Origin of the sequence: Vibrio hangzhouensis (genome assembly GCF_900107935.1) — a bacterium.
In the GTDB taxonomy this organism is placed as follows: Bacteria; Pseudomonadota; Gammaproteobacteria; order Enterobacterales; family Vibrionaceae; genus Vibrio; species Vibrio hangzhouensis.
Genome location: NZ_FNVG01000004.1, coordinates 1 through 230,686 on the forward strand (window position 1 = coordinate 1; position 230,686 = coordinate 230,686).

Here is a 230,686-nt window from a genome sequence, read left to right on the forward strand (position 1 = left end):
TCTGGGGGTGTTAAAACAATGGAGACTAGATTGTTTCTGTCAGTAGACGTGCCGAAGGTGAATGTAACGCAGAAATGCCCCATTCCTTGCCAGTAACGTTCAATCTCACAAATCACAGTGAGGTGGTTTGACCTACTTCTTCTAATCAGCATAGTGTGTATGAAAGTGGGGTCTTACCAACTTAGCCAACTAGTTCGAATAGGCCGTCTTATTTCCATTTTTTAACCTACCGAAGAAACGTGTTCTCTGTTAGAGTCACCGTCAACTACGCTATTGAATAAAGACACCCACTGATCGCATGTAATTGATGGATTTTTATTCACCCTTAGAACTCATTTTAGGAATCCCTAGTGACTAACAACGAAATTTTACGTCGTATCCAACACGCGTTAAACCTTAAAAACGCACATATAATGAAAGCTTTCGGGCAGGCCGAAGTCACTGTGGCTCACGATAAAGTGGCAAACTGGTTAAAAGATGAAAGCGACAAATCTTGCGTTAAGATGAAGGATCAAGAGTTAGCGGTATTCTTAAATGGCTTTATTAACCTCAAGCGAGGAAAAAAAGACGGCGAGCAACCTAAGCCAGAAGTCGCGTTGACCAACAACATGATTCTCATGAAGCTGCGCATTGCGCTAGACATGAAAGCAGAAGATGTGTTGGACGTATTAGAAGTGATTGGTATTAGTTTAAGTAAATACGAAATTGGTGCGTATTTCCGCAAGCCAAACAACAAAAACTACAAACAGTGTGAAGACCAACTGCTGTGCGACTTCTTAAATGGTGTGCAGTTTACCAATCGTCCCGATTCTGAAGAGTTTACTGGGTAATTTTTATCTCGAATCGAACGTGGTAATTGATTAAAAAAGCGAGAACCATTCCATTTGGCCACTCGCTTTTATCATGTTAAAGACCGATATTAGAGCTTCACAATCACGTCTACTCTTTGTCTTTCTTCAGTAGATGCCTATCAAACCACGCTGAAATCTGGTCGGCTTTTAGAATCAAGACACACATCGACCCCTATGACCCTACCAAGCTAAAACCTTAAGCCAGTTAGGGGCCTCTATTCTGGTCAATCTATTCCGGACATCTTGTTGTGATTCACTAAAACTGGCCACGTATATAGAGTTTTTCCATACTTTTGGTCATGCGAACAGGGTCACGACTAACGCCATTTGTCATTACTGACGCCATTGGTAACACGAATTTGCCCCATTTCTTGTTTCTAAACCAAAAAAATAACCCCGTCATCCCCTTGATAAAGGGGATCTCATACAGCGTCCTGTGAGCGCAATTTACGCGACTTAGTCACTAATTTTCAATTAGCTACGCGCTTTAGGAGATCCTCACTTGCGTGAGGATGACGGCTATATGGTGAAAAAGGGGATCTCATACAGCGTCCTGTGAGCGCAATTTACGCGACTTAGTCACTAGTTTTCAATTAGCTACGCGCTTTATGAGATCCTCACTTGCGTGAGGATGACGGCATTCTGGGGGATGTTAAAAAAATGGAGACTAGATTGCTTCTGTCCAGAAATAAGTTATGCCATTTAGCGTACAGATTGCACAATTTGGTCACGCTACACAATTCGTTCTGTGAAGTCATCTAAGAGTTAGTGGACATAAATAAACAAAAGCCCCTGAATTGACTTCTGAGGCTTGATTTAACTCCTCTAATAGCTAAGCTAGCCAAGGACTTGCTGCTAGGTGAGCCTTCTCAAATTCATCAATAAGCGGCTTCATCGTTAAAGTTTCACCTATTGTATCTTGCCCTGACAGCAACGCTTCTTTTCTAAGTGGATCGATCTCAAACTGATACACTTTACCAGCCTGAGTGGTGATGGTTTGTTGTTGCAGATCTATCTCTATTTGATGGGACTCAGCACTTGCTACCGTTATACCGATCTCATCACGCTGCGTAGGGGAAAGAGAGATAAGTAAGACACCGTTGCGTTGGCAGTTATCAAAAAATATACCAGCAAAACTTGTACCCACAATTGCTCGGATGCCTAACTGCTGAATCCCCCAAACCGCATATTCTCGGCTGGAGCCACAACCGAAGTTGTCTCCAACCACCAAAAATTTCGAATCCTGCCAATCTTCTTGGTTTAGTATAAACTCCGGATTTGGCACACCTTCAGACAAGAAGCGCTGGTCATATAGTACGCCTTCAGCCAATCCAGCACGATCAATTCGCTTCAGAAACTGCTTAGGCATAATAACATCGGTATCGATGTTATGCGCCAGATAAGGAGCAGCGATTCCCGTCTCTTTAATAAACTTGTCCATTATTACCCCTTATTGCACTTCTCGAATATCAACAATTTTCCCTTCTATTGCTGCGGCCGCAACCATTGAAGGTCCCATTAGGTGCGTTCTGGCTCCCGCACCTTGTCTGCCCTCAAAATTACGGTTGGTGCTAGAAGCGCAGCGGTCTCCAGGTTTAAGAACATCATCATTCATTGCCAAGCACATTGAGCAACCTGACTGACGCCATTCAAAACCTGAATCGATCAAAATCTGGGCGATTCCCTCTTGTTCAGCTTGCTCACGCACAAGGGTTGAACCAGGAACAACAATGGCACGAACATGCTCTGCGACTTTTTTCCCCTTCACCACCTTAGCCACGCTGCGTAAGTCTTCGATTCGTGCGTTAGTACAAGAACCGATAAAGGCATGTGAGATTGAAAGATCTCGAATCGGTTGACTTGCCTCCAGCCCCATATATAGCAAAGAGCGCTGATCAGCCTCACTTGTCACTTCAATCGCTGGAATCAACTGAGAAATAGGTATCGCTTGATCAGGACTCGTCCCCCAACTCACCATAGGTTCTAAAGTACTCACATTAATCGCGATCTCAGCATCAAACACCGCATCAGGATCAGACTTTAAGGTACTCCAATGTGCTAGTGCAGATTGCCACAGCTCGCCCTTTGGTGCTCTTGGCTTGTTTTTTAGGTAGTCAAAAACTTGTTGGTCTGGTGGCATGTATGCCCCTCGCGCTCCTGCTTCAACTGCCATATTACAGATGGTCATTCGAGCTTCAACACTCAGTTTTTCAATGGCTTCGCCTACAAACTCTAATGCGTAACCAGTTGCACCTGATGCTCCAATTTTCCGTACCAACTCCATAACAATGTCTTTCGAAGTCACATGCTTTGCCAACTGACCATGAACAGTAACTCGCATTGTTTTTAGCTTTTTGTATATCAAGGCTTGGGTAGCAAGAAGGTGCTCAATTTCTGACGTCCCAATACCAAAACCAAATGCTCCAAATGCGCCATACGTCGTGGTATGGCTATCACCAGCGGCAATCACCATCCCGGGCAAAATCAGCCCCTGTTCAGGCATCACAACGTGCTCGATCCCTTGACGTTTATCAAGAATATCAAACAGCTCGATACCAAAATCCTGACAGTTTTCTCGAAAATATTCGACCTGAGCCTGACCACCTTCGTCAGGCATGGATTCATTTCGCTCAACAGAGGTTGGATTAACATGATCAACAACACCAAGATGAGTATTGGGCCTTGCAACTTGGCGCTCACTTTCGCGCAGGCCACTGAATGCCTGAGGGCTGGTGTATTCGTTAAGTACCTGCTTGTCAATGTAGAGTAAAACATGTCCCTCATCATCAAGACGACAGACAGTGTGAGAGTCAATAAGCTTGTCATAAAGCGTGCGTGGTTGAGTCATTATTGTAATTCTCGCATTTTTAGGTGAGAGAATTAGCTTATTAAATTATATTCGTGAATCAATGTGCTGGTTGTATTTCAATAAATCACGAATCGTGAATTAAGCCAGACTGCTGAAAATAGATTTGCAAGCTCTCGACACACGCTCGCAACTTAGCCGAGTGCGAAAGACGAGTTGGATAGATGGCCCAGACGTTGGCGCTTTGTGTATATTGAGGGAGCACCTGCACTAGCTCACCACGTTTAAGGTACTTTTCAACATCCCAATGAGAACGAAGGACAATCCCTCTACCATCTAAGGCCCATTGAAGTGCTATCTCACCACTGTTTGAGGATAATCTAGCTGGGATTTTTACCGTCATTTCATTGACGCCGTCACTCAAGTTCCATGTACCAAATGGGGTATTTCGCTCCTTGATAACCAAGCAGTCATGCTCCTCCAACTCTTCTAGGGTAGCTGGCTGGCCAAATTGTTCTAGATACGTGGGGCTTGCACATAAGATCCTTTGATTATCAAGTAATGGTTTACAGATATGCTGCTGAGGAAGGTCATTCCCCACACGGATCTCCAGGTCAAAGCCCTCTTGGATAAGTTCTACCGCTCGATCAAATACTTCAAGGCGAATCTCCAATTCTGGGAACCGCTCTGCTAACTGAGAGATCGCTTTTGAGATATGATTACGCCCAAAACCAAAGCTACAACAAATATTGAGCGTGCCACGTGCGGTCTGGCTTACTTTAGATAGGTCATCAATAAAGTTATCCATATCTTCAATGATCTGGGTAGCCCACCTCTGAGCGTGAATGCCATCTTCGGTTAACGCGATTTTGCGTGTTGAACGATGAAACAGCTTAGTACCAAGTGTTTTTTCGAGAATTTGAACCCGTTTACTAATGTAGGCTGGCGACTGACCGAGATCTTCAGCCGCGGCAACAAAGCTTTCTTTACGAATTATGGTTAAAAATACTCTTAAATCCTCAGGGAGAGGGAATTGTTTACGATTCGTGTTTGATAAAACCATAATTTACCTATTTATCCATACAATGGGTGTGCCTATAGTGGGCTTAATGTGCAATTGGATGGCAATTTATACAAACAATCTTAACGCCTAAATCCCAGCACAAACTAATGTGGAACAATTTGTTAGGAGTATACGGGTATGTTTTCCAGATACAAAGAGGCGACGCTTTTTGTCAATGGGGTTCACATAAAGTATCGCATTGGTGGGCAAGGTCCCGCTCTGCTTTTACTGCACGGACACCCTCAAACCCATTTTATTTGGCATAAAGTTGCTGACCAACTTGCCGAACATTTTACTGTTATCGCCGCTGATCTGCGTGGCTACGGTGATAGTGACAAACCAGAATCGGACCCAGACCATTTTACCTATTCAAAACGCATGATGGCACTAGATATGGTCGAGTTAATGGGGCAATTGGGTTTTAGCAAATTCTCAATTATCGCCCACGATAGAGGTGCAAGAGCCGCCCACCGATTAGCACTCGACCACCCACAACGGGTTGAGCGCATGATGCTGCTCGACATCGCACCGACACTCTCTATGTACCAACAAACTAACCAACAGTTCGCTCGCGCATACTGGCACTGGTTCTTCCTAATTCGCCCAGCACCACTTCCAGAAAGCTTGATTGAGTCTGATCCTGATCTTTACCTGAAGAGTGTTATTGGTGCTCGTAGCTCTGGCATGGGCCCCTTTACAGACGAAGCGGTCGCTGAATATGAACGCTGTCTGAAACTAAAAGGCTCAGCGAGAGGCATTTGTGAAGACTACCGTGCAGCCGCAACCATCGATTTGGAGCATGACCAGCAAGATATTGATGCAAGGAATAAGATCACTTGCCCATTGCGAGTTTATTGGGGAGAGACCGGTACAGTAGGCAAAGTTTTTGATGTTATTGAAGAGTGGAAACAAGTGGCAACCAATGTTGGTGGCAACGCGCTACCATCTGGTCACTATATTCCTGAGGATGTGCCAGAGCGGCTATTGGCTGAAATTGAACTCTTCTTTATGGAGGAATACGCATGATTTATATGCATCTACTGTTGCTCGTCGCTACTGTAGTACTCGCTGCGCGACTTGGTGGCATCGGCGTGGGCCTTGCTGGTGGCGTGGGTATGTCAATTGCGGTGTTTGGCTTTGGTCTAGAACCAGGAAAAATGCCTATTTCAGTACTCTTGATTATTCTTTCGGTGATCTTAGCTCTTGCCGTTATGCAGAGAGCTGGTGGCTTAGACTATATGGTTAAAGTAGCAGAGCGCCTACTACGCAATAATCCGAAATATATCAATGTGCTTGCTCCATTAACAACTTTTGTCCTAACCGTTTTATCTGGCACTCAGTACACGACTCTTTCTATTCTTAACGTTATCCAGCAAGTGGCGAAATCGACCAACGTAAGACCAAGCCAGCCACTCACGGCCTCCGTTGTCGCTTGCCAAGTTGCTATTACTGCATCGCCAATCTCTGCGGCAACAGCAGCAATGTGGGTGGTGGTTGAACAGATGGGCGTAAGTTTTGGCTCTGTGCTTGCGGTTATCATTCCTACAGGTTTTGTAGCGGCGTGCGTGGCAACGTTTGTGGCGGTTAGACAGGGCTGCGACCTTCTGGATGATCCTATCTACAAGGCGCGACTGGAAAGTGGACAGCTCGAGCAAGTTCAGTTAAGTGAGGACAAAACACCAGATGCTCCCGAGGCAAAACGTTCTGTGCTTATCTTCCTCGCATCGGTTGTCTTCATCGTTATAATGCTGATGTTCAAAAAGGTCATTGGACATGGTCTTGGTTCTCGAGATCTCATTGTTATCACCATGTTCGTATCAGCACTTATTACAGCGTTTGCATGTAAAGTTGATCTGAAAACGATTAAGAAGGCCAGTGTTCTCGCGGATGGTGCTGAGTCTTTGATAGTGATTTTAGGTATTGCATGGCTTAGCGGAACTGTGATCGGAGCTCATATCCCAGAGATTAAAGCTCAAGCAGGAATTTGGTTAGAAGCTTACCCAATGCTGCTCGCATTAATTTTCTGGATAACTAGTGCAGCACTGTTTAGTCACGGTGCGACAAGTGCTCTACTCATTCCTATTGCGGGGAGTATGGGCATTTCACCCGAATTTATCGTCGGAAGCTTCGTAGCAATGAGTGCGATGTATATTACCAACATCTACCCGACTTCAGCTTTCGCTATCTCCACGGACGACACGGGGTCATATGAAAGCAAGCGTTGGAATGGCTCTAGGTTCTTTAATCACCCATTCATTCTTCCTGGTATCTCAGGGATTCTGGTCGCTGTTCCATTTGGCTTTATGCTAGCAAGTATCTTTATTGCAAGCTAACGTTTATAGCGCCATTAGTTTAGCGGCTCAAGCGAAGCTCGTTTGAGCCCTTTTCTAATACATTGCCCTTACCTAGCTATAGCAATACCTGCCAGGAACTGTTTTTTGCGCAATTCCATGCCTGAGCTTTATTCGATGTACTGCGTTTCAGGCATATGCAGACATCAGGAAAAGCGTCCATTCATACACTGTTATTGTGAAGTCAGGCTTTATATCGCCCCTGCTATTTGCTTGAAACTCCTCACTTGATCACGTCAAACAAACCCCGTGCAAGCTAACCTTTAGTCATTACTGAAAATTATTTGGTTAAAGATGTGATTGCACATATTGATTCAAATATCTAGAAAGCAAGGAAGGGTTATGCATCAATCAGAAAAGTTCTGGAATAAAATTGCTGAAAAGTACTCTCGCACCCCCGTCAGTGACGAAGCAAGTTACCAAAAGAAGCTTTCGGAAACTCAGGCTTACTTTTCTCCCGATATGAACGTACTTGAGTTTGGATGCGGCACCGGTACTACAGCTGTCCATCATGCTCCCTATGTCCATCACATTGATGCGATCGATATTGCTGAGAACATGCTTGAAATTGGACGAAGCAGAGCCAGGGACGCTGATATTCACAACATTACTTTCCATCAAGGGACTCTAGAACAATTCAATGCGGACACGGCGAGTTTGGATGCGGTATTGGGACTCAACATCCTTCATTTACTTCCGGATAGACATTCAGCTATATCGGAGATCGCACGGATATTGAAGCCTGGTGGCATTTTTGTAAGTAGTACTGTCTGTTTAAGCAATTCTTACCTTCGCTTGATCAAATGGCTAGCCCCCATAGGAAAACTGATGGGGTTAATGCCTGATGTATACGTGATAAGTGAAAAAGGCTTAGTCAACGAGTTGGTTCAAGCAGGCTTTAGCATTGAACGCCAGTGGCATCACGGCTCGAAGAATATTGGTGTGTTTATCATTGCGAAAAAGGTAGCGTAAATGGTAACGAGGATTGCAACCACCTGTAATTAGCCCAGAGAGGTGCTATCTGGCAACCTCTCTGGGCTATAAGTATTAAGCGTCTGATTTCCCGACCTTACGATGTCCTTCTTGTAAGTGAACAAAGTCGACCAAGTCGTCACCTGAAACCTGATAAGCCTGACCGAAACCTTTAACAAAGAGACCCCGTTCTGCCTTTAGGTTGAACAGAATAAAGTCCTGGAGCTGACTCAAGCCATCAATGATCTCACCAAAACGTTCCTGCATTTGAGCGATGATCTGATGCCATAGGTCTGAGTCACGTTCTACAGTGGTGGCAACTGCATCAAACGTTAAACGCTTTCTTGCAAATAGTTGTTTGCTCTCCGTCTCATCCTCTATCATCATCAACGAAACGTGTGGGTTGCTCTCAAGGTTACGCGCGTGGCGAGCTATCTGTGAGATTAAAACGAAATAGCCTTCCTGATTCTGAACGAACGGGGCATAACTGACATTTGGGCGCCCCTCTTCATCGACCGTAGCTAACTGAATCGTTTTGCGGTTCTGACGGAACTCTTTTATTTCTGGCCCCAATCGTCCCTGCAAACGTTCTTGCTTAACTTGTTGATTCACTTAGATTCCCTCACTTTCTCTAATAATTATATACTCAAGTAACCTCAAGATGCGTGTTCAGAGAGCATTTTCTTCAGAGCGTTAAAACGCTCGACCTGCTCAGGGTAAAGTGCTCGCTTTCTATCCCGACCCAGATAAATCTTGAACACATTGTGACCAGTTTCATCAAAAAAGCCGAAATAGTGACTCTCACTTCCCATAAATGGTTTGCTTACTAATGCGACTTTAGCAATAAGGTCAAGTCGCAAATGCCCGTGCAACTCACCCTCTCTGCCCATTAGATTGTAGTAACCTCGAGCTAGCTTCCCTTTTGGAAATGGCGCTTTTACCTCGAAAATGGAACCGAATGAGTGAACAATAGTTGTCACCGGGCCCCAGTTGGTTAAGTCTTCTAGCAGTTCTTGTGCTACTTGGCCTTCAACAATGACCGCCATATCATCAGGCAATGCGCATACTACCTCGCATTCACTTACTGAAAGTTTGTCGGCAATCGCTGCAGGCAAAAGTGTCGGCTCCTGCTCCAATATCTCGGCGACCTGTTGTTTTAAGTTCTTTGACATGATTAATTCCATCTCTGTTTATATTTATCACTGTACGCTCGATAAATCTGATAACGATTTATCTGGCCACCTTAGCAAAGCTTTTGTTGTCCGAATGTTGGCTTTTATGACTATGCATGACATTGGGTTTATTCAACGTATTCATTGCCTCGATAGCGCTTTGAGCAAGTGTGACCACCCAAAAACTGCCTGCGAGTGTTAATACTAGATAGTCACGTTCAAGTTCCACCAAACCTCGACTCTGCCAGACCTGAAAAAGTGGAGTAAGCAAATCGAACGTATCGCTGCCTTTAAATGCTGGTAATTCACTGCGCCTTACTACACCGCTGTCAAAACCTACTTTCAGTGCAGCATTAATAAACTCGTTTGGGCCTTGTTTAACCATCATTGCCACCGTAGAGTCTCCATTCTTAATGGCTGTCATATAAGTCTCGAGCGAGCGATGGTGCATTAACCCATAACCACCGATATTACCGCCAGCGCCACACCCAATAGGAAGGACTTCAGCATAGGTTTTTGCCAGACTGTTGTACTGGCTGCGTTCACGATTATCCCTGGCCCAGTGATTTACACTCAATTGCTTGATGTGATGCTTGCGCATAAAGTTCACACCAAACTCATACATACTGGCCTTGTCCGGAGTCGTCGCCGGCGGCGGGATACGCCCTTTTTCAACCATGTTCAGCATGGGAGCGGTACCGCCGACAACCAACTGATAAAGATCGACGCCATGCGCCCCCGTTGCCATAAAGTCACTCAGATCTTGCTCAAAGACTTCCAGCGTTTGATAGGGAAGCCCATAGAGTAAGTCGATAATAATGGGCGCCTCATCAGTGGCACTTAAACTTGCTACGCGTTCAAGAACCACTTCTCTGTCGTCCAGGCGTTTGGCGCTGCGACGAACCTGGGTATTGAAACTCTGAACCCCGAATGAAAAGCGGTTAAACCCACCCGCCAGCGCCTTCTCAAACATCTCGTCAGTAAAACGGTTGGTTCGGCCCTCCAGAGTGATCTCACAATCCGTAGAAAGTGGGAAAGAGCCATGAATAGCATTGCCTAAACGCTCGACTTGGTCAGGAGACAGATCCGTCGGTGTTCCCCCTCCAATATATACCGCATGAAACAACCCAGATTGTGTCCATTCGAGTTGCGACTTGAGTTTAATCTCAAGCAACAAAGCCTCGAAATAGTCATCAACTAGCTTCCGACTAGCGGCATTTTGGAAGAAATTGCAAAACGTACATCGGACACGGCAAAACGGTATGTGGATATAGAGACAGCGCTTGTGTGATTTAGCTACCGCGTTGGAAGTTATCTGTTGAAACACTTTTGCACGGTCTTCGCTCTTAACCGGTTCAGACATCCCCCCTGCGTGAGGAGACGATTTCTTATTAAAGGCGAAACGCAGAGGATCCGGTGTCGAAATACCAAAATGAGAATCGTTTAATTGATTCAGGTCTATTTTCATATTTACTCTCAGGAGTGAAAAACACCCCATTTTTAAAAGGCTTAAACAAAACTCAGCCGATCATAATTTGAGTTAAATGATAATGCAATTGATAATTGATCTTATTTGCATTGCAGGGCATAATCTTCCTCGTTCATAACTATAAAGGATAAACTGAGGTTCACCTTGAACATGACCAGATACGTCGTGGCCGGCGCGATTTCTGTCGCCCTACACCTGAGCTTTATGTTGTTCCAAAAGGAGCAGCAGGTATTTGCTATGCCCTCAGGGAGTACTTCTCAAATGGTATCGCTCAATTTTGTAGCTCAGCGAGAGGCGATTGAATCTGAGCCTCAAACAAACCATAGCCGCCCAGCCAAACAGACTAAAACAAAAGAAAGCGCAACTTATAACCAGAACAGCCCGAGCTCCCCAAAGCAGACAACTGAGGCTTTAAAGCAGGCAACACAAAAAACATCCCCGCTTAAGAAAGCGCTCAAAAACGTTGAGCCGACACCAAATCAGACTGATAAAAAAAAGTCTGAACAAAGCGATGAGGTCAGCAAAAACGAGTCCGCAGCCACCAGAGATGCAAGTCAACCAGCAGTCAATAGTGGGGTAAATCATCAGCCTATCCTGCTCGAACAACCTTCGTTCTTAACCAAACCAGTACAACCGAAATACCCGCGTATTGCGCGTAAAAGAGGGATCGAAGGCGTCGCGACTTACGAGATCTGGTTAGATGAACAAGGACAACAAGTGAAACAGGTCCTTATTTCATCATCGGGCGCTACCATTCTGGATAGGTCCGCGCTTGAAGCTATCAAAGAGTGGCAATTTTCCGCTCACATCGTCAACGGTGTCGCGATGGCGCATCGTATTCACATTCCTGTTCGTTTTAAATTGGATTAATCATGGAACAATTGCATTACCTTGAACAGCAGCTTGGTCTTATGGCCTGGCCTCTCATCATCTGCTCTGCTTTAACGGCATTGATCATTATTGAACGTCTCTTTCAAATAGCCACTAGTACGGGTATCGGAAAGCGTGCCATTCAGCGGGAGCTCAACAGCACGTCAGCCACAAACGAAAAACAAATAGAGAGTCTGGCTAAAGAGTTGTCCGGTAAACGGCCCCTGCTTTACAAAGGGGTAGCCATGTTGCTTGCCCACCATTCGTTTGCCAAATCACTGCGTGAAGATGCAGCGGCTATATGGCTACAGAGCAAGCGGAACCAGCTGCATTCGGGTTTGAGAGTCTTGGGGCTAATCGGCGCCATCAGTCCATTAATTGGCTTGCTTGGCACGGTGCTCGGACTCATTGAGATGTTTAAAGGCATTGCCCTGACATCCGGTAACGTCACCCCCAATGATTTGGCCGATGGGCTGGGTTTGGCGATGAGAACAACTGCGGCGGGACTTATTATTGCCCTACCCGCAATTGCAGGTGCGCAGCTCATTGGAATATGGGCAGACCGAGTGATCGCCAAGCTCGAGCATACTCTTAACTATGTCAACCTATGGCTGGAAGGTGTAGAAATGCCGCACTCTGATAACGATCCAGTCCTGGTAGACAACATCGACAAATTGCCAGTGGTTTCCGCTCATGATTAACATCCGCCAGACAGAGAAGAGCGGCACTCTTTATCCCGATCTGACTCCGTTATTGGACATCATCTTTATCGTTATGGTGTTTTTGATGCTAACGGCATCGGTTCGTCTGGACTCACTTCAGGTCGATCTCCCAGTTGCGGACTCGGCAGCGGCCTCTGAAGTCAATGTCCAGTCCATCACGGTTAACATCTTAGCGAAATCGCCTTACTGGGCTATCGACGGACAACAGTACATCGATTGGGAAAACTTTACCCTGGCGCTCCTTGAGCTATCTAGTTCAAGTAAACGTCCGATCATTATCGGAGCAGAAAAAACCGCCGACGTTCAGCATTTGGTGCAACTTCTGGCCTTCATGCAGGATAACGGCATTCCAGCCACACAACTACTGACGGAACAACCACCTAACTGACAAGGATCAAATTAAATGAACGCTATAAAAAGAAAAATCATCGCTGCCGGTACCCTTGCATTATCCATTGTTTCCCATGCCTTTGCAGATAACTCACAAAGAATTGTCAGCGCGGGCGCGTCAGTGACAGAACTGATTTATGCATTTGATGCTCAGTCCCAACTCGTGGGAGTTGATGCCACCAGCATTACGCCAAAAAACGCCTCGATACCTAAGGTCGGTTATCATAGAGCCCTCTCCGCCGAAGGCTTGCTTACCTTAGCACCAACCCTTATTGTCGGCTCAATGGAAATGGGCCCACAACCCACTCTAGAGCAGCTGCGTCGCGTCGGTGTCACGGTAGAAATTGTCGATACTGCCCCCACCATAGAAGGCTTGAAAACGCGCATCAATCAAATAGCCGCACTCACAAGCAGTGAGGAAAAAGTGGCTAAGCTTAATAAGCAGGTCGATCATCAGGTCGCGGCACTCACCAAAAATCAACCAGACCCTTCTAAGGCGAAAAAGGTTCTGTTTCTCTTAATACATGAAGGGCGTCCTGCCAACGTGGCGGGTAGCAACACCACGCCCAATGCGATCATAGAGCTTGCTGGCGGAGTCAATCCCGCAGCAAGCAAAATCAACTCATACCGACCTCTTTCCACTGAGGCGATGATTGAAATGCAACCTGATGTCATTTTGGTCAGCGGACGCAGCTACGCCAAGTTAGGGGGTACAGATGCTGTACTGAAAGCACTTCCTGCTCTGACAGCAACACCTGCGGGAATAAATGGCAATATCGTGACAATCGATGGTTACGCGCTGGTCGGCGGTCTGGGTCTAAAAAGCCTGGCAGAAGCAAAACGAATTAATGCTTTGCTTTATCCATAATACTCCACCTGTAGAGGGTCTGAGGCCCTCTGTTTATCTGCTATAGAAATTCACTATCTATGTTAAGACACCTTTCAAATAAAATTGTTTTCTCCAGTTTTTCTATCTTTCTGTTTGTATTGGCTATTTATTCTATCACTGTCGGTCCAATGGAGATTACATTCAAAGACAGCATCGCGGCACTGACGAGCCGTCACAATACACTTGCACCTCACATAAACCTTGTAATACAGGACATCCGTTTACCAAGAACTCTGCTATGCATTTTTGTTGGTGCAATATTAGCGCTCTGTGGAACAGTGATGCAGGGACTGTTTCGTAATCCTCTCGCAGAGCCCGGTATCATTGGAGTTTCAGCCGGCGCTGCTTTAGGAGCAGCCTTTGCGATCGTCGGGTTTGCTTCATTGGGAATCGAGTTCCCCAACTTCTTGTCACTGGCACTGGTACCGGTGTTTGCCTTTTTGGGTGGAGCCCTAACGACAGTCCTCGTCTATAAACTTGGTACTAGCAAGTTCGGCACATCTGTCACCATTATGTTGCTGGCGGGCGTTGCCATCAGCGCGTTATCCGGTGCAGGGATTGGATTTCTCAATTACATAGCCGACGATCAAATGCTCAGAGATTTGTCTTTGTGGTCTATGGGCTCTTTAGCTGGAGCAAGTTGGGGCAAAATCGTGCTGTCCGGGGGGACGCTTATCCTTTTACTTGGTTATTTCAGCCAAAAAGCCATGTCTCTGAATGCCTTGTTACTTGGTGAATCAGAAGCGAAACATTTAGGTATTCCGGTTCAGAAGCTGAAACGTCAGTTGATTTTACTAAGTGCGCTCGGTGTCGGTATCACTGTAAGTGTTGCCGGAATGATTGGTTTTATCGGCTTGGTCATCCCACATCTGGGTCGCATGCTTGCGGGCCCCGATCATCGAACACTACTGCCGCTGTCTGCGCTTCTCGGAGCGTTGCTTATGACCGCTGCAGATATGTTTGCGCGCATCGCAGTCGCACCAGCCGAACTCCCGGTCGGTATTGTTACAGCGATGATTGGCGCTCCCTTCTTTTTGTACTTGTTGTTCCAGCAGAAAGGAAAAATTCTATGACCTACTTGAATGCCCAACACTCCCGATCTCCAATGAATACAGCGTACACATCAAACAATGTCGCCATCAGCGCCAGAGGAATTAGAGTTAGTTTTGGCCATCGTAGAATCCTCGACGATATCAACCTTGATATTAAGTCTGGACAGGTAACAAGTTTGCTAGGACCAAACGGCGCTGGCAAGAGCACGTTACTCAAACTACTCAGCGGTGAAATCGAATCAGACGCTCACGTGAGCTATTTTGATATTGACCGTGAAGAGTGGGAACCACAGCAACTGGCACGCCATTTGGGCTTTTTACCTCAACACAGCACCTTGTCGTTTCCATTTTTGGCCTGTGAAGTTGTCGAACTCGGTGCGATACCTCTTGAGTTGCCAAATCGTGAAACCAAGGAACTCGCGCTTGCATCCATGGAACAGGCTGACGTTGCTCACCTCGCACAGCGCCCCTACCCGTCATTATCGGGAGGAGAAAAGCAACGCGTTCACCTTGCCCGCGTACTGACGCAACTCTATCTTGCCGGGGACAAAAAGATATTAATGCTCGACGAACCAACGTCTGCGCTCGATCTCGCTCATCAGCACAATACGCTATCTATCGCACGAGCATTGGCAGATGACCATAATACGGCTGTGATCGTTGTACTGCACGACCTTAACTTAGCATCCCAATATTCGGACCGTATTGCGATTTTAAGTGAGGGGAAATTGGTGGCAGACGGTACACCCAAGATGGCCATCAACAGTGACCTGATAGAAAAAGTCTATGGCTATAAAACACTTATCTCAGAACATCCGGAAAGAGGGTTTCCCATGGTTCTGCCTAAGTGACATTTCCGTCCACGCAAATCAAGGAAACCGCTTGTGTTTGCAAGCGGTTTCTTTTCTATGCCAACAAGACTATTTGGAGAGTTGGATCAGAGAGCGGCCTATGAGCCATTCCAGCTCTTTGTCACTGCCTTGCCCATACTGAGACTCAACGAGCTTATATAAACGATCGATACCTTTGGAGGCAAACTCGTGCGAATTTTCAGAAGTCACAATATGGTGGAACAACAACTTCAGTATTGCTAGAAACTCAGGGTTCTTCAGTGACTCCAACCAGCTGTTGGAAAAACCTTCCACGCCTTTCTCAAACTCAAGATGTTCAATGAACATCTTGAAGATACGACCATCAAGCGCAGCAGTAAAGTCTGTTTTCTTCGGAAAATGATGACTAATCCCTGTTCTCGATACACCTGTCTGTTGACTCAACGTGGTATACGACATTTTGTCATATCCTAATCGAATGATCTGATCGACGACCGCTTCCATAATTTTCTGGATCGTGATTTCAGTATCTTCTTTGCTACGCTTTGGCATCTCTAAAGCTCTTCTCTTATCGTTGTCGTGCGTTCACTGTATGCTATACCATAATTAAAGCAATGCTGGTTACAATTTGCTATTTATTAACGTATCGAAATATTAAAACTCAGTTTACGGCATCCCAAGCTAAACTAGTGTCGATATTAAGGTAGGTTCACACAGTTGTGTATATTATAAAAATCAAGCTATTGATTATTAAGTTATAAAGTCTAACACTTCTCTCCTTGAGAAGAACTAATCTGTACTATGTCATTAGCACGGCCGTCTCAATTTTGAGAACCCGGTCACAAAGATAATCCAGAGCTTGCATATAAAAAACATATTAAAAAGCAATAACTTATATCAGCATGATATATCCTGACTTATTTTTTAACAGCAAGTTACCTTGTCCTAACTGAAGTGAACAAACAACATGGTATTCAGTTACGAATATAACAATAACTGACGTGCATTTATTGCTGGATACCTCATAGCCACAGTTATAGAATGTCCTTAGATTTAGTAAGAGGTATCGTTATGTCAAACACCTATGAAGAGCCTACCGTTTGTGAAGCGTGCGGTGTTGCCGGTGAGATGGGTTTTATCATCAAAGAAGGCGATGATGTCGCTGAAGTTCAACTTTTTGGCGAGTCAAAAGCACAGTTGGAAGCTGAAATTCAAAAGTACATTGAACTAGCAAAAACTGTGTCAAACAATGTCGAGTTTGAACAATCTGCGCTGGACGAAGACTCTAAAGAGCTCACAGCAAGATTTAAATTTGAAGTGAGTGCAGAAAAACTCATCTTTGAACTTAAAACTCGTTCTCTGGCCCGATAACCAAGGTTATTAGTGGCGTGAAGACAAAGCGAGCATTACTGCTCGCTTTTTAATTGCTTCCATTTGAGTTGGCCATTCATTTCAAAGTCCTGCTCCGCCACACACTGTAATACTATCCCTTCTACATTGATGACCGAGCCCAGCGAATACGCCTTATCGTTGTAATAACACACTCGTTTTCCGAGTTTTGAGTCTGACAACAGCACGGCGGCTCCAACATCCGCACCCGGCGTGGTAATAGTCTTAGCCACCAAAGGGGAGCTGAACAGACTACTTACGGTGACCATCACAACACCTGCCGTTTTCCATTGTTTTAAAATTCTTTCCATTGCAAACTACCTGTTGTTATTTCGTCTTTTGGTATCTACACATTATGATTCGACTTGTCTTCGCACTGGCGCTTACTTTCGTCAATATTAGTCATTTGTCTGCAGAAGCACTCGACCATTATAAAATCCTTAATCACTTAGACAATTATGGAAACCTTGACCTCAGGAACAAACCTTATACCCGCCTGCCGGAAGGTTTGGTGGTAAAAGGGAATCTCAACATTGCCAAAACACCAATGACAATGATGCCAAATAACTTAGAAATCAAAGGTAGCTTAGATGCCTCAGATAGTTTAGTGGAATTCATGCCAAGAGGAACCAAAATCACAGGTTACGCTAATTTTCTGGGCAGCCAGCTGAAAGCCTGGCCCGCAGGTGTCGTTCCGGGCGGTTACATCAATCTAACCGATACCCCCATTACAAAACTTCCCAACGGTATGTACGTTAAAGGCGATTTGAGTGTGATTCGCACCCCCCTTGAAACCTTACCAGAAGGCCTGATTGTTGAAGGAAACCTCTATATTGGCGGCTCTAAAATCACGGAATTTCCAAATAAAATGACCGTCAATGGCAATATTTTTCTTGGGGGAAATACCATTTCACACTGGCCCGAAAACCTGGTTCTTGGTGGTGCGGTCGCCAGATAGATTAAGCCAAAGCCAACAGCTCATTAAATGAACATCAAAAATAGTGAGAGATTGCCAAATACCGAGTTCTAATATGCTCTATCAGCAACTTTACTTTGTTAGGTGGTTGGCGAGTAAATGGGTACACCGCATAAATCCCAAGACGTTTTCCGACTTGGTCTGGAAATATGTCCACCAGCTGTCCATTGCGAAAATCGTGATATACAAGGCACCGCGGCACATAGGCGATGCCATGACCTCCCAACGCTGCTTTTCTTAACGCGGTAGCATTGTCGGTTGAGAAACATCCAGAGACTTTAACGATATAATTACCTTTGGCTGCCTTAAATTCCCACTCAGATGCACCTGTCGTTTGATAGGCGTACTGTAAACAGTTGTGTGTCGTCAGGTCTTCCGGTTTCAACGGTTTGCCGTTCTTGGCGATGTATGATGGAGATGCACACACTACCCATTGAGAATCCAATATATGTCGAGCAATAAGACTGGAGTCTTCCAGATAGCCGGTCCGAATAACCAGGTCAAAGCCGCCGTCAACCAAGTCGACAAAACGGTTGTCCAGTGACATGTCAACGCTCAGGCCAGGATGCATATTACAAAACTCGGCTACTGCGTCGGCAAGAATCAAATCACCAGAAATACTCGGCACAGACATTTTGATATGGCCACTGATACTCTCACCAAACCCTGAAACCGATTCCATAGCCTCTTGAGTGGCTTGCTTCACATTTTTGGCACCGTGCACCAATGCCTTACCAGCCTCAGTCAACGTCAATTTGCGCGTAGTTCGATATAATAATTGAACGCCCAACTCTTCTTCCAATCGGGCAATTCTTTTGCTAACTACTGAATTTGTAAGGTTATTTTGCTCAGCCACTCGACTAAAAGCACCTGTTTCCACTACCTGATAAAACAGAATTAAGTCATCTGCACGCATCTCATTATGCCATTTTTGGAAATAATCATTTTCATTATTTCTCTATATCATCAAAAAATAAAGGGCTAAATTCACCCAACCTTAACAACCCTATTACAAAAACAATAAAGATACCTTTGCTTATTCACATCATTACCGTGAATAAACTAAGACAAAAGGAATTTGCCCATGTCTGAAACTTTGTTAGCACTCGTCGCTTTTTCGCCAATTATGCTGGCGGCTATTTTACTTGTGGGGCTGAACTGGCCCGCAAAAAAAGCCATGCCGGTTGCCTTTGGCCTTACTGTAATCATTGCTTTGTTCACCTGGGAAATGTCAGTCACTCGTGTCGTGGCTTCCGTTTTTCAGGGCTTAGGCATTACTGTATCCGTATTATGGATTGTGTTTGGCGCGATTTTCCTGCTAAACACCCTCAAACACACAGGAGCCATCACCACAATTCGTAACGGCTTTACCGATATCTCCCCCGATCGTCGTGTACAAGCCATTATTATTGCGTGGTGCTTTGGCTCCTTTATTGAAGGCGCATCCGGGTTTGGCACCCCTGCGGCAATCGCAGCACCTTTACTGGTAGCGATTGGCTTTCCGGCACTGGCTGCAGTACTCATGGGGATGATGATTCAATCTACACCCGTATCCTTTGGTGCAGTCGGTACGCCCATCATTGTCGGAGTCAACAAAGGCCTCGACACGCACAATATCAGCGAATCACTAATAACGCAGGGTGCAAACTGGGACATTTATCTGCAACAAATCACTGCCAATGTTGCTCTGATCCACGCTGCAGTGGGGACCTTAATGCCAGTGCTCATGGCGATGATGCTTACCCGGTTCTTTGGTAAAAATCGAAGCTGGACAGAAGGCCTGGATATCTTACCATTTGCTCTCTTTGCCGGTGTTGCCTTTACACTCCCGTATGCGTTAACCGGCGTACTGCTCGGCCCGGAGTTTCCTTCTCTGATTGGCGGCCTTATCGGTTTAGCTATTGTAGTCAGTGCCGCTAAGAAAGGCTTTCTGGTTCCCAAGTCACAATGGGATTTCGAAAGCGAAGACAAGTGGCCAACTGAGTGGCTTGGCTCTCTAAAAATGGACTTAAAAGAATCGGTCGGGAAACCAATGTCGATGGCCACTGCCTGGCTTCCTTATGTCCTGCTTGCCGTCATTCTTGTAGCAAGTCGCGTAAGCAGCGAGTTTAAAGGCCTTTTGACAAGTATCAGCCTGTCGTTCAGCAATATTCTTGGTGAAACTGGCATCAGCACGGCTATCCAGCCACTTTACCTCCCTGGTGGGATCCTGGTGTTTGTCGCGCTACTCGCAGTATTGATCCAATCCCGCTCAGTCAAACCGCTAGTCACTGCATTCGGAGAGTCGAGCAAAACCCTGATTGGTGCTGGTTTTGTTTTAATCTTTACCATTCCAATGGTTCGGATATTCATCAACTCAGGCGTGAACAGTGCAGAACTCGCCAGCATGCCCGTCACCACAGCGAACTTTGCGTCAGCATTGGTTGGAGAGGCTTTTCCTGCGCTAAGCGCCACAATTGGTGCGTTAGGGGCATTTATCGCGGGTTCGAACACGGTATCAAACATGATGTTCAGTCAGTTCCAGTTTGAAGTCGCACAGACATTGACCATTTCCACTACTGCCATCATTGCTTTGCAAGCCGTTGGGGCAGCAGCAGGCAACATGATTGCGATTCACAACGTTGTTGCCGCTTCCGCTACGGTAGGTCTCTTGGGCCGTGAAGGACTGACGTTAAGAAAAACCATCATCCCAACGTTCTACTACCTGGTGGTCACCGGCGTTATCGGACTGACATTAGTGTATGGATTTCATTTTACCGATGCTTTGATGAACGGATAGAGGTGACCAACAACAGCGCGCTTCCTTTTCCCGGTCAAGTTGTGAAACATCTCAAGAAGGTAAGTGCGCTTAATTTTCAAAACGTTACATCTAGTCTATAAAAGAATACTACCCCATAAAAATGGGGTCTGGTGATGGAGCAATGCAATGCGAATTTATCCCTCAAAACCGAGCAAAGTTTATTTTTATTCGACGTGCCTTGTCGATGTATTTGACCCTGATGCCGGCCTCGATGCGATGACCCTCCTTGAACAACAGGGTATCAAAGTTGAGTTTGTCGAAAAGCAGACTTGCTGTGGTCAACCTGCTTATACCTCAGGTTACGAAGCCGAAGCCAAACAGGTGGCAATAAGCCAGATGGATCTTTTCCCGGAGGAGATCCCGGTTATTGTATTGTCAGGCTCTTGTGGCGGAATGATGCATCACCACTATCGTCGTTTGTTTAACGGGGATGCCCTTCAACCTCGGGTTGATAGATTTTGCGACCGCGTATTTGAACTGACGGAATTCCTCGTCAATGTCTGTCGCGTCAAGCTCTGTGACAAAGGTGCACCGACGAGTGTCGTGATGCATACTTCATGTGCGGCGCGCAGAGAAATGAACGTTCATATCACCGCAACAGAGCTCCTGAGTCAATTGACCAATGTCGATCTGCGCATGCAAGACTATGAGAGCGAGTGTTGTGGTTTTGGTGGCAGTTTTTCTGTCAGGCATCCCAATATTTCACAGGCTATGGTAGAGGACAAAACTCATCATATCGAAGCGACACAGTCTGACACGTTAGTCAGTGCCGACTGGGGTTGTCTGTTGAATATCAACGGAGCCTTTGAATATCAAGGTAAAGCCATCAAAGGTCGGCATCTTGCTTCCTTCTTGCTTGAACGGACCCGGGAGAGTGCACAATGAGTCAAACTCCTGAAAAATTTCACGCACTGGCGAAAGACGCGTTAGCCGACCAACAGCTTCGCTCCAACTTCCGCGGTGCGATGGACTATCTGCGCGATAAGCGTAAAACTGCGTTTAACGACGCAAATGAAGAAAAGCAGATTCGTGATCTTGCAGAAACCATTCGTCAACGCTGCTTAAGTAAGCTTCCTGAACTGCTGGAACAACTGGAATTCAATTGTTACCGCAACGGTATTCAGGTTCACTGGGCAGAAACACCAGAACGAGCAAACGCTATCATCGCCAGTATTGCTGGCGAACACAATGCCAAGCGCATCATCAAAGGCAAATCGATGGTCAGTGAAGAAATCGAGATGAACCATGAAATGGCCAAACTTGGTATTGAGTGCCTGGAGAGTGATATGGGCGAATATATTGTTCAGTTAGATGGTGACAAGCCTTCGCATATTATCATGCCGGCCATTCATAAGAACAAGCAGGAAGTCAGTGACACCTTTGCAGCTAATCTGGATGGCTTTACTCCGACGACCGACGTCGACAGTCTCATTCAAACTGGTCGAACACGTTTAAGACAAAAGTTCTTTGAAGCAGATATAGGACTGTCCGGTGTCAACTTCGCTGTGGCGGAAACTGGCACGCTCTGCTTGGTGGAAAACGAAGGCAATGGACGCATGTCAACCACAGTGCCTAACGTACATATCGCCATTACCGGTATTGAAAAAGTCGTGGAATACCTCGCCGACGTACCACCTCTCTACAGCGCGCTGACACGGTCAGCGACCGGCCAGGCCATCACAACCTATTTCAATATGATCAGCTCCCCACGGAAACCTGGTGAGAAAGACGGGCCGCAAGAGGTGCACCTGATTCTGCTTGATAATGGTCGCAGTCAGGCCTACCAGGATGAAGAACTGCGTAAGACACTACAATGCATCCGATGCGGTGCCTGTATGAATCACTGCCCCGTCTATACCAAAATAGGCGGTCACGCCTATGGAACAGTCTATCCGGGCCCTATCGGTAAGATTGTTTCTCCCCACCTGCTGGGAATCGAAAAGACAAAGGACCTGATCACTGCCTCTTCCCTGTGTGGAGCCTGTGGTGAAGTCTGCCCCGTGCGTATTCCTATCCCTGAAATGTTGCTGCGACTACGCAAAGAAGCCAAAAACAAAGCTGACAAAGGGAAGGAGGAGCTGAAAGGACAAAATAGTGCCCACAGTGTTCTTGAGGCTGCAGCAATGAAAGGCTTTGCGCTAGCGGCAACAAATCCTAGCCTTTATCACACTGGCACCTATATGGCGAGCAAGTTAAAAAGCTTGATTCCCAATAAACTGGGAGCATGGACACAATGCCGCACCAGCCCGCAACCAGCGGGAAAAACTCTGCATCAGATCATGGCAGAGCGTAGTAAAGCCAAAGTAAAAAAGTCATGAGGACGCCATAATGAATACCAGACTCGCAAAAGACAATATTCTTGGACGCCTCAAACAGGCAAAGCGCACGCCAAAAACAGCGGAGGAAATGGCCTTCTTCCCATGGGGCAGTCATTCTGAAATTACTCAGGATGACAAGGCAAAGCGATTTGTCGAGATGATGACGGCTAATCACGCAGACGTGCGTATAACCACCAGAGCCAAGTTGACCACTGAGATCACATCCGTCATCAACCACTATCAATTCGAACAGATCGCTATTGGTACAGCGGGTGAATACATCAATAACTTTGAAGCCGCCACCAGCGACTTTCAAGTCACAGCCTTCAATGAAGAGATTGAAAACTGGAAATCAGAGCTGTTCAATCATATCGATGTCGGTATCACCCACACTCTGGGTGGTATTGCAGACACAGGAGCCTTAGTACTTTGGCCCAGTGAGCACGAGCCTCGGACACTGTCTCTGGTGCCACCAAGCCACATTGCTGTTGTGAAGAAATCCGCTCTGTACGGTCATTTTTTACAGGTGATGCAAGACAACAAATGGAACCACTATATGCCAACCAACGCATTGTTGATTTCAGGTCCCTCAAAGACAGCAGACATTCAACAAACTCTCGCCTACGGTGCGCACGGCCCCAGTCAGCTCATCGTCTTACTGGTTGAAGATGAATAACGAACATAAGGATACTGGAATGAGCAAAGCAACAAGCCACTCATTGAACGCCAACTATCTTGCACTCAAACAACAATTGGCGAGCCGCCTCGAAGACGAGCGCATTATTACTGGTGAGGCAGAGCGGCTGGCCTATGGCACCGACGCCAGCTTTTATCGACTGATCCCGAAAATTGTTCTGCGTCTTAAAGACATCGACGAGGTCGTGTTCGCGATTCAATGCTGTCGTGAACACTCATTACCCTTTACCTTCAGAGCAGCTGGTACCAGTTTGTCAGGACAAGCTGTCTCCGATTCCGTACTGATCACGTTGACCGATGACTGGCGAAGCCATTCAATTCTGGATGACGGTGATAAAATCACCCTCCAACCCGGGGTTATCGGCGCTGACGCTAACAAGTACTTATTGCCATTCCAACGCAAGATCGGACCGGATCCGGCCTCGATTAACACCTGTAAGATCGGTGGCATTGCAGCTAACAACGCCAGTGGTATGTGCTGTGGTACCGCTCAGAATTCCTATCGGACCGTCGATAGCATGAAACTGGTATTTGCTGATGGTACATTTCTCGATACCAGTGATAAAGACAGCATTGACGCATTTAAGACCGAGCGTCCAGATCTGGTTCAAGGGCTAGAGCAATTGGCGCTGGAAACCAAAGCCAATACAGAACTGGCGGAAAAAATCGCCCACAAATACCGACTAAAAAATACAACGGGTTATGCACTTAACGCACTGATCGATTATAGCGACCCGATAGAAGTGCTTGAGCACCTGATGATTGGCTCGGAAGGGACGTTAGGTTTCATTGCTGAAATCACCTATAACACTGTGGTGGAACACGAATACAAAGCTTCCACTTTGTTGGTATTTTCTGACATTGAAGAAGCTAGTCAGGCCGTCACTACCCTTGCTAACACACCTGTCGCCGCGGTAGAAATGATGGATGGACGTGCTCTACGCTCCGTTGCGGATAAACCCGGAATGCCCGACTTTATTCAACAGTTAGACCTGGAAGCGACGGCACTGCTTGTCGAAGTTCACGCGCCGGACAAAGCGCGCCTCGACATCCAGACTCGCGAAGTCATGGCTTCGTTAGCTCCCTACCTCGTCATTGAGTCCGTACCATTTACCCTTGACCCTGCTACCGTTGCTACACTCTGGGGAATTCGCAAGGGAATGTTCCCTGCCGTAGGTGCAGTAAGGGAAGTAGGGACAACCGTCATCATCGAGGACGTTGCTTTTCCGGTCGAAAATCTCGCCGCTGGCGTACGTGACCTTCAAGAACTTTTCGAAAAATATCAGTACAATGAGGCGATTATCTTTGGGCACGCACTCGAAGGGAACCTGCACTTTGTGTTTACTCAGGGTTTTGATAGCCAACAAGAGATCGAACGCTACGGTGGCTTCATGGATGACGTGGCTGAACTGGTCGCGGTGAAGTATCAGGGTTCGCTTAAAGCAGAACACGGTACCGGTCGCAATATGGCTCCCTATGTAGAGTTAGAGTGGGGTCAGGAAGGCTATCGTTTAATGCAGACCATCAAAGCCTTATTTGACCCTGAAGGCCTGCTCAATCCGGGAGTCATTATCAATGACAACCCACACTCTCACATCGAGAATCTCAAACCAATGCCAGCAGCAGACGACATTGTTGACCGCTGTATCGAATGTGGCTTTTGCGAACCTGTGTGTCCGTCAAGAACGCTCACCCTCACTCCAAGACAGCGAATTGTGCTATACCGTGAGTTGCAGCGCCGTAAAGCCAACGGAGAATCTATAGAAGCGGGAGAACTGGAGAAAGTATTTGAATATCAGGGACTGGATACCTGTGCAGCTACCGGACTATGTGCGGATCGTTGCCCGGTAGGTATCAATACAGGTGAACTGGTGAAAAAGCTGCGCGGACCTAACTACCACAAGTTTCGCCCGATTGCCAAGTGGACTGCTGACCACTTCAGTGCAACCACGGCAATCGCACGTTTCGGTTTAAAAAGCGGCACTATTGCATCGAACATCTTAGGCAAAAAACGCGTTGCCAGAGCTTCAAGAAAGCTACGACAAGTCACCAGTAATACCACACCAGTTTGGTTGGAAGAAACGCCTGACTCATCTCGTTTCGACATTACTGCTCATTCTGCCACTCATGTTGCGCAACCGACAAAAAAAGTGGTCTATCTCCCCTCATGTGCCAGCAGAAACATGAGCACTCACCCTGATGCCGGAGACCAGCGCTCCATTGCCGAAGTGACACTGTCACTAATATCAAAGTCTGGCTATGAGATCACCACGCCAGACAAACTCAGTGATCAGTGCTGCGGTATGCCCTATGACAGCAAAGGCATGACAGATATCGCCAAACAAAAAAGTGCTCAGCTGGAACAAGCACTATGGGACGCCACCGAACAGGGTAAGTATCCAGTTTTGATGGACACCAGTCCTTGTGCTAAGCGCAGTATTGAGCAGTTCACAAAGCCAATGACCATTGTCGAACCGGTCAGATTTGTCAGTGATTATTTGTTAGACGACCTCTCGCTTACGCCGGTCGATGAGACAGTCATGCTCCACGTCACCTGCAGTTCAAGGCGTATGGGTCTCGAACAACCTATGATCGCTCTGGCAAAGGCCTGTGCCAAACATGTGATAGTTCCCGAGCACATTCAATGCTGTGGCTGGGCCGGAGACAAAGGTTTCACCACGCCAGAGCTCAACGAAGCGGCAGTTGCTCCTCTGAAGGAGCAAGTACCGGCTGGTTGTACACGTGGTTTCAGTAACAGCATTACCTGTGAAATCGGCCTTTCTCACCACAGCGGTATCCCTTATCAGTCGATATTGTATCTGGTCGATCAGGTTTCGGCGTCAAAATAGCAACAGCCCCTCATATCAGAGGGGCTGCCTTCTATGCACCAATCAGCTTAAATTATAAGGTACGGACCAATTTTTTGTTCACAAACTCATCGATCCCAAGTCGGCCTAACTCGCGGCCAAAGCCAGAATTCTTGATACCGCCGAACGGCAGACAGGCCTCCGACATTGAGAAGGTATTAATGAATGACGCACCACACTGTAACTGACTAGCCACACGATGAGCGCGTTCGGCATCTTTGGAAATTACTGCTGAACTCAAACCGTAAGAGCTATTATTCGCTAAATCAATCGCCTCCTGCTCAGATTTCACTCGGTATACTACAGCAATAGGTCCAAACAACTCCTGATCAAACACATCCATTTCAGGTGTGACACCTGCCAGAATCGTTGGTTTAAGCCATGCTCCTTCCAATGATTCCGCTTCACCACCTACGATGACATGTGCCCCCTGAGAAACAGCCACTTTGAGCTGAGAAAGTAAAAAGTCTCGCTCGGCAATGCTGACTAATGGCGCGTAGCCAGTATCTTCAGCCATCGGGTCTCCAGCCTTCAGACTTGCCATGACAGACGTGAATTTGTCTATAAACTCGTCGTAAATCACGTCAGCGACTATCATTCTTTTTGCGCTGATACAAACCTGGCCAGAATTGAACATCTTTGCCATTACTGCAAGCTCGACGGCTTTATCTACGTCCGCATCATCGAGAACAATAAAGGGATCATTTCCTCCCAACTCCATCACAACTTTCTTCAGATGCTTTCCAGCTAAAGCAGCAACGCTTGAGCCCGCCTTTTCACTACCCGTCAGCGAAACACCCTGAATTCGCTTATCTGCGATGATAAGTTCAGACTGACTTGAGCTAATAAATAGATGTTGAACAAGTCCTGTAGGAATACCCGCTTCTTCAAACAATTGAGTGATCGCTTCAGCACACTGAGGAACATTGGATGCGTGTTTGAAAACCACACCATTACCAGCCATGACATTAGGGGCGATAAAGCGAATCACCTGATAAAAAGGGAAGTTCCAAGGCATGACACCGTAAATCACACCTAATGGTAAGCTTTTGATATTTGCGCTACCAGCCTCTACGTCTTTCACCGGCTCTTCGGCCAGAAAAGCTTCACCATTCTGGGCATAGTAGCGACAAATTTGTGCGCATAAAGGGATTTCAAGCTGCATACCCTGTGTATGAAGCTTACCCATCTCCTTAGTCATCAATGCTGCATATTCACTCGCTTTTTGTTCCAGCGTATCTGCTACCTGTAACAATAGGTTGGCTCGAGCCTGAAAGCTGGTATCAGACCACAGGCGGTATGCATCATGCGCTTGCGCGATCTTTTGTGTCGCTTCTTGATCTGTAAGTGTTGAGAACGTTTTCTCAACAATATTGGTGTAGGGATTAAGTGTCCTAATCGTCATTTCGTTTCTCCGGGGGCAAAAACTCATGCTATCTGTTTATTATGTGCGTGCTCTTTTCGGCAACATCCCTACGCTATTTTCATAACGTTTTTTTTAATAGTTCAGCCAATCAGAAACGTGACACCCCCCAAGAAAATCACCTAAAGCAACATAAATCCCACTAAAAACCGAAAGTTGCCAATCGCCACCCATTCGATATTTCAATACAAAATCATTTACATGAACAATTGTTATTATCGAATCATGAGTCAACATTATTCGACGATGTTACCCGCTACGCTCAACGAACTTTCAAGAAAGGACGAGGTTCGCCCCGACACACCCACCCCACAAACATTACAAAAACATTTTTGACACAATTGATTTACATCAAAGATCTAAACTGACGAATTGCTTAATCTTAAACACCTGTTTGAATGTAAGCATCATGTTAAGGAAAACTATGTACACATTAATATTAAAATCGCATTTAGCGCTCATCTTACTCAGTTTTATTAGCTTTCTGCTTCGCGCATGGTGGGGGTATAGAGAGTCGGCATTGATGGAAAACAAATTCGCATTGGCCATGCACAAATTGCTGACACTACTGATGCTATTGAGCGCAGGTATGCTTTGCGTGACCATTAATCAATATCCATTTGTGGATAGTTGGCTTACCGAGAAATTTTTGCTGTTGCTCGCCTATGTCGGCAGCGCCATGTTAGTGTTCAGGCCTCACCAATCCAAAGCCTCTCGCACCATTCTGGCCTCACTAACCTGTGTAATTTTTGTGGCGATTTTTGCCATTGGCAAATTGCATACCCCACTAATATTGGGGTAATCATTCAGGCAAGATACCTGCTTTCCAGGGCATCGTGAAAGGTTCTGACGAGATTACGTCCATCTTTTTTAGCCTGATACAATGCCTTGTCCGCTCTCGCAACGAGAGAATCCCATGTGTCATTCTCTCGTATTTCAGCAACGCCGAAGCTGCATGTAGGTTTAATATCTAGTCCCTGGACACGAATTCGCTGTTCAACATTTGTCCGCAACTTTTCAGCCACTTGCCTGGCCTTGTCAAGGTCGGTATTTTTTAATACAACCATGATTTCATCTCCCCCGAACCGAAAGGTTGATTCGGGTACATGTACTGTTTCACCTACAGTGGAAGCCACCGCTTGGATCACTCTGTCACCAATAACATGACCATACTCATCATTGATGAATTTAAAACGGTCAATATCTAACATGATCACACTCAATTTAGCTTGAGAGCGAGGAATATCGGAAATAGTGGATTCGACAAACCGCTCTAACGCTCGCCGGTTTTTCAATTGTGTCAGAGAATCGTTGTAAGAAAGTGCATTGATAGACTGAAGTTGCCGTGCATTGATAAGCCACAGCATACTAAAACTGATCGACACCATAAGAAAAATACTGAATAGGAAAGTTAACTGGTGAACGACACCAGCTGACATAAACTGCGTTATCTCTTCGCCAGCAAGGGTATAGAAGAGTCGATACACCATGAACCCGCCATAAAGTATAAAGGTTACGCGCATCATATTAATGGCCAGTTTTAGATCCGGCTTCTTACCCTTAATCACAGCTAGCACTGAAAAAAGAGATATGATCGCCAGAAACGTCGCACTCATAATAACGCGACTCACTACCGAGGGTTGAAAATAAGTAAAATAAACAAAACCACCGAACAGCAAAGGGGTCAATGCTAACGTAAAGTAGGAGTATCGATAGTGGAAGCCACGAAAGGTACACAAACTGTGCAATATCATGTGAAAAGCGAAAGCAATCAACATATTGGCAGCAACGATTGACATCCAATCAGGAGCAACGCCTCGAAAACTGATAAGAAGAGGGCCGACTCCCATTGCCAGCAAAGCGAATGCGAACATTCTCAGACCATGAATACGCTGCTGAGTGCGCTGATATAACAGGAGGCCTACACAATAGACGCAACTGAACAGTACCATGACGAAATTAAGCGTTCTCATATCAAGAGAAAACGCATCCATAGATTTAACCTCCACCTCTCTATGCGAGTCACCGTTTAGCATAGTTTTTATTGTAATTGGTATATTCCCAAGTATTTTACAAAGTTAAGAATACTTAAGCACAACGTCGAATATTAAATGACTCAGCTTAGAAATCCTGACAAGTGTAGAGAAATGAGATTCACCTCACTAATAGAAATATTAATTGGATGACGAACCAGTAATAAGCCCCCCTACAACCAATTCCTCCTTGCTCGCTTTTTGTTCAACGGTACATCAAAAATTCTGTAAACACAGCAAAACTGCGGCACACCCGCCATCTATGTAGAAATTTGCAATGAATTGTCACTGCTCATACTTTGTGCTTACTTCGCTTGCCGGGCCATGACAATTTAGCTATTGATTTGATATGGAATACGCTCTGACTAAAAGGGGGGAGAATACCCTCTCTGTATATTGCAGGGGTTAACAGAGAATGAACTTTACACAACAGGACACAGAAGCACTCTACCGTGTTTGGATGTCACAAAAAGCTAAGATGCACATCACACAGATGGAAGTAGCTAAGCAATTAAACTTAAGCCAAATTGAGTTATCCAACCGACTGAATGGAAACCTACCATTAGATGTGAACTTTCTGGATCGCTTTTGCAAGTTGCTCCATATTAACCCTAGCCATCATTTGCCATCTTTAAAGTCCCCAACTGAGCAGGCATCAAGCAATGAACGCCTGTTTAATACCAAGCTGACCGTTGATGGTGACATTACCAATATTCGTGTCGATGGAAATCAGGTGACAATTGAGTACCGCCTGTAGCCATACAGAATAGCAGCCATTACGACACCAATACCCAGTTGCTCTTGTGACTGGAACAAGCACCGAGGGGGAGTCTCTCCCCTTCAACCTATATTTCTCACCTCGATTGCTATCACCCACACACGATTTCAATGCTTTGAGCTGTCAATTTACTTTAGCAACGACTCTTGTCACCTATCCTCTAGCGTGCTTTCCAGCTTAGGGGCCAGTCAACAATGCAATACACTCTTGATACTTAGGCTTGCTGGATTTTTGAGGCTCAACTGGCTGTTTTTTCACCGCCTTTTTCACTGGGACATAGGGCTTCCAGGAAGCCAGTTCCGCGCCACAACCATCACCTGGCGGAGGAGGATTTTGTGCAACACATTGATTGTCCCCTTCAGGACAGTGAAGGCGAACATGAAAATGGTAGTAATGCCCCCACCAAGGTCTTACTTTACGTAACCAGTCTCGCTCTTTCCACGACACTTCACATAACTGTTTTTTGATCAACGGATGGACGAAAATGCGGGAAACTCGCTCGTCAACTGCCGCAATTTGTAGCAACAGGGAGTGATTGGTAGTCCATTTCTCTTTTTTAAACCGATAGTTATCAATATCGACAACGGGATACGGTTCAGGGTTTTGCAACTCTTTCCGGGTTAAGGGCTCACTGGGTAACCGCAACCAGATGTCGGCATCGAGCCCGGTTTGATGACTTGCATGACCCGAAGTAAAACGACCTCCCCTAGGCATCGCTATGTCCCCCACTAGCAGGTGACCGATTCCTAATCGATCTACGCTTCCTGCAAGCTCCGTCAAGTAACCAATCATATCTTGATGGCCAAAATAGCGTTTCCTTTGTGAACGAATTACCTGATAGCCAGCGCCGTCTAAAGACAGTTCCGCCCCACCAGCAAGACAACCATTAGCATAACTACCAATTGAGTTGGAGCTCCCTTTACTCGGGAAAGCAATTTCATCCCAAGAGCGATCTAATGCTGAGACATGCCACGCCACCAGCCATAACGCAAACCATCCATATTTAGCCATCGTCATCCCTCTGTATTCCATACAAAATTGGACAGATATACTCAAGTGACCTCAAGATGCAGGACTCAGAGCTTCATCAAGGAGTTCAGTTCAAGGAAAATAGTTGAAGGAATGGCTATTCCCTTTGGAAGCTATTTGACGCAGAAATGAGCACCTTGATGAGTTCCCAAAGGCCGAGTTTACTTGGCTTATATGCTTTGTTAGCGATTTTCGATTTAGAGCCACTAGATCTTCAAATCACTGCCGCGCCTAGAAGCCAAGTAGTTCTCGCTGAACAAGCATCTTGAGGTTACTTGAGTATAAGTATAAATATAGTGCAGCATTCAAAGGTCGCCTGTCCAAATTCGATCACACTCGCTTTTGGTTGTCGTCACGTTCATCAACCAACCATTGGTCAACAACAGGTGACTTAGTTTGCCATTATTAGTCTGATATACAGAAGTTGAAATGTTTCACAAATGTAAAGAAAACAATGATTGGCTCAGTTATTAGAGTTGCGGTAGTGGCAGGAACACGCTACATATAGTTTACTGAATTGTCTCTCGATAGTTTAGGTTATCGTCCTAGTCGTCATTCCTTTTTTGAGGCTGCCACCTTTTTCGGGAATGACGACTTTGCTTTTTATGTGCCGGAGTGAGCTCAAGATTCCGAATTCAGATAGTGATTCACTCGTTGGCGGTAGGCCTGTTTCTTTTCGTTATCGATAAAGCTCGCGTCTATCGCATTTAACGTAAATTTAGCGATTTCCTCTTTGCTCATTTTATGGGCCTGACTAACGGCAAGAAAATTATCCGTCATATAACCGCCAAAGTACGCGGGATCATCTGAGTTGATCGTAACTGCAACGCCCTTTCTCAATAGCTCTACTATGTTATGGTCAGCCATAGACTCAAAGACGCACAATTTAATGTTTGATAACGGACAGACCGTCAGAGGCATTTGAGACTCAATCAGTTGCTCCACTAACGCATCACTTTCTACGCATCGCACACCATGATCCACCCTACTCACACCGAGAAGTTCTATTGCATCATATATGTTTTGCGCAGGGCCCTCTTCACCGGCATGAGCTACGGTCAGAAAGCCCGCCTTTCTGGCTTCGGTAAACACGCGGGCAAATTTCTCAGGCGGATGGCCCTTTTCTGAAGAATCCAGTCCAACAGCTATAATTTTATCCTTGTACGGCAGTGCCTGGGACAAGGTTTCAAGTGCTGCCTGTTCAGACAAGTGTCGTAAAAAACACATGATAAGCTGAGAAGAGATCCCCAATGACTCTTCCCCTTCCTTCAGTGCCCGATCAATCCCATTGATGACAGTGCCAAAGCTGATGCCTCTCTCAGTGTGGGTCTGAGGATCGAAAAATATCTCTGTATGCATTACGTTGTCCTGTTCACAGCGTTTGAGATATGCCCAGGTTAGATCGTAAAAATCCTGCTCGGTCTGCAGCGCATTTGCGCCCTGGTAATAGATATCCAAAAACGATTGCAAATCTTCAAATTCATAGGCTTTACGTAATTCCTCCGGAGAATCATAAGGAATGGATAAGCCATTACGCTGAGCTAACTTAAACAAGAGTTCAGGCTCCAACGAACCTTCAATATGGAGATGCAACTCGACTTTTGGGAGACCTTGAATAAATGCGTTCATATTCCACCTATTATGATTGTTGTGGGTGCACTTACTCTAAGTATAGGAAAATAAGGAGTGTTTTTTCGAACGCCAATACAAAGAGCAAGAACACCAGAGTGATCCTGACTCTTCGTAATCAGCACTTTACGGGAGCTGGTAGAGACCCCCAAACCATATCATTGGGGTTATACGAAGCAAACGTTTGTTATTGTACGTGACTGGCACCACGATTCAACACTAATGTGAAAAGCGGAACGCTTGCGCTCCGCATATTTGGCTGTCTGTTTCGTCGAGGATCAGTCTTCGAATGCCCCAGTTGTCGCTAGCTCTTTGAACCAAAGACCATGCTTCTTAGGGATACGATTTCCTGTATCCAGATCGAGGCGATAGAAGCCATAGCGACGCTTGAAGGAATTGAGCCAAGACCAGTTATCAATAAACGTCCACTGGTGAACACCAAAGCAGTTGGATCCTTCTTCAATGGCTTTATGCAGCTGAACGAGATGCTCTTTCATCAGACCAGTACGAAACGAGTCATCAATTAAACCATCGGCACCCGGTTCTCCCTCAGAATCCTCGTCCATGGCAATACCTATCTCGGCAAGGTACCAGGGGATATTGCCGTAATTTTGCTGAACATTTTTTGCGATATCGTAAACTGCCGTCGGTAAAATTTCGTTATTATCGCGATAAGGATTAAAGCGTCCCTGCGGATTGATGTAATTTTCGAAATATACCTCAGGTGTAAAATAGTCAAGCTCGTAATCCGCTTCACGAGCCTTCACCCGGCGAGGGACATAATAGTTCACACCAAGAAATTCAACCTTTGCCGTCTCGATTAGGGCTATCTCTTCCGACGTTGTCTTCGGCGTGACACCTTGCTCCCTGAGTACATCACACAGCTCCTTAGGGATCTCATTTTTCACCATTGGATCCAGAAAGCTACGGTTAAATAGCAGGTCCGCATACCACGCCGCTTGTTTGTCTTCTTCACTATCACTACGGGTATAGGAAGGCGTTAAGTTCAAAACGATACCAATCTGAGAATTATTCAGATTCAGAGCGTTAAAGCGATGGACCGCCTTGGCATGGGCCAAAATAATGTTAAAAGCAACCTGAACGGCAAGTTTGCCATCTTTTTTACATGGATAATGGAAGTCATAAAGATAGCCACCTTCCACAGGAACGATTGGCTCATTAAATGTAATCCAGTACTTCACTTTGTGACCAAAGAGTTTAAACGCCGTTTCCGCGTAGTCGGCGAACAGTTCGACAACCTTTTTTGATTCAAAACCACCAAACTTCTCTTGCAGTACTGCAGGCATGTCGAAGTGATACAGATTCATCATCGGCTCAATACCATGAGCGATCATTTCATCGATGTAGTGGTTATAAAACTCAACCGCATCCGGGCATACCTCTCCGGTCTCATAGTCTTTGATCAGTCGAGACCATTGAATCGAAGTGCGAAATGAGTTGAAACCCACTTTTTTCATGTTCTGCACATCTTCTTTATATCGGTGATAGGTATCCGTCACCTTGTCAGAGCTGATTCCACGATAAAAACGCTCCGGATTCTTTTGGTGCCAAAGGTCCCAAATAGAATCATTGGCCTTATTGGTCGTGCCTTCTGTCTGAATTCCGGACGCGGCAGCGCCCCACATAAAATTCTGCGGAAATGTATATTTGGTCATTGTACTAACCTTGTCTATTCAAAAAGTGTTTTAACGCACCAATCAAATTGGCATCATTGCCAAACTGAGTGAGCTTTGGATTAGGTCGGATTTTGGCAATGGGGTGATGAGAATGAATGCCATCCAGTTTTTGGTTGATCTTCTCTATAAGTCCCTTTCGGCGACTGATAGCGCCACCTAATAAGATACACTCCGGATCAAGTGAGTATTGAATGTTGAACAGCACCGTAGCGAGGTCCATATACCACTGCTCTACTACGTCAATAACCGTCGGCTCTCCTTGGTCGTAAAGCTCAAAGACCTTCAGACCATCGAGTTCATCAGGTGACACTCCAAGCGCACGAGCGGTTTTCAAGACCATCCCACGGGTTGAGGCGAGCTCTGAGTATGTTAACGGCACCCCTTGCTCAAAGCGCAGAATACAGTAGCCAAATTCACCGGCATGAAGATGTGCGCCTTTCGTGACTTTACCTGAATTCACAATAGCGCCACCGACACCAGAGCCTAGCACCAGCAGGCAAAAGTTGTTCGAACTGCTGCCAGCACCAAGCCATCCTTCTGCCAGAGCAGCACAACAACCGTCATTTTCCAGTTCGACAGGAAGCCCAAATCGGCTGTGATATTGTGCTCTGATGTCAATATTATGGATGTACTTCAATGCACTTGCGCCCTCGATCACACCGCGCTCAACATCGACTGCACCACAAGTGCTGATGGCTATACCTTTTAGGTCATAATTCTGCCTAAACTCATCAAACTTAGGTAGGAGAGACTCGAGAAAAGCATCGTAGCTGTCGACCTGACTGGGTAACGAACATCTTTCCAGAATGCTTGCCTCGCCATTCATTACTGCACCCTTAACGGACGTTCCGCCAAAGTCTAATACAAGATAACAAGCTTGTTCGTTCATATGCCTCTATGCCATTAACCACTTTACAGTGAATGCAAAAATGCGGCGCCGCGTACCCCAGAGGAATCGCCGTGTACATTTTTAACGATTTGCGTTTGAACTGACTTGGTGAAGGTGTATTGAGATAGCTTCTGCTGCACCAAGGGATATATAGTGTCGATGTTAGACATGCCACCGCCTAACACGATCACTTCCGGGTCGACAAAGTTGACCACGCACGCCAGTGTCCTTGCCAGTTGATCACAATAAAGGTCCAGATGATCAATAGCTCGCTTATCGCCCTGCGCATGCAGTGCCATTATCTGTTTTGAGTCAGCCACAAAATACTTATCAGAGAAGGTTCGGGCGAATCCCGTTCCCGACACGAACGACTCGGCACAATTCATCGAACCACAATAGCATTCGACAGGCGCGCCATCTTTGTCCGGACTGAAGTTTGGTAACGGATTATGGCCAAGTTCCCCGCCCAGTTTATTAAGACCCGTAACCAGACCATTGTTAATGATGACACCAGAACCACATCCGGTACCGATGATCACCGCCACACACGAGTTACTGGCCTCTTTTGCTGCGCCGTCTTTAAACTCCGACAGTGCCAGACAGTCCGCATCATTAGCGATGGCGACGGGAACATTGATCTGTCTTTGGATATCTCCAATGAAGTCCTGACCGTTCAATACCGTGACGTTCGCACCCTGCATTAACCCATCATTGCCGACGGAGCCGCAGCAACCGATGCCGATTGACTCAATGTTACCTTGCTCGCCCACAACGTGAATCACGGACATAACCGAGTTAAGGAAAGCTTGATAGCTGCTCTTGTCTGTCGGCTCTCGGTGTTTTACCACGGTTTGGTAATTGTTTGAGTCCAGTCCGACACCTTCAATTTTGGTACCACCAATATCGAGTCCTACGATCATAATTTGCTCTCTTTCGCTCGTGTTAACATCTCGTAAATAGCTACAGGCCGTTGGCTATGTATCTAATAAAGCAAAATTCAATGAGTAACGAAAGCGAGCAGATCGCAAAACGCCATGCCTGTCACATAAAACTATATAATTATACTATTTAAAACTATATACATATAAAGGTCATTCAATATATTTGAACGACTCCTTCACTTTACACCTCTCAAAACCTGGTCCCCGAGCATCTATAGTAATAAACAACAAAGGAGGTCAGTCATGACACGCTTTAGAACCATTCAACAAATCATACCTTCACATGCAACATCCGACGGCGATGGGGTAAAAATCCGTCGTGTGCATGGGTTTGACAACCCCGGCTTCTCTCCATTTTTAATGATTGATGAGCTCAAGTCAGATGACAGGAAAGATTACATTGGTGGTTTTCCTCCACATCCTCATCGTGGTATCGAGACTTTGACTTATATGATGCAAGGGCACTTCCAACATAAAGATCATATGGGCAACGTTGGTGAACTTCGCTCTGGTGGAGCCCAATGGATGGCAGCTGGACGCGGCGTAATTCATAGCGAAATGCCAATCATGGAAGCGGGTGACTTGCATGGTTTCCAGATTTGGATCAATCAGCCAGCTCGGGACAAAATGACACCAGCGAAATACCATGATTTCCAGCCAGAAACGATCACTGAGCTTTCGCCTCCGCAATCGGGTCTGATTCGATTAATGTCAGGCGCATTGAGTGTAAACGGCGAGTCGCTAGTCGGTCCACTTACCCAAACTGGGGTGCCTGCTACCGTCGCTGACTGGCGCTCAAAGCTGGGACAGAACGTCATGCTGGGTATGCCGGAAGAGCACAATATGATGCTCTACGTTTATCGCGGAGAGATAAAGGTTGCGGGCGAAAGCTTGAAACAGGGAGAACTTGCACTTACCTCGAAAGGTAATGCAATGGAGATTACAGCGGGATTGGATTCAGGCGTATTGGTCTTTATAGGAGAGCCGATTAACGAGCCCGTCGTGCACTACGGTCCATTTGTCATGAATAGCGCGCAAGAAATACAACAAGCGATTAACGACTACAATTCGGGCGTGTTTGATAACTATTGATAGATAGTGAGCACGACAGATTCTCATCCATTTTGACACCTAAAATCCACTGCCTGTGTGTCACGCATCGACGAAACGTCGATGCGTTTTTTTATTATCTACTATCCAAACACTGATAGCTTGACGTTACAAGTACTCGCACAGATAAGCCGTTGACTGCTCAACAATCAGATCGAAACTCGAGTCTCCCTCTACATCGAATGATTCACCAGCGTTAAATGTGGACCAATCATTATCACCAGCACGTTTAATGGTCAGTGCACCCTTAACAACTGTCATTTTTTCAGGTGCCGCAGTTCCAAAAGTATATTCACCCGGAGCCATCACTCCAACACTACTATCGCCATCGCTCTGAGTAAAACCGAGTGACTTCACGGCACCGTCGAAATAGGTATTTTCTTTAATCATTTGACTTCCCTGTTAACATTGATCTTTGAATGATGGTTTTACCCCACAACATGAATGAAAACAAGTCATTGATCAGATGTGAATGACAAATAGTATAAAAACCATACTACTATGATGTGAGACACGGTATGTCCAATAAAGAAAGCAAGGTACCCACCAATCGAATCACTCGATTTGGAAAACTCGCCTCTCTGGCTACAAGAGTCACAGGTGCTATGGTCACCGAAGGAGCCAAACAGTTCGCTCAGGGCAAACGACCTAATGCCAAAGAACTGCTTCTTACACCCAGTAATATTAAACGAGTCACCGATCAACTGGCACAGTTGCGTGGTGCCGCCATGAAAGTCGGACAATTGATGTCAATGGACGCAGGTGACCTTATCAGCCCAGAACTGGCGGACATTTTGGCGCGTCTCCGGGCTGACGCAGCTCCCATGCCAGCAGTTCAGTTGGCGGCTGTATTAAGCGAAGAACTCGGGGCAGACTGGAAGCGCCACTTTATCGAGTTCAACTTTAAACCCATAGCCAGCGCCTCTATTGGGCAAGTCCATCAAGCACACCTGGAGGACGGCACTAAACTCGCGATTAAAGTGCAATATCCTGGTATTAAAAAAAGTATTGATAGTGATGTAGACAACGTGGGCACGCTGTTAAATCTGGCGGGCATAATACCGAAAGGCGTAGATTATCAAGGTCTGTTGGAAGAGGCCAAGAAACAGCTACATGCGGAAGCTGACTATATGCTCGAAGCCAAATTGCTCGAGCACTATCAACAGTTATTGGGAAGTTCATCCCATTTTATTCTGCCTCGTGTCATCAGAGAAATTACCACCGATAATGTGTTAGCTATGACGCATGTAACCGGTGTGGCGATTGAGTCTCTGGTTACTGCTGACCAGCACACTCGTAACACAGCTGTCCAAATGCTGTTAGAGTTGCTGTTCAGAGAGCTGTTTGACTTTAAACTGGTTCAAACTGACCCCAACTTTGCTAACTTTTTATATAGCCATGATGAGCAAAAAATCATCTTGCTCGACTTCGGAGCAACCCGCTCATACAGTGAAGATATCAGTATGGGTTACAAACTTGCCTTCAGTGCCGTTCTGAATCACCATGACCGACAACTTGATGCAGCGCTGCAGCAAATTGGCTTCTTCAATCAACAAATCCTTCCGCAACAAAAAGCTGCGATACTTGATCTGGTCAAACTGGCGACAGAGCCTCTTCGTCATCCAGGTCGCTATGATTTTGGCTCCAGCAATCTTGCTCAGAGGTTGAGTCAGGCTGGCACGGTTCTTAGCATGGAAAAAAACTACTGGCATACCCCACCAGCGGACGCACTGTTTCTCCACCGTAAGATCGGTGGGCTCTATCTACTGGCTGCTAGGTTGCGGGCACAGGTTGACGTCGGAGCACTGTTTGCTCCCTATCGTTTATCCAATCCGCAGGTTGCCTGAGTACGCTTTGATTGGTCGTCACAACTCGGCTCGATCACAAGGCGTTACAATCCGTTGATTAATAAATGGGATGGTAATGTCTAAAGTTGCTTTAAAGCAGGTCGATATAATGAGAAAGCCAGCAAGGACGAAAGGGAATGACAAAGCTCAACGGAAGTACAGTAAGCAACAAAGACACATTAATGGCTGCCCTCTTCATTGTAATTGGTCTCTGCCTTTGCATTGCACTTGGCTTCGCGTTTTATACCAGCCACAAAAACCACATTTCCCCAACCAGAGTGTACGGAAACTGGATAGAAATTGGAGCGCCAAAACAAAGTACGGAAATACTCACTTTTTCCGATGCAGGTACCCTTCGCAACCACCGCCTTGTCGCCACTTCGTATCAATTTGACGGCCGCATTATTCGAGTCAAAACTGGCAGTGGATTATGGGTCTATGAAAAAGTTGGCACCGCCCGCTCTCCGCAGCTAAGAAGAATTACGCCAGCTCTTCCCCCTCAACGCTTTATCCTCGAAGGCTTTGAACACACCGTCCCTATGGATGGTTACAACCCGGGACAAAATCGTCGCTCTGCATTAAGAGAACATTTCTCCACTCAATAACGGTTCACAGCTTGTTGATAGAATCATGAAAAAGGACTGGTTATTTTTTGACCACAATCAAATATACTATTGGTTTTGTCGTATCAGCCGATTTTCCTGCCTAGACTTTTAAATAGGGTCCCCCAGAGTCAATCAGGAGAAGAAAATGATCATTACCCATCGCAATTTTTTACTCCAAAGCAGTCACAGAGAACACGCACGAGTTCACGTCAACCCAGTTGGTGAGCTCGAGTTTGATATTATCGAATCTCAGCAACATCATAATACCGATTTTGAACATTTAGTTTTTAAACGCTCTGCAACAGGTACTGTAGTCGCTGGCATCGACAAAAATAACCAGACACATTGGCAATATACACTGTCAAACACCGATGCTGACGAATTGAATACGCTGGTTAAACAGGCCAACGAGGACTTCGAGCAATTGATGAGAGATTTGTAACTCTTGCTGCAAATCCGCTGTGCTGACGCGCAAACTGCTTTGAATTCAATATGCCTTCGATGATGAAGGCGTATGTTCTGTGCGCCTTTATTTTTTCCTCTACGGTCACATTATGACAGTTCTCTGAACTTCCACCATTAAGTTTTTCATATGATACTCGCTTTACAATCAGCCTAACCAATCTTATGACCTTCCGATTATCGAAAGAGACAAAATTAGCTGGCATGCTTTGCCTTGCCATCTATGCATCGCTTACATTTGTAGTGGTCTTGCTTTACTTTCCATCAGACCTAACGTCCTATGTTCCTGATACTACTGGTCTGATTTTGCAAAACTTAACTTACTCTGCTGGTCATCAAGGTTTTTTGTTCACGTTAGCTCTATTGATGAGTTTCTCTGCTTATTGTATTCGTCAAAGCAATCACAAATTACACTATTTAGTTCAGTTGGGGTTACTTCTAGTATTGAGTTTTGGTGCGAAATCGGTGCTTAAGGAATTTACCCAAAGCCCAAGGCCGTATACTGAAACACTAACCCAACTTCAAGTACTGCCCTCACCACAAAGCTTCTACTCTTTAAGTACTAAAGAGAAGGATAAACGAATCCAGCAAGTCGGTGAAAGCGTCAGTGAGTGGAGAACAAAACACTGGATCGGCGAAACCGACTACTCCTTCCCGTCGGGTCATACGATTTTCGCCTCCATCTGTGTACTGTTCTTTGGTGGTATTCTTTTCAGCGAACGACAGTACTTTGCCGCTTCTGTGGTAATACTTTGGGCTGTAGGCGTTGCAGGAACCCGACTGTGGCTCGGCATGCATCGGCCTGTCGATCTCTACGGTTCCATGCTGTTTGCACTCATTTTGTATACTCTTGTACCCTACCACTATCCTGTCGTTGACAAGATGTTAGGCAAATTAAAAAACCACTAGAGGCGCAGCGTAATTTCCACTATCATCGAAATACTGATTATGGAGATCGATTTATGCAAATTGAAGTCGCTGCAAAAGCGCTCAAAGAACTAGGTCATGTAACGCGACTCGCCATCTACCGCCAAGTGGTCAAAGCAGGGCACAAAGGCATCCCCGTAGGTGTCATTCAGGATCGGCTGGAGATTCCCGGGTCGACGTTGTCCCACCACATTTCCAGTCTGGCGTCGGCTCAGTTAATCGAACAACGGCGTGAAGGTCGGACTCTGTATTGCGTCGCGAAGTACGAACATTTAGAAGGTGTTATTGCCTTTCTTCAAGATGAATGCTGCAGCGACGAGACGTGCCTATAGATATCGTCAGGTCGTGTGAGTGCGACCTGTTCTCCCCTCTATCATCTTAATTATAAGACTCCTGCCCTCTATCCCTCTCTGGCTTTAGCGCAACACCATACTGCCCCCTATGATTATCGAAGAGTCATAGGGAGATGAGCTCATGAAGTTTTTAAGAGCAGCGCAATACACAGGTCAAACGCTTCTCACCATATTTATGATGTTAACCTTCGGTATCACAGCAATCGCTATTTTGCTGATGACCAACTATGAAGCGGAAAAAACCATAGATGCGTTGCAAAAAGACAGCAGTCAGATTGAAATTCAAGCGGCAAAAAACTTCATGGATCAATTTTTCATTGCCATGGATATGCACATCTCCCATTTAGTAGAAGAACCCGCTATCATCGCTGCAGTAAAGGGAAATTTCCCAAAAAAATCTCCTTCGAATCATGACCATAATCACGATAGCAGTAACGTCTCTAGTTCATCAAATGTCGATGAAGATAATATTTTCAAACACTTGCACCAGTTTCATCTTTCCAACGCTAAGGTTAAGTTCTGTCTCTTTGATGCTAACGGCATCGTGAAGTTCAATAGCTTGCCTCAAGAAGGTCCGATTGAAAATCGACTCGCTCTTCTCAGCAAAATTAAGCAGACACAAAGTCAGCTAACCGTTTATTTGTTGCGTCAGCAAAACCAACAAAAAGTCATTCGCTTCTATAAACCTATTTACTCAAATGAGACGCTTTCGGGCGTTGTTGTGGGTGCCTTTCCTTATAACAACACAACTTTTTTCAGTTCATTGCAAGAAAACAACACTCGATGGTACTCATTGACTCAACCCGGGTCTACCTGGGTGGAAACACCGCCGGGGACAGATTGGAACATAACCAGCGTTAAACTCGACAAATCCGATATTTCGTTGCAGTTTGGGGTCAACCGTCAAACATTTATCAACCAGAAGAACGCTCTGCTTTATAGTTTAGCTTTCGCTATTCTCATCGCGCTCACAGTCTCCTCTGCTATTGTCTACCTTCTTGGGCAGCAGCTAATCATCAATCCATTTCAAAAACTTGAGCAGTCAAAAATCGCCCTGTCGGTACAAACTAAGCTACTTAATAAAAAGGTAGATGAAGCCAGGCTTCTAACTAATGTGGTAAAGCAGGCTAACGATGCAATTTTGATCGCCAATCACAACGGCCATGTTGAATGGGTTAACCACGCGTTTGAGAAGCTTTCCGGATGGACTCTTGAGGAGATCAAAGGTGTTGAGTTGAGTTCGCTTCTCTATTGCGACCATTCCGATCCTCTCGCCACCGTAAAGATTACTGACTCACTAACACGAGGGATTCAAACCCGCGTCGAACTCATCAATCATTCCCGAGATCATGTCCCCTACTGGGTGGACATAGACATAACCCCGACCTTCGATACCAAGGGTGCTACGGATAAATTTATTGTCATTGAGCGTGACATTACTACTCATAAAAAACTTCTTGAAAAGCTGGAGCTTGCAGTCAAAGCTGCCGACTCGGCGAATATCGCCAAATCTCAGTTTCTGGCGACTATGAGCCACGAAATTCGCACCCCAATGAATGGTGTATTAGGCATGGTGCAGGTGATGCTCTCTGAAACCGAGGACCCAAAACAAAAAGAAAGTCTGATGCTCATCCTCGATTCTGGCAACCATCTTATCTCTATCCTGAACGATATTCTTGACCTCACCAAGGTCGAACAAAACCGCATAGAAATAGAAGAAAACCCGTTTAATCTTGAGCAGATAGTCGCACCGTTACTTTCCACCTACCAAACGGTCTGCAAGGAGAAAGGAATTCATTTCACCATTCAATGTAACGTCGATAACAAAGTCAGCTATCTTGGAGACAAAAACCGCATAAGGCAGATTCTCTACAACCTGATTAACAATGCCATCAAGTTCACCAAACTAGGGGCTATTACTGTAACCATAGGTCGCTTAAAACCCCACTCAAAACACATATCTTTCGTGGTTGAAGATACAGGTATTGGTATTCAGCCTGACGCACTCGACATTGTCTTTGAACCTTTTGTTCAGGCAGACACTTCTACCACCAGAGACTATGGAGGTACTGGGCTTGGTCTAGCCATAGTTAAACAACTGATCGAAAAGATGGGGGGGACAATCCAGGCGTCAAGCATTGTAGGGCAAGGGACTCGATTTGAGTTTGAAATACCCCTACGCACCACTATTCAACCTGCCGACAGTCTGTTAACGCAACACTATAAAGACAGTTCAAACCTTTCTGGACTGGATATTCTGGTGGTTGAGGATAACCATATCAACGCACTTATTGCGCAAAAACTATTAGAGAAGGACGGACAAAAAGTCACGATTGTTGAAAATGGACAACTGGCTCTTGATGCGCTGAGCAATCATCCCTACGATCTTGTACTTTTGGACAATCATATGCCCGTGATGGATGGTATAGAAGCCTGCAGACAAATACGACAACAGTTCGATAGCGGTATTTTGATATTTGGATGGACAGCCGATGTGTTCTCCGACTCGAAGCAGTCTTTTATCGATGCCGGGGCTGATTGCGTGCTCCACAAACCATTAAAGAAAGAAGCTCTCTTTGAAGCTCTGAATCGATTTAAAATTTCCATAGGGAAACAACATGCCGGAAGGTAAATACAATACACTCCTTTTATTCACATGATTTATTCCTGTTTAAAGTTAATTTTGTCTCTTCTTTATAGAATCAGAACTTTCTATTACAACTCATTGAAATTGACCAGAAAACACCCATAAAATTAGAACGTTTAATATAATTCTCTCGAATAGTATTAAGATTTATAAACAGTGTTGACTAATTACAACCTAATCAATATCGTAGCGTCATTGCATTTAAAAGTATGCCAGTAACACTCTAAGATTGGTGATTTTCGTTAATCTTACACACATAATCAGAATAAATTTATCACAATAACAACTTAGAAAAGGATAACGCAGTGAGGCTTAACAACCTGTCTATTCGAACTAAACTGCAAGCAATTGTCGCGTTTGCGGTACTAATTTTGTTTTCACTAGGTACTTTTAACCTACTCATACAGAAAGAAGCCAACTACGAACAGCGAAAAGAGCGTGTGCGATCCAACGTTGATATCGCTTATACACTTGCCAAACATTATCATGGCCTTGAAAACGTATTAGGACGTGAGCAAGCGCAACAGGCAGCCCAACAAGCCATAAGTCAGCTGCGCTACGATGGTAACAACTACTTTTGGATTGCAACGACCACCAACACCATAGTCATGCATCCTACTCAACCGCAACTTAATGGTACCAGCACCAGCACACTCACAGATTCTCGGGGTAATCATTTCTGGCAAGAGATGGCGTCTATTGCCAAGCAAAAAGGCAGTGGTTATCTGACTTATTACTGGATCGGCAGTGATGGGGAAGAATCCCAAAAGGTGTCGTTCGTCAACTACATTCCGGAGTGGGACTGGATCATCGGAACCGGTGTGCAAACATCCGATATCGACAAGGCATTCCAGCAACACCTGATTAAAGAACTCATTGTCGATGCAATTGCCGCTTTGGCTCTGGTTGTCATTTGTCTGGTTGTGGCGAGAAATATCGTCCAGCCCATCGAAAAGCTGGTTAAACAAGTGCACAGCGTTGCAGATGGTGACCTGACCATTAATATGAAAACTTCTCGTCAGGATGAAATGGGTTACCTGAGCAATGAACTCGACCGAATGATGACGGCACTGAAAGAAACGATAACAGCCGCTAAAGCATCTGCTAGCCATTCAAGCCAACTTTCAAGCAGCATTGCCGCGGCCAGTGAAGAAACATCAACCAGTATCAACTCTCAAAGTCAGCAGCTGGAGCAACTGGCAACGGCGATGAGCGAGATGTCATCAACGATTCAAGACATCGCAGGCAATTCAGAAAGGACCTCTGCAACGACAGAAGAGAGTAAAGAATACGCTGCTGAGGGAAGCCGCAGCATGGGGTATACTCTCAATAATATTGCGGGCATCTCTGATGATATAAATAGTACTCATCAATTAATGGAAGCACTGAAGCAAGGCGTTAATGACATCAGTAATGTGGTAAACGTTATTCATGAAGTCTCCGAGCAAACCAACCTGTTAGCACTCAATGCTGCAATTGAAGCAGCACGAGCTGGTGAGCAGGGCAGAGGGTTTGCCGTTGTAGCCGATGAAGTACGTAACCTGGCCAGTCGAACTCAGGAGTCTACTGCTCAAGTTCAGGCTACGATCGACAAGTTAAACCAACGCACCGACAGCGTGCTCACCGTAATGGCCTCCAATCAAACGAAGGTTTCAGAGAGCGTCGAGCTTGCTTCCCAGACTCAGGACAAGCTGGATACTGCTGTCACCAAACTCAACGACACCTATGACATGGTGGCTCAAATTGCCGCGGCTGCAGAGCAGCAAGGCACCGTGGCTAATGAAGTCAACGAAAACGTCAGTATCGTTCACCTTTCAATCAGTGAGATCCGTCAGGCAAGTCAAAGTCTTGCTGAGCAATCTCAATCTATGGCTCAAGCCTCTGATGAGTTGAGCGAACGTTTGGCTTACTTCAAAGTGTAAACAAAAATGGGGCTCCATCCACTAGATAGAGCCCCATGACATCACCCAAACCAAGCTAGGTTTCGTTATAAACCAAAATAAAAGTAACGGGCACGGATGTAGCGATAGATGGCAGCCCTGCTACTTCTCTTAGAGCTTCTATGCCCCCTTCCAGTCCAAAGTCGGCAGCCTCCACAATGATAGGATCCGTCGACACGACACCGATTTTATCGTCTCCGAGTTTCATCACAGTCAGTTTAGCTGAGTAGGTCTTTTGTTTTCCAAACAGATCAACGGTGACATCATTTGTGGTCGAATACACACCTCCGACATCGCTGTTGTCTAGTTCGCTCATATTGATGATGGTAGATATGGTTGCATTGGCGTGATCCGCAACGTTGAACAACATGGTCTGCATCCTTTCGTTGCGTATCGGAATGTTAGTTTCTACACTGGCAAGATTGATAATAATGGTTGCTTTCCCATCGTCACTAATAGTCCCAGTCATGGTGTTAAAGTAATGAACTTCACTTATCGCGTTCTTCTTTGTCGAAACAAACTTCAACGTAGAATTGCCATTGTCCAATAACCACCCTGCCTGCAAAGGCAAGACAATACTCATCGACATTAATATGGCGACAATTCTCACTATCATGATGTATCCCTCTCTACCCTGTTGGTCTTAATAGGTTTAGACGAGGTTAGTGGTAATCTCCATATTCAGCGCGCTTTATGCTACAGTTTTGCAGCTTTTTTGATGAAACAGGACACAATGGAGCCGTGCCAGTATGCTAATCAATCTAGAAGATCTTTCCGCTACATCCATCTATCATCTGATGACCCAAACCGTCATTCCGCGCCCTATTGCATGGGTATTGACCGAGTCTGCATCAGACAACTACAACCTAGCCCCTTTCTCCTATTTTGCGCCGATTTCGAGTAACCCTCCGTTACTTATGATTTCAGTGGGTAAGAAACCCGATGGCACGCTTAAAGACACCGCCGTTAACGCCATTAACAACCGAAAACTGGTGATCCACATCGCGTCAGTAGACAGTGCCGACGTAATGACTCAGACATCTGCTACCCTCTCTCATGGCGAATCTGAAGTACAACATAGTCAAGTAGCGCTGAATAAATTTGAAGGCTTCTCACTACCGAAAGTCGCCGAGTGCCCCATTGCATTTGGTTGTACTCTGCACGAAGTCGTTGAGATGGGAAAGACACCGCAACATTTGCTGATTGCCCAAATCGAACAGGTCTATATCGATGATTCAGTTGTCGAAATAAATAACGAGCGGCTTTTGGTCGATGCTCTTAAGGTTAATCCACTCTCTCGTTTAGGTGGAAGTGATTATGCCACACTGGCAAAGACCTTCACCATCAAACGCCCTCAATAGCCCAGAAAGTGCATCACGCTCTCCATAGGTGAGCTAATCACAGCGTGTATTGGCTCACCACTTCACATCACCGAAAGCAATCAATAATCTTATTGATAATCATTAGCAATTGCGATAAAGTGCGTTCCCCTTTTCTATCAGAATGTAATAATAATGAAGTCTTTAATCGCAAGTGGAATGCGTACCGCATCATTCATTGTACTGTGCGTGATGAACGCAGTCTCATACGCTGAACAGTCCAGAGTCATCACCGACCAACAGGGAAGTATCACTATTGAAGGCACACCCAGTCGTGTTATTGCTCTGGAATACTCGTTTGTTGATGCGTTGGCGGCAGTAGGTGTATCGCCGGTTGGTGTTGCTGATGACAAAAATGTCGACAGAATCCTTCCCGAAATCCGCGCGCTGATAAAACCGTGGCAATCCGTGGGTGTCCGTCCTCAACCAAGCCTGGAAGCAATTTCACAGTTAAAACCGGATCTCATCATCGCTGATGCAGAAAGGCACAGCACCATCTATAAAGACTTAAGTGCGATTGCCCCCACCTTACTGCTGAAAAGTCGTGGCGAAACCTATGAAGAAAATCTGCAATCCGCAATGAAAATCGGATTAGCCGTCAACAAAGCGACCGAAATGGAAGCACGCATCAGCAAACATCGCTCAATAATGACGGAGTACAAATCCAAACTTTCTTCCGCAGAAACTTTCCAATTTGCTGTCGTTACCGACAAAGGAATGTGGCTACATGGCCCCGACTCATATGCTGGTGGGGTTATTAAGGCATTGGGCCTAAAAGGACCGATGGTTCCAAAGAGCGAAAAAGCTTATATAGAAGTTAGCTTTGAACAGTTACTAAAGATTAACCCAGACTGGCTCCTTCTCGGCCCCTACAAACCTCATACTGTTTATGATGATTGGCAACAAAACCCACTGAGCAAAATGCTTAAAGTCGCCAGCAGTAATCAGGCGATTAACGTTTCCCCACAGTTGTGGTCACTTAACCGAGGAATTCTGGCCGCCGAAGGCATTGCAAGAAACCTCTCCGATATCATTAATAAATAATCATCTTCTATGCTTCTGACTCGCCAGCACAAACTTTGGCTTGCACTTCTTGCCACAACTTTTGTCGCGCTCAATACTTCCCTTATTGTCTGGTCTAGTTTCGAGCTGACCATGCACTCTCTATGGGGATTCTGGTCGTCTTTTGACGAGACCAGTATTGAGCAACAAATCATCTCTACCCTACGATTGCCAAGGGTTCTGAGCGGTGCATTGATTGGCGCGAATCTCGCCGTCGCTGGGGTGCTGATGCAGGGGCTGACACGGAACCCTCTTGCCTCGCCATCGGTGTTGGCTATTAACTCCGGCGCAGCTCTGTTCATCGTCCTGAGTAGTTTTGGTGTCCTCTCTTTGCCTGTTCCGACCGTTGTCGCGGGGGCAATGGGCAGTATTGCCAGCGGATTAATTGTGATTTATTTAGGCGGTTTTTTCGATAACCGCCCGCATCCAGTCAAACTCATCCTTGCGGGCATCGCTGTCAATGCTTTATTACTCGGCTTAACTCGGGCAACCATCATTCTTGCCGATGACCAGGCTTACAGCGTCCAATCTTGGCTGATTGGTTCAATTAGTACCCTCGATTGGGCAGCGTTTCATCAGTTGTTGCCTTTCAGTTTCCTGGGACTGATTCTGGCATGGTCGCTAGCTCATCCGCTCAATCTGCTGATATTGGGCAACGATGTAGCAACCGGACTGGGTGTCAACACGACACTAATTCGTTTGCTTGCGTGTAGCGCTATCGTTTTGCTAACCAGTGTCAGTGTGTCTATCGCCGGACCTATCGGTTTTGTCGGGCTACTCATCCCACATATTGCCAGAAGACTAACGGGACACAATTTTTTCGCTTTGATCCCTGCCTGCGCCCTACTTGGGGCGACCCTTATTATGCTTTCAGATGCAATGGCGAGAGGTTTGGCCTTCCCTACAGAAACCCCCGTAGGCGTTGTTACCGCTTTAATCGGAACACCTTTTTTTATTTTCATTTCTGTTAAGAGCCGTCTTAATTCATGAACACTCGTTGGATCACTCTCGCACTGCTCACAATAATCATAGCCATTGTCAGTATGCTTACTGGTGTCGCAAACTTGTCCATTACACAAGTCGTCAGTGCTATCGTCGCCGGCGGTGAGTTTGACTTTGTCGTCAATCAATATCGTTTACCACGTCTAATTCTTGCGCTAGGTGTCGGTGCGGGTCTCGGTATATCCGGAGCTCTGGTACAGGGCGTAATCCGCAATCCCTTGGCCTCCCCAGATCTGATTGGTGTCAGCGCGGGTGCAGGTTTTGTCGCCACCCTACTTCTCACTGTTTTTCCCGGCGCTCCCGTATGGAGCTTGCCTATTGCCGCCATGATAGGAGGGGTCTCCGTTGGACTGCTACTTATCGTCATAGCAAAGCAGGCTAATCTTCCTCCTGCCCGTATGGCGTTGACCGGGATTGCCATCAGCGCGTTCTTAGCCAGCGGCATCGACTATTTACTAGTGGTGCATCCCATCGAAATCAATACCGCTATGATATGGCTAACCGGCAGCCTGTGGGGTCGAGGTTGGGAACAGATGCCTTTCATCTGGATTGGGCTACTGACATTGCTGCCCTACTCTATGTGGTTAGCGTGGCGACTCGATATTATTGGGCTGGGCGACGAGTCGGCAATATCATTAGGTATCGAACTGGATCGCGTTCAAGCTGCGGCTTTGATGAGTGCCGTAATGCTGGCCAGTCTCAGTGTCTCTATTGCGGGTACCATCAGCTTTGTGGGTCTGCTCGCCCCGCACTTATCACGGTTACTCTTTGGGCATAATCACAAAGCACTGCTTATCGGCGCCGCATCTATTGGCGCACTTCTTGTTCTCATTGCCGACACCATAGCCAGAGGGATTGCACCGCCAATAGAACTTCCGGCAGGCGTACTAACATCGGTGATTGGCGCGCCTTATTTCATCTTTCTGTTAAAACGATACAAGGGCTGGTAATGCTGTCTGTAAAAAACCTATATGTTGCTTATGGCGATAACACCATTATCGAAAATCTCAGTCTTACCATACCCAAAGGCAAGATCACCGCACTCATTGGACCCAATGGTTGTGGTAAATCGACGCTTCTCAAAACACTTGCGCGAATAAATAAGCCTAAGTCAGGGGAAGTGTTGCTGGACACAACACCGCTACACGAGTTTGCAACCAAATCTCTTGCGCAACGGCTGTCGATGCTGCCACAGACTCATACCAGTCCTGAGGGAATAACGGTTCGAAAACTGGTCGAGTACGGTCGCGCACCCTATGCCTCCCATTGGGGAAAACTCACTGATAACGACCACGCAATGGTGTCCAGAGCAATGGTCTCTACTGGAGTAAGCGAGCTGCAAGAAACTCCAGTCGACGCATTATCCGGTGGGCAACGTCAGCGCGCCTGGATCTCTATGATAGTGGCACAGGACACCGAAGTCATCATGCTGGACGAACCGACAACTTACCTTGATTTATCTCATCAAATTGAGTTGATGAAAATGATGCAGACCATGCACCAACAAGGAAAAACCGTCATTGTGGTGTTACACGACCTCAATCAAGCCTGCCGCTATTGCGACCACCTTGTCGTGCTGAAAGATGGAAAATTAGTACTCGATGGAGACCCCTCCGAGGTCTTCACTCAAGCTTTGCTGCAAGACGTGTTTGATCTGGATGCCATCGTGATAAAAGATCCCATTTCCGGTACTCCTATGTGTGTACCTAAGTAATCCTCATGGTAAATTGACAGAGATGTTATAAGTCATTTCAAACACCTATCAATAGCCTTACCAACATATCAATAACGGTATTGATAATTATTATCAGGCGCACTATCATTGCCATCCTTTAACAATACAGTGGTAATAAAAGCATATGGCAACTCGAACTGGGAATAGAGTTTTATCCCTTTCACTACTCGCCTTATCAGTCGGACAAGCACTCGCTGCGGATGATGTAAAACAAGAGCAAACTACCGAAATCAAAAAAACGGATGAAAACATGGTGGTCACCGCCACTCGATACAGCCAGGATGCCGATAAAATCCCAGGCTCGATCTATGTAATTTCCGAACAAGAATTAAAACAGCAAACAGCCGTCTCCGACGACTTAACCAGTGTGATTGCAAACCTTGTTCCGGGGATGACACCAAGTCGCCAAAAGCTTTCTACTCAAGGTGAAAATCTACGAGGCCGTACCGCTCTTATCATGGTTGATGGCGTGCCCCAGAACAACCCTCTACGTAATGGTAACCGTAATGGTTATACCGTTGACTCATCAATGCTCGAGCGTGTGGAAGTGGTGCAAGGCGCAAGTGCTGTTCAGGGGAACGGAGCAACGGGCGGTATCATCAACTATGTAACAAAAAGCGCGAAACCAGGCGACCACTGGAAACAAACCATAGGTACCCGTGTGACCTCAAACCTTAAAGAGGATGGAACCGGCGGAAAAGTCTACTATAACCTGAGTCAGTACGATGAAGACTATGACCTTTTCATCGGCGGTTCGTGGGACCGTCAGGGACTCTATTACGATGGCAATGGCAATCCTATTGGGATGAACTCTATTCAGGGCGAAACTCAGGACTCAAACGCAACAAACTTTCTGGCGAAAGGTGGCTACAACTTTGATGGCGGCAATCAGCGAGTCAGCTTCAGCGCCAGTCGTTACAAGTTACAAGGTAATCAGAACTATGTGAGTGTCCCTGGAGACTGGCAGAATGGTATTCCGGGAACCGTGGTTCCGGGCACGCCTGACGGAGACCCAACATCCAATTATGCCGAGCTGTACAACATTGGCTACGATCACTACGACTTCCTTGGCGGTGAATTAAAATTCCAGGCTTTTTATCAAGATTTTGAAGCAGTTTACGGCCAGGCATCATGGTGGCCAACTCCAGACAAACAATACGATCAAGGTGCCATAGTTTCAACGAAGAAGGGTTTCAAACTCAGCTACGTAAAAACCGATTTACTCGGCTGGGACGACAGTTGGGTCATTGGTCTCGATGGACTGGAAGACACGACAAAACAAACGTTGACACAATCAGGCAAGGACGTCACTCCCGATATGATGTATCAGAGCCTTGCGCCATTTGTTCAGGGTGACGTATTGGTGACAGACTCACTGCGTCTGTCCGGCGGCGTACGCTTCGAAAACACTAAGGTCAAAGTGGCCGATGGGCAAACTCTGTGGGGTTACGGCAACGGTGGGTACCGCCAGGTCGACATTATTGGCGGTGAACAAAACTTTTCTCAGGCAGTATTCAACGCCGGAGCCGTCTACGACTTCACTTCCAATGTCAGCTCTTTCGTTGGCTTTAGTCAGGGCTTTGGTTTACCCGATATTGGCCGTGTATTACGCGGAAATTGGATCGGTGGTCCGAATGTCGACGCCCCAGTTGGCGGAGCGCCAATTGACTTCAATACCATGCCAGCCGTAAAACCTGTGGTTACCGATAACTACGAAGTTGGACTGAGCTACAGCAATGACAAGTTGTTTGTCAGTGGCAGCACCTACATGTCGATTGCCAAAGACGGCGCCAACCTGAGCCTTAACAGCGGTGGTACCTATGACGTGGTTCGCCAACGTACCGACATCAAAGGCTACGAGTTTACCACCACTTACAACGTGTTACCGACAACCCAAATTCAGGCGTTGTATGCACACGTAGAAGGTCAGGTTGATACCAATCAGGATGGTAAAGTAGACAGTGACATGGACCTAAAAAACCTGTCTCCTGATCGCTTGCTTGTTGCCGTCAATCACAGCTTCTCTGATCGCCTGAATGGTCGTGTTCAGTACAACCACATGTTCTCCAGAACAAAAGAAAAGAACGCTGCCGGTAGCGCTCAGCAGTTTGATGGCTACGGATTAATGGATCTTTCTATGTTCTATGATATGCAGAGCTACGGTCGAGTCAGTGTTGGTATCGAAAACCTCTTCAATGAGCAGTACATCAACTACTTCAGTCAAATTCGACACCACAATGCCTATTACTTTTCAGGTCGTGGACGCACCTTTAGCCTAGGCTACGAAATCGACTTCTAAGCTGCGCCGAAAACGCATCAAAAAAGCCCGCTATTATATCAAGCGGGCTTTTTTCGTTAGGCTAAACTGCGAGCAATTGCTCTTTGGTTTCTTTATCGGTGAAGGCTGCATTAACGCTGTTGTGATAGATATGCAGATAATCTTCCTCCGACAGATTAAACTGCTCAATCACGATCTGAACTTCTTTCGTCATGGTCGTGTTAGACACCGTACGATTATCTGTATTAATCGTCACCGGAATACCGCGTCGACGGAAATCCTCAATAGGATGCACTTGCATATTCTCTACAGCTTTGGTCTGTACGTTACTGCTTGGACAGGTTTCCAGTGCTACTTGCTTGGCATGCACTAACGCAAACGCCTGCTCATGGGTAGCAATGTGAATGCCATGACCAACACGCTCTGCACCGAGCATGGTAATCGCATCGTAAACGTTTTGCCCTTCCCCTTGCTCACCGGCATGAATGGTGACATGAAATCCCTTCTCCTTCGCGTACTGAGCAGAAGGAATGAATCTTTCACAGAAGCCAAGTTCCTCACCACCAGCCAAATCAAAGGCGGCGACCCCTTTGCCAAGAAATTCTGCTCCCGCATCCAAAACGTCTTTGATTTCATCTGTTGGCATATGGCGTAGTAAAGACAGAATGATGTTGCCCTTAATTCCATGAGTCGTTTCAGCACGCTTCATGCCCCTGACCACGGCACCGATGATTTGCTCAATAGTCAAACCTTTCTCACGGTGAAGCAGCGGCCCAAAACGCACTTCCATATATTTAACGTTTTCTAACGCAGCATCTTCGTACACTTCAAATGCGATGCGCTCCAGTGCTTCTTCCGTCTGCATAACCGATAGAGGCAGATCAAAACGCTTGAGATATTCTATCAAGTTTGGGCATGTTTCCGGTGCGATCATCATGTCACGGATAACATTAACGTCTGAGCTTGGTAATACGATGTCTTGTTGTGCTGCCAGTTCAAGGATGGTCTCAGGGCGAACACTGCCATCTAGATGACAATGAAGGTCGATTTTTGGAAGTTGTTTATAGTTCATCGTTACCTCTCTTGGAATAATTGATAAGCCTCAGAATTTCCATGCATTTATTCCGACTCCGTGCAGAAAGGCTAACGAACTGGTGATATCGTCACAACCAACATACATGAGTCATTTCACCGAATTCAAGGGAATAGAACGCAGTTATACTGATAAACGTAATACAAAGCCACAGCAACCACCTATTTTTTCGTGATTTACATCACCTTTTAATGCGTAAACGTTTGCTATTCCGTTTGTAAATTCATTCCTGTAATCATCCACAGATTTAAGACACAGCCCGCACAAATCGCGACATTTCCTGCACAGATCTCACCATTAGATTTCATTACAGTACGCCCCGTATTCAATGACTCTAATTATTAATAGGTAACATAATGAAAAAAGCAGTGGCGTTAGCACTTACTACACTTTTTGCGTCAAGCGCGTTTGCTGGCGCAACCGACCCGGGTTTCTATGTCGGTGGTGGTTTTGGTCTAACTGAAAGTAAACTGGATAATCTGGATTATGCGTTTCTGCCTTCCCTAAAAGGCGACCGTGCTTTTAAAGTATATGGTGGGTATCAGTTCAATCGAATCGTTGCTTTGGAAGGCGGTTACACTAAGTACGGTAAGTTCAGTGACTCGCACCTGAATGGTTACTCATGGAATCCTAGCGCACTTTCATTAGCAGCAAATCTTGGTTATACGTTTGATATCGGTCTACGCCCTTTTGCTACTCTTGGGCTGTCTTATCTGGGTCTGAATGAAGAAGGTTATAAGGCATTCGAAAATGACTCTGGTTCAGCATTCCGCTACGGGTTGGGTTTGGAATATGCACCACAACAAATCGATGGTTTAGCTGTTCGTATGGCTTATGAAGCTGATGCATTCTCTGTACAAGAGCCAATAAACGGTACTTCTACAACGTTCTCTGTTGGTTCCTTCTATCTGGGCGCATCTTACAAATTCTAATAACGCCAACACGTCAGTTAGCTAGCAAAAAGCCACTTCTGTCTCCAGAAGTGGCTTTTTTACTCTAGAATGACCAACCAACTTTAGCACTAAATGCCGTTTCATTGCGATCGACAAGAGGCAAGTGACTAATACCGACACTGCCAGTCCAGCCTTTATTTTCCACAATGAACTCAACGCCCGGCGTTAAGCCATTGGAGGTGTGACTGTCCATATGTGGTCGACCCGCATAGTAGTAACTGCGGTCGAGCTTAGAGTGCACAATCCCGATATTGGGGGCAATATAGATATTGTCAGTAATACCGTATGTCATCGCCAGCTTCGCGGCTAAAAAATCAGATTTGAGGTAGTAACCTCCGTCTGGATTTTCATCGAATTTGCCAAAGTCCAGGCCTGCACCAAACCCCCAGCTGCCTTGCCCATTTAGTTGGTAAACGCCCAAAGTATAACCCTGGGTTGCATTGAGAAAAGACAACCCCGCCAGTACAGAAGTTTTCCTGTATTCTTCCTTTGCAAGAGCCTGACCGCTTAGTGCACCAAATAGTGCCATCAGACACAAACCCGGAATGATTTTCGATCGCTTGTTCGTCATACTGTTCTTAAAGTAACTGCTCAAGCGCTCGAATGTATTGAGCTTCAAATAAATAGTCAAAACCTTGGCAGCAAGTTTGACAAAACCCTTACGAATCTGGCTAACTCCAAGGCATTTTAGAGGTTCAGTCCTTATTCCGTACTTTGTCTTTATTATTGATTTCAAAGAGAACGCCGCCCTTCGGCATCCAAAACTCACATGCCGCTCTTTTTATCGTGGTCGGGTTTCCCCAGGCACTGCACAAGTCATTCTGATGCTGCCTCTGACGCACAAACTGTCTGCATGTCCCACATACCAATTCCATGTCCAATCCTCCATTATCGGCATTCTTTGTTTAGTATCTTGGTCCAGACTACCCATTTTTCACGTCAAAGATCTTGATAACGAACAACATGATTCATTGTAAGAATCGGGTGATTTTTCATTGTATGAGAAAGATGACAGACAATTTTGTTCCCTTTCTTATTCAGCAGGAATATAAATTGCCTATCACTTTTTTATGTTAGATAACAATCGCTATGGGAAATACACAGCAACCGACCACTCAGGTAAACGAGAAACCACTTCAACTGCTCATGCAGGTGGCGGTCTCCGACGAGCCCATTTCCGCGAAGGCTCTTAGTCAGCAACTGGGTGTGCCACTGAGTAGCCTCTATCGACATATAAAGCTACTTAAAGAGTGGAATTTAATCGAAGAAAGCCCATACGATAAAACACTGATCGTAGGTCCGGCAGCTCTAATGCTGATGCACAGCTATCAATCGAGCACCCACAATCTGGAGGCCATTGAAAGCATATTGTTCCGTTTGCAAAAACAGACCGGAGAAATGGCCGCTTATATGGTGCCAGTTGGGTATAGAGCTCTCTGCGTCAGTTTGCAAGAGAGCGCTCAGGCACTGCGCTGCAGTTATGTTCGAGGACAAAGCCAACCTCTGCTTCGAGGCGCTTCTTCTAAAGTGATGCTGGCTTATTTGCCAGAGGCACGCCGTGACAAAATCCTGCGTCACTTTGGCGAAGAACACAATGCCCCAGGCTGGAGCGAAGAGCTGGACCAAATCCGACGCCAGGGGTTTGCAATCAGTACATCCGAATTTGATACCGGTGTTACGGGCATCAGTGCTCCGGTCATGAAGGGTTCGAAATTAGTAGGCGCTGTTTCCATCATGGCTCCAGCTCACCGAGTTGAAGCCAACAAGGATAGGTTTATTTTACATGTTTTACAGGCTGCCCGAGCGCTGCCACCGGAAAGGTAACTCACTATGCTCAACGTCTTCAAACAACTATGGAAACGCCGTTATCATCCTGCTTTAGAAAGCCAACTTTCCGTATTCACGGTATCGGAAGCTATCAAGCCTATGAATAATGCCCAGTTTGAAGACGCTGACTCCCTGTTAGAAACCGCTTACGATTGGCTAAGTGCACAGCAAAAATCTCACTCAATGAGAAAAATTGGACATTATCCAATTCTGGGCAGCTACTGCCCTGAAAGACCTTACTTTGAAAGTCCAGTCGCAAAACTCGACTTTACTAGCCAACTCAACCAACAGCTTTCGGTAGGTGCAATGCCAATGGTCATTACCAATTGCCATGAAACCTTGCTCGACATTATTCCCAATCTACTCATCGACAAAGACGAAATTGGTATTGTAAATATCAACTCGGAATTGCTGCTCGATCAATGTCTTGATGTCACTGTCGGTTCAATGCTGCATTTCGCACTTAACAGATACAATGAGTGCCGCGCTTTTCATATCGGCATCGACAATAATCGCTGCAATAAAAAACAGTTAGAGTACGCGGAAGATATGGGGTGTGATTGGCTACTTTCAAATGAAGTGGTTTACAGAAATCGAGCAATGATAAAAGAACAGCTCGCGCGATTTATCAGCCACTGCGACAAACTGGTTGTAACCATCGATCTGCCTTCTATCTCGAGGCACAACTCAAACTTAGAGAAACACAAGCTCGATGTTGCTATGGTATTGCGAGTGCTGCGCCAATGTTTGGCATCAGATAAAGTGCTATTGGTTCAGCTTGTGGGTGCTAAGGAACAACACATTTATTCCAAACCAACCCAACTTCTTGTTCAGGAAACGGGACTGTTTTTTTCCTAAGAACAAGATTACTGAACTCGCATGGTGGGAATCGCATAACGTTAGCGCCATCACGTACACCCTGACACCAACGCCTTCGCTGATACTGAGGAAGTTGTTCTATACCTGATCAATCAGCAGCGGTAATCTCCTTTAATTACTGAGGCGTTTGGTTGCTAACCAAGCGCCTTTTTTATCCCTACTCTCCCAGAAACTCAGCCCAACCCTAACAATAGAGATGCCCAATATTTAACCACAAAACGATACAAAATCTTAACAATTAAAATTTTTATACATTTTTATTGCATAAATATCTAATTTAATAGTATAGTCCACACAATGATTTTTAATGCAGTAAATCAGCATGGGTATTCAAGCAACAAACCTTCAAAAATTCTACGGTGACACTCAAGTCCTGCACGATGTCAACTTTGAATGTGGCAAAGGCGAAACACTGGTTTTACTCGGGCCAAGCGGTGCAGGGAAAAGCTCCCTACTTCGCCTGCTAAATTTGCTGGAAACGGCAGATGGCGGTGCACTCAGTATTGCGAACAATAACTACGATTTCGATCAACAAGTATCTGAAAAACAGGGTTTAGCGCTTCGCAAACAAGTCGGGATGGTTTTCCAACAGTACAACCTTTGGCCGCATATGACGGTGATGGAGAACCTAATTGAAGCACCCACCAAGGTTGCAGGCGTCTCGAAAGAGCAAGCCACACAGGAAGCCCTCAAAATGCTGTCCACACTTCAACTCGCTGATAAAGCCGATGCATGGCCACTACAACTATCCGGTGGTCAGCAGCAGCGTGTCGCTATCGCGAGAGCATTGATGATGAAGCCTGAAGTCTTGCTCTTTGACGAACCAACAGCGGCGCTCGATCCTGAGATTACGACTCAGATTGTTAATATCATCAATGAGTTAAGTGAAACTGGAATCACTCAGGTTGTCGTAACCCATGAAGTGGATTTTGCCAAAAAAATTGCCAGTCATGTTCTGTATCTCGAACAAGGCAGGGTGGTTGAACATGGTACCAAGGATGCGTTTGTTAACCCACAAACCCAAGCATTTGCTGACTATTTAACGCACTAATACGAAATCGGGTTTGTGCAGGACAGAGCACAAACACGCTATGGAGAAAAATGATGAAAAAAGTACTACTTGCCTCAGTGATCGGGCTGGCTTCAACTGGCGCTATGGCACAACAAGAAATCAAGTTTGCAATGGAAGCGACCTACGCACCGTTTGAGTATGTTGACGAAAACAACGAAATTCAGGGTTTTGACGTCGACCTTGCCAACGCACTTTGCAAGCAAATGGACGCAAAATGTAGTTTCCATAATCAGGCATTTGACAGTCTGATCCCAGCTTTAAAATTTAAGCGTTACGATGCGGCGATTTCGGGTATGGACATTACCGAAGCTCGCCAGCAACAAGTGAGCTTTACCCTCCCTTATTACGATAACTCTGCTGCCTTCATCGCAATAAAAGGCAAGATCGCCAACCAGGCAAATCTTGAAGGTAAACGTATTGGTGTTCAAAACGGTTCAACTCACCAAAGCTACCTATTAGAGCAAATGCCAGGTGTCACAGCCGTACCTTACGGCAGCTACCAGGACGCGTTCATAGATATGCAAAATGGTCGTATTGATTCTGTATTTGGTGATACGGCTGTTGTCGCTGAGTGGTTTAAGAAAGACGATAAGCTGGCTTACGTTGGCGACCAAATCACGAACCAAAAATACTTTGGTAATGGTTTTGGCATTGCCGTCAACAAAGACAACCAAGCGTTGGTTGAACAGTTAAATACTGCGCTTAAAACAGTAAAAGCGAACGGTGAATACCAAGCCATTTTCGATAAGTACTTCGGTAACTAATATGGGTTTAACGGGTTACTCTGCGTCACTCGTACAAGCAAGTTGGGTAACCATCCAACTTGCTTTTGTCAGCCTTTTGGTTGGCTTAGTACTAGCGATCATTTTTGCTGGTGGTGAGATGTCTCGCCATAAAATCATCTCTTGGCCAACCACGGCAATTGTCACCATTATTCGTGGCTTGCCAGAGCTATTAGTCGTTCTGTTTATCTTCTTTGGTTCCACGCAAGTCTTGTTTTTGATCACGGGAGATTTCATTGAGGTTAGCCCGTTCTTAGCAGGTGTTATTGCACTATCGTTGATCTTTGCCTCATATGCGGCACAAACCATTCGCGGAGCACTAAAAGCAGTACCCAGCGGTCAGCGTGAAGCTGGCAGTGCATTAGGTTTAAGTCGTGCGCGTGTTTTCTTTAGAATTGTGCTTCCACAAGCTGTTAAGCACGCCCTACCCGGACTCACCAACCAATGGCTTGTCCTATTAAAAGATACTGCTTTGGTCTCACTAATTGGCGTTACAGATTTAATGAAACAAGCGCAATTAACTTCTGCAGCGACACATGAAGCGTTTACCTGGTATGCGACCGCAGCGGCGATTTATCTTGTCATCACACTGATTACTCAAAAAGCAGTAAAAGGACTAGATAAAAAGTTCTCATCAAAAGAAATGACAGTCGGCAATAAAGGAGTCACAGCATGAATCAACAACATGTTTGGCAAATGGTCGATGGTTTGCAAACAAGCCTACAGCTTACTGTTGTGGCACTGATCGTTGGCTGCCTACTTGCGTTGCTGATGACGCTTAGCTTGATTCTTCGAACACCAGTAGTTCACTGGCTAACACGTGGCATCATCACTCTTTTTACCGGCACACCATTATTGGTTCAGATCTTTCTGGTCTACTACGGACCGGGGCAGTTTGAAGTCATTAGAGAGAGTTTTTTGTGGACATGGCTAAGCCAGCCTTGGTTCTGTGCCATGCTTGCTCTCGCACTTAACACGGCAGCGTACAGTACTCAACTATTTAAAGGCGCGTTCAACGCCATTCCATCAGGCCAATGGCAAGCATGCAGGGCATTAGGAATGGATATGAAAGCAACGCTTCGCGTCTTGCTTCCGTTTGCGATTCGCAGAGCTATCCCTGCTTACTCAAATGAAGTGATCCTGGTATTTAAAGGCACATCGCTGGCCAGTACCATTACCATCATGGACATCATGGGTTACGCACAGCGCATCAATGCTCAAACTTACGACACACTCGTTGTCTTCAGCGTTGCGGGTCTGTTCTATCTTGGGGTCAATGGCGTTCTTACTTTGATCTTTAGGCAAGTTGAGAAGAAAGCCCTGGCTTTTGAAGCGGCACGCTAAGTTATGTAGTGGCAGGAGAAGTGGAGCAAACGCTCCACTTAAATCATCACCTTCAAAGAGAATACCAATACATCGGTAAACAAAGCGGTTTCAAATCCAAGATGCTGGTAATGCAACGTCAGAGTGGGCGCTACTACTGGCGTAATCCCGCCTGCTTGTATCTTGTTTTCGTCTTGGGTATAACCGCTAATCCCGCCAAGCCGTAAACCGACTTTAGCCCATGATTTCCATTCATATTGTGGGTGGAAAGCCAGAATGTAAGATCGACTGTCAAAGCTATTAATCAGTGTAAATGCTTCAAATTGACGGTAACGGAATCCGACAATATAGTTATCCTGATTTCGTCCAGTTGAGGTCAGGTGCTCCGTCCACCCTGCAAACGTCACATCCACGTTACCTTTCCAGCTATCTGACTCAGTGTTTTCTTCATCCGCCATTGCAAATCCAGAAAACACCACACTCAGACCAAAAAGCATCGCCACTATTCGAAACATTCAATCACTCACCTTTATAAAAGCTTTGCAATATTCTACTTAACCGAGGGGACGCTTCTCGTCAGGTTCTGTATCAATTTGTCGTAAGTCCCGAAAATGATACACAATAAATCAGCAGGTTAGCAAAATTAAACCCAACTTAGTGGTGCTCCGCTTCTACCACGATTTTCTTTTGTTCATTCAACAGACAAGTCTGTCCATTCACGTCAGCGAACCACAGTTGTTGCGGCAATAACACTGGACGCTTAAAACCATAACGTATAACCCGGTTTGCAGGTGAAGCCTGTGCGTGCAGCCTGGCAACCAAAAACATTCCATGGATAATTGGTCGCCTGAAGCCAAACAGTCTGGCTGACCAATTGAACAAATGAATGGGGTTATAGTCACCAGACAGCCGCGCGTAAGCACGAGCATCTGAAACAGTCAGTCTAAGTCTAGACCCTAACTTTAACCCTGGCCTGTCATCCACTCTGGTATGTTTCGACCTTCTGGCAGTATGACCCAAGGGCATCAGGTAACCGGAGCGATACTGAGCGACTTTGATTGAACCTGAGTAAAGCTCTCCCAGCACCTCAAACGTTAAGCCTTTTTCTGTGGTTGACTGGTGACTCAGTGACAGCTGAAACTGATAACTGACACCTGTGGATAACGCCTCAGCCTGCTCAAATTCAATGTATGTATGAACCAGTCCAAGGGGACGAATACAGGTCTCTGGATGAGTAAATAGCATGAGCTGCTCATTCTGAGTCGCTACAAAAAGATAGGGCAGTGGAACAGAGGAGTTATTCAAACCAAAAAACTGACAGTACCTATCGACCTTTTTAGAGTTAAAGCACAACGCCTTGCAGGTCAGTGAAAAGGGTTCGATCACTGAATCCTTATTGACGTCTGCTCGCTTGAGCAGCGCCTTCACTAACAGAGCCGAGCAACTCCCACGTTCTGAAACTTCCAGGTGCATCAGGTGTGCCTTTTCTTCCTCCACTGATTGATGATCATAGTGTAACCCGTATACCTCGGTAACAGTAGCACGACAAGTAATAATCCATCGATTTCATATGACTATTTGGTATTTACCTTCCACTCACCTGCCCCTCACCCATCGCTGACACGCTTTACCAAAAAGACCTCAATACTTCAGCTGTATATCTCTAGCGACAAGATTGGTACTAATACCAACACTCAAAACAAGGCAGTGGACATGAAAAACATTATTCTCGCACTATGTATTCTGAGCTTATCAGGGTGCCAGTTAACAAGAGTTCAGGGATCGGTTAAAGACGTAGAAGTTGATGTCAGAACTAAAAATCACAGTCATTCTAGTTCAACATTTTGTCCACCTGGGCAAGCAAAGAAAGGGCGCTGTTAGTTAACCTCATAATTTTCCACCCAGGCCGTTACACCAGCTTGAATTTCAGTTACAATTTTGCACACAAACACGATGTTCAGTGAATAACACGAGGGAACGATGAAAAAAGTTGTAATGATGTTCTTACTTGCCATGCCTTTAATGGCGTGTACCGAAGTCGGTAGCGAAGCCTGGTGCAAAGATATGCAGGAAAAGCCTAAAGGCGACTGGACCGCTAACGAAGCCAGCGACTACACTAAGCACTGTATTTTCAAATAGTTAGAACGAAATAAATAAGCGTTCGCCATCTTGGCACGAACGCTTATTACTTTTCTTGCTACCCCTCTTTCCCTGTAACACAGCAGTCACCAGGTTACTTGAAGTACATGCGTCTCTTTGGAAATTTCCAGAGAATAAATAACCCCCAAAGCGAAAAAAACACTTCGGTTCCCAGATAGAACACCATAGTGTCATTGGGTTGACTTTCAGCGACAATCCCCATCATTCGGGTCACAGCCATTAATCCTGCAAGTAGGGTTGCGGCAATCACAGAAAGTTTCAGAGTATCCTGTTTAATCACCAACAGAGCAAGTATGATCCCGATGGCTAATGTCATACCACCGTACGTTGCACGCACATCAATACTGGCAGAGTAAGAGAAAAGTGCACTTTCGGTTACGCGCTCAAATAAGGTATTTGGCGAGAGAGAAAACAGAAAACCATAACCAAAAAACACTAAAGCGCTAATCCAAACCATCAATTTTGCTTGAAACATCCCTATATTATTCCTTCTATACAAAAATCCCGCCAACAGAGTTGCCTTAGAAGAGTGTAAGACATGTCGAACCGTTATGCGGGATTTTCATCAGGACCACAAAAGTGAAACGCTCAATTCTTAACTATGAAACTCAAGCATTCCCTCGGTCAGAATGAAGTCGATGATAGTGTCCAGTCCCTTACTCTCTTTGAGGTTGGTAAATACGAATGGTTTAGTAGGACGCATACGTTGAGTGTCTTGCTCCATAACTTCAAGTGAAGCTCCCACATAGGGCGCAAGGTCTATTTTATTGATAACCAGAAGATCCGAACGGGTGATGCCGGGTCCACCTTTACGGGGGATTTTTTCTCCTTCGGCGACGTCAATAACATAGATGGTCAGGTCGGCAAGCTCCGGGCTGAAGGTCGCACTAAGGTTGTCCCCACCACTTTCAACAAATACCACATCCAGATTCTTATGACGCTTAGCCAACTCATCAACCGCAGCCAAATTCATCGACGCGTCTTCACGAATTGCAGTATGTGGACAGCCTCCGGTCTCTACACCAATGATTCTGTCAGGTTCCAGAGCCTCGGCGCGAGTCAGGATTTTTGCATCTTCCTGAGTGTATATATCGTTGGTTACCACTGCGATGTTAAGTTTGTCTCGAATCGCCTTACATAGCACCTCAAGTAGCGCTGTTTTCCCTGAACCCACGGGACCGCCAATGCCTATGCGTAGTGGTTGCTTGTAACTTTCCATAGTTGTTCCTATTTTTGTTATTGTCGCTCTACTTTCTGAACCTAAGGCCAAAATTAGGAGCGAAATAGTCTTGTGTACTGGGTCTCGTGCAGACTACTGGCGATGGATACTGCTGGTGTAAAACTGCCAATCATCCAGTCTTCTGTCTGCTTTGCTATCTCCAGAGCATTGGCAAAATGATCGGAGATATTTATTAACGCCATCTGACCATCGGTTTGGCCCAGTGGAACCAGCTTAACCCCTGCCATCACCAGGTTTTCACCCCAACTCCACAAGTAACCTTTCTTCAATTCGTTTAAATCAATACGCCAATAAACGGCAGCAACACACAAACCCAATAGCTGAGTTGGGGGGTAGTCATCTAACTCAACCCCGTCAACGGCAACATCGAGTCGACGCAGCAGCGTATTAAGAGCGAGGCCCCGTTGTTTTTCTTCCGCACGTAACTCTTTGGTTTCACGACTGCTGAACAGCCTCTCCGACAACTGTTGCAGTTGTGAATTGTCTGCTTGTAGTACCGCTTGGTACATGCGATCAATTATGGGCAGCTCCAGAGTTGCCACACTGCTGTAGAGCATATTGCATAGCCAATCCTCCATCGTTTCACGCTGGGTTACCCAACCGGTTTCCACCGCCCACTCCAAACCTTGAGAGTAGGTGAATCCCCCGATTGGCAGTGAGGGGCTAATTAACTGAAACAGCCGATAACTTGAGACATCGCTGTCGGTCTCCTTAGCCGAAGTAGCGTCGAGAGCCGTGCTGACATGCAAAGTCACGAGCTAAGATGCCATTAGAAAAAGTGAACTTGCAGCAGCAACGCCTACTGACATCCAGCGATTCGCGACTAGTCGGCCAACCTGCGAGCCCAGAATCATCAATAGCGTTGCACTAAACGCCATTCCTAATGAGAACAGCCCTAGGGTTCCTTGTGCTTCTACACCGTGCGCATAACCGTGAAAGAACATCATGCCAATACACAGCCCCACCGCGAGTTTCACCATCTTCTGTGATGCACTGAAAACCTGCCAGATTGACGCGCTCACAACAAATAACGAAGCCACAATCGCCATTTCAACACCTGATGCCATGCCCACGACATTGCCAATAAGCAGGCCAACCATCAACATGGCGAGTGCCCCGAAAATAAGGCCTGACTTCTGAGTTCTGGTTGCTGTTAGACAACCCACTAACGCACCAAAAGCTAACAACATGATTAGATGGTCCACACCAGTGATAGGGTGTAAGACACCACTAGAAAGAGCCGTGGATTGGTGACCTGGGTGAGCAAGAGCAAACCCGGGAGAAACTAAAAGAGTGCATAATGTTGCTAGTTTGTAGATTGTTGTTTTCATCGAATATTCCTTATCCTGATTATTGTTATTTTAAAATGCGCGTAGTCAGCGAAAAATTAGTGGTGATGATGATGGCCGCCACTTTTGCCACCGTAAGCCCCACCCTCTGGTTCGAATGGGGCGAGCTCCGTGGTCACTTCGGCTCCCAGACCTTTAACCATGTCATCCAGTACGTGATCATGCTGATAACGCACCCAACCAAACTCAACCTGAAGCGGAACATGCCTGTTACCAAGGTGATAGGCAACCCGAGTTAGCAAATGCAAATCGCTGCAGTACACCGAAGAGACTTTTTCCGGCGCGGCTTTAACTTCAATCACCAAACCACAACTACTTTTTAGTTGTTGCCCACCACGAAGGATATGGCCTCTCGGTAGAAATAAACCGGCATCCCGACCATCATCAAGAATCACCTTGAGTCGGCTCTTAATTCGGCTGTCGATAGGCAGACTCAAAAACGCATGAGGTTGAGTGGTGATCTCGTTAGTAATTTCTATCAGTTCAATCAATTTACTGTCCTCTAAGCCCGTCAAAATAAGAAGTAGCGCTGTGCCATTGGCAGCACATCAGCCGGCTCACACACCAGAAGTTCGCCATCGGCCCTCACTTGATAGGTCTGTGAATCCACTTCAATATTGGGCTGCCAGTCATTCAGTTTCATGTCTGATTTGCTGATGGTTCGACACTGTTTAGCAACACCGATAAGGCTGCCTAGACCAAGTTCTGATGCAATTCCCGCGTCCTGTGCCGCCTGAGAGACGAATAGCATCGAAGTGTTCTGTGACGCCTTGCCGTAACTGCCAAACATAGAACGATAGTGCACAGGCTGAGGTGTTGGGATTGATGCATTAGGATCCCCCATCGGTGCCATAGCAATCATGCCACCTTTAAGAACAACACTGGGTTTCACTCCAAAAAACGCCGGTTTCCACAACACCAAATCGGCCAGTTTGCCAACCTCAATAGACCCAATTTCATGCGCCATGCCGTGAGTGATTGCCGGGTTAATGGTGTATTTAGCGATATAGCGTTTCAGACGGAAATTGTCGCTGTAACTAGAATCCTCTTTCAGGCTTCCCCGTTGCACTTTCATCTTATGGGCTGTTTGCCAGGTACGGGTAATAACTTCACCTACTCTTCCCATCGCCTGCGAATCAGAAGCAATCATCGAAAACGCGCCTAAATCATGGAGAATGTCCTCGGCCGCAATGGTTTCACGACGAATTCGTGACTCCGCAAACGCCACGTCTTCCGCAATAGATGGCGACAAGTGATGACAAACCATCAACATATCCAGGTGTTCATCAACCGTATTTACTGTATATGGACGAGTTGGGTTTGTAGAAGAAGGCAGTACATTCGATACGCCTGCCGCTTTGATAATATCCGGAGCATGGCCCCCCCCAGCGCCTTCGGTATGATAGGTATGAATCACCCGATCCCCGATGGCAGCTAACGTCGATTCAACAAATCCCGATTCGTTCAACGTATCGGTGTGAATGGCAACCTGCACATCCATCTCATCGGCGACGGTCAGACAAGTGTCGATCGATGCCGGGGTTGTACCCCAGTCCTCATGAAGTTTGAGCCCTACAGCTCCCGCAGTTACTTGCTCGCGCAAAGCTTCAGGCTGGCTGGCGTTACCCTTGCCAAGCAAGCCGAAATTCATTGGAAACTGATCCAGAGATTCGAGCATTCGGTGCATGTTCCATGGCCCCGGTGTACACGTCGTTGCATTGGTTCCCGTATTCGGTCCCGTGCCACCACCAATCATCGTTGTCACACCTGATGCCAACGCTTCTTCGATTTGCTGTGGACAGATGAAGTGGATATGTGAATCAATGCCCCCTGCCGTCAAAATGGCACCTTCACCAGCCAGAACTTCCGTACCGGGCCCCACTATAATGTCGACACCGGGTTGAATATCGGGATTCCCTGCCTTACCGAGCGCCTGAATCCGACCGTTTTTGACGGCGACATCCGCCTTAATGATGCCCCAGTAATCTAAAACCAGCGCATTGGTGATGACTAAATCCGGTGTTTCACTGCTGGGTCGCTGACTTTGTCCCATGCCATCACGAATGACTTTGCCACCACCAAATTTCACCTCATCACCATATACCGTGAGGTCCTGCTCCACCTCTAGCCACAATTCGGTGTCCGCCAAGCGCACCCGGTCCCCTACCGTAGGACCAAACATCTCAGCGTATGCCTGTCTGGATATCCTCGCCATGATTTTTCCTTATTGTTATCGAGTTTGGCACTTTGGCTGACTGCTTACAGTCTGCCCATTACCTTGGCCTGAAAACCATACACTTCGCGCTTACCAGCAAACGCCACCAGTTCTACGGTACGCGATTGTCCCGGTTCGAAGCGGGTCGCAGTGCCTGCGGGAATGTTTAAACGAAAGCCGAGAGCGAGCTCACGGTCAAAGCTGAGAGCTTCGTTGACTTCAAAAAAATGGTAATGAGAACCGATTTGAACCGGACGATCGCCCAGGTTTTCTACTTTGACAGTGACTGTTTCTCTGCCTACGTTGAGTTCAATGTCACCTTTGACTGTCTCGACCTGTCCAGGTACAAAGCCATTGTATTTTCGTGATGAACCTGCCATAACGCCTCCTACACAATGGGCTCGTGAACGGTCACCAATTTGGTGCCATCGGGGAAGGTCGCCTCGACCTGAACATCAGGAATCATGGAAGGCACCCCTTCCATAACGTCATCTGTTGTCAGTAAGGTGCGCCCAAAATCCATCAGCTCCGAGACTGTCTTGCCCTCACGGGCACCTTCCAGGATAGCGCTGGAAATAAATGCGATGGATTCAGGATAGTTGAGTTTTAAACCTCTCTCTTTACGCTGTTTTGCCAACATACCCGCGCAAAAGATCAACAGTTTGTCCTTCTCTCTAGGGGTCAATTCCATTGATAAGCCTATATTCTTGTACGAATGATTACGTTGCCCATATCCTTGGTGGGTAAGGACACTCCCCGGTCCAATGCTCTCTCGCTAACTGCCAGATTTTCTGAAAACAGTTCAGGATCACTTCGCTCCAGTTACCTAGCGCTCTGATCACTAACAAATTTTCTAACTGGCTCGCAGCAATTAACAATGCACTCTCTTTGTGTTCTTGTTGCATGTTATTGAGCAAGCTCTGTACCAACTGAGAAAATTCATCATCTTCGATCAAAATATAAACCGTGCCCATCATTTGGTAGCCAAGCAGGCCTTTATTTTTCAATAAGTTATCATCACCTTTAAAATTCAACCCCTCGGTCAGTAATCGCTTCCCATCCAGATAAATCTCTGTTTTTCCAATTAAATGACCAGCATCGTATCCCTCATTTAGTGCAGGACGACCAAAACAGTGCATCTCCCAGCCCAAAAATTGTGCACCGCTTTCCAGATGCACTTGAGTATCCAAGCGAACGTGTGATTCTGGAAAAAAGATATTCTCTTGCGGCAACCACTCTAGTCGTGAGCTTTTATCCACGGACAAGATTTGTTGTTGCTTCGCGTACTTATTATCAGAGCGGTAGAACTTTGTGGCACCGGGGGTGGTAACCAGCACCTGAGCACCTTTCTCTGCGCTGACTTTAATTTGCAGAGTATCGCCACCAACCACCCCTCCTGGGGGGTGGAGCAGATAGGTATGGCAAGGGTTGCCCTCCGGGTAGAGTGGGCGCTGAATCGCCAGTGGTCCCTGTTGTGAACGGTGCTTAAGCACCGTTTTGTCGCCCCGGTTCACAAAGCCTAACTGCAGTCTCGCTTTCCAGCCAAATTCCGTGTGAGCGTCAATCACCTGCCCCAAACCGGATTGCACCGCCACTGATGTTTCAAGAGCAATCGTCATACTGTCAGATACTCCTTAATCAACGCATCGTTAAGTGCCGACATATCACCTTCCGCGACCTGACGTCCACGATCCAAGATGCAGAATTGATCCCCGACTTTGCGCGCGAACGGCAGTTTCTGCTCCACCAACAGTACGGTAAGCCCCAGCTTTTCGTTCAGCATTCGAATGATATCTCCAATCTCCTGCACAATGTTGGGCTGGATCCCCTCCGTGGGCTCATCCAAGATCAAAAGCTTCGGGTTCACAACTAGTGCTCTGCCGATGGCCAGCTGCTGCTGCTGTCCTCCTGACAGATCCCCTCCACGACGGTGAAGCATCTCTTTCAACACTGGAAACAAATCAAAAATAAACTCCGGGATCTTGCGATCACCCTTGTCGCGTATTGGCAGACCTACCTCAAGGTTCTCCTGAACCGTCAACATGGGAAAGATTTGTCGACCTTGGGGAACATAGCCAATGCCCATTCTTGGTCTCGTTTCGGCATCATGCTTTAACAGCGACTCTCCATTCAGTTGGATGTCGCCACTCTTGACCTTGACCAACCCCATAATGCATTGCAATAGTGTGGTTTTACCGACACCATTTCGGCCCATTAGAACGGTACATTTCCCCTCAGGAATCGACATGTCGAGATCCCACAAGGTATGACTCTCCCCATAAAACTGGTTTAACGATTGAATCTGCAACATATTATTCCCCTAAATAGACCTGTTTGACTTCCGGATGAGACTGAACATCATCCATGGTCCCTTCTGCCAGTACATGCCCCTGATGCAGTACGGTGACGTGACTGGCGATAGAGCGCACAAAGTCCATGTCGTGTTCAACCACCACAACAGAATGCTTACCTGCCAGTGAGTTGAGCAACTCCGAGGTTCTGTCCATTTCCTGGTGAGTCATTCCGGCCACAGGTTCATCAACCAACAAAAGTTTGGGGTTTTGCATTAGCAACATACCGATTTCCAACCACTGCTTCTGACCGTGTGAAAGGTTACCTGCACTGAGCGCAGCATTATCTTTGAGATGAATCAGCTCCAGCACCGACTCCAATTTGTCCTTTTGCTCGGATGAAAGATGAGCGGTGTAAGTTCCCCAAACATTACGGACTCCGGACATCGCCAACTCGAGGTTTTGCCACACTGTGAGACACTCTATGACCGTTGGTTTTTGGAACTTACGACCAATCCCTGCATTGGCGATTTCTGATTCATTCATTTTCAGCAGGTTGATGTTCGAACCCAACCAAACCTGTCCCGTGTCTGGCTTTGTTTTACCTGTGATAATGTCCATCATGGTGGTTTTACCCGCGCCGTTCGGACCAATGATGCAACGCAATTCCCCTTCTTTGATATAGAGGTTGAGGTCATTGATCGCTTTAAAGCCATCAAAACTTTTATTAACGCCTTCTACATACAAAAGAATGTTGTGACGAGTATCAATCAACGGGTGACGTTCAGGCTTTAAAAATGAGAACACTTCGTCTCTGCGTGTCATTTCCTGAACCGATTCTTTGAATTGCCGCGCTCGATTAAGTGTTGTCATACTGTGACCTCCTCACTGCCTTTCTTTCCAGGCTTCACCTTTTTCCGCGCCAACTGAATTTTGTCCGATAGAAAACCGATGAGCCCTTTCGGGAAATACATGGTGGAAAGTACAAACAGACCACCAAGAGCAAATAGCCAGACCTCTGGAAACTCAACCGTAAACCAACTTTTGGCATAGTTAATAACAAGGGCTCCGACAATCGCCCCGAACAAGGTTGCTCGCCCACCTAAGGCAACCCAAACCACGACTTCAATCGAATTCAGGGGTGCAAACTCTCCGGGATTGATAATTCCGACTTGTGGCACATACAAGGCACCCGCTATACCTGCAATAACCGCAGAGAGAACGAAAACCCATAACTTAATGCCGTCGACGTCATAGCCCATAAAACGTGTTCGCGATTCCGTATCACGAATGGCCATAGAGACGCGTCCCAATCGACTGCTTATCACGCTTCGACACACTAAATAACTGATCACCAATGCAACTCCCGTGACCATAAACAAGGCGATTTTTGTGGCATCTTGCTGCAAACTGTAGCCAAGAATATCTTTAAAATCGGTCAAACCGTTGTTACCACCGAATCCCATCTCGTTTCGGAAAAATGCCAGCATCAGGGCGTAAGTCAGCGCCTGTGTCATGATCGACAAATAGACTCCGGATACGCGAGACCGGAAGGCCAGATAACCAAATACATACGCCAGTATTCCGGGGACAAGAACCACCATCAGACATGCAAACCAGAACTGGTCAAAACCATGCCAAAACCAGGGCAGTTCTTTCCAGTTCAAAAACACCATGAAGTCTGGAAGAAGCGGATTGCCATAAACCCCTCGGTCACCAATTTGACGCATCAGGTACATACCCATGGCGTAACCACCCAACGCGAAGAACGCGCCGTGACCGAGGCTGAGAATACCCAGGTAACCCCACACTAGATCTACCGCCAGTGCCAGCATGGCGTAGCTCAGGTACTTACCCATCAAAGAGATGGTGAACGTCTCAACATAGAATGGATGACCTACAGGCAGCAGAGTATTGGCCAATGGTACAAGTACTACTGCTGCTAATATCGCCAACACCGTAATGAGGCCACCTCGGTCGCCTCGCATGGCCGATAACACAAAAGACTTTGATTGCATAATGATTGCCCTTAACCTTCAGCCGCTCGACCGCGCTGGGGGAATAGCCCACGGGGACGTTTTTGAATAAACAGAATGATGAAGACCAGAACCAGGATCTTAGCTAACACTGCACCTGCCCATGGCTCAAGGATCTTATTGAACAGACCCAGACTTAGTCCGGCGACAAGCGTGCCCCACAGGTTTCCAACCCCACCAAATACCACAACCATGAATGAATCTATGATGTATGCTTGCCCCATATTCGGACCAACGTTGGTCAATTGTGACAAAGCCACACCTGCCACTCCCGCTACGCCTGATCCCAGACCGAAGGTCAGTGCATCCACGCGTTCGGAGCGGATCCCCATTGCTCGCGCCATCGCTCTGTTCTGCGATACAGCACGAACCTGTAGCCCCAGAGGCGTCTTCTTGAGAACCATAACCAGTCCAATAAACACCATGACGCAAAACAGGATGATGTAGAGTCGGTTGTAAGTCAGAGAAAGCATCGGATTCACCTCAAGGGCACCCGACATCCAGTCCGGTGTGCTAACTGAACGGTTGAGAGGTGAGAAAATGGAACGCACCGCTTGTTGAAGGATCAGGCTAATACCAAATGTGGCGAGAAGCGTTTCCAGTGGTCTGCCGTAAAGGTGACGAATTACACTGCGCTCGATAACGATGCCGACCAGACCTGAGACTATAAAGGCCATAGGAATAGACAGAATGAGCGCTAATCCAATCTGATTCGGCATCAATTGCTGCATCACATAGGTGGTATAAGCACCAATCATTATAAGCTCGCCGTGAGCCATATTGATCACGCCCATGACACCAAACGTGATGGCCAGACCGATACCAGCTAAAACAAGCACAGAACCTAAACTTAAGCCAAAGAAAACCGTTTCAACTCCGGAGTAAAGCTGCTGACTTTGTTGATAACTCGCTAACGCGCGTTGTGCCGCCGTCAATACGGTGTCATCTTTTTCCGTGTTCAGAATACTATTTAGAGTTTGCAGAACCACTGCCTGCTTGTAGTCGGAAAGTGTCCCTATCGCGGAAATTCGCTCTGCTGGTGTCTCTCCGACAAGTGCGTGATCTATTGCGAGCGCCAACCTGAGCATGGCAAGTACATCGTCATCCGTTTCCAACTGTATACGCTGCTGCAACCTGGCCATCACGGCATCATCGCTCTGCCCCAATAAAGCGCTGACCGCATTCAATCGGACAGACGCCTCTTGATGCGACAGACCAAGAGACGCGATCTCCAATCGGATCAAACCACGCAGTTTATTGTTGACTCTGATTTTTTTAAACTGACGGGAAGATTCAATCGCCAGAGTTTCTTCACTCCAGGCGCTTTTGGCCTCTTGTGCTTTTTTAATGTCCGTTGAGACGTACAAAGCCTGATACCGCTCACTTTGCTTGTCATTAAAATAATAAAGATCGCCTTGCAGCCATGCTGTTAGGACGGATTTGGCAATCGCATTAGGTTCATGTGCAACGATCCATGCCATCGCTGCCTCTTTTTGAGGGTTGTTCTTTGCTATGAGTGCCTGGGTAAAAGACTCCCGGTCACTTACGTTAGCCAACGCAACGTGAGTGCTCAAAATAAGGAACACCACCGCTTTCAATAACTGAGTTATGATTTTCATGAAATGCGTCCTTTTGGCTGTCTGAGTTACCGTGATTTGCTCAAACAGAAATGAAAAGTACCTCTGCCTGTTTACTGCAGTCAGAGGTACCGAAGGGGAAGGAAGATTAGTTTGAGCTACCGGCACATTTACCTGTTTCGACGTTAAACGCACCACAAGAGAAAGGCTTCGACCAGCTAGAGTACAATTTCGCTGACTCCGGCAGATAGTTAGACCATGCATCACCCGCCACTAGTCCTGTCGTTTCCCAAACAACATCAAACTGACCATCATCCTGGATTTCGCCGATGAGCACAGGTTTGGTAATGTGGTGGTTTGGCAACATGGTTGAATAGCCACCCGAAAGGTTTGGCACAGAGACACCAATTAACGCATCCTGAACTTTTTCAGCGTCCGTAGTACCAGCGTTAGTAACGGCCTGAGTCCACATGTTAAAGCCAATGTAGTGTGCTTCCATTGGGTCATTTGTTACACGTTTGTCACTGGCGATAAACTTCTGCCACGTTTCAACGAACTCTTCATTCGCTTCGGTATCAACACTCATAAAGTAGTTCCACGCTGCTAGGTGGCCCACTAATGGAGAGGTATCCATACCGGATAGCTCTTCTTCACCGACTGAGAATGCCACCACTGGAATATCTTCAGATGACACACCTTGAGCACCTAACTCTTTATAAAAAGGCACGTTCGCGTCACCATTAATAGTCGACACTACTGCGGTTTTTTTGCCTTCAGAACCAAACTTTTTAATATCAGAGACGATGGACTGCCAGTCAGAGTGACCAAACGGCGTATAGCTGATCATGATATCGGCTTCGCTCACGCCTTTATCTTTCAGGTACGCTTCGAGGATCTTATTGGTTGTACGAGGGTAGACGTAGTCTGTTCCTGCCAGAACCCAGCGCTCTACATCCAATTCGTTCATGAGATAATCAACAGCAGGAACCGCTTGCTGGTTTGGCGCTGCACCCGTATAGAAGACATTTTTCGATGACTCTTCACCTTCATACTGAACCGGATAGAAAAGAATACTGTTCAGTTCTTCAAAGACTGGAAGCATGGACTTACGCGATACTGACGTCCATCCTCCAAAAACTACATCCACTTTTTCTTTCTCAATAAGTTCACGCGCTTTTTCAGCAAAAAGTGGCCAGTTGGATGCCGGGTCTACCACGACCGCCTCCAACTTTTTACCTAACAATCCACCTTTTTTGTTTTGCTCGTCCACCAACATCAGAATGGTATCTTTTAGTGTAGTTTCACTGATAGCCATCGTGCCGGAGAGTGAATGCAATACACCCACTTTAATTGTATCTTCTTCTGCCATCGCGATTCCCGAAGCAAAGGCCAGAGAAGCCCCCATTGCAGCAAGCTTTACTTTGAACATCGTGTTCATGTTGGATATCTCCTTATTATGAATAGTTATTCAATCTTTATGCTTCAAGAAGAGTGCCAACTCTCTTTGCAAAGGAAGAACCTAACTAACTCACTAATAAACAAAGGCTTGCTATAAAGCTTGCACCAACACAACACTCTATAACCAACATGGTGCGCTGCATCATGGTGCAAATGATAGTTCGGTTTCACCATATTGGAGAGTCGCCTCGCAATATCTGAGTATTCACTCAGACATATTCGATTTGGTTTCTGACGTTCCGGCTATTTGGGAGCGGAAATCGCTTCGAATCTGCGACTCAGATCTTATTTCCCATAAAGTAATTAATTGCATATTTGGCACGAACTCTTTAGCTTAAAATATGAGCAGAGAGGAACAATTTAATGCCAGAACAAAGATTTAGTGACTTTATCAGACGTGTACTCGCGCTAGGCATTCCTATTGCGCTTCAAAGTTTATTAATGAGCAGTCTCGGATTCGTCGATAGCCTGATGATCAGTCAGTTAGGTACTCAAGAAGTCGCCGCGGCTGGCATTGGTGCCCGTATTTTCTGGGTATCTATTGTCTTTGTTTGGGGACTAAGCTCAGGGATGGGTATTTTGCTCGCTCAATATTGGGGAGCACAAGACGAAACCGGGTTGAAAAAAAATCTGGCGCTCGGCACCTCAGTGACCCAACTGTTTGCCTTTATTGCCTTTGCCATCTGCTTCTTCACACCCGAGCTTTTACCCGGTCTGTTTAATCCCAACGCCGAAGTACTGGCACTGTCCACCAGTTATGTTCAGTTATTGGGTATTGCAATGTTGTTTTCTGGATTTGGTATTGCGGCAGATACGGCTCTGAGATCCATTGGTCAAACCCGTATTAACCTTTATCTGTCCATCATGGAAATAAGCCTTAATGTCACACTGAACTACATCCTTATTTTCGGGCATTTTGGCGCACCTGCACTTGGATTGGTCGGCGCTGGCATTGGCAGTGTCATAGCGCGCTTTGTTCGTCTAGTGGCTGTCATTGCCATCATCTACCTCAAATTCCCGGTATTGGCTTTACGATGGCTCAATGTGGTGAATGCGTTTGAACGAACTGTACTTAGTAAATTCTTTACCATCACCTACCCTATAGTGGTTGGCACGTTTATTTGGTGCGCTGGCATCTTCACATTTCACCTGATTCTGGGTCGTATGGGCGTTACCGAGTTGGCAACCATGGCTGTCATCACGCCTCTTGAATCTATAGGGTTATCCGTGGCTCACGGTCTTTCCAGTGCTGCTGGTATCATGGTTGGTAACAGCCTGGGTGCCAGCCAGTTCTCTCTGAGCTCTACGTATGCTAGGTGGGCATTAAAATCATCGGTTATTTTAGGAGCTTCCCTCGGCGGGATATTACTAATCTTACAGACCACCATCCTAAAATTTTATGGGGCACTCTCTCAGGAGGTCATCGATCTGATGATTGTCAGTTTTCCCGTCGTAGCGCTCAGTATATTGATGCGAACTATCAACATTACCCTGATTGTTGGTGTGCTTCGTAGTGGTGGAGATAGTAAGTTCTGTATGAACATGGATTTCGTTTGTCAGTGGGTGTGGGCAATCCCCATTACCGCCCTGGGCGCTATTGTGTTCAACTGGTCTTTTCCTGTTGTACTATTGATGATGGTATCAGAAGAGATCATCAAAGTAGTTCCGGCGTGTTGGCGGGTATTCAGCGATAAATGGATCAATAACTTAACGGAGAGTAAAGAAAGCACAACCGTTTAACTTCCATAGCAAATGTGCTCTCAGCCGCAGGAAATCAGCCAGTCTCAGCACTATTCGCAAACAACGGACCGATTTTGCGACCTCATATTCACACCTCCCATCAATGGAAACTACTCATTGACGGCCAATCAAAACCCTACTTGACTCTGACCGGGCACTAACTTCTACGTTCGGATTTCAGTGAAAATGACGCCAGTCATGTTTACCACAGGCCAACAATGAACAACCTTAGCAAATCACTTACTCTGCTACTGCTCTGTATTTCCTCTTCTATGGCATATGCAGATCCATGGCATAAATTCATCGGGAAACCGTGGAAGGAACACAAGCACCATAAGAAAGAAGTCCACGTCGTCCATCATTATGATCATCACCGGCTTCCTGATACCGCGATCATGCTGGCGATTGCGGGTGTCACCTACGCTCTCATTGATGGGCATTACTACAAGAAAGATAAAGGGCGTTATGTGATCGTAGAGAAGCCACCCAAAGGGCGGTATCAACCTGGAAAGATCGTCAAAAGACTACCTGAAGGTGCCACTGCAGTGAATAAACGCGGTCAACAGTACTTTGTCTCTAGAGGAAACTGGTTCCTGTCTATTGGGAATGGGAAATATGTGGTGGTGGAGCCATAGGCTTCATAGAGGTTTCTAGGCGATACTCACCTGTGCTGCAATAGAGAGTATCGCTGATTTCAAATTCCTTGAAAGGCTGGTTACATCACCCAAGTCAGGCTCAGTAACAAAACAACGGCTGACGTCGCAAGATACATTGTGATGATCGTCGCGATTTCAGCAAGAGTAGAGGTGGAAGACTTTGATGCTTGTTCTACTTCTGTTGCTTTCTCAGTGTCCAATGTTGATAGAAGTGCTGAGTTCATTGTGCGCTACCTCATGTAATAACATTTCAAAAGACAGCGCAAATTCTACTCAAAATGTGACACAGGTCAAACACTTTCAGTAATTTAACTACAAATAATTTTATATTGGCTCGATTAGTAAATCTAATCTATCCGTTTGTCTGTATTCTTGACGTGTTTAAAACCGCCTGATCAGTGTAGAGACAAACTGGCGCTTCTTACTGCCGTATTGACCATATTCCATCGATAGGGCTCTGCTTAATAAGCCGCATAGCCCAATTGAGCTGACTACACCCTGTGCACCCTGTGCATGTAACGCATCGTTTATATTGGTAAAAAGCGAGCTGCGACAGAATCGGTCTAACTCTTGACTGCATAAGCAGAGGCAATAAACCCTTCCCGAGCTCCCTGAAAGACAGGAGTGCCATGAGCTGGAAGCAAGGCATCGTACTTTAATGAGGCTTTGTCGACTAGCTCCTGTGCATCAGGCTTTGCCATTTTCAGCCACCCCGGACCAAAATTAGTCGGGGCGATGAAGCCCATTCTGGGCATCATTAATCTGGCGAACCAGTTGAAATACTGATCCGGCGTGGCCCAATTCTGCATGCTGTCTCCGGAAATCATAATACCGGACTCTTTCTCTAGCAAAATTAACCCTTCCTTGGGCGTACTGGTCGAAAACTCATAATAAGATGCATCGCTGATAGGCAGTTCACCGCCGGCATGTAACACCTTGTCTGCCCTGTAGTACTCATCACTATTTTCGGTCGCAAAACCACGAACATATGGAGCATCCACTGACCATAAAGTCGCACCAAACGTCTCACGATAAAAAGGGTCATCCATACCATGAAAGGCAGCAAGTCGGATAATATGCTTCACTTTGCCCAATTGATCGAGCTCAGCCAGACCTTTGTCATTAAGACGCACAGAGTTGATCAACGACAGTTCATCGCCTTGCTTAACCACGTACATATTTCGGCTAAAAACCAAACTCAGCGGTCCCCACTTCGGATGGGGCGCCTTGAGGGCGACGCAACCCGTCACCATAAAGATATCATCCATGACTTGGTTTAGGGTGCCGTGAGGTGTTGCATTAGGATAGGTCATTCTGGCTCCAGGCTGCTCAACATTGTCATTGAGTATAGACAAACAGCGAGCTTTATTATGTTTTCATTCGATGAGCAAAAGGCTCACCTCACAAAAAGTGGAAAGTCCGAAAAATTACTCTATTGAAAATGTCCTGACCCTTGGTAGTGTGATGACTGTGGATTTTGCAAGCAGGTGTCAACCTACCTCTTAGATACGCCAACATTTCACCGACAGGAGGGCTTGCAAAAGCCGCACTATCTTTGACTGTAACTATAGATGCCAGAGATACTGGTAGGGGTACCAGCGGCTTTGGGTTTGGGAACAGATTGCTTTTTGCGATCTGTTCCCGAACAATTTCAGCCCTGACTCTGATTTACTCATTGACAGACGGCGAACAAAAAAAAGCCGCTTGATAAAGCGGCTTTTCGGAGGTTAGGCACTGAGTTTTTCTCGTTCCTTAATAACATTTTTTACCGGGTTCGCATAACCGTCAATCAGATATTGATGAGCATCTTGCGGCAACGCGTCCAGCTTCTCCTGCAGGGTCGCTTGGGTAGAAGAGGTGATAAACTCATCCTCCAGCCCCGCAGCCAGTTTGTTAATAGGAAACAGAGTATAATTCTCGTGGATTTGACGGTCGATCTCCTCGGCAAGTGCCTCTGGGGTGTCAAAGTCCTGGTCGATCACATCGCCAAAGACAACATGAACACTGTCTTTACGGCCAACGATGCCCTGAACGATACTCTCGATGTCCTCAAATTCACCTTTCTGATAATTGCCGTGGGTCGCCTTCTCGTACAACTCTTTCGCCTTTGCGATATCGCACGGATCATTCTCGTAAGCAATAGAAACCGGAACGATCTTCAGTGAACGAATGTACTCAGCAAACGGTACCTTCTGTTTGCGTCCCTCAACGTGGAACATTTTCAGAATGGCTGGATCGGTGAAGTCGTTACCATCTTTAGCTCTTCCCTCTTTTTGCGCGATCCAGATAGAGTTACCCGTGTCCAAAGAGTGCTTAATATAAGACGACAGCGTGCCCAGCGCTTTCATCATTTCACGTGGCCCTTTAAGCGAACGTTTCACGATAAAGCTTTTGTTCAGACGCATCAATTCTGTCGCACATGGCTTTTTCAGCAAGTTATCGCCAATAGCAATGCGCACAGTTCTGTGATTATTCTGATGTAAACCATAATTCACAAGCGCAGGGTCCATGGCGATGTCTCGATGGTTAGAGACAAAAAGATAGGAGGTATTCTTATCTAACTTATCCAGACCTTTGTACACCACACCTTTGGTCGTGACATCAAGTGTCTGTTCAAGGTATTTTTTTACTTCAAGCTGTATCGCTTCAACACTGTCCAATTTAGCCCATTTGAATTTCAGATACACTTTGACGATAGGACTCATCAGAGACTTGAACCAAGGGGCATGGTTAGAAAAGCGATGCTGCAAAATTGCATCGATAAACTCTGCATCATTGATTAATCGATCGATTGCTGCAGGAATCTCTTCGTCGTTGTATGGACGAATATCAATATAAGGGTCGTTTTGTATTGTCATGTTTGTTACATCAAATTAAAAGCTGCACTATTCTACGCGTAGACAATGAAGACCGCAGCTAACTTACCGTCATTTTTGTTAAGGTCAGACCACAGTTTAGTGTGGTTGTTCATTACCCAAGACATAAAAGTATGATCTTGGGTTGGCATTGCACCGAACTCAGGGTACTCTACGCGCAGTTTAACCAGCGAAGAACATCATGAATCACGCAATTGACTTCCAGTCCACCCGTTATCAACTGCTGACCATCACACCCCGAAAGAAAACACTGCACAATCAGTTGTTCAGAGTCGAAAGCGGGAAACTGCTGCTCAAGCTTGGGAAGAATGAATATGTCTACAATGCTGGCGACACATTCTGGCTGCCATTTGATTGTTTATCCAGCTTAACGGTATTGCCTGGTAGTGTACTGACCACCATCAAGTTTTCCGTTCGCCTTCACGATAACTTCCCATTTCAGGCTGGTAGCGTGTTGTTATCCCCTCTTGCAACGGCCATCTTGGACAGATTGCTAAGCAATGATAACAAGACGTATGAAAAAGAACTACTGCGGGTTCTTCGTCAGGATGCCGTTTCTTTTAGACCTAAGCTTAAACAGGATCAGGAGAGTTTACTGATCTCCCAGTGGACACCTCACTCTACTGCCATGACTGGCGAACTTGCACTGGTTCTCAGGCTCCGTGAGGCCAGAAAGCTCAAGTTATCAGGTGCCAGTACAGACGTAATTTGTGACAGACTGTTCGCGGGCGACATCAAACAGTTGCAACAACTGTCACTTAGCCTGCTCGGAGAGACCATGTAAAAAAGGGCGAGCCTGCGCTCACCCTTTTTTTAAACTCATCCTGACCGCTAGAAAGGTACTTCCACTTGCATCATCATGTCACCCTGATGATCTTGGTGCCAGCGATAGTCGAGACGTAAACGGGGCTCTTTGCCTTTTTCGCCAAAGCCAACACCCAAGTGTAGACCTTGCGCCATCAACCACTCTTGCATCGACATTTCGTCTTTGTGACGAGCAATTTCATCAGGAACCCAAAGACCAATACCCACATAACTTTTCTCGATGTTACCCGTGAGTAAAGGTTCGGATTCTTGGTTCAACAGCCACTCATCCCAATAAGAATCCTGTAGCGAACTGATAGGATCTTTTTGCTCGATGAGTCCACCTAATGTGACCACCTGATTACTGATATAGTTGATAGGCTTAGTGATTATTGAGCAAAACGACTCATCTTCCGTTGCTTTTAAAACAACAGATTTGTTCGATTCACTCTCACAGAATGCATATGTGAGAGGGCTAGTGACCACCACTATTAAAGCAAGACAACTCCATTTTGCTTTCATTTTTAGTTTTTTATCCTTTTTATGTACCCTGTCAATATAGCTTATGGGCGACCAAATGTTTAGCAACACTTAATGTCGTTAAGTGATCTACATTCAAACCTTGAGATAAACTGTAACGTATCGTAGTCGAGCGTACTTTCACCTTTTCTGGACACGCAAGAATAGACCAACGTTCTACTATTTCCTGAGCTTTATAGAATTTACTAAAACTAAAAAAGTTATCGGGGCCCAAAACAAAGGTCAGTTCGGCATCCGGATATTCGTTTTCAAGCGCTTCCAATACCGCGAAGGTGGTGACCGACTGCCCTGGCTGATGGAGCTGTTCTTCAATATTGGAGCGCTCTACGTTGCTCTGTCCAATATCATCAATAAACATGTCCACTAATTGACAACGAACACTATAGTCCAACATGCTTTTACCCCATGCATGAGAGATACTAGGAACTAATAGCACTTTGTCAAAATGATTAAGAGATTGAATAACGCTCTTATGGCCGAGGGTCGGCGGGTTAAAAGCGCTTCCAAATATCGCTATTTTTGTCATATGTATCTCAATAAATCGTCTCTTTGCATAGATTGACCCTAACTGTAACTTTTTTTCAGGGATTTTCGTAGGTATCATACGAGAAATTATTATTTGCTTGCAGGAAAAGGGATCCCACATGGAACAACTTATTCGAGACGAGATGCGTGTGCTTCCGTCTATTGACCCACAATTTGAGATTGAACGTCGTGTTGCTTTTATTAAAGCGAAATTGCAGCAGTCTGGCTGCAAGTCCATCGTTCTAGGAATTAGTGGTGGTGTGGACTCGACAACCTGTGGCCGACTTGCACAACTTGCTGTTGACGCACTGAACGAAGAAACAGCCTCCAACAGTTATCAGTTTATCGCTGTTCGTTTGCCTTATGGCGAACAGAAAGACGAAGATGAAGCCCAACTAGCCCTATCATTCATTAAACCGACACAGTCCGTTTCAGTAAACATTAAAGCAGGCGTTGACGGTCTGCACGCGGCGTCACACATCGCACTTGAAGGTTCAGGTTTGCTTCCCGAAGACAGCGCTAAGGTCGACTTTGTCAAAGGCAACGTAAAAGCTCGCGCTCGTATGGTCGCTCAATATGAGATCGCTGGTTATGTAGGTGGACTGGTTCTGGGAACCGACCACTCAGCTGAAAATATCACTGGCTTCTACACCAAGTTTGGTGATGGCGCCTGCGACCTTGCTCCGTTGTTTGGACTGAGTAAGCGTCAGGTTCGTGAAGTCGCTGCAACTCTGGGCGCACCAGAACTGCTCGTCAGAAAAACCCCCACTGCTGACCTTGAAGAATTGGCACCGCAAAAAGCAGACGAAGACGCACTCAACCTTACCTACGATCAAATCGATGATTTTCTCGAGGGCAAACCTGTGCCTCAAGAAGTCAGTGATCGTCTGGTTGCTATTTATAAAGCGACTCAACACAAACGTGAACCGATTCCAACGATTTACGACTAGAGTTGATCCCCCTCTTAAAGCCAGCATTTTTTTGCTGGCTTTTTTCTACCCTGTGATTTACCTCTCTGAAATCAGATCTTGCCACTGCTCAACTTTTAATCACACAAAACTTGTGCCATTGTTATATCAGCACTGGTGATCATCAGTGCCAATGACACCGATTTTCGGAGGTCTGGCACCCTCATCGCCCGTGCGCATACCCAAGCTAAAACTATTGTTCACCGATAAAAGGGGTTGCTATGTTAGGCGAAGATCACTCTCTTCTAAAGGAATTTCCAGAACATCAAGACACAATTCGAGCCCTCTCCGCGAGCGATCAGAGCTTTGCGGATGACACTAAGGATTATAATGCTCTGGATAAAGAAATTCGTGTGTTGGAACTCAATGGTTCCCCCATCGAAGATACTGAAATGCATCAGCTCAAGCATAATCGAGCAGTCCTCAAGGACTCCTTGCATCAACGTATAGTGAGTGCTTCTAAATAAGCGTGTAAATAAAAGTCGGTGCCAGCTGGACACTGGCACCCAAAACCTCTATTCGTCTTAACTGACAATATCCACATCCGTCTGAGGCACGGCACAACAAGCCAATACCTTACCCTCTGCTCGCTCGCTATCCTGAATTGCCGGTACATCAGGCTGATGCACTAAGCCCGATTCAACCGTCACCTTACAGGCACCACAGAAGCCAGCTCTGCAGCTATTCGCTATTGCGACACCAGCTTCTTCTGCCTGCTCAAGCAGTGTTTTTTGGTTATCCCCTTCAAAAGCATTGCCATCGATACTGATCTGTACCGCTTTGACCACTTGGTCAACAGTGCTCGCTACACCAAACGCTTCTTGATGATAATGATCTTCGGGTAGTCCCTTTTTTAGCATTAGGTTCTTGGCCTTTTGCATGAATCCATCCGGGCCACAAACAAATACCTGGCGTTGAGTCAGATCAGGGATCTTTTTCAGGTGAGAAAGACTAAACCGTCCTTTCAGCCCCAGCCAGTCATTAGCCGGCTGTGTTAGTGACAACATCACTTTTAGCCCATTATGTTGCGCTTCAAGCGATCTTAACTCGCTGGCAAATGGAATATCGTCGTCCGTTGAGCACTGATGATAAAACACCACATCGCGAACCTCATCTCTGTCCGATAAATCGCGAAGCATCGACATCATAGGCGTTACACCACTGCCTGCTGATAAAAGCAGTAAGGGCTGATGTTCACTGTTGCCGATATGAAACGTGCCCTCCGGCTTATCAGCCACCAAAATGTCTCCCAATTGAAACTGTTCAATCAGCCAGTTAGACACCTCACCGCCATCCACTCGTTTCACCGAAATCGCCAGACGTCCCGGACGACGTGGGCTTGAAGATAGCGTATACAGTCTCTTTACTGTTTTTCCGTCGATATTCAATTCAATAGGCAGATGCTGACCTGCTTTATAGTCTGGCAGAGTGCCTTTCTGTGGCTCTAGCCAAAACGTTACGAAATTGCGAGCAACCTGTTCTCTTTCAACACAGACAAGCTCCTGTTTATTCTCATCAAGATCCAGATAAAACTCTTTATCTTTGTACTCAAGCACGTGAACCACATCACCGGTGCGAATCATACCTTCATTCTTGGCCACAAGATTTTGACCAAAGAATACGCCACCGCGCTCATTGGCTCTGAATCGTGAGAAGGTAGTAAGAGGCTCTTTGCTGGCACGAAATGCGCCTTTTTCCACGTCTACCGTAGTTAAAATGCATCGCTCACAAGGTTTGACCGCTTCAAATTCAACATCGCCAATTTTTATGCGCTTCCAGGAATCTTCGATGAAAGGTTCCGTCGACTCCACCACCAGGTTGGTTCTGAACTGTTCCATAGAATGCGTCTCACTGCTTCTACGATTCAGTTCAGCTAAGGAACCCGAACTGATGATCAGTAACGGGTAACCGTCGGCGAAGCTTACATTGTGTCCTAGCTTTTCTCTCACCCGATGAGATTGCTCTCCCGTATAAAGCAACTCAACTCTCTGCCCAATCACCTCACTGAACCAATCGTCAGCCTCATCCGTGGTGGTGTACGCGGGAAAGTTGTCAGCCCAGACAGTGGCCGGTGTGGACTGCATTTTAAAGGTAGAATAGTCAAGCTTAAGAGGGACTTTTCCCGGATAGGTAAACACCACGCCCGTTGGCAATAAGCTAGACTTAACCTGAACCATATTGGGGAATTTGCGTGCTGTCACCATTGCACCATCCGCGAGCGCAACCATAAAACGGCGGTCAAAACTGAGGCCTTGTTTTTCAACCCAAGACGATGAAAGAGATATACCGCCCACGGATTTGGCCGGATAGATATGAATCTGAGAAAGCTGAGTAGAATCTGTCACAACTGCGCCCTTTTGTTGTTATTTCAGATGGCCGCGAGATCCGGGTATCTGAGTGTGATGATCTTTATCGCGCTACATATTAACGCCTTTTTTTCCCGAATTCAGCACGTTAATCAAGACCATCGTTGGGTGAAAGTGAGTCTAAGAAACAGATTAACCGAGAAACATAGTGAAATCTGGGTCGAATTCCTCTATCATCCTGTCGCCTAAGCGTAAGCGATTGCATTCACACTTTTCGCTACCGTTTAGGCTCCGTTTCAAGATGAATCTAACTTGGTGGGAGCCCAAATGACTACATTGACTATTACTCGTCCTGACGACTGGCACGTTCACCTTCGCGATGGCGAAGTTCTTAAAGATACCGTTCGTGACATCAGCCGCTACAATGGCCGCGCACTCATCATGCCAAACACCATCCCACCAGTCACCGACACCGAAATGGCGCTTGCCTACAAAGCGCGCATCATGGCAGAGAAACCCTCAGAGCAGTTTGAGCCACTCATGGCGCTGTACCTGACAGATAACACAACTCCTGACGAAATTCGCAAAGCGAAGGCTTCAGGTGCGGTCGTTGCAGCGAAGCTTTACCCTGCAGGTGCAACCACCAACTCTGACTCAGGTGTTACATCGGCAAAGAACATTTATCCAGTGCTAGAAGCCATGGAAGAAGTGGGGATGTTGTTACTTGTTCATGGCGAAGTGACCACACACGATGTAGATATATTCGACCGTGAAAAAGAGTTTCTGGACACGGTCCTTGCACCAATCGTGAATGATTTCCCAAATCTGAAAATCGTTCTGGAGCACATCACTACGGCGGACGCAGCCGAGTTTGTAAAAAAAGCCAACGACAATGTCGCTGCGACCATTACAGCACACCACCTGCTTTATAACCGAAACCACATGTTGGTTGGCGGCATTAAACCTCACTTCTATTGCCTGCCAATTCTTAAGCGCGGCACCCACCAGCAAGCGCTGATTGAAGCGGCGACAAGTGGTAGCAAGAAATTCTTCCTGGGCACCGACTCTGCACCACACGCAAAAGGCAAAAAAGAAGCGGCTTGTGGTTGTGCTGGTTCTTACACTGCACACGCTGCTGTTGAGCTCTATGCAGAAGTATTTGAACAAGAAGGCAAGCTGGAAAACCTAGAGGCTTTTGCAAGCCACAATGGTCCGGACTTCTACGGAGTACCTCGTAACACGGACACCATCACGCTAGAAAAAGCAGAATGGAATGTGCCTGAAACAATGCCATTTGGTAGTGATATCGTAGTGCCGATTCGTGGTGGCGAAACAGTAAGCTGGAAAGTGAAATAATCACACCATTTCATCGAATTGAAGGCTCTTAACTGAATTTTCAGTAAGAGCCTTTTTACTACCTGCCGTTAGCACGCAAGTCAACTCAGATATTGAGCAACAAATACACTGCAACGGGCAGTAATAAAATCTGAAGAAACACCATTTGTTTCATACTTGTGCTTTGCAATCGCACCAGAATCGGTGATAAAACAAAGTATTCACACAGTAAAAGCAAATGCGAACACCCATTGCCAGGGTGTGCAACCTATTGATTAAACGACTATGACAAAACAGACGACTATCGCTACACCGTGCCGGGCTGCGTGCAAGAATGACGGAGGAATATGCTCTGGCTGCCATCGTACAATGGATGAACTTGCCGAGTGGCGACAAATGGATGAAGACAAGCGCGCAAGCAAAATGGAGCAACTGACAGGCACTCTGTCCACTCATCGTTGCCCAAACTGTGGTGAGTCCGCTTTTTGTGATATATCGGCAGGTAAAGATACTTGCTGGTGCTTCGAGCTTGAAAAACGGGATACGTCTTCTTTGGATGAGACCACAGGCTGCCTCTGCCGAAAATGCCTTGCCGCACTGCCGGTCGAATAGAACCCACTCCCTAAACTGGGTACACATTTCTGACGTGCCGTTGTTGCGTTATTGTTAAATTCCAAATAGAGTAATTATGCTAACTCATAAGGACTCATATAATGGAACAACTATTGGAAGGCTTCCCTGTCGTTACTGAGATCCCTGTCGCTTGGGGAGAAATGGATGCACTAAACCATGTCAACAACGCAGTATATTTCCGCTATTTTGAAACAGCTCGTCTCGACTACTTCGGTCATATCAACTTAATGGAAGATATGGCCATTACGAAAATAGGCCCCGTTCTTGGTGATACTTATTGCCGCTACAAACTGCCTGTCACTTACCCCGATACCCTACTCGTTGGATCGCGAATTTCCGATATACAAACTGACCGATTTACCATGGAATACCAAATCGTCAGTAAGAAACTTGGGAAAGTAACAACAACAGGCACGGCCACTATTGTCATGTTCAATTTTGCTTCTAACCAAAAGGCTCAAATCCCACAGAAATTGCTTGATGCAATGGACAGCGCCTGTTTCGCCTAAGGACTGCCTTAGCTAAGCCTCTGGTATCCAGGGTGGCCATACTGTCACCCTCTCATATTTTGTCACAATCTTCACTTCCCCCTCGTTGCCTCCTGATTCTGGCAAGGCTATGCTTGCTGCACAATAACTCTCGAGAATGGAAACAATGCAAAACAGCTTTCAATACCCTATTGGCACTCCGGGACAAAAATGGACAGAAAAAGAAGTCGCACTTTGGCGACAATCCACCAGTGTAAAACGACTCTATAGTACTGATGTCCTTCCAAAGATCGATGCGCTCAGAGACGCCTTCGATGTGATTCAATACGGCGCATTGTCGTATGACCAAGAAAGATTCCCCCTGTTTGCAATCAAGACCAAATCCTGGAATGCGAATAAGCCAACCATTCTGGTCACAGGCGGGGTGCACGGCTACGAAACATCAGGCGTTCATGGCGCACTGCAGTTTGCTAATGAAAACGCCAATGACTACAGCGCTGAGTTCAATATCGTCATTGTCCCCTGCGTAAGTCCCTGGGGATACGAGACCATCAACCGCTGGAACCCAAACGCAGTCGATCCAAATCGCTCTTTCTATCAGGATTCTCCCGCAGAAGAATCAGCCAACTTAATGGCATTTGTTGCTTCTCTTGATACCAACATCTGGGCCCACATCGATTTGCACGAAACCACCGATAGTGACGAAAGCGAATTCAGACCAGCTCTGGCCGCGCGAGATGGTTTGGAATACATCGAAGACAACGTACCAGACGGTTTCTACCTGGTAGGAAACACAGAAAAGCCGGCTGAAGAATTTCAAAAAACAATCATCGGTTATGTCGAAAAAGTTACCCACATCGCCCCAGCAGATGACAACGGCAACATCATTGGCTCTCCTGTAGTTCAACATGGTGTCATTAATTACCCGCTCAAGAAGCTAAGCCTGTGTACCGGAATGACTGACTGCGAATACTCAACCACGACCGAAGTTTATCCGGATAGCCCGAAAGTCAGTGAGCAGGAATGTAACGATGCTCAAGTGGCTGCCGTTGTGGGGGCTCTGGATTACCTAAGAGCTAAAATGTAACGCTTTTTCTAGTGATCAACCCGAGCACTTGCTCGGGTTTTGTATTTTCACGCCAAAACCACCTCAATTTAATAAACTCCCACTCAAAAATCCGTCAAAATAATCAGTTACCCTTTGCTCAGGGAAAAAATAACGTTAGGCTATTTATCAGTCATGAATATAACAATGATAAATTCGACAAGGAATACACCGTCTTATGACCTATTGCCGTAAAATGCGTGTCATCGCCGCCCTATCTTGCTCATTAGCGGCTGCCGCCGTGCAAAGCGCAACACCTACCGCTGTAAAATCAAAAATCGATCGACAGGAAACCCCTGATCAAGTCAGAGAATCGATGGTATTGCCATATCTTTTCAGTACAGAAACGATGGGACTGAATGTCGGTGTGGGTGGCATGATCAAAGGGATTCACCAAGACCAGATGACCGTTGGTGGTACCGTATTTGGCGGAGAGACCAGCTACGCTGTTGCCGGCGGTGTATGGAACTATATGATTCCCGGTACAGAGCGCGTCTTTCTAAGTGCCTATGGCATGTTCGGGTATTATCCGAAGCAGCGCGCCTATACCACGGGCACCGAGTCCTACCCGCCAGGAGTCCCTTTCCCTGGCAGTAATGATTCTTCCAATCAGCAGTACTTTGAAGCTGACGGCGCGTCAAACTGGTTTGATATAAAAATGGAGTATGTGCTTCCTATCGGGGCGACTCGTGATGACGGTTCAGTGAACTATAAGATCAGAAATGGTCTACTTATTTCAGAACCGTCTGGCGGAAAAGAGTGGAACCCGTTTACCAGTGGTTCAACCATACTGGTAGCCCGTCAGTTTAATCGTTATCAGTCTTTTGAATTTAGTGATGGAACTCTGGACGGGTCGATTCATGCGATGGAATTTGGACTGTTGTATGACAACACCGACTTTGCACCCAACCCTTCTTATGGCAGCCGTCAGTATGTGGCAACCTCGCACGACTGGGGCTGGTTTGAATCAAAGAAACAATGGTCATTTCATGAGCTCGATATGAGCAAGTACTTCTCTTTGGGCAAATCAGACTGGGCATCACAACGTATTGTCGCCCTGAACTTCTGGACCGGTTTGTCACCAACTTGGGAAGTGACGACTGATGAAAACGGCTATCGAAGTGTCAGCGGAAATCCACCATACAATGAAGGCGCTACACTGGGCGGTTTCACCCGCATGCGTGGCTATGATAACAATCGATTCCACGACAAAGCGGTGATTTACGGGTCAGCCGAATACCGCTACACACTCGCCTACAACCCTCTCAAAAACGTGTCCTGGCTCGACTTTCTGAGAGTCGACTGGTTACAGTTAGTTGGTTTTGTGGAAGTTGGACGAGTAGGTGCTGCTTACACCGCAAATGAACTGCTGACAGATTTGAAGTACGATGCTGGTGGTTCAGTGAGGGCACTAATGGCTGGATTGGTGGTGCGTGCCGATATCGCCAAGTCGCCCGAAAGTACCAACTTCTGGATCATGGTCGACCATCCATTTTAATTCCGAGTGCCGATAGCCAGAATTAGAGCTGGCTATCTCTTCAGTTGTTTGAATAATTAGTTTTGCTTTATGGCAAGTTAGAGCGCAGAAAATGAACTGAGCTCCTTAACTTTAATTATCTATTATTGGAAGCGGCGATTTAGAATAGTTAAAAACTCTGATATTTTCGCAAAAGTCGCGCCAGAACGAAAATAATCGATAAGAGATGAATTCAAAAGCAAAAAGCCGCTGCAGTTGCTCTGCAGCGGCTTTTTTTTTATTCAAGTAAAGCTACCTTAAATCAAACTTCGCCATCATGTTTTACTTTACCGCGACGCTTTTCAAGCTCTTTACGCACATAGTGCGCACGTTCTTCGGTAAAGTTATAGTGATACATAACCCAGATAGCAAGCAGTGCCGTTACCACAGGGACAACAATATCAGCCATACGCATCAGGTTAATTATCTCTGCCGCTTCCGGCATATTTAACAGCGCTTCGCCCGCCTGCAGAGAGTTTCGGATCTCTTCCAGTCTTCCGTAGCCAATACCACTCAACACCCAGCCAGACATTAGCATTGCAATTGCGGTACCCAGCTTAACAAACCACCAGTAAACTGCGCCAAATATACCTTCGCGTCGCTCGCCGGTCTTGAGTTCATCCAAGTCACAAACATCCGCTGTCATTGACATCATAATAGTGAACAGACCACCAATACCGAAGGTCATCAACGGCAGCGAAATAAACATCATCCAGTGTGTGTCTTCGTTAAGCGCTTGTTCAAAGGCCCACCATCTTAAAATGTAACCGACAATAGAAATAAGTGTTGCGATGATAAATGCATTCTTTTTATCCATTTTCTGAGACATCTTGGTGACCGCTGGAATAACCAGCAGGCACGTGCATAGTGAACTGACGGTACCGAACCACGCAGGCCATGTACCAGAAGCACCCTGATCGCCATTAAATACATAGAATACGATAATGAAGAACGAGAACTGTGCAACTGTCTGAAAGCCGTTAAAAACAAGGAAAGTCGCGCTGCAAAGCTGTACGAAAGGAATACATTTGAATGTTTGCCATATCCCTTTAAAGAAGTTGACCATAATAGAGCCAAGCGAAGCAAAGGAGACTTTTTCAGCTGCCTGTTCAAGCAGCACACGCTCTTTACAGAAGATAGCAGGAATAATACCGAAAACGAGACAGATAAAGCCTACCCAGATAGCTAAGTCGCGGCAGCCGACTGCCGCTGATTCGTACAGACTAGGATCATAAATAATGACCCAGAACCATGGCGCAATCATCCATGCCAGCTGACCGATCCACTGCGATACCGCCATAATACGGGTACGTTCGTGGAAGTCCGGACTCATCTCATAACCAAGAGCAACAAGGGGCGTTGCAAAAATCGTATAACCGAGATAGAACAGCAGAGAGAGCATAAGGAAATAAACGAAATTATAGGTTTCACCATTTTCCGGATAGATTTGCCACATCAGCATAAATGCGGCACCGGTGATTATTGCACCGATGAAGATATACGGACGGCGACGCCCCCAGCGAGTTCTTGAATTGTCGGAAATATAACCCATTAGCGGATCGGTAATTGCGTCAAATACCCGAGGTAGTGCTCCTAATATACCGACCAGAAATGGATCCATACCCAGTCCCATAACCAGTACGATCATAAATACACCCAGCGCAGCTGCAAACAGCTGATTGGCAAGCGAGCCGATACCGAACGCTATTTTCTGTATCATTGGGACTACATCTTCGGAAGCAGTTCCGTATTGCTTTATTTCATCGATAGTTGCGGCAGATTGCCTAACTTCACTCATTAAATTTCCTTTTTAATACTTCAATATTGAGCCACTTGAGTTTAGACAGGCTCAAAATATTACTTAATTTACTAGCAGGACCCGTAAAATTGACGAACAGTAACGACCACCGTTGCAGGCGGTGGTCGAAATACTAAGATGATGGGTCAAGTAGTTACTTTGGATTGTTCTAAATAGTTGCTTTATTTTAGGTTTACCTGAAGCTCAGAAACCTTACCATCTCTTAATGCAACAGCATTCTCACCTTTAACCTCTGATAGAACTTTGCTTTCGCCATTGGTAAAAGTAAGTACATACTCTTCAACATCAAACTTATCAAAGGTATTGACTCGAGCGCGGTTCACATAGGTCACCAGAGTCGTTCCCATAAACTTAAATGACACTTCACTGTTTTCGTCAAAGAATTCAGCCGGTAGTGCTGGTGTCAGGTTCAGTGTGAGCTCACCATTCTTCATAATGAATGGATTATTACCAAACATCATAAGTGTCCACATATGCAGCATTTCTACTGTTGAACCAGACAAGCGAGCAACAAATCCTTGTCCATGAACCATAGGATCCGGGTTACATGTTGGGGCAATAAATGAAGAGTTCTCCAGAATACTTCTGCCGTAGACATTTGGATCCATAAAGCAAACCAGGTTTGTCTTTATTTCCTGATAAAATTCGCCGTACATGCCGGATTTCAGCAATCCAAGTAAGTACTTATAATTCATGTGCAAGAAGTTTGACTCGCGCTCCAGCCAGCCTTTAGTAAATGCACGGGCACGACCGATCTCTAAGCTCATTTCATTCAGGCATTCACTGGTTTTAAATTGCCCAAGCTCTTTGTCATAGATTTCGGTTTCTTTAATTTTGTTGTACGAATCTAAGTTGGCCGCCATATCACCTGAAGTTTTTAGTAATCTTGCCGGTGCTTCTAAGAACCGTGGCAATACGTGCAGTTTAAATTCGTTAACCCTGGCGAGTGGTAGTCCGTAATGGCCAATCTTTGCTTGTCCGTTTTCTAAGATCGCCTCATGCTTAGTGGCTTCATAGTATAAGAATGTTGGCACAATTCCGCCGGACAGAGTCTTGGCTTTCTCTAATCCACGTTCCAATTTGGCAATCATTTTGTCGAGCAAAGAAATCAGGTCGGTCGCATTTACCCTCTCATCATTTGATTCAACCGTAAATCTGACCGTTTGCCTGTAATTTTCTCTCAGCGTTGCAATCTGATCCCAGTATTCAAACCCTTGTGCGCCTGAATCTAGCACGGAATTTACGCCGTCTACGTACGAGGTAAACTCCTTTGGCAACAACAGCGAGCCTTCGCTCACGATGGATTCTTTCAGGAACTGGGTTAGTCTCAATAGTTCAACGGTTTCAGATACGCCTGAACCAAAGATCCCGGGTAATCCATTCATCGCATCGTTCCATCCGGGCTTGTCGGATTCCATTTCGATACCGATGCCTTCGGGGTCTAATGTGGCAAACTTATTGAAGGCCAGCGTAAATAGCTTGGTAAATAGGTTTGTCTTGATGATATTTCCAGCGGTATCAACAGCCCAGTTTGACCCGTCGACATCCATATTTAGTCTGCTGACTTTTTCATCATCATTATGAAGAAGAGAGCCGTAACGTCTGATCTTGCCATCTTTTGTAATGACGGTTTTTTCATCCCTAGGCACAACCGTAACTGGTGATGAGTAATACTTATAGTCATGGTTATCAAACAGGAACTCTTTCTTGGTATCCGGGTTAATCGCCAGGTAAGACTCAACCAGATCTAAGATATATGTCCAGTGATCGACCCAGAATCCTTCACCGAATGAAGCTTCGATGTTCTGGTTGGCATGTTGCAGAATATCAGCCAGTAACGTCATATCATCTTTGTCTGACGTTATGCCTTCATTCGCCATAGTGTTGATGATAAGACCTGGGGTAAATTTAGAAGAAAGCGCTTTCTCCATTAGGTCATTTTTATTGTTGAAGTTCTCGCTCACCAGTGCTTTCAGGTCGGTGTCTGCATTTAGCTCAAATGTTGAGCCATTGACACCTAACGGGTTATACCCATCTAACTGGATTAACGATGCAAATAGCAATACGTTAAAATCACCAATCTTTGGATTAAACAGTGAATCAACGCGTCTGTTTTGGCAGACATCGCGGAAGTTGCCGTTCCCCTGAGAGAAATATTCCGGAGCCACATTGAAGAAATTGTAGTCTCGCTCCAGATCGCCATGTTTTCTTGAAAAAATGTGGTACACATGGTTTTTGTTATCGGTTTCAAATACTAACGGGTAACCACCACGCAGAATATTGTCCAGATAATTTTGTTTAATGTATTCATCAAACAGTGGATTTGATGTTTTACATTCAACATCTTTCACCAGCTCACTAATGACGTCTTCTGATTCTGCTTCTTTTGCATCAAAGTATTCGTCAGATACCATGGCAGCGACTTTAGAGTTCAACAAATCAACGTTTTGAGCGTGACCGATAATGGTTCTCAAGGTAAATGTTTCATTGGCAGATAATTCAACTTCTACAGGTGAGAATCCGACAGGAATCTTGTTCGCTGTGATCTGTTGTTTGCTGTACAGATCTTTAATTGATTTTTCAGAAAAAGAGACGGGATTGGTCATTGAGGTGTCATGGCCAAAAATCAAAGTACCATCAACAATTGGCTTGACGAGTTTCTGGTTTGCAAACGACAGATAGAAGTTGCCTTTATCAACGGTTCCAACTTCTGCGCTATCTGAGGTTGTTGATGTCATCTTGAAAAACGGAACATCGTTATCCATATTGAAGACATCCATCCAACTTCTCAATAAGTTGGACATCTCTTTAAATGTAGCGTTTGACGTGCCATACGGTAAGATCTGAGAAATGCCATCAAGCATCTCAAAGCTGCGCGGTTTGCCTGATAAGTCAGTCACCTCAACCTTTCGCATGATAGCGGCTAAGTTATCATTCGGGAGACCGAAATAAGTAACCTTAACAAAGAGCCCAAGGTCTCGGTTTTCTTCTGTTATTTTAAACTGCCCACGTTTAATGTGCATTTTTCTGTTGATGCTCTTTGTTCTTGCGGGACCGAAGAACTCGTAGACGTCACCATCCAGTTTGACAAAGGTTCTGAAACCAACCCGGCTTACATTTTGATAAGCGGTTACTGCTGGCGAGAACTCCAGGATTGGGCTGTCTTTATTCTCAACACCAAAAGAGCATAAGCCTTGTCCCCGGTTTACATAAAACGCCCATAGTGGAACACCTTTCTTACCGGCTAATCCAGGCAAAAACGATGAGAATGTTTTCTTTAAGTCATAATTATTGATTACGAATTCGTCATTTTCTAAGTAATATTCTCTGTCCATAGTAAACCTGTTGTCTATTTGTAACTGTTCCGTCATCTGTTTCGTCATCTGTGCCTTGTTAGCCATATTTCATATAGTTCAAAGATAAAGTGACTCATTTTCAATAAGGTATTGTTTATAAAGTCACCTGTCCCAGCCAGATGAAAGTGATTGCGCACGCAGAAAGAAAGCGCTTTCTTTTTTTGAGTGCGCAAAGATACACTCAATCCCTGAATCAAGTCTACAAAAAAATGAAAAAGCAAGACAAAAGTGTGTTCTGAAATTCCTTTATGACAAAAAAGCATAAGATACAGAATCTTATGATGCTCAGCTGCTAGAGAGTGTCATTGATTACCATTCAGCAAACGAATATATACCCACCCGAAGTATCGATAGGTAACTAAAGTGCTTATGAGGCATGTTGAGTAATGATAGGAAATGGACAAAACCTATCAAAAAAGGCACCTCATGAAGTTGTGCTGTTCTGCTTTTGGATACAAAGAGTTCTTGATAGCTTGAATATGCAGGACAGATATGGCTTTGTTGCCTAATTCATTTAGAAAACAAAACCGCCTCGTTCGAGTTTTATGCAATATATTGAGTTTCAGGCATACCAAGCCCGTAAGTTTGTTTAGCGCTTTAATCATGACGTAAGTTTCACCAACCTGAGTATTGTTATCTCTCAGGTTTTATGTGGAGTAGAGCTAGCAACAACAGCTAGCTATGCATTGGACAGAAACAGTCTAGTTTCCATTATTTTAACCCTTCCCAGAATGCCGTCATCCTCACGCAAGTGAGGATCTCCTAAAGCGCGTAGCTAATTGAAAAATAATGACTACGTCGCGTAAATCACGTTCGCAGCACGCTGTATGAGATTCACTTTTTCAAGGAGATAACGTTGTGTTTTTGAGGCTTATATTGGGCGCCTAGTGACACGCTTTGGACCACTTTCGAGCTAGTAAACATCGACTGTCACCGTTATAAACGGCAATGTGTCAGCGTCACTTTGGCTCACCAAAAATGGAAAGAGTCAATTATCTAATTTGGTCAATTTAGACAAATCAAAGCCCGGAAACTCGTTGGCGTTCCCCCTTGAACTGTAAAGATAAGTAAAACTGATCAAGGTTATGTAAATCTCCTTTATGACAGTGCGCTTCGTTTTTATGATGCTTGGCAATTACTTTAATGTCATTAATAAGTGCCAATTATGTTTAGATTTACAGCCATACTCACTCTTCTCTGGTTGCCTAGTTTGCTAATGAACTGGGACAAACTAGACAACTTTTTCATTTGGCGTCATCAGTTAACCATATACACAGGTTTGCTTGGGTTAGGCTATATGGGGCTTGCTGTTTTACTTGCCATGCGTTTCCGTTGGGTAGAAGAAAAGGTCAAAGGCCTAGATAAAAGTTACAAGCTACACAAACACCTGGGGATTGGCGCCGCGATTTCTCTTTTCTTCCATTGGCTGATCATAAAGAGCGGTCAGTGGTTGGTCGACGCGGGTATTCTCGAAAGGCCAACCCGAGGGCAACAGCCAGTGATTGAGGGTATAAATTGGCACGCTATCGCTGAACAAGTTGGAGATATTTCATTTAAGATTTTTCTTATCTTCAGCATAATTAGTCTGGTTCAGGCCATCAGCTATAGGAGGTTTAAGTTTACCCATAAAATTGGCGGGCTTTTGATGATCGCGGGTGTTTTCCACACTGCATTTTTGCTGGATTGGAACATTGGGACCATTCCGATGAATATTGCCATTGCTGCCATTTCAGTCGTCGGTATCTGGTGCTCGTGGCTGTCACTGTCAGGACGTATCGGTCAGAAAAACCAAGTTGATGGAAAGGTTAAAAACGTTGAAGCGTACTCTGCACAACCTGATCAGAAAACTGCGGTACGTTTCTCCATCCATCTAAAATCAGATATCAGCTACAAAGAGGGGCAGTTTGCTTACCTGAACTTCCATGACGGCGAGGCACCGCACCCATTTTCTGTTCTAAACTTCGATGCTGAAAACAGAATCATTGAATTTTGTGTCAAAGATCTAGGCGACTATACCCACAAACTGGTCAATAACCTTAAAGTAGGTCAGAACGTTACTGTAGAAGGTGGTTACGGCGCGTTTCAAATCCCCGAATTTGAAAAACAAGCATGGGTCGGGGCAGGTATTGGTATCGTGCCATTTATATCCCGCCTTTACTGGTTAAAACAAAAGAATGAAAAACAGCAGTTGAAACTAGAAAAAATCCATCTGTTTTACTGCGTAAACTCGGAAAAAGAAGCGTTCTTCCGCAATGAAATCCTGTCTCTTCTTCGGAAACTTGATTTTATCGAGTTACACCTGATAACAGCAGAAAATGGTGAGTTGCTGGATAGCGAATTGATTATAAAAAAAGTGAAGAGTAAAGATTTCGATACCTGTTTTTGTGGTCCTCAACAATTTGGACAAATGCTCAAAACCGGACTTGATGCAGCGGGTATTTCAGAAAACCGCTTTCACATAGAGTACTTTAAAATGCGATAAGTTTATGCTTCAACACACTCTCTTTTGCCGACTCTAGCAGATACGGTATGGAATGTTACGCAATGCACCGATTTAGCAGTGATTCAACATAGCGGAAAACTGATCTGCTACTACAAGATGTACCTCAAACTCAGTGGTGTGACACACTACTAGGAAATAATCTTGACTAGGAAAGGGGCACTTTCGTGTTTGAAAGTGCCGACTGTAACGTCTCTGGACAGAAACGATTTAGTTTCCTTTGTTTCAACCTATCCCAAAATGCCGTCATCCTCACGCAAGTGAGGATCTCCTAAAGCGCATAGCTAATTGAAAAATAATGACTACGTCGCGTAAATCACGTTCACAGCACGCTGTATGAGATCCCCTTTTTCAAGGAGATGACGGGTTAGTTCTTGGTTTAGAAACAAGAAATGAGGCAAAAATCGTTATTTTATCTCTGATAATCAAACTCCTTCGCCATACCTAACGGCATTACGCCGTTAGATCACAAAACAATCGCCATACTAAAAATAGTAGTTCGCCTGTAGCCAACCGACTGTGTCTTGCTTTGAGAATTGCGACTCCGCCATATGATCAACCTTAAAACCAACTGATACAGCGTCTGACACCATAAAGCCTCCTCCCATCTCTACCTGTGGTACCCACTCTTTGCTCTGCTGGACATAGCTAGTTTTTGGATTGGCATAAAGCCAGTGACCAGCATCAAAAGCATACATCCCATACAATCCAACTTGGTAAAGATTCGAATCAAACTCCCTATCTCTGATGTACAAATCGGCTCTACCCGGATTCCAGTTGGTGCCCAATTCTTTCCAGTCAGCAGACGTTCGGCCTACAGATAACATTGGGAAAAGTAACACATTATCAGTCAGTTGAAACTTATAGATCATGCCAGCTAGTGCAGTTGTGCTATTGCGATCACCCAGAACATCGACACTAAACCCGAGCCCATCGGTTACGTGGAAATAACGACCGCGATAGTTATAATCAATTTTGCCATCAGAGGTTTTCTTGTCCGCAACACCAAGATCGAGTTGGAAAATATTGTTTCCCAAACCCAACATGCCGTTCAACTGCGTTGCATCCCCAGAGCGCGATATACCAACGGTAGTGAATGAGGCCGTCGGATCTCCGTAATTAATGTCGTCGCCAACTGGCTGAAGTTCTGTTTGGTTTGACGCGAAAGCGCCCGCCGTTAGCACGCAAAGCGCAACGGAAAGTATGGTTTTTTTCATGATTTTTCCTAATTAAAAAAGTCCCTTTAATTAGGTCATCCTTGATGGAGTAGAGCCTAAGCCTGACGTTGTCGCCTTATAGGCATGGAGTGAACGTTGCTGTACCCGACACTTCTGCTTGTTCTACAAGATCGGCGCATGAAACTTGCGAAATAGTATTCAGTTGTTTTAAGTCAATCCGAATTTCACTATAAGTATCGAGATTGCGCATTTTGAAAGAGCCATTTTCAAAGTTATAGGTGTATTGTATCCAGGTAGCGTAGGTTTCATCATTAGTCGGATCGATAACATCTTGCGGCACAAGATTACCCGCATCAAAAGTCGACTGAAGCTTACCTTCTGTCTGAGCCCACGTGGCATCTTCTGAGAACTCCACGTTAGCGGTATTATATAGGCCTCGTAACATACGTTCTGAGGACGCTATGGTTGAGCCGATTTTATGACCGTTTTCGAGTATGGTCATGTCGCCCACCTTGGCTGCATTTGCATCGTGGTATTGCTGAAGAGGCGCATTCGCCATCACACGCAGTTTATCGTTAACCGAACCACGATGAATCACCATCTCTCCACCCTCATTCAGTTCAAACAGTGCGATATCTCCTGATTTATCCTGAACTGAAATATGCAAACCATGCTGTACTCCATGAATGCCATCAACCCAGGCAAACTGAAATTCATTCGCTTCAAATGCCTCTACAGCTTCTTGTACTGTTTTGAAGTTTTGCGCCATGAATGCGGCCGCATCACCCCAGTTGACGGCGGGTGCCCCGGTGTCTTGATAGTCCTTGATGAATACTTGCGAGTCATACATATATAACGTTGAAGCCGAAAGTCCTTCGCTGTTGATCGCTTCGCCAGTGGTATCAACAAATACTTCACGCTCTTCCAAATTGAGGGTTGGATACTTCACCGTCCATGAGGCCGCTTTCTGGTAGGAAGGAACATCTTTGGTCATGACCTTAGTACCGACAGGAAAAACAACGGCTACCGTACCCAGTTTCTGGCCCCAATCCAACGTTCGCACTTGAGACACTCCATATGGCGTATCCAAGGTAATTCTCGAGCAGGCATTCGCTGTATTGAATATGACACCTGTAGTTAGCGCAACTAGTGATAATGCAACAGCTGTTTTCTTCATAAGTATTCCCCTCAATTCATCAAAATGAACAAATAACGTACAGCATCGTGAATGGGATGCACTTTATGCTCAAAGGGGCAACACATCAAAACAGTTACTATTAACTTATCGAATACAAGCGTTTATTTTTTCGAGAAATCAGGCCAAAACCCCACCTGATGAAACCTACTTATAGACTAACTCTCTCACGACTACTTGCAGGCCATTAATGGCTATATGTACATGATATTTAACAATACAATATAAATAGAGCAAGCTCATAGAGACAAGAAACCTGACTATTTTAACACGTCAATAATTTGAATATATTTTGCTACTCTCAATGAAACGCAGAGATAGCGATAGGATATGAATCCTTCCCCCACATTTACTTTTACCCGATGTTATGTGAGGAAACTGTTTGTTAATGGGAACTTGATTGCACCTCTACCTCACCAGGAAAATAGAGTCGCTTTAGTTTGCTCAACACCTTGCCAATATCTTCCAGTATCACATACAGACACGGCACAGCAATGAGTGTCACTATGGTTGCGTACATAACCGCGAACCCTAGTGCGACAGCCATAGGCTTTACAAACGCAGCCTGTAGGCTGGTTTCGAACATGATCGGCAATACGCCAAAGAAGGTAGTGATGGAGGTCAATGTGATCGCCCTGAATCGAGCACAGCCTGCCTCGACCACCGCGGTTTTGGCGCAGTCGCAGCGGGCTTTGATTTGGTTGACGTAATCGGTCATTACCAACGAATCGTTAATCACCACACCCGCAGCAGCGATAAGCCCGAAAGTCGACATCATCGACATATCCAAGCCGTATAAATAATGCCCCCAAATCGCGCCTGTTAAGCTAAACGGGATCACAGACATGATGATAAGAGGCTGAGTATAGCTCTTAAGCGGTACAGCAAGGAGAATAAACACGGTGATCATTCCGGCAATAAAGAACACGATCTGTTCGTCCTTCTGCTTCTGTTGCTCCTCAATAGTACCGCCAAGTTCCGTTTTAACTTGGGGGAACTGCGCTTTTAATTCCGGTAATACATTTTCTTCGATGTTCTTCACCGCTTTATCCGGTTCAATGATCGCCTCATCAATCGAGCCATAGATATATACGGTTCTGAACCCGTTCTCGCGCCGTATCTGGTTAATGCCAGGCTGACTGGTAATATCGACCACGTCCCCTAGCATCACTTTTTTACCCGAAGGGGTATTGATTAATGCATAACGAAGCGATGAGAAAGCCTCTCTTGTCAGTTTGGGGTAACGCACCATAACGCGCACTTCTTCCGTGTTTCTCAACACGCGTTGAGCCTCTCCGCCATAGAAACTCCCCCCAACTTGTGCCGCAATACTGGCCAAATCGAGTCCCAAATCGTACGCCACTGGTTTTAACGATAACTGAACTTCCCGGCTTCCCGTGTCCATCGACGAACTGATATCGAACAGCCCCGTTTGCAATTGCAGTTTCGCTATCAGCTCCCGCCCCGCTGCGTTGAGAACCTCCATATCAGGCCCATATAAGAGGTAACCAAACTCATCCCCTTCTTCGCCACCAGCCACATTGTCATTGATTACTATCGACTTGAGGCCGACGATTGTAGGCAGTTTTTCTCGCCAGCGACGCGACAGTTCAAAGGCATTGACTGGGCGCACGTCTTCATCCACTAGCGGCAACAACAGCATTCCTTCAGTGCGACTGGTATTGATGGTCAGCACATCACGAATCACCGGCATTCCAAACTCTGCTTCGATTTCCTGATCAACTTCTGCCACGACGTGTTCCAACGTAAGCAAGGCATCAATAGTCTGCTCGTCTGAAGCATTACTGTTCATTTCGATTTTGATCAAAGGAAAATCAGAGGGCACTTTTGGACTTGGAATCATACGCACATGACCCGATGTCACCATGGCGATACTAATAACCAGAACAGCAATAAAACCTGCCATCACTGACCAACGCCATTCTACGCACCACGACACAGTGCGCTTATACGGGCCATAAACAAAACGGAAAAAACCGCGATTAAATCGCGCTCGGTAGCTATTCTCTTTGACTGGTGTGAATTTAGTATGAGCCAAATGAGCAGGCAATATCAGTTTAGATTCAATAAGGCTAAAAATAAGGCAGAAAATAACAACGATCGACAAACCATAAAAGAAAGCTTTCTCGGGACCGGTAGAGAACAAGAAAGGTACAAAAACAGCAATGGTCGTTAGTACACCAAAAGTGGCTGGTGTCGCCACTCGTTGAGCCCCGCGGACAACATTGGTCACGCCACCACCGTTTTTTTCCACTTCAGTGTAGACACTCTCGCCTATCACAATAGCATCATCCACCACGATACCCAGTACCATGATGAACGCAAACAGAGTAATAATGTTAATACTGACATCAAACAAAGGCATCAACATTACGGCGCCCAGAAAACACACTGGTAGGCCAACCATGACCCACATTGCCAGCCGGAAGCGCAGAAATATTGACAACAGGACAGCCACTAAAACAGCCCCCTGAAGCAGATTCTTCAACATCATATCGAGACGGGCATTGAGGTAGTAGGTCATATCCATCAACGTATGGAGCTCAATACCGTGAGGCAGTGTTTTGTTTCTGGCTTCGATGAATCGCTGCACCGTTTTCGCCACAGGCACCATGTTCTGAGTTTTAGTTGCCTTAACCGTCAGATAAATTCCATTCTCACCGGAGAACTTGAAGTAATGTTGACCTTCAGTAAACGCATCCTTAATCGTGGCAATGTCGCCCAATAACACCTTAGAGCCATTGGCCCCCAGCTTTACGGGTATCTGCCTGAACTGATAGCCATCGTAATACTGGTTCTCAATACGAATCGACACTAAACCAGTACTGGTTCTCACTTGCCCGGCAGAGAAATTGGCAGAGTATTTCTGAATCGCAGCCACCACATCATCCAGTGTCAGGTCATACGTTCTCAGTTCGTCCGGGTGGATTTCGATGCCAATCTCATCTGGCGGAGAACTCACTTCAACCAACGAAACATCATTGAGTTGGAGCAACTCCTTTTCAACCTGTTTTGCAATCGTTTTAAGCTCTGACAGAGATGTATTACCTGACAGCACCATACCTATAACATCTTGTTTAAACTCAATTTGAGTAACGTTTATCGGTTCCATTGCTCTGGGAAAACTGGGAATAGAATCAACACGTTGCCTGACCTTGTCCAGTACCTCAGTAAGGTTAGCTTTGGTATCGATCTCCAACGTAACTTGCCCACCTCCACGATAAGCATCTGTGACCGCTTTCTTGATTTCAGTCACGTCTTTGAGTGACTCTTCTACCTTGATGAGAATCGTCTCTTCAATTTCCTGTGCTGAGACCCCTGGGTAGGATGCTGAAACGCGAATATAGTTGATTTCAAAATTGGGGAACATCTGGCGCTGAATGAGGAAATAGCTCACCGTACCCATGATAAGCACAAAAGCCATAAGCAGGTTTGCCGCCACGGAGTTGTTAGCAAATAAGGCAATGATGCCTCTTTGAGTCGAGTTACTCACTGGCTACTCCTTTTTGAACCAGCGCTTCCTCATTGTCGCCTTTGCGTACAACGGACATACCTATTTGGGGAAACTCAGGAACTGTCAGTACCAGTTCGTCCCCTTCGGAGAGTCCAGAATCGATATAGAAATGAGCTTGTTCTTCTCGTAATACATGTACAGTGCGCGGCACCAATTTGTTGTCAGGATCAATCACCCATACTCGATCATCAGCGACCAGCTCCTGTGGCACTTTAAACAGTTTCGGGATCTGTTTGCCATTGAAACGCACCTCTACATACGAACCAAACGGCAGCGCTTGAACATCAGACTCCAGACCGTAAGGATCCGCGATTCGAATGACCATATTCACCATACGGGTCGCGCTGTCAACAATCCCTAAATCACGCACCACTTGCCCCTCACGAGTCGACTCAGTTCGACCTTTAGCAAGGATTTGCGCTTCTACACCGACAATATCATCGGGAAGAAATGGCGCATCGAATCCGGCGATTGGCACCATCACTTCTGCCGATTCTATGTTGTTAATTTCGGCAACCTGAGCACCCGCGGTAATGTACTGACCCACACCTATGCTTCTTGAAACCACCAAGGCATCATAGGGCGCCACCACCTCACAATTGGCGAGATCTCGATTGGCTCTCCTTAATGCCGCCTGAGCTGACTTAACACTGGCCTCAGCACTAAGAACCTGAGGTATACGTAAATAGAGGTCAGACACTTGGGTGTCGGTGATTTTCTTTGCTTGCCTTTCTGCCACTTTCGCTTTTGCACGTTCCTCAATCAACGCAGCCTGCGCCTGCGCTAACTGTGCCTGAGCCTGAAGTACCGAAGCCTGATAATTGTCTTTTTCAATAGTAAACAGAATCTCGCCGCGTTTAACTACTCCACCGGCGACAAAATTAGGGTGCCAACTGGTGACCTCTCCTGAGACTTGAGTAGATAACGCCGTGCGCTCAAGGGGGACCACTTCACCAAAACTTGAAATCTGCACCTGATGATCCTGAGCACGAAGAATTTGGGTTCGTACCCGAGGTACGGTATCCAGTTCTTTTTGGACTTCCGTTTCAGGTGCGGTCTGCAGCACTAACCAGTAGCCACCGACGGCCACCGCCAATAATACAAACGGTAAAATCCACTTAATACTGCGCTTGAACATAGTTTCCCTTGCTTAGAATGTTCCTGACTAATGCTATTGTACGTAAATTGGGCGGGATAAACTGTATGGGATCATCATCTTTTGACCGCTAAATGTGTGAAATCTGATGATAAATAGACAAAAAGCCAGCATAACTGCTGGCTTTTACGCAGAGATATGGCTCATTACCGGACATCAAATCCATCGCATTTGGCGGCACAGATGAAGTCATTCTGGTGCAGCCCTTTGATGGAGTGACTCCACCATGTCACCGTCACTTTCCCCCACTCCAAAAGTATCGCTGGGTGATGAAACTCCTCCTCAGCCAACTCAGCAACTTGATTGGCAAACGCCCATGCCAACTTAAAATTCTTAAACTTAAACTGTTTCTCAAGCTGAGGAATACCGTCTCTATCAATAATAGTCCAACCATCTAGTTCCGTAAGTAGTTGCTTTTGCTCTTTTGTACCCAGCGCCAGCGCATCACTGCTACAGGCTTCGCAACGCAATTCATTAAGCATGTGTCATATCCTTTGGTTCAAAAAGTGGAGGTAATAAACCTGCCGCCATTGCGCGAGCAACGCAGCGGCTTAAGTCCTGTTGTCCCAATTCATAGAGTTGGCGTATGTCATCCAACACAAAGTAGGTAGGCTGCATGATGTCTATTCGATAGGGGGTACGCAGCACAGTGTCTATATTAAACGCCTGCCTTAAAGGTCGTTCATCGTCCAGCGCGTACAAGGTTTCCCCAGGAGAAGAGAGAATACCTCCTCCGTAAATCTTCGTTTCGCCCTGTTGCTCGACCAGACCAAACTCAACCGTAAACCAGTATAGACGTGCCAGATAAACCCTCTGCTTGCTGTTCGCCAGGCAGCCGAGCCGACCATAGGTTCGGGTGAACTCGGCAAAATCTGGATTGGTCAGCATCGCACAATGACCAAATATCTCGTGAAAGAAGTCCGGCTCCTGCAAATAGTCAAACTCTTCCCGGGTACGAAGAAACGTCGCTACCGGAAATCGTCGATTGGCCAACAGGTCAAAAAAGCGATCAAAATTAATAAGAGCTGGCACAGGCTCTACCTGCCATCCCGTTTCCCGCAACAGAACCTGATTAATTTCCGGAAGTTGGGGAGCCCGGTCTAACGGCAGATCCAATAACTCTAGTCCCCTGAGGTATTCTTTACAGGCACGACCCTGAACCAAGTCTAACTGACGGGCTACCAGATCATGCCAAACCTTATTCTCCTCGGTACTCCACGCCACTAAACCGTGCTCATTAACGGGCTTTGATACGTAGTGTGTCATCACATTCCCTTTAACAACTTCATTACATTAAGCCTATGTGGTGACCGATTTGATGACAATAAACCGCTCTGACAATAGAACAAAACCCCTTGTAACAATTTCTTTACATTTTCACTTTTTTACCCAGTGAATCAATGCATTGTTTTTTGGCCTCTCAGTTTGACGGGCACCAAATTTCCACCAAAACTTAATCAAAACCGAACTGAGCCATGATTTTTCAGAGGAAGAGCATGTCTGATAAACTCCCAGTCCAACAGCCACTGTGGACTCCCGACGCCGAACGCCTGTCATCCTGTCTGTTAACTGAGTTCATGGGCACATTGAAACACCACAATATCGATGGTTCGGATTACAACGCGCTGTACCGGTGGAGTGTGGATAATAGCGACGCATTTTGGGAGCATGTCTGGAACTTTTGCCATGTTATCGGTGATAGGAAGGGCAAAACGTCATCTTTGGGGCCAGCAAAATTCGGCTTAAGGATCCCTGCAAGAGACACATTATGGTTCACCGACGCAACCTTGAATTACGCGGAAAACCTGCTTGCATTCGGGACCGAACACCCCACGGAGCAGGCCATCTGGTTTAGCAACGAAAGCGGGCAACGTACACAACTCTCCTGGCAACAACTGACCGAACAGGTGTCGGTCATTCAGCAGTGGTTATTACATGCCGGTGTTGGCCCCGGAGACGTGGTCAGCGGATACTTACCCCATATTCCTCATACCGTGGTGGCGATGCTCGCCACCACAAGCCTTGGCGCAGTCTGGACTTCAACCTCTCCTGATTTTGGCGCCCAGAGTGTCATTGAGCGCTTTGGGCAAGTGGAACCTAAGGTGCTCTTCTGCTGTGACGGCTACCGTTTCAATGGTAAAGCCTTTGTGATGGAAGAGAAGAACCAGCAAGTCATAAATTCCATTTCTTCCATCAAACAGGTATGCCAAATTCGTTACCTTGACCAGCAAACAGTCCGCCCTGCGCCAGATGGAGCAACTGACTGGGATAGCCTTCAGCAACATTATTCCGCCGACGCACTGCACTTCCATCGAAGTCAGTTTAATGACCCACTGTTTGTCCTTTATTCCTCGGGCACAACAGGTAAACCCAAATGTATCGTGCATTCTGTGGGAGGCACCCTTCTCAATCACCTGAAGGAGCATCAGTTGCATTGTGATATCCAACCAAAAGATCGCGTGTTTTATTACACCACTTGTGGCTGGATGATGTGGAACTGGCAAGTCTCCGCCCTCGCATCCGGTGCCACACTGGTGATATTTGACGGCAGTCCGGTCTACCCCAAACCCGATGCGTTGTGGCAACTGGCCCACGATGCAGAGGTGACTCTGTTTGGGACGTCTGCAAAATATCTCGAGACGCTGCAGAAGCTTCACTATCACCCCAACGAGCACTATCAGCTGACGGCGTTGAAAACGCTCTGCTCTACCGGGTCCGTTCTCTATCCGCAGCAGTTTGACTTTGTCTATGAGCATATTAAAGCTGATCTACATCTGGCTTCGATCTCCGGAGGTACAGACATTTGTGGTTGTTTCGTCTTAGGTAATCCCATTTCTCCCGTATATCGGGGAGAGTGCCAGGCACCTGGACTGGCCATGGATGTGGAGGTTTTTAACGATCAGGGTAAAGCAGTTCTGGAGCAACGAGGTGAGCTCGTTTGCCGTAACAGCTTCCCCAATCAACCCATTGGCTTTTGGAACGACAACGGCGAACGCTACCATCAAGCCTATTGGGACAGGTTCTCCGGAGCATGGAATCACGGTGATGACGTCATGCAAACTCGAACCGGAGGCATGGTTTTCTTTGGCCGCAGTGATGCAACACTTAACCCGGGAGGGGTACGAATCGGCACAGCTGAGATCTACCAGCAAGTGAACCAGTTAGATGAGGTAAAAGACTCCATTGCGGTAGGCAGAAATCAGAATGGCAATGAAACCATTGTCCTGTTTGTTCAGCTCTCAGATGATACAGAGCTGGATGAATCTCTGAAGCGGCGCATAAAAGCACTACTTAAAGCTGAATGCTCTCCCCGGCATGTCCCCTCTGAGATATTTGCTATTAGTGAAGTACCAAGAACCAAGTCAGGTAAACTGGTTGAACTGGCCGTCAAACAGACACTACATAGGCAAGAGGTCAAGAACAAAGGTGCCATTGCCAATCCGTGGGTATTGGACGAAGTCATACCGCACGCGAAATAGTGAACAGAACGGTGAAAATCCCCAATTTGACCCTATGGATTCTCTACTGCTGACACTGGTAATTAAGTCATACTCATTCGGGTGGCAAAGAAAAAGAAGAAAATGAGATACGTCGAAAAAGTTAACAGCAGTGACAAATACTTCAAACCTAGCTCCTGTGCGTGACATCTGAACTCAGTTATAGCAAAGCGTTAAAACGGCGATAAGGAATTACAGAAATTCATAGTAGTAAAAGCCTGAAATAATGAAAATGGCGCTGTTCACAGACATCACGAGGCTCGCCAGTTTGCTTGAAAAACCAATGGCAGCGACTACCTTAACCAATAGTGCAACCTTGCCGACACAGGCTGATATGGTGTTTACATGCGAAAGTTATCTTTGTTTAGTTTTATCACAACACTTTGGTTAAGCCTGCTGGCAACTCACACTTTCGCGGCATCCTTTTCACCCCTCACCAATACGTCGACTCCCTACTCCACCGTGACCAGTTTTCTGGATGTCTCTGACGAACTCATCCGTTACTGGCAACAAGAACAGCTACGGAACCCTGAAGCGGAACGTGCACTGGCGCAGGCAGCACGTACCATGGATTTATCGCTGGTGCCTAATCGCGGCCGAGAAGTGGTATTGATGGAACGGATCATCCTTCTTCGGGAAATTATTGACCGCTTTGATAGCAGTGTCATCGAGCAAATCCCTAGCGATTCTGCCAGTGAGTTGTGGCGCTTCCCAAATACCGACATCACCTTAATCAAGATTCATGAAGGTGAACGAACTGGTCAGTACGTGTTTTCAGCCGCTTCGGTCCAGCAACTTCCTCGCTGGTTCAGAATCATGGCGCCCATACCTTATGCGAAAGCCGACAGACCCGACTACTACTCGGATTTCATCAATTCGCCGGGACCACTTTTTCCCAAACGCAGAGTAGAAGCTTTACCACAGGCACTCCACGAGCTCTATGGTCCTATCCCGTTGTGGCAATGGATAGCTATCACCTTCGCATTTGCTGTTTGCTTTTACAGTATCAGATTCAGCGTATCCCTTGGCAGGCGCTGGAACCGTCACTGGGAGCAGAAAAACCTGAAATGGAAGGTGGGAAAGCTATTGTCTCTGGTTAGCTGTGTGGTCATTTTATACTTGACTCGTCAAGTGATTGACCAGGGGATTTGGTTGACCGGCGGCATGTATCAGTTCCTAACCTCATTTTTCTTTATCGCACAGTTCTATTTTGCCTCCTGGCTGATCATGGCTACTTTCAACTACTTCGCAGCGATTTACGCCTTCAATAAACATGGTGGAATCCATGTAGATTCGTCGCTGATCACGGTACTTGCGCGGATCTTTGGCGGTACCACGATCGTCATCGTCGGGATCTATGCCATCGAATACATGGGGTTCTCTATCTCGCCTCTGCTGGCCGGTATTGGTGTGGGTGGTCTGGCCGTTGCACTTGCCGTTCGACCCGTTCTTGAAAACGTGATCAACGGGCTCACCCTCTATGCCGATGGCGGGATTAAGATTGGTGAGTTATGTCGCTATGGCGATAAACTCGGCACCATTGAAAGCATTGGACTTCGCTCTACCAGAATCAGAACCCTGGAGCGTTCTTTAATCACCATCCCTAATTCCGAATTCGCCAATATGGAAATCGATAACCTTGAGCGACGTGATAAAAGACGCATGGAGCATGTATTGCGTGTACGTCCCGAGATGAGTCAAGCGCAGTTAAAAGTGCTCATTGTGAATATTCGACGCGTACTTCTTCAGCATCCTAAAGTTGAGCAAGAGCCCATTCGGGTTCGCTTTAGTGGTGTCGGTGAGTTTGCACTTCTGGTCAACACCATGTGTTACATCCGTTGTAAGGACAACGAAGAGTTCCTGTCAATTCAAGAAGATGTATTGTTTTTGATTACCCAGCAAGTAGAGGTAGTCGGTGTTCAACTGGCGTTTTCAAATCAGTATCAGTTCGCCGGCAAACTCGCGACGCTCAACAGCGAATTGATTGACAAAGCCGAGCAAACCGTTACGAACTGGCACGATACCAATAACTATCCATTTCCCGATTTCAGTTTCGAGTACAAGTACGAAATGAAAGACAGCATTATGTACCCGTTAAAAACGTCGGCCACGAGGCGAGACTCGGAAACCTAGTCCGCATATCAAGTCTCTGGCTGGGTCACGCTATCAAAGTACGATTGCAGAGTTTGATGCAACAATTGATTAAGGGGATAACCGCGCTTAGTTTGCAAATAACCACCAATGATATTGAGCTGTTGAGTCTCTTTGGGCACTTTAGGCAGCGGATAACAGGCCAGATCCGGCTCTAACAACGTCATCAGACTGCTGCCGAAGAGAATTGCGTCTGAGTTTTTCACTTTGTTTATCAGAACTTTAACACTATGGGTCGTTAAACTGATATTAGCTTGATAACCTTTAGACAAATAGAGATCTTCTATTGGTGAACGTTTAGCATTGTATCCATCTATTACAATTCGGGCGATCGGGAGATGATGGATATCTTCCCAATCGCTAGACTGACTGAGCACCGGATGTTGCTCTCTGGCAATCAGGCATAGCTTGACGGTATCCAGCTTGTGCTGATATACCTCCTGAGGGAGAGGATAAGCCTCAAACTGAATGAAATAATCAATATGCCCATTCAGCAGCTCCGCTAAAGAGTCATCTTGCCAATATACCAGTTTGAACTTAGCAACAGGCATCGCCGCTTTCAACGCTTCGAATATGCCTTCACCATAGATTTCCAGAAAATAAATCTGCATCGCAATCGTTACTTCACCGTCAAACTGCTGCGGGTCAAACTGCTGATAGGACTCAACTACCTTCATGATAGGGTGAAACATCTCTTCAGACGCCTCAGCCAACTTTTCAGCCAGCTCCGACGGTTCAACTCCGTGCGCTTTGCGAATAAAAAGTTGATCTCCAAAAACTTCACGCAGCTTAGCTAAACCCCTGCTAACACTGGTCTGAGAGATGCCTAACTGACCTGCCGCCGCGTGGGTATTTCTGGTTTCGACCACTGCTCTTAATAGTTTAAGTAGATTTAGATCCAAGTCTTGTAGCTCTTTCATTCACTGCCCCACACATCTCTATCATCAATACTCTTTTTTTAATATAGATAACAATATGATAATTAAAAATATCTAATCTATGTGCGTGTTCATGTTTTGCGTAAAAAGACCTAATTCAAACAGAGAACCGCGCGACATAACGAGGTTCAAAATTGAATTTCTCTAATCCCTGTCTGTGGCTACAGCGGTTGTTTACCATCCTCCTAAACTCACTGATCCCATTCGGAGAACACCATGATCAGCAACAAAACGCTCGCAGCTACGGGATTCCTGTCAGTGATAGCATTGTCAGGCTGCACACAAAACGACGAACTTCTCGCCCAAGACACGCAACCGCCAATGCCTCCGGCCTGCAACCTCGATTCATTACCAGACCTCAAGGGCGTGAATTTCTCCTCAACCCATCACGATGGTAACGCCTGTAAAGTGGCGGGTACGATAGACAATGACATTCACTTCGAGGTCAATCTTCCAGACGACTGGAATGGTCGATTCGTGATGAGCGGGGGCGGCGGATTCGCCGGTGTCGTAACCAATATCGTCGAACCTACTTTTCCAAATCGAGGTTACGTTACCGCGGCAACCGACACCGGACATCAGGCCCACCCTATCGATGCCTCCTGGGCGGTAGGTCATCCAGATCGTTTAGAGAACTTCGCTGGAAAAGCAATCCATCTCACCACCAAAACAACGAAGCAGATCATTCAGGCTTACTACCAAAAAGAAAGTGAACGTAATCTTTTCTATGGATGCTCCAGAGGCGGTGGACAAGCCCTGTATGCCGCCCAGCGCTATCCTGGTGACTATGATGCCATCATTGCCGGTGCGCCAGCCTACAACTGGACTCATCACCTTGGCGGGCACTTCGCGATGATAGGCGCGGCCATGTTCCCCAATTCAGCGGATCTCTCTGAGGCCATCATTGGCAAGCGTGAACAACGATTAATCAACCAGGCCGTCATGAAGCAGTGTGACGCGAAAGATGGACTTGAGGATGGCATCATTACCGAGCCGTGGCGTTGTGACTTCGACATTCGCTCACTGCAATGTGATGACAGCAATGAAGAACAGTGCCTGACTGAACCTCAAATCAATGCCCTTGAGATCGTCTATCATGGCGCTTACGACTCTCAGGGGCAGCAAATTGCACCCGGATTCTTCTTCGGGGCAGAAATGAGTCCATCGGGAATGACCCGTTGGCTCACAGGCGGCACCGAAGTCAATCAGTTCAGCAAGTTTCAGGACGGTATCGACACCAACGGTTTTCTGGTACCAGACAATATCCCGAATGCCAGCTATGGGTTTGCTACCGGGATCATGCGCGACTTCATCTTCAATGGAGAGGCTGTCGACTTCACACGCTATCAGTTTGATAACCTGTCCAGCGACGGACAGCAAGTTGCACAACTGCTGAATGCAACCAATCCTGATCTTAGTGAATTTCGCAATAACGGAGGAAAGCTGATCCTATGGACAGGCCTCAATGACATGGCCATCTCACCACAAAGTACCATCGATTACTATCAAGCTGTTCTGGAGCACGATGCCAGTGCAGCGGAAGACGTACGCCTGTTTCTGCTACCCGGTGTCGATCATTGTGCTGGTGGTGCCGGACCATTCTGGGTCGACTTTATTGAAGAAGCCGAAGACTGGCTAAACACAGGCGACGCACCGCAAGAGAGCACCGCTCACTGGTTTACTCCCGACAAAGGTCTGGAGGGCAATCGAAAGATTTGCGCCCACCCTAAAGTGGCCTACTACGATGGGACCGGAGATCCTCGAAGCGCTGACAGTTTCTACTGCTCTTACCCCAAATAACCGCTTGCCCCGATTGACCAGCTCGTGACTGAACAAAGTCGCGAGCTTGTTTGTATTTAAGCGGATTGGTGCAAGCGGCGCGTTTTCAAAAAATTTATATTTACCGCGATGAAACAACTGAAACAACTGAAACAACTGAATATGAATTTCACTAATTCATAGTCCAGTGGCTTCCTACGCACTATTGTACTCCCCCGAACATTGCCGCTTTGGAAGCAGTAAAAGAACTCACCAGCCATTTCGTTAACGGATCTGAACTCAGGGTTGGAAACCATCAAAAGGCTCAACATGCTTAAAGCTCTCAAGCAAGAGTACACGCTGCTCATTGGCGCTCTTGCTATCCTATTTTTTAAACTCGTCGGCGACACTCTATTAACCAATGGTCTCTCTGTCATACCTTATGTGCTCACAACCGGAATACTCTTCTATGTGGTCATGACGGCCATCTTCGCAGTCGTCAGACACTCGGATGCGCTAGCGATTAAACTGGGTGACCCCTATGGGACATTAATCCTAACCCTCGCTGTGGTTTTGCTCGAAGTAATTATGGTGTCATCGGTCATGTTAACCGGTGAATCTAACCCTGTATTGGCTCGCGATACCATGTTCGCGGTTGTCATGGCTGTCCTCAATGGTTTTGTTGGCATCACCTTACTGATTGGCGGTCTCAAATATCACACGCAAACCTACAACCTGGATGGCATCAAAGCTTATCTGGTCGCAATCATCCCACTAGCCATGCTCTGCCTGATTCTGCCCAATTTCACCACAATGGATGCCAAAGGCAACATGTCGACAGGTTTGACAACCACACTGGTTCTCGCCTCGGTAGCGCTTTATGCGGTATTCCTGTTCATTCAAACCCGAAGCCATACTCACTTTTTTATTGATGCGGACCACAAGGATGATCATGATGCGCATGGACCAATGCAAAGTAATGCGTTCCATACGGTCATGCTTGTGAGCTATCTGGTGGTCGTGATCCTGCTTGCCAAAAGCCTGGCCATCCCCATCAACGATGGTATCTCCGATTTGGGTGCACCTGCGGCACTGGGAGGGCTTGTAGTAGCCTTGATTATCCTTGCTCCAGAAGCGGTAGGTGCCGTGAAAGCAGCCATCCACAATCAACTGCAACGAGCAATGAACCTGTTTTTTGGCTCGGTTCTGGCCACCATCGCCCTGACTGTGCCCGCTGTACTACTGATCTCCGGCGTCATGGATGAGCCAATTAAACTCGGGTTGAGGCCTGCTGAGATGGTGCTACTTGTTGCCACGTTATTAATGAGCAGCGTCAGCTTCAGTAGTGGACGCACCAATTCACTCAACGGTGCAACACACCTCATTCTGTTTTTCGCCTACATCATTCTGATGTTTGACTGATTTCTCATCGCGTTTTTGACAGCGTCTCTTACCAGAGAGGCGCTTAGCTGCGGCCTAGCGGCTGTACTCACTGTTTTCTTTGAAAGGTAGTTACTATGACTTTTCTCACTATGCCACTGCACTCTAAAGACGCTGAGGCACTTTATGTTGCATTACTCGAACAGGTATCCGCCAATGATAGTGCTGGCCTTACCGAAAATCTTAAGACGGCAGAATCTGTGATATTGCCGCTCGTTTTTCGCAAGCTGACAATAAATGAACGTGCCGCGATATGGGCACTACTGACATCAAATACTCCACAACTTGCAGCGAACCTGCTCGATCACTTCAATAATACTGAGCTAATCAGCCTGATAAAGGCACTCCCCATAAAGACCACTATCCTGCTATTTCAACATTTGCGCTCCCCTGACAGGCGACTGCTACTTAACCACTTGCCTGCAGAGTATCAATCTCAGTTGAAGCTCTCTTTGCCTTCTAGCTGGAAATACGAAGAGAAAGCCGCACTGGCTTACTCGAGTAAAACGGTTGGTGGGATCTGCAAAAGTGAAGTACTCAAGTTAGATCAGGATGCAACCGTAGCCGATCTGGGGTCCGCCCTGAGAGCAGAAGAGCAAACTTCCGGTCAATTAGAATGGCGCTATGTCTATCTTCACGACGAAAGAGGCGCATACCTAGGGGCGTTGAAAATACGTGACATTTTTCTCCGCCCTTACGGAGCGAAATTGAGAGACTACCTGGATCTCACGGTGCCAGTTATTGCACCAGATAAAGATCTGCATGCACTGAAAAGCATGCTCGACAGCAAACCCCACTCGGTCATTCCAGTGGTTAATGACAACGGTTTTCAAATTGGTGTGGTGGGGTCGACTCACCTGAATGAAGCTCTGTACCAGAGTTCCAAACAGCAACTACTAGAACAGGCTGGCGTATTGGGTGGGGACGAATTTCGCGCTATGCCAATGAAGGTGCGCAACGTGCGCCGTCTTGCTTTTCTATTGCCATCGGTAATGCTGAGTTATATCGCGGTCTCGATCATCGCCGCCTTCGAACCCATTATTGAGCAAATAGCGGTTCTGGCGGCCATTTTACCCCTGGTAGCCAACCTCTCTGGTGCGGCGGGCAATCAGGCGGTTGCCGTATCGATTCGCGAGCTTTCTACCGGTCGGCTGTCCACAAAAGATCTACTCTACGTAGTACTCAAAGAAATGCCGATAGGGCTAGTCAATGGCCTGCTGATTGGCATCGTACTCGCCGTTCTGACCATGATCACTCATGACCAACAACCGTTGGCATTGCCCCTGTTGATTGGCGCTGCCTATGCGGTGTCTTCGGTATTGGCAGTCATCATTGGAGGCTCACTGCCACTGCTGCTCAAGCGATTCAATCTCGACCCAGCCATGCTCTCCAGCCCAATTCTGACCACGTTAACCGATGCCATAGCCTTTTTCAGCGTCCTTTACTTAACGCAAACTTTCTTACTTTCAGCCGTTGTCTAACCAACAGGAAAACCATATGCAAATCGAAACACTGTTTACTTACCTGACTTTAACCGTCATTGGTCTACTGCCCATCATGAACCCGCCCGCTGCTGCCACCGTGCTACTGGGACTCAGCAAAGGGCGCGACAAAAACTACATCGTATCTCAGGCGAAGGCGGTGGGGGTCTACCTGTTTATCGCCTTATGCATTACCTTTTTTATCGGTGCGACGGTTTTAGATCTGTTCAGTATCTCTATCCCTAGTTTGCGTCTTGGTGGCGGCATCATCATTGTCGCAATCGGATTCAATATGCTTTTTCCAAGAAAAGAAGCGGACAACACCTCGCCGGGTCAGGATTCCATCGCTTTGGTTCCACTCACCATTCCTTCACTCTGCGGCCCTGGCACCATGGCATTAATCATCAGTCTAGCCGCAGAGTTGGCTATCCATCGTGACGAGCTGCATATGCCGAGTGTTTACAGCGGGGTGATTGCTGGCTTTGCTATTGTCGCGCTCATTGCCGCCTTCACTTTGAGTATGGCCTACCCGCTCCTGAGAGCACTGGGGCAAAACGGCATTAATGCGTTTACCCGCATCATGGGCTTTCTGCTCATTTGCATGGGTGTTCAGTTCTTTACCCTGGGCATTGAAGAGATCGCACTGGAAATCTACCAGATGTTATAGACAGCAGATCTGACTGCTCAGTTAACAGACACAAAAAAGCCCCAGTAAAAACTGGGGCGTTCAATTCAATAAAACTAAAGTAAGTTTGCCCGCATGAAGCGGCTCAACGCCTGGTAGTGTTCGTTAGACTCTGGCGTTCCCAGAGCGGCCATATAGTCACCATGCGACTGACCTTCATAAACATTTAACTCTGTGACGTTCCCAGCTCGCTTAAGTGCTCTGTCCAACCTGATCGTGTCACTCAGCAACAGGTCACGAGTTCCGGTAATCAAATAACTTGGTGGAAAATTCTCAAAACTGCCGTTAATGGGTGACACCAAAGGATCACTGAGATCTTTATTGCCAACATAGACATCTACCATTGCTTCGCCCAAGCCTCGCCAACTACCAAGGATGTGGTCGACGCCTTCATTAATATGGCGACTGTCTCCGGTGAATGTCATGTCCACAGACGGTGTTCCCACATACAAGCCAGCTGGCGCTGAAACCTTGATACGGTTAAGTTCCTGCACTGCCAGCACGGATAATGCTCCCCCTGCCGATGAGCCCCCCATAACCATTGAGTCCGCTGTGCGATCTTTTAATAACGCACGCCATACAGTCACAATATCGTCACGTCCAGCTGGTGCCGGAGACTCTGGGCCCTTGCTGTAATCAATGGCGAGTACCGGAATTTGCATGTGATGTGCAATGACCACCCCTTCTGTGGTTGAGGCCAAGCCTCCATTAAGTAGGTAACCTCCGCCTTGTACCGCAACAAAAAGCTTATCTTTTAGCTCTGGTGCAACCGTTTTAGGTGTAATCCAATATACCGAAACACCGGCAATCGCATCTTTCACAATCGTCGCCCCCAACTGCTCTGACAATGCCTGCGCTCGCTCTCCAGCAATTGCGTCTCGGGCTGCTATAAACTCGCGCCACTCAGCATCACTGGCTGGATAACCTTCCATCAGTGCCGAGGTATTCGCCGCAGGAAACTGCTTAGAGAACTGATAGAACTCCTTACTGACTGCAGTTGTCAGTGGTACCGGCTCGGAAGAAAGGGTCACGTTTTTGGCACTCACCAGTGTTGATGTAGTGGCACTGCATATCGCAAGTAGAGACGCGATTAATTTTTTGTTCATGGATTCACCTTAATGGTTGGGAGAAGTAACTCTGTTGGAGCGTATTAGACCGTGAGACAGTCACTCTGACCATGAATTGAACAAATTCATTTTTGTTGCTTTACCATGAGCTAACCTGCTCAAAAATGAATCGCTGTAATTCGTCGTTTCTGTTAACGCCCATCCATAAACTTTCAAACATCAACCAGGGTATAGCCCTTTAAACCGTATCCATCACACACAAAAAGCCATCGCTAAACAGATTTAAAGTGAACCCGTTTACGGGAATTGGATACATTCAACGACGAGGTGTATAAGTCCGATGACCATAAGTAATTCAATCAAAACACTGACCGCAACGTTCATTGGCTTTGCGATAACGGGTATTGCCCATGCTCAGTCTCATCAATACGGTATGTCTTTGCATGATGAACTGGTAACAACAAACAGCGGTGCAATAACGACACACCCGCAAGCGAATGTGGATGCCAGCTATAACATAGAGACCAAACACATCACCGAAATTACCGATGACGTATATCGTATAGCGGGATGGGGTATAGGCAACATTATTGCCATGAAAGCACCTGAAGGGTGGCTCATCATCGATACTGGTGACAACACTGAAGTTGCAAACGCGCAGCGCTTTGCATTGGAACAGAAGCTTGGTAAGCCTATCTCGGTCGCCGCCATTCTTTACACCCACTCGCACTATACCCACGGAACCTCAGTCTGGGCGGACGAAGGCACTAAGATCTACGGCCATGAACATCTGGTAAAAAACCTACAAGCAGATTCTGGTATTAATGTTCTGAGTGGAAATTTCGCGACCAGAGCGGTCATTCAGTTTGGTATGTTGCATCCTCTGGAGGGAAAAGACGCTTTTCCGAGCAAACTGGGGTTTAGCAAAGATAAACTCACTGGTGGGTCTGGATTTGTGGCTCCTGATATTACCTTCAAAGATGGCCGTGTTGAAACCCATACTGTCGCTGGCCTGACTGTGGAAGTCTTGCCAAGTCAAACCGATGTTCTCGATTCGGTTGCGTTTTATTTCCCGCAACAAAAACTGCTGGTCTCAAATGCGATGAACAGCAACAGCGTGTTCAACCTGTACACGTTACGTGGGGATATCTATCGCGATCCTATACGCATGGTTGATGCAGCGGATCTGGCATTAAGTCGCGATATTGAGTTCCACGTCGATATTCATGGCTCTGCCAACATCGGCAGTGTCGCCGCTCGTCATGCAATCACCTCATTTCGCGACAGTATGCAGTTGATCCACGATCAGACCCTCCGAGGGATAGCAATGGGTAAAGACGGACAAGAGATTGCCGAGTGGATCCATATGCCAGTATCCCTGCGTGCCAACAAAGAAACCTATGGGCAAGTCGAGAGCTACGCCAAGCAGGTTTATAACGCCCGAATTGGCTGGATGGGCTGGGACGTTTACGACATCAACCCACTTCCCAAACAGCAGCAAGCGGAAAAAACCGTAGAGGCGATGGGTGGTGCCGATGCCGTGATAGCTATGATTGCCAAAGCGCAAGCTAAGGGCGATATCGCCAGTACGCAGTGGAGCTTATTCTTAACAACTCAATTGATGAATATGGGTGTCATGCCTGATGAGGTAAAACAACTGCGTGCAAATGCGGCTCGCACTTTAGGACAACATACCACATCCGCCAATGCGCGTGGCTTCTACATCTCAGAAGCCTTGCTCCACGAAGGCAAAATGCTATATGCAGGAACCACTCTGGATAACTACCAGCAACTCAGTCAACTGCTGGGAACGATTACTGCAGAGAAACTGGCGAATTCTCCTTTGCAAAACAACGTCAATTACCTGCGATTTATGGTGGACTCAAGACAAGCAGAAGGTAAGCAGCTCGAATTCAATCTCCACTTTACCGATGAACATGAACACTATGCCATTGCTCTCAGAAATGGAGTGATCGCTATTACTACCCAGCCAAACTCAGGAAAGACCTTTGAACTCACCAAGCGGGATTGGGACGACATGTTACTCGGAGTTGAGCCCTTCTCTCATTTACACCAAGACCTAAACGTATTGGAACAGGCCATTGTTCGTTAATCAAAGCCTGAGTAAACGCATGGTCAGCCTCAGCACTGTCAAGACTGACCATGCAACATGGCGTAATAGCGAAAGTGAATTTCTCTAATTCATCGTCCTTCAAACAAAAGCCCCGTATATTCACCCCACAAAACAATGTCCATGCGATTTATTTACCAGCTTAATCAATAAGCTATCGTCAATTTGCTATTTATTGGAACACAACGTTATGAGAAAAATCACTATTGCCACCACACTACTAGCTACAATGTTTGCCACTGGGGCTCTTGCCAACAACAATATCAACTTCTCAAACCCTTACGAGTTATACAGCGGTTTCTCCGTTGGTTATGGCACAAATGACTTTGACCTAAGTGCTCAGTTCACCAGCAAAGTGAACCCTGACTGGAATCTACTCGGTACTTATCACAGTGACAGTAACTTTGACAACCATGACCTCAGATTGGGTGTTATCAACAACCAGGGACTCGGCTACTACGTCGCCTATGACTACGAAGCAAAGTACAGCAACAAAAATGTGCGCGCAAACAGCCTGGAAATTGGCGCACACTGGAGCACGCCGATAAACAGAAACCTTAAGTTCACCCCTGAAGTTTCACTGGGTATGTTTGAGCACAAAAAGATGACTAACACTGCGTATTACACGCAACTGGCATTGAACATGGGATATGACACAGGCAAAAACATCTGGCTTAGCGTGACGCCTGAGTACACCTATAGTTTTAACGATCTTAAAGAAGACAACGGCAGCCGATCCAGTTTTAGAAACTGGGATCTGATTGCCGATGTAGGCTACAAAATCAACAACAACCAAAGTCTTGTCTACACCTATCAATACGATGACGGTGACCACCTGTCTCTGGTTTCTTACCGAGTTGGTTTCTAACCTTAAAAAGTCCGCAGAAGCGGACTTTTATTTTCAACAATCCCACAAGTTTGGTATTAACCGAAAATGAACACCCAACTCAGAGTTCATTAATTGCACCTTAGATAAAGTGAACAGCAACTCACTACAACAGGGACAATTATATGAAACCTCTTAGCATCGTCATTATCACTCTCAATGAAGAGAAACGCATTGCCCGATTACTTAGCGACCTGAGCCGTCAGACCTACCAAAACTTCGAAATAATCGTCGTTGATTCCAACAGTGATGACCGCACTTGTGAAGTGGCAGAAAAATACCGTCCTGCCTTGCCTGAGTCAACGGTTCACAGCATGGAAACGCGTGGTGTCAGCCTTGGGCGTAACACAGGAGCTAAGTTAGCCAAACATGAACGACTACTGTTTCTAGATGCCGATGTCCGCTTAGACAAAGACTTTCTAGAGAATGCGATGACCAAGCTTGAAGAAGAGAAACTCGAAGTTGCAGGTATTTACATGGGTTCGCGAAAGCTTGCTCCGGCCTATAAAGCGGGTTATGGACTCTTTAATGCGGGGCTATTTACCACTCAGTTCTTTTTCCCAACCGCCGTTGGGGCGTGCATTTTCTCTACCAAACGTGCTCATGATGAGATTGGCGGCTTTGATGAAAGCATCGTGCTTTGCGAAGACTGTAACTACGTGAAAAAAGCCGCTAAGACTTGGCGCTTCAGATTCTTACCGCTGAGCTTCCAGTTTGACCCACGTCGGCTTGAGCAAGATGGCTTCTTCAAAATGGGATTCACTTATTTCAAAGCCAATGTTCGCCGATTTTTCTTTGGAGAAATGCGCAACAACGAGATGGAATACCAGTTCGGTCACTACCAACAGCAGTAACCAATACCACTAACCCTTTCAAAACGACAACAACTAAGGACGTAAGGAATCGTTATGTTTGAGACATTGGGACTGTTTCTCGGTTCTTTCTTTGACGCAATTATTGGCCCTAACCTCTTGGTTCCGGGAGAACCCTTTATGATTGCCGCGGGATATCAACTATACAGTGGTGGATATCTCGCCGTTGTCGCAGTACTACTGGGTGGATTACTCGGTGATCAATTGAGCTTCTTTGTTGGCCGTCACTACGGGTTTAACGCACAAAAGAAGCTTCTTCGCTGGCAACCTAAAATACGCAGACCGCTAGCTCGATGTCGCCTTCTCATGAACCGCAATTCATTTTGGGTGATCGCCTTTGCAAGGCTACTGGGTCCTATTGCTTGGGTTGTGCCATTTATGGCGGGGACCAACCATATTCGCTGGCGCAAGTTTTCTCTGTATGCCTTGATAGGGTTATTACTGGGTGTAGGCCAATTTGTTGTTTGGGGTTATCTGTTAGCGGCTGGTGTGGACAATGTGCCAATGTTAGGTGAGATGGCTACCTTCATCTCTGAACACAAATATACGTTAGGATTAAGCCTAGCATCCCTAGCCCTATTCTATTTTGGACTCAAAAAGCAATGGCGTTATGCGTGGCTAAAGGCGAGTAGCTTTCTGCTGGTTGGCATACTGGCACTCAATTACTCTCACTTTTTTTGGTTTAGCGACGACACCGTCATCTCTACTGACGACATTCAAAACAATGTGATTGATGTCAAAGGCCTTAACTACAAGGTTTTCGCGGGTCAATCGTCGATTTACCCGGCCCAAGCAGTAAATGTGGTCTATTTGGGTGAAAGCCCCAAGAACCTGATGCGACAGTTGGGATGGATTGAAAATCAAACTTTTTCACGCAATGACCTCGAATTTGCTGATTATCTTAGCCTGGTCAGAAACAACACGCCTCCGATATCGGATTTGTTCTGGGATGGTCAGCCTCAGCATATGGCGTTTCAGCTTCCAGGTTCACTAACTCAGCGTTCTCATATTCGTTGGTGGAACACAGGTACCGATACTCAGACCCAACAACCGGTCTGGATTGGAGCATTAAGCTACGACAATGGATTAACACTGACGCCATACGGCGGCATCATTACCGTTCTACACAGTGTGGCAGCCGATGTAGACAGCGAACGAGATAAACTCAAATCCAGCGTACTGAGGCTAAACGCTGAATGGAATGCCGAGAACCTTCAACTGGCTAATGTCACTGCGAAAAACGACCAACATGACTATTTTACAGATGGTCAGGTATTGGTGGTGTCTCAGTAATTACCTGTTGGCAAGGCAAAAACCGCATGGCTATAGCGGAAGCGCCAAAACGGACAGGTCCGTTTTTATCTCGGGCTCAGTTTTCATCGAAAAAATGGGCGAGAGTTTCTAAGCTCCAGTCAGGATTCAGCGTTAACATGTTATGTCCCATTCCTTTTGCCATGACATGAACGGTTTGACCTGGAAGTTTAGGTACATGGTACATCTCTTGGAAGTCGTAACCAAAATAACTGCATTCACTACTGATGAGCATCAACTCACCCTCATACGAAGATATTCCTTCGGTCAAGTCATAATGAAAAGCTTTAGGATCACTCATTACAGGCCTCAACATATTATTGAACGCCTCAAAACCCCCACGCGCAAAAGAATCCGTTGGCATCGACTCAGCACCGCATTGATATGGGGGCCCTGGCTCGCTACGGTTTAAAATTCTTGTCATAACGTAGTCAAACCCCTCATGACCATCGCTCTTATTGACAAAAGGGTACACGGCCATATAACGAAGAAGTGTAAACATACTTAGCATGGATTGAGAAGCTTTCATCTTCGTGATAAATGCTTCAGCTGATTCAGGGTTAAGCATTCCAGGCTCTACAATTACCGCGTGAGAAACCTTTTCAGGATGAGTGGATAGATAGCCTGAAACAAGCATTCCCCCCCATGAATGCCCAATTAATTTTACCTTGTTGCCTTCTGAAAAATGCTCGATGAGTGAGTTAAGATCGTTAAGGTTTTGTTCTAAAGTGAGTTGTGACTTTTCAACTCTCGGCGACAAACCGGTTCCTCGTTGATCGTAGAACACAACCCGATAATTCTTTGATAGTGACTTTAACGGAGTCAGATATTGATGATCCCCACCTGGCCCACCATGTACGACAATAATCACTGTATCGTGTTCATCTCCTTCTGATACTGTGTGGAACTTATATCCATCGATCTCAGTGAAAGAAAGGCTATTATCCTGATCGACAGTATTTGGGACGGTAACACAACCTGCCAGACTCGCTATTAACGGAAGGTTTAGGAAGTATCTAATCATTATTGAGCCCCGATTCACTTGTTCAGTTTAATGACTTGAGAACTGCTCGTTACAGCTCCATGCATTATAAGATTTAGCTGATTTTTGTAAGCTGTTTTGATTTCAGCCAATGTACCTTGGCTGAATAAGATAGGGACCGAAAAAAAAATAGAGGATAGTGCCACTATAAGTGTCGTAACGTCACTATTCATCGGAAGCTCTTCGTTCCTTATTGCTTGTTGAATATTCAGCAACAGCAGAGCACCTAAATCTTCAACAACGATCTTGTCAACACATTCATAATTTGGAAAAGCGACCTGCTTGTCAGCGATTGAGAGAGAGTTTAGGTGATTTAATTTTTTGGTTCTCACTTGCAGTGAAATTATTTCCGTCAACAGTTTGGGCTGTGCGATACAGACTTCAGCCATATCTTCAAAGAGCCTTTCAATCGCTTCTAGTCCCGACAGTTTTCTACTAACTGTATTTACCCAAAACATTTCAACCAACCAAAGTTGAATGTAGTAGAGTAAAATGTCTGTTTTCTGAGGAAAATAGTTATAAAAACTTGCTTGTGAAATGGAGGCTTGTTCACAGAGATCACTAATCTTAATTTCGTTAAACTCCTCCTTCTGCATTCTTTCTAACAACGCTTTGAGGATAGCCTGCTTGTTTGAAGCAGTGGTCAATTCACGCTTTGTTGGTTTCATTTCAGATAAATTTATAGTTGACTATAACTTTAGATTTGCATAACAAAAAAATATAGTCAACTATAAGTTTTAACAAAACCTCGATCACTCTCAGCAGGCGACATCGAAATGAATAGGCGCAAACGACTCGCGTTTACGCCTTGACTGGTTATTCCATTACTAACTTAAGGTTTCATTTAACAGCAGCTACTCGGCACCAGTGTCGTTTGCGCCATGTACTTCCCAAACACTCAAAGTGCCTTTACCAAGGGACGCACTCGAATCGGTTTCACCCATCTGTGCGGTGCCGTCTTTCGTCAACTTGGCGTAGGCTTCAATGGTATGGGAACCAGAACCAATGTTATAAGCCAAGAAGTTGAACGAGTGTGCTGCTTTAGTGTCAAGAATGAGTCCAATTTCTTCTTCGGTCAGATTACACTCATCAAAGGAAATAATCCCATCATACACTCCATCAGCATCCGCGGTATCCTGACAGTCCAAAACTCCACCCAGTTTGGCCCAAAGTTCCTGATATCGTTTGTCGAATACGATTTCTCCCGGAGCAGCCTCGACGCCATCGACAAATACTTTCATGACGATTTCAGCACTCGCAGTCGACGTATCCTTAGTACCACCTTTACTCTTAACCACTGTCTCGGTAAACAAACTCGTTTCAAATGAAAGTCCAATCACTAAATCCTTTGGTGTCCCTGAGTTTTTCAATTCGGACGATAGCACTTTAACATAACCTTCACCCGCAACTGCCTCCGCTTCAATCATCGCACCAGCTTTAGCCGCAGCGGCACCAATCACCGCAGTACCATCTTCTGTGTAAGAAGAGGCAGAGTTGTCGGCATAGCTGCTCGCAGCAACAAATAATCCGGCAAGTGTTAGGGCTAGAGCACTGGTTTTCAACGTTTTCATGATTTAATCCTTACCTTGTTAAGATGGCTTTCCTTTCATCTTATTGGGATGTATTAAGCCTTAAAATAAATTAAACACAACATGACGCCCGGAAGTAATATCATGCATGATGAATGCACTTAAAACCCCGGATAATACTTCTATATTTTCGAATAATGATATTAGTATAAACTTTATATTTCGTGAGAAATTTCGCGTCCAATTATTGAGACAACTATCTTTTGTTTTTAAAATATACCATTTAAACATATAAATCAGATCTTTATATTAATCACATTAATTACCAAGCCGCCCTTGACCTTACCCCATAACAGATCCAAGCCAGAACAGCACTTAAATTCCACCATATGAACAATGTCAAAATCCGATATAAATAAACTTAAGAATTAGAGAATCAGCATCCCTATGAAATAATTAAGAATATTTCTAGGCCTGCAAGCTAGTAAGTTCAAATTAATGAAAAACTAACTTTCCAAGACCAAACACACCATCAAAAAATTTAACTTAAAAACAATCAGCTATATGAAGATCAATAATTATCGAACCAATATTAATTTACCTTCAAAAGCGGACGCCCAATCAGGAGTGTAAATGAGAGTAATTAACACTTTTATATCGAGTAACATATCGTAAATCTTACTTTTCACGCTGCTCTAGAAAAACGTGATCAACTTCAAAAAACAACCCTATAAATAGGAGTACGTTTGATAGGATTTGGTTTATTGAGGGAGTAAAAATGACCGCATCAAAAGTGTTTTTGAGAGATTTTTTAGGCTTACTATTGATCATATCAACGGTACTGGCTGGCCTGTGTATGTTATTGGATATCCTCGCGCTATTTGCCTATGTTAACCACGAAGAAATGATCGCATCCCTATTCTTTCATGAATCGTTTTATCTGCTGGTGTTTTTCATCCCGCCCTACTTCATTGGGCGGTATATCAATCAAACAGAGTGGGTTAAAGCCGTAGAGGAATACTTGCTGATGAAAAGCAAAAGTGAAAGTGAGCAGTGGTAGATGGTCAACCGGCAATCATCCAACAAAAATACATTTACGGGCAATTGGTGAATTACTTAAACGGTTTCTTGCCCGACGGGTACTGCAGCGTGTTACAAAAAATTACCCAAGACAAAAAGCCTAGTGAGCCATCACTAGGCTTTATGGTACTCATGTGGTTGCGTTTGCCAGATTAAAACGTCAACACCTTGTCAATCGCTTCGTTCTCGTTGTATTGATCTGCATTGAAAACGACATAACTCGATTCCGCCGTTGCTTTGTCCACCACCGCTAGTGTCACATCCCCTTTAAATCCAACCTGGCTCAGTTTGTCACAAAGCTGCTCTGGCGCTCGCTCAAATACAATACCAAGAAATGGTAACAGCGCATCAGAAACAAACCCATGCTGGTTAAACACTTCCATTGCATGTGCCAGATGGTCGGTGTCAGTGAACTCAATAATTTCTACAACTTGTTCCAATCGCATTGACGACTCAATTCCATTTTATTCAACTGCTTAATATGATGAGGGCATACTACACCATCTTGAGTGGTCGTAACATGTATTCGATCAACTCGAGTTCGAACCCGCCATTATGTTGCTTTTACGCTATTAAATGCTTTTGACCGTATATACTTTTATGACGGGCATTGCCTTGGAGAGACATTATGTTGGAACATGAGGTATACGAACGTTATTTAAGCGGATACTCTTCGACACTCACAGAGCAGGAGATACAAGCACTTTTGCAAAAAGCCTCCGCCAGCGAGAAATATCAAATCGATCGAGCGCTGCAACCGCACTATGGAAAGGGCGCTGACCACTTAAGTATCAACAACCCTCATCGTGCTAACCTGGATTTCTTTTCCTGGCCAGATCTGCTCTCCATCGATGTGGCCTTCTGGCAACAACAGCATTGGTTATTTTCCTCCCCCGCTTATGCCCATCGCCTCCACCACAACACGGGACTTCACTATTCTGTTCCCGACCACTATGTCAACCTGTATTGTGGTGAAACTATCCAACTAATTTATCACTCTCAATTTGTCTACGCGCGACTGTTCAGCGCCCTGCACTATATTTTGATTCATGCGAAGTTACTTGCCGACCACTGGAGTCTGGAGCGTTTTCCCCACCATCTGCCTACCGAATTGTATCACCCTCATGAGGTAATAAATGATAAGAGTTTTGACCCCAACAAAGTCGTTAATAATCAAAGTTATCAAGCCCTTAAACAACACTTTCTGGAACACTATACCAGTTGGGTTGATGAGCAATACCTAAACTGGATACAACCACTAGACACAACACTAAATAAACAAACCGCAGCCGCGTACATAATTGAATATCAGGACGCTGATGGATTACCTTGGGTCGATTTTATCTGCAAAAACAATAATGCCCTGCAAATCGTACGCCCTGATCATTTCGTCGAAGATATTGAGAACATTGCCGCTTCCCATCACTATCTCGAGCACGAGGTCCAGCAAATCGCTGCACAATTTGAAAAGCACTATCAATCGCAAGATTGGTGATATCAGCTGGGTAATGAGTGATAAAACCGAACCAAAACGCACTGTTTGTTCTAGTAGTATCTATACTTTAGTCACCTCTAATTGAACATTTCTCGGACTGATTGACACAGAACAGGAAGCATTGATGTTATCGCTCAAACAACTGTCATATGCACTCGCCGTTTCTAAAACACTGCACTTTCGTAAAGCGGCCGAGCTTTGCCATGTTCGTCAGTCAACCCTCAGCGCTGGCATCAATGAACTCGAAAAGCAATTGGGTCTGAAAATTTTCGAGCGGGATAATAAGAAGGTGCTGGTGACATCGATTGGCAGTAAAGTCCTCGACAAAGCCCACAGCATCATGCTTCAAATCGAAGATATGACGCATCTCGAACACAGCTACAGTCAACCCTTCTGTTTCCCGTTGACAGTAGGCATGATACCCACCATCGCCCCCTATCTATTGCCAAAGCTCTTGCCAGAACTCAAACGTCGTTACCCCGATGCCAAAGTCGATATCGTAGAGGAGCAATCTCATGTTCTCGTAGATATGGTGCATAGTGGTGAAATTGACACAGCAGTGCTCGCCTTACCGTATCCTTGTGAAGGCCTGTTAACACTAGAGTTCTGGCAAGAGGATTTTTATTGGGTCGCTTTACGGGGCGAAACACATACCCACCAAAGTGAGGTGACCTCCCAGGAACTGCAAGACGCAAATCTCATGCTCCTAAATGAAGGGCACTGCTTAAAAGACCACATCCTTGACGCTTGTAAACTGTCAAGTGAAAACGCACACAAAGAGTATCGAGCGACAAGCCTGAACACATTAATTCAAATGGTCATGAGTGGCATGGGCTCCACCCTGATCCCCCAAATGGCGCTTCAACAACTGATTACTCAGTACCCCATACTCAGCGCTGTACACCTTAATGAGCCGGGGCCACATCGTCGGATCGCACTGGCGTTTCGACCCAATTACGTTGACCTTCCCTCCATTGAGGCGCTGGAAGACATCGCCCGTCAGGCTCTCAGCCAGAACTAGAGTCTGAGTATCACGCTTGTTCTCAAACGCCTTTGTCGGTCGTTAATCGGAATTTTCGAACGCTATCATCACTTTTATCATTTTTACAAATCAGAAGTTGTCTCCAATACTAAGGAAGCTTGAATCAGAAAAATCTGTTCTCAAACAACAAACTTCTTTTAAGAAGAGGATCTTGGCATGACGGATATTGATATTGGCATCGACGAAGTACATCGACTTGAAACCGCAGAAGGATTAAAGCGACTGCTGGCCGACTCTTACACCCTGTACCTGCAAACTCACAACTTTCACTGGAATGTTGAAGGGCCTAATTTTCGTGAGTTGCACCTGATGTTTGAAGATCATTACACCGAACTCGCCGCCGCTGTCGACGAAATTACGGAGCGCATCCGCACGCTCGACGTCCCTGCACCCGGCACTTTTCAAGAGTTTGCCGAGCTCAGTGCTATTCATGAGGTAGAGAGCTTTCCCTGTGCAGATGACATGGTTGATATCCTGACCAGAAGTCATGAGCAGGCTATTAAGACGGCACGTGCGGTACTGGCTCAAGCGCAAGAAGCTAACGACGAATCAAGCATCGCATTGGTCTCTGACAGAATGCGTATTCATGAGAAGACAGCTTGGATGCTTCGCTCTTTACGTAAGTAATTTGTAGACCCCAAATAAACGAACTAAGTTGTAAATATCAAACCGTGTTTGTGTACCAGCTGTAACGAATAGCACTCGCATATGGAAATAATGGGAGAATTAACATGACACAAGAAAAAGCGCATTCATCCGGCAAATGTCCTGTAATGCATGGCTCCATGACTACCCACGATCGTACTGAAAAAGATTGGTGGCCTAAATCCCTCAACCTGGACATACTCCATCAGCATGATAGCAAGACCAACCCGATGTCAGCGTCGTTTGACTATCAGCAAGAAGTCAAAAAGCTCGATTTTGCAGCATTGAAAAAAGATCTCATCGACTTGATGACAGACAGCCAGGACTGGTGGCCAGCCGACTGGGGTCATTATGGCGGCTTAATGATTCGAATGACGTGGCACGCTGCCGGGACTTATCGAATCGCTGATGGTCGTGGTGGCGCGGGCACCGGTAACTTACGATTTGCCCCCCTCAATTCATGGCCTGATAATACGAACCTCGACAAGGCTCGTCGCTTATTGTGGCCCATCAAAAGAAAATACGGCAATAAACTAAGTTGGGCTGACCTTATTGCGTATGCAGGTACTATCGCTTATGAATCCATGGGTTTGAAGACATTTGGATTTGGCTTTGGTCGAGAAGATATCTGGCATCCAGAGAAAGACATTTACTGGGGCTCAGAGAAGGAGTGGCTGGCACCTACCAGCAACCCCGACAGCCGTTACTCTGGTGAGCGTGACCTACAAAACCCTCTTGCTGCCGTCATGATGGGGCTGATTTATGTCAACCCAGAAGGGGTAGATGGTCAACCCGATCCACTGAAGACAGCACACGATGTCCGAGTAACGTTTGCCCGGATGGCAATGAACGATGAAGAGACCGTCGCGCTTACAGCCGGGGGCCATACTGTTGGTAAAGCCCATGGTAATGGCGATGCATCTCACTTAGGGCCTGAGCCAGAAGGTGCGGAGCTCCATGACCAAGGCTTAGGCTGGCTGAATAAAACTTCTCGCGGTGTGGGTAACCAGTCTGTCACTAGTGGCCTGGAAGGTGCTTGGACAACTCAACCCACCCAATGGGACAATGGATATTTCCACCTGCTTCTGAACTACGATTGGGAATTGAGAAAGAGTCCAGCTGGTGCCTGGCAGTGGGAACCCGTCGACATTAAAGAAGAAGACAAACCGATTGACAGTGAGAACCCAGGTGTCAGACATAACCCGATTATGACCGATGCCGATATGGCGATGAAAATGGATCCTGAGTATCGGAAGATTTCGGAGCGTTTTTATAACGATCCCGCTTACTTCTCGGAAACCTTCGCGAGAGCATGGTTCAAACTGACTCACAGGGACATGGGCCCTAAAGCTCGATACATCGGCCCAGAAGTGCCAAATGAAGACCTCATCTGGCAAGATCCTGTCCCTCCAGGCAATACCAGTTACGATGTCGGCGCTGCAAAAGCGAAAATCGCCGCCAGTGGTTTGTCTGTCAGTGACATGGTTGCTACCGCATGGGACAGCGCCCGAACCTACCGTGACTCGGACAAACGAGGCGGTGCAAACGGTGCCCGCATACGTTTGGCTCCTCAAAAAGACTGGCAGGGTAATGAGCCCGATCGCCTTTCAAGAGTCCTGGCAGTACTTGAATCCATCGCTGGCGAAACTGGGGCGAGTGTCGCCGACGTCATCATACTGGCTGGTAACGTCGGGGTTGAACAGGCGGCGAGCGCCGCTGGCGTCAATGTCAACATTCCGTTCCATCCTGGCCGGGGAGATGCGACACAGGACCACACCGATGTCGACTCTTTCGAGGTATTGGAACCGCTGCACGATGGCTTCCGTAACTGGCTGAAACAGAGCTACGTGGTGACACCAGAAGAAATGTTACTCGACCGAGCTCAGTTAATGGGACTGACAGCCGCAGAAATGACCGTGTTAGTGGGTGGCATGAGAGTTCTTGGCACCAACTATGGAAATACCGCTCATGGCGTCTTTACTGATCGCGTCGGACAGCTAACGAACGATTTTTTCGTCAATCTTACCGACATGTCATATTCTTGGGATCCTGTAGGTGACAACCTGTACGAGATACGTGACAGAAGCTCGAATGCCGTGAAATGGACAGCAACGCGAGCGGACTTGGTGTTTGGTTCAAACTCTGTACTCAGAGCATATGCCGAACTCTACGCTCAAGACGATAACCTTGGCAAGTTTGTCGAAGATTTCGCCTCTGCGTGGACTAAGGTCATGAATGCAGATCGTTTCGATGTTGTCTAACACTTCAACGAACTTTAACTAACTGAAGAGGGCACTAAGCCCTCTTTTTTTTATTGTCATCGGCTAAATGGGTTAACGAGCTCTTAATTCACCAATCGAAACAACGCCAGTTCTCCTCCATCGGACGAAACCTGAATACCAATACGGTCAAAACCCAATTTCCCGAGCAGACGAATACTTGCGGAGTTTTCGCGCAGAGTCACGGCATCAATCACTGGGATGTCGAATTGCTGCTGAGCCCAAGAAAGGGCTGTGGAGCACGCCTCAAAACCATACCCCTGACCTTCAAACTGAGGCAACAGTGCGTAGCCCAGGTCGGGGTAACAGAGTTCCGGTTTTTTCAAAAAACCACAAATGCCAACGGGCGTTGAACAAGGCTTAAGCCGAATCACATAATAGCCAAAACCGTTGTCCTGGTAGCATTTCAAAAAACCTTCTCGCAAATACGCAACGGCCTGATCCTGACTATGTACATTTCGATCACCGATATTGGTTAGCCAGCCTTTGCTATTCAGTAATTCCAGAAAAAAGTCTGCATCCTGCTCAGTGATCTTGTCCAGTTTGAGCCTTGCGCTAGTGGCTACGGTTTTCGTGTGCATTGAGATAATGACGTTTGTCGCTAAAGCATAAATATATGTTAAGGCCAAATCACTCACGCTGACAAGTCACTCACTTATTTACCTTAAATGAGTTGAACAAAACCTGACCAATATCAAAACAAAAGCCAACCGTGTGAACTATTATATTAGCACTTACTTAAACAGCATCTGCTTAATAACAACTCAGGGAGAGTGTTATGCGTAAAGTTACTAAGTCATGGCTGATTGGCTCTGCTGTTATTTTCGCCCTTATCGCTGTTCCAATCGGGTTGCTGATTGAACGTGATCATCAGCAAACCCGCCAACACTCCCCGTGGTCAGAAGTGCCACAACGGGCTCAAGCCGTCGATCATAGCGACCTGTTCCCACAATCCGCTTTTAACAGCGGGCCTGAAGTGACCGCTGCCTGCCTTCAGTGTCACGAGCAATCCGGCGAACAAGTGATTCATACTAAGCACTGGACCTGGCAATCGCAGCCCGTCGATGTCGAGGGGCGTGAGCAGCCAGTGGCGATTGGTAAGAAAAACGTCATCAATAACTTCTGCATCGGCGTACAGGGAAACTGGGAATCCTGTACCGCGTGCCACACCGGTTATGGATGGAAAAATGAGGCGTTCGATTTCGCTAATCAAGCCAATGTGGATTGTGTCGTGTGCCACGATCAGACAGGTACCTACAAAAAAGGCAAACAAGGTCTGCCCGTTCAAGGTGTCGACCTCTTAGCCGTGGCGCAAAGCGTTGGACGCCCGACTCGCAGTAACTGCGGCAGCTGTCACTTTAATGGTGGCGGAGGCGACGCTGTGAAACATGGCGATCTGGATCAGAGCCTGAAATTTCCGGAAGCGTCTCTGGACGTTCACATGGGTCGATACGATTTTGCTTGTGTCGATTGTCATCAAACCGAAGACCACAATATCGCAGGTCGCTCCATTACTGTCAGTTTAGATAATCACAATCAAGTCTATTGTCAGGATTGTCACCAACAACAAGTTCACGCAGACGAGCGTATCACACGACATCTCGACTCCGTCGCTTGCCAAACTTGCCATATTCCCGAAGTGGCCCGAAAACAGCCCACAAAAATCAGTTGGGACTGGTCCACATCCGGCGACGACTCGATTAAAGAAGAGCCGCACCACTACTTAAAAATCAAAGGTAGCTTTGTATATGAAGACAATTTGCAGCCCAGTTACCTTTGGTTCAATGGATTGGCTGATCGCTACTTGTTGGGCGATCCGATAAATCCGGATTCGGTCACCGCGATAAACCAGCCTAAAGGGTCTATTAAGGATCCGAAGGCGAAAATCTGGCCATTCAAAGTTCATATAGCCAAGCAACCCTACGACCGTAAGCTCGGTCACTTACTGCAACCGAAAACGGTGGGTAAAGACGGCTATTGGAGCCACTTCGACTGGGATAAAGCACTCGCACTCGGTGCTGCGTTCGCTGGTATTGAATACAGCGGCTCCTATGATTTTGCTACCACGTCCATGTTCTGGCCACAAACTCACATGGTCGCGCCAAAGAACGATGCGTTGCAGTGTCAGGACTGCCACGGAGAGACGTCTCGCCTTGACTGGCAGGCACTGGGATATAACGGCGACCCACTAAAATGGGGAACTGCCCCACGTCAGTCCGAAGTGATGATTCAGGAGGCAACTTATGAACACTAAATCATTATCAATTGTCTGTCTGTTTGCCATCCTGTTCATCGGCGCGAGTTCACCGCTTCAGGCAGATGGACTGAGCTCGGTGTCCTCTGAGATAACCCTGTCTACAAGCCCAAGCATGCACCCAAATGTGGTGTTACGAGACGCCAAAGGTGACCCCATCGAGGATCCTGAGCGCATGATCTCATCCATCCAAAGTTGTGGTGGCTGTCATGACGTGGAGTACATCCAGAACCATAGTGACCATCAATCGTTATGGCAACAACAGGCCGGTTTCACGGTAACCGACTATTTTCGATTTGCATCAGAAAACAGGGGGGCAACTGACACCGCTGCTCCACTGCAAACTGCCCTTTCTTTCGGTGATGATGGCGCCTGTCTGAGCTGTCATACCAGTCAGCAGCAGCGAAGCGATTTAAACCTGACGCTACTCAATCCGAAAGGTGAAATCAGCGGCGAACAACTGCAGATCAGCAAACCGAAAAATGCCAACTGCGCCCAGTGCCATGGTATTGTCGACACTCAGATTCACCAACCATTACGGTTAGGCAGTGAGTTACACTATGCCCAGTTAACACTGACAACCGGACAGATACTTTCCCCACAAAAAATTGCCCTCAGCGCGCTCAACATTAAAGACAGAGCCTCTCATACCCGCAGTTTTGATATACACAGTGAACGGCTCGTCGATTGTGTTGCCTGTCACTATTCCCAAAACAACCCGGTATATACCCAGCAGCATAACGAGCAACGTCTGGAGCATTTAACTTTTGACCCACGCAGACCCAGTGTCGGTGAGTACTTAACCCGCCCTTCCCATAAACTGGCAAACACCCAGTTCGACAACACTTCCTCTTGTCAGAGTTGTCACGATGGCGAAAAAACTCACCAATGGTTGCCGGCATATAACAAACATGTACGTACTTTGGCCTGTGAGTCGTGCCATATCCCCGAGCTTTTTGGACCCACACTTGAGAGCATTGACTGGCGCATTCTTGATGATAAAGGGATGGGGATGCCTACTTTCCGAAATGTTGCAGATGATGGCCTGATTACTGCCTTTCAGCCTCAGCTCGTGCAACATGCAGACAGTAACGATATGTGGCGGCCTGCAAACTCGATAACGATGCAATATTGGCAATATGGTGGGCAGCAGCAACCTGTACCGAGTACTGCGGTTCTCGAGGCAATACAAGCATTGAAAGACGCCAGCCTACCTGTGTCATTCCCGCCTGATGAGGCAGCGTTAACCGCCATCAAAGAACAGCTTCAGGCTCAGGGCTTTACTGAGCTGACATCGGGAGTGCAAACCGAAGTCTTCCCGCTTTCACATGGTGTTGTTTCTGGGGAATGGGCAACTAAAGACTGCACATCCTGCCACAGCGAGGCCTCATTGCTTGCCGCCAACAGTAACCGAGGCTCCTACATCCTTGGCCGGGATCGGATACCGTGGATTGATCAGTTAGGCGCTGTGCTGTTTTTGTTAGTGATTGCCATTGTCACCCTGCACTCCCTGTTACGCTATAAGTTGTCACCAAATAAATCATCGGATACCACGGCCAATGAGGTCTACATGTATGACCGGTATGAGCGCTTATGGCACTGGTTGCAAGCAGTGACTATTTTCGCGCTGCTCGGCTCGGGCCTGATCATTCATCTTCCCGCTATGTTTGCCTGGATGAGTTTCAGCTATATGGTTCAGATTCATCAGATCCTTGGATTTGTGCTGCTTGTTAACGCGCTATTCTCACTCTTTTATCATCTGGTCAGCGGTGAGATTCGCCAGTATCTACCAAAACCTTACGGCCTGATCCATGAAATGATGGCACAAGGACTTTACTACGCGAAGGGCATTTTTAAAGGCGCTCCACACCCATTCCACAAGACAAAAGCCCGAAAACTCAATCCATTACAGCAGATCACCTACTTTGCCATTCTCAATCTTCTGTTACCCGCGCAGCTCATCAGCGGTTTTGCCATCTGGGCTGGTAACTATTGGCCAGAGCTAACCCAATGGCTGGGCGGATCAGAGCTACTGTTACCACTGCATGTTGGACTCGCCTGGCTATTTGCCAGCTTCATCGTCATGCATGTTTACCTGACCACAACCGTTGGTGAAAACCCCACTGATGGTATTAAAGCCATGGTCAGCGGCTGGGAACAAACAGAATCCGGGGCAACTGAACTGGACACTGCGCCCTCAACAACCCATCAAGCGGCTGGTACAGCGCAACCACATCAAGGAGGTCGCTCATGAACCGACAACCTCAACCCTACTGGAACCCCTATATAGCCGGGGCATTACTTGGCGTTGTGCTGTTTCTCGCTTTCTTCATTTCAGGTAACGGTCTAGGAGCGTCCGGTGGACTCAATCGTATTCTGGTTTATGTTCAGAACGGATTTGTCCCCGAGCACATCGATCAGGTTCCCTATCTACTGAAACTGGCCGGGGGTGACAAGAATCCTTTGGACAGCTGGATTGTATTTCTTACTGTCGGCACTATGCTGGGTGGCGCGATATCCGGTTGGCTTAACGGACGTATGCGCTTCGAGACCAACAAAGGACCGCAAATCAGCGTCTCAACCCGGTGGGTGTTGGCGTTTATCGGCGGCATTTTTATGGGCTATGGTGCTCGTTTAGCACGGGGCTGTACGTCCGGCCAAGCGCTCTCCGGTGGCGCGGTACTGTCTGTAGGTAGCTGGGCTTTCATGTTTGCAGTCTTCGCCGGCGCTTACGCTTTCGCTTACCTGCTTCGCAAATGCTGGAATTAGGAGGTTATTATGGCTGACTTTCCTCTCCCTCTCACCCAACTGTTTGGCAGTTGGGGCGCCTACAGTATCTATCTGATGATAGGTTTGGGCTTTGGTTTTGTCCTTGAAAGTGCCGGGTTTGGTAATTCAACCAAACTGGCTGCACAGTTTTATGGTCGCGATCTGACGGTATTTAAGGTGATGTTCACCGCCATTATTGTTGCCATGTCGCTGATATTTTTGACCTCTGCTGTAGGCCTGCTGGATTATAACCTGGTATGGGTACCACCGACCTACTTATGGCCGGGTATCATTGGTGGGTTGATCATGGGCGTTGGGTTCATCATCGGTGGTTTTTGCCCCGGCACCTCACTGGTTGCGATGACCACGGGCAAACTGGATGGTGTGTTCTTTGTCTTTGGCGTGCTTACTGGGATCTTTTTGTTTGGCGAAACCGTTCAGTATTTCGATGTATTCTTCAATAGTTCCTACATGGGACGCTTTACCCTGCCAGAATTATTCAATGTGTCGACCGGCAGCGTAGTACTGACCATTGTAGTGATGGCGGTCATGCTGTTTTGGGGCGCAGAACACCTTGAGACCTGGGTAAACAAACAACTTGGCACACCTCCGTCTTCGACTCAACAACCCTCAGTAAAAAGTGCCAACCGTTCTCTTGCTTTACCGGGTGCCTCCGCAATGATAGCGCTGGCGTTGTCGGTGTATGTGATAGGACAGCCAACCACTGAGGATCGTTGGCAAAAATTGGCTCCAGAGCTACAGGCACAAATAGACAACAGGGCCATTTACGTCAGTCCTAAGGAAATTTTATCAACCCATTTTGATCATTCATTACAACTGGTCATTTATGACGTTCGCAGCGAAGTTCAATTCAATCAGTTCCATCTGGCTGATGCCAAACATCTTAAATCCGGGCAGATTACTGAGGAAGCGAAAGCGTTGAGATTGGCGCCAGCCAATACGGTGATTTTATTGGTCGACAATGATGAACAACGTGCCACTGAAACCTGGAAGCAACTTAAGGCAGAAAGTGTACAAAACGTGTATGTACTGGAAGGTGGAGTGAAGAGATGGCTAAATACCTTCACCGCGCAGCATGACGTTCATTATGAGCAGCCAGCCTCCCCATTACAGCCACTGCTTTATCAGTTCGATAGCGCAGTGGGCTCGCAACACCCTGCAGCGAAACCAAGCCCCGTTAATTTCCCGTTTGAAGGAACGCCTAAAATCAAACTGGAACTCAAGCGAGCCCCGGCCAGCGGTGGTTGCGCCTAACGCACTATTAAAAGCAGCAGAGGAGAAGGAGGCCCTTCCTTCTTCTCAAACTGATAGTGCTGCCACCAAACCTAACATATTCGCTGTTCCCAAAACCTCGGGCATCGATAACCGCTTAAAAAACATGAGTAGAGCATGATGCTTCGAATCCCACAAAGGTAGGTCATCAGGAATACTTATTGTTCGAACTGAGCTACAGATTCAATACTGATAGCATCATGACGCCAATATTCGATGGTGCAATCAATCAGTTGATCATTCTGGTCATAATTAATTCGTTCAATCACCATCGCAGGGGTTCCTGATGTTGCTCGCAGCGCCTGAGCAATATCGCCGAGTAGTGACGTCGTACTGACACGATATTTCACTTTGCTGTAAACAACGCCGAATTTCTCGCGATAGATATCGGTAAATGAAGCGCCGTTTAAATCCACATCGAGTAGATTTGGAAACATCTCGGTACGAATGAAGTTAGTGACATACACCACTGGACGCTTATCCAAATATCGGACTCTGTCTACACGATAGATATCAGAAAAAGGCGGTAAACTCAGTAACTCTGCGGCCTGTTTCGTCGCTAACATTCCCTTTGCCGACAAAAGCTCGGTATGCGGTTGCCTGTTCTGGGCAATCGCCATATTGGTAAAATTCAATGTCTGCGTGGGGTCATAGCGAAGCGACTCCGGAGAGATAAACCACCCCCGACGATCCTCACGATAAATACGGCCTTCTGCCTCAAGTAATGAAAGCGCCTCTCGCAGAGTCACTCGTGTCGTGTCAAACGACTCCGCCAGTTTTCGTTCCGCTGGCAGTTTCTGACCCGGCATTAACATGCCCGAGTCAATCTGCTCTACGATTGCATCTTTTATTTTTACGTATTGCACTCGGCATCCTTAAATCATCGTAAATGTCTACGATTTAGAATCAATCTTTGGCTTAACTCAGCGATTACGCCAGGATTGAGTCTTACCCTCAAATACCCTGCCAACCAGCATATGAAGCACTTTTGCGATGGCCGCAGTCAACATAATCATGACTGCCATCGCGGCTGAACTGCCTGTTTGTCCTGCATCATCCATGTTAAGGACCGCAACAGAAGCTGCAATTGTATTAGTTGAATACAAGAATACTACCGCGGAAGTCGTTGTTAAAGCGTTGATAAATAAATATATCGCAATATCAAGTAGCACAGGTAAACAGCATGGTAACGAAACTTTTAAAAAAACAGCTTATATTGCGGCAACTTAACGGACGCAACGGTTGCTTCAATCAACGTAGGAGCTTGCGTAAAGATCGATGATGCTGCACCTGGTATTGAAGAAGGCCATAATGCAGGCATGTGGACGGTGGGCTTACTTCTGTCAGGGAACGAAGCTGGATTGACATTTGCTGAGTTTCAGGCCGCAGATGCAGCAACACTGGTAACCGCGCGTGAAAAAGCACATCTTAAACTGAGCAAAGCCTCCCCACACTATCTCATCGACACTATTTCAGAACTGCCCGAGGTCATCAGTGACATTGAAAGGCGACTTCTGGCAGGTGAACGTCCTTAAATGGACACGCTCCAGGAAAATCAGATAGCGCTGTGTTAATAGCAGTCCCATTTGTGCTCTCAATCCGTAGCCATGCTACGGATTATTATTAAATAATGACGTCACAAAACAATAAAAACCAAACATTAAAAGCAACGAACATCAAATAAAAACCAAAAATCACCCCGCCTATTTAGACCATTGTCACATCTTTATTTTCATCACTTTCAACATTATGAAATATTTCAAATAAAACAAACTCACCTATCCAGGCAAACATGATTTTTGTGTGATTAGCGGCATTAAGTTTCATGAAACGAAACCGCATTCATGATTTAATTAAAACCACAATAACAAATCCAACCCACTGTATTAAAACAAAAAATACAACAAAACCCCAATCAATCTTGTTTCATGAAATGATTACCAGCAATCAGATGTGAGACGAATCTAAATTTTCATCCATTTCATTATTTAATATTTACCTGACCAGCGAGACATCAGAAATTTTATAAGGAAATATGATGATAAAAGTAAAAAAACTCCCATTAGCTGTAGCAGTGGCCACATCTCTCATTTCATTTTCTTCGCTTGCAGAAACTGAAAATAATAACACTCAGCTTGAAGAATTGACTAAACGTATTCAAGAGCTAGAAACTAAAGTACAGGAAACCGATTATATTTATGACCAACAACCGGCGGTATTAACACCTGACTTCGAGCCGCCAGCAGGGTTGGTTTTCTCGGGTTATGCTCGATACGGCGCTCACTATGCGGACAGTGATGCAGCTTATGTTGAAGTGGGCAGTTCCGGACGTTCAGTAGGTCGACTTGGCAACGAATATAATGGTGGCGAAGTTCAGCTAGCACGAGCAGCGAAAACAGACAGCGGTATGCTTTGGGACGTCGTTGTTATGTTCGACCAATGGGGTAACAAAGCCTGGGGTTCAGAAGGTGGCGTGAACCTCAAGAAAATGTACGCCGGTGCGACCAACATCTTTGAAAGCCAGCCAGAGCTTTACCTTTGGGCAGGTCGTGATTTCCATCAACGTCCTCAACAGGGGCTCAACGACTATTTCTGGATGACTCACGATGGACAAGGGGGCGGTTTTAATAACCTGACCCTTGGTGGAATTAAACTCGATATGGGCTTTGTGGGTCAGGTAGATTCGGCGACCGGAGCATTGGGCAATGACAACGGCAAGTACGCTCTGACCTCTAAGTTGCACGGTATCGATCTCGGTATTGGGAACCTTGACCTCTACGCTAACTATGGTTTCGCTTCGAAACAAGCAGGCGAAGATCTGCAAGATGAAAAAGCGTGGCAGGTAGGTGCTGTCCTTGGATTGGGTGCTTCCAACAAGTTTGTTTTTAAATATGCGGACGGCGCGGATGATTCGGTATTTGATCTGGCCGGTGACAAGAAAGTCATCTATGCAAGCTTAGAAGGCGGTGTTAATCCAAGCTCCAACCTGTTTATTGATTACCTTGCTTCCTATAAGAAGCTATCGGGTGAGAACGTGAAAATGCCATGGGAAGCAGAGAATACCGAAAGAAGCGAATACTCTGCCATTGTTCGCCCTATGTATAACTGGGATGAAGTGCACTCTACGTGGCTTGAAGCCGGTTATGCAATGGAAGACCATGTGAGTGGCTTCGAGAAAAAAGGCTGGAAGGTCACGCTATCTCAAAACGTATCCATGGGCGGCCTGCCCTGGAGCCGTCCAATGCTGCGCTTTTACGTAACAGCGGGTGATGTAACAGCCAGCGAGCAAGAAAAAGTAGACACACTGACGGCTGGTGCAATGTTCGAGGCGTGGTGGTAAATACTTAGGGGGTAACCACCGCTTTTTTGGGCCTGATCATTTCAGGCCCTTTTTTCTCTGCGCCTCTATCTCTCTATCCCGACAAAATAGACCAAGCCACACAAAAACAATAAGGAGCTTGCTATATGAAACTGTCTTTTATTGTCACCAGAATTTATTTAGGTTTCTTTATTCTGATCACAATTATGCTGGGCTCAGCTTGGTTCTCAATTCAGGCTACAACCCAAATGACCGAACGAGTCGAAGCGATCACCAATGATTCTACTCCCCTACTGACTCGCTCATCTGAACTTACCATTGCTTTTCTCAACATCAACCGTAGTCTCACCGACTATCTATCAGCAATGTATCTAGACGAGCTTGATCCTCTGGCCGAGAAGGTTACAAATCGTATTGACGCCTATCAGACTCAATCCAACTGGGTCGTACAGCATGTAAAATCAAAATCGGTGCTGGAAACGGCGATAATGCAACTCGTTGACAATGAGACAACAGTGTTAGACCACATTGGTAGCGTCACGACACTGTATTCGGCATATCTTGATGCAAAAGATAGAAACGAGTTCCAACAATCTACATTTCAGCCTTTGGCCAACCAGCTTACGTCAAATCTGGTCAGTGGGCTATCACTGGCGCAACAAGAGCCTGAGCGTCATGCCATTCAGGGAATGTTGTCTCAAGTTAATGTCCTGAGTTCCGACGCCAGCAAAGCGTTCTCAATGCAAGACATCATCGAGTTGCGGTCTTCAAAAAGGAGCTTTTCATCTCGACAAGAGCGCTTTGAACTCGCCAGTGAACAGCTCAAAGTGCACTCACCGAAACTCTATCGGAGCAGCAAGCAAGCCATGGACTTGTTTGCCCAGCACGTGTTTTCTGACCAAGGTTCTGTTGCAATGCATATCCAGACCTACGAACTTTTTGATCAATTGCTGACACAACAGCAACAACTGAACTCACTCATTAACGCGCAACTCGATCAGATTGGTATATTGTCTGAGTATGCGGCTCAAATGGCTACCCAAATGGATCGTGAAGCCTCAGATAGCGCAAAACAGACCATGTCGGTGCTGGCCATTATTTCTGCAGTCTCCACTCTTATCGCCATCGTCATTGGAATGAGCATTGCCTCTTCGGTAAAAAAACCAAGTCAGCAGGTGCAAAAAGCACTACAAAGATTGGCAGAAAAAGACCTGACATCAAAGGTCAATTACAACAAAGACAACGAGTTTGGCTATGTCGCCAAAAAGGTGAATCTGGTCTTAGAGCATTTGTCGGAAACAATCACCCAACTGAGTACGTCGGCAGATCGCCTCAACGAGGCCTCCATTGAAAATCAGCAAACCAGTGAAAAACTGGAACACGATATCAGGGAGCAAACCGCACAAACCACGCAAGTAGCGACCGCGATGAAGCAGATTGAGTGCTCTGTTCACGAGATTTCTGAATCCGCTAACCAGACATTAACTATTGTTACAGACGCGGTAGAGATGTCCTCTGAGGGACAAACGATGATGAAGGCCAATTCCGATCTTCTTGGTACGCTATCTTCCCGATTGGGCGTTTCAACCGACACCATCCGCGCCTTGGAACAAGAGGTCGCGAGTATTGAATCTATTTTAGAAGTCATTTCCGGTATTTCAGAACAAACCAACCTTCTGGCACTCAACGCTGCCATTGAAGCCGCGCGCGCTGGCGAGCAAGGGCGCGGATTCTCAGTGGTTGCAGATGAGGTTCGTGTCCTGGCCGCTAAGACCACCAAATCTACTCTGGAAATCAAGGAGAAAATCGAGCAACTTCAGACTCGTACCGAATTTGCTGTCTCACAGGTTATTATGTGTGCCGATGATATGAAGCAGTGCATGACACAAGCAGCCAGTGTGGATTGCAACCTACAGCGCATCTATCAACAGTTAAACGATATCGAAGATAGAAGCACCCAAATTGCTTCCGCCACCACAGAACATCAAGCCGTAGCATCAGACGTTACCCAACGTGTAAGTGAGATTTTTGAATTGTCGGAACACAGTTCACAACGCTTCGGAAAACTGTCTCAACAAGGATTAGAACTGGAACGTATGGCACAACAACAGCTTGAGCTAACAGCGCATTTTAAACTGCCATTGAAAAGAGAGAATATGGTACTTTAACCCCCCTAAAAGTAAACCTTTTACGTTAATGGTTTCTCGTTTCCATTGATCATCTCTGCAAAGTCAATTAATTTTGACCTGCAGAGAAATTCGTTTAAAGCACCCAAAAAAATGGCATCAATCTTTATATTTATAGTGTATTAAAAACTAACCCAGCCATCAATAACACGACACTCAACACACAATTGTAATATTTTACTTCACGACTATAAAATTGATTACTAATAATACAATCTATATTATATACTACGTCGAATTGAGCTTGCTGAAGAGATAATTAATGAAAAAAAAGAAGAAATCAGCCACAGTCTACGACGTTGCGCGATTAGCGGGCGTTTCGCCCAGTACAGTCTCACGTTTTCTGAATCGAACGACGTATGTGTCCGATAGTAAAAGTCAACGTATTGAAGATGCGGTCAAAAAAACCGGTTACAAACCAGCATTTCACATGCAGCAAGACCTCAGTCGACGCTCTATGACTATAGGCGTTCTGGTTCAACACCCAGACAGCCCTTATACCGCAACCATACTCAATGACATGGAGAAAACACTGATCAGCAAAGGATATTCGCTAGTGATGGCTTCCGGACACTGGCAGAATAAGCTCGAAACGCATGCTTTAGAATACCTTATAAAGAGTAATGTCGACGGGATCATCATCATTACAGGTAACCTGAAAAAAGAGTGTATTTTATCCACCGCCAAATCCATACCCGTGATCACCGTTGGTTATGATGTTCAGGGAGAAAACATCTGCTCTCTCAACCTGGACAATGTTATGGGTGGCTATATTGCAACGCTACATCTACTTCAGCAGGGACATAAAAATATTGCTCATATCAAAGGGTTATCATCGCAACCTGATGCGGGCGCCCGCTTCAAGGGCTATAAAAAGGCGCTGGAAGAAGCCAATATCCCAGTCAACCCAAAACTGGTCAAACAGGGGGATTTTGGTATGGAATTGGGCTATAACGCTACCAAAGAACTTATCGATTCCAATATCTATTTTTCTGCCATTTTTGCCGCGAATGACTTAACCGCTTACGGCGCCATTAAAGCACTGCATGACAATGGCTTAAAGGTGCCACAAGATGTCTCAGTTGTGGGTTTTGACGATCTGTCGACATCAAAATATTTCACCCCGGCACTCACCACACTAAGGCAACCCATTGAAGAAATTGGCACTGTTTGCGCCAATTCGATCCTAAGTTTAGTCGTTAAAGGCCAATTTGAAGCTCGAATGCCTCCGATAGATCTTATCGTAAGGCAATCCACCAGTTCTATTTTCGGCAAGAATTAACTTACTAATACATCTATTATAAAACATCATACCAATTATTAATTTAATCAGTATGGTGTTTCTACTTTATATTAAACATACCTGCCATTTATTGTCGGGAAATCAATAAGTGATCATGATCATATTTAATCGTCACTTATGTTCACAGTGGTATTCATCGGCAACCAAATACATTGAAACAAGGTCACATAGAAATAAAAATTCCATTATTATCCCCTGACATTCAATTGGCGACAAAAATCTTCAATGCTAATTTTATCCTGAAACTTCACCCTTCAATAATAAGGATATTAGAAGCATGAACGTAATGAGTAAGTATGCCAAACTGGTTAGCCGTAAAACCCTCTCTGTCACCCTACTGGCTGCGTGCACACACGCTGCCTATGCTGTTGAACCACTATCCGTATCTGGTAATCAGGTATTGGCTGGTGGCGTAGCCAAGAGCTTTGCAGGCCCCAGTCTGTTTTGGAGTAACACCAACTGGGGAGCTGAGCGCTTCTACACCGCTGCCGATGTAAGGGCAGCAAAGAGTGAACTTGGGGCAACCCTGATTCGAGCGGCCATTGGTCACGCTGCGACAGGTGGACTAGAAGATGACTGGGCCGGAAATATGGCTCGTCTGGAAACCGTCATTGAAGCGGCGATTGCTGAAGATATGTATGTGATTGTCGACTTTCATAGTCACTATGCTCACAATGACTGGGCCCGAGCAGAAGCCTTTTTTACTCATGTTGCCACCAAGTACGGTCATCATGACAACATCATTTATGAGATCTACAACGAACCACTTCAGGTCAGCTGGAGCAATGACATCAAACCCTATGCGGAATTCATCATCGATAAGATCCGTGCTATTGACCCCACTGGCATTATCGTTGTGGGCACCCCAAACTGGTCACAAGACGTAGATATTGCCTCATTCGATCCCATCAATCGTGCCAATATCGCCTACACCATTCACTTTTATGCAGGAACTCACGGGCAGTTTCTTCGAGATAAAGTAAAGACCGCACTCAATAATGGCATTGCACTTTTTGCTACCGAGTGGGGAACGGTCAACGCTGATGGCGATGGTGCCGTAAATCACAGTGAGACAGATGCTTGGATGGAACTATTCAAAAGCCATAATATCAGCCATGCAAACTGGTCAATCAATGACAAAGCCGAAGGCGCTTCCATGTTCACTCCAGGTGGCACATGGGGTAGTTACACCGCATCAGGATTAAAAGTTAAAGAGATCATCTCTACTTGGCCCACCAGTGAAGGTGGCGGTGGCGATGAAAGTGACCTGACCGGGCCGTGTAATGTGGTACAGCTTCCAGGAAAAATAGATGCAGAAAACTTCTGCTATGCGAAAGGTCTGAAGTTTGAAGATACAACGGACGCGGGAGGCGGCCAAAATCTTGGCTGGACCGACGATGGCGACTGGATAACTTTTGATATCAACGCTCCACAAGCTGGTCAGTATGACGTCACTTATCGCGTTGCTTCTGACCATGCTGATGGAGGAATTATCCAAATTGAACAGGGTGGTGGCGAGGTTGTCTTTGGTGAAATTAGTGTCAACGGAACAGGTGGTTGGCAAAACTGGCAAGACATAACTCACACTATTTCGCTACCTAATGCGGGTCAGCAAACCGTCGCTCTATTCGTGAAGAAAGGCGGTTGGAATCTGAACTGGTTTGAAATGGAACCAGCAGATGGCGGCGAGATTGACCCACCAACAAACCGTTGTGCAGGCGTCACCGAATATCCCAACTGGTTACACGCTGATTATGAAGGCGGGCCGAATACTCACCTGCTTGAAGGTGAAGAAATGCAGTATCAGGGTAACAAGTATCGCGCAAACTGGTACACCAGTTCACTGCCGGGTAGCGACGAATCATGGTCACTGGTAGGCAGCTGTCAGTAATTGCTTACTTATCACAACTCTAGCCTGAATGAGCCAGCAACATCATTGCTGGCTCTTGCTTATTTTTGTGATCACTGGCACTCCCGAGGTGTATTTTCGTACTAGATTTATGATTTAAAATGATATTTTCTCGTATAGCCGAATGAATAATCCCAAACCTACATTGCACGATATTGCCAACGAAGCATCTGTATCCCTATCAACGCTAACTCGGTACCTTCATCAGCGTGGTTTTGTCAGTCGCGAGAAACAGCAACGGATACAAAAAGCCATCAACAACCTTGGCTACCAGCCCAGGCTCTCCGCAAACAGGGCCAAAGCAAAGTCGAGTTACCTCATTGGGGTGTTGATACCCTACGCACTCTGTCCTCACTCCAGTGCAATTTTATCAGGCTTGGAAAGCGGACTGGCACAACACCAGTTTACGCCCATTGTTATGATTGGAAACTGGAACAACGAGCAAGAGCAGTTGCGCATCGCTCAACTTAAGGCCCAGGGTATTGATGCGCTGGTTGTGATCGGTGGGAGCCTGACACCAGCTCAACTCAAAGATGCTGCCTTGGAGCGACCTGTGGTCACTATTGGCTGTACCGACATTGACCATCCCAACATTCACTGCATCAAGAACAGTAGCCTAGTCGGTGGCTATATGGCAACCAACCACCTACTTCGGCTGGGACACACCAATATTGTCTATCTGTCCGGGATTCACTTCCATCCTGATTCCAAATACCGACGACTTGGCTACCAACAGGCGTTAGAAAAGGCTGGGCTTACCTATGACCCTGAACGGGTCATCAGTGGACACTTTAACGTGGAGAGCGGCAGAAAAGCCGTCGAGAAATTACTGGCGCAAAAACTGCCGTTTACGGCGATCTTCGCGGCAAACGACCAGATGGCTTTCGGGGCTATACAAGCGCTGGAGAACGCCGGGGTCAGAGTCCCACAGCATGTCTCTGTTATTGGCTTTGACGATCATGAAGTCTCCTCCGCCTTTACCCCTGCCCTGACCACCATACGCCAGCCCTCGATTCAATTTGGCCGCTCCGCGGCGATACATCTGGCCCATATCCTTGGCGTCATTGTCGAAGAGAGCGAAACGCGTTGTGATGAAGATTCAGTAAGGGTGGTAATACGACATTCTTGCTCGCCCTGCAGGCAATAGAACAAGGGTCAGGCAAACAGCCCAACCCCGCTGTTGTCAATAGAGATAGGCGAATATCATGCCCGGACGGAAGTAGCGACCTGCGGTATATTTCAACCCGGTATTCAACAGCCAGCGGTGAAGGCTTTCACCTGAATCTGTCTCCACGTATCCACTTAAGCTCTGGCAGAATTCTACGCCATCTAGTGTCAGGTTGGGATTGACTCTACCATCAGACAACAAACTCTGCACCGACTTCAGACTGTCAAACCACAAACTCGCTTGCTGCTCTGTCAGCTGAAACTGTTGTGCTATCGAATCGACTGACACCGTCACCGAACAGTTAAATCCTTCAGGGGCGGCAAACGGGATCTTGGCGTAATGGTAGAGCGCGTTATAAACGGAATCGATCAGCTCTTCTGCCTGCTGTTTCTTGCCGGACAGCTTTAACGCCGTTGCGACGCTGTACTGTACCCCTATCCAGACATCCTGAGCCTGAAATGCATCATGAGGGGCACCATCTGCCAGTGTCATATTCGCCACACCCAATTTGGGACTATTCTCCTTAAAATTGACTCGGTAGATGAAGTCCAGTGTCCGTGACACCTTCTCATCACTGAAAAGACCTTCGTCACCGATCAGCTTCAAATAGCTATCTGCCAATAACGCATCGCCAAAGCTATTGTCAGAGTCAAGCAGGATATCGTTATATGCAGGTGTGAACACTTCTGGCGCGAGCTTCAATAATCTCTGCTTCTTCGACATTCTCTGTTCAAGCATACTCAGTTCTGAGCTTTCATCGACTGCATCCAAGTAAGCATTAAGTACATTCTTATCGGCCACTTTGTCGCCAGATAAACTCAACTCAAGCGCTTCTAATGATGAACTGGTTTGCCCGCTCAAGTGTGAGACCTGTACCGGGGTGGCAAAGAAGTGGTAATAGCCATTTCGTTCATCCCATAATGCACGTTCCAGCGTTTGCAAGGCATCAACAGACTTAAGCTGATACTGCTCTGCTCGTTCGGTCTCCCCGACAAGCTGTGCTAACTTACTCGCGACCTTCAGTCCCGCAGCCCACAGACTGGCACAGTAAATCGAGATCCCATGTGAAGACAAGTTGTCAAATGTGTCGTCTGTTCCCCTTGTCAGTGGAATAGCATCGCCCTTCTCTACAAGCGCTGACAGGTAATTAATACTCTCCACAATGGCCGGCCAGCATTGTTTAACCACTGCAAGATCTTGAGTGTGGACAAAGTGACGGTACACCATCAAAATGTACTTGGGTGCCAGATCTTTCCACTCTTTGACGTTGTGCCAATTGTAGGCATCAGGCTGAATGTCAAAAGGGCTACCCAGGTCATGAATCACCGCGCCCTTTATTGCACGCACACCAGAGTATTTGTCATCACTCAAGTCTGCGGTGGGCTTGTCTGCATACTCCCAGTAGCGCCTTTGTGTACTATCCGATGCCAAAATCGCATCAGCAAAATCCCGCATCACACATCCGTCTAGCTCAGGTAACAGGTACAGCAGCGAGAATGAACCATAAAAATAGACATCCAGCGAGTTGAAAAATGGGTAGTCGACACATTCTTTCACCAAGAATTTGTCCTTGTTGTCCCATACCGTCGATTCTGCCAGAAACGATAATGTATTCATGGCCATGGTGGTGTAACGACGCGCACAATCTTCACTATCAAATGCCTTAAGCGCTGAAGCCAAATAGTCTGCATGTTGCTTGTCGATTCTGGATTCAATCTGCTCCAGTTCTGGTAAAACATCCACCAGCATCGCTTTTACTCTATCTTGCTGCGGATAAAACTGCGTATACGCCTTCTGGGATTCCCAACCATTGAGTGCAATCTTGCTGTGGTCCATCACCTGAACGAAGCGTAGGTCAAGCGATTCATTCGGTGCCAGCTCAATTTGCACGCACACCATGGCTTGCAAGCTTTCACGTCCGCTATATATTCCGCAATCAAAATGTCCGTTAGTACGTCCTGTTTGCAAACTGCTCTTGACCACATCTTGGTATTGGCTTGAATAAAGGGAAGGTTTCACAGACACCGATATCTTACTGCTGCTCATTAATTCCGAATCTGCCTGAACGCCAAAGCACACTTGCCCTTCAATATCTGCCGCATACGGTGACTGACTCTCTAGTGCAACACCTTTGAATACTTTCGATTCCTGATAGAGCGAGAAAGTTTTATGGATTTGATTGATCGGATTTTGAGTCAATGTACAGAACGAATCCTGAACACCATCGCGGCCCTTGCGATAGGTTGACCCAATAAGGTTGACCAGAGGTTGAACCAACGTCACTAACTTGGTTGTGGCCGCGTTATTACGAACGGAAAAATGGTTCCAGTGCAGTGGAAGTGAGCATAAGCGCTTGTCGTGTTGAACAATAGGCGACACAACATTTCGTGTTATATCAATATCATCAAATGCAGCATAATCATACTGAGCAATGGGATACATTGCTTGATAGTGTATTTGCTCACGATTAATGGCGCTGACACCAGAATCACTGTCAGCGGTGAGCGAACACAGTTGTGCCGATTTGTTGGTCAGCAGCCCATCAAAGAAGTCAATCGCAACAAGGATCTGAGTCATTAATGAATTTGGATCTTCTTCAATATATCTTAATGCCTTTTCAGAAAATTCCGTTTCCCATCGTTCAAAATTAGCTTTATTCTCTGAATAAAACCGTAAATTAGACAAAGAGTTTTTTATTTTATCAATTACACAACCACTACTTGAATCCGTTATTTTCTCTCCACAAAAACTGGCAGGAAAGTAACTTAGATGCCTCACTACATCTGCTTCATTCTCTATATACAGATTCTGCAAAGAGTGGTTATCCATGCAAGATACAAAAAAGTTATTAAAGTTTATCTCTTCGTGACCAGCATCAACAAATATACCTGGTATAAAACTGAAGTTCGGCGTCGACCCAAGTGGGGTCAGAGTAAACGCGTTACCAATACCACCCACAGCCATCCCCGTATTTTCTGGCGTTGTCGAAATTGGTACGTACCAAGGTTGGATAAATTCCACGGCGTTACCTTTCGCACATAATTGACTAACCCGATCACTATACGTTGTATTCTTAATAGTATTCATTTTGAATATCCTTATTGAATATACCTTTTATTCTGTTAGCATAAAATAAAAACGGAGGTTAATAATGTTTACACTAAGTCATTTCAAGTTTGGAAAATTGTCAGCAACAAAAATACAACACCATAAAAAAGGTATTGAGCTGGAAATCATTCACGACTTTGGAGCAATAATAAATAAGTACTCAGTCAACCAAAGTCCATTCTCATTTATTCGCGGCTATAAAAGCTATAGCGAATTAATCGAAACTCATCCTTTTTTCTCTCGTAGCGCCAAATTATTTCCTTTTCCAAACCGACTCGAACATGGTCGTTTTCGTTACGACCAAAAGAGCTATACTTTGCCCGCCAACTTCCCATGGACAGACGATGCGGTACACGGTTTGTTGTACAATCAGGCGTTTTCTGTTGTCCATTCTCATTGTGAAACAGACTTCGCAGAGCTCACCCTGCGCTTTGAAACCTCATCACTTGCTAAGGGGTTTCCTTTTAGTTTTACACTAGACGTTTCCTATCGTGTCGATACCGAAGGCGTATTGGTATGCTCGACCAAGGTAACCAACACAGGCAACCAGGCTTTTCCTTTTGGAGATGCATGGCATCCTTACTTTTCGCTAGATTGTACGCTTAACCAGGTCCAGATGACGATGCCAGTGTGTAAGGAATTGCAAGTTGAATCTGGTTTACCTACGGGTGAAAGACGAGAATTCAAGCAATTCCGACACGGAGCTTCACTCACCGATGTCAGTTTCAATCACTGCTTTGAGTTTGATCGCCACGCTACCGCCAACCTCTGTCTGCAACGCCTGGATCAAACTGCAACACTCCATTTTCAGCAAGATTCCAGCTACCCCTTTGTTCAGCTCTACACACCACCATCCGAAGCCACACTTGCGATTGAACCTATGACTTGCCCAGCGAATGCTTTTAATAACCAGATTGGCTTGATTGACTTGCTTCCAGGTCAAACTCGACTATTTCGTTGGCAATGCCAGGCACACTATATCCCACGTTAAATTGGCAGGGCGCTGAATGCGTCCTACCCTTTTCTTTCGTTAACCCAGAACAACCTCTACGGTATGTTCTCCCGAAGTAAAGGCCGGAACCTTGTTCCCCTCTACTTCAATATCGTTAACTTTCATACTGACAACGCCTTTGCTCACGCCCTTTGGATTGTCTACCCGTATATGGTAAGTAGCGCCTCTGAACTGGCGACGAACCCTGAAGCCTTGCCAACTTCTTGGGATGCAAGGATCTACAATCAAGCCGTCGATATCTGGACGAACACCCAAAATCCACTGTGTTCCAGCGACATAGGTCCAGGAAGAGGTACCTGAAAGCCAGGCATTTCGACCCAGGCCAAATTGCTCATGTTCATCACCCAGTATATTTTGCGGATAGCAATAGGGTTCGGATTCAAATACGTCTATTTGGTCATTTTTCGAAGCGGGATTGATTTGGCGATAATACTCATAGGCCCTGTCACCGTTACCCATTTGCGCTTCCGCAATCATCACCCATGGATTGGAGTGCAAAAATATCCCACCGTTTTCTTTCGCGCCTGGCGGGTAAGTTGAAACACCGCCAAGGTTCGGATCAAATCCGTCATAGCCCGGTGTCGATAACTTGATGCCGTTGCTGGTATTGAGCTTACTGTAGACTGAATCGAGTGCACTGTTTGCGCGTTCCTGAGTCGCAAAACCAGAAATAACCGGCCAGCTCTGAGCGTTGGTATAGATTTGTCCCTGTTCATTAATGTGTGACCCGACCGGCGTGCCCTTTTCATCAAAATACCGCACATACCACTGGCCATCCCAACCATGTTCGTTAACCGTCTTCTGCATCTTTTGATACTGCATGACAAACGTATCGATGAGTTCTGTTTCATCTCGCAGCTTACACAGATCCAACATATCCAGAAGCGCTTTACCGTACATATTAGCCACCATCATGGACTCCGCCCCGGTAGGCAGGTTTACGGTATCGTTCCAGTCAGCAAACCCAAGCAGTGGCAAGCCATGCTGGCCAGTATTGGTATAAGTAAAATCAATCGCACGGCACAAGTGGTCCCACACTGTTCCCGACTCTATCGGGTTGCCTTGCTTATCTTTTTGATAATATGGAATTACTTTGTTAAGGAAGTCGGAATTTCCGGTTTCTTTCACATACTGAGTGACTGCGTAAATGATCCATAGATGGTCATCACCATAATAATCCGGACGATCTTCCTCTTCTCTGGAATCCCCCGCGTTCGCTTCCATCGTTGAAGGGAAAAACTGATGCATCGCAGAACCATCGATGTTTTGTACTGATAGCAGTCGCTCAATGAACTCACGTGCTTCTTCTGGCATGTGCGAAATCACACCCAGCGTATCCTGAGAAGAGTCTCTGAAACCAATCCCCCTTGCACCGAAGCCTAGCTGATACAGCGACAAATAACGTGACCAGTTTTTCGTCGTGTGACACTGCCTTGGGTTATGCACATTGAGCATTGAGTTCATGGCAGGATCCGGGGTTTCAACATGAAGTGCTGACAGGTACTCTTCCCAGTGGGAAGCCAGATTGGCAAATGCTTGATCAACCTGCTGATGATCTCGGTACTTTTCAAGCAGCTCTTGCGCCTGAGCCAAACTCTCCATCTGTGTGAGCTGAACGACGGTACGCTCCTGTTGCCCGGGAGCCATCGAGCCCAATCTGAGATTTAAAGCGCCAATATTGTCACCACGCAAACACTCACTATTAGTCAATTCCAGATCAAGCAGCGCTTTGGGGGCAGCCCAACTGCCATAGCCCATTTCCCCAAGAAACTTTTGGCGATCACCGTCAAATGAAGTGGCTGGACGATCAGCTGTCATTAAATTAACCGCAATATCTCGCTTCATAAACGCATATTGCTCAAGGACTGTGTGTCCAGAGCTCTGTTTGTGTGCTTTTAACGTCATGGTCTGCGGTACCCAATCAGCATTTAGCAACTGTTTTAACGCATCAAAGTGGGTGAACTCAAACACAGGTATTACATCAATATACAGTACTTTATCTGAGATATTGGTGACTTTGATATCCTGCAATAGTACCGCATCATCCTTAGGGACGAAGAAAGTTGACTCACAACGCACGCCGAACGCTTCAGAAATGATGGTGGTGTAAGACAAACCCGTGTGGTTCTCAAACTTATCCAGAGGCTTTAGCGTCGGTGTATAAAACGGTGAGAATATTTCCGTATTACCTTCCGAGTCTTGTACTTTAATGTAAGTCGTAGAGCCTTTAAAATCAGAGTTTGGCAGCTGGGCGATGTATTTGGTGATACGATTCAGTGCCGGGTCCCCCTTACACAACAGCACTCCACCATTACTATCAACCAAGCCGCCAAAGTTAAGTGTACCCACGTAGTTGCACCATTTGATTGGCGTGCAAGGTGTAGTAGCGACGTATTCCTTTTTTACGTCGTCAAAATATCCATAGTTCATTATCAATTTCCCTACCCCCCTCCCGGTGGAAGAGGGGACTTCAAGTTAGTACAGAGTGAATTCAATTAACTCGCCAGTGAGTTCTCGCTTAGTGCATCGAACAGGTGAATCGCATCCAGGTCGAGGTACAGAGTAACGTTGTCGACATCCAACTCGGCAGCCTGGGTTTCCACCATAAGTGGCTGACCTTCTATCTCTGTTTTCAACAAAATACTGGCACCAAGCAACTCTTTGTCCCGAATCGTTACGCCAATCGGTACCACGCGGTCGTGGTCGACCTGTTCTGCTCTCAAATGGATGTCCGTTGGGCGTACGCCAAAATGCAAGGCGATGTTTTTGGATGCCAGCGCTTTGAAGCGCTCTGGTAGAGGAATTCGGATACCGCCCAGCTCGATGTAGTATTCTCCTTCTACATCAATAAGGTGTGCATCCAACATGTTCATTGAAGGATTGCCGATAAACTGGGCGACAAATTTATTAGCAGGTCGTTTAAACACCTCTGTTGGCGTGCCAACCTGGGCAACATACCCATCTTTCAAAATGACAATACGGTCTGCCAGTGTCATGGCTTCAATCTGGTCGTGGGTGACATAAATCGTCGTAGTCTGCAGTTTGCGGTGTAGCTCTTTAATCTCTTCTCGCATCGAGCCACGAAGTTTGGCATCGAGGTTAGACAGTGGCTCATCAAACAAAAACACCTTCGGAGTACGTACCATAGCTCGCCCCATCGCCACACGCTGACGCTGACCACCCGATAACTCTTTAGGCTTACGATCCAGTAATGGTGTCAACTCCAGCATTGTAGCCGCTTTGCGCACCTCCACATCAATGTCTCGTTTCGATAACCCTTTCAATTTCAGAGCAAACGCGATGTTTTCATACACCGTCATATGCGGATACAACGCGTAGCTCTGAAACACCATGGCAAGATCTCTGTCTTTTGCGTCGATCTTATTCATCAACCTGTCACCAACATAGATATCGCCAGAGGTGATGTCTTCCAAGCCGGCCAACATTCTCAGGGTTGTCGATTTACCACAACCTGAAGGCCCAAGAAAGACCACAAACTCGCCATCATTTACGGTAAAGTCAAACTGCTTCACCACATCGACATCCCCAAAAGACTTTTTAATATTACGAAATTCGACTTTAGCCATTTTTGTTCTCCTCAGAGCGCGCTAGTAACATGTTGCGATACGCAATAGCGCTCTGTTTAAGTGTTCGTTTTTGCGTGTGATAATCGACATGCACCATGCCGAATCGTTGGGCATATCCAAATGCCCATTCAAAGTTGTCCATCAGACTCCAGGCAAAATATCCCTGGACATTGACTCCCTGTTCAATGGCCTGATCCACCGCTAATAGATGTGTTTGGAAGTAATGCTGGCGTTGTTCATCGTCTACGGCACCATCCACACACTGATCATTTCCAGCAGCACCGTTCTCAGTAATGTAGATTGGCGGCAGGTTGGAATAACGCGTCTTTAAGCGCAGCAGTAAATCGGTCAGACCTTGCGGATAGATCTCCCAACCAATGTAGGTATGTTCAGCATCTGTTTGTGGTACCGATTCGATATCGCCGTTTTCGTCGTAACGAACAACGCCACGGGAGTAATAATTGATCCCTATGTAATCCACGGGGGCCGAAATAATGTCGAGATCCCCTTCCAGGATCATTGGTCTGTGTTCGAACTCTCGATCCAGTACTACTTTTGGATAATTTCCTTTTAAGACCGGGTCGATAAACCAATGGAAGTTCTCAGCTTCTTTGTATTCGGCGGCCCCGATGTCTCGCTCACGTTCGGCATAGAATGGTGTAGCGTTGAATACCACCCCATGTTTTGCACCCGGAGCGTTTTTTCGTAATATCGGCATTGCCAGACCATGGGCCAACATAAGATGGTGGGAGGCAAGAAAACCCTCAGACTCACCACAAATACCCGGGGCATGAACACCCCACCGATACCCCAGAAACGCAGACACAAAGGGCTCGTTTAACGTGGTATAAACATCTATTTTGTCACCAAAATAGCGGCTTACCACATCAGCGTAGTGGGCAAACTTATAGGCAGTTTCTCGGTTCAGCCATCCGCCCCGGTCCTCCAGATATTGAGGCAGATCCCAATGGTAGAGCGTAACGTAAACTTTCATGCCGAGCGCATGACACTTATCGATAATCTGTTCGTAAAAGCTCAAGCCTTTAACGTTTACAGCGTCTTCTTCTGGCAGTATTCGTGGCCATGCGATAGACATTCGATACGCATCTACACCCAATGAATGCACCATTTCTATATCCTGTTCCCACAAATGGTAGTGGTCACAAGCGATGTCGCCATTGTCCCCGTTGTCTACTTTTCCCGGGACACGACAAAAGGTGTCCCAAATAGAGTCACAACGTCCTCCTTCTTTGACGGCACCTTCTATCTGATAAGACGAGGTCGCAACACCAAAGAGGAACTCAGAAGAACACATTCGGGAATGTCTGGGCAATTGAAATTGATTGGTCATTGCAGCGCTACCCCTTCACCGCACCTGACGTGAGTCCACTGATCATCTGCTTAGACGCAAAGAGATAAGTGACCACTAAAGGTAAGATGGAGATGGTCGTACCCAGCATGACGGCTCCCCAAGGCGTATTTGGGATGCCCTGAACGCTTCTCAGAGCCTGAGTAATAACGTAGTTCTCCGGTGAGGTCAGCACAACCAATGGCTGCATAAACATATTCCAGAAGAATACAAACTGAACGATAGCCAAAGTTGCCAGCGCTGGCTTCATCAAAGGTAAGACAACACTCCAATAGGTGCGCAGTTCACCCGCTCCGTCCAGCTTGGCCGCTTCAAGTAACTCTCTTGGAATCGAAGCCACCACGTGTTGTCGCATTAGAAAAATACCAAAAGGCGTGGTGGTGAATGGGAGCCATACCGCAACATGATTATCCAAAAGTCCTAAGAACTTAACGATCATGAAGTAAGGTATCAGGCTCAATACCGGTGGAATCATCATTGAGCCCACCAGCATACCGAACAGGATGTTTTTGCCTTTAAATTTGTACACTGCAAAGGCATATCCGCCCATACTACAAAACAGTAATGAGATGGATGTACCGACAAAAGCCACATAAATCGAGTTAAACATGGCCTGCCAAAATGGCATTATTTCCTGCAGCTTGGCATAGTTGATTGCCAGGCTGTCTCCAATGGCAAAACTAATACCGGTACCAAAGATTTCACTGCGATCTCGGGTCGATAATAACGCTGACCAAATGAAGGGAAATACCGTGACAATCGCTGAAATGATCAGGAGTGTTGCCAATAACACCATGAGCACTTTAATAAAAATTTCTACACTACGATCACTGGGCTTAATTCGCGCCAGAACATCGCTTGATTGGCGAGTTAGCGTCGTCATATTAGTGCTCCCCTAAACCTTTCTTACCGAAGAAAATAAACTGTATCGTTGTACAACCTGCAATCAGAGCAAACAGCAGCCAGGAAATCGCAGAAGCTGTGCCCATCTCGAGCCATTCCCAACCCACTTTGTACAGGTACATAGAAATTGTCAGTCCTGCCTGACCCGTACCACCGCCACCACGCGTCAACACAAACGGCTCTTCAAACAACTGCAAGTTACCAATGATGGTCATGGTCACCGCGAAGAAGATAAACGGGCGAATCATTGGCAATGAGACATGCCAGAATCGACGAAGGGCATTTGCACCATCCATACGGGCGGCTTCCAGAATGTCTTTTGGAATGGTCATTAATCCCGTGGTATAAAGCACAATGTTGAAACCGGTATACTTCCAGAAAACCATGATGGCGATCGAAGGCTTGATTAACGTTGCATCATCCAACCAACGGATAGGTTGGTAATTATTTACCCAAGCAAACGCCCACCCAAATAAAGAACTGTCTGCCAAATAGATTAGTGTTTGGTTGATGATCCCCGAGTTGGGTGAATACATGTTGAAGAAGATCAGAGACGCAGCCACTGTTGACGTAATAAACGGCAGAAAATACGCAGACGTTAGCCAGTGACGTAGTCTGTCTCCCAGAGAAACCAAAATATAAGCCACCGGGATGGCAACCAGATGCTGTGCCACCCCAGAGGTAATTGCCAGCCAGAAGGTATTTTTTAATGAACGCCATAACCAGGGATCGGTTAGTGCGATGTGATAGTTTTCGAACGCGACATAGTTCATCGCACCCAAGCCTTCCACTGGATTCCATTCGTGGAAAGATAGGTAAACGGAAAACATTAACGGGAATATCCCGAAAACAGAAAATATAATTAGAAAAGGCAACAAAAACCCATAAGGGGTCAGTGCCTTCAAACTGAGACGAGCAATAATACTCTGTCTTGACGAAGCTTCCATGACGTTGCTCGCTGATTGACTCATAGTAACGACCTCTTAAAAAGGAGGCGCGCTCCCGCGCCCCCTTAACTCATACCAAATAAAGAATTAAAGGTTACGCGTTCTGCGCTTAATCAGGCGCTCTGCTTCAGCCAAAGCTGTCTTGATGTCTTTACCTTCATCAAGCACTTCCATCAGCGCATTCTCCAGTACAATCGAACGAGCAACATGGTCGCCTTTCGCTGGCGCTACAGGCTTGATATTCTTCGCAACTTCCGCAAATAGTTGGCGAGCCTTCTGACCACCCAGAAACTCTACTTCCTGATCAAATAGCTTGTCGTCGTAGGTTGTTACGTTAGCTGGGAATGCAGCGATGGTCTCAAAGTGCTTGAGCTGAGCATCTCTGTCTGCGGTCATAAACTCGATCAACTTCCATGCTTCATCCTGGTGCTGAGACTGAGTCGGAATGGATAGGAATGAACCACCCCAGCTACCGTAAATACCGTCAGGCAGGTTAGAAACCGCCCACTTACCTTTCGTTTCAGGAGCAATCCAGTTGTTCAGGTGACCAAGTAGCCAGGCACCAGATTGTTGAGTTGCGAAGGTGCCGTTACGGAAACCTTCATACCACTCGTTTGACCAGGCAAGGATACGTCCGTCCAGACCTTTATCGCGAATTTTCTTCGCGACCTCAAAAGCATGGACAAATCGCTCTGACGTCACCACAGGCTTACCGTCCTTATCAAAATACAGCCCTTCGCCTTCAGGTACCGTGGTGTAAATAATCGCTTGTGCGACATCCGCAGCAGAAGCAATTAACTGAACATTCTGTTTTTTCAGCTCCTCACCGGCCGCAATGTAAGAATCCCAGTCTTTGATGGCCTCTTTTACATCAATCCCCGCTTTCTCAAACAGGTCCGTCCGGTAGTACATAACGCCTGGCCCCAAGTCGACCGGGATCCCGTACATGCTGCCATCGGCACCTTTACCCTGGGCCCAAGCATAGGGAGCGAAACGCTCAGCATACTTATCCGCACCGTATTTCTCTGACAGGTTTACCAAACCGCCTGAGGCAACAAATGGGCCGATTTTCTCTACGTCAACAACGATAACGTCACCCGCACCAGATCCTGTAGCAAGGTTTGTCGTTAATTTGGTATGGTGGTCGCCGTGATTATTCATTAAATAATCAACTTTGATATTATTTTCCTTTTCAAATTCAGGCAATAATACTTTCAGACTGCTATCAAAATCCGGAAAGCCGTCAAAACGAATAGCTTCTTCAGCATTAACAGTTGTAACAGTGCCTAGCGCGATCGCACTATAAAGTACTACATTCTTCAATTTCATATTTTGTCCTTAATAGAATTATAGGGTAGTAAGTAAATCCTTAACTGAATTTCTAACCACAAGTGAAGGCAATAATTTAAAATTAACCTCACCTTTTTTGTTCCCTAACTTTTGAATAACAAGTTGAACCGCTTCTAAACTCATTTGTTCAATTGGGAAGTTCATCGTTGTTAACTTTGGTGTTAGATAGCGAGCGAATAAAATATCGTCAAATCCGATCAGTGAAACTTGTTCGGGTACTGAGTATCCGTGTTCCGCGAGCGCCTCAAAGGCCCCTAGCGCCATATGGTCATTTGACGCAAATACCGCTGTAAAGTGACATTTCCTCCTTAGAATTTTTTTCATTGCGCTTGCACCGCTTTCTTCTGTAAATGCAGCTTCTGAAACGAGCACTTCATCATATTCAAGCCCTGCATCGAACAGTGCGTTTCGATACCCCTGCAGACGCCCTCTGGCGTCTGATTTATCAAGGGGACCTGTAATACAAACAATGTCTTTGTGACCCATTTTAAGCAGATACTGGGTCGCGATTTTGCCCCCAAGTTCATTGTCTATTGTGATGCAACTCGATCTCATTTCCGGGATAAATCGGTTAATGAGTACCACTGGTGTGCCTGATTCCTCCAGACTGATGAGATAGTCATCAGAGATGTTCTGGGCATGCACAATAAGAGCATCGACTCGACGGCTTAAAAGAAACTCTATCGACTCCTTTTGACTCGACTCGGTATTTGACCCCGCACTAACCACTACGTGATACCCAAACCGTCTAAGGTGCTCTTCGATGTTATGTAATATTCCAGAGTAAAATGGTCCCCCGAGTTCCGGCACCATGATCCCGACACTACCTGTTCTGCTAAATGCGAGCGCTTGAGCAATAGAATTCGGTTTATAAGCCAATTCTTTGACCGCCTTTTCAACCTTTAGCTTTTTGTCATGACTCACACGACTTGTCCCATTTATGACTCGGGATACTGTCGCCTGAGAGACGCCCGCTAATTCTGAAACATCTTTAATTGTTGCCAAGAGAACCTCGATAGCACCTTTACTTGAAACCGCTTACAAGGCCAGTATTTAAGATTATCGACAGCTAATGCGTGAGAAACATCACAGTAAACTTTATCTTTTTTGAGGCTTTTACTAATTATTGAATGCTACAGCAGTTTTTCACACTCCCATGAAACTGTTTCATGAAACACTTTTTCATACATTTAATCCTATAAGGAAGCTAAATTGAATGAACTATTTATTATTTCATGAAACATATTCATCAACTATCAACATAATGATAAGCCAGCCACAAGCACAATTAATAAACAGCTCCAAATTCACAAAAAACAATTATTCTTATATCCCTAAGACTATTAAACGCTCTAATTTTCAACAGAATAATGGAGGATGACATGACAAAATATATAGTTACTACTTCACTACTGTTTGGAATTGCCATTAGTGCACCAATTAGTGCCGAAGAGATGATCAGAAATGGAAGTTTTAATAAAGGAATAGATGGATGGTGGACAACGGGAGGTACAATAAATACCGCTAATGGTGAAGCTTGTATGGATATTACCAGTACCGGAAGTGATCCTTGGAGTGTTATACTGGGTCACGCCGGTATTGGCCTTACTGAGGGCGAAAAGTACACCATCCATTTTGATGCTTATGCCAGCGTCGAAACCCAAATGAAAACCCTGATTCAACACGAAGGGCCTCCTTACACCCACTACTTCAACCAGGATACTCTGCTTTCAACAAGCAAACAGTCTTATGCCTACGAATTTACCCACGATGTCACGAGTGACGCTGGTGGTGAGTTTCAGTTCCAGATGGGCGCTCAAAAGACCGGAAGCATATGCGTCAGCAACGTATCTGTCGTGGGTAAACCCTATATTGAAATTGCCGAGAACTCACCGATTCGTGCCAATCAGGTCGGGTTTTATCCGAACGCCGACAAGTTGATCTTCATTGCATCTGAATCTAAGGAGCCTTTACGCTGGACTCTACAAAATGCTCAGGGCATCAACATCGATCTTGGTCGGACCCAAGTATTCGGCCTAAACCCAGCCTCCGGCGAGCATCTTCACCAAGTTGACCTGTCGGCCATCACAGCGGAGCAGACAGGGCTCACGGTAAGCGTTGATGGTGAGAAGAGCTTTCCTTTTAGCATACAGAAAAACCTCTATCGGGAACTGAAGCACGACGCCTTTTCCTATTTTTATCAAAACCGGAGTGGTATCGAGATTGAATCCAGATTTGTTCAGCGCCCGGATTTGGCGCGTCCGGCCGGCCACCTGAACGATGTCGTAACGTGTTTCGACAAAGAAGATGCCTGGGGGAATCACTGGCCTGGCTGTGACTTTTCGATTGACGTAACAGGTGGATGGTACGATGCCGGGGATCATGGCAAGTACACGGTCAACAGCGGTATTACAACATGGACACTACTTAACCTTTATGAGCGAGGAAAGTGGCTCGACAGTGCCGCGCAGCCATTCGAAAACGAAACGGTTAACATCCCTGAAGCCAATTCTGAGGTCAACCCTGTCCTCTCCGAAGCTCGCTGGAACATCGAATTCATGCTATCGATGCAAATCCCTCAAGGTAAGAGTGTCAGTGTCCCTGTCGGCGATCAGTCTGACGACAAATCGCTCCAACTGACCAGAATAGATGCGTCGTATATGGCGTTTCACAAAATCGCCGATGAAGTCTGGACAGGCATGCCACTGCCACCACATAAAGACGACAAGAAGCGCTATGTGGGTCAGCCGAGTACCGCCGCAACACTCAATCTCGCCGCAATCGGCGCACAATGTGCACGAATCTGGCGTGAGATTGACTCAAGCTTTGCGCAGCGTTGTTTAACCGCCTCGGAACGTGCATGGAAGGCCGCGGTCAAGCAGCCTGAAGTCTTCGCCTATGACAACTTTACCGGTTCAGGCCCTTACGATGATCTCTCCCTAAGTGATGACTTTTACTGGGCCGCAACTGAGCTGTACATCTCTACGGGCAAACCAGAGTACCGGGATTACCTAACCGCCTCACCGCACTACCTGGAAACACCGAAAGGCAATATTGAAACCGACGGTGATATTTTCTGGCAGTACACTGCACCTTTAGGCACTGTTAGTCTGGCTGTGGTTCCCAATAAGCTAGGTAGCGAAGCCATTACCCAAGCCAGAGAAAACATTATTGCAACAGCAGCGCGCTATGAAGCCCAGGTCTCTGCCGAAGGTTATCACATTCCTTACTCTGTTAAGCAATACCCTTGGGGATCCAACTCAAATCTGGTTAACCGCAGCCTGTTCCTGATTTATGCCAATGATTTCACTGGTGACGTGCGTTATCTGAAAGCTGCCGCTAACGCGATGGATTATATTTTGGGCGCTAACCCTATGAACATCTCTTATGTTACAGGCTATGGAACCAATGCGGCACAAAACCCTCATCACCGTTTCTGGGCCAAAGCAGCAGATGAAAACTCACCAGCTCCCGCTCCCGGGGCACTGATTGGTGGTCCTAACTCCATCAGTTTTTCCGACCCCATTGCAGCGACGATGAAGGGTAAGTGCGTTGGGCAGACCTGTTACAAAGACAATATTGGTGCATGGTCACTTAACGAGATCACCATCAACTGGAATGCTCCGCTTGTCTGGGTTGCATCAGCGCTTGACGAAGGCAAGCTCAATTAACCCGTGCACCTCATCGCACAAATAAGAGAGCACAACGCTCTTTTCCAGAATGTGGCGCCCCACCCTATGAGGTGCCACTCATCACTTACAGCTAACAGGTAGTAACATGCTCTACTTTCGACTTTTTACTCTGACGACACTGTTGATATCAATACTCGGCTGCTCAACTGACACTTTGGTTCCGACTCAACCGGGCAGGGATCATACCGACTCAGTTAACCATAGCCCTTTTCCTTTGCACGGAGCTGAAGTGTTTAGCCATGACAAAGTTCTGTTCGGGAAGTTTGTCATTCGTATGAAGATGGTGTCAAAACCCGGTGTAGTGTCATCGTTTTTTGCTTACGATAACGAATCTTGGGTTGGTGGGATCCCTTGGCGTGAGATAGATATAGAATCTATAGGCAAACAGGAAAACCTGCTACAAACAAACCTAATCACTGGCGAGGCCAGTGCGCGAGTGCATTCAGAAAACCTTCATATTATTGATAACATTGAGGAGTTTCATGAATATTCACTGGTCTGGACTCCCGATGAAATCACCTGGCAGGTAGACGGTGAAACTGTGCATCAAGAGTTAGCAGTGCACTCTCTGCAAGTCAGAGAAATGCGCGATTCCCCCCAAAGCTATCGCATGAATTTGTGGGTTGCCGAATCTGTAGATTGGGTGGGTAAATTCGATGCCAGTACGCTCCCTCTACAACAAACTATCGATTGGATTGAATACTACCGATTCGAGAACGGTGTGTTCACCCTCGCATGGCGAGACGACTTTGATTATTTCGACTCCAATCGTTGGGGTAAAGGGGACTGGGGATTCGAGACCAATATCGCCACATTTAGTCCAATGAATGCCAATATCGTTGATGGACATCTGGTCTTGAGTCTGACTCCGGCACCGTAAATACCGATATCAATAAACAAGGAGAAGTTTATGATTAGGCTTATACGAATCGCTGTTATTGGAGTTGTTTTTTCTACCGCCATGTCCAGCGGTTATACTGGTGAACTGCCAGCTCTATCTGTCAAAAACGGCCAATTACAGGCTGGTTCGATGCCAGTTACATTATCGGGTGTCAGCCTGTTTTGGAGCAACTCTGGTTGGGGAGGGGAACAATTTTACACCTCTGAAGACGTCGCGCAAGCAAAAGCAGAACTGGGAATCAACGTTATTCGAGCCGCCATTGGTCATGAAGAGACAGGTGGCCTGACAGATGACTGGGACGGTAACCTGCATCGACTCGATACAGTGGTACAAGCTGCAATTGATCAGGATCTTTATGTCGTCGTTGACTTTCACAGTCACAATGCACACCAAGACGTCACCACGGCAAAACGTTTTTTTGACTACGTCGCCCAAAATTACGCAGAGTACAACAACGTTATCTATGAAGTTTTCAACGAACCATTGAACATCAGTTGGTCTCAACATATCAAACCCTATGCTGAAACTATAATCGCTGAAATTCGTTCCCACGATCCGGATAACGTGATTATCGTCGGCACCCCCAATTGGTCTCAGGATGTCGATGTGGCCTCTTATGACCCTATTGATGATGAGAACATAGCGTACGCGCTTCACTTCTATGCCGGAACCCACAAGGAACAGCAGAGGAACAAAGTTCAAATTGCCATCAATAATGGTCTTGCCCTGTTTGTCACCGAATGGGGAACGGTTAATGCCAACGGTGATGGTTCAGTGGACCGGGAACAAACAATGAAGTGGATGACACTACTGGCAGACAATCAGATAAGCCATATCAACTGGGCACTCAACAACAAACCTGAAGGCGCCTCTATATTTCAAGCCAACAAAAGCTGGGAGAACTACTCCGAATCAGGGCGGTGCGTAAAGGACATACTGCTCCATTGGCCAAATCTGTTGTCTTCAATTTGCCCACCAGACAGAGAGTCCGAGACCTCACCGAACCGGAAAGGCGGCGGGCTATTCCACCTGCTCTTATTCGCTCTGGGTACTGTGTTCGCTCGAAAGTGGCTATCCACATCAGAAAAAGAAAAACCCGCAGTTTAACTGCGGGCTTCGTGATATCTGATCGCTTATTACTGATTGTTGAGCTTGCCAATAAACTTGTCCGATTCTGCAATCGCTGCATTCATTTGCTTGATGGCGGATTCTATGTCGCTTTCCAGACTCATCAACTCGCCTTGCAAAGAACCAATGGCGCTGGCGTTCAGGTTATGTTTGAGATAAAGCGTATTATCTCGCAACGTATTCAGAACCGGGGTCATTTTTTGCTCGGCGCGTTTCATCGCCCTTAACATCGTCTGATAAGAAGAACGGGTCTCTCTCAATTTCTGCTCGCTTGAGCGGCGTAGCTTAGCACTGGTGTACTGTCCAAGTTCCGACTCCCATTCATCAAACAAGGCCTCTGATACGTCCTCCACGGCGGCAATACGCTCCCGAACCTCTTCCGCTGCCTGCTCGCTGTCCTGATATTTGTCGTTAATGTTGTTATAAACTTCTTCTAAATCACCACCATCAAAGCCGGTTAATGCGGACACGGCCTCCAACGCACTGGTAAACTCTTCCTGTGCATCTTGCTGAGACTCTTTAGCGTCCTCTACGCGAGTCACCATGATGTCTCGCTTATGGTATCCCACCTTCTCCATCGCCGAGTAGTAAGTGGACTGACACCCCGTCACCGCCACCATCGAGAGAGCGCCTATTAATAACCACCGCATAAATATTCTTCTTCCATAACAATGAGTTTGCTTGCCCCACAATATAACGATGATGAAAAAAAATTTACAGCACTAGTTCGACTAACTTGGAGCTTCGTCATTGCTAAGTACGGTGATTTTTTATCTAGCGATGCTGCCAGTGCTGTTCACAGTATGAACCGAGGATCTCCATCTTGAACGATAGCTTTGCTTGGCTTCTCAATGTGTAGCCATGGTTCGATGAGCCCATAAACCGCGTATCCACAAATTCCCATTCTTGTGAGGGACGACTAAGTAAACAGCAAAGCTCTGAGCACATACACGGCCCAAATTTGCAGTAAAACGTATTCGATTTTAAGCCAAATTTCCATATTGCTGTCCCTGATCCTTGGGGTAGTTCTTTACAGTAACAGTATGCGGAGATTTAGATAATGAGGATTTTTCAATTTTGCGCGGGATAAATGAGGCTTTGTAATATTCATAATGAAAAAATGGTGTTCCATACTCTGGAACACCATTTTCGAGATCTTATCGACCCGATTGAATTCAGGCTATTGTTTTTCAAAGGTACCAGTACTTTTGATCATTACATCAAGAAAGCCGGAAGCGTTGCTTTTTTCTGCACCCGAACTTTGCATCTGGCTTTGCGCGCCTTTCAGTCTGGCCATCAGTTCTTGTCGTTGCTTCTCTACGTCACTCAGGGTTTCTTTCTTGTCGGTCATATTCACTTCTCCGAATAAAAGGATGACCCCCACACAGTAGTGGCTCTCCAAAATATCGGCAAATTCGTAACCATGAGCAACATTGCCAGTTAACCACTCTTCATATTCGATTAAAAGGCAAATATTAATTTAACTCGCTAAATCATGGTCTTAAAACAAAAGTCAAACACTCGACGACCTATTCGAAGTGATGATAGAAACGCTAGTCCTTACCCCCTTTGGGTTTAAACAGACCTTCTAAGAAGTCCATCGGCATCGGGAACAGAATAGTCGAGCTCTTTTCCCCCGCTATCTCGGTCAGTGTCTGCAAATACCTTAACAGCATTGCATTTTGTTCTTCTGACAGTTTTGAGGCTGCCTCGACTAGCTTTTGTGACGCTTCCATCTCGCCGGATGCATGGATAACCTTTGCGCGTCTCACACGTTCAGCCTCCGCCTGTTTTGCGATAGCTCGGATCATAGTTTCATTGAGATCGACGTGCTTGATTTCAACGTTCGAGACTTTGATCCCCCAAGCATCGGATCTGGCGTCCAAAATCGCCTGAATATCGGCATTCAGCATCTCTCGGTTGGCGAGCATTTCATCCAGTTCATGTTGCCCCAAAACTGAACGTAACGTGGTCTGGGCTAATTGTGAGGTTGCGGCCATATAGTCTTCTACATTGATGATCGCTTTTTGAGGATCAACCACTCTAAAGTAAATCACTGCATTAACTCGTACCGACACATTATCCCGACTGATCACGTCCTGACTTGGGACATCCATTACCACTGTCCTCAAATCGACTTTGACAATTTGTTGAATGAAAGGCACAACAATGATCAGACCCGGTCCTTTCACGGTTTGAAATCGTCCGAGGAAAAAAATCACACCTCGTTCATACTCGCGCAATATGTGAAACAAGCTGATCGCTAACATTACCACCAGGACAATCAATGCCAACGGCGTCAGCAAGCCGTGTGTTATGACTTGTTCAAACATGTTCTTTCCTCCCAGCTAGCTTTCTCAAAACCAGAGTTAAGCCCTCAATTTGCACTACCTCAACTAAATCCCCCTTGTGTATTGGTTGACTGCAAATTGCCGACCAACGTTCCCCTTCCAATACAATATAGCCCTGCTCTTCAAAGCTCTCAGAGGCTTCCATCGGGATACCCAAGATGGCCTCCTGGCCGATCACCGCATGCTTTTTCCTCAGCGTCCAAACTCTTCGGAGGACAAAAACAATGAAGGCAAATGACAGCAAAGCGAAAGTGAAGATCAGCTCTACCGATACCTGAAACGCGGGCAAATCACTGTCAATGAGGAAAATAGAACCTAAAACAAATGCAATCGCCCCCGAAAATCCAAACAGTCCAAAACTGGGCACCAGAGACTCAGCCACCAATAGCAACAGCCCTAAGGCAATCAGACCAAATCCAACATAGTTGATGGGTAGCATCTGTAACCCGTACAACGCCAACATCAGCGAGATTGCTCCAATAATGCCAGCAATACCGAATGAAGGACTATAGAACTCAAGTATCAGTCCGTAGATACCGATAATCATCAGAATGTAGGCAATATTTGGATTGGTAATGGTGGCAATAAACTCATGACGCCAATCAGGATCAACCGGTATCAGGGTCGCTTCAGATAAATTCAGCTCCACAACTTGATCATTGAACTCTAATACTTGCCCGTCTAACTGAGCCACCAGCGACTCTGGATCGTCCGCTATCAGATTGATCACATTCATTTCCAACGCCTCCTGTGAGGAAAGCGTTGCCGCTTCTGTCACCGCCTTTTCAGCCCACTCAATATTGCGTCCGCGAAGTTGCGCTAATGATCGTATATAAGCAATAGAGTCATTCAGCACTTTTTTCTCCATAGCGCTAGGCTCATTACTTTTCTCATCTTCCTGATCTGATCCTGAACTACCGATATTAACGGGTGTTGCCGCCCCGAGGGTGGTCGCTGGCGCCATCGCGGCAATATGGCAGGCGTACAAAATATAAGTTCCAGCGCTGGCCGCTCTGGCTCCTTTAGGATAGACAAGACACAACACTGGTTTCTGAGAGGCGAGTATCTGCTGATTAATGTCCCTCAGGCTTGAGACAAGTCCTCCTGGGGTATCTAAAGTAATAACAACGGCAGACACTTGAGGCTCGAGATCCGCTTCTTTCAGCTGTTCAATCACGTAGTCACCCACAGCAGGCCCAATAGCGCCACTGATGGTGAGAATAGGTATCGTCGATTTTGCCTGTTCACTGTGGGGAGTCTGAGCCACAGTGACATTCAATGTGAATAAAAGAGAGGCAAAGACAACGACTAACGCTGCTCTACACATAACCCTCTCCTTAGTGGGTGTACTATTTGAGTGTAGTTCAAATATGTTCAAATCATTATTATTACAATGAGGTTGAACAAAACCTTCCGCTCAGCCAGGGGATTGTGTCATTGTGAATAATCGTTACGTTCACTAGGCAGTTCGGAAAAGTACTCCACAAACTCAAATTGCATATTGTGCTCATCAACATAATAAGCACTTCTGCGGTGAGGATGTTCGCCTCCCCAGTGATCCAACTCAAAACCCGCGTTACTCAAGCGCTCCACCAGTGTGCTCAAATCATCGACAGCAATACCGATATGCTTTACTCCAGTCCAATGGGTCGTCCAGTCGGGCAAGGTTTTATCGCCCCCTGACTGGAGCGCAATGTAACAGTGTTCGTTGCCCACATGGAACCACTCCACGTCCTTACCGTGCCAATTCTCCATTCGCCCCTGACCACGAATTTTCCAGTCGGGCAACGCAGCCAACAAAAACTCTATCGTGTGTCTTGGGTTAATTAGTGTGATGTTCGCATGTTCAATATATCCATTCATAATCATTATCCCTTTTTTGTTAATGACAAACCCAGCCTAATTCCTCAAGTTAACTTGAGGTCAAGGAACTTTTGATAATAAGCAGTGGTTATCACTCTCTTAACAAACGTTGATTAGAGTTATCTGACCAAATCTCTAAACTGACCACAATCCAGACAACGCACGGAACGCACTTTCTCAGCAGGAGGCTGTTGACAAAAGAAAGGTTAATTATGAAAAAGTTAGTTCTCGCAGTAGCAATTTCGGCAATGTCAGCAAGTGCATTCGCAAACACAGAGTTCACAGGACACAGAGTGGGTCTTGGTGCTTCAGGATTGGAGTTCAGCGAATCAGGGTACAATTGGGATCTGGGAACAGGCCTTAAACTCGAGTACGGCTACGACTTCAATCACATCTTTGGTCTGAATGTGTCTTACGCCTGGAACCAGGATGACGTCAGTCTGCCAGACTATATTGGAAATGTTGATTACCGCGCACGAACGTTCAAAATCGATTCAGATATCGGTTACGCATTCGAACTGGAGAACCTTTGGCTGAAACCGTATGGCGCTATTGGCCTTGCTTATGTCAACGACGAGGTAGAGACACAGAACAACGGTACTTTCTCAGGAAGTGAGTCAACACTGTTTCTGGGGTTAGGCGTAAGAGCACAACTAAACATGGGCCTGTATGCTGACTTGCGCTATGACATGCCATCATTTTCCGGTGTAGACGCAGATTACCTATCATTTACTTTAGGTTACCGCTTCTAATTCCCGAATCCCAAATAACCGATTCATCACAGTAAGCTGGTACAAAAAATACCAGCTTATTCCTGCAATTAATTTACAGAATGATGTAATGCCAAAAGTCCCCAGCAGTAAGAGACCTCCACTGGCCAAAAATCGCTTTGCAAACCTTGATCTCAATCTACTCAAAGTATTCAAAGTTTTATTCGAAGAGCAGAACATGAGAAAAGCCGCGGATCGGCTGTTTGTTTCTCAGCCTGCTGTCAGTCAGTCTTTGCAAAAACTAAGGTTTCAGTTTGACGATCAACTTTTCGTTAAAGTAAAAACTGGACTGGCCCCCACTCCCAAGGCGGAGCAGCTTTCAGAGCAACTGCTGCCACTGCTTTATGGTGTTGAGAGCGTGGTTAACGCAATGGATGTTTTTGAGCCCAAGGAGCTTGATGAAGAAATCACCATCGCATTGTCTCCCAGTTTTGTATTCTCTCTTTCAGGCGAAATCTATCGTTTTTTTCAGCAACATGCCCCTAAATTAAAGGTCAAAGTCATTGCATGGAATGAACACACCATACATGGGTTGGAAAAAGGGGATATTCTGGTTGGCATCAATGCTGAGTTGGCTGACTCATATCCCTCACTGTGCCACGTAAAAGTCAGTGATATCGCTGGCTGCATTCTGGTCAGAAAAAACCATCCGATTGTGGACTCACCGATCACGGTAGAGAACATGTCTCAATATCCGTTAGCTCGCCTGCTGGTCAGTGATTACAGTAAGTTGACAAGTCCAATTGTGAGAATATTTGACAAGCAGGGCTTCAATCTAGAAGTGGGCTTTAGCTCAGAATACCCTCTGGTTCTACTCGATGTCGTAAGACACTCAGATATGTTTATGGGCGCGAGTAATTGCTTCCCCATTCAGGATTATCCTGAATTAGTCATGCTCAAACCAGACCAGTCTATTCCGGAAACACAGTACTCAGCTTACTCGTATTTTCATACCAGGTATCAAAATAGTGAGATGATACATTGGCTCAACAATTCCATTTCAAACATTTTCAAAGCAAGCCAGTCATGAACGCTCATTCACTACATTGAGCACTGGTGAGAAACATATCAACACAACATTCGATATACGCTCTTTGTTCATCCGCAGTCTGTTCAATCTGACTTCCTAAAAAAGCCCAGTAAACAGCCTTTCCATGGAACATCAGCAGTAACTGCATTGCTGCATCTTTAGCTGAACTAACCAAGTGAAGTTGCCCTTGGTCATGTTGGTGCTGCAAATATTCAGACACTACGGCGACCGTCTTTTCAGGCCCTGATTTTAAGTACGCAGCAGAAATTTGCGGATGGCTGCTCACCTGCGACACGGCATTGCGATATGTTTGTAAAACCTGTGGTTCTAGGTGCATGTTCTGAAACCGGATACCAAACTCTATCAGCATGTTCCTTACGGGTACATTCAAATCAAATGCCGATTCATCGATAACTCGTTGCTCGCAACGATACTGAATACAGGTTTCAAATAACTGATCTTTGGTTCTGAAATGAGAATACACCGTTTGTTTTGAGACATCTGCCCGTTTGGCGATTTCGTCCATACTGACCTTATAGCCCCGCTCAGAAAAAAGCGCTCCCGCTGCTTTGAGTATTGTCAGTCTCTTTTGTTCACTTTTCTGGATCATGTTCACATTCCGGCGATTCAGCTATCGAGTAACTAGTTTTTAACACAATCAAACTAGACAGTCTAGTTTGATTTCGCTTATTCTATAGCCAATGGTTAGGTTTTTAGGATGAATGTGGTGCGCAAACGAATATTAACTAATGCATCAATAGCAGCCATATTTTTGGCGCTAACAGGTTGTAAGGAAAGCCGTTTGGATGAAGCTGCGGTGACTAAACCGCTCACGGTATCGACGACTGAGATTAACTTGAGCCCCTACTACACCGTGAAGCGAGAGTATGTGGGCACGGTAAAAGCAGGTCAACAGGCCAACCTCGGTTTCGAACTGGCGGGTAAAATCGAATCTCTTCTGGTCGATGTGGGTGATCAGGTAGAAAAAGGGACTCCGCTTATTCAGCTTGATACTGACTTACTGGTGACGGAAGCAAATCAGCTTCGAGCGCAAACCAACGAAGTCAAAGCTCAACTGAAACTGGTCGATGCCAACTTACAGCGTCAACAATCTCTGAAAACTAAAGGGTTCAGTGCCGATGCCGAGATCGATGCTCTGACCAGTGAGAAAGGCGTACTACAGGCAAATCTGCTACGGATAAGCGCGGTACTGAATGCCAACAAGCTGAGACAAGAGAAATCCACTTTGGTTGCTCCATACGCAGGCGTTATTGCCAAACGCCACGTTTCTCTGGGTGATGTAGTCAATGTCGGGACCCCTACCTTAGAGCTTCTGGCCAGCGAGGGCAAAGAAGCTTTTATCGGTATACCCGCTCATCAACTCTCCAGAGTGACACACCTCAAAGCTCCTCAGGTTCGTGTTGCTGATCACCGCTATGCTGTCAAACTTCTTAATCCTGGAGCGATGGTCGACACCCAGTCAAGAAGTGTCGGACTACGTTACCGCTTCCCCGAAGAAGCCCAGCTGCTTGAGGGACAACTTGCCTATCTGGCATTTGATGAACAGGTCAACGAATCTGGATACTGGGTCCCACTTACCGCGCTGATCGACGGGCTAAGGGGCGTCTGGAATGTCTATATTATTGACACCAACAACATCGTTGAACGACGAACCGTCAATGTGCTTTATGCGGACAGTCAAAGGGCTTTTGTTAATGGTGCCATTCAAGATGGCGAATCCATCATCTCAAGCGGACTCCACCGAGTCGTTCCTGGGCAAAACGTACTCGTTGCAGGTAAATAGGCAGCCAGATGAAAGTGATTCACACCATTACCAATACCCGGCTTCTGGTACTCATGACCGCTCTGCTAATCGTCAGCGGACTCGCGGCATTTTCTTCACTACCCAGAGCGGAAGATCCGATTATCAGTAACCGCTTTGCCAATGTCACGACCAGCTTTCCCGGAGCCAGTGCCGAACGGGTCGAAACCTTAGTGACTGAAGTCGTCGAAAATAAACTGCGCGAGCTCAGTGAAGTTAAACTGCTCACGTCAACCTCACGACCCGGAGTTTCCATCGTCACCATTGAGCTGATGGATGACATTACTGAACCGGATCCCATCTGGTCAAAAGCTCGCGATAAGCTGTCAGACCTCATTCCGGTTTTACCCTCGGGTACGGCCTCACCAGATTTAGACAGCGACCATACCTACGCTTTCACCGTAATCACTTCTCTTACCTGGAACGGCCCCGGCGAAGCCGACATCCTGACATTAGGCCGCTACGCAAAAGAACTGGCGAAAAGAATGCGTACCCTTTCAGGAACTGAGTTTGTCGACGAATACGGAATGCCGGAAGAAGAAATTCAGGTCAACTTGCGCACCACTGATACCGCTGCGTTCGGGCGCTCTAGTCTCAACATTGGGGACAGTTTGAGCGGTGCTGATGCAAAAAACTCAGCGGGTCAGCTCGTCAACCGCTTTTCTCGATTCGGATTGGAAATCGAGTCAGAACTGGATTCTATAGAGCGTATCAAGCAGGTACCATTAGCCGCTGATAATAATGGCCATATCATCCGTTTGGAAGACATCGCCAACGTAGTAAGAAGTCCGAAGACACCTCAAAGTGAAATGGCGATTATAGACGGCTCTCCAGGTGTCATTGTCGCCGCACGTATGGTGCCAAACCTTCGGGTTGATCAATGGACCGCTAGGGCTGTGACGGTTATCGAGCGGTTTGAGAGAGACCTGCCAAGCAATATTAAAGTCAGTATCCTGTTCGACCAACAAGGCTACACCACCACCCGACTCTCTGAACTAGGGAAAAGCCTGCTGATTGGTTTTACACTGATTCTTATCGTGCTGTTTGTCACTTTAGGTGTCAGAGCCGCGATTTTGGTCGCGATTTCATTGCCGCTGACTTCCATGTTTACCCTGGCAATGATGAAGATGACGGGGATCCCTATTAACCAAATGTCGGTGACCGGGCTCATCGTGGCTCTGGGTATCATGGTGGACAACGCTGTGGTGATGGTGGACACCATTCAAAGCTATCGCCTTAAAGGACAAGCACGCCTGGAAGCGACATTCAACGCCTTGTCCCACCTATGGGTTCCCTTGCTGGGCTCCACATTGACGACTATTCTCGCGTTCGCTCCTATCATACTCATGCCAGGTGCAACGGGTGAGTTTGTCGGCGCTATTGCTATAACGGTCTCATTCTCACTGATTGGTTCTTACTTGTTATCGCACACCGTCATCGCCGGCTTTGCGACTAAGATTCTCCCAAGCCATACCTCAGGAGACCACTGGTACAATACAGGCTTGCGCATTCCATTGATAACGGCTGGGTTTGCTCGTTCGGTACGTTGGGCGATCAAGCACCCTTCACTATCACTGGCTCTCGTATTAGCGGTACCAGTTACCGGTTATTGGAGCATGTCTCAGCTCACCGAACAATTCTTCCCGCCTTCCGACCGTGACATGTTCGAAGTACAGGTTTTTCTGCCTCCTCAGGCCAGTATCTACGCGACCCGCGCATCAGCTAGCAAGGTCGACGGCGTTATTCGTTCTTATCAGGGTGTCGAGCGTGTTGATTGGTTAGTGGGAGCAAACTTTCCGTCGTTTTACTACAACTTACAGGCAACCCAGAACAACGCGCCCTATTTTGCTCAAGCTATGGTAAAAATGGAATCTTTTCAGCATGCCAATGACATCATTCCTGATCTGCAGGACACGCTGAACAGACAAATCCCTTCTGCCCAGATACTGGTTCGGAAGTTGGAACAAGGTCCTCCATTTAAAGCACCCATCGAGTTAAGAGTCTATGGTGAGAATCTGGATGTGCTTAAATCCATAGGTGAAGATATTCGTCTGATACTCGCCAACACCTCTCATGTCACCCATACAAGAGAAACATTACAACCGGGTACACCAAAGGTGTGGCTGAAAGTAGATGAAGACACAGCCAAACTCAATGGTATTAGCCTTAATCAATTTGCCAACCTGCTACAAGCCACTCTCGTTGGTCGAGAAACCGGTTCTGTCACAGAGGGCAGTGAATCAATCCCCATTCGTGTTCGGGTCGCCAATGAAGAACGGGAGAACCTGTCACATCTCGGTAATCTGCGCCTGCCTATTCGCTCTGAGGTATACACCACTGGCGTCAGCGTATCCACATTAGCCGATCTGGAACTCACAACCAGTCGGGGCGCCATCACGCGACGCAATGGTGAGAGAGTCAATACTATCGAAGGCTATATTCAGGCTGGTGTACTCCCTCAAACAGTGTTAAACGAGTTCAAGCAACGACTGGAAAAATATACGCTACCAGCCGGATACCATATTGACTTTGGTGGCGAATCAGCTGAGCGAGACCGTTCCGTTAACCAACTGATATCCAACATCTCCGTTGTCATCGTTCTGATGATTCTGGTGGTCGTCATGTCCTTTAATTCGTTCCGCCTTAGTACCATCATCTTTATGGTCGCAGGACTAGCAGGTGGATTAGGGCTGTTGTCGGTCTGGATTTTCAATTATCCCTTTGGGTTTACCGTTATTATTGCCATGTTAGGCATCATGGGGCTGGCGATTAACGCCGCGATTGTGATTCTGGCAGAACTAAGGCTCGACAACAAAGCGGCAGCCGGTGACATCGACGCTTCCGTAGATGCTGTAATGTCCTGTACTCGGCATATCACATCGACAACAGTCACTACCGTTGGCGGCTTTTTACCTCTCATTATTGCCGGTGGGGGATTTTGGCCTCCGTTTGCAGTTGCCATCGCCGGAGGCACTGTACTTACCACCCTTTTATCGTTTTACTTTGTTCCCGTTGTCTTCAGAATGATGGTACGCCGTAATCCTATTTTGAAGTCTAAAGCACACGTCCCTTCTTAGTTAGTAGTGAATAAACTAAGACAATAATTCTTTCCAATAAGGGTCCCTCGGGGCCCTTTTTCAAAAGTTTCGATTCGAGCTTAACATAACAATTTCTCACCCGAATGATTAGAAAATGTCGTGTGTTATATGCACACATTGGCACCAGAGATCAAAATGTAACAAAACTTGTCTGGTAATATCAGGGCGGATTATTAAACCACTTCCTGATAAAAAATAAGGATAAAGTTATGTGGAATAAATTAAACAAGTCCATGATGTTCTGTCAAATGATGTTTGGACTTTCGTTTTATGGTGTCATGGTGATTCTCACGAGGTTTTTTCTTGAGAATCTCGACTATAGTGAAGCGGACACTATGATGGTTGTTGGTGCGTTCTCATCAATTGGTCCCCTGTTTGCGATTGCCGGTGGCTTTATTGCTGATAAGTTTCTGGGCGCGTACCGTTCATTAACGATTGCCTACTTCGGCTTTACCTGTGGTTATGTGTTATTGGTGTTAGGCGCTTCCACCGTCAACATTCCCCTTAGCCTTGCTGGTATCGCTTTAGCGAGTTATGGACGTGGTTTGATGTCACCTTCTTACCCAAGCCTTTACAAGCGCACGTTCAAAAGCCAGGAAGACTTCGAGAATGGCTATCCAGTGAACTACTCCGTCAACAACATTGGCGCTCTGCTTGGTCAGTACTTATTCCCAATGTTCGTACTGGTCATCGGTTTCTATGGCAGCTTCATGCTGTCGGGCATTCTTGCCTTCGCGGCGCTGTTTACTCTGATGACCTTCCGTAAAAACCTTCAGGAAGTTGGAGCTGACATCGACCAAGCTCCAGTATCACAGGCTAACTGGATTAAGTTTGCCATCACCTCAGTTGCTATGGTCGCCATGGTGTTCTTTATGTTTTCTAATATGGACATTGGTAAGAACGTGGTATACGCGATTGGTCTGACAGCCATTGGCTACTTTATTTCACTTATGTTTAAGGCGGAAAAAGCCGACGCACTGCGTATGGGCACCATCATTATCGTTACCGTTCTCACTACCGCATTCTTTGTGTACTACGGTCAGATGATGACGTCCATGACTATGGTGACCATCAATACGATGCGTGGCGATCTGTTCGGCTTGATCCCTATTGCGCCAGAGGCCTCCATGTCAATGAACCCTCTTTGGTGTATCGTGGCAGGTCCGGTCATCGCTGCAACATTCTCTAATCTGGAAAAGCGCAATATTCACTTTACTACGGCAACAAAAATCGGCTTCTCTTTCATCTTGACTGCCATTGCATTTGGTATTTTGGCATTTGCGGTGAAGAACATTGGAGAAAATGTCGTTATTCGTCCCGAAGTGTTCCTGGTAATCCACTTCTTCCAGGCATTTGCGGAAGTAATTGTTGGTTCTCTGGTCGTGGCATTTATCTTGTCTGTCGCTCCAAAACACATTGAGAATTTCTCTGTCAGTTTGTTCTCAGTGGCCATTGCACTATCGGGGATTGTAGGTGCCGTGTTCTCAACCTCTATCGCTGCGGAGAAAGGTCAGGAAATCACTCAGGAATTTGTTCAGACCGTATACGGCGACTACTTTGGACTGCTGACAATGCTGGCTGTTGTCATGGTTCTGGTGGCATTTATGGCCTCGATTGCCATTCGCAAAATGTTGGCAACCGCAGATAAGCATCAGCCTCAGCAAGACATTGAGTTGACCGAAGCGGAAAGCTAATTACCTGACTTAATTCATATACAAATAAAGCCTCACTGGCTTCATGTCGAACCGACATGGGTCAGTGAGCCTTTAGCAAATTTGAGTTAGGAAACCGTACCGTTCTCCGATGCCTCATCTAAGATGGATCTGATATCCCACGCTGTTGCGTCAGCCATTCAATCTGTTCAGCAGTAAGCGGTTTACTGAACACATACCCCTGCCCATAATGACAACCATGAGAGTTCAAATATTCGACTTGCTGTATGCTTTCAACCCCCTCAGCCACGATCGTCAACGATAACGTTTCTCCTAACGCGATAATAGCCTGAACGATCGCGTTACTGTCTCGCTGCTCAGGAACATCACAGATAAATGAGCGGTCTATTTTCAGCTTACTGATGGGTAATCCTTTCAGATAAGCAAGCGAAGAATAGCCAGTACCAAAATCATCCAGTGATATCTCAATACCAAGTCTTCTGAGTTGATCAAGTCTCTCAACCGCTTGGTCTCGGTCGGTCAATAGAAAACTCTCCGTAATTTCAATATCAAGACACTCTGCAGGCAAGCGAGACTCCCGCAAGATCCTGATTAATTGCGGCACAAAGTCACGACGTTGTAACTGAAGAGCCGATACATTCACCGCCATTTTGCCAAAATCCACCCCCTTATCCAGCCAGGCACGTCCTTGTCGGCATGCCTCTGTTAACGCCCAGGTGCCGATTCGATGAATCAGACCCGTCTTCTCTGCGATGGGGATAAACTGGTCTGGCGGGATCAAGCCTAACTCAGGGTGATTCCAACGCAGTAATGCCTCGACACCTAGCAGCGACTGATTGTCAAGTTTGTACTGCGGTTGGTAAACGAGGGAAAGCTGTCTCTTTTCCAATGCATCGTGTAATGCTGACTGCACTTTTACGTGTACCACAGAGCTGTATGTAAGATCCGGCGAGTAAAAAGCATAGCCATTGCGACCTTTTTTCTTAGCAAGGTACATGGCAGTATCGGCATTCTTAAGCAGGGTTTCACTGTCCTTACCATCCTGCGGATAAAGCGCAACTCCAATACTGGCGGATACTCGTAACGAATCATGAGTATCCAGATTGAAAGGCATGTTGAACACGCTCAATGTCTCATCAACAGTGTCAAGCAACTGAGCTTCACTTTCATAGCCGGAGACAATAATAACAAATTCATCCCCGCCGATGCGCCCAATGCTGGCACGGTGGTTAAGCACTTTGGTCAGTCGAGTTGCCACCTGGGTAAGCAGTCTGTCACCATACAAGTGACCTTTACTGTCATTGATATGTTTAAAGTGATCAAGATCCAAAAACAGCGTCGCAAACTGTTCATTATGTCGTTGTCCAGACTCGATACTCTGTTCAAGCAGGCTGGATAAGTGTGCTCGGTTGGGTAAGTTGGTCAGCGGATCAAAAAACGCCATCCGTCTTAGCTTTTCTTCATGAGCTTTCTGATTCGAAATGTCCTCAAATACACAGATATAGTGAAGCAGGTCATCATTATCATCAGTGATAGCACTGATCGTGGCTATTTGTGGATAGACGCTACCATCTTTTTTGCGGTTGATGAACTCGCCTTTCCACTGGCCTTTATCTGCCAATTGTTGCCATAATTCTTGATAAAAGGCGGGCTCATGGTGCCCAGAATGAAGAAATCTGGGATTCTTACCGAGCACTTCCGATGCTGGATATCCTGTCACGTCGGTAAACGCATTATTGACGTCCATGATACGGGCATGCTTATCGGTGATCATCATCCCTTCCTGGAAATTATTAAAGATCTCCGAGGTAATCGCTAACCGGGTTTCTACCTGTTTTCTTCGCGTCACATTGCGGGTCATCCCCAGAATACCAAACAATTCTCCATGTTGATCAAACATCGGTGATTTAATGGTTTCAAGCCACACCTCATTTCCATACTCGTCATGGGCTGCGCATTCTTCAACGGTCGTCTGGTGCCCCTGCTCCACAACCAAATCGTCAGCTCGTTTAAAGTAGTTGGCACGCTGCTCAGGAAACAGGTCAAAATCGGTTCGACCACATACCTGCTCACGGGACATATTCCACGCTTTTTCTACACTCTTGTTGATGGCAACGTAGTTACCCTGGGTATCCTTTACCCAGGTATGGTCTTCCAGAGAATCGATAAACAACTGCAAACTGGGAAGGTCTTTTGGAAACATGGTGATGTGACTCGAAATAATTCGTATAGAAATGCCAAATCAATGGCGCTTTGATATATCGTACTAGATACGAGCCCAGTTTTATAGCAAACAGATGTTTTAATGAACAGAAAATGCGCAATTGTTAAATCTATCAACGCACATTTTAGTTTACATTTATATTTCTATCCCTTTGATCATACATATCAGGCGTAACATGTAGCCCACCAGAATATCCCGCTTTTTCAAGCATCTCCCTCACTTGTCTCACATCTGATGCGGTCACCGCCTCCTCTCTGGCACCAAGGTACAAACGAACGAAACTGATCAAGTCGGCCAGTTTCTGATCCGACAGGATGTCTTCGAAGCTGGCCATTGGCATAAAATTGCGATCCTTGTCTATGTAGGTCGGTTGGAGCCCCCGAATGGTTACTGCAATGGTATTGAATGGGTCGCTATGCATGATAATACCGTTGTGAAGCAAGGTGGGCGCAATCGGGTCACGTCCCTTGCCATCTTCACCGTGGCAGGCTCCACAGGTCTGGTTGTATGTAACGTAGATATCTTTTGCATAAGCTGAGTCGTCAAAACCGCCCGGTTCGAGTTTGACGGCATCGTCATTAATAAAATTGTTGGTATCCCCTGCGAGTAAGTAATATGACATCGACTCGACATCATCGCGTGTCATGAGACTGAGACTGTTCTTAATTACGTCCGCCATCCCGGCGAATGCGGTCCCCTTGTCCGAATGGCCGGTATGCAGAAAATCCGTGAGGCTCTGAAGATCCCAACCGTCAATATAGAGCTCGTTAGCCGTAATATCTGGGGCATTCCAACCATCGATCAAATTGCCCTGAAAGATCCTGCTGTTATCCAATGCCTGAGCGACATTCCTTGGGGTATGACATTCTGAACAATGCCCCAAACCTGCAACCCAGTATTTGCCTCGTTGCCATTTATCGACTTGAACCACACTCTCTTTAAGCTGTGAAGGCAAGGTATAATCAACCGGACTGCGGTCTGCAAATACGATATCCCATGCCAGCAGACCAAGACGAATGTTTGCCGGAAACATCATGTCATTGCTATCATTGCGTCTTGGCACAGGCGCAATTGACTGCATGTATTCCCATAGATCTCTCAGATCTTGTTCGTTCACATATTGATAAGAGGTGAAAGGCATTGCCGGATAGAGGTAACCATGTTTGCCCCTGCCATCGACCAGGGCCGCCCTGAAATCCTCATAATCATAACTACCTATACCTTCCGTGGCATGAGTCGTAATGTTGGTCGAGAAGATAGTGCCAAATGGCGTGACAAATGGCAGTCCACCAGCAAACGGTTCTCCCCCTTCCGCACTGTGACAAGCCACACAATCTCCGGCATGAGCCAGATATTTACCGCGCTCTATGGCCTCAGAGTCTAAGGCTGCCTTGCGAGAATCATTATCGATCCTCGCTTTGGTGATATAAGCTCCAATCGCCAGAATTTCATTATCACTTAGCTGATCTCTAAACGCCGGCATCACGTTGTTTAGCCCGGCCCGAATCGTGTGCTGGATTTCCTCAATACTCCCTCCATGCAGCCAGATATTGTCTGACAGGTCAGGTACACCGGTTGCAATGTTTGGTACGGTACCGTCTCCATGGCACGAAGAACACGTCTTCACAAACAGCTCTTTGCCCAACGCCACTTTCACCTCAGGAACATCGGTATGACGTTGGTTAAGTGACGCCAGATAGTACGAAATTTTCGCTATTTCATCGGGTCTCAGAACATCCACCCATCCGGGCATCGCACCATTTCTGCCCAGCGTAATGGAATGGAGCACTGCTTTGTCAGAGCCTCCATATAACCATTCATTGTCGATGAGATTTGGAAAATGCTTCGCCCCTTGTCCATTATCCCTGTGACAGGCGGCGCAGTGAGTCTGAAATAGCCCTTTTCCTGACGAAACAATATCGTCTTCATTGGACAATACGATTAGAGAAAGGTCGGTAAGACTAGAAAACTGCTCATCCAACGAAGTGTTGGTACGACTCAGCTTATCATCAGCTTGGTTGTAATTCGCCAGCCCCTGCCAATTACCTATACCTGGGTACATGATGAGGTAACCAAGTGACAAAGCAAACGCGACAAAGTAGGCTCCGAACATCAGCTTTGGAGGCGCAGCATCGTTTTCATCAATACCATCGAAACTGCCTATTACTCTGTCTTTGTCTGCCTGATGATTGCTGCGCCAGTATTTGACAACAACAGCCACCATAAGCACAAAGAATACAACCGTGAGAACAGCCGCCCAGAGATTTAGAAAACTACTCATAATTCACCTCTCGTGCGGTATCGACCCCGAGGCTTTGCAGATAGTGGATCAACACCTCGCCTTTGGTTTTACCTCTAATCTCAAGCCTGGCCTCCGATATTTCTTCATCACTGTAGGGGACACCTAAACGACGAAGTGTTTCCATCTTTCCTGTAATGCTGTCGCCAGACAAAACCTGTTCAAACAACCATGGATAAGCGGGCATTATTGACGTAGGAACAACACTCCTTGGATCGATAAGATGAAGCAGATGCCACTGGTCCGAATATTTGCGGCCAAGATTAGTCAGATCAGGTCCGGTGCGCTTTGACCCCCACAAATTGGGAAACTCGTAGATGTCATCAGATTCCTGATTCGCTCTGCCGTTTCGCTTCACTTCTGGCTCAAGAGGACGAACCATCTGAGTATGACAAACATGGCACCCTTCACTGATATAAACATCACGCCCCGCAACTTGCAGCGCAGTTAAAGGTATTGCTCGACTGCCCTCGATGAGTTCAGGCGTTCGCAGCAAATTAGGAACCACCCAGACTAGTAGCGAAAACGAGGCAATAACGAACGTCGACAGAATAAGAATGACGAGGGATTTGGTGAAATCTGCACTCATGTTATGCCTCCTTTGCCATCAATACGGCCGGTAAACGCACAGTTTTGTAGAGATTAAACACCATCAAAAACAGCCCAAGTACAAACAAACTGCCGCCAAAGAAACGCAGAAATAACCAGGGAGCTTTGAAATTCATCGCTTCAACAAAGCTATATAGCAGTTCACCGTTATTGCTTTGCGCCAACCACATATACCCTTCACCAATTCCCGCTACCCATAATGCAACGGCGTAAAGCGCCACCCCCGAGTGTGCCAGCCAAAAATGCCACTTAATCAAACGAGAGGACCAGAGTTCTGTCTTCCCCCAAAGTCGAGGGATAAAATAGTAAAACACCGCGATACCTGACATTCCGACCCATCCCAACGCACCAGAATGCACATGACCAATCACCCATTCAGAATTATGCGCTATCATGTTGAACCAGCGTATCGCAAGCAACGGCCCCTCAAACGTAGCCAGACAGTAATAAAGAATGGCCGAGAAGAAAAACAGCATGATGTAGTCAGATTTGAGCTTAGTTTTATTCTGCAACAGGGTCATGGCGCTATTGAAAGCCCCACCCCAGGATGGAAGCCAGAGGATCAGAGACATGACAATACCAATGTTCTGAACCCACACTGGAACTGAAGAATAGATGAGGTGATGCGTTCCCGCCCAGGTATAGAATCCAACCAACCCCCAGAAGTGAATCACCGACAGGCGATAAGAGTATATGGGCCGCTGTGACACCTTCGGAATAAAATAGTAATTCATGCCAATCACACCTGCGGTAAGCAAGAACCCGACAGCGTTGTGCCCCCACCACCACTGAACGATTGCATCCTGAGCCCCTGCAAACACGGAGTACGACTTCATCAGCGAAGCAGGCATGGCTAAATTGTTAACAATGAAGATCATCGCGATTACGATGATAAACGCTGCAAAAAACCAGTTAGCAACAAAAATATGCTGCACTTTGCGTTTGGCTATCGTGCCAAAAAAAAGCACTGCGTACAGAACCCACACCAAAACGATGAGCAGATCAATGGGCCACTCTAGTTCTGCATACTCTTTCGACGTGGTATACCCTAGCGGCAGGGACAGGAGAGCCAATAGCAGAATCACCTGCCAACCCCAGAACACCATCCAAGACAGACTTTTGTTGAATAACACGCACTGGCCCGTCCGCTGGACGATATAGAGTGATGTTCCCATCAGGATATTGACGACAAAACCATAGATGACACCCGAAGTATGCAGCGGCCTCAGTCTGCCAAACTGAATATACTCCGAATTCATGTTGAGGACCGGCCAGTAAAGTTGGGCTGCCAAAATCACACCGATGACCATCCCTGCCACGGCCCAAATGACGGCAGCAACAATAAAATATTTGACCACTTTGGTTTCATAATGAAGCGCACTCGTATTCACCTGGCTCTCCTTATTGACGTTGTTCTTGGACGCCAAGTTTTGAATAGTAGTAGGCGATATCGGAGATATCCTGATCGCTCAACGCATCTGCTTGCTGCTGCATCAGTACAGCGAGACCTCCGGAACGTTCTCGTGTCTGATAACTTCTCAGTGCCGTGATTAAGTACGCCATTTTTTGGCCACGTAAGTTGGGGTAGGATTCGATGCTTGAAATGCCATCTTCACCATGACAGGTCATACAGGTTTTGGCTTTTTGCTCACCAATAGAAAACTTCTCATCTGCAGCTAAGGGATGCGTCCACAAAAATGCACTAAGGAAATACAAGACCGAGCGTAGCGGGAGATGTTTACCCATGACAAAGTTCCTCCTAGACCGGGAGATATGACCCAGACTACAATTCGACGGTGAATCACTTTTTTGTATTGCTAGCCGAAACAGAACGTTATGCACTAAGGAATGAATTGAAGCGTGGACAACATAAGCCGACTAGGCTGTTGTACGCATGGAAACACCAAAAGTGACAATTATTGTCTTTAAACCATAGAAAGGGCATGAGGGATATTCAAACTTTGAACAAGCTTGAACACCCCTTAGAGGATTACAGAACCGAGTGTCTAACGGATAAAACCTTCAACTCATGCAAATAAAGTGTCTTTGAGGTGCAACAACGAAGTCACTTCGTAGTTGGGTTGTATGCCTTCTGGTGTGGAGGCGCCCTGAGTATTGAGCCAACACGTTTCGATACCAAAGTTAATGCCACCTAACACATCAGAATGAGGGTTGTCCCCAACCATCAGCACGCGCGATTTACATGGCAGCCCCATCAACTGGTGGGCATAATCAAAGATCCCTAGATCTGGCTTAGCCACCCCTACCTCTTCAGATATCACAACATGCTCAAAGTAATTTGTTAGCCCCGTGCGCTCCAGACGAATGGCTTGTAATTCGGTAAAACCATTGGTGATGATGCCAAGCTTCGCTTTTCCAGACAGAGCGTCTAGCAATTCTTTCGCTCCGGGAAGCAAGGTACAAATGTCCGCCATCGCCTGAAGAAATGCACTATTCAACTCAAAAGGCGTGACCCCGAGTTTTGCAGCCCAGCCTTCAAAGCGGATATGCTTAAGCTCATCAGCCGTGATTTTTCCTTCCTGGTAATCAACCCACAAGGGTTTATTAATCAATTGATAGGCGTTGTAATCATCGCGGGTAAAATCCACGCCAAAACGTTCAAACATTAACTGCATTCCACCAAAAGAATCAAAGTGGAATAACGTTTCATCGGCGTCAAAAAGGATCCAGTCGTACTTCATTGTTATCGTGTTCCCGTGTAAATGGCAGTCAGATTATATCTCTCCTCCTTCATATGACAAACAGAGAAGTCACAACAACATTGGCTTACAAAAGGAAAATCAATGTATGCACATTATGCATAGATTGATTCACAAAATGTCATTTGAGTCATAACGCTGCGATCATTACACTGCGCGCTCTTTATTAACCCAATTTGAGCGTCATGTTTTCACAATCCATCTTTGCTCAGTTATTGAGAATGACATTGCTATTGGCCATGTCACTGACGGTGGTACATCACTCCCCCGCCTTGCTCGAGCTTATAGCCCGACAAGCGGTGCACTCTGGCTGTCACCAACAGAACCCGTCAGACAACATAGAACACTCTCAACACCACCATTAGAGCTTAATCATCCATGAGTATTTTTCGCTTTCCAGCTTTAGTTTGGCTGGGTATTGGCATTCTGATTGTCAGCCTGGGCATTCGGCAATCCTTTGGCATTTTTATGATGCCGATTTCGGAGCACTTCCAAACCGGTCGGGAGTTCTTTAGCTTTGCCATCGCAATACAAAACCTTCTATTTGGCTTGTTCCAGCCATTTGTCGGTATGGCAGCAGATAAATGGGGCTCAAAGCGGGTCATCTTGCTCGGCGCCATCGCCTACTCACTGGGTCTCTACCTGACCTCAATAACTACGGAAGCAAGCGTCCTGTATTTCTCTTTAGGCGCACTCGTAGGACTGGGGCTCAGTGCAACAAGCTACGTTATTGTATTAGGTGCCGTCGCCAAAGTAGTTCCTGCTGAGCACGCAGCTAAGGCATTTGGCCTGACAACAGCTGCGGGATCTTTCGGTATGTTTGCCATGATTCCCGGTGCTCAAATGATGCTCCAGGACATGGGCTGGCAAGGTGCACTGCAAGGCTTTGCGGCATTGTGCACATTGATGGTCGCATTTTCACTGTTTATGAAATCAGCGCGAAGCAACGCCAGAAAAACACAGCAAACTGAGTCTGACGACCTGACATTAAAACAAGCACTCAAAGAAGCCTTTCATCACAAAGGCTACTGGCTGATTCACGCGGGTTTCTTTGTCTGTGGCTTCCACGTCATGTTTATCGCAACGCACTTACCTAGCTATCTTGCAGACAAACACTTACCTGCCAGCAGCGCAGCTCTGGCTTTGGCCTATGTCGGCATTTTCAATATTTTTGGTTCCTATTTCTGGGGACTGATGGGCGACAAATTCAGCAAACGCCATGTGATGTCAATGCTTTACCTATTCAGAACTGTTGTCATCGCTGCATTCGTTACCCTTCCGGTAACCGAGCACACCGCAGCTCTGTTTGGCGGCGCAATTGGTTTTTGTTGGTTAGGTACCGTTCCTCTGACTTCCGGGTTAGTTCGCCAAATCTTTGGTGCACGCTATCTATCCACATTGTATGGACTGGTATTTTTTACCCATCAGGTCGGAAGCTTCTTAGGGGCATGGGTTGGCGGCAGAATCTATGACTATTATGGGTCGTACGAACCGATTTGGTGGTCTACCGTTGTGCTGGCTTTCGTTGCGGCATTAATTCATCTTCCAATCAATGACAAACCGTTACGTGTCGCTTCTGCTGTTTAGTGGCAAAGCAACAAAATAAACATCACAAAAGCCAGTATCTTGCATGCTGGCTTTTCGTTATCTAGCATTAGGTTAGTTGGGTATTGGCACTAATTGCTGTGGAGGCATTAAATGGAAGTTGAGCATCATGAACCCGTCGAAGACTCACAACTTATCAAATGGCTCACTCTTCACTTAAATAAAAGGATCAGTGACAAACAAGTCTCGGCTGATGAAACAACGTCCATCTATCTCGATCGTCAGGATGTACTGGCACTCAGTCGGCTTATCACCTTATTCTTTAGTGAAGAACAGATCCCCCATAGCGACAAAAATTATGCGGTAACAATCGGACTCATAGAGGGACATCGCCGCGGTGAAGAGATAACGCCTGAGGAAGCTTTAGACTACCTGAAAGAATGTGCGTTCCTGTTCCGGCACCAATAAAAAAAGCCCCTCACGAAGAGGGGCAATAGTACCATCGCTTATAGTTATAGTGATATGCCAGTAAATTCTGTCATTCGCTAATGCTAGGATTCAAACTGAATCGTGCGATAAAAAGAAATTGTGTTCAATGTTTGTTAGCTTCATGCTGGCATTAACCAAAGTCACCGTTTACGTAACCTTGCGTACGGTCATCACGTGGGTTTGAGAAGATAACCTGTGTCTCATTGTGCTCAACCAACTCACCCATCAGGAAGAATGCTGTGCGGTCTGAAATACGGCGCGCCTGCTGCATAGAGTGTGTCACGATCACGATGGTGTAGTCTTTCTTCAGTTCTTCCATCAGTTCTTCGATTTTGTGTGTTGCAATCGGGTCAAGTGCTGATGTTGGTTCGTCCATTAAGATAACATCCGGCTCCATAGCGATGGTACGCGCAATACATAAACGTTGCTGCTGACCGCCTGACAAACCAAATGCATGTGACTTAAGACGGTCTTTCACTTCATCCCAGAGCGCTGCACCGCGCAGAGAGCGCTCAACTACTTCATCAATGTGCTTCTTGTCTTTGATGCCTTGAGCACGCAGGCCGTAAGCCACGTTCTCATAGATGCTCATTGGGAATGGATTTGGCTTTTGGAATACCATTCCAACCTTAATGCGAAGATCAGCCACGTCGATATTGCCGTAGATGTCCGTGCCATCCATCTCCAGTTTGCCGTTGATCTTAACGCCTTCGATCAAGTCGTTCATACGGTTCAGACAACGAAGCAATGTCGATTTACCACAACCTGACGGACCGATTAGTGCGGTCACCTGACGGGTGGGAATTGGTAGATTAATAGACTTAAGCGCCTGATTTTCACCATAAAATAGGTTTAGATTTTCAATGTTAAACTTGTTCATTTTGTTAATCTCTAAATTCTTTGTCGTGTCATCTTGTCTGTCTATCAGGGTCGGTTCTTTGTGTTCTGACCGAGCCTGAGACAAGCACTTTCTCAATTAATACGTTGCTGTGTTGAAGCGGCTGGCAATCAGTTTGGTAACCATATTGATCAACAGTACCACGACAATCAAGACCGTCGCTGTGCCGTAAGCCTGGTTCCACTCTTCAATCGTGAACAGTTCCGTTGTGAGTTTATATAGGTGAACCGTTAAGGTACGACCCGAATCCAATAGCGAGTCTGGTATACGAGCCACCATACCTGCTGTCAGGAATACCGGCGCTGATTCGCCGATGACACGACCAATACTCAGAATGACCGATGTTAAAATGCCAGGTATCGCACTTGGTAAAATCAAGCGCCAGATAGTGTAGATTTTTGAAGCACCCAAACCGTAAGAGCCTTCACGGTAAGTTTGCGGTACCGCCATTAGGGCTTCTTCTGTTGTACGTATGATAACCGGCAGGATCAGGATACTGAGCGTCAGTGCACCCGACAAAATCGAGAAGCCAAGACCCAGGATGACTACGAAAAACGTCATACCAAACAGACCGAAAATGATCGATGGAATGCCCGCCAGCGATTCGGTACAGAATCGAATCACTTTAACCAACTTGCTGCCAACTTTGGCATACTCAGTCAGGTAGATAGCGGTCATAATACCCAGGGGCGCAGCAACTGAGATAGACGCAATAACCATGTAGACCGTCGAAACGATCATTGGAAAAATACCGTGCTCATCACCCGTACGCGTATAATTGTCCGTGATAAAGCTCCAGTTCACATGCTGAAGTCCATTCGACAAAATGTACCAGATAATCCAGAACAAGAAGCCTACGGTTAACGCTGCGGCTGTCCAGACCAATGCATTTAGTACTGCGTCTTTATTTTGACGAGCCTGTTTTAGTTTTACTTTATCCATAATAATTACTTCGCTTTCTCACGGTTCAAGTAAAGCAGTACAGCGTTCAGAATCATGATGAACACCAGAAGTACCACACCCGTCGCATATAACGCGTTTGCGTGAACGCCACTTGCATACGACATTTCAATTGCGATGTTTGCTGTCAGAGTACGCGCGGAATCCAGGATACTACCCGGCATAGCAGGCGCATTACCCATCACCATGATGATCGCCATCGTCTCACCAAGTGCACGACCAATACCCAGAATCACACCCGTCATGATGCCTGAGCGAGCAGCAGGTACTAATAGTTTGAAAATGGTGTAGATCTTCGACGCACCCAGAGCCAAAGAGCCTTCTTTATATGTGCGAGGAACAGCGCGAATCGACGTCTCCGATACTGTAATAACCGTCGGCAAAATCATCACACCCAGCACAATGATACCGGCAAGAATCGTGTTACCCGCAGGTACATTGAAAACTTGTTGGATAAGCGGAACGATAATGACAAGACCAAAGAAGCCGTAGACGACCGAAGGAATACCAGCAAGAAGCTCAACCGCTGGTCGAATGATGTCTGCAAGACGTTTTGGCGCAATCTCTGCAATGAAGATAGCCGTTAGAACACCAATTGGCACACCAACTACTACCGCGCCAAGCGTTGACACAACCGAGGCTACAATCATCGTAGCCACACCATACAGCGCAGGTGGAATCCAGTTCTGGCCCAAAACGATGCCAGTTACTCCTGCTTGCTGAAATGCAGGAATACTTTCTTTGAAGATAAAGTAGGCAATCACGGCCAGAGAGACAATACCGATAATTGCACTAGTCAGGAAAAGTCCGTGGAAAATACGCTCTTTCCAATCAACTCGCTTTTGCGCTTTAAGGCGGCGAGTCGCTGACTGAGTCGCTTGGTTATTCATAAGCTTCTCACTATTTGTTGCGATGGTCATAATAAGTTTCTACACGTCGAATAATCGAGTTAGACACAGAAAAGGCTCAGCCCAAAAGGTGGGCTGAGCAAGTATTTAGTATTTACTGTTACTGCTTAGTTGACAGAGATGTAACCTTTCTTCTCTACGATAGCCTGAGCTTCGTCAGCCAACATCCAATCAAGGAACTTCTGAGTTTCAGCAGTAGGCTTGCCTTCTTTATAGAGCACTAGGAAAGGACGAGCTACCTTGTAAGAGCCGTTCTTCACGTTGTCTACGCTTGCTGGAGTACCGTCAATCTCTAGAGCATGAACAGACTCATCAACTGTGCCCAGAGAGATGTAACCGATAGCGTAAGGGTTACTAGCCACCATTGTTTTCAGTGCACCGTTACCGTTAGCAACTTGAGCACGTTGAGAGATAGCCGTTACTTTTATGCCGTTGATTTTTTGCTTAAGGCTCATGATGTCTTCGAATGCACCACGAGTACCAGAAGCCGTGTCACGTGTAATCGCCACGATTGGCTTGTCCGCGCCACCTACTTCTTTCCAGTTACTCACTTCACCTTTATAGATTGCCGTAACCTGAGCTGCCGTCAGACCTTTAAGGTCATTTGCTGGGTTCACTACAACCGCAATACCGTCACGAGCAACGACCTCTTCAACCAGCGTTGGCTCTTTCTCTTCAGGCTTAAGGTCACGAGAAGACATGCCTAGGTCAGCCGAACCGTCTTTCGCCGCTCGAACACCTGCAGAAGAACCTGGTCCTTGGACTTCAATGAATACGTTGGAGTTCGACTTCATGTATGTTTCAGAGAAAACTTCCATCAGTGGAGTTACACTGCTAGAACCTACCGCAGAGATAGTTTCTTTAGCTGAAGCTGGAGTCACTGCCAGTGCGCCTAGTAGTGCGATTGCACCGATAACTGTCTTTTTCATCACAATTTCCTTTATTGGCGTTATTGCCGAGTTTCGTTTGAACGCTGACAAGATTAGTGCCCGAATATGACAGTTGTGTTTCACTTAGTTGAAAGGTGTATGACACATGACAGAAGTGTCGAAGGTAAGTTTTGGGGTAACGTCACTATAATTCAGTATGTTAGGTTAAATTTTGAGTCATAGCTTCAATATGACAGTCACAATTATTACAGTTTCCACCTGTCACAATAGATGTCATGTCTGAGGTTGTGAGGTTTTCAAGTCTTCACGGTGATTGCAAGCCAGACGATAGCGCTGAACCAGCATTGTTTGGAGACTTAGTTATAAAAACCATTCCAAACCTGAGTTCGATTCTCAGAGACAAAAAAGGCCTCATACAAGAGGCCCAAGAAAGGTTATTCGTCGTCTGCCGGTTTTGGCTTCTTCTTCGGAATGAATACTGAATCACCCACCGCCACATTTTTGTAGAAGGTCTTATCACGCTGTGCAGGTTTCTTCGGTGCCGCCTTTTTCTTCTGAGGCTTACCTTTCCCATCGTGTGCTTTCTTCTTAAACGTTGGCTTCTTGGGACGAAAGCCCTTGAACTTACCTTTAAGTCCTTCTAGCTCAGAGAAGCTGATATCCTGCTGTAGGAAGGCTTCCACACGTTTGAAACTGTCCCAGTCCTTAGGACCAACCAGTGAAATCGCATCGCCCTTATTACCTGCACGGCCTGTACGACCAACACGGTGCACGTACTCTTCGGTGTGCTTTGGCATATCAAAGTTAATCACGTGTGTGACCGTCGCAATATCCAGTCCACGGGATGCAACATCCGTTGTTACCAGGATCTTGAATACGTGGCGTTCAAATTGACTCATGATGGTATTACGTTGAGTCTGATTTAGATTACCGCTCAGAGCGATGGCTTTAAGCTTCTTCTCATTCAGCCACTTGGTCAAACGGTCAGTATCAACTCGGGTCGCAGTAAAGATGATTACCTGCTTGTACTCTGCTTGTTCGAGAATACGTTCAAGAATGGCTTCTTTGTGATCCAGATGATCACATAGATAAAACTTCTGAGTGATATCTTTGTGCTCTTCATTGGATACACCAATTGCGATGCGCTTAGGTGCGTCCAGCATTTCCGCTGCAATATCATTCACTTCAGCATGATCGAGCGTAGCAGAGAACATCAGTGTCTGACGACGGCGGTGCTTTGCTGCATTGTGAATACGGCGTAGCTCGGGTGCAAAACCAAGATCGAGCATACGGTCCGCTTCATCAAGAATGAGTGTTTCCAAACCATCTAAGAACAACGAACGGTGTTCGAGATGATCTGCAAGGCGTCCAGGTGTTGCTACGATAAACTTCGGATAACGGCGCAGTGCTTTTACCTGATCATTAAAGTTTTCACCACCAAGGATCAGTGTCGCATCGTAAGATAGGCCACCAAGCATGGACTTCAATTCACCGTAGACTTGCTTAGCCAACTCACGAGTCGGCGCAAGAATCACACCACGTGGATCTTTTGCTGAAAATGATTTGGTTTTTAGCGATTTGTGAAGCATCGGCAATACAAATGCCAAAGTCTTGCCAGAACCCGTTTTCGAAGAAGCTAAAAGATCTTTTCCAGCAATAGCGACAGGAATCGCTTGTTTTTGGATGTCAGTAGCCTGCCTGAAGTCATAGTGACTCAGGTTCTTCAGTAATCGGTTATCAAGGCCAAGTTCTTTAAATTGCAATGCAGATTCTCCTACAAAAGGTCATACCTATAAAAATGAGCGCGCATGATACCTGATAATTTCTTAGGTAACCAGACATGTCCACCTTCTAACAGCATGACTGTTATCGATACATTGTAGGAGATATCTCACTCGATAAAGTTCAGTTTCGTCTATTAATCAATAAAATGCAGCGATACAGTCACTTATCTCTGCGCAGCCACAAAAGCTTGACAGAGATCACATTAGATAGTGGCAAAATATTCTCATAATTAAGAAAGAGGAGGATTAACCGGAAAATCGCCTAATTTTTTGGTTTTTCTGACTTTTAAATAATTTGCGTTCTTAAAATTAGGCACTAAACTCAAAAATAGCCTTAATGCGATTGATTAAGTGGCAGGGCTGTTTGAAATACTAATCCTGAAGGAGCTTATAATGAAGAAAGTTTTAATTGCAGCAGCAGCGTCATCAGTTCTACTACTAGCGGGCTGTGCATCTGGTCCAGATGAAGCAACGACAGCAAAACTGGATGACCTAAGCAATCAAGTTAGCCAACTAAGTGCAGACGTACAATCACTTAAAGGTGAAGTTCAAGAATCGAATAAAAATGCTATGGCTGCTCAAGAAGAAGCGGCACGTGCTAACGAGCGTATCGACAACATCGCTCAATCTTACACTAAGTAAGATCAACTATTGCCAAAACACCCGCTCACTGCGGGTGTTTTTTTATGCATCAAAAACACCCTACTTCAGGTCGTCCATTGCTGGTACGACTTCGATGGGTACACCATTTTGGGCCAGCACCGCCGCGCGCGCTAACTGGTCCTTAATACCGAACTCCTCAAGCCACCATGTCAGCTCCTGGGGAATAATCATTTCTTTCTTTGTGCCGTCGCTGCGAGTCAATGGTTCATGAGCTTCTATAAATACACTGCGGTCAGGTTCGAGCGCTACTTTAATCGGCTCATCGATAATTGTGACTTTCATCCCAATTTTAGCTTGATGGAACATCCATTCAATGTCTTTGGGCTCCATTCTGATACAACCCGCACTCACACGTAGACCGATACCAAAATCCTTGTTAGTGCCGTGAATCAAATAAGACCCAGTACCATGCGCCAATCGCATTGCGTAATCACCCAACGGGTTTTCAGGGCCAGCTGCAACTACTGCAGGCAGTTCGATACCCTTTGCCAGATAGTCTTGCCTGATGGAAGCCGGAGGCGTCCAGGTTGGATTCTCTCTTAGCTGGCTGATTGTCGTCGTCATTTCGGGTGTGTCTTGCCCTATACGGCCAATTCCGACGGGGAAAATATGCACTAGTTGTTTGTCCGGCTCAAAGTAATATAAACGCAGCTCAGCGAGATTGATGACAATGCCGTTATAATCAGCATCAACATGAGGAAGAATGGCCTGACTCGGAATCGTCAATACATAGTCCTCGGGCGGTAAAAACGGGTCCACACCCTTATTGGCAGCCATCAAAGAAAGAAAGCCTACGTCATATCGCTTAGCAATGTCCGACATCGTCTCACCGGCCACCACGCTGTGATATTGCAAAGTTCCTACCATATTGCTCCCATCTGTCGGCAGTGCAAACGTCGCTGCACTAAGCCAGTGAGAGAAGCCCAGACAGGCGGCTAAAATGGTTTTACGTAACATCAATTTTGGTCCTTTGCTTCTTTGTACAGGGCTAAGGTTATCTCTCTTTGTGTCTTATGATCAACTAGAGGTTTGGGATAGTTGATCTCAGAGAATCCAGACCAAAGCCAGGGTTTGTGAATGTACTTGTTCGGCACCGTGCTCAGCTCCGGTATCCAGGTACGGATAAATGCCCCCTGTGCATCAAACTTTTCCCCTTGAGTGATGGGGTTAAAGATTCGAAAATAGGGCTGACCATCGCAGCCTGTGGATGCACACCACTGCCATCCCCCGTTGTTGGCAGCAAAATCACCGTCAATCAAATGCGACATAAAATATCGCTCACCACGACGCCAGTCAATGTTGAGGTCTTTGGTCAAAAAACTGGCAACGATCATTCTCAAGCGATTATGCATCCAGCCCGTGGTATTTAACTGACGCATTGCAGCATCGACAATCGGATAACCGGTGGCACCACGGCACCATGACTCAAAATAATCGTCTGTTCCCGGCCAGCGCAGATTCTTTTCCCACACCAAATACCCCTGATGCTTACTCAATTTGGGCTCGAAGTAAACCAGATGCTGGTAAAACTCACGCCAAATTAACTCACTCAGCCAAACTTGTGCGCCTTCTGACAACGGTTCGGACTCAGCATCATAATAAAGTCGAGCAATACACTGCCTTACTGACAGTGCCCCGATGGCAAGATAGGGGCTAAGCTGACTGGTTCCATCAATGGATGGAATATCTCTTTGCCGGGCATAGCCAGCCGATTTATCCGAAGAGAACTCCCGCAATCGACGTAATATCTCTGGTGTGTCGACTGGCCAGCGGCTACTGTCCTGTCTTGGATAATCAAAACGATCATCAGCCAGCTCAATCCAACTGTCAGACAAGTCGACCTTTCGGGACACTTTAGGTTTGGTTACGCTACTGCCACCAAACTGTCTTTGCCAGGCATTACGAAATGGAGTGAAGACTTTGAAGTAGCCTCCTTGTTTATTACGAACTGTACCTGGTGGCTGCACGCATTTATCATCGAATGCCCTTACGCCAAACCCACGCTCTTGCCCCAGTAACTGCAAATGCTCAATTCTACGCTGTTCATTGAGTTCGTAATCTTTATTGAGATAGATTTCCTGCACCAACTGCTGGTCACAAAGCATTGCCAGCCAATCATTCGATGTCTGGTAATCAGCGCAGCGATGAATTATCAAGGGAACGTTAAGCGTGTCTAGTTCCCCCTTCAAATGCTCAAGTCGTCTGTATATCAAATCAGCCTGAAGAGGCGACATACTGTGTTGTTCCCACTGGGCAGTCGTCACCAAAAAGCAGGCAATAACGGGGTTAATGCCATCTATGGCTTCACTCAATGCGGTATTGTCTAACGTGCGCAGGTCTCGGTTGAATAAGACTAATCTCATCTCTTACTACTCTTTTTATTATTAACCAGATGTTCAACGACAGGCGATAGATGGATCTTGTTCTCACCCTGCTGAAGATGAAACCGCACCAGGTCCAAATGACGTTCAGCAAGCGACTTTTCGGCAAAAAGATACACTGAGTCGTAGCCTTCAGATTCCTGAAACAGCGACGTGATATCATCCACCCCATCTAAGAATGTGACCCTGTTACCCGACTCTGCCAACTTCGCAAACTCCAGCCATGCAAACAAGTTGCCTTGCACATCCATACTGACCAACAGCACAGATGCACTGCCACCTCGCTTGTCGGCAGCATTTGAAAGCGAACAGAGTCGTTTTATCAAAGCTGTTTTGAACATTGAACGTTGCAACACCTTGGGACCCACTTTCAAGAATTCGATGGCAGTGAGAATTGGGGCAACGAATTTGCTTTCGACTATTTCAAGCGGATATTCCTTTAGTACCGATGCCAGTATCTGCTCTACACGCACACCATCAAGCCGACTCAGAGCGTCATGCAGCACCTCTACCTCTTCCAATTGGTTGGTATCGAGCTTATTTGAATCAAAAGCATCCGAATCCAGTAACGCTTTCACCTTGCCGATCGATACTCCTTTCCCCAGCCAGCCCTGAATCGCATGGATGCGCTCTACATCCTCGGCCGTATACATTCTATGACCCTTATCAGTGCGAAGTGGCCGCAGCAAATTGTACCTACGTTGCCACGCTCTGAGCGTAACTGGCTTGACGCCTGTCATGTCAGCCACCTCCCGAATAGCGTACAGAGACTGCTTACAATCCATAACGCAAACGCATCTCTTCCGGATGAGGCTGCAAAAACATTTGCTGAGACAAATAATCATCCGGGTAGGTATTCAGGTAATGTTTTAGCAAGGTAAGTGGGGCTAGAACTGGCAGAAGACCGGTACGGTAATCATCAATCACTCGTGCCATTTCTGCTTTCTGTTCTTTGGTCAATGAACGTTTAAAATAGCCCTGGATGTGCATCAGAACATTGGTTACGTTCTTACGACTGGCCCTGTGTTTGAGCGCTTGCATCAGCTCAAGTCGGTACGTTAGATAAAAGGCTTCTTCTTCATAATCTTTCTGATTGGCGACCAATCTTCCGAGTTGTTTGTAATATGAAGGGCTGTGTGCCATCAGAGTCAGCTTATAACGAGAATGAAACGCCACTATTTTCCCCGGAGTAGGCTCTCCTTCCATTGAACGATAAAAATCACGTAACCCATATACTCTCGAGATAAAGTTTTCCTTCAATACCGGATCATTTAATCGACCGTCTTCCTCTACAGGAAGCCAGGGCATGGTTTCCATCAGATGCTTGGTGTATAGCCCCACTCCATCGGTCGAAGCGTGACCTCTGGAGTAGACCTTGACGCGCTCCATGCCGCAGCTTGGTGACTTAGCACAGACGATATAGCCACACATCTCTGTATCCTTAAGTTCAGCCACCTTCTGCTTCGAAAACTGGACCATACCATCGGTATAGTCTTTAGTTTCATCTTTGGTCTCGACCAGTGCGATACGTTCTTCATTGGTCATCAGTCGAATGGTAGGTCTTGGTATCGGGAGTCCCATCCCTACTTCAGGACAAACAGAGACAAAGTCGAAATAGTCTCTCAACTCTTTATTAACGTAAGTGCTTTGCTTATGGCCTGAATCAAAGCGCACTTTTTCACCTAGTAAACAGGAACTGATTCCAACGGTAACTTTATCATTCATGACTCACTCCTAGTCGTGCAGGTTTACCAGACACCCCGGGACCATACTCGTGATGTGATACAAAATTTTGGTTTGTACAATTATATGGATGGCAGTCTGATTTGGTTCACTCGGTCAGCACAAAATTCCTCAACACTCAAAAAATCGATTGCCTCACCACTTTCAACAGAAACAGTTATCATCAGCTCAAAATTCGTTACACCCTCCAGAAAATGTGACTAAAATCTCAAAGAGTCCCGTTATATCTTTATAGAATCCTTCACAACGACGAACACTACGTTCAACAGAATTAGTTAAAACTTTAGGAGTGATACCATGGCAACCCCACATATTAATGCTAATCCAGGTGATTTCGCTGAGACTGTACTGATGCCAGGCGACCCACTTCGCGCGCAATACATTGCAGAAACGTTTCTGGAAAATGTTGAAAAGGTTTGCGACGTAAGAAATATGTTTGGCTTTACAGGCACATACAAAGGCAAAAAAGTCTCAGTTATGGGCCACGGTATGGGCATCCCATCTTGCTGCATCTATGTTCACGAATTGATCAAAGACTACGGTGTAAAGAACGTTATCCGTGTAGGTAGCTGCGGAGCAGTTCGTGACGACGTTAACTTAATGGACGTAGTGATTGGTATGGGTGCATCTACGGACTCAAAGGTGAACCGTATCCGATTCAATGACCATGATTTCGCTGCGATTGCTGACTTTGGCCTTCTGGAAGAAGCCGTTAAGCAAGCTCGTATTCAAGACGTACCTGTAAAAGTGGGTAACATCTTCTCTGCAGACCTTTTCTATACGCCAGAAGCCGACATCTTCGACAAGATGAAGCATCTGGGTATTCTGGGTGTTGATATGGAAGCTGCCGGTATTTATGGCGTCGCCGCTGATCTGGGCGCAAAAGCTCTGACGGTTCTGACTGTTTCTGACCACATCATCCGTGGCGAAAAGCTCAGCTCAGAAGATCGTCAAAAGTCATTCAACGATATGATGGTTGTGGCGTTAGAAACAGCTATCAACATTTAACAACCTAAGCCAGCTCAATGCCTGAATGAGCTGGCTTTTCTTAAAGATCAATTAAGATGACCGAACCATAGGGGGTGAACGTGTCAGAAGGCAGACTACCGTTGGCCGCAGATGGATTACAGCTCAATTTTTGTAAAACATTGGCGTGTAACAATTTTGGACTAAGTGATGCAAACCTCTATATCCTGCAACACAGTAATCCGAAACGGCCAGCAATGGTGTGCAGAGAATGTGGCGCGTTTCCCCCCCTACTTAACAATGAAGAAGTCCTCAATGAACTGAATCGTCTTGATCGATATCACCATGACGGACTTCCCTCCTGTAAAGATCCTCAGTGCGAACACGTTGGCCTCTCTGTGCATACTCACAAAGAGCTATATCACGCTTTTGGTTTTAGCGGTGATCGTCAACGATACCGATGCAAAGCCTGCCAGGGAACCTTTGTTGATAAATGGTCTGGCAGCAATAAGAAACTGCATTTTCAAGAATCACTGTTAGGTCTGCTGTTTACAGGTTACTCAGTAAGAGAAATATGTCGAAAACTGGAGGTCAACCCTAAGACCTTCTATGACCATATTGATCAAATCGCCAGTCGCTGTCGTCGCAGACTTGCCGATATTGACGCTCGCTGGATTAATCATGCAGATGCCTACCACCTGACCTCCAATTACCGTGTACTGCAACCACACAGCCATAACGGTGTATTCTGGTTTGCGACCTGTGACGCTGAATCTGGGTATGTTTTATGCCAGCACACAAATTATTCAATCAAAGACACCCCTATCGATATGCCCGATCATGATGCTTATCGTCCGGGCTGCCAGTTTGTACCCAAAAGTTACAGCGCGGAAAACAACAGTGAAGTCAATATCCCGACGAAGGATCTTAAAAGTCGAATCGACGTAAAGTACCAGAACATTCTGGCGCGCAGTAATGTCGAAGACCCATTGGGCAACTTTTCTCAGTTTACCTATCCGGCCACTGGAGCGCTTATCCGTGCCCCCTATACCTCATATGCGCATTATTTGCATATCCTGAGATCGCTGAACGATGACAAGCGCGTGACCATATTTATGCCGCAAGATCCGGTTTTGCGCTCTGCTGCACTGTCAGTCTGTTTGCCAAGAATTCAAAGTGGCAATATAGATCTGATGTATGTAGAACAAGATGAACATTGGAGAGAAGGTGAGTCATCTGAAATGATAGATGTGGTCCTGATGGGGTGGTGGCGAGATCGCTGGGCAATCACCCATCAGGAGTCCGGTGCAAGTAAAGGTGTCTGCTATCTGGCGGGAAGTAATCCCAATGTTTCGCACTGGTTAAAAACCGCATCAACCAAGTCCATTGACTTTTATCAAGACCGTTTCCAGTTGCTGTTCGAAGGCTTTATCAACGAACCCCGTCGTAAACTCAGACCAGCCGGGATTCATCCGCTATTGGATATCTTCCGGGCCTGGCACAATCTGTGTTATCAGGATAAGTCAGGCTTAACGGCGGCTCAGCGTCTTGGGGTAACCGAAGCTCCAATGACATTAAAATGTCTGCTCAGCTGATCGCTTCAACATTTTAGTAACCAGCGATATCCTGCCGATTTCTTGCCGATATCGCTCTATGCTACAAGAAAAACAACGAGATCCCGCCAATTGCCCCCAATGTTCCAAGGACGCTTCTTTTACTGATAGGCTCTCCACGAATGACATAGATAATCAATATGAACAGTGGACTTGTGGCGATGAGCGTCTGGGCAATGGCAGGGTTGGCATTTTTCAACGCGATTTGTTGTAGCCACAACGCCAGAAACGTGCCTACAAAAATCGCGGCCAGTAGCCACGCCCAGTTTTTTCTCGACATCGAAATACACTGTTTTTTCATCATCGAAAACGGCTTTTTTTCTACAAAAGGTAAAATCAGTATCACCGCCAACACTCCGATCGTCAGTCGAATCAGGGCTCCAAGTAAAGGGGGAAGATCTCCCTGCACCAATGCAAAATGCGAAATCACAACGCCGGAAGCCTGACAGACACTGGCAAGCAAACCAAAACCGATCCCGTGAAGGTCACTGGTCCCATTCTGACTGTCACTAGGCTGAAAAACGACAGCCGTCACCGCTATTGTAGTAATGACCACACCAAGCCAACTCTGAACACCAAGAGCACTGCCTAAAAATAATAACGCCAACACCCCAGACAACGGTGGTGCCAAAGATTCGAGCAGCAAAGTTTTATTAGCCCCGATACGTTTCAGTGAAGCAAAATAGGCGCTATCGCCAATCGCAATCCCAATAACGCCTGAGATACCCAGAATCCAAAGATAACTGGCTTCTATAGAAACGTCAGGCATCGGTGTCACTGGCATCACCACCAGCATCATTAAAGAGGCAATCACACCTTTGATAACGTTGAGCTGCATAGCGGTAAAATGATGGCTAAACTGACTGTAAATCCATGTCGCCAATGCCCAAACTATCGCGGCCATTAATGCCGCGCCTTCTCCAATAAATGCCACTTTAACCTCTATTTATTTCCCACTTTTCTGTTGCATAATACATAAATATAACAAATACTTAACCGAGGCTTTATCGGCCTTTTCTCTGAATTAGCAAGGATGTAATATGTTTCTCGATTATTTTGCATTAGGTCTGCTTGTCTTTGTTGCGCTAGTCATCTTCTACGGGATTATCGTTATCCATGATATCCCTTATGAAATAGCCAAAGAACGAGACCATCCTCATCAGGATGCCATACACGTGGCTGGATGGGTAAGTTTATTTACCCTTCATGCGATTTGGCCGTTTCTCTGGATTTGGGCCACCCTGTGGCGTAACGAACGAGGATGGGGGTTTCATAAATTAGAGGAAGAACAACACGATCTTCACCATCGCCTGGAGCGCCTCGTCAATCAGGTATCCGAATTACAGCAGGAAGTTACCTATCTGAAAGGTCAACAAGCAAACGCTGCTACATCCCCACAGCCAGAGGAGAAGTAATCCATGGATTTATTACTGATACTCACCTACGCCGCGTTATGCATTGCCATTTTTAAAATTTTCAAGATCCCACTTAACAAGTGGACGGTTCCCACCGCAGTGCTGGGTGGTGTTGTGTTGATTGGGACGCTGATACTGCTGATGAATTATAACCACCCGTTCAGTCAAATCGGTGGTCAGTACTATGCGACAACCCCGATTGTTTCGAGTGTACGAGGCAAGGTAGTCGAAGTCGAGGTCGAAGCTAATCAACCAATGCGTAAAGGAGATGTGCTGTTTCGTATCGATCCAGTCCCGTTTGAGGCTGACGTGATTCGCGCCAAAGCAGCGCTTGCCGATGCAGAGCAGGACGTATTGCAACTTGAAAGTGTCTACAAGGCCGCCCAATCTGACACTATTAAAGCGGTAGCAGAGCGGGATAAGGCGGAAAGAGAGTACGATCGTTACCAGAAAGGCTTCAAAAAAGGTGCCTTTACTGCGCAACAAGTAGACACTCGACTGCAGACCTTCAAGGCAAATCAAGCCGCTTTGGAAGCCGCTCAGGCTAAAGAAGAGAGTGCCCGACTCGATTTTGAATCTGAAATCTATGGTGAAAATACCACGGTCGCGCAAAGAAAAGCACAAGTGATACAAGCCGAATTCAACTTACAAGAAACCGTTGTGCGTGCACCCACTGATGGTTATGTGACTCAGCTAGCGCTCAGGCCCGGCATGATGGCAGTGCCGCTGCCACTCGCACCATTAATGACCTTCGTTCACACTGAAGACAATTATTATGTAGGCGCATTCCGGCAAAATTCTTTACAACGTTTACAACCGGGTTTCGAAGCCGAGTTTATGTTTAGAGCTCTACCGGGAAAAGTGTTTAAAGGACGGGTTGTTGAAGTCATGCCTACTATTGCCGAAGGTCAGTTCACGGCCAGCGGTACGCTACGCACAACGCAAAGCTTTAATACAATGGGCAGAGCCTTGGTCAAACTGGAAATTGTAGATGACATGAGTGAGTACCTACTGCCAACGGGTTCAAACGCCGAAATTGCCATTTACTCGGACAGTTTTACCCATGTTTCCATCATGCGTAAAGTGCTCATCAGAATGAAGAGCTGGCAGAATTATCTGTATCTGGATCATTAAGCAGTCAGTTGCACTGAATTCTCGCTTAACTTTTTTAGGACACCATATGGTGTCCTTTTTTTATTAGAAGATTCTGTTACCAGATAGTGAGCCGTGACACAGAAATGAATACCCACAAATTTGTAATGGTTTAATGTGACCCAAGTCGATTACCTTCTAATACTTTAGGGGTAGTTTGTAAGCATGGTATATAAATGACACAAATATTAATAAAACAACATGAATCTACGAAAACGATATATTGTAGTGGTCGCCTGTATTGGTATCGTCATCGGCTGGCTCAGTCTGGGTGGCGTAGCCGCTGTGATGCACAAAACCTCGAGTACTGAATTCTGCCTTTCCTGTCACTCTATGCAGATTCCCTATGAGGAATACCAGGGTTCCATTCATTTTACTAACGCCAAAGGCATCAGGGCAGAATGTGCCGACTGCCATATTCCCACCGATCCCGTTGACTATGTCATCACCAAAATTCGCGCCTCTAAAGACATTTATCATGAATTTATCACCGGAAAAATTGATGATGAAGACAAGTACGAAGCTCATCGTATGGAAATGGCCGAGACGGTTTGGGCACAGCTGCGAGCTAACGACTCAGCAACATGTCGCTCATGTCACTCGTTTGGTGCAATGGATAGTTATGAACAGTCAGAAGATGCGGCCAAAATGCACGAGTACGGCATGGCCAATAATCAAACCTGCATCGACTGTCACAAGGGCGTTGCACACTTTGCGCCTGAGCCCGAGTTAGATAGCGAAGCGTACAACCGCGTACTTGCCCAAACAAAGGCAACACCTATGAACGCAGAAAAGGTCTATTCCGTCGACAAGATAGATATGGGCAACCTTGGCAGCATCAATCCAGCGGTAGAAATGTCGCTGATTAGTCACCAAGACGCTGGACTCACCATTGAACTGAGTGGTTATCAAATGAAAGGGGCAGAGCAGGTCCTCTACATGGGTAAAGGCCAACGTAATATCATTGCCATGCTCAGCGATGCAGGACAGCAAGCCTTGTCTGTGAATGAGTTTGAAGCTGACGAATATGGCAACGAGTGGCGCCAGGCCACGTTGACCGCCGCTATCGATGCGCCTGTTTTGGGCAGCCCTGAACCACTTTGGCAGTACGCAGAGGAACTCGACACTGTTTATTGCTCGACGTGCCACGCGAAGATCCCGGCAAACCACTTCACAGTGAACGCCTGGGGACCGGTAGCCAAAGGAATGGGTGACCGCACCGACATTTCAGCACTTGATTTAGAGATCCTCACCAAATTCTTCCAAAACCACGCGAAAGACGTGGTGGGTCACTAATAAATAATGATAAGGATAAAGATATGACAGATATTACACGTCGCGGATTCCTCAAAGGCTCAAGCGCAGTAGCAGGTGCCTTGGCGTTTACCTCCCTCACCCCTATCTCTGCTGTCGCTGCCTCTAAACGAGGCTCCGGTGTTCTAACAGCTGGCCGCATGGGCCCCATGTTATGTGAAGTCAGTGATGGCAAGCTTATTGCCACTAAGAATGCACTCGCTCAGACGGTACCAAACAGTCTGCAAACTACGGGACCAGACCAGGTTTATACCAAAGCCCGCGTAAAATACCCAATGGTTCGCAAAGGGTATTTGGAGAGCCCAACCGCACCAAAAGGTGAACGGGGTAAGGATGAGTATGTCCGCGTATCCTGGGATGAAGCCTACAAACTGATACACGAACAACACATGCGTATTCGAAAAACACATGGACCTGAATCAGTGTTTGCCGGATCTTATGGTTGGCGTTCATCCGGCGTCCTTCACAAAGCTCAAACGCTTCTTCAACGCTATATGAGTATGGCAGGTGGTTATTCTGGTCATATTGGAGACTACTCCACTGGCGCAGCACAAGTCATCATGCCACACGTGATGGGCTCTATTGAAGTCTATGAGCAACAGACTACTCATCCTATGGTCATGGAAAACAGCGACGTGGTGGTGCTTTGGGGCATGAATCCGCTCAATACGCTCAAGATCGCCTGGAGTTCAACAGATTGCACGGGTCTTGAGTTTTTCCATCAACTTAAAAAATCCGGAAAAACCATTATTGCCATTGACCCGATGCGCTCAGAGACTATCGATTTCTTTGAAGACAAAATCCAATGGATCGCGCCCCGTCCAATGACCGACGTTGCCATGCTAATGGGTATCGCCCATACACTGGTGAAAAACGGCAAACATGATAAGGCTTTTCTCGACAAATACACGACGGGTTACGACAAATTCGAAGCCTACCTGTTGGGTAAAGAAGATGGTGTTGTAAAGAATTCACAATGGGCGGCTGACATTACAGGTATACCTGCAAAACAGATCGAGCTGTTAGCAGACATCTTCAGCTCCAATCGCACTATGCTGATGGCTGGCTGGGGTATCCAACGTCAACAATTTGGTGAGCAAAGACACTGGATGATCGCAACTTTAGCGGCAATGCTTGGACAAATTGGTCTTCCTGGTGGCGGCTTTGGTTTCTCATATCATTATTCCAATGGTGGTAACCCAACTCGTGACGCCGGTGTACTTCCAGCTATTTCAGCCTCAATCGGTGGCGGTTCCTCCGCAGGTAACGATTGGGCGGTATCGGGAGCCGTGAATTCATTCCCGGTTGCTCGCATCGTTGAAGCATTAGAAAACCCTGGCAAGCAATATCAGCATAATGGCCATGAAAAGACCTTCCCGGAAATAAAAATGATCTGGTGGGCAGGTGGCGCGAACTTCACTCACCACCAAGATACAAACCGGCTCATCAAGGCCTGGCAAAAACCCGAGCTTATTGTTATCTCTGAGATCTACTGGACAGCTGCTGCCAAACACGCCGACATCGTATTGCCTATCACGACATCATTTGAACGTAATGATATGACGATGACTGGCGACTACAGTAATCAACACTTGGTACCAATGAAAAAGGTGGTTGAACCTCAGGGTGAAGCACGCAATGACTTTGATGTTTTTGCCGATATGGCAGAAATGATTAAAGCAGGTGGCCGTGATGTCTTTACTGAAGGGAAGTCAGAGATGGACTGGCTGAAAGGCTTCTATGAAGCAGCACAAAAAGGAGGTCGAGCCGCTCGTGTACGCATGCCTAACTTCGGTAAATTCTGGGATGATAATGAACTAATCGAAATGAAGTTCAATAAAAAGGCTGCTCAGTTTGTGCGTCACGCAGACTTCCGAAAAGATCCTGTAATGAACCCATTAGGTACTCCGAGCGGCAAAATTGAAATTTACTCGAAAACCATTGAGGGCTATGGATACGACGACTGTCCTGCTCACCCAACCTGGATCGAACCAACAGAGTTTTTTGGTTCCGCTAAGGACGGTGAACTGCAGCTCATGACCGCACATGCTGCCCATCGACTTCACAGTCAATTTAACTACGCTAAGTTACGTGAAGAATACGCCATTGCGAACCGCGAGCCTATTTCAATCAACAGTGAAGATGCCAAAGCAAGGGGCATTAAAACCGGGGATCTTGTGCGCGCATACAACGACCGCGGCCAAGTTTTGGTTGGCGCTTACGTCACCGATGGTATTAAACAAGGTGCAGTCTGCATTCATGAAGGAGGTTGGCCTGATCTCGACCCAGCAACAGGGATCTGTCGCAATGGGGGAGCCAACGTATTGACCAGCGATATACCCACGTCTCGCCTCGCGAACGGGTGTGCAGCAAACTCATCCTTAGTACGTATCGAAAAATTCACGGAACAAGCCCCTGAGCTCATGGCGTTTACACCACCGAAAAACGCATAGTCTCCACGCGTTTAAGTGAAAGAGCCCGGGTACTAACCCGGGCGCTCTACATTCAAACCAAACGAGTAGCTCTATTCTCATCATTGAACAATTGCTAAAGCTGTTTCTCTATCATTTCCGTGATCTTGTCATCTACCGGAGAGACGCTTGAAGAAAATACACCGACGACACGTCCGTCTTGTCCGATAAGATACTTATAAAAATTCCATTTCGGTACTACGCCGCTTTGTCTGGCAATTTCAGAAAATACCGGATTCGCTTGCGTGCCCTTGACGGAGCTTCTCGCCATCATTGGGAAAGTAACCCCATAGTCCAGATAACAAATTTTGGCGGTGTTCTCTTCACTGCCCCGGTCCTGATTGAAGTCATTGGATGGAAAACCGACAACACTGAAACCTTGTGCTTTGTATCGGTTATGGAGCTGTTCTAATTGCTTGTATTGTCCCGTATAACCGCACTGACTGGCGGTATTCACCACTAGCAGCACCTTTCCACTGTACTCATTACAAAGATCAACCTGTTCGGTTGAGTTCAGTTTTCGTTGAGTGGAATCCAATAGTGCGGGACAGGTTGCGGCCAGAGTTTCCTTCGCCACAAAACCAAACAGTAATCCCAACAAGAGAGCCTTAAACACCATGCCCATCATCCCCCCCCCCTTCGACACTAAGTTGTTTACGGGTAAAAGTAAGCATAGTTCATCGTTAAAGATGCTCAAGATCGACGAATGGCAGTAAAATGGTGCATAAAAATTCAGCCACATAAAGTGGCTGAATTTGAATAGCTTACTAGAGGAACGTCGAAAAGGTGCTTATTGCTTAGTCCATTTACGACGGCAAGACTACATCGTTGCTCTGAATTGTTCTAAGAGTTCACGCTGTTTTTCAGTCAGGTTTGTCGGCGTTTCCACCTGAATTTTCACCAGCAGATCCCCGGTTTCCCCTTTACGGCTAGTGACCCCCTTGCCGGTCATCTTGAATTTACGACCCGTTTGCGTACCAGCCGGGATCTTTAGCTTGAAGCGACTATCTAAAACATTCACTTCCGCCTCTCCGCCAAGAGCCGCCGTCACCATATCGACTCTGGTATTGCATATTAGGTCATTGCCATCACGCTCTAGATATGCGTGAGCACGAGTAGCAATCGATAACAACAAATCACCAGCAGGCCCACCGTTGATACCTGGACCACCTTTACCTGAAAAACGGATTTTCTCACCGTCTTTAATGCCAGCCGGGATCTTAACATTGATTTTTTTCTGCTCCCCGTTTATGGGCAACTCGACAACTTTTTCAGCACCCTGAACGGCATCTACAAAGTCAACAGTTAGAGTGAACTCGTGATCCTGTCCTTTCTGAGCGCGTGTTCGGCCGCGCCCACCGCGTGCCTGTGAGAAAATATCCTCAAAACCACCAAAGCCGCCACCACCAAAGCCGCCACCACGGTGTCTGAAGGCGTCACCAAAGATATCTTCAAATCCACCACCACTGTGGCCGCCATGTCCGCCAAAACCACCGCCTTCAAAGGCCGCATGACCGAACTGGTCATACTGACGACGTTTGTCGCTATCAGTCAGGACTTCATAAGCCTCTTTCACTTCTTTAAAGCTCGCTTCAGCGGCCGTATCTCCCGGGTTCTTATCTGGGTGATACTTCATCGCCAAACGCTTGTAGGCTTTCTTGATCTCTTTTTCTGAGGCTCCCTTGGAGACACCTAGCACGCTGTAATAATCGCGTTTTGACATGCTAAAACCTCACTCAATCTCTTGCTGAAACGGAAAAAAGGGCGTATGAGTTCCCTCTTACGCCCTGAATACCGATAAGTTTATGTATTTGAAAACATAACTCAACTATTTATTGCAATGGTTCGTACATCGCTAGAGCGCCATTCAAAAACAGCTCGACATACAAGTGATGAGGATCCTCTCGAGCTATAGACTCATTTGAGCTTAGCTCACTTTACTTCTTTCGTTGATTACGGTGCTGCCCAGATACGAGCTTAATGAGTACGTGAGTGTCAGTTAGGGGTCACAACGTTACCGTCATGACCCCGCTGGAAACCAAACGTCGTGCTTTGGTCTGGTTGCAGACCCGTGTTGTGCACTTCGTTGGCGGCAGTCAAGCCAGTGCTAATTGTTAATAATTGACGAGTGACCAGACGTTAAACACACAAGTCTTGGAGGAGTGGATTTTTTCAGTATGTCATTTACATGTCATCGAACGCCATTACTTTAGAGAACAACGTCAATCAACTTACCTTCTGTAACGTTCCAGTATCCACCCGTTTTTCTCACTAGGTGACAAACTGTTTGTGATAGAGGATCGAAATTACATAATTTGGTAAATATTTACACTTTATGGTATGGATTGCATAGTTAAGTTCTGCTCTTATATAAGAGAAATCTCGACGTCATCGGGTGTTCAAGCCTAAACCACAGCCCTCATCAAGAAGGGCAGAGCTTACACTCCCCCAAACGTCTTTTGTGCATGTAATAGAAGGAGTTACACAATGCCGAAGGAAAACCAGTATTCCCACATTTCCAGCAACGCTCGACTACGCAATACCACTGCGATGATTCTGGCGGGAGGAAAAGGCACTAGGCTTAAAGAATTGACCTCAAAAGTCGCTAAACCCGCAGTGTCGTTTGGCGGCAAATTCAAGATCATCGATTTTGCCCTATCGAACTGCATCAACTCTGGTATCCGCAAAGTGGGCGTGCTGACTCAGTATATGGCTCAAGATCTGATACACCACATCCAGTCTGGGTGGCAGTCTTCGTATTCCGCACTCGGAGAAGGCGTACACATTATCCCTGCTCAGCAACGTATCGGTGAAAACTGGTATCGTGGCACCGCGGACGCAATCTATCAGAACCTCGATTTGATCAAACGTCATGATCAAACCGAACGCATCCTGATACTTGGTGGTGACCATATCTACAAAATGGATTACTCACGCATGATCAACTTCCATGTGGAGAGTGGCGCCGATGTGACGGTCGCCTGTATTCAAAAGCCGATTGAGCAAGCCTCCGAGTTTGGCGTGATGGGACTTAATGATCAGGGTGACATCATTAACTTTGTTGAAAAGCCGCAGAATCCGACCCCCATGCCAAACGACGACTCAAAGGCACTGATTTCGATGGGGATATATATCTTCAATGTTGATATCCTCGACGCAGAGCTGCGTCAGGCACTCAACAACCCGGATTATAAACATGATTTCGGCCACAACATTATCCCGAGCCTGATAGGTCGTAAAAACCTTAAAGGTTATGTGTTTACTGAACGTGGTCATCCCGGAGCAAACGGCTATTGGCGTGATGTTGGCCATGTCGATGAGTATTATGCCGCTTCAATGGATCTCTTGGCGCCGACCCCGGAACTTGATCTTTATGACGCAAGTTGGCCTATCATGACCAATCAGGTCCAGCGTCCTGGCGTGAAGTTCTTGTTCAATGATCCTAGCCGTCGTGGCTTTGCGGTAGATTCCGTGCTATGTGCAGGCGCCATCATTTCAGGTGGGCAGGTCATTCACAGTCTGATTTCTTCCGACGTGCGCGTCGAAGACTTCTCTGAAGTTAAAGACAGCATCTTATTACCAAGTGCAAGCGTCGGTCAGAACTGTAAACTAAACAAAGTCATCGTCGGTGAAAACTGTCACATCCCGAATGGAACTATCATCGGATACGACACAGAGCAAGACCGCAAACTGTATACGGTGACCGAGAACGGCGTGGTATTGGTCACACAAGACATGTTTGCTCGCGCAGAGCAAGCCCAGCAACAAGCGAAAGCAGGCGATGCTACACCAGCCTAATCTCGGTTGGCACGGATAAGCCACTCACAGCATAAAAAAGCCGTCATTGTCTTAAAAGAGAATGACGGCTTGTTGTCTCAGAGAACCAATTGGTCTTTACGAGTAGTTTAGCTGAGTGTGACTTCTATTTCACCATAGTGCCTGACCCTGTTTAGCCAGGATTCAATCACCTCATCATCAGGCATCTCTGCATCAACCATATAGTCCGTGCCGATTTCTGATGCTTTGCCCCTTCCGAAATTGTGGTAGGGCAACACTTCCACCTTTTGAATATTGTCCATTGTCTGCGCTAGCATCGCAATTGCCGCGAAATGAGCATCGGAGACATTGTAGCCGGGAATCATAGGGCAACGTAGAATCACTGATGCGTTGATTTCGTTAAGTGCCCGAAGGTTGGTATCTACCAAGCGGCGAGTCATACCCGTTAGGGCTTTATGAAGCTCGTCTCCGGTGGCTTTATAATCAAATAAGAACAGGTCAACGTACGGCGCTATCGTCCGATAATGCTCGGCTTTCGAAGCACCATTTGTTTCGATGCACACATGAACACCATTGGCTTTGCACATTTTGGCCAACGCTAAACAGAACTCGAATTGCTTAAGCGCTTCTCCACCAGAAAGCGTAATGCCGCCGCCTGACTTATCGAAATACACTTTATCTTTAATGACCTCGACAAAAACCTGTTCTACCGTCATCTCTTTCCCGTAGATCTTGAGTGCATCTTGCATACAAGTATCGACGCACTGACCACAGGTTTGGCAAGCGTCAAAATCTACCTTGTGGTTACCTTCAGCATCAAAACTGTGCACACCATTAGGACATACTTGCTCGCAACGACGACAACCAACACATTTCTCCGCGTTAAACGCGAGCTGTTTCTGAGAGCTTAATGATTCAGGGTTGTGGCACCACACACATTTCATTTGGCAACCTTTCATAAACACTGCCGTTCTGACACCAGGACCGTCATTAACACTGAACTTCTGAATGTCGAATACCACACCCGCTGTTAATGGTTGAGCGGAGGATGTTTGAGAAATGGAGTCTTTGATGAGCATATGCTGCCTCGTCACTGTCGCAAGAAAAAAGGGCGAACCTAAACTGCCGTGTTCGCCCAATTGGAGGTGTTTAGTCGTTAAGCGTACGATTCAGTATTTCTAGCTGCACGTCTTTATCTAAATTGACAAACTTGGCGCTGAATCCACCGACTCGAACCACAAGATTCGGATATTTTTCTGGATTGTGGTAAGCGTCTTCCAGTTCGCCTTTACCAACCACACTCACCATGATCTGCGGTCCACCTTGCTCAAAGTAGCCATCAAGCAGCGCCTCAACAATCATGCGTTTATTCTGGTACATGTTTTTGCTGAACTTCATATTTTGCACCGAGCCCGCATGAACCTCGGCTTTCAATTTTGCCAGCGAGTTTAGCATCGCCGTTGGTCCGTTCTTATCAGCACCACTTTGCGGATTATTGGCGTTACTCATGTAGACACCAGTGTGACGTCCATCTGCCGAGGCACTGGTTGCTCGTCCCCACTCCGTGTTAACCTGGTTATTGATGATGACGACTAAGTAGCTGTCCAGACCCACTTTTGCGGCGGAATCTTTAATGCCGTTGCAAATGTACTCGTGCATTTCCACGGCAATATCATCAACATACGCATCATCATTACCAAACTTAGGTGCATTGACCAGGTCGTATTTCATACGGTCATAACCATCAAAGTTGACGCGCAGTGCTTGGATAAGCTCGCTATAACTGTATTTTTTGTCCTCAAAGATGACTTTTTTGATTGCCGCTAAAGAATCGTAAGCGTTGGTATTGCCGTACGTTTCGTTAGTACCACCAAGCTTATACACACCACCATCCAGTAGAGCTTTGCTGCGGCCAATACAGTCATCCGTCAAAATACTGGTAAATAGGAAACCCACTTCCTGATTCATCACTTGATAAGAGAATGCTTGAGCTTTCGAGGTCAGTTCAATATAGAAATCCAGCAGGTCTTTGTAGTTTTTAACCACATCATCAAAGCTTGTGACCTGCTCGGGTTGTAATAACGTGGTACCACCACTCTTGTTTTGACCGTCCCAGAAATCCGTGCCACCTGTCAGCGCAATGTTGAGAATTTTGAGGATGTTGATACAGGTATTCGGGGTTCCAACACTTTTTCCGGATAAAACAAACTCACCGCAACCAAATGGCACATAATGCTGCGCATCCTGCTCGGAAATCTGCATCGAGTTCATCACGGCAGGAACGTTCACATCATCATTATAAAGAATCGGGTATGTCAGACCTTCGCCAATCGCTTCCAGGGCATCTTGGTAAACATCTTGATTCATCCCTTTATAAATTCGAAGAGTAAACTGAGGTTCAGTGTCTTTGTTCTCGCGAACTGCTTGAATCGCTAATTTACAGTAAACATCCGCCGCCTCCGGGTTGCGTCGTCCGACACCTCCAACCACCACACGGCCGTTAACCGTGGTTTTACGAGCTTCGATAAGTCGGTAGTGGGAGCGAATGTAGTTAATGGCCTGACGTTCTGTGATTCGGCCGGACTCAAGATCTGCCACCAGCAAATCACCCAGATAATCATCCATGCGTCCAAAGTTCACCACGCCCGAACACAAGCTATATAGCCACGTTAGTTGAATGCCCTGCAGGAAGGTTGTGGGTTTATTGCTACGAATAGCATTGAGCGCATCGATCAAATCATTCATTTGATGTTTTCGCGTCAGGTCTGTAGTGACTTCAAGCTCTTTTGCACACAGTTTGATATGGTGATCAATGACCTGCTCAACAATATTAAAGCAACCCAAGAAGGATTCATGCAGCGCAATGGCTTTTGTATCGTCACAAGCGCGGGCAGAATCGAGCTTGTCACCAATTAGGCGGCGCATACCAACGATACCATTATCAATCAGCTTATTGTAATCAAGGTACATGCCGCTAAGACGCGCTGTGGCAATAGCAGGATAGTTTACGTCTACAAACTTGCCCAACGTCGTCTCTGTCAAGGTCTGGCGAAAATAGATAGAGCGTGTATCCCTCTCCCTCCAGTATTCCAACAAAGCATCGATTCTCGCATGGTCTTGCTGGTCAAGTTCTGCTTTCAACGCTTCCAACTTATCAAAGTTGCAGTAGTGGCCGACCCCTCCTACTGATGTCACGCTACCAAACCCAATAGGTAAGGCGTCAAGCCGTCCTACTACACAATCATCCGCTTCGATCTGGCGAAATAGCGTTGGATATAACTGCGACAAACAGGCCACTTCACGTTTGTAGATATTCTGTTCACTTCGGTGAGCGTCTGTATACGACTCCATAATATCTAACTGAAGGCTGACTGGCTTTTCACAGGGGATTTTCTTATTAACGTCGACTTGGCTTGGATTATTTTCGATCTTGGATGACATGGTAGGGCTCCTCTTATCTTTATGAGGTAACCTTAAAACCACACCTAAAATATGTAAATACAAATATTATCAAAATTTGAAAAATGATGATCTTGATCATGCATCAAGAAATGTTACTGATAGCTTTGTTTTGGCATAAGCTTTTCTGTTAACATCGTGACCATACAAAGGCTCTCGCCTCAAATTCGGCACCGAAATATGTGCTAACAGGTAGTTTTGGGAGCCATTTTTTTAACTATTTGTAAAGCTGTATTGGATGTCATGAAGTACATTGAAGTTTATCAAGCCATCAAAGCGGACATTGTGGGAGGCCAGTTTCCAGCCTGGTCTCAACTTGAAGGGGAGCATGCTTTATCGAATAAGTTTGGTGTCAGTCGCCCTACCCTTCGCAAAGCAATAGAGAAGCTGAAACAAGAGTCGTTTGTCCACTCCCGACAAGGGTCCGGCATTTTTGTTAATCCGCCTGAGTTCTATCAGGATAACAATCTCACCAGTATTTCTGAGCGGATAAACAAGGACACCGACCTGAAAAGCATCGTATTGGAATTCGGACGTGTTCTTGCGGAAGAGTCACTGGCAGAGCGCTTCAGGCTTAAAGTTGGAAGTAGTCTGTACCACTTTAAACGAATGCGCATTATTAATGGTGAACCGGCCATACTAGAGGAAACCTGGATGCCCGAAAGTCTGTTCCCGAACTTCACCGAAGCCCATTGTGAACAGTCCGTGTTGACCTATATTGAGCAGGAGGCCGGTCACAATATCAGCCACGATGCGAAAACCATCTCAGGCAAAACACTCAGCGAAAAAGAGGCTTTCCTGCTGCGAGTGGAGCCTGGCCACCTGTGCCTTTCAATTCAGCATAATGTCTATTTGCTTCACTCCGTACTGGCACAGTTCACCATTGAAACCCTTGCCTCCAATGAGTTGACAACAGTGTCTATCCGATAGTTTTACTTGTCGCCCCGCAACAAGTGGGGCGCATTCTCAGTCCAAGACTGCCCGCTGAATCAGACCATTTGCGATTACAAATAAATTCGTGATCCTGACCACTTTTTCATCTCTAATATTCGTTATCCACTTCACAGATCACCACAATTCGTATTATCCACACAGAAAATAATGATTTAGATCAACCTTAATTTACAAACCCATCACTAAGATTAATCTAAATTTGTAAATACATAAATTCAAAATCCCTACTAAAAAGAGATCTACATTATGATGAAAGAGATCCTGAATGCGCAGCTAATCAAACTTGATTTAGCAGCAACCGACAAGGATGCGGTATTCAATGAATTAGCAGATGTGCTAGTCAGTGCCGGAAAAGTATCTGACAAACAACAATTTGTGAAAGACGTCTGGGCACGCGAAGAAACCGGTAACACAGGTTTTGAAGATGGCATTGCACTGCCACACGCCAAGAGCGCTTCTGTTGTTGCCCCAGCGATTGCCGTTGGTATCAGCAAACAGGGCATCGAATACGGCGCGGAAGACGGCCAACCTTCTAATATCTTCTTTATGATTGCTTCGCCTGAAAAAGCAAGCAACTTCCATGTCGAAGTCCTTGCTAAGCTGTCCTCGAAAATTGTAGAGCCAACGTTTTTAGAGAATCTTCGTGGCGCGACCTCCAGCGAAGAGGCACTGGCTCTGCTAGTTGCTGAAGACAAGACATCGCAACCAGCAATGGCCGCCACCAAAGGCTTTATTATTGGTGTAACAGGCTGTCCGGTAGGGGTTGCACACACCTACTTGGCAGCAGAAGGTATTGAGAATGCGGCAGCCGAAATGGGGTACGAGTGCAAAGTAGAGACCAACGGCTCTGTCGGTGTCAAAAACATCCCGACTGAAGAAGAAATTGCCCGTGCTGACGCCATCGTTGTCGCTTGTGATAAACAAGTTGACCTTAACCGCTTTAAAGGCAAACGTGTTATTATCACTGGCGTCAAGAAAGCTATCAAAGATGCCGATAAGTTGATTGAACAAGCTCTCGCGGCGCCTCTCTATACTGGTGATGGTAAATCTACCGCGAGCCAGGCAACAACCAGTCCTGGTGGCTCAGGCAAAGACCTTTATAAATACCTAATGAATGGTGTATCTCACATGATCCCATTTGTGGTCGTCGGCGGTATTTTGATTGCGATTTCCCTAGCTATCGGCGGAGAACCAACACCGGGTGGTCTTGCTATTCCTGAGGGTAGCTTGTGGAACAAGATTCTTGATGTCGGTGTAGTCGGCTTCACTCTAATGATTCCGGTTCTAGCCGGTTATATTGCTTACGCCATCGCCGACCGTCCGGGGCTTGCGCCTGGTCTCATTGGTGGCTGGATTGCCAACAACGGTTCATTCTATGACGCTGATGCTGGTACAGGCTTTATTGGTGCCATCATTGCTGGTCTGTTGGTGGGTTACTTCGTGAAATGGATTGTCAGCTTCAATTACTCGAAGATGATTCAACCTCTGGTGCCTATTATGATCGCACCAATCGCTGGCTCACTCTTTATTGCCGCTGTGTTCATTTTCATCATCGGTGCCCCAATCGCAGGCATCATGGAAACCATGAACAATGTGCTGGCTAACCTATCAACAGGTAATGTTATCATCATTGGCCTCGTTATCGGTCTGATGCAAGGTTTCGACATGGGCGGTCCATTCGGTAAGGTTGCTTTCCTGTTCAGTGTTGGTCTGATTGCCGAAGGCCAAACTCAGTTTATGGGCGCTCAGGCAGCGGCTATCCCCGTAGCTCCGTTAGGTATGGCGTTAGCTGCCTTCATTGGCAGCCGCATGAAACTGTTTGAATCTGAGGAAGTTGAGAATGCAAAAGCCGCAACTGCAATGGGTATGGTTGGTATCTCAGAAGGCGCGATTCCATTTGCAGCTCGTGACCCGTTTGCCGTCATTCCTGCCAACATGATTGGTTCAGCAGTTGCGAGTGTGCTTGGCTTTACCTTTGGTCTGACTTGTAACGTTGCACACGGTGGTCCAATTGTGGTTCTACTGGGCGCTTTCAATAAACCGGTACTTGCACTGGTTGCAATGGCGATTGGTGTCGTAACAACGGCGGCTGTCGCAATTACGCTTAAGAAGATTCGCCATAACAAAGCGCAAAAACAACAAGCGGCTCAATTGGCGATTAACTAGATCTTGCCCCCGAATAATAAGCAAAAAGCCAGAGGAAATTCCTCTGGCTTCCTGTTAAAACTTGTATCCTACCGAAACACTGCCTTGTGTCTGGTCCTTCATAATACCTCGATTTCTGAATGGTGCTCGTTCCACTCGTGTATCAACATAGATCCCCAGCGCCGTGTTCATTCTTAGACCAATGGCTCCCGTCACCGCAGAGCTTTCCAGCGTTTCGGAACCCAGCGTATCTATGTTATCTGATGGCATCGTATTACTGATATGACTGACTTTAAAGTCTCCACCTTGAGTGGCAATCCCAACCGCCACATAAGGTTTCAAATCTATCGCCCCCAGATCGAACGCGTAACCGACTTCCGCTTCAATACCTGCTCGCCACCCATTCACTTCCGCTTCAGCGGCGCCTACTACTGGTGGCAAAACTTGCCCCATGTATGGTTCTGCTAAATCATACGCGTATTCACCGTTGGTTTTCCCTTTCAGTCCTTGGACATAGCCGTTAATAGAGAAAATTCGGTTAACATCGTAACCAAGTTCCAATCTCGGCTGAGCACCTAAATTGCCGATTTCTGTTGCTTGCCCCATGGTCGCTCCGGCACCCATACGAAAACCTGAATATTTAGTATCCGCAATGGCCACTGACGACATACCCGCAACACAAACTAGCAATAGCGCTTTTTTCATTTTACTCACCTCTAAGTTAATTCGTTTTTGATAACACAGTTTTTTCTAACCCCTTAACCCCGCACTAAGGCGGGGGGAAGGATTGAGGTGTTCATCTATCACTAGGTGCAGGCTTGAAAATACGTTTAAGCTTAACTCTAATTAGGTTCACCAATGGCTTTCCTAGAATGGCAATCGAGCCAAATAGAATCACCTCGTTGATGGCAAAGCCAATACCCACTATCGAAACTGTGTCTTCGGTCGGCCAGCCCATGGCCGCACCCATTGTTCCCAAACCGGCTGGCACAGCAAACATCCCGATGTTGGTGAGAACAAAGGCAACCATGGCTACCTTCTTCAAAGGGGTATCAACCAATGCTTTCAGGTTCATATCTTGTTGGTTGGACATATTCACCTCAACTATTTAACCGAGTTATCTTTAGTCGCAATTCGCTCGTAGATGCGCTCTTCCCAGCCTCCAATGTCGCCCAAATGCTTAGTTTCTGGCTGAATACCGGTGTCATACACACTGACATACACCGGGTTGGGCTGTGCTTCTGGATAAGGCAACGCCTGGTCTGCGTATGGGCAGTTACTCACAACCACATAGATATCTTTCTCGGCGTAAAACTCACAGCCGACCCCATCATCAACCGAAGGTGTGGGTGCCAGAACACAGCGAGTAATGCCATTATCGTCTTGAGTGAATTTGTTGGGCTGAAACATGTTTACATCATTGCGGTCAGCAAAGGTTTGCACCACCTGACGACGCAGCGTTTCATTCTCGATAGCCGCAATTGCCGGAACTCTATTGAAACCTTGGATAAAGTTTTCCTGGCAACTGTTGACGTTACCTTCTTCGCCATAACACATATGTAACCATTCAGGGCAGCAGTGAGCGGCAAAGAAAATGTGACTGAAATCTTCGTCCATTTTTTCATATGGGAATTCATCTTCAACAAGCGTAACGATTTTTTCCATGTAGCGGCTTTGCGACCAGACTGCGCTGTACAATCTTTGATTTAGACCTTCAACAGCACTGGTATTCAGGTGGTCACCGTATTGCTCTAGATCCGGAGTTACAAAGTGGACATCGATGATTTGAGTACGGTTGTTATGCAGGCTTGGACGCTGTTCAAAACGAATAACTTGCCCTGCTTTGACGAAGAACGCATTGCCAGTATGAGGCAGAAGCACATCGTCATACACATGTTGACGGGTACCGTTGGATTTGGTGCCACGTACATCTTCATAGAAAGCGATATTTGGTGAGACTTTTCGCTCGTAGGTTTTTACCGGGTCGATGTCTTCGTTGTATACAGATTTGATGTCAGTTGTCATGGTCTTTACCTTCTTTATCTGAATAAAGCGCATCCATTCCAATTTGTCGTCAAAACGTTCGTTGCCGTTCTCCCCTCTGACACCGCTTATATTAGTCATATTTTCTTAAATACAAATTCAGTAAACTTTAAGAAATATTGACAGTTCGAGCGATATCTGAAACCTCGACACATCAAGTTGCAAAGCTTCTTAATTGGCCTAACATTAAATATTATCTACAGAATTATTATAAAAGGTGTGAGTTTTACTGATATGTTGACTGTTAATCTGCTCCAGCTTCAGGCGTTCGTCGTCGCAGCCGAAACCGGTTCATTTTCTGCTGCCGCCAGAAAGATGAAAAAAACCCATTCAGCGATTAGCATGACGATCTCCAATCTGGAGCTGGATGTGAACCAAGACCTATTTGACCGCTCCACCCGTAACCCGACGCTTACTCAGGCGGGACAGGTTTTGTTAAAAGAAGCAAAACTGATCTTGGCGCAATGCGAACATTTCGAGCGTCTGGCCAACGAATTGGAACCGGAAGAAGAGACTGAATTCACTCTGGCGCTGGACAGTGTCTACAGTGTGCCCTTTGAAAAAGAGATTCTGACCCTGCTGGCAGATCAATTTCCAAGACTCAAGCTAAAGCTGATAGAGAAGCCCTCTTCGGAAGTGATTGCGGCAGTGATCAAAGAAGAGGCTCAAATCGGTTTCACGCTATTAGAACAGCCCATTTTCAGTAATTTGGGCGCAATTTCACTCCCTCCAGCAGAACTGCTTTATATTGCCAGTCCTGATCATCCTCTTGCGGCACTTGAAACCGTCGCACTGGTTGACCTTCAGCGTTATCGTCAGGCCTACCTTTCTCATCAGACACACGCCTCAGACAATACAATATCCCCCAATACATGGGAGTGTGAATCCATCTCGGCAGCCAAAACCGCGATTGGCTATGGCCTGTGTTGGGGCATGGCGGTTGAACCCTTTATTCGTCCGCAAATCGAGTCGGGACAGATCGTCAGATTGAATGTAGAGTCATCGCTTCGTAAAGAAATCCCTGCTGCTCTTATCTGGAAGGTAGGGAAAGAATCAGGCAAAGTGCATAACGCGATTAGAGCGCTCTATAGTCAGACCTCTAGCGCAAAAAACTGAACTGAGACGTTATATGATATAATTGAACGATCGTTCAATTATGTTGCGGTGTACATCGAATCAAGATAGGATTTTTCTATCAGCCCTATTCTAACGAAGCAACAGAGCTTCCAATCAGCGCATTAGGAGATGCTATGAGTAACGAATATACCCCTCCAAAAGTATGGACTCATGATAGTAGCAGTGGTGGCCAGTGGGCCAGCATCAACCGACCAGACTCCGGCGCGCGGCACGAGCAAGAGTTACCTGTTGGTGAACACGACCTTCAACTTTACTCCCTGGCGACACCCAATGGGCAAAAGGTCACCATTATGCTGGAGGAACTGCTAGCTCTGGGGAAAACTGCAGCGGAATATGACGCCTACACTATTAATATTGGTGACGGTGACCAGTTCGGATCAGGGTTTGTTGACATCAATCCTAACTCCAAAATCCCGGCACTGCTCGATCGTTCAGGCGATGCTCCAGTTCGCGTGTTTGAGTCTGGGCATATCTTGCTCTATCTGGCAGAAAAATTTGATGCCCTGCTTCCAACAGAGAGTGCCAAACGAGTAGAAGCGATCAACTGGCTATTTTGGCTACAGGGTTCAGCCCCTTATCTTGGCGGTGGGTTCGGACACTTTTACGCCTATGCGCCAGAAAAATTTGAGTACCCCATCAATCGTTTCGCAATGGAAACTAAGCGACAGCTTCATCTTCTGGACTCACGTCTGGCAGACAATGACTTCTTGGGTGGTGATGAGTACAGTATCGCCGATATCGCAACCTGGCCGTGGTATGGAAACCTGGTACTTGGTAACGTCTACAACGCTGCAGAATTTCTCGACGTAGAGAGCTATCCAAATTTATTGCGCTGGGCAAAAGCGATTGAAGCTCGCCCTGCAGTGCAACGTGGTCGCATCGTCAATCGTACCTGGGGCGAAGACTGGGAAGTACTTCAAGAGCGCCATAGCGCCTCTGATATTGATGCCGTATTGGCAAAACAACCAAAATAGTAAGAGTGCTCATACAATGATGGCGAGTCATATGCTCGCCATTGTCAGTTAAGGCAATCAGCAAAATCAAAAGTAAACCCTAAACCCAGCGCGCGCTTCCAGTTCAATATCAAATTGATCTAGATACACCGCAGGAGTCACGTCCACATAAAAACCCACTGGTTTCACCCTGAACTCAGCACCAATTCCAGGGGTAACGGCAATGTAATGGTGATTGCGATCCACGTAATGGCCGCCAATAAAGAAATAGAGCGGGGTATTCTGAATACCATAAATCTTGTTTACGCCGAAACCCATTCGATCATCCAAGCTGACATTGAATCGGAGATCGTTGTGTTTAATATCCACACCCCAATAAGGGTCTCCCACAAACAAACCTATACCGGTGTCTGCTTTCACTATGCCTGACAAGCCCAGCCCTAACGCCAGAATTAAGCCCAATACCTTGTTCATCGTCTTTCCACTACTGTATAAAAAATGACGACAATAAAACCTTAATATCAATACAAGGTCATGCGCTTATTGATTTAACCAATGAATTGCAATACTGGGCAGCAATTATCCAGATTTAACCCAAAGGTAACCCTGCAGACATAACTGCTCACAATTACTTCCCGGTTGTATGAAACACCGCTCTGCGTTCAGAGCAGCGGAAGATCCTGAGCCAGGATCACCAAATGCGTGACAGTGTCACCTATAATTGGCATCACACTGCCTCAGAAACAGCCTTCATCCTTGTGCAAACAAGGATATTTCAAAGCACATAGTTATCTAAAATAAAGATCAAGTATCGTATCGTAACGAAAGGATCACTTGACCAACTTGGAGACGTAGGGAATGTTTCTCAGCTTATCTTGCCAAGGCAGCCCATAGCCAACTAATAGGTCATCATTGTCCATTTCGTAGGCATAATACTGCGGTACAGGGAGATCGACACGACCAGGTTTGACGAACAGCGTCGCGATTGAAAGTGACTTAACCTTATAGTGCTCTTGTATATGAGCGACGAGCCTTTTCATGGTTCCACCAGACTCGATGGCATCATCGATCATAATGACATCTTTACCATTTAAGGGGATGTTTTCATGGTAGACAATTCTGGACTGATTATGGCTAACCCCTGGAGTATGAGGACAAGATATATAGTCCATTTTAATATCGAACTTTAACTCACGGACCAAGTCAGCCGTAAATAAAATGCCGCCGGGAACAACAGTAATCACCACCGCATCACTAAACTGGTTATTGAGCTTTTCGGCCACAGTTTCAACACCTGCTCGAATCTGCGCCTCATTCAGAACCCGTTCACCAATATGTTCAGATTTCATCTTCTTTCCCTTTGTCCAATTGGTCAAATATCACCTTGTTTCGTAGCCCATCACGAGCACTGTATTCGGGCAAAGCCTTCATATTGACTAAAGCCAACCAGATCGAAATTACTGAGAGTTAACCGCCGACCTGAGCAATTGCTGCTATTTTCAAACGCACATGTTCTAGAACGGGTATGGGTAACCTATCTTTATTAAAGTGGCGCCCCAAATCATACGCCATGTTTTCCAATGGTGCCCTGTCGTACCCAAATTCATTAATTTCACGTACATACCTTTCAAGGAAACCGACGCCGCCTAATAGCTGCCACTGAATAGTGTGCATGAGTTCATGGATATGAATTTCTAAATCTGATTGATGCTGCGGCTTAATGAAGTACATGTTTTTGTATGTAATTGCGCCACAATCCATGTCCAGAAAGTCTCCCAGCCCTAGCCCCCTTAGACCTTCGATATCGGGTTTAGGTATTTTCTCCGTTACTACATATCGACACTGAGCCAAATACTCAGGCGAGTAGTAGCCTGCAAAGACTTGCTCAAACTCAGAGCAAGGAAGCGACTGCCATTCATATTTCTGAATGGTTTCATCAATCCAACGATCAAACTCTTTAATTGGCATAGAGTCTCCAAAAATGACGTTCCATAAAAGCGAGCAACGCGACCACCTACCGAATCCATTGCACCTAAAACACAAAACCCAACGGGAAGGCAAAAATGCCAGGCGTTGGGTATCAGTCTAAACGGCTTCGTTATATCTTTGAACTTAAAAGGAATTCTCCCATTGCTTTGTATCAACAAACCAACGTTCTTCGTAGATTTTTTCACCCGTAAACTTAAATAGAACGGACAATTGAGAATATGAAACCTTATCCGACTTCCATTCCACAATTGAAACCACTTCATCTACACCTTCCAGGTTCCGTAAATCTGTAATCTCGAATCCAGGAGGAAAGAGCTCTCCCAAATTTTCCAGCGCGGCTCGAAAAGCATACCTTCCTTCCAGTACATCGCCTTGACCCGGCATGATAAAGAACATATCCGATGTATAGTCAGCGACCAAAGCATCAAAATCCCCAGCCCCAACCGCTTCCCAACCTCTTTGAACGATATTAGCCAAACTCATGACATTTCCTCCAACACCCAACCACACCAATAACTATAGGCGTTATTTGTAGTCGAATGCTGATTTCAATTGCTGCTGTCTTTGGTCTTCTTTGAATTAAAAGTAAAAGTCCTTCCCTACAACAAGCAAAAACAATAGTAATATCACGGCATAGCGAAAATACTTCAATCTACCTCCTTGCAGATTACGCCGTCTTAAGGCGTGTAGTACCATGCGTCAAACTTACGCGAAGATAAACCTGCACACGTTACGGAGTCGCTCTTAAACACCTTGTATGCCTCTGAATCTGTATGCAAAGCAAACACTGAAGCATAATACCTTACTAACGGGCGACAACGCTATGCCACCCAAGTTGAATATTGAGCTATAAACGCGGAGCTCAAATTGCGAGTGAATTCGCCAAGCATTAGGAGTCGTTGCTAAGCAATTAGTTATGTGAAATTCAATTCGTCGAAGAAAGAGCTACCTTAATACCAAACGCTACCAATACAACTCCCATGGTTTTTTCCACGTATGCCTGAATAGATAAAAATGCTTTTCTTATATATGTTCGATTTAAAAACAGAGCGACCAATGAAAACCAAATCAAACAAGTTAATGAGACTATAGCTCCGTAAGTTATTTGGATTTCCAGAGGGGTCGAAGTACTCACGAGTTGAGTAAACAGGCTGACAAAGAAAAGTGTAGCTTTTGGGTTCAGTGCATTGTTAAGAAAGCCCATTTGAAAAGATTTCAATGCACTTATTCTGTCACGTTGGTCAGTATTAGGAAGGTCGATATCACTACCTTTACTCTTGATACAGCAATAGCCAAGATAGAATAGATAAAAAGCACCGAGGTATTTTACGATAGAAAAAAGCAAAATTGACTTTGAAAGCAAAATACCAATGCCAGCCAAGGTGTAGCCAATATGTATCCATACTGCACTTGCAACGCCTAAAGCGGTATATATACCTGAACGAGCCGAGTAAACAAGGCTGTTTCGGACCACTACAATAAAATCAGGTCCTGGGGTAACTATGGTCAAGATAGTTATAGTAATGACGGCTAGCAGCTCTGAGAGATATTGTGTTAATAGTAACTCCATTCAAGAAATCCTGAGTAAAATTCAATCAATCTCAAGTGTGCACTAAATTGAATAACAATGCACCTATTTCACATAGCGTTCGATCCAGTGGTGAGTGACGCCCAACGGAATTTAATTTAACCACCGTAAACACACAATCCAAAATTAACGTCAATAGTGCCGAGCGTTACGAATCAACTCGAAGCGTTTGTTAGGTGCGGAGCAATTTTGACATATAGTACTCATCCACATATTGGCAATCGATTTTTAATGAATTTCGTTTTGTTCCTTCAACTTCAAACCCTTGAGAAAGATAAAGATTATATGCTCTCTCATTGTGACACATAACTGTCAGCTCAAGCCTTGAAAAATGATGTTCTATAGCCCAAGCTTCAAGCTTTCCTAACAATTGTTTGCCGTAACCTTTCCCTGATACTGACTGCTTGATACCCATCACGCAATACATCGAATGACGGTTCCGGTTTGTAGAATTCCCGATACCAGCGCTAAAACCGTGGACTCCTAGCTCATCGGCAAGAACGAACATTGACTTAATATTGCTTTCAGAAAATGTTTCAAGGATCTTCACCTGTTGCTCTAGAGTTGTTTTCCTTTCACCTTCCTCAAACAACATAAACTTCGTTTCAGTATCAAGTTGAAACATCAACTCCAGAATAGATTCAGCGTCACTAACTTGTGCTTCCCTGACTTTCACAATAACTACCTTTTGCTCCGAGCCCCTAACGCTAAGTTGAGTTGCAACTAACACAACCACAATACTCAACCTGACTACCGTAAATACTAAACTCAACCAAACCGAAAATGCCACGCGTTAGCTGTCAAATTAAACGCCTTGTTGTGCCTTTTAATTCGTATATTAAGCAAACGCTATTTATTGTTTTCCTTACCCTGTAAATACTCTTCGTACTTTCGAGAAACCCATTGATGAATATGAAGCCCAGTCTTACGAACAAGATACCAATCTATAGCAGCCAAAATAACAAAACCAATAATAGTTCCCATTAGGTACCCTCCATAAACATCGGTGTGTAACTCTATCAAATAGTTAACAAAAGCTTTGAGCCTAAACTGGCTATTAATGCTAGTTCTGGTTCCTTTCCCTAACTCTGAAAAACACTGAGGTATAACGTTTTATAGACGTAATTCTTCCGTGTTTGCATTTCACCTATATTGCAACCATTTATTATGAAACTCAACCACTACCAAGATGTTGTGTGAATCGGAGGATCCATCCCAGAAAGAACTGCGGAAGTATTCTACATAATTCCCTCAACATTTGGGGCAGGTAATTTTCTCAAATGCGTTTAGGTTAAACGGTTGGATCTGGCGATTTTATTTAGAATTATAGTCAATCTCATGAGCGCGTTACGCCATCTTTGTTAGTTACCCTCTTTATAAGACTTTCTTTTTCAGAGAGATAACAGTGAACTTGAAATGACTGTCTATTTGAGGTGGAGGGAGGGGGTAGGATGTGAGTGAGTGTTGAGGCAGACATGAGAACCCTCAACGTACGGGATAGACTTTGTTGACCGCAGTCTATCCCGCCTTAAGGCATCAAGAAGTGCGCGTGATCCCGTTAGAGTTTCACGATCAGCTTGCCCTTGTTATCACCGGTAAAGAACAGGTTCAGGCCGGTCATGGCGCTCTCAAGCCCTTCAAGGGTGTGAGTACGGTATTTGATTTTACCCTGCATCACATACGGTGTGAGCTTGGCGAGCAGAGCCGGAACATCACCAAAGTGGTCTGGCATCGCGAATCCCTGCACCTTAATACGCTTTTTGATCAGATTGATCCAGTTTGGCCCCGGTGCTGGCTCTGCCGCTGTGTAATCGGCAATCATGCCACACACCACAATACGGCCATGCGTGTTCATACGATTAAAGATATGGTGTTGAATCGGGCCACCCGTGTTCTCAAAGAATACGTCAACACCATCGGGTGTCAGTTGTGCCAGTTTCGCTTCCAGATCATCGGTTTTGTAATTGATCGCGCCGTCAAAGCCAAGTTCATTAACTATCCAATCTGCTTTTTCGTCGCTGCCCACTACACCAACGACTCTCAGGCCTTCCGCCTTAGCTAACTGCCCAACCAGAGACCCTACCGAACCTGCAGCGCCTGTCACCACCAGCGTTTCGCCCGCTTTAGGCTCGCCAATATTAAACAGGCCCTGCGTTGCTGTCAGCCCGGGTAGTGCAAATACCGCCAATGCCATGTCGGCATTCACGCCAGGTTGCACTTTGTTCAGACCTTGGCCACTAGACACCAGGTACTCAGTCCAGCCCATCATCCCCATCACCAAATCACCTACTGCAAAATCAGGATGGTTAGATTCGACTACTTCACCAAAACCACTGGAGCGCATCACTTCGCCCAGTTCAACACGAGGAATGTAGCTGTTTTTGTCAGGACTCATCCAGCCCAGCATCGCAGGGTCAAGAGACATGTGAGTCTGCTTCACCAGGATTTGACCAGGACCTGCACTCGGGATCTCTTTGGTGACGACCTCAAACATATGAGGGCCCAGTGGCTTATCATCGGGACGCTGGCTAAGAAGTATTTCAGTATATTGGCTCATGATGTTTCCTTTTCTTTTTTGACTGCAATGAGGCTGCAACAGGCTCTGAGCGATAACTTTTCGCTGTGATTGTAGTATTCATTATGTTTATTGCCAGATATAGAGGTTAAAATGACAATCTCTATTGTCTATAAGACAACAATAGGTTTAA

At 46.2% G+C, this 230,686-nt stretch carries 204 protein-coding genes, 3 pseudogenes and 1 riboswitch; of the genes and pseudogenes, 102 read left to right on the forward strand and 105 right to left on the reverse strand.

What is annotated here, in order from left to right; genetic code table 11:
* The first annotated feature begins 350 nt into the window (after positions 1–350).
* Positions 351–830, forward strand: a complete 480-nt coding sequence (locus tag C4S60_RS05210; RefSeq protein WP_103879283.1) for a YehS family protein — start codon at positions 351–353, stop codon at positions 828–830.
* Positions 831–1,683: 853 nt separating this feature from the next.
* Here C4S60_RS05210 and leuD read toward each other — a convergent pair.
* The 3 genes from leuD to C4S60_RS05225 form a co-directional block, all read right to left on the reverse strand.
* Entirely contained in the window at positions 1,684–2,292 is a 609-nt protein-coding gene (leuD, locus tag C4S60_RS05215; protein WP_103879284.1) for a 3-isopropylmalate dehydratase small subunit, read from the reverse strand.
* A gap of 9 nt (positions 2,293–2,301) precedes the next feature.
* A complete protein-coding gene (gene leuC, locus C4S60_RS05220; protein WP_103879285.1) occupies positions 2,302–3,699 on the reverse strand; it encodes a 3-isopropylmalate dehydratase large subunit in 1,398 nt (465 codons plus the stop codon).
* Positions 3,700–3,784: 85 nt separating this feature from the next.
* Complete coding sequence (locus tag C4S60_RS05225) at positions 3,785–4,720, reverse strand: LysR substrate-binding domain-containing protein (protein WP_103879286.1); 936 nt, start codon at positions 4,718–4,720, stop codon at positions 3,785–3,787.
* Positions 4,721–4,858: 138 nt separating this feature from the next.
* Between C4S60_RS05225 and C4S60_RS05230 the strand changes: the two genes are divergently transcribed.
* The 3 genes from C4S60_RS05230 (at position 4,859) to C4S60_RS05240 (ending at position 8,043) form a co-directional block, all read left to right on the forward strand.
* Positions 4,859–5,746 carry an alpha/beta fold hydrolase gene (locus tag C4S60_RS05230; RefSeq protein ID WP_103879287.1) on the forward strand — a complete coding sequence of 296 codons (888 nt, stop codon included), beginning with the start codon at positions 4,859–4,861 and terminating at the stop codon, positions 5,744–5,746.
* Positions 5,743–7,053: an anaerobic C4-dicarboxylate transporter family protein gene (locus C4S60_RS05235; RefSeq protein WP_103879288.1), complete on the forward strand. Its 1,311-nt coding sequence runs from the start codon at positions 5,743–5,745 to the stop codon at positions 7,051–7,053. The genes C4S60_RS05230 and C4S60_RS05235 overlap by 4 nt, the downstream gene beginning before the upstream one ends.
* A gap of 360 nt (positions 7,054–7,413) precedes the next feature.
* Positions 7,414–8,043, forward strand: a complete 630-nt coding sequence (locus C4S60_RS05240; protein WP_103879289.1) for a class I SAM-dependent methyltransferase — start codon at positions 7,414–7,416, stop codon at positions 8,041–8,043.
* Positions 8,044–8,118: 75 nt separating this feature from the next.
* Here the strand turns inward: C4S60_RS05240 and hutZ are convergent, their stop codons facing one another.
* The 3 genes from hutZ to hutW are packed head-to-tail and all read right to left on the reverse strand — an operon-like array spanning position 8,119 to position 10,683.
* Positions 8,119–8,655 carry a heme utilization protein HutZ gene (hutZ, locus tag C4S60_RS05245; RefSeq protein WP_103879290.1) on the reverse strand — a complete coding sequence of 179 codons (537 nt, stop codon included), beginning with the start codon at positions 8,653–8,655 and terminating at the stop codon, positions 8,119–8,121.
* A gap of 44 nt (positions 8,656–8,699) precedes the next feature.
* Entirely contained in the window at positions 8,700–9,215 is a 516-nt protein-coding gene (hutX, locus tag C4S60_RS05250; RefSeq protein ID WP_103879291.1) for a heme utilization cystosolic carrier protein HutX, read from the reverse strand.
* 58 nt (positions 9,216–9,273) lie between these two features.
* Positions 9,274–10,683 (reverse strand): heme anaerobic degradation radical SAM methyltransferase ChuW/HutW, encoded by a 1,410-nt coding sequence (hutW, locus tag C4S60_RS05255; protein WP_103879292.1) that lies wholly within the window; start codon positions 10,681–10,683, stop codon positions 9,274–9,276.
* 171 nt (positions 10,684–10,854) lie between these two features.
* Between hutW and C4S60_RS05260 the strand changes: the two genes are divergently transcribed.
* Genes C4S60_RS05260 through C4S60_RS05285 form a run of 6 tightly spaced genes read left to right on the forward strand, consistent with a single transcriptional unit; the run spans position 10,855 to position 15,478 of the window.
* The gene (locus tag C4S60_RS05260) at positions 10,855–11,574 is read left to right on the forward strand and encodes an energy transducer TonB (protein WP_103879293.1); all 720 of its coding nucleotides are present in this window, start codon (positions 10,855–10,857) and stop codon (positions 11,572–11,574) included.
* Positions 11,575–11,576: 2 nt separating this feature from the next.
* Positions 11,577–12,275, forward strand: coding sequence for a MotA/TolQ/ExbB proton channel family protein (locus C4S60_RS05265; RefSeq protein WP_103879294.1), 699 nt, complete (start codon positions 11,577–11,579; stop codon positions 12,273–12,275).
* Positions 12,268–12,684 (forward strand): ExbD/TolR family protein, encoded by a 417-nt coding sequence (locus C4S60_RS05270; RefSeq protein ID WP_103879295.1) that lies wholly within the window; start codon positions 12,268–12,270, stop codon positions 12,682–12,684. Before C4S60_RS05265 ends, C4S60_RS05270 begins: the two co-directional genes overlap by 8 nt.
* A 15-nt stretch (positions 12,685–12,699) precedes the next feature.
* Complete coding sequence (locus tag C4S60_RS05275; RefSeq protein ID WP_103879296.1) at positions 12,700–13,554, forward strand: heme/hemin ABC transporter substrate-binding protein; 855 nt, start codon at positions 12,700–12,702, stop codon at positions 13,552–13,554.
* Positions 13,555–13,613: 59 nt separating this feature from the next.
* Positions 13,614–14,648: a FecCD family ABC transporter permease gene (locus C4S60_RS05280; RefSeq protein WP_103879297.1), complete on the forward strand. Its 1,035-nt coding sequence runs from the start codon at positions 13,614–13,616 to the stop codon at positions 14,646–14,648.
* A complete protein-coding gene (locus C4S60_RS05285) occupies positions 14,645–15,478 on the forward strand; it encodes a heme ABC transporter ATP-binding protein (RefSeq protein ID WP_103879298.1) in 834 nt (277 codons plus the stop codon). The genes C4S60_RS05280 and C4S60_RS05285 overlap by 4 nt, the downstream gene beginning before the upstream one ends.
* Positions 15,479–15,547: 69 nt before the next feature.
* Here the strand turns inward: C4S60_RS05285 and C4S60_RS05290 are convergent, their stop codons facing one another.
* Positions 15,548–16,009, reverse strand: a complete 462-nt coding sequence (locus C4S60_RS05290; protein ID WP_103879299.1) for a TetR family transcriptional regulator — start codon at positions 16,007–16,009, stop codon at positions 15,548–15,550.
* A gap of 519 nt (positions 16,010–16,528) precedes the next feature.
* Between C4S60_RS05290 and C4S60_RS05295 the strand changes: the two genes are divergently transcribed.
* The gene (locus tag C4S60_RS05295; RefSeq protein WP_103879300.1) at positions 16,529–16,828 is read left to right on the forward strand and encodes a YfcZ/YiiS family protein; all 300 of its coding nucleotides are present in this window, start codon (positions 16,529–16,531) and stop codon (positions 16,826–16,828) included.
* A 35-nt stretch (positions 16,829–16,863) separates the two neighbouring features.
* Here the strand turns inward: C4S60_RS05295 and C4S60_RS05300 are convergent, their stop codons facing one another.
* Positions 16,864–17,157 carry a YnjH family protein gene (locus C4S60_RS05300; RefSeq protein WP_244183022.1) on the reverse strand — a complete coding sequence of 98 codons (294 nt, stop codon included), beginning with the start codon at positions 17,155–17,157 and terminating at the stop codon, positions 16,864–16,866.
* Positions 17,158–17,201: 44 nt separating this feature from the next.
* Here C4S60_RS05300 and C4S60_RS05305 point away from each other — a divergent pair, with 44 nt between their 5' ends.
* Entirely contained in the window at positions 17,202–17,804 is a 603-nt protein-coding gene (locus tag C4S60_RS05305; protein ID WP_103879301.1) for a hypothetical protein, read from the forward strand.
* A gap of 34 nt (positions 17,805–17,838) precedes the next feature.
* On the opposite strand, the gene C4S60_RS05310 is transcribed toward C4S60_RS05305, so the two are convergent.
* On the reverse strand, positions 17,839–18,738 hold the full coding sequence (locus C4S60_RS05310) for a LysR family transcriptional regulator (RefSeq protein WP_103879302.1): 900 nt from the start codon (positions 18,736–18,738) through the stop codon (positions 17,839–17,841).
* A 168-nt stretch (positions 18,739–18,906) separates the two neighbouring features.
* On the opposite strand from C4S60_RS05310, the gene C4S60_RS05315 reads away from it, so the two are divergent.
* From C4S60_RS05315 to C4S60_RS05335, 5 genes are all read left to right on the forward strand, one after another.
* The gene (locus C4S60_RS05315; protein ID WP_103879303.1) at positions 18,907–20,601 is read left to right on the forward strand and encodes an L-lactate permease; all 1,695 of its coding nucleotides are present in this window, start codon (positions 18,907–18,909) and stop codon (positions 20,599–20,601) included.
* Between the two features lie 147 nt (positions 20,602–20,748).
* Entirely contained in the window at positions 20,749–21,507 is a 759-nt protein-coding gene (locus C4S60_RS05320; protein ID WP_103879304.1) for a (Fe-S)-binding protein, read from the forward strand.
* Positions 21,504–22,940 (forward strand): LutB/LldF family L-lactate oxidation iron-sulfur protein, encoded by a 1,437-nt coding sequence (locus tag C4S60_RS05325; protein WP_103879305.1) that lies wholly within the window; start codon positions 21,504–21,506, stop codon positions 22,938–22,940. The genes C4S60_RS05320 and C4S60_RS05325 overlap by 4 nt, the downstream gene beginning before the upstream one ends.
* Positions 22,941–22,950: 10 nt before the next feature.
* A complete protein-coding gene (locus C4S60_RS05330) occupies positions 22,951–23,616 on the forward strand; it encodes a LutC/YkgG family protein (protein ID WP_103879306.1) in 666 nt (221 codons plus the stop codon).
* A 19-nt stretch (positions 23,617–23,635) separates the two neighbouring features.
* On the forward strand, positions 23,636–26,485 hold the full coding sequence (locus tag C4S60_RS05335) for an FAD-binding and (Fe-S)-binding domain-containing protein (RefSeq protein ID WP_103879307.1): 2,850 nt from the start codon (positions 23,636–23,638) through the stop codon (positions 26,483–26,485).
* A 52-nt stretch (positions 26,486–26,537) separates the two neighbouring features.
* Here C4S60_RS05335 and C4S60_RS05340 read toward each other — a convergent pair whose 3' ends face one another.
* Positions 26,538–27,908, reverse strand: a complete 1,371-nt coding sequence (locus C4S60_RS05340) for an NAD-dependent succinate-semialdehyde dehydrogenase (RefSeq protein ID WP_103879308.1) — start codon at positions 27,906–27,908, stop codon at positions 26,538–26,540.
* A 442-nt stretch (positions 27,909–28,350) separates the two neighbouring features.
* Between C4S60_RS05340 and C4S60_RS05345 the strand changes: the two genes are divergently transcribed.
* Positions 28,351–28,728 (forward strand): SirB2 family protein, encoded by a 378-nt coding sequence (locus tag C4S60_RS05345; protein ID WP_103879309.1) that lies wholly within the window; start codon positions 28,351–28,353, stop codon positions 28,726–28,728.
* A gap of 4 nt (positions 28,729–28,732) precedes the next feature.
* Here C4S60_RS05345 and C4S60_RS05350 read toward each other — a convergent pair whose 3' ends face one another.
* Entirely contained in the window at positions 28,733–29,920 is a 1,188-nt protein-coding gene (locus C4S60_RS05350) for a GGDEF domain-containing protein (RefSeq protein ID WP_160111332.1), read from the reverse strand.
* 454 nt (positions 29,921–30,374) lie between these two features.
* Here C4S60_RS05350 and C4S60_RS05355 point away from each other — a divergent pair, with 454 nt between their 5' ends.
* Positions 30,375–30,716 (forward strand): helix-turn-helix domain-containing protein, encoded by a 342-nt coding sequence (locus C4S60_RS05355; RefSeq protein ID WP_103879311.1) that lies wholly within the window; start codon positions 30,375–30,377, stop codon positions 30,714–30,716.
* A 198-nt stretch (positions 30,717–30,914) separates the two neighbouring features.
* On the opposite strand, the gene mepA is transcribed toward C4S60_RS05355, so the two are convergent.
* The 5 genes from mepA to C4S60_RS05380 all read right to left on the reverse strand — a co-directional run bounded on the left by mepA (position 30,915) and on the right by C4S60_RS05380 (position 36,901).
* Complete coding sequence (gene mepA / locus C4S60_RS05360) at positions 30,915–31,754, reverse strand: penicillin-insensitive murein endopeptidase (protein ID WP_244183023.1); 840 nt, start codon at positions 31,752–31,754, stop codon at positions 30,915–30,917.
* 633 nt (positions 31,755–32,387) lie between these two features.
* The gene (locus tag C4S60_RS05365; RefSeq protein ID WP_103879312.1) at positions 32,388–33,395 is read right to left on the reverse strand and encodes an adenosine deaminase; all 1,008 of its coding nucleotides are present in this window, start codon (positions 33,393–33,395) and stop codon (positions 32,388–32,390) included.
* 95 nt (positions 33,396–33,490) lie between these two features.
* Positions 33,491–33,590, reverse strand: a riboswitch (purine riboswitch).
* A gap of 83 nt (positions 33,591–33,673) precedes the next feature.
* On the reverse strand, positions 33,674–35,071 hold the full coding sequence (locus tag C4S60_RS05370; RefSeq protein WP_103879313.1) for a glycoside hydrolase family 1 protein: 1,398 nt from the start codon (positions 35,069–35,071) through the stop codon (positions 33,674–33,676).
* Positions 35,072–35,075: 4 nt separating this feature from the next.
* Complete coding sequence (locus tag C4S60_RS05375; RefSeq protein WP_103879314.1) at positions 35,076–35,981, reverse strand: ROK family protein; 906 nt, start codon at positions 35,979–35,981, stop codon at positions 35,076–35,078.
* Between the two features lie 23 nt (positions 35,982–36,004).
* A complete protein-coding gene (locus C4S60_RS05380) occupies positions 36,005–36,901 on the reverse strand; it encodes an ROK family protein (RefSeq protein WP_103879315.1) in 897 nt (298 codons plus the stop codon).
* Positions 36,902–37,165: 264 nt separating this feature from the next.
* Between C4S60_RS05380 and C4S60_RS05385 the strand changes: the two genes are divergently transcribed.
* Positions 37,166–38,014 carry a pirin family protein gene (locus C4S60_RS05385; protein WP_103879316.1) on the forward strand — a complete coding sequence of 283 codons (849 nt, stop codon included), beginning with the start codon at positions 37,166–37,168 and terminating at the stop codon, positions 38,012–38,014.
* A gap of 126 nt (positions 38,015–38,140) precedes the next feature.
* Here the strand turns inward: C4S60_RS05385 and ppnP are convergent, their stop codons facing one another.
* Positions 38,141–38,422: a pyrimidine/purine nucleoside phosphorylase gene (gene ppnP, locus C4S60_RS05390; RefSeq protein WP_103879317.1), complete on the reverse strand. Its 282-nt coding sequence runs from the start codon at positions 38,420–38,422 to the stop codon at positions 38,141–38,143.
* Between the two features lie 128 nt (positions 38,423–38,550).
* Between ppnP and C4S60_RS05395 the strand changes: the two genes are divergently transcribed.
* The 7 genes from C4S60_RS05395 to C4S60_RS05425 all read left to right on the forward strand — a co-directional run bounded on the left by C4S60_RS05395 (position 38,551) and on the right by C4S60_RS05425 (position 46,795).
* The gene (locus tag C4S60_RS05395; RefSeq protein WP_103879318.1) at positions 38,551–39,879 is read left to right on the forward strand and encodes an ABC1 kinase family protein; all 1,329 of its coding nucleotides are present in this window, start codon (positions 38,551–38,553) and stop codon (positions 39,877–39,879) included.
* A 137-nt stretch (positions 39,880–40,016) separates the two neighbouring features.
* Positions 40,017–40,484 carry a DUF2850 domain-containing protein gene (locus C4S60_RS05400; RefSeq protein WP_103879319.1) on the forward strand — a complete coding sequence of 156 codons (468 nt, stop codon included), beginning with the start codon at positions 40,017–40,019 and terminating at the stop codon, positions 40,482–40,484.
* Between the two features lie 145 nt (positions 40,485–40,629).
* A complete protein-coding gene (locus C4S60_RS05405) occupies positions 40,630–40,926 on the forward strand; it encodes a hypothetical protein (RefSeq protein WP_103879320.1) in 297 nt (98 codons plus the stop codon).
* A gap of 185 nt (positions 40,927–41,111) precedes the next feature.
* Positions 41,112–41,855 carry a phosphatase PAP2 family protein gene (locus C4S60_RS05410; RefSeq protein WP_103879321.1) on the forward strand — a complete coding sequence of 248 codons (744 nt, stop codon included), beginning with the start codon at positions 41,112–41,114 and terminating at the stop codon, positions 41,853–41,855.
* 53 nt (positions 41,856–41,908) lie between these two features.
* Entirely contained in the window at positions 41,909–42,205 is a 297-nt protein-coding gene (locus C4S60_RS05415; RefSeq protein ID WP_103879322.1) for an ArsR/SmtB family transcription factor, read from the forward strand.
* A 142-nt stretch (positions 42,206–42,347) separates the two neighbouring features.
* Positions 42,348–44,858, forward strand: coding sequence for a PAS domain-containing hybrid sensor histidine kinase/response regulator (locus C4S60_RS05420; RefSeq protein WP_103879323.1), 2,511 nt, complete (start codon positions 42,348–42,350; stop codon positions 44,856–44,858).
* Positions 44,859–45,178: 320 nt separating this feature from the next.
* Complete coding sequence (locus C4S60_RS05425) at positions 45,179–46,795, forward strand: methyl-accepting chemotaxis protein (RefSeq protein ID WP_103879324.1); 1,617 nt, start codon at positions 45,179–45,181, stop codon at positions 46,793–46,795.
* Between the two features lie 55 nt (positions 46,796–46,850).
* On the opposite strand, the gene C4S60_RS05430 is transcribed toward C4S60_RS05425, so the two are convergent.
* Positions 46,851–47,429: a YceI family protein gene (locus C4S60_RS05430; protein WP_103879325.1), complete on the reverse strand. Its 579-nt coding sequence runs from the start codon at positions 47,427–47,429 to the stop codon at positions 46,851–46,853.
* Positions 47,430–47,562: 133 nt separating this feature from the next.
* Here C4S60_RS05430 and C4S60_RS05435 point away from each other — a divergent pair, with 133 nt between their 5' ends.
* From C4S60_RS05435 to C4S60_RS05460, 6 genes are all read left to right on the forward strand, one after another.
* On the forward strand, positions 47,563–48,174 hold the full coding sequence (locus tag C4S60_RS05435; protein WP_103879326.1) for a flavin reductase family protein: 612 nt from the start codon (positions 47,563–47,565) through the stop codon (positions 48,172–48,174).
* 153 nt (positions 48,175–48,327) lie between these two features.
* Positions 48,328–49,236 carry a Fe(3+) dicitrate ABC transporter substrate-binding protein gene (locus C4S60_RS05440; protein WP_103879327.1) on the forward strand — a complete coding sequence of 303 codons (909 nt, stop codon included), beginning with the start codon at positions 48,328–48,330 and terminating at the stop codon, positions 49,234–49,236.
* Positions 49,237–49,245: 9 nt separating this feature from the next.
* Entirely contained in the window at positions 49,246–50,244 is a 999-nt protein-coding gene (locus C4S60_RS05445; protein WP_103879328.1) for a FecCD family ABC transporter permease, read from the forward strand.
* Positions 50,241–51,206: an iron chelate uptake ABC transporter family permease subunit gene (locus tag C4S60_RS05450; protein ID WP_103879329.1), complete on the forward strand. Its 966-nt coding sequence runs from the start codon at positions 50,241–50,243 to the stop codon at positions 51,204–51,206. The genes C4S60_RS05445 and C4S60_RS05450 overlap by 4 nt, the downstream gene beginning before the upstream one ends.
* Positions 51,206–51,970 carry a Fe(3+) dicitrate ABC transporter ATP-binding protein FecE gene (fecE, locus tag C4S60_RS05455; protein WP_103879330.1) on the forward strand — a complete coding sequence of 255 codons (765 nt, stop codon included), beginning with the start codon at positions 51,206–51,208 and terminating at the stop codon, positions 51,968–51,970. Before C4S60_RS05450 ends, fecE begins: the two co-directional genes overlap by 1 nt.
* A gap of 145 nt (positions 51,971–52,115) precedes the next feature.
* On the forward strand, positions 52,116–54,290 hold the full coding sequence (locus C4S60_RS05460; RefSeq protein ID WP_103879331.1) for a TonB-dependent receptor: 2,175 nt from the start codon (positions 52,116–52,118) through the stop codon (positions 54,288–54,290).
* Between the two features lie 61 nt (positions 54,291–54,351).
* Here the strand turns inward: C4S60_RS05460 and add are convergent, their stop codons facing one another.
* Positions 54,352–55,341 (reverse strand): adenosine deaminase, encoded by a 990-nt coding sequence (gene add, locus C4S60_RS05465; RefSeq protein WP_103879332.1) that lies wholly within the window; start codon positions 55,339–55,341, stop codon positions 54,352–54,354.
* Positions 55,342–55,718: 377 nt separating this feature from the next.
* Between add and C4S60_RS05470 the strand changes: the two genes are divergently transcribed.
* Positions 55,719–56,294 (forward strand): porin family protein, encoded by a 576-nt coding sequence (locus tag C4S60_RS05470; RefSeq protein ID WP_244183025.1) that lies wholly within the window; start codon positions 55,719–55,721, stop codon positions 56,292–56,294.
* A gap of 64 nt (positions 56,295–56,358) precedes the next feature.
* Here C4S60_RS05470 and C4S60_RS05475 read toward each other — a convergent pair whose 3' ends face one another.
* The gene (locus tag C4S60_RS05475) at positions 56,359–56,886 is read right to left on the reverse strand and encodes a hypothetical protein (RefSeq protein ID WP_103879334.1); all 528 of its coding nucleotides are present in this window, start codon (positions 56,884–56,886) and stop codon (positions 56,359–56,361) included.
* A gap of 518 nt (positions 56,887–57,404) precedes the next feature.
* Between C4S60_RS05475 and C4S60_RS05485 the strand changes: the two genes are divergently transcribed.
* The 6 genes from C4S60_RS05485 (at position 57,405) to artM (ending at position 62,219) form a co-directional block, all read left to right on the forward strand.
* Positions 57,405–58,139 (forward strand): IclR family transcriptional regulator, encoded by a 735-nt coding sequence (locus C4S60_RS05485; protein WP_103879336.1) that lies wholly within the window; start codon positions 57,405–57,407, stop codon positions 58,137–58,139.
* A 6-nt stretch (positions 58,140–58,145) separates the two neighbouring features.
* On the forward strand, positions 58,146–59,000 hold the full coding sequence (locus C4S60_RS05490) for an arginase (RefSeq protein WP_103879337.1): 855 nt from the start codon (positions 58,146–58,148) through the stop codon (positions 58,998–59,000).
* A 343-nt stretch (positions 59,001–59,343) separates the two neighbouring features.
* Positions 59,344–60,072, forward strand: coding sequence for an arginine ABC transporter ATP-binding protein ArtP (gene artP / locus C4S60_RS05495; RefSeq protein WP_103879338.1), 729 nt, complete (start codon positions 59,344–59,346; stop codon positions 60,070–60,072).
* Positions 60,073–60,125: 53 nt separating this feature from the next.
* Positions 60,126–60,857, forward strand: coding sequence for an arginine ABC transporter substrate-binding protein (locus C4S60_RS05500; RefSeq protein WP_103879339.1), 732 nt, complete (start codon positions 60,126–60,128; stop codon positions 60,855–60,857).
* Between the two features lies 1 nt (position 60,858).
* On the forward strand, positions 60,859–61,551 hold the full coding sequence (gene artQ / locus C4S60_RS05505; RefSeq protein ID WP_103879340.1) for an arginine ABC transporter permease ArtQ: 693 nt from the start codon (positions 60,859–60,861) through the stop codon (positions 61,549–61,551).
* Positions 61,548–62,219, forward strand: a complete 672-nt coding sequence (gene artM, locus C4S60_RS05510) for an arginine ABC transporter permease ArtM (protein ID WP_103879341.1) — start codon at positions 61,548–61,550, stop codon at positions 62,217–62,219. Before artQ ends, artM begins: the two co-directional genes overlap by 4 nt.
* A 38-nt stretch (positions 62,220–62,257) precedes the next feature.
* Here the strand turns inward: artM and C4S60_RS05515 are convergent, their stop codons facing one another.
* Together C4S60_RS05515 and C4S60_RS05520 are read right to left on the reverse strand one after the other, a co-directional pair.
* Entirely contained in the window at positions 62,258–62,713 is a 456-nt protein-coding gene (locus C4S60_RS05515) for a hypothetical protein (RefSeq protein WP_103879342.1), read from the reverse strand.
* Positions 62,714–62,852: 139 nt separating this feature from the next.
* On the reverse strand, positions 62,853–63,671 hold the full coding sequence (locus C4S60_RS05520) for a MaoC/PaaZ C-terminal domain-containing protein (protein WP_103879343.1): 819 nt from the start codon (positions 63,669–63,671) through the stop codon (positions 62,853–62,855).
* A 507-nt stretch (positions 63,672–64,178) separates the two neighbouring features.
* Here C4S60_RS05520 and C4S60_RS05525 point away from each other — a divergent pair.
* Entirely contained in the window at positions 64,179–64,337 is a 159-nt protein-coding gene (locus C4S60_RS05525) for a DUF3012 domain-containing protein (protein ID WP_103879344.1), read from the forward strand.
* 94 nt (positions 64,338–64,431) lie between these two features.
* Here C4S60_RS05525 and C4S60_RS05530 read toward each other — a convergent pair whose 3' ends face one another.
* The 14 genes from C4S60_RS05530 to urtA all read right to left on the reverse strand — a co-directional run bounded on the left by C4S60_RS05530 (position 64,432) and on the right by urtA (position 76,504).
* Positions 64,432–64,833, reverse strand: coding sequence for a DUF4345 family protein (locus tag C4S60_RS05530; protein WP_103879345.1), 402 nt, complete (start codon positions 64,831–64,833; stop codon positions 64,432–64,434).
* A 120-nt stretch (positions 64,834–64,953) separates the two neighbouring features.
* Positions 64,954–65,577 (reverse strand): urease accessory protein UreG, encoded by a 624-nt coding sequence (gene ureG / locus C4S60_RS05535; RefSeq protein WP_103879346.1) that lies wholly within the window; start codon positions 65,575–65,577, stop codon positions 64,954–64,956.
* A 53-nt stretch (positions 65,578–65,630) separates the two neighbouring features.
* Positions 65,631–66,347 (reverse strand): urease accessory protein UreF, encoded by a 717-nt coding sequence (locus C4S60_RS05540; protein WP_103879508.1) that lies wholly within the window; start codon positions 66,345–66,347, stop codon positions 65,631–65,633.
* Between the two features lie 9 nt (positions 66,348–66,356).
* Positions 66,357–66,929, reverse strand: a complete 573-nt coding sequence (locus tag C4S60_RS05545) for a HupE/UreJ family protein (RefSeq protein ID WP_103879347.1) — start codon at positions 66,927–66,929, stop codon at positions 66,357–66,359.
* Between the two features lie 56 nt (positions 66,930–66,985).
* Positions 66,986–67,438 carry an urease accessory protein UreE gene (gene ureE / locus C4S60_RS05550; protein ID WP_103879348.1) on the reverse strand — a complete coding sequence of 151 codons (453 nt, stop codon included), beginning with the start codon at positions 67,436–67,438 and terminating at the stop codon, positions 66,986–66,988.
* 20 nt (positions 67,439–67,458) lie between these two features.
* Positions 67,459–69,162: an urease subunit alpha gene (gene ureC / locus C4S60_RS05555; protein ID WP_103879349.1), complete on the reverse strand. Its 1,704-nt coding sequence runs from the start codon at positions 69,160–69,162 to the stop codon at positions 67,459–67,461.
* A gap of 44 nt (positions 69,163–69,206) precedes the next feature.
* Complete coding sequence (locus tag C4S60_RS05560) at positions 69,207–69,542, reverse strand: urease subunit beta (protein ID WP_103879350.1); 336 nt, start codon at positions 69,540–69,542, stop codon at positions 69,207–69,209.
* Between the two features lie 8 nt (positions 69,543–69,550).
* Positions 69,551–69,853: an urease subunit gamma gene (gene ureA, locus C4S60_RS05565; protein WP_103879351.1), complete on the reverse strand. Its 303-nt coding sequence runs from the start codon at positions 69,851–69,853 to the stop codon at positions 69,551–69,553.
* A 28-nt stretch (positions 69,854–69,881) separates the two neighbouring features.
* Positions 69,882–70,781: an urease accessory protein UreD gene (locus C4S60_RS05570; protein ID WP_103879352.1), complete on the reverse strand. Its 900-nt coding sequence runs from the start codon at positions 70,779–70,781 to the stop codon at positions 69,882–69,884.
* Positions 70,778–71,473 (reverse strand): urea ABC transporter ATP-binding subunit UrtE, encoded by a 696-nt coding sequence (gene urtE / locus C4S60_RS05575; protein ID WP_103879353.1) that lies wholly within the window; start codon positions 71,471–71,473, stop codon positions 70,778–70,780. Before urtE ends, C4S60_RS05570 begins: the two co-directional genes overlap by 4 nt.
* Before the next feature lies 1 nt (position 71,474).
* Entirely contained in the window at positions 71,475–72,326 is an 852-nt protein-coding gene (urtD, locus tag C4S60_RS05580) for an urea ABC transporter ATP-binding protein UrtD (RefSeq protein ID WP_103879354.1), read from the reverse strand.
* The gene (urtC, locus tag C4S60_RS05585) at positions 72,323–73,471 is read right to left on the reverse strand and encodes an urea ABC transporter permease subunit UrtC (protein ID WP_103879355.1); all 1,149 of its coding nucleotides are present in this window, start codon (positions 73,469–73,471) and stop codon (positions 72,323–72,325) included. The genes urtD and urtC overlap by 4 nt, the downstream gene beginning before the upstream one ends.
* 11 nt (positions 73,472–73,482) lie before the next feature.
* Complete coding sequence (gene urtB / locus C4S60_RS05590) at positions 73,483–75,108, reverse strand: urea ABC transporter permease subunit UrtB (RefSeq protein WP_103879356.1); 1,626 nt, start codon at positions 75,106–75,108, stop codon at positions 73,483–73,485.
* A 106-nt stretch (positions 75,109–75,214) separates the two neighbouring features.
* Complete coding sequence (gene urtA, locus C4S60_RS05595; protein ID WP_103879357.1) at positions 75,215–76,504, reverse strand: urea ABC transporter substrate-binding protein; 1,290 nt, start codon at positions 76,502–76,504, stop codon at positions 75,215–75,217.
* Between the two features lie 383 nt (positions 76,505–76,887).
* On the opposite strand from urtA, the gene C4S60_RS05600 reads away from it, so the two are divergent.
* A complete protein-coding gene (locus tag C4S60_RS05600; RefSeq protein ID WP_103879358.1) occupies positions 76,888–78,264 on the forward strand; it encodes an MATE family efflux transporter in 1,377 nt (458 codons plus the stop codon).
* Between the two features lie 218 nt (positions 78,265–78,482).
* Entirely contained in the window at positions 78,483–78,899 is a 417-nt protein-coding gene (locus C4S60_RS05605; protein ID WP_103879359.1) for a DUF6515 family protein, read from the forward strand.
* An 80-nt stretch (positions 78,900–78,979) separates the two neighbouring features.
* Here C4S60_RS05605 and C4S60_RS23500 read toward each other — a convergent pair whose 3' ends face one another.
* The 3 genes from C4S60_RS23500 to C4S60_RS05615 form a co-directional block, all read right to left on the reverse strand.
* The gene (locus C4S60_RS23500) at positions 78,980–79,144 is read right to left on the reverse strand and encodes a hypothetical protein (protein WP_160111334.1); all 165 of its coding nucleotides are present in this window, start codon (positions 79,142–79,144) and stop codon (positions 78,980–78,982) included.
* A gap of 339 nt (positions 79,145–79,483) precedes the next feature.
* The gene (locus C4S60_RS05610) at positions 79,484–80,233 is read right to left on the reverse strand and encodes a hypothetical protein (protein WP_103879360.1); all 750 of its coding nucleotides are present in this window, start codon (positions 80,231–80,233) and stop codon (positions 79,484–79,486) included.
* 414 nt (positions 80,234–80,647) lie between these two features.
* Positions 80,648–81,778, reverse strand: a complete 1,131-nt coding sequence (locus C4S60_RS05615; RefSeq protein WP_103879361.1) for a 1-acyl-sn-glycerol-3-phosphate acyltransferase — start codon at positions 81,776–81,778, stop codon at positions 80,648–80,650.
* A 199-nt stretch (positions 81,779–81,977) separates the two neighbouring features.
* On the opposite strand from C4S60_RS05615, the gene C4S60_RS05620 reads away from it, so the two are divergent.
* The gene (locus C4S60_RS05620) at positions 81,978–82,580 is read left to right on the forward strand and encodes an AraC family transcriptional regulator (protein ID WP_103879362.1); all 603 of its coding nucleotides are present in this window, start codon (positions 81,978–81,980) and stop codon (positions 82,578–82,580) included.
* A 47-nt stretch (positions 82,581–82,627) separates the two neighbouring features.
* On the opposite strand, the gene C4S60_RS05625 is transcribed toward C4S60_RS05620, so the two are convergent.
* Together C4S60_RS05625 and C4S60_RS05630 are read right to left on the reverse strand one after the other, a co-directional pair.
* Entirely contained in the window at positions 82,628–83,122 is a 495-nt protein-coding gene (locus tag C4S60_RS05625) for a hypothetical protein (protein ID WP_103879363.1), read from the reverse strand.
* 31 nt (positions 83,123–83,153) lie between these two features.
* Positions 83,154–83,666, reverse strand: coding sequence for a nicotinate-nicotinamide nucleotide adenylyltransferase (locus C4S60_RS05630; protein ID WP_103879509.1), 513 nt, complete (start codon positions 83,664–83,666; stop codon positions 83,154–83,156).
* A 118-nt stretch (positions 83,667–83,784) separates the two neighbouring features.
* Between C4S60_RS05630 and nadE the strand changes: the two genes are divergently transcribed.
* Both nadE and C4S60_RS05640 read left to right on the forward strand, forming a co-directional pair.
* A complete protein-coding gene (gene nadE / locus C4S60_RS05635; protein WP_103879364.1) occupies positions 83,785–84,615 on the forward strand; it encodes an ammonia-dependent NAD(+) synthetase in 831 nt (276 codons plus the stop codon).
* Positions 84,616–84,854: 239 nt separating this feature from the next.
* Complete coding sequence (locus tag C4S60_RS05640) at positions 84,855–85,100, forward strand: HP1242/YdcH family protein (RefSeq protein WP_103879365.1); 246 nt, start codon at positions 84,855–84,857, stop codon at positions 85,098–85,100.
* 57 nt (positions 85,101–85,157) lie between these two features.
* Here C4S60_RS05640 and C4S60_RS05645 read toward each other — a convergent pair whose 3' ends face one another.
* Complete coding sequence (locus C4S60_RS05645; protein WP_103879366.1) at positions 85,158–86,978, reverse strand: hybrid-cluster NAD(P)-dependent oxidoreductase; 1,821 nt, start codon at positions 86,976–86,978, stop codon at positions 85,158–85,160.
* Between the two features lie 288 nt (positions 86,979–87,266).
* Here C4S60_RS05645 and pyrC point away from each other — a divergent pair, with 288 nt between their 5' ends.
* The 5 genes from pyrC (at position 87,267) to C4S60_RS05670 (ending at position 91,998) form a co-directional block, all read left to right on the forward strand.
* Positions 87,267–88,295, forward strand: coding sequence for a dihydroorotase (gene pyrC / locus C4S60_RS05650; protein ID WP_103879367.1), 1,029 nt, complete (start codon positions 87,267–87,269; stop codon positions 88,293–88,295).
* A gap of 282 nt (positions 88,296–88,577) precedes the next feature.
* Positions 88,578–88,886: a cysteine-rich CWC family protein gene (locus C4S60_RS05655; RefSeq protein ID WP_103879510.1), complete on the forward strand. Its 309-nt coding sequence runs from the start codon at positions 88,578–88,580 to the stop codon at positions 88,884–88,886.
* Between the two features lie 101 nt (positions 88,887–88,987).
* Positions 88,988–89,416, forward strand: a complete 429-nt coding sequence (locus C4S60_RS05660; RefSeq protein WP_103879368.1) for an acyl-CoA thioesterase — start codon at positions 88,988–88,990, stop codon at positions 89,414–89,416.
* Between the two features lie 145 nt (positions 89,417–89,561).
* A complete protein-coding gene (locus C4S60_RS05665) occupies positions 89,562–90,482 on the forward strand; it encodes a M14 family metallopeptidase (RefSeq protein WP_103879369.1) in 921 nt (306 codons plus the stop codon).
* Between the two features lie 196 nt (positions 90,483–90,678).
* Positions 90,679–91,998, forward strand: coding sequence for a BamA/TamA family outer membrane protein (locus C4S60_RS05670; protein WP_146060849.1), 1,320 nt, complete (start codon positions 90,679–90,681; stop codon positions 91,996–91,998).
* A gap of 280 nt (positions 91,999–92,278) precedes the next feature.
* Here C4S60_RS05670 and C4S60_RS05675 read toward each other — a convergent pair whose 3' ends face one another.
* The 3 genes and pseudogenes from C4S60_RS05675 to C4S60_RS05685 all read right to left on the reverse strand — a co-directional run.
* Entirely contained in the window at positions 92,279–93,814 is a 1,536-nt protein-coding gene (locus C4S60_RS05675) for an MFS transporter (protein ID WP_103879370.1), read from the reverse strand.
* 182 nt (positions 93,815–93,996) lie between these two features.
* The gene (locus C4S60_RS05680; protein ID WP_103879512.1) at positions 93,997–97,170 is read right to left on the reverse strand and encodes a cellobiose phosphorylase; all 3,174 of its coding nucleotides are present in this window, start codon (positions 97,168–97,170) and stop codon (positions 93,997–93,999) included.
* 564 nt (positions 97,171–97,734) lie between these two features.
* Positions 97,735–97,838, reverse strand: a pseudogene (locus tag C4S60_RS05685) (IS5/IS1182 family transposase); the annotation flags it as partial.
* A gap of 518 nt (positions 97,839–98,356) precedes the next feature.
* Here C4S60_RS05685 and C4S60_RS05690 point away from each other — a divergent pair.
* Positions 98,357–99,673 (forward strand): ferredoxin reductase family protein, encoded by a 1,317-nt coding sequence (locus C4S60_RS05690; RefSeq protein WP_103879371.1) that lies wholly within the window; start codon positions 98,357–98,359, stop codon positions 99,671–99,673.
* Between the two features lie 503 nt (positions 99,674–100,176).
* Here the strand turns inward: C4S60_RS05690 and C4S60_RS05695 are convergent.
* From C4S60_RS05695 to phhA, 6 genes are all read right to left on the reverse strand, one after another.
* Complete coding sequence (locus C4S60_RS05695) at positions 100,177–100,908, reverse strand: hypothetical protein (RefSeq protein WP_103879372.1); 732 nt, start codon at positions 100,906–100,908, stop codon at positions 100,177–100,179.
* A 76-nt stretch (positions 100,909–100,984) separates the two neighbouring features.
* Entirely contained in the window at positions 100,985–102,046 is a 1,062-nt protein-coding gene (locus C4S60_RS05700) for a linear amide C-N hydrolase (protein ID WP_103879373.1), read from the reverse strand.
* A gap of 403 nt (positions 102,047–102,449) precedes the next feature.
* Positions 102,450–105,578, reverse strand: coding sequence for an efflux RND transporter permease subunit (locus C4S60_RS05705; RefSeq protein WP_103879374.1), 3,129 nt, complete (start codon positions 105,576–105,578; stop codon positions 102,450–102,452).
* Positions 105,571–106,737, reverse strand: coding sequence for an efflux RND transporter periplasmic adaptor subunit (locus C4S60_RS05710; protein WP_103879375.1), 1,167 nt, complete (start codon positions 106,735–106,737; stop codon positions 105,571–105,573). Before C4S60_RS05710 ends, C4S60_RS05705 begins: the two co-directional genes overlap by 8 nt.
* A 164-nt stretch (positions 106,738–106,901) precedes the next feature.
* On the reverse strand, positions 106,902–107,237 hold the full coding sequence (locus C4S60_RS05715) for a 4a-hydroxytetrahydrobiopterin dehydratase (RefSeq protein ID WP_103879376.1): 336 nt from the start codon (positions 107,235–107,237) through the stop codon (positions 106,902–106,904).
* Positions 107,230–108,021 carry a phenylalanine 4-monooxygenase gene (gene phhA, locus C4S60_RS05720; RefSeq protein WP_103879377.1) on the reverse strand — a complete coding sequence of 264 codons (792 nt, stop codon included), beginning with the start codon at positions 108,019–108,021 and terminating at the stop codon, positions 107,230–107,232. Before phhA ends, C4S60_RS05715 begins: the two co-directional genes overlap by 8 nt.
* Positions 108,022–108,251: 230 nt before the next feature.
* On the opposite strand from phhA, the gene C4S60_RS05725 reads away from it, so the two are divergent.
* Entirely contained in the window at positions 108,252–110,234 is a 1,983-nt protein-coding gene (locus C4S60_RS05725) for an acetoacetate--CoA ligase (protein WP_103879378.1), read from the forward strand.
* A gap of 363 nt (positions 110,235–110,597) precedes the next feature.
* Complete coding sequence (locus C4S60_RS05730) at positions 110,598–112,385, forward strand: mechanosensitive ion channel family protein (protein ID WP_103879379.1); 1,788 nt, start codon at positions 110,598–110,600, stop codon at positions 112,383–112,385.
* Positions 112,386–112,393: 8 nt separating this feature from the next.
* Here the strand turns inward: C4S60_RS05730 and C4S60_RS05735 are convergent, their stop codons facing one another.
* Positions 112,394–113,323 (reverse strand): LysR family transcriptional regulator, encoded by a 930-nt coding sequence (locus tag C4S60_RS05735; RefSeq protein ID WP_103879380.1) that lies wholly within the window; start codon positions 113,321–113,323, stop codon positions 112,394–112,396.
* Between the two features lie 234 nt (positions 113,324–113,557).
* On the opposite strand from C4S60_RS05735, the gene C4S60_RS05740 reads away from it, so the two are divergent.
* The 4 genes from C4S60_RS05740 to C4S60_RS05755 all read left to right on the forward strand — a co-directional run bounded on the left by C4S60_RS05740 (position 113,558) and on the right by C4S60_RS05755 (position 118,687).
* A complete protein-coding gene (locus C4S60_RS05740) occupies positions 113,558–115,141 on the forward strand; it encodes a tannase/feruloyl esterase family alpha/beta hydrolase (protein WP_103879381.1) in 1,584 nt (527 codons plus the stop codon).
* Between the two features lie 288 nt (positions 115,142–115,429).
* Positions 115,430–116,521: a calcium:cation antiporter gene (locus C4S60_RS05745; protein ID WP_103879382.1), complete on the forward strand. Its 1,092-nt coding sequence runs from the start codon at positions 115,430–115,432 to the stop codon at positions 116,519–116,521.
* Between the two features lie 95 nt (positions 116,522–116,616).
* On the forward strand, positions 116,617–118,020 hold the full coding sequence (locus C4S60_RS05750; RefSeq protein ID WP_103879383.1) for a magnesium transporter: 1,404 nt from the start codon (positions 116,617–116,619) through the stop codon (positions 118,018–118,020).
* A 16-nt stretch (positions 118,021–118,036) separates the two neighbouring features.
* On the forward strand, positions 118,037–118,687 hold the full coding sequence (locus tag C4S60_RS05755; protein WP_103879384.1) for a MarC family NAAT transporter: 651 nt from the start codon (positions 118,037–118,039) through the stop codon (positions 118,685–118,687).
* Between the two features lie 74 nt (positions 118,688–118,761).
* Here the strand turns inward: C4S60_RS05755 and C4S60_RS05760 are convergent, their stop codons facing one another.
* Entirely contained in the window at positions 118,762–119,811 is a 1,050-nt protein-coding gene (locus tag C4S60_RS05760) for an alpha/beta hydrolase fold domain-containing protein (RefSeq protein ID WP_103879385.1), read from the reverse strand.
* Between the two features lie 301 nt (positions 119,812–120,112).
* On the opposite strand from C4S60_RS05760, the gene C4S60_RS05765 reads away from it, so the two are divergent.
* From C4S60_RS05765 to C4S60_RS05780, 4 genes are all read left to right on the forward strand, one after another.
* Positions 120,113–121,885 (forward strand): alkyl sulfatase dimerization domain-containing protein, encoded by a 1,773-nt coding sequence (locus C4S60_RS05765; RefSeq protein WP_103879386.1) that lies wholly within the window; start codon positions 120,113–120,115, stop codon positions 121,883–121,885.
* Positions 121,886–122,093: 208 nt separating this feature from the next.
* Positions 122,094–122,771, forward strand: a complete 678-nt coding sequence (locus C4S60_RS05770; protein WP_103879387.1) for a hypothetical protein — start codon at positions 122,094–122,096, stop codon at positions 122,769–122,771.
* A gap of 143 nt (positions 122,772–122,914) precedes the next feature.
* Positions 122,915–123,643, forward strand: a complete 729-nt coding sequence (locus C4S60_RS05775; RefSeq protein ID WP_103879388.1) for a glycosyltransferase family 2 protein — start codon at positions 122,915–122,917, stop codon at positions 123,641–123,643.
* 54 nt (positions 123,644–123,697) lie between these two features.
* A complete protein-coding gene (locus tag C4S60_RS05780; RefSeq protein ID WP_103879389.1) occupies positions 123,698–124,954 on the forward strand; it encodes an LssY C-terminal domain-containing protein in 1,257 nt (418 codons plus the stop codon).
* A 76-nt stretch (positions 124,955–125,030) separates the two neighbouring features.
* Here the strand turns inward: C4S60_RS05780 and C4S60_RS05785 are convergent, their stop codons facing one another.
* From C4S60_RS05785 to C4S60_RS05795, 3 genes are all read right to left on the reverse strand, one after another.
* Positions 125,031–125,996 (reverse strand): alpha/beta fold hydrolase, encoded by a 966-nt coding sequence (locus C4S60_RS05785; RefSeq protein WP_103879390.1) that lies wholly within the window; start codon positions 125,994–125,996, stop codon positions 125,031–125,033.
* Positions 125,997–126,010: 14 nt separating this feature from the next.
* On the reverse strand, positions 126,011–126,682 hold the full coding sequence (locus C4S60_RS05790; RefSeq protein WP_103879391.1) for a TetR/AcrR family transcriptional regulator: 672 nt from the start codon (positions 126,680–126,682) through the stop codon (positions 126,011–126,013).
* A gap of 186 nt (positions 126,683–126,868) precedes the next feature.
* Positions 126,869–127,585 carry a hypothetical protein gene (locus C4S60_RS05795; protein WP_103879392.1) on the reverse strand — a complete coding sequence of 239 codons (717 nt, stop codon included), beginning with the start codon at positions 127,583–127,585 and terminating at the stop codon, positions 126,869–126,871.
* Positions 127,586–128,321: 736 nt separating this feature from the next.
* Here C4S60_RS05795 and C4S60_RS05800 point away from each other — a divergent pair.
* Positions 128,322–128,603, forward strand: a complete 282-nt coding sequence (locus C4S60_RS05800; RefSeq protein WP_103879393.1) for a D-fructose-6-phosphate amidotransferase — start codon at positions 128,322–128,324, stop codon at positions 128,601–128,603.
* A 172-nt stretch (positions 128,604–128,775) separates the two neighbouring features.
* Here the strand turns inward: C4S60_RS05800 and C4S60_RS05810 are convergent, their stop codons facing one another.
* Positions 128,776–129,069, reverse strand: a complete 294-nt coding sequence (locus C4S60_RS05810) for a hypothetical protein (protein WP_103879395.1) — start codon at positions 129,067–129,069, stop codon at positions 128,776–128,778.
* 182 nt (positions 129,070–129,251) lie between these two features.
* Between C4S60_RS05810 and C4S60_RS05815 the strand changes: the two genes are divergently transcribed.
* The 4 genes from C4S60_RS05815 to katG all read left to right on the forward strand — a co-directional run bounded on the left by C4S60_RS05815 (position 129,252) and on the right by katG (position 134,066).
* Positions 129,252–130,118: a hypothetical protein gene (locus C4S60_RS05815; protein ID WP_103879396.1), complete on the forward strand. Its 867-nt coding sequence runs from the start codon at positions 129,252–129,254 to the stop codon at positions 130,116–130,118.
* Between the two features lie 124 nt (positions 130,119–130,242).
* A complete protein-coding gene (locus C4S60_RS05820; RefSeq protein WP_103879397.1) occupies positions 130,243–131,139 on the forward strand; it encodes a hydrogen peroxide-inducible genes activator in 897 nt (298 codons plus the stop codon).
* 177 nt (positions 131,140–131,316) lie between these two features.
* The gene (locus C4S60_RS05825; protein ID WP_103879398.1) at positions 131,317–131,787 is read left to right on the forward strand and encodes a Dps family protein; all 471 of its coding nucleotides are present in this window, start codon (positions 131,317–131,319) and stop codon (positions 131,785–131,787) included.
* 104 nt (positions 131,788–131,891) lie between these two features.
* Positions 131,892–134,066 (forward strand): catalase/peroxidase HPI, encoded by a 2,175-nt coding sequence (gene katG / locus C4S60_RS05830; RefSeq protein ID WP_103879399.1) that lies wholly within the window; start codon positions 131,892–131,894, stop codon positions 134,064–134,066.
* A gap of 83 nt (positions 134,067–134,149) precedes the next feature.
* Here katG and C4S60_RS05835 read toward each other — a convergent pair whose 3' ends face one another.
* Positions 134,150–134,665 carry a GNAT family N-acetyltransferase gene (locus tag C4S60_RS05835; RefSeq protein ID WP_146060850.1) on the reverse strand — a complete coding sequence of 172 codons (516 nt, stop codon included), beginning with the start codon at positions 134,663–134,665 and terminating at the stop codon, positions 134,150–134,152.
* A gap of 197 nt (positions 134,666–134,862) precedes the next feature.
* On the opposite strand from C4S60_RS05835, the gene C4S60_RS05840 reads away from it, so the two are divergent.
* The 4 genes from C4S60_RS05840 to C4S60_RS05855 are packed head-to-tail and all read left to right on the forward strand — an operon-like array spanning position 134,863 to position 140,382.
* Positions 134,863–136,338 (forward strand): tetrathionate reductase family octaheme c-type cytochrome, encoded by a 1,476-nt coding sequence (locus tag C4S60_RS05840; RefSeq protein ID WP_103879401.1) that lies wholly within the window; start codon positions 134,863–134,865, stop codon positions 136,336–136,338.
* Complete coding sequence (locus tag C4S60_RS05845; protein ID WP_103879402.1) at positions 136,328–138,592, forward strand: cytochrome b/b6 domain-containing protein; 2,265 nt, start codon at positions 136,328–136,330, stop codon at positions 138,590–138,592. Before C4S60_RS05840 ends, C4S60_RS05845 begins: the two co-directional genes overlap by 11 nt.
* On the forward strand, positions 138,589–139,107 hold the full coding sequence (locus tag C4S60_RS05850) for a YeeE/YedE thiosulfate transporter family protein (protein ID WP_103879403.1): 519 nt from the start codon (positions 138,589–138,591) through the stop codon (positions 139,105–139,107). Before C4S60_RS05845 ends, C4S60_RS05850 begins: the two co-directional genes overlap by 4 nt.
* 9 nt (positions 139,108–139,116) lie before the next feature.
* Positions 139,117–140,382: a YeeE/YedE thiosulfate transporter family protein gene (locus C4S60_RS05855; protein ID WP_103879404.1), complete on the forward strand. Its 1,266-nt coding sequence runs from the start codon at positions 139,117–139,119 to the stop codon at positions 140,380–140,382.
* Between the two features lie 176 nt (positions 140,383–140,558).
* On the opposite strand, the gene phnR is transcribed toward C4S60_RS05855, so the two are convergent.
* Both phnR and C4S60_RS23935 read right to left on the reverse strand, forming a co-directional pair.
* Positions 140,559–141,266 (reverse strand): phosphonate utilization transcriptional regulator PhnR, encoded by a 708-nt coding sequence (gene phnR, locus C4S60_RS05860; RefSeq protein WP_103879405.1) that lies wholly within the window; start codon positions 141,264–141,266, stop codon positions 140,559–140,561.
* 57 nt (positions 141,267–141,323) lie between these two features.
* Positions 141,324–141,661: pseudogene (locus C4S60_RS23935) on the reverse strand (putative 2-aminoethylphosphonate ABC transporter permease subunit); the annotation flags it as partial.
* 1 nt (position 141,662) lies between these two features.
* On the opposite strand from C4S60_RS23935, the pseudogene C4S60_RS05870 reads away from it, so the two are divergent.
* The 6 genes and pseudogenes from C4S60_RS05870 to C4S60_RS05900 form a co-directional block, all read left to right on the forward strand.
* A pseudogene (locus C4S60_RS05870) lies at positions 141,663–141,935 on the forward strand (phosphonoacetaldehyde hydrolase); the annotation flags it as partial.
* 503 nt (positions 141,936–142,438) lie between these two features.
* Complete coding sequence (locus tag C4S60_RS05875) at positions 142,439–143,740, forward strand: carbohydrate porin (protein ID WP_103879406.1); 1,302 nt, start codon at positions 142,439–142,441, stop codon at positions 143,738–143,740.
* Positions 143,741–143,865: 125 nt separating this feature from the next.
* Positions 143,866–145,887, forward strand: coding sequence for a methyl-accepting chemotaxis protein (locus tag C4S60_RS05880; RefSeq protein ID WP_103879407.1), 2,022 nt, complete (start codon positions 143,866–143,868; stop codon positions 145,885–145,887).
* Positions 145,888–146,167: 280 nt separating this feature from the next.
* Complete coding sequence (locus C4S60_RS05885) at positions 146,168–147,187, forward strand: LacI family DNA-binding transcriptional regulator (RefSeq protein ID WP_103879408.1); 1,020 nt, start codon at positions 146,168–146,170, stop codon at positions 147,185–147,187.
* A gap of 298 nt (positions 147,188–147,485) precedes the next feature.
* Positions 147,486–149,099, forward strand: a complete 1,614-nt coding sequence (locus C4S60_RS23510; protein WP_160111336.1) for a cellulase family glycosylhydrolase — start codon at positions 147,486–147,488, stop codon at positions 149,097–149,099.
* A gap of 142 nt (positions 149,100–149,241) precedes the next feature.
* Entirely contained in the window at positions 149,242–150,264 is a 1,023-nt protein-coding gene (locus tag C4S60_RS05900; protein ID WP_103879409.1) for a substrate-binding domain-containing protein, read from the forward strand.
* A gap of 36 nt (positions 150,265–150,300) precedes the next feature.
* On the opposite strand, the gene C4S60_RS05905 is transcribed toward C4S60_RS05900, so the two are convergent.
* Positions 150,301–153,372 carry a GH116 family glycosyl hydrolase gene (locus C4S60_RS05905; protein ID WP_103879410.1) on the reverse strand — a complete coding sequence of 1,024 codons (3,072 nt, stop codon included), beginning with the start codon at positions 153,370–153,372 and terminating at the stop codon, positions 150,301–150,303.
* 64 nt (positions 153,373–153,436) lie between these two features.
* Between C4S60_RS05905 and C4S60_RS05910 the strand changes: the two genes are divergently transcribed.
* The gene (locus C4S60_RS05910; RefSeq protein WP_103879411.1) at positions 153,437–154,384 is read left to right on the forward strand and encodes an aldose 1-epimerase; all 948 of its coding nucleotides are present in this window, start codon (positions 153,437–153,439) and stop codon (positions 154,382–154,384) included.
* A gap of 39 nt (positions 154,385–154,423) precedes the next feature.
* On the opposite strand, the gene C4S60_RS05915 is transcribed toward C4S60_RS05910, so the two are convergent.
* The 7 genes from C4S60_RS05915 to C4S60_RS05945 form a co-directional block, all read right to left on the reverse strand.
* Positions 154,424–156,835, reverse strand: coding sequence for a glycoside hydrolase family 94 protein (locus C4S60_RS05915; RefSeq protein ID WP_103879412.1), 2,412 nt, complete (start codon positions 156,833–156,835; stop codon positions 154,424–154,426).
* Between the two features lie 65 nt (positions 156,836–156,900).
* Positions 156,901–157,992, reverse strand: a complete 1,092-nt coding sequence (locus C4S60_RS05920) for an ABC transporter ATP-binding protein (protein WP_103879413.1) — start codon at positions 157,990–157,992, stop codon at positions 156,901–156,903.
* Positions 157,985–159,343: a GH1 family beta-glucosidase gene (locus C4S60_RS05925; protein WP_103879414.1), complete on the reverse strand. Its 1,359-nt coding sequence runs from the start codon at positions 159,341–159,343 to the stop codon at positions 157,985–157,987. Before C4S60_RS05925 ends, C4S60_RS05920 begins: the two co-directional genes overlap by 8 nt.
* Positions 159,344–159,350: 7 nt before the next feature.
* Positions 159,351–160,244 (reverse strand): carbohydrate ABC transporter permease, encoded by an 894-nt coding sequence (locus C4S60_RS05930; RefSeq protein ID WP_103879415.1) that lies wholly within the window; start codon positions 160,242–160,244, stop codon positions 159,351–159,353.
* A gap of 1 nt (position 160,245) precedes the next feature.
* Positions 160,246–161,235 carry a carbohydrate ABC transporter permease gene (locus tag C4S60_RS05935; RefSeq protein ID WP_103879416.1) on the reverse strand — a complete coding sequence of 330 codons (990 nt, stop codon included), beginning with the start codon at positions 161,233–161,235 and terminating at the stop codon, positions 160,246–160,248.
* A gap of 63 nt (positions 161,236–161,298) precedes the next feature.
* Positions 161,299–162,540 carry an ABC transporter substrate-binding protein gene (locus C4S60_RS05940; protein ID WP_103879417.1) on the reverse strand — a complete coding sequence of 414 codons (1,242 nt, stop codon included), beginning with the start codon at positions 162,538–162,540 and terminating at the stop codon, positions 161,299–161,301.
* Between the two features lie 18 nt (positions 162,541–162,558).
* Positions 162,559–163,566: a LacI family DNA-binding transcriptional regulator gene (locus tag C4S60_RS05945; protein WP_103879418.1), complete on the reverse strand. Its 1,008-nt coding sequence runs from the start codon at positions 163,564–163,566 to the stop codon at positions 162,559–162,561.
* 377 nt (positions 163,567–163,943) lie between these two features.
* Between C4S60_RS05945 and C4S60_RS05950 the strand changes: the two genes are divergently transcribed.
* The 3 genes from C4S60_RS05950 (at position 163,944) to C4S60_RS05960 (ending at position 168,261) form a co-directional block, all read left to right on the forward strand.
* Positions 163,944–166,232: a glycoside hydrolase family 9 protein gene (locus tag C4S60_RS05950; protein ID WP_103879419.1), complete on the forward strand. Its 2,289-nt coding sequence runs from the start codon at positions 163,944–163,946 to the stop codon at positions 166,230–166,232.
* A 106-nt stretch (positions 166,233–166,338) separates the two neighbouring features.
* A complete protein-coding gene (locus C4S60_RS05955; protein ID WP_103879420.1) occupies positions 166,339–167,133 on the forward strand; it encodes a family 16 glycosylhydrolase in 795 nt (264 codons plus the stop codon).
* Between the two features lie 30 nt (positions 167,134–167,163).
* Positions 167,164–168,261, forward strand: a complete 1,098-nt coding sequence (locus C4S60_RS05960) for a glycoside hydrolase family 5 protein (RefSeq protein ID WP_103879421.1) — start codon at positions 167,164–167,166, stop codon at positions 168,259–168,261.
* 29 nt (positions 168,262–168,290) lie between these two features.
* On the opposite strand, the gene C4S60_RS05965 is transcribed toward C4S60_RS05960, so the two are convergent.
* From C4S60_RS05965 to C4S60_RS05980, 5 genes are all read right to left on the reverse strand, one after another.
* Positions 168,291–168,860 (reverse strand): DUF2959 domain-containing protein, encoded by a 570-nt coding sequence (locus C4S60_RS05965; protein ID WP_425275110.1) that lies wholly within the window; start codon positions 168,858–168,860, stop codon positions 168,291–168,293.
* A gap of 602 nt (positions 168,861–169,462) precedes the next feature.
* Entirely contained in the window at positions 169,463–169,633 is a 171-nt protein-coding gene (locus C4S60_RS23515) for a hypothetical protein (protein WP_160111337.1), read from the reverse strand.
* Positions 169,634–169,835: 202 nt separating this feature from the next.
* Positions 169,836–170,615, reverse strand: a complete 780-nt coding sequence (locus C4S60_RS05970) for a slipin family protein (protein ID WP_103879423.1) — start codon at positions 170,613–170,615, stop codon at positions 169,836–169,838.
* Positions 170,608–171,960 carry an NfeD family protein gene (locus C4S60_RS05975; protein ID WP_103879424.1) on the reverse strand — a complete coding sequence of 451 codons (1,353 nt, stop codon included), beginning with the start codon at positions 171,958–171,960 and terminating at the stop codon, positions 170,608–170,610. Before C4S60_RS05975 ends, C4S60_RS05970 begins: the two co-directional genes overlap by 8 nt.
* A 107-nt stretch (positions 171,961–172,067) precedes the next feature.
* The gene (locus C4S60_RS05980) at positions 172,068–172,496 is read right to left on the reverse strand and encodes a VOC family protein (RefSeq protein WP_103879425.1); all 429 of its coding nucleotides are present in this window, start codon (positions 172,494–172,496) and stop codon (positions 172,068–172,070) included.
* A 212-nt stretch (positions 172,497–172,708) separates the two neighbouring features.
* On the opposite strand from C4S60_RS05980, the gene C4S60_RS05985 reads away from it, so the two are divergent.
* Positions 172,709–173,248, forward strand: coding sequence for a porin family protein (locus C4S60_RS05985; RefSeq protein ID WP_103879426.1), 540 nt, complete (start codon positions 172,709–172,711; stop codon positions 173,246–173,248).
* An 88-nt stretch (positions 173,249–173,336) separates the two neighbouring features.
* A complete protein-coding gene (locus C4S60_RS05990) occupies positions 173,337–174,296 on the forward strand; it encodes a LysR family transcriptional regulator (protein WP_103879427.1) in 960 nt (319 codons plus the stop codon).
* Between the two features lie 4 nt (positions 174,297–174,300).
* Here C4S60_RS05990 and C4S60_RS05995 read toward each other — a convergent pair whose 3' ends face one another.
* Positions 174,301–174,906, reverse strand: coding sequence for a TetR/AcrR family transcriptional regulator (locus C4S60_RS05995; protein WP_103879428.1), 606 nt, complete (start codon positions 174,904–174,906; stop codon positions 174,301–174,303).
* Between the two features lie 117 nt (positions 174,907–175,023).
* On the opposite strand from C4S60_RS05995, the gene C4S60_RS06000 reads away from it, so the two are divergent.
* The 3 genes from C4S60_RS06000 (at position 175,024) to C4S60_RS06010 (ending at position 180,910) form a co-directional block, all read left to right on the forward strand.
* Entirely contained in the window at positions 175,024–176,100 is a 1,077-nt protein-coding gene (locus C4S60_RS06000) for an efflux RND transporter periplasmic adaptor subunit (protein ID WP_425275109.1), read from the forward strand.
* Positions 176,101–176,108: 8 nt separating this feature from the next.
* Positions 176,109–179,195: an efflux RND transporter permease subunit gene (locus C4S60_RS06005; RefSeq protein ID WP_103879430.1), complete on the forward strand. Its 3,087-nt coding sequence runs from the start codon at positions 176,109–176,111 to the stop codon at positions 179,193–179,195.
* 230 nt (positions 179,196–179,425) lie between these two features.
* Positions 179,426–180,910, forward strand: a complete 1,485-nt coding sequence (locus C4S60_RS06010; protein WP_103879431.1) for a peptide MFS transporter — start codon at positions 179,426–179,428, stop codon at positions 180,908–180,910.
* A gap of 118 nt (positions 180,911–181,028) precedes the next feature.
* Here the strand turns inward: C4S60_RS06010 and C4S60_RS06015 are convergent, their stop codons facing one another.
* The 6 genes from C4S60_RS06015 to yjjG form a co-directional block, all read right to left on the reverse strand.
* Positions 181,029–183,092, reverse strand: a complete 2,064-nt coding sequence (locus C4S60_RS06015; RefSeq protein WP_103879432.1) for a sensor domain-containing protein — start codon at positions 183,090–183,092, stop codon at positions 181,029–181,031.
* Between the two features lie 145 nt (positions 183,093–183,237).
* The gene (locus C4S60_RS06020) at positions 183,238–185,394 is read right to left on the reverse strand and encodes a c-type cytochrome (protein ID WP_103879433.1); all 2,157 of its coding nucleotides are present in this window, start codon (positions 185,392–185,394) and stop codon (positions 183,238–183,240) included.
* Entirely contained in the window at positions 185,387–186,001 is a 615-nt protein-coding gene (locus C4S60_RS06025; protein ID WP_103879434.1) for a cbb3-type cytochrome c oxidase subunit II, read from the reverse strand. The genes C4S60_RS06020 and C4S60_RS06025 overlap by 8 nt, the downstream gene beginning before the upstream one ends.
* A 1-nt stretch (position 186,002) precedes the next feature.
* Positions 186,003–187,412, reverse strand: a complete 1,410-nt coding sequence (gene ccoN, locus C4S60_RS06030) for a cytochrome-c oxidase, cbb3-type subunit I (RefSeq protein ID WP_103879435.1) — start codon at positions 187,410–187,412, stop codon at positions 186,003–186,005.
* Between the two features lie 10 nt (positions 187,413–187,422).
* Positions 187,423–187,767 (reverse strand): c-type cytochrome, encoded by a 345-nt coding sequence (locus C4S60_RS06035; protein ID WP_103879436.1) that lies wholly within the window; start codon positions 187,765–187,767, stop codon positions 187,423–187,425.
* A gap of 281 nt (positions 187,768–188,048) precedes the next feature.
* Positions 188,049–188,723: a pyrimidine 5'-nucleotidase gene (gene yjjG, locus C4S60_RS06040; protein WP_103879437.1), complete on the reverse strand. Its 675-nt coding sequence runs from the start codon at positions 188,721–188,723 to the stop codon at positions 188,049–188,051.
* 203 nt (positions 188,724–188,926) lie between these two features.
* Here yjjG and C4S60_RS06045 point away from each other — a divergent pair, with 203 nt between their 5' ends.
* The 3 genes from C4S60_RS06045 (at position 188,927) to C4S60_RS06055 (ending at position 190,754) form a co-directional block, all read left to right on the forward strand.
* The gene (locus tag C4S60_RS06045; RefSeq protein ID WP_103879438.1) at positions 188,927–189,106 is read left to right on the forward strand and encodes a hypothetical protein; all 180 of its coding nucleotides are present in this window, start codon (positions 188,927–188,929) and stop codon (positions 189,104–189,106) included.
* 13 nt (positions 189,107–189,119) lie between these two features.
* Positions 189,120–190,328, forward strand: coding sequence for an MFS transporter (locus tag C4S60_RS06050; protein WP_103879439.1), 1,209 nt, complete (start codon positions 189,120–189,122; stop codon positions 190,326–190,328).
* Positions 190,329–190,439: 111 nt separating this feature from the next.
* Positions 190,440–190,754, forward strand: coding sequence for a hypothetical protein (locus C4S60_RS06055; RefSeq protein WP_103879440.1), 315 nt, complete (start codon positions 190,440–190,442; stop codon positions 190,752–190,754).
* A gap of 151 nt (positions 190,755–190,905) precedes the next feature.
* Here the strand turns inward: C4S60_RS06055 and pstB are convergent, their stop codons facing one another.
* From pstB to C4S60_RS06080, 5 genes are all read right to left on the reverse strand, one after another.
* Positions 190,906–191,655 carry a phosphate ABC transporter ATP-binding protein PstB gene (pstB, locus tag C4S60_RS06060; RefSeq protein WP_103879514.1) on the reverse strand — a complete coding sequence of 250 codons (750 nt, stop codon included), beginning with the start codon at positions 191,653–191,655 and terminating at the stop codon, positions 190,906–190,908.
* 96 nt (positions 191,656–191,751) lie between these two features.
* A complete protein-coding gene (gene pstA, locus C4S60_RS06065; protein ID WP_103879441.1) occupies positions 191,752–192,615 on the reverse strand; it encodes a phosphate ABC transporter permease PstA in 864 nt (287 codons plus the stop codon).
* A gap of 5 nt (positions 192,616–192,620) precedes the next feature.
* The gene (gene pstC / locus C4S60_RS06070; protein WP_103879442.1) at positions 192,621–193,553 is read right to left on the reverse strand and encodes a phosphate ABC transporter permease subunit PstC; all 933 of its coding nucleotides are present in this window, start codon (positions 193,551–193,553) and stop codon (positions 192,621–192,623) included.
* 95 nt (positions 193,554–193,648) lie between these two features.
* Positions 193,649–194,470 (reverse strand): phosphate ABC transporter substrate-binding protein, encoded by an 822-nt coding sequence (locus C4S60_RS06075; RefSeq protein ID WP_103879443.1) that lies wholly within the window; start codon positions 194,468–194,470, stop codon positions 193,649–193,651.
* Positions 194,471–194,865: 395 nt separating this feature from the next.
* Positions 194,866–196,194 (reverse strand): DEAD/DEAH box helicase, encoded by a 1,329-nt coding sequence (locus C4S60_RS06080; protein WP_103879444.1) that lies wholly within the window; start codon positions 196,192–196,194, stop codon positions 194,866–194,868.
* Between the two features lie 414 nt (positions 196,195–196,608).
* On the opposite strand from C4S60_RS06080, the gene C4S60_RS06085 reads away from it, so the two are divergent.
* A complete protein-coding gene (locus C4S60_RS06085; protein ID WP_103879445.1) occupies positions 196,609–196,857 on the forward strand; it encodes an Lpp/OprI family alanine-zipper lipoprotein in 249 nt (82 codons plus the stop codon).
* A gap of 60 nt (positions 196,858–196,917) precedes the next feature.
* On the opposite strand, the gene C4S60_RS06090 is transcribed toward C4S60_RS06085, so the two are convergent.
* The 4 genes from C4S60_RS06090 to C4S60_RS06105 are packed head-to-tail and all read right to left on the reverse strand — an operon-like array spanning position 196,918 to position 200,984.
* Positions 196,918–197,835, reverse strand: a complete 918-nt coding sequence (locus C4S60_RS06090; protein ID WP_103879446.1) for a L,D-transpeptidase family protein — start codon at positions 197,833–197,835, stop codon at positions 196,918–196,920.
* The gene (phrB, locus tag C4S60_RS06095) at positions 197,835–199,241 is read right to left on the reverse strand and encodes a deoxyribodipyrimidine photo-lyase (RefSeq protein WP_103879447.1); all 1,407 of its coding nucleotides are present in this window, start codon (positions 199,239–199,241) and stop codon (positions 197,835–197,837) included. The genes C4S60_RS06090 and phrB overlap by 1 nt, the downstream gene beginning before the upstream one ends.
* The gene (locus C4S60_RS06100) at positions 199,238–200,104 is read right to left on the reverse strand and encodes a MerR family transcriptional regulator (RefSeq protein ID WP_103879448.1); all 867 of its coding nucleotides are present in this window, start codon (positions 200,102–200,104) and stop codon (positions 199,238–199,240) included. Before C4S60_RS06100 ends, phrB begins: the two co-directional genes overlap by 4 nt.
* Entirely contained in the window at positions 200,034–200,984 is a 951-nt protein-coding gene (locus C4S60_RS06105; RefSeq protein ID WP_103879449.1) for a YbgA family protein, read from the reverse strand. The genes C4S60_RS06100 and C4S60_RS06105 overlap by 71 nt, the downstream gene beginning before the upstream one ends.
* Before the next feature lie 315 nt (positions 200,985–201,299).
* Between C4S60_RS06105 and deoD the strand changes: the two genes are divergently transcribed.
* Together deoD and C4S60_RS06115 are read left to right on the forward strand one after the other, a co-directional pair.
* Positions 201,300–202,010 (forward strand): purine-nucleoside phosphorylase, encoded by a 711-nt coding sequence (gene deoD, locus C4S60_RS06110; RefSeq protein WP_103879450.1) that lies wholly within the window; start codon positions 201,300–201,302, stop codon positions 202,008–202,010.
* 80 nt (positions 202,011–202,090) lie between these two features.
* Positions 202,091–203,563, forward strand: a complete 1,473-nt coding sequence (locus C4S60_RS06115) for a lactate dehydrogenase (protein ID WP_103879451.1) — start codon at positions 202,091–202,093, stop codon at positions 203,561–203,563.
* A 61-nt stretch (positions 203,564–203,624) separates the two neighbouring features.
* Here C4S60_RS06115 and C4S60_RS06120 read toward each other — a convergent pair whose 3' ends face one another.
* Positions 203,625–204,515 carry a DMT family transporter gene (locus tag C4S60_RS06120; protein WP_103879452.1) on the reverse strand — a complete coding sequence of 297 codons (891 nt, stop codon included), beginning with the start codon at positions 204,513–204,515 and terminating at the stop codon, positions 203,625–203,627.
* A gap of 106 nt (positions 204,516–204,621) precedes the next feature.
* On the opposite strand from C4S60_RS06120, the gene C4S60_RS06125 reads away from it, so the two are divergent.
* The 4 genes from C4S60_RS06125 to C4S60_RS06140 all read left to right on the forward strand — a co-directional run bounded on the left by C4S60_RS06125 (position 204,622) and on the right by C4S60_RS06140 (position 209,915).
* Positions 204,622–204,996 carry a DUF3302 domain-containing protein gene (locus C4S60_RS06125; RefSeq protein ID WP_103879453.1) on the forward strand — a complete coding sequence of 125 codons (375 nt, stop codon included), beginning with the start codon at positions 204,622–204,624 and terminating at the stop codon, positions 204,994–204,996.
* A 3-nt stretch (positions 204,997–204,999) separates the two neighbouring features.
* The gene (locus C4S60_RS06130) at positions 205,000–206,130 is read left to right on the forward strand and encodes an HlyD family secretion protein (protein WP_103879454.1); all 1,131 of its coding nucleotides are present in this window, start codon (positions 205,000–205,002) and stop codon (positions 206,128–206,130) included.
* Positions 206,131–206,349: 219 nt separating this feature from the next.
* Positions 206,350–207,444 carry a NapC/NirT family cytochrome c gene (locus C4S60_RS06135; RefSeq protein WP_103879455.1) on the forward strand — a complete coding sequence of 365 codons (1,095 nt, stop codon included), beginning with the start codon at positions 206,350–206,352 and terminating at the stop codon, positions 207,442–207,444.
* Positions 207,445–207,467: 23 nt separating this feature from the next.
* The gene (locus C4S60_RS06140) at positions 207,468–209,915 is read left to right on the forward strand and encodes a molybdopterin guanine dinucleotide-containing S/N-oxide reductase (RefSeq protein ID WP_103879456.1); all 2,448 of its coding nucleotides are present in this window, start codon (positions 207,468–207,470) and stop codon (positions 209,913–209,915) included.
* Positions 209,916–210,009: 94 nt separating this feature from the next.
* On the opposite strand, the gene C4S60_RS06145 is transcribed toward C4S60_RS06140, so the two are convergent.
* Both C4S60_RS06145 and C4S60_RS06150 read right to left on the reverse strand, forming a co-directional pair.
* Entirely contained in the window at positions 210,010–210,561 is a 552-nt protein-coding gene (locus C4S60_RS06145) for a glutathione peroxidase (RefSeq protein ID WP_167390957.1), read from the reverse strand.
* A gap of 192 nt (positions 210,562–210,753) precedes the next feature.
* Entirely contained in the window at positions 210,754–211,656 is a 903-nt protein-coding gene (locus C4S60_RS06150; protein WP_103879457.1) for a DnaJ C-terminal domain-containing protein, read from the reverse strand.
* A gap of 269 nt (positions 211,657–211,925) precedes the next feature.
* Between C4S60_RS06150 and C4S60_RS23855 the strand changes: the two genes are divergently transcribed.
* Positions 211,926–212,051 (forward strand): hypothetical protein, encoded by a 126-nt coding sequence (locus C4S60_RS23855; RefSeq protein ID WP_279626936.1) that lies wholly within the window; start codon positions 211,926–211,928, stop codon positions 212,049–212,051.
* A 369-nt stretch (positions 212,052–212,420) separates the two neighbouring features.
* A complete protein-coding gene (glgC, locus tag C4S60_RS06155) occupies positions 212,421–213,731 on the forward strand; it encodes a glucose-1-phosphate adenylyltransferase (protein ID WP_103879458.1) in 1,311 nt (436 codons plus the stop codon).
* 107 nt (positions 213,732–213,838) lie between these two features.
* On the opposite strand, the gene C4S60_RS06160 is transcribed toward glgC, so the two are convergent.
* Complete coding sequence (locus tag C4S60_RS06160; protein WP_103879459.1) at positions 213,839–214,789, reverse strand: glycyl-radical enzyme activating protein; 951 nt, start codon at positions 214,787–214,789, stop codon at positions 213,839–213,841.
* 70 nt (positions 214,790–214,859) lie between these two features.
* Positions 214,860–217,151, reverse strand: a complete 2,292-nt coding sequence (locus tag C4S60_RS06165; protein ID WP_103879460.1) for a pyruvate formate lyase family protein — start codon at positions 217,149–217,151, stop codon at positions 214,860–214,862.
* A 261-nt stretch (positions 217,152–217,412) separates the two neighbouring features.
* On the opposite strand from C4S60_RS06165, the gene C4S60_RS06170 reads away from it, so the two are divergent.
* Complete coding sequence (locus C4S60_RS06170) at positions 217,413–218,099, forward strand: GntR family transcriptional regulator (protein WP_103879461.1); 687 nt, start codon at positions 217,413–217,415, stop codon at positions 218,097–218,099.
* Positions 218,100–218,369: 270 nt separating this feature from the next.
* Complete coding sequence (locus C4S60_RS06175; RefSeq protein ID WP_103879462.1) at positions 218,370–220,289, forward strand: PTS fructose transporter subunit IIABC; 1,920 nt, start codon at positions 218,370–218,372, stop codon at positions 220,287–220,289.
* 54 nt (positions 220,290–220,343) lie between these two features.
* Here the strand turns inward: C4S60_RS06175 and C4S60_RS06180 are convergent, their stop codons facing one another.
* The 3 genes from C4S60_RS06180 to C4S60_RS06190 all read right to left on the reverse strand — a co-directional run bounded on the left by C4S60_RS06180 (position 220,344) and on the right by C4S60_RS06190 (position 222,392).
* Positions 220,344–220,973 carry an outer membrane beta-barrel protein gene (locus tag C4S60_RS06180; RefSeq protein ID WP_103879463.1) on the reverse strand — a complete coding sequence of 210 codons (630 nt, stop codon included), beginning with the start codon at positions 220,971–220,973 and terminating at the stop codon, positions 220,344–220,346.
* 91 nt (positions 220,974–221,064) lie between these two features.
* Positions 221,065–221,361: a hypothetical protein gene (locus tag C4S60_RS06185; protein WP_103879464.1), complete on the reverse strand. Its 297-nt coding sequence runs from the start codon at positions 221,359–221,361 to the stop codon at positions 221,065–221,067.
* Positions 221,362–221,372: 11 nt separating this feature from the next.
* The gene (locus C4S60_RS06190; RefSeq protein WP_244183029.1) at positions 221,373–222,392 is read right to left on the reverse strand and encodes a DUF1989 domain-containing protein; all 1,020 of its coding nucleotides are present in this window, start codon (positions 222,390–222,392) and stop codon (positions 221,373–221,375) included.
* Positions 222,393–222,545: 153 nt separating this feature from the next.
* Between C4S60_RS06190 and C4S60_RS06195 the strand changes: the two genes are divergently transcribed.
* Both C4S60_RS06195 and yghU read left to right on the forward strand, forming a co-directional pair.
* Complete coding sequence (locus tag C4S60_RS06195; RefSeq protein ID WP_103879465.1) at positions 222,546–223,427, forward strand: LysR family transcriptional regulator; 882 nt, start codon at positions 222,546–222,548, stop codon at positions 223,425–223,427.
* A gap of 134 nt (positions 223,428–223,561) precedes the next feature.
* Positions 223,562–224,422: a glutathione-dependent disulfide-bond oxidoreductase gene (yghU, locus tag C4S60_RS06200; protein WP_103879466.1), complete on the forward strand. Its 861-nt coding sequence runs from the start codon at positions 223,562–223,564 to the stop codon at positions 224,420–224,422.
* 66 nt (positions 224,423–224,488) lie between these two features.
* Here the strand turns inward: yghU and C4S60_RS06205 are convergent, their stop codons facing one another.
* The 8 genes from C4S60_RS06205 to C4S60_RS06235 form a co-directional block, all read right to left on the reverse strand.
* Positions 224,489–224,875 carry a hypothetical protein gene (locus C4S60_RS06205; protein WP_103879467.1) on the reverse strand — a complete coding sequence of 129 codons (387 nt, stop codon included), beginning with the start codon at positions 224,873–224,875 and terminating at the stop codon, positions 224,489–224,491.
* Between the two features lie 356 nt (positions 224,876–225,231).
* Positions 225,232–225,750: a phosphoribosyltransferase gene (locus tag C4S60_RS06210; RefSeq protein WP_103879468.1), complete on the reverse strand. Its 519-nt coding sequence runs from the start codon at positions 225,748–225,750 to the stop codon at positions 225,232–225,234.
* A gap of 118 nt (positions 225,751–225,868) precedes the next feature.
* Positions 225,869–226,369, reverse strand: a complete 501-nt coding sequence (locus C4S60_RS06215) for a hypothetical protein (protein WP_103879469.1) — start codon at positions 226,367–226,369, stop codon at positions 225,869–225,871.
* Positions 226,370–226,513: 144 nt separating this feature from the next.
* Positions 226,514–226,873: a nuclear transport factor 2 family protein gene (locus C4S60_RS06220; RefSeq protein ID WP_103879470.1), complete on the reverse strand. Its 360-nt coding sequence runs from the start codon at positions 226,871–226,873 to the stop codon at positions 226,514–226,516.
* A 442-nt stretch (positions 226,874–227,315) separates the two neighbouring features.
* On the reverse strand, positions 227,316–227,960 hold the full coding sequence (locus C4S60_RS06225; protein ID WP_103879471.1) for a LysE family translocator: 645 nt from the start codon (positions 227,958–227,960) through the stop codon (positions 227,316–227,318).
* Positions 227,961–228,150: 190 nt separating this feature from the next.
* Entirely contained in the window at positions 228,151–228,654 is a 504-nt protein-coding gene (locus tag C4S60_RS06230) for a GNAT family N-acetyltransferase (protein ID WP_244183030.1), read from the reverse strand.
* 173 nt (positions 228,655–228,827) lie between these two features.
* Entirely contained in the window at positions 228,828–228,962 is a 135-nt protein-coding gene (locus C4S60_RS23860) for a hypothetical protein (RefSeq protein ID WP_279626937.1), read from the reverse strand.
* 574 nt (positions 228,963–229,536) lie between these two features.
* Positions 229,537–230,535: an NADP-dependent oxidoreductase gene (locus tag C4S60_RS06235; protein ID WP_103879472.1), complete on the reverse strand. Its 999-nt coding sequence runs from the start codon at positions 230,533–230,535 to the stop codon at positions 229,537–229,539.
* Between the last annotated feature and the right edge of the window lie 151 nt (positions 230,536–230,686).

What these genes read in the sequence shown, in the direction of transcription:
- C4S60_RS05950 (WP_103879419.1), top strand. Translation starts at nt 163,944, where the DNA reads ATGACAAAATATATAGTTACTACTTCACTACTGTTTGGAATTGCCATT.
- C4S60_RS05365 (WP_103879312.1), bottom strand. Translation starts at nt 33,395, where the DNA reads ATGAACGCATTTATTCAAGGTCTCCCAAAAGTCGAGTTGCATCTCCAT.
- C4S60_RS05810 (WP_103879395.1), bottom strand. Translation starts at nt 129,069, where the DNA reads ATGCGATTGGAACAAGTTGTAGAAATTATTGAGTTCACTGACACCGAC.
- C4S60_RS05970 (WP_103879423.1), bottom strand. Translation starts at nt 170,615, where the DNA reads ATGTTTGAACAAGTCATAACACACGGCTTGCTGACGCCGTTGGCATTG.
- C4S60_RS06175 (WP_103879462.1), top strand. Translation starts at nt 218,370, where the DNA reads ATGATGAAAGAGATCCTGAATGCGCAGCTAATCAAACTTGATTTAGCA.
- C4S60_RS05330 (WP_103879306.1), top strand. Translation starts at nt 22,951, where the DNA reads ATGAATACCAGACTCGCAAAAGACAATATTCTTGGACGCCTCAAACAG.
- C4S60_RS05740 (WP_103879381.1), top strand. Translation starts at nt 113,558, where the DNA reads ATGATCAGCAACAAAACGCTCGCAGCTACGGGATTCCTGTCAGTGATA.
- C4S60_RS05285 (WP_103879298.1), top strand. Translation starts at nt 14,645, where the DNA reads ATGACCTACTTGAATGCCCAACACTCCCGATCTCCAATGAATACAGCG.
- C4S60_RS06100 (WP_103879448.1), bottom strand. Translation starts at nt 200,104, where the DNA reads ATGATTATTTGTCTCAGCAAATGTTTTTGCAGCCTCATCCGGAAGAGA.
- urtB (WP_103879356.1), bottom strand. Translation starts at nt 75,108, where the DNA reads ATGAAAATCATAACTCAGTTATTGAAAGCGGTGGTGTTCCTTATTTTG.
- C4S60_RS05280 (WP_103879297.1), top strand. Translation starts at nt 13,614, where the DNA reads ATGTTAAGACACCTTTCAAATAAAATTGTTTTCTCCAGTTTTTCTATC.
- C4S60_RS05610 (WP_103879360.1), bottom strand. Translation starts at nt 80,233, where the DNA reads ATGACCTATCCTAATGCAACACCTCACGGCACCCTAAACCAAGTCATG.
- C4S60_RS05930 (WP_103879415.1), bottom strand. Translation starts at nt 160,244, where the DNA reads ATGACGACGCTAACTCGCCAATCAAGCGATGTTCTGGCGCGAATTAAG.
- C4S60_RS05305 (WP_103879301.1), top strand. Translation starts at nt 17,202, where the DNA reads ATGATTCGACTTGTCTTCGCACTGGCGCTTACTTTCGTCAATATTAGT.
- C4S60_RS06010 (WP_103879431.1), top strand. Translation starts at nt 179,426, where the DNA reads ATGTGGAATAAATTAAACAAGTCCATGATGTTCTGTCAAATGATGTTT.
- C4S60_RS05630 (WP_103879509.1), bottom strand. Translation starts at nt 83,666, where the DNA reads ATGACAAAAATAGCGATATTTGGAAGCGCTTTTAACCCGCCGACCCTC.
- urtE (WP_103879353.1), bottom strand. Translation starts at nt 71,473, where the DNA reads ATGTTGCAGATTCAATCGTTAAACCAGTTTTATGGGGAGAGTCATACC.
- add (WP_103879332.1), bottom strand. Translation starts at nt 55,341, where the DNA reads ATGAACTATAAACAACTTCCAAAAATCGACCTTCATTGTCATCTAGAT.
- C4S60_RS05700 (WP_103879373.1), bottom strand. Translation starts at nt 102,046, where the DNA reads ATGAAGAAAACAGCTGTTGCATTATCACTAGTTGCGCTAACTACAGGT.
- C4S60_RS05570 (WP_103879352.1), bottom strand. Translation starts at nt 70,781, where the DNA reads ATGACGATTGCTCTTGAAACATCAGTGGCGGTGCAATCCGGTTTGGGG.
- C4S60_RS05240 (WP_103879289.1), top strand. Translation starts at nt 7,414, where the DNA reads ATGCATCAATCAGAAAAGTTCTGGAATAAAATTGCTGAAAAGTACTCT.
- C4S60_RS05875 (WP_103879406.1), top strand. Translation starts at nt 142,439, where the DNA reads ATGATAAAAGTAAAAAAACTCCCATTAGCTGTAGCAGTGGCCACATCT.
- C4S60_RS05470 (WP_244183025.1), top strand. Translation starts at nt 55,719, where the DNA reads ATGAAAAAAGCAGTGGCGTTAGCACTTACTACACTTTTTGCGTCAAGC.
- yghU (WP_103879466.1), top strand. Translation starts at nt 223,562, where the DNA reads ATGAGTAACGAATATACCCCTCCAAAAGTATGGACTCATGATAGTAGC.
- C4S60_RS06170 (WP_103879461.1), top strand. Translation starts at nt 217,413, where the DNA reads ATGAAGTACATTGAAGTTTATCAAGCCATCAAAGCGGACATTGTGGGA.
- C4S60_RS06135 (WP_103879455.1), top strand. Translation starts at nt 206,350, where the DNA reads ATGAATCTACGAAAACGATATATTGTAGTGGTCGCCTGTATTGGTATC.
- urtC (WP_103879355.1), bottom strand. Translation starts at nt 73,471, where the DNA reads ATGCAATCAAAGTCTTTTGTGTTATCGGCCATGCGAGGCGACCGAGGT.
- C4S60_RS06050 (WP_103879439.1), top strand. Translation starts at nt 189,120, where the DNA reads ATGAGTATTTTTCGCTTTCCAGCTTTAGTTTGGCTGGGTATTGGCATT.
- yjjG (WP_103879437.1), bottom strand. Translation starts at nt 188,723, where the DNA reads ATGAAGTACGACTGGATCCTTTTTGACGCCGATGAAACGTTATTCCAC.
- C4S60_RS05775 (WP_103879388.1), top strand. Translation starts at nt 122,915, where the DNA reads ATGAAACCTCTTAGCATCGTCATTATCACTCTCAATGAAGAGAAACGC.
- C4S60_RS05475 (WP_103879334.1), bottom strand. Translation starts at nt 56,886, where the DNA reads ATGACGAACAAGCGATCGAAAATCATTCCGGGTTTGTGTCTGATGGCA.
- C4S60_RS05990 (WP_103879427.1), top strand. Translation starts at nt 173,337, where the DNA reads ATGCCAAAAGTCCCCAGCAGTAAGAGACCTCCACTGGCCAAAAATCGC.
- C4S60_RS05815 (WP_103879396.1), top strand. Translation starts at nt 129,252, where the DNA reads ATGTTGGAACATGAGGTATACGAACGTTATTTAAGCGGATACTCTTCG.
- C4S60_RS05855 (WP_103879404.1), top strand. Translation starts at nt 139,117, where the DNA reads ATGGCTGACTTTCCTCTCCCTCTCACCCAACTGTTTGGCAGTTGGGGC.
- C4S60_RS06145 (WP_167390957.1), bottom strand. Translation starts at nt 210,561, where the DNA reads ATGATGGGCATGGTGTTTAAGGCTCTCTTGTTGGGATTACTGTTTGGT.
- C4S60_RS05660 (WP_103879368.1), top strand. Translation starts at nt 88,988, where the DNA reads ATGGAACAACTATTGGAAGGCTTCCCTGTCGTTACTGAGATCCCTGTC.
- C4S60_RS05400 (WP_103879319.1), top strand. Translation starts at nt 40,017, where the DNA reads ATGACAAAGCTCAACGGAAGTACAGTAAGCAACAAAGACACATTAATG.
- ureG (WP_103879346.1), bottom strand. Translation starts at nt 65,577, where the DNA reads ATGGAAAGTTACAAGCAACCACTACGCATAGGCATTGGCGGTCCCGTG.
- C4S60_RS05985 (WP_103879426.1), top strand. Translation starts at nt 172,709, where the DNA reads ATGAAAAAGTTAGTTCTCGCAGTAGCAATTTCGGCAATGTCAGCAAGT.
- C4S60_RS06005 (WP_103879430.1), top strand. Translation starts at nt 176,109, where the DNA reads ATGAAAGTGATTCACACCATTACCAATACCCGGCTTCTGGTACTCATG.
- C4S60_RS05445 (WP_103879328.1), top strand. Translation starts at nt 49,246, where the DNA reads ATGCTTCTGACTCGCCAGCACAAACTTTGGCTTGCACTTCTTGCCACA.
- C4S60_RS06140 (WP_103879456.1), top strand. Translation starts at nt 207,468, where the DNA reads ATGACAGATATTACACGTCGCGGATTCCTCAAAGGCTCAAGCGCAGTA.
- C4S60_RS05435 (WP_103879326.1), top strand. Translation starts at nt 47,563, where the DNA reads ATGCTAATCAATCTAGAAGATCTTTCCGCTACATCCATCTATCATCTG.
- artP (WP_103879338.1), top strand. Translation starts at nt 59,344, where the DNA reads ATGGGTATTCAAGCAACAAACCTTCAAAAATTCTACGGTGACACTCAA.
- C4S60_RS06220 (WP_103879470.1), bottom strand. Translation starts at nt 226,873, where the DNA reads ATGAGTTTGGCTAATATCGTTCAAAGAGGTTGGGAAGCGGTTGGGGCT.
- leuC (WP_103879285.1), bottom strand. Translation starts at nt 3,699, where the DNA reads ATGACTCAACCACGCACGCTTTATGACAAGCTTATTGACTCTCACACT.
- C4S60_RS23500 (WP_160111334.1), bottom strand. Translation starts at nt 79,144, where the DNA reads ATGAACTCAGCACTTCTATCAACATTGGACACTGAGAAAGCAACAGAA.
- C4S60_RS05230 (WP_103879287.1), top strand. Translation starts at nt 4,859, where the DNA reads ATGTTTTCCAGATACAAAGAGGCGACGCTTTTTGTCAATGGGGTTCAC.
- C4S60_RS05410 (WP_103879321.1), top strand. Translation starts at nt 41,112, where the DNA reads ATGACCTTCCGATTATCGAAAGAGACAAAATTAGCTGGCATGCTTTGC.
- C4S60_RS06105 (WP_103879449.1), bottom strand. Translation starts at nt 200,984, where the DNA reads ATGAATGATAAAGTTACCGTTGGAATCAGTTCCTGTTTACTAGGTGAA.
- C4S60_RS05605 (WP_103879359.1), top strand. Translation starts at nt 78,483, where the DNA reads ATGAACAACCTTAGCAAATCACTTACTCTGCTACTGCTCTGTATTTCC.
- glgC (WP_103879458.1), top strand. Translation starts at nt 212,421, where the DNA reads ATGCCGAAGGAAAACCAGTATTCCCACATTTCCAGCAACGCTCGACTA.
- C4S60_RS05355 (WP_103879311.1), top strand. Translation starts at nt 30,375, where the DNA reads ATGAACTTTACACAACAGGACACAGAAGCACTCTACCGTGTTTGGATG.
- C4S60_RS23515 (WP_160111337.1), bottom strand. Translation starts at nt 169,633, where the DNA reads ATGACCGACAAGAAAGAAACCCTGAGTGACGTAGAGAAGCAACGACAA.
- ppnP (WP_103879317.1), bottom strand. Translation starts at nt 38,422, where the DNA reads ATGATTAAAGAAAATACCTATTTCGACGGTGCCGTGAAGTCACTCGGT.
- C4S60_RS06085 (WP_103879445.1), top strand. Translation starts at nt 196,609, where the DNA reads ATGAAGAAAGTTTTAATTGCAGCAGCAGCGTCATCAGTTCTACTACTA.
- C4S60_RS05725 (WP_103879378.1), top strand. Translation starts at nt 108,252, where the DNA reads ATGTCTGATAAACTCCCAGTCCAACAGCCACTGTGGACTCCCGACGCC.
- C4S60_RS05845 (WP_103879402.1), top strand. Translation starts at nt 136,328, where the DNA reads ATGAACACTAAATCATTATCAATTGTCTGTCTGTTTGCCATCCTGTTC.
- C4S60_RS06055 (WP_103879440.1), top strand. Translation starts at nt 190,440, where the DNA reads ATGGAAGTTGAGCATCATGAACCCGTCGAAGACTCACAACTTATCAAA.
- C4S60_RS05850 (WP_103879403.1), top strand. Translation starts at nt 138,589, where the DNA reads ATGAACCGACAACCTCAACCCTACTGGAACCCCTATATAGCCGGGGCA.
- C4S60_RS05265 (WP_103879294.1), top strand. Translation starts at nt 11,577, where the DNA reads ATGGAACAATTGCATTACCTTGAACAGCAGCTTGGTCTTATGGCCTGG.
- C4S60_RS06125 (WP_103879453.1), top strand. Translation starts at nt 204,622, where the DNA reads ATGTTTCTCGATTATTTTGCATTAGGTCTGCTTGTCTTTGTTGCGCTA.
- C4S60_RS05620 (WP_103879362.1), top strand. Translation starts at nt 81,978, where the DNA reads ATGAATCACGCAATTGACTTCCAGTCCACCCGTTATCAACTGCTGACC.
- C4S60_RS05800 (WP_103879393.1), top strand. Translation starts at nt 128,322, where the DNA reads ATGACCGCATCAAAAGTGTTTTTGAGAGATTTTTTAGGCTTACTATTG.
- hutW (WP_103879292.1), bottom strand. Translation starts at nt 10,683, where the DNA reads ATGAAAATAGACCTGAATCAATTAAACGATTCTCATTTTGGTATTTCG.
- C4S60_RS05395 (WP_103879318.1), top strand. Translation starts at nt 38,551, where the DNA reads ATGTCCAATAAAGAAAGCAAGGTACCCACCAATCGAATCACTCGATTT.
- C4S60_RS05450 (WP_103879329.1), top strand. Translation starts at nt 50,241, where the DNA reads ATGAACACTCGTTGGATCACTCTCGCACTGCTCACAATAATCATAGCC.
- C4S60_RS06205 (WP_103879467.1), bottom strand. Translation starts at nt 224,875, where the DNA reads ATGAACAAGGTATTGGGCTTAATTCTGGCGTTAGGGCTGGGCTTGTCA.
- C4S60_RS06165 (WP_103879460.1), bottom strand. Translation starts at nt 217,151, where the DNA reads ATGTCATCCAAGATCGAAAATAATCCAAGCCAAGTCGACGTTAATAAG.
- C4S60_RS05420 (WP_103879323.1), top strand. Translation starts at nt 42,348, where the DNA reads ATGAAGTTTTTAAGAGCAGCGCAATACACAGGTCAAACGCTTCTCACC.
- C4S60_RS05780 (WP_103879389.1), top strand. Translation starts at nt 123,698, where the DNA reads ATGTTTGAGACATTGGGACTGTTTCTCGGTTCTTTCTTTGACGCAATT.
- pstB (WP_103879514.1), bottom strand. Translation starts at nt 191,655, where the DNA reads ATGAACAAGTTTAACATTGAAAATCTAAACCTATTTTATGGTGAAAAT.
- C4S60_RS05260 (WP_103879293.1), top strand. Translation starts at nt 10,855, where the DNA reads ATGACCAGATACGTCGTGGCCGGCGCGATTTCTGTCGCCCTACACCTG.
- C4S60_RS05675 (WP_103879370.1), bottom strand. Translation starts at nt 93,814, where the DNA reads ATGAGTGAAGTTAGGCAATCTGCCGCAACTATCGATGAAATAAAGCAA.
- C4S60_RS06045 (WP_103879438.1), top strand. Translation starts at nt 188,927, where the DNA reads ATGTTTTCACAATCCATCTTTGCTCAGTTATTGAGAATGACATTGCTA.
- C4S60_RS05295 (WP_103879300.1), top strand. Translation starts at nt 16,529, where the DNA reads ATGTCAAACACCTATGAAGAGCCTACCGTTTGTGAAGCGTGCGGTGTT.
- C4S60_RS05670 (WP_146060849.1), top strand. Translation starts at nt 90,679, where the DNA reads ATGACCTATTGCCGTAAAATGCGTGTCATCGCCGCCCTATCTTGCTCA.
- C4S60_RS06090 (WP_103879446.1), bottom strand. Translation starts at nt 197,835, where the DNA reads ATGTTACGTAAAACCATTTTAGCCGCCTGTCTGGGCTTCTCTCACTGG.
- artQ (WP_103879340.1), top strand. Translation starts at nt 60,859, where the DNA reads ATGGGTTTAACGGGTTACTCTGCGTCACTCGTACAAGCAAGTTGGGTA.
- C4S60_RS06190 (WP_244183029.1), bottom strand. Translation starts at nt 222,392, where the DNA reads ATGACTAATATAAGCGGTGTCAGAGGGGAGAACGGCAACGAACGTTTT.
- C4S60_RS06035 (WP_103879436.1), bottom strand. Translation starts at nt 187,767, where the DNA reads ATGGGTAAACATCTCCCGCTACGCTCGGTCTTGTATTTCCTTAGTGCA.
- C4S60_RS06015 (WP_103879432.1), bottom strand. Translation starts at nt 183,092, where the DNA reads ATGTTTCCAAAAGACCTTCCCAGTTTGCAGTTGTTTATCGATTCTCTG.
- C4S60_RS05900 (WP_103879409.1), top strand. Translation starts at nt 149,242, where the DNA reads ATGAATAATCCCAAACCTACATTGCACGATATTGCCAACGAAGCATCT.
- C4S60_RS05730 (WP_103879379.1), top strand. Translation starts at nt 110,598, where the DNA reads ATGCGAAAGTTATCTTTGTTTAGTTTTATCACAACACTTTGGTTAAGC.
- C4S60_RS05915 (WP_103879412.1), bottom strand. Translation starts at nt 156,835, where the DNA reads ATGAACTATGGATATTTTGACGACGTAAAAAAGGAATACGTCGCTACT.
- C4S60_RS05320 (WP_103879304.1), top strand. Translation starts at nt 20,749, where the DNA reads ATGCGAATTTATCCCTCAAAACCGAGCAAAGTTTATTTTTATTCGACG.
- mepA (WP_244183023.1), bottom strand. Translation starts at nt 31,754, where the DNA reads ATGACGATGGCTAAATATGGATGGTTTGCGTTATGGCTGGTGGCGTGG.
- C4S60_RS05545 (WP_103879347.1), bottom strand. Translation starts at nt 66,929, where the DNA reads ATGAAAACAACAATCTACAAACTAGCAACATTATGCACTCTTTTAGTT.
- deoD (WP_103879450.1), top strand. Translation starts at nt 201,300, where the DNA reads ATGGCAACCCCACATATTAATGCTAATCCAGGTGATTTCGCTGAGACT.
- C4S60_RS05925 (WP_103879414.1), bottom strand. Translation starts at nt 159,343, where the DNA reads ATGACCAATCAATTTCAATTGCCCAGACATTCCCGAATGTGTTCTTCT.
- C4S60_RS05760 (WP_103879385.1), bottom strand. Translation starts at nt 119,811, where the DNA reads ATGAACAAAAAATTAATCGCGTCTCTACTTGCGATATGCAGTGCCACT.
- C4S60_RS06025 (WP_103879434.1), bottom strand. Translation starts at nt 186,001, where the DNA reads ATGAGTGCAGATTTCACCAAATCCCTCGTCATTCTTATTCTGTCGACG.
- C4S60_RS05935 (WP_103879416.1), bottom strand. Translation starts at nt 161,235, where the DNA reads ATGAGTCAATCAGCGAGCAACGTCATGGAAGCTTCGTCAAGACAGAGT.
- nadE (WP_103879364.1), top strand. Translation starts at nt 83,785, where the DNA reads ATGGAACAACTTATTCGAGACGAGATGCGTGTGCTTCCGTCTATTGAC.
- C4S60_RS05755 (WP_103879384.1), top strand. Translation starts at nt 118,037, where the DNA reads ATGCAAATCGAAACACTGTTTACTTACCTGACTTTAACCGTCATTGGT.
- C4S60_RS06075 (WP_103879443.1), bottom strand. Translation starts at nt 194,470, where the DNA reads ATGAAAAAGACAGTTATCGGTGCAATCGCACTACTAGGCGCACTGGCA.
- C4S60_RS06180 (WP_103879463.1), bottom strand. Translation starts at nt 220,973, where the DNA reads ATGAAAAAAGCGCTATTGCTAGTTTGTGTTGCGGGTATGTCGTCAGTG.
- C4S60_RS05910 (WP_103879411.1), top strand. Translation starts at nt 153,437, where the DNA reads ATGTTTACACTAAGTCATTTCAAGTTTGGAAAATTGTCAGCAACAAAA.
- C4S60_RS05290 (WP_103879299.1), bottom strand. Translation starts at nt 16,009, where the DNA reads ATGCCAAAGCGTAGCAAAGAAGATACTGAAATCACGATCCAGAAAATT.
- C4S60_RS05345 (WP_103879309.1), top strand. Translation starts at nt 28,351, where the DNA reads ATGTACACATTAATATTAAAATCGCATTTAGCGCTCATCTTACTCAGT.
- C4S60_RS05665 (WP_103879369.1), top strand. Translation starts at nt 89,562, where the DNA reads ATGCAAAACAGCTTTCAATACCCTATTGGCACTCCGGGACAAAAATGG.
- C4S60_RS05785 (WP_103879390.1), bottom strand. Translation starts at nt 125,996, where the DNA reads ATGATTAGATACTTCCTAAACCTTCCGTTAATAGCGAGTCTGGCAGGT.
- C4S60_RS05270 (WP_103879295.1), top strand. Translation starts at nt 12,268, where the DNA reads ATGATTAACATCCGCCAGACAGAGAAGAGCGGCACTCTTTATCCCGAT.
- C4S60_RS06225 (WP_103879471.1), bottom strand. Translation starts at nt 227,960, where the DNA reads ATGGAGTTACTATTAACACAATATCTCTCAGAGCTGCTAGCCGTCATT.
- C4S60_RS05380 (WP_103879315.1), bottom strand. Translation starts at nt 36,901, where the DNA reads ATGATCGTAGGACTCGATATTGGTGGTACCAAAATTGAAGGTGTCGGA.
- C4S60_RS06160 (WP_103879459.1), bottom strand. Translation starts at nt 214,789, where the DNA reads ATGCTCATCAAAGACTCCATTTCTCAAACATCCTCCGCTCAACCATTA.
- C4S60_RS05750 (WP_103879383.1), top strand. Translation starts at nt 116,617, where the DNA reads ATGACTTTTCTCACTATGCCACTGCACTCTAAAGACGCTGAGGCACTT.
- C4S60_RS05340 (WP_103879308.1), bottom strand. Translation starts at nt 27,908, where the DNA reads ATGACGATTAGGACACTTAATCCCTACACCAATATTGTTGAGAAAACG.
- leuD (WP_103879284.1), bottom strand. Translation starts at nt 2,292, where the DNA reads ATGGACAAGTTTATTAAAGAGACGGGAATCGCTGCTCCTTATCTGGCG.
- C4S60_RS05490 (WP_103879337.1), top strand. Translation starts at nt 58,146, where the DNA reads ATGCTCAACGTCTTCAAACAACTATGGAAACGCCGTTATCATCCTGCT.
- C4S60_RS05515 (WP_103879342.1), bottom strand. Translation starts at nt 62,713, where the DNA reads ATGTTTCGAATAGTGGCGATGCTTTTTGGTCTGAGTGTGGTGTTTTCT.
- C4S60_RS06195 (WP_103879465.1), top strand. Translation starts at nt 222,546, where the DNA reads ATGTTGACTGTTAATCTGCTCCAGCTTCAGGCGTTCGTCGTCGCAGCC.
- C4S60_RS05770 (WP_103879387.1), top strand. Translation starts at nt 122,094, where the DNA reads ATGAGAAAAATCACTATTGCCACCACACTACTAGCTACAATGTTTGCC.
- pstA (WP_103879441.1), bottom strand. Translation starts at nt 192,615, where the DNA reads ATGGATAAAGTAAAACTAAAACAGGCTCGTCAAAATAAAGACGCAGTA.
- urtD (WP_103879354.1), bottom strand. Translation starts at nt 72,326, where the DNA reads ATGACAACACTTAATCGAGCGCGGCAATTCAAAGAATCGGTTCAGGAA.
- C4S60_RS05640 (WP_103879365.1), top strand. Translation starts at nt 84,855, where the DNA reads ATGTTAGGCGAAGATCACTCTCTTCTAAAGGAATTTCCAGAACATCAA.
- C4S60_RS05885 (WP_103879408.1), top strand. Translation starts at nt 146,168, where the DNA reads ATGAAAAAAAAGAAGAAATCAGCCACAGTCTACGACGTTGCGCGATTA.
- C4S60_RS05375 (WP_103879314.1), bottom strand. Translation starts at nt 35,981, where the DNA reads ATGAACGAACAAGCTTGTTATCTTGTATTAGACTTTGGCGGAACGTCC.
- C4S60_RS05825 (WP_103879398.1), top strand. Translation starts at nt 131,317, where the DNA reads ATGACGGATATTGATATTGGCATCGACGAAGTACATCGACTTGAAACC.
- C4S60_RS05765 (WP_103879386.1), top strand. Translation starts at nt 120,113, where the DNA reads ATGACCATAAGTAATTCAATCAAAACACTGACCGCAACGTTCATTGGC.
- C4S60_RS06185 (WP_103879464.1), bottom strand. Translation starts at nt 221,361, where the DNA reads ATGTCCAACCAACAAGATATGAACCTGAAAGCATTGGTTGATACCCCT.
- phhA (WP_103879377.1), bottom strand. Translation starts at nt 108,021, where the DNA reads ATGACACACTACGTATCAAAGCCCGTTAATGAGCACGGTTTAGTGGCG.
- C4S60_RS05880 (WP_103879407.1), top strand. Translation starts at nt 143,866, where the DNA reads ATGAAACTGTCTTTTATTGTCACCAGAATTTATTTAGGTTTCTTTATT.
- ureC (WP_103879349.1), bottom strand. Translation starts at nt 69,162, where the DNA reads ATGGCGAGGATATCCAGACAGGCATACGCTGAGATGTTTGGTCCTACG.
- C4S60_RS05485 (WP_103879336.1), top strand. Translation starts at nt 57,405, where the DNA reads ATGGGAAATACACAGCAACCGACCACTCAGGTAAACGAGAAACCACTT.
- ureA (WP_103879351.1), bottom strand. Translation starts at nt 69,853, where the DNA reads ATGGAATTGACCCCTAGAGAGAAGGACAAACTGTTGATCTTTTGCGCG.
- phrB (WP_103879447.1), bottom strand. Translation starts at nt 199,241, where the DNA reads ATGAGATTAGTCTTATTCAACCGAGACCTGCGCACGTTAGACAATACC.
- C4S60_RS05275 (WP_103879296.1), top strand. Translation starts at nt 12,700, where the DNA reads ATGAACGCTATAAAAAGAAAAATCATCGCTGCCGGTACCCTTGCATTA.
- C4S60_RS05920 (WP_103879413.1), bottom strand. Translation starts at nt 157,992, where the DNA reads ATGGCTAAAGTCGAATTTCGTAATATTAAAAAGTCTTTTGGGGATGTC.
- C4S60_RS05370 (WP_103879313.1), bottom strand. Translation starts at nt 35,071, where the DNA reads ATGACCAAATATACATTTCCGCAGAATTTTATGTGGGGCGCTGCCGCG.
- C4S60_RS05955 (WP_103879420.1), top strand. Translation starts at nt 166,339, where the DNA reads ATGCTCTACTTTCGACTTTTTACTCTGACGACACTGTTGATATCAATA.
- fecE (WP_103879330.1), top strand. Translation starts at nt 51,206, where the DNA reads ATGCTGTCTGTAAAAAACCTATATGTTGCTTATGGCGATAACACCATT.
- C4S60_RS05440 (WP_103879327.1), top strand. Translation starts at nt 48,328, where the DNA reads ATGAAGTCTTTAATCGCAAGTGGAATGCGTACCGCATCATTCATTGTA.
- C4S60_RS05560 (WP_103879350.1), bottom strand. Translation starts at nt 69,542, where the DNA reads ATGGCAGGTTCATCACGAAAATACAATGGCTTTGTACCTGGACAGGTC.
- C4S60_RS05995 (WP_103879428.1), bottom strand. Translation starts at nt 174,906, where the DNA reads ATGATCCAGAAAAGTGAACAAAAGAGACTGACAATACTCAAAGCAGCG.
- C4S60_RS05735 (WP_103879380.1), bottom strand. Translation starts at nt 113,323, where the DNA reads ATGAAAGAGCTACAAGACTTGGATCTAAATCTACTTAAACTATTAAGA.
- C4S60_RS05350 (WP_160111332.1), bottom strand. Translation starts at nt 29,920, where the DNA reads ATGGATGCGTTTTCTCTTGATATGAGAACGCTTAATTTCGTCATGGTA.
- C4S60_RS05460 (WP_103879331.1), top strand. Translation starts at nt 52,116, where the DNA reads ATGGCAACTCGAACTGGGAATAGAGTTTTATCCCTTTCACTACTCGCC.
- pstC (WP_103879442.1), bottom strand. Translation starts at nt 193,553, where the DNA reads ATGACCATCGCAACAAATAGTGAGAAGCTTATGAATAACCAAGCGACT.
- C4S60_RS05625 (WP_103879363.1), bottom strand. Translation starts at nt 83,122, where the DNA reads ATGAAAGCAAAATGGAGTTGTCTTGCTTTAATAGTGGTGGTCACTAGC.
- C4S60_RS05225 (WP_103879286.1), bottom strand. Translation starts at nt 4,720, where the DNA reads ATGGTTTTATCAAACACGAATCGTAAACAATTCCCTCTCCCTGAGGAT.
- C4S60_RS05715 (WP_103879376.1), bottom strand. Translation starts at nt 107,237, where the DNA reads ATGCTTAATGAATTGCGTTGCGAAGCCTGTAGCAGTGATGCGCTGGCG.
- C4S60_RS05315 (WP_103879303.1), top strand. Translation starts at nt 18,907, where the DNA reads ATGTCTGAAACTTTGTTAGCACTCGTCGCTTTTTCGCCAATTATGCTG.
- C4S60_RS06020 (WP_103879433.1), bottom strand. Translation starts at nt 185,394, where the DNA reads ATGAGTAGTTTTCTAAATCTCTGGGCGGCTGTTCTCACGGTTGTATTC.
- urtA (WP_103879357.1), bottom strand. Translation starts at nt 76,504, where the DNA reads ATGAACACGATGTTCAAAGTAAAGCTTGCTGCAATGGGGGCTTCTCTG.
- C4S60_RS05960 (WP_103879421.1), top strand. Translation starts at nt 167,164, where the DNA reads ATGATTAGGCTTATACGAATCGCTGTTATTGGAGTTGTTTTTTCTACC.
- C4S60_RS05385 (WP_103879316.1), top strand. Translation starts at nt 37,166, where the DNA reads ATGACACGCTTTAGAACCATTCAACAAATCATACCTTCACATGCAACA.
- C4S60_RS05835 (WP_146060850.1), bottom strand. Translation starts at nt 134,665, where the DNA reads ATGCACACGAAAACCGTAGCCACTAGCGCAAGGCTCAAACTGGACAAG.
- C4S60_RS05905 (WP_103879410.1), bottom strand. Translation starts at nt 153,372, where the DNA reads ATGAATACTATTAAGAATACAACGTATAGTGATCGGGTTAGTCAATTA.
- C4S60_RS05965 (WP_425275110.1), bottom strand. Translation starts at nt 168,860, where the DNA reads ATGGAGAAGGTGGGATACCATAAGCGAGACATCATGGTGACTCGCGTA.
- C4S60_RS05745 (WP_103879382.1), top strand. Translation starts at nt 115,430, where the DNA reads ATGCTTAAAGCTCTCAAGCAAGAGTACACGCTGCTCATTGGCGCTCTT.
- C4S60_RS05300 (WP_244183022.1), bottom strand. Translation starts at nt 17,157, where the DNA reads ATGGAAAGAATTTTAAAACAATGGAAAACGGCAGGTGTTGTGATGGTC.
- C4S60_RS05680 (WP_103879512.1), bottom strand. Translation starts at nt 97,170, where the DNA reads ATGGACAGAGAATATTACTTAGAAAATGACGAATTCGTAATCAATAAT.
- C4S60_RS23860 (WP_279626937.1), bottom strand. Translation starts at nt 228,962, where the DNA reads ATGGGAACTATTATTGGTTTTGTTATTTTGGCTGCTATAGATTGGTAT.
- C4S60_RS05415 (WP_103879322.1), top strand. Translation starts at nt 41,909, where the DNA reads ATGCAAATTGAAGTCGCTGCAAAAGCGCTCAAAGAACTAGGTCATGTA.
- C4S60_RS05840 (WP_103879401.1), top strand. Translation starts at nt 134,863, where the DNA reads ATGCGTAAAGTTACTAAGTCATGGCTGATTGGCTCTGCTGTTATTTTC.
- C4S60_RS05325 (WP_103879305.1), top strand. Translation starts at nt 21,504, where the DNA reads ATGAGTCAAACTCCTGAAAAATTTCACGCACTGGCGAAAGACGCGTTA.
- C4S60_RS05615 (WP_103879361.1), bottom strand. Translation starts at nt 81,778, where the DNA reads ATGACAATACAAAACGACCCTTATATTGATATTCGTCCATACAACGAC.
- C4S60_RS05530 (WP_103879345.1), bottom strand. Translation starts at nt 64,833, where the DNA reads ATGTTTCAAGCAAAATTGATGGTTTGGATTAGCGCTTTAGTGTTTTTT.
- C4S60_RS06150 (WP_103879457.1), bottom strand. Translation starts at nt 211,656, where the DNA reads ATGTCAAAACGCGATTATTACAGCGTGCTAGGTGTCTCCAAGGGAGCC.
- C4S60_RS05790 (WP_103879391.1), bottom strand. Translation starts at nt 126,682, where the DNA reads ATGAAACCAACAAAGCGTGAATTGACCACTGCTTCAAACAAGCAGGCT.
- C4S60_RS05940 (WP_103879417.1), bottom strand. Translation starts at nt 162,540, where the DNA reads ATGAAATTGAAGAATGTAGTACTTTATAGTGCGATCGCGCTAGGCACT.
- C4S60_RS06215 (WP_103879469.1), bottom strand. Translation starts at nt 226,369, where the DNA reads ATGCCAATTAAAGAGTTTGATCGTTGGATTGATGAAACCATTCAGAAA.
- C4S60_RS05980 (WP_103879425.1), bottom strand. Translation starts at nt 172,496, where the DNA reads ATGAATGGATATATTGAACATGCGAACATCACACTAATTAACCCAAGA.
- C4S60_RS05335 (WP_103879307.1), top strand. Translation starts at nt 23,636, where the DNA reads ATGAGCAAAGCAACAAGCCACTCATTGAACGCCAACTATCTTGCACTC.
- C4S60_RS05405 (WP_103879320.1), top strand. Translation starts at nt 40,630, where the DNA reads ATGATCATTACCCATCGCAATTTTTTACTCCAAAGCAGTCACAGAGAA.
- C4S60_RS05710 (WP_103879375.1), bottom strand. Translation starts at nt 106,737, where the DNA reads ATGTTCAAGCGCAGTATTAAGTGGATTTTACCGTTTGTATTATTGGCG.
- C4S60_RS05795 (WP_103879392.1), bottom strand. Translation starts at nt 127,585, where the DNA reads ATGAAAACGTTGAAAACCAGTGCTCTAGCCCTAACACTTGCCGGATTA.
- artM (WP_103879341.1), top strand. Translation starts at nt 61,548, where the DNA reads ATGAATCAACAACATGTTTGGCAAATGGTCGATGGTTTGCAAACAAGC.
- C4S60_RS05310 (WP_103879302.1), bottom strand. Translation starts at nt 18,738, where the DNA reads ATGCGTGCAGATGACTTAATTCTGTTTTATCAGGTAGTGGAAACAGGT.
- C4S60_RS05820 (WP_103879397.1), top strand. Translation starts at nt 130,243, where the DNA reads ATGTTATCGCTCAAACAACTGTCATATGCACTCGCCGTTTCTAAAACA.
- pyrC (WP_103879367.1), top strand. Translation starts at nt 87,267, where the DNA reads ATGACTACATTGACTATTACTCGTCCTGACGACTGGCACGTTCACCTT.
- C4S60_RS05600 (WP_103879358.1), top strand. Translation starts at nt 76,888, where the DNA reads ATGCCAGAACAAAGATTTAGTGACTTTATCAGACGTGTACTCGCGCTA.
- C4S60_RS05520 (WP_103879343.1), bottom strand. Translation starts at nt 63,671, where the DNA reads ATGCACCTGGAAGTTTCAGAACGTGGGAGTTGCTCGGCTCTGTTAGTG.
- C4S60_RS05695 (WP_103879372.1), bottom strand. Translation starts at nt 100,908, where the DNA reads ATGAAAAAAACCATACTTTCCGTTGCGCTTTGCGTGCTAACGGCGGGC.
- C4S60_RS05235 (WP_103879288.1), top strand. Translation starts at nt 5,743, where the DNA reads ATGATTTATATGCATCTACTGTTGCTCGTCGCTACTGTAGTACTCGCT.
- katG (WP_103879399.1), top strand. Translation starts at nt 131,892, where the DNA reads ATGACACAAGAAAAAGCGCATTCATCCGGCAAATGTCCTGTAATGCAT.
- C4S60_RS23510 (WP_160111336.1), top strand. Translation starts at nt 147,486, where the DNA reads ATGAACGTAATGAGTAAGTATGCCAAACTGGTTAGCCGTAAAACCCTC.
- C4S60_RS05500 (WP_103879339.1), top strand. Translation starts at nt 60,126, where the DNA reads ATGAAAAAAGTACTACTTGCCTCAGTGATCGGGCTGGCTTCAACTGGC.
- C4S60_RS05525 (WP_103879344.1), top strand. Translation starts at nt 64,179, where the DNA reads ATGAAAAAAGTTGTAATGATGTTCTTACTTGCCATGCCTTTAATGGCG.
- C4S60_RS05975 (WP_103879424.1), bottom strand. Translation starts at nt 171,960, where the DNA reads ATGTGTAGAGCAGCGTTAGTCGTTGTCTTTGCCTCTCTTTTATTCACA.
- C4S60_RS05430 (WP_103879325.1), bottom strand. Translation starts at nt 47,429, where the DNA reads ATGATAGTGAGAATTGTCGCCATATTAATGTCGATGAGTATTGTCTTG.
- C4S60_RS06130 (WP_103879454.1), top strand. Translation starts at nt 205,000, where the DNA reads ATGGATTTATTACTGATACTCACCTACGCCGCGTTATGCATTGCCATT.
- C4S60_RS06210 (WP_103879468.1), bottom strand. Translation starts at nt 225,750, where the DNA reads ATGAAATCTGAACATATTGGTGAACGGGTTCTGAATGAGGCGCAGATT.
- C4S60_RS05690 (WP_103879371.1), top strand. Translation starts at nt 98,357, where the DNA reads ATGTTTAGATTTACAGCCATACTCACTCTTCTCTGGTTGCCTAGTTTG.
- C4S60_RS06235 (WP_103879472.1), bottom strand. Translation starts at nt 230,535, where the DNA reads ATGAGCCAATATACTGAAATACTTCTTAGCCAGCGTCCCGATGATAAG.
- hutX (WP_103879291.1), bottom strand. Translation starts at nt 9,215, where the DNA reads ATGTCAAAGAACTTAAAACAACAGGTCGCCGAGATATTGGAGCAGGAG.